At 59.7% G+C, this 230,686-nt stretch carries 210 protein-coding genes and 1 pseudogene (2 of these 211 running past the window's edge); 105 read left to right on the top strand and 106 right to left on the bottom strand.

What is annotated here, in order from left to right; all coding sequences use genetic code 11:
* From AB4P91_RS09965 to AB4P91_RS09950, 4 genes are all read left to right on the top strand, one after another.
* Positions 1-724 carry the 3' portion of an outer membrane protein assembly factor BamD gene (locus tag AB4P91_RS09965; protein WP_150595323.1) on the top strand. Its footprint begins 293 nt before the window's first position, so 724 of the gene's 1,017 nt are visible here — the last part of the coding sequence; its start codon lies beyond the left edge, outside the window; it ends in the stop codon at positions 722-724.
* Between the two features lie 126 nt (positions 725-850).
* Positions 851-1,084 (top strand): PP0621 family protein, encoded by a 234-nt coding sequence (locus AB4P91_RS09960; RefSeq protein ID WP_042561130.1) that lies wholly within the window; start codon positions 851-853, stop codon positions 1,082-1,084.
* On the top strand, positions 1,074-2,663 hold the full coding sequence (locus tag AB4P91_RS09955; RefSeq protein WP_395604720.1) for a sensor histidine kinase: 1,590 nt from the start codon (positions 1,074-1,076) through the stop codon (positions 2,661-2,663). Before AB4P91_RS09960 ends, AB4P91_RS09955 begins: the two co-directional genes overlap by 11 nt.
* Complete coding sequence (locus AB4P91_RS09950) at positions 2,660-4,006, top strand: sigma-54-dependent transcriptional regulator (RefSeq protein ID WP_395604719.1); 1,347 nt, start codon at positions 2,660-2,662, stop codon at positions 4,004-4,006. Before AB4P91_RS09955 ends, AB4P91_RS09950 begins: the two co-directional genes overlap by 4 nt.
* Positions 4,007-4,135: 129 nt before the next feature.
* On the opposite strand, the gene thiO is transcribed toward AB4P91_RS09950, so the two are convergent.
* Genes thiO through AB4P91_RS09915 form a run of 7 tightly spaced genes read right to left on the bottom strand, consistent with a single transcriptional unit; the run spans position 4,136 to position 10,907 of the window.
* The gene (gene thiO, locus AB4P91_RS09945) at positions 4,136-5,236 is read right to left on the bottom strand and encodes a glycine oxidase ThiO (protein ID WP_150595319.1); all 1,101 of its coding nucleotides are present in this window, start codon (positions 5,234-5,236) and stop codon (positions 4,136-4,138) included.
* Between the two features lie 57 nt (positions 5,237-5,293).
* Entirely contained in the window at positions 5,294-5,695 is a 402-nt protein-coding gene (locus AB4P91_RS09940) for a type IV pilin protein (protein WP_047303296.1), read from the bottom strand.
* A 15-nt stretch (positions 5,696-5,710) separates the two neighbouring features.
* Positions 5,711-8,800, bottom strand: coding sequence for a pilus assembly protein (locus AB4P91_RS09935; protein ID WP_395604718.1), 3,090 nt, complete (start codon positions 8,798-8,800; stop codon positions 5,711-5,713).
* Positions 8,787-9,266 carry a PilX N-terminal domain-containing pilus assembly protein gene (locus AB4P91_RS09930; RefSeq protein ID WP_150595317.1) on the bottom strand — a complete coding sequence of 160 codons (480 nt, stop codon included), beginning with the start codon at positions 9,264-9,266 and terminating at the stop codon, positions 8,787-8,789. The genes AB4P91_RS09935 and AB4P91_RS09930 overlap by 14 nt, the downstream gene beginning before the upstream one ends.
* An 11-nt stretch (positions 9,267-9,277) precedes the next feature.
* Positions 9,278-9,991 carry a PilW family protein gene (locus AB4P91_RS09925; RefSeq protein WP_150597097.1) on the bottom strand — a complete coding sequence of 238 codons (714 nt, stop codon included), beginning with the start codon at positions 9,989-9,991 and terminating at the stop codon, positions 9,278-9,280.
* A complete protein-coding gene (gene pilV, locus AB4P91_RS09920; protein WP_150595315.1) occupies positions 9,988-10,437 on the bottom strand; it encodes a type IV pilus modification protein PilV in 450 nt (149 codons plus the stop codon). The genes AB4P91_RS09925 and pilV overlap by 4 nt, the downstream gene beginning before the upstream one ends.
* On the bottom strand, positions 10,434-10,907 hold the full coding sequence (locus tag AB4P91_RS09915) for a GspH/FimT family pseudopilin (protein ID WP_395604717.1): 474 nt from the start codon (positions 10,905-10,907) through the stop codon (positions 10,434-10,436). Before AB4P91_RS09915 ends, pilV begins: the two co-directional genes overlap by 4 nt.
* Before the next feature lie 129 nt (positions 10,908-11,036).
* On the opposite strand from AB4P91_RS09915, the gene AB4P91_RS09910 reads away from it, so the two are divergent.
* Positions 11,037-11,591, top strand: coding sequence for a GspH/FimT family pseudopilin (locus AB4P91_RS09910; protein WP_395604716.1), 555 nt, complete (start codon positions 11,037-11,039; stop codon positions 11,589-11,591).
* Here the strand turns inward: AB4P91_RS09910 and ispH are convergent.
* The 6 genes from ispH to murJ form a co-directional block, all read right to left on the bottom strand.
* A complete protein-coding gene (gene ispH / locus AB4P91_RS09905) occupies positions 11,563-12,507 on the bottom strand; it encodes a 4-hydroxy-3-methylbut-2-enyl diphosphate reductase (RefSeq protein ID WP_150595312.1) in 945 nt (314 codons plus the stop codon). The genes AB4P91_RS09910 and ispH overlap by 29 nt on opposite strands.
* Positions 12,508-12,661: 154 nt before the next feature.
* Positions 12,662-13,099, bottom strand: a complete 438-nt coding sequence (fkpB, locus tag AB4P91_RS09900) for an FKBP-type peptidyl-prolyl cis-trans isomerase (RefSeq protein ID WP_191624081.1) — start codon at positions 13,097-13,099, stop codon at positions 12,662-12,664.
* A gap of 7 nt (positions 13,100-13,106) precedes the next feature.
* On the bottom strand, positions 13,107-13,619 hold the full coding sequence (gene lspA / locus AB4P91_RS09895) for a signal peptidase II (RefSeq protein WP_150595310.1): 513 nt from the start codon (positions 13,617-13,619) through the stop codon (positions 13,107-13,109).
* Complete coding sequence (gene ileS, locus AB4P91_RS09890; RefSeq protein ID WP_395604715.1) at positions 13,612-16,443, bottom strand: isoleucine--tRNA ligase; 2,832 nt, start codon at positions 16,441-16,443, stop codon at positions 13,612-13,614. Before ileS ends, lspA begins: the two co-directional genes overlap by 8 nt.
* Positions 16,444-16,456: 13 nt before the next feature.
* Positions 16,457-17,395 carry a bifunctional riboflavin kinase/FAD synthetase gene (gene ribF, locus AB4P91_RS09885; protein WP_191624077.1) on the bottom strand — a complete coding sequence of 313 codons (939 nt, stop codon included), beginning with the start codon at positions 17,393-17,395 and terminating at the stop codon, positions 16,457-16,459.
* Positions 17,396-17,524: 129 nt separating this feature from the next.
* A complete protein-coding gene (gene murJ / locus AB4P91_RS09880; RefSeq protein ID WP_150595307.1) occupies positions 17,525-19,063 on the bottom strand; it encodes a murein biosynthesis integral membrane protein MurJ in 1,539 nt (512 codons plus the stop codon).
* Positions 19,064-19,315: 252 nt separating this feature from the next.
* On the opposite strand from murJ, the gene rpsT reads away from it, so the two are divergent.
* Positions 19,316-19,588: a 30S ribosomal protein S20 gene (gene rpsT / locus AB4P91_RS09875; RefSeq protein WP_003228351.1), complete on the top strand. Its 273-nt coding sequence runs from the start codon at positions 19,316-19,318 to the stop codon at positions 19,586-19,588.
* Between the two features lie 127 nt (positions 19,589-19,715).
* Here rpsT and AB4P91_RS09870 read toward each other — a convergent pair whose 3' ends face one another.
* The 6 genes from AB4P91_RS09870 to rplU form a co-directional block, all read right to left on the bottom strand.
* Entirely contained in the window at positions 19,716-21,755 is a 2,040-nt protein-coding gene (locus tag AB4P91_RS09870) for a hypothetical protein (protein ID WP_395604714.1), read from the bottom strand.
* 130 nt (positions 21,756-21,885) lie between these two features.
* Positions 21,886-22,353 carry a CreA family protein gene (locus tag AB4P91_RS09865; protein WP_042561148.1) on the bottom strand — a complete coding sequence of 156 codons (468 nt, stop codon included), beginning with the start codon at positions 22,351-22,353 and terminating at the stop codon, positions 21,886-21,888.
* A 10-nt stretch (positions 22,354-22,363) separates the two neighbouring features.
* Positions 22,364-23,482, bottom strand: a complete 1,119-nt coding sequence (gene proB, locus AB4P91_RS09860) for a glutamate 5-kinase (RefSeq protein WP_150595362.1) — start codon at positions 23,480-23,482, stop codon at positions 22,364-22,366.
* 137 nt (positions 23,483-23,619) lie between these two features.
* Complete coding sequence (cgtA, locus tag AB4P91_RS09855) at positions 23,620-24,843, bottom strand: Obg family GTPase CgtA (RefSeq protein ID WP_395604713.1); 1,224 nt, start codon at positions 24,841-24,843, stop codon at positions 23,620-23,622.
* 193 nt (positions 24,844-25,036) lie between these two features.
* Positions 25,037-25,294 (bottom strand): 50S ribosomal protein L27, encoded by a 258-nt coding sequence (gene rpmA / locus AB4P91_RS09850; RefSeq protein WP_003176049.1) that lies wholly within the window; start codon positions 25,292-25,294, stop codon positions 25,037-25,039.
* A gap of 35 nt (positions 25,295-25,329) precedes the next feature.
* Positions 25,330-25,644, bottom strand: coding sequence for a 50S ribosomal protein L21 (gene rplU, locus AB4P91_RS09845; RefSeq protein ID WP_003230856.1), 315 nt, complete (start codon positions 25,642-25,644; stop codon positions 25,330-25,332).
* A 240-nt stretch (positions 25,645-25,884) separates the two neighbouring features.
* On the opposite strand from rplU, the gene AB4P91_RS09840 reads away from it, so the two are divergent.
* The 3 genes from AB4P91_RS09840 to AB4P91_RS09830 all read left to right on the top strand — a co-directional run bounded on the left by AB4P91_RS09840 (position 25,885) and on the right by AB4P91_RS09830 (position 27,840).
* Entirely contained in the window at positions 25,885-26,853 is a 969-nt protein-coding gene (locus AB4P91_RS09840) for a polyprenyl synthetase family protein (protein WP_007909817.1), read from the top strand.
* 181 nt (positions 26,854-27,034) lie between these two features.
* Positions 27,035-27,376, top strand: a complete 342-nt coding sequence (locus tag AB4P91_RS09835) for a zinc ribbon domain-containing protein YjdM (protein WP_395604712.1) — start codon at positions 27,035-27,037, stop codon at positions 27,374-27,376.
* Positions 27,377-27,582: 206 nt separating this feature from the next.
* Positions 27,583-27,840: a hypothetical protein gene (locus AB4P91_RS09830; RefSeq protein WP_042561152.1), complete on the top strand. Its 258-nt coding sequence runs from the start codon at positions 27,583-27,585 to the stop codon at positions 27,838-27,840.
* A gap of 137 nt (positions 27,841-27,977) precedes the next feature.
* On the opposite strand, the gene AB4P91_RS09825 is transcribed toward AB4P91_RS09830, so the two are convergent.
* The 3 genes from AB4P91_RS09825 to AB4P91_RS09815 all read right to left on the bottom strand — a co-directional run bounded on the left by AB4P91_RS09825 (position 27,978) and on the right by AB4P91_RS09815 (position 29,644).
* Positions 27,978-28,595, bottom strand: a complete 618-nt coding sequence (locus AB4P91_RS09825) for an FKBP-type peptidyl-prolyl cis-trans isomerase (protein ID WP_150595305.1) — start codon at positions 28,593-28,595, stop codon at positions 27,978-27,980.
* A gap of 123 nt (positions 28,596-28,718) precedes the next feature.
* A complete protein-coding gene (locus tag AB4P91_RS09820; protein ID WP_042561154.1) occupies positions 28,719-29,024 on the bottom strand; it encodes a DUF6482 family protein in 306 nt (101 codons plus the stop codon).
* A gap of 131 nt (positions 29,025-29,155) precedes the next feature.
* On the bottom strand, positions 29,156-29,644 hold the full coding sequence (locus tag AB4P91_RS09815; RefSeq protein WP_042561155.1) for a TIGR00645 family protein: 489 nt from the start codon (positions 29,642-29,644) through the stop codon (positions 29,156-29,158).
* Between the two features lie 163 nt (positions 29,645-29,807).
* On the opposite strand from AB4P91_RS09815, the gene AB4P91_RS09810 reads away from it, so the two are divergent.
* The gene (locus AB4P91_RS09810) at positions 29,808-31,637 is read left to right on the top strand and encodes a hypothetical protein (protein ID WP_395604711.1); all 1,830 of its coding nucleotides are present in this window, start codon (positions 29,808-29,810) and stop codon (positions 31,635-31,637) included.
* On the opposite strand, the gene AB4P91_RS09805 is transcribed toward AB4P91_RS09810, so the two are convergent.
* Together AB4P91_RS09805 and AB4P91_RS09800 are read right to left on the bottom strand one after the other, a co-directional pair.
* Positions 31,634-31,954, bottom strand: coding sequence for a hypothetical protein (locus tag AB4P91_RS09805; RefSeq protein ID WP_042561157.1), 321 nt, complete (start codon positions 31,952-31,954; stop codon positions 31,634-31,636). The two genes, AB4P91_RS09810 and AB4P91_RS09805, sit on opposite strands and share 4 nt — an antisense overlap.
* Before the next feature lie 313 nt (positions 31,955-32,267).
* Positions 32,268-34,706 (bottom strand): Lon protease family protein, encoded by a 2,439-nt coding sequence (locus tag AB4P91_RS09800; RefSeq protein WP_150595303.1) that lies wholly within the window; start codon positions 34,704-34,706, stop codon positions 32,268-32,270.
* A 277-nt stretch (positions 34,707-34,983) separates the two neighbouring features.
* On the opposite strand from AB4P91_RS09800, the gene AB4P91_RS09795 reads away from it, so the two are divergent.
* The 4 genes from AB4P91_RS09795 to AB4P91_RS09780 all read left to right on the top strand — a co-directional run bounded on the left by AB4P91_RS09795 (position 34,984) and on the right by AB4P91_RS09780 (position 38,553).
* Positions 34,984-35,472 (top strand): DUF3015 domain-containing protein, encoded by a 489-nt coding sequence (locus tag AB4P91_RS09795; RefSeq protein WP_150595302.1) that lies wholly within the window; start codon positions 34,984-34,986, stop codon positions 35,470-35,472.
* 96 nt (positions 35,473-35,568) lie between these two features.
* Entirely contained in the window at positions 35,569-37,422 is a 1,854-nt protein-coding gene (locus AB4P91_RS09790) for a DUF4105 domain-containing protein (RefSeq protein ID WP_150595301.1), read from the top strand.
* 197 nt (positions 37,423-37,619) lie between these two features.
* Positions 37,620-37,976: a hypothetical protein gene (locus tag AB4P91_RS09785; RefSeq protein ID WP_042561161.1), complete on the top strand. Its 357-nt coding sequence runs from the start codon at positions 37,620-37,622 to the stop codon at positions 37,974-37,976.
* A 70-nt stretch (positions 37,977-38,046) separates the two neighbouring features.
* Positions 38,047-38,553 (top strand): GreA/GreB family elongation factor, encoded by a 507-nt coding sequence (locus AB4P91_RS09780; protein ID WP_395604710.1) that lies wholly within the window; start codon positions 38,047-38,049, stop codon positions 38,551-38,553.
* Here AB4P91_RS09780 and gdhA read toward each other — a convergent pair.
* Together gdhA and ettA are read right to left on the bottom strand one after the other, a co-directional pair.
* Positions 38,538-39,875 (bottom strand): NADP-specific glutamate dehydrogenase, encoded by a 1,338-nt coding sequence (gdhA, locus tag AB4P91_RS09775; protein WP_150597086.1) that lies wholly within the window; start codon positions 39,873-39,875, stop codon positions 38,538-38,540. The two genes, AB4P91_RS09780 and gdhA, sit on opposite strands and share 16 nt — an antisense overlap.
* A 346-nt stretch (positions 39,876-40,221) precedes the next feature.
* Positions 40,222-41,886 (bottom strand): energy-dependent translational throttle protein EttA, encoded by a 1,665-nt coding sequence (ettA, locus tag AB4P91_RS09770; RefSeq protein WP_042561164.1) that lies wholly within the window; start codon positions 41,884-41,886, stop codon positions 40,222-40,224.
* A 286-nt stretch (positions 41,887-42,172) separates the two neighbouring features.
* Here ettA and morA point away from each other — a divergent pair, with 286 nt between their 5' ends.
* The 5 genes from morA to AB4P91_RS09745 all read left to right on the top strand — a co-directional run bounded on the left by morA (position 42,173) and on the right by AB4P91_RS09745 (position 50,638).
* A complete protein-coding gene (gene morA / locus AB4P91_RS09765) occupies positions 42,173-46,021 on the top strand; it encodes a cyclic di-GMP receptor MorA (RefSeq protein WP_150688163.1) in 3,849 nt (1,282 codons plus the stop codon).
* Positions 46,022-46,269: 248 nt separating this feature from the next.
* Positions 46,270-47,523, top strand: coding sequence for a serine hydroxymethyltransferase (glyA, locus tag AB4P91_RS09760; RefSeq protein ID WP_150597084.1), 1,254 nt, complete (start codon positions 46,270-46,272; stop codon positions 47,521-47,523).
* Between the two features lie 277 nt (positions 47,524-47,800).
* Positions 47,801-49,114, top strand: coding sequence for a C4-dicarboxylate transporter DctA (locus AB4P91_RS09755; RefSeq protein ID WP_395604709.1), 1,314 nt, complete (start codon positions 47,801-47,803; stop codon positions 49,112-49,114).
* 84 nt (positions 49,115-49,198) lie between these two features.
* A complete protein-coding gene (locus AB4P91_RS09750; protein ID WP_150688161.1) occupies positions 49,199-49,903 on the top strand; it encodes a FadR/GntR family transcriptional regulator in 705 nt (234 codons plus the stop codon).
* A 24-nt stretch (positions 49,904-49,927) separates the two neighbouring features.
* On the top strand, positions 49,928-50,638 hold the full coding sequence (locus AB4P91_RS09745) for a GntR family transcriptional regulator (protein WP_395604708.1): 711 nt from the start codon (positions 49,928-49,930) through the stop codon (positions 50,636-50,638).
* Between the two features lie 106 nt (positions 50,639-50,744).
* On the opposite strand, the gene yjiA is transcribed toward AB4P91_RS09745, so the two are convergent.
* From yjiA to AB4P91_RS09730, 3 genes are all read right to left on the bottom strand, one after another.
* On the bottom strand, positions 50,745-51,716 hold the full coding sequence (gene yjiA / locus AB4P91_RS09740; RefSeq protein WP_395604707.1) for a GTPase: 972 nt from the start codon (positions 51,714-51,716) through the stop codon (positions 50,745-50,747).
* A gap of 163 nt (positions 51,717-51,879) precedes the next feature.
* Positions 51,880-52,077: a YbdD/YjiX family protein gene (locus AB4P91_RS09735; RefSeq protein WP_042561171.1), complete on the bottom strand. Its 198-nt coding sequence runs from the start codon at positions 52,075-52,077 to the stop codon at positions 51,880-51,882.
* Positions 52,078-52,092: 15 nt separating this feature from the next.
* On the bottom strand, positions 52,093-54,159 hold the full coding sequence (locus AB4P91_RS09730; RefSeq protein ID WP_150595292.1) for a carbon starvation CstA family protein: 2,067 nt from the start codon (positions 54,157-54,159) through the stop codon (positions 52,093-52,095).
* A gap of 159 nt (positions 54,160-54,318) precedes the next feature.
* On the opposite strand from AB4P91_RS09730, the gene AB4P91_RS09725 reads away from it, so the two are divergent.
* Positions 54,319-54,687 carry a PilZ domain-containing protein gene (locus tag AB4P91_RS09725; protein WP_150597079.1) on the top strand — a complete coding sequence of 123 codons (369 nt, stop codon included), beginning with the start codon at positions 54,319-54,321 and terminating at the stop codon, positions 54,685-54,687.
* A gap of 54 nt (positions 54,688-54,741) precedes the next feature.
* On the opposite strand, the gene radA is transcribed toward AB4P91_RS09725, so the two are convergent.
* The 3 genes from radA to AB4P91_RS09710 are packed head-to-tail and all read right to left on the bottom strand — an operon-like array spanning position 54,742 to position 58,301.
* Positions 54,742-56,109, bottom strand: a complete 1,368-nt coding sequence (gene radA, locus AB4P91_RS09720; RefSeq protein ID WP_008084632.1) for a DNA repair protein RadA — start codon at positions 56,107-56,109, stop codon at positions 54,742-54,744.
* Between the two features lie 45 nt (positions 56,110-56,154).
* The gene (locus AB4P91_RS09715; protein WP_150597078.1) at positions 56,155-56,700 is read right to left on the bottom strand and encodes an ankyrin repeat domain-containing protein; all 546 of its coding nucleotides are present in this window, start codon (positions 56,698-56,700) and stop codon (positions 56,155-56,157) included.
* Between the two features lie 59 nt (positions 56,701-56,759).
* The gene (locus AB4P91_RS09710) at positions 56,760-58,301 is read right to left on the bottom strand and encodes a catalase (protein WP_395604706.1); all 1,542 of its coding nucleotides are present in this window, start codon (positions 58,299-58,301) and stop codon (positions 56,760-56,762) included.
* A gap of 286 nt (positions 58,302-58,587) precedes the next feature.
* Here AB4P91_RS09710 and mscL point away from each other — a divergent pair, with 286 nt between their 5' ends.
* A complete protein-coding gene (mscL, locus tag AB4P91_RS09705) occupies positions 58,588-59,001 on the top strand; it encodes a large-conductance mechanosensitive channel protein MscL (RefSeq protein ID WP_150595288.1) in 414 nt (137 codons plus the stop codon).
* Between the two features lie 45 nt (positions 59,002-59,046).
* Here mscL and AB4P91_RS09700 read toward each other — a convergent pair whose 3' ends face one another.
* Positions 59,047-59,823, bottom strand: a complete 777-nt coding sequence (locus AB4P91_RS09700; protein WP_395604705.1) for a ferredoxin--NADP reductase — start codon at positions 59,821-59,823, stop codon at positions 59,047-59,049.
* A 317-nt stretch (positions 59,824-60,140) separates the two neighbouring features.
* On the opposite strand from AB4P91_RS09700, the gene AB4P91_RS09695 reads away from it, so the two are divergent.
* Positions 60,141-60,854 (top strand): autoinducer binding domain-containing protein, encoded by a 714-nt coding sequence (locus tag AB4P91_RS09695; RefSeq protein ID WP_150595286.1) that lies wholly within the window; start codon positions 60,141-60,143, stop codon positions 60,852-60,854.
* 175 nt (positions 60,855-61,029) lie between these two features.
* Positions 61,030-62,154: a methyltransferase gene (locus AB4P91_RS09690; RefSeq protein ID WP_395604704.1), complete on the top strand. Its 1,125-nt coding sequence runs from the start codon at positions 61,030-61,032 to the stop codon at positions 62,152-62,154.
* 64 nt (positions 62,155-62,218) lie between these two features.
* Here AB4P91_RS09690 and AB4P91_RS09685 read toward each other — a convergent pair whose 3' ends face one another.
* From AB4P91_RS09685 to AB4P91_RS09675, 3 genes are all read right to left on the bottom strand, one after another.
* On the bottom strand, positions 62,219-62,386 hold the full coding sequence (locus AB4P91_RS09685) for a DUF2474 domain-containing protein (RefSeq protein ID WP_150595284.1): 168 nt from the start codon (positions 62,384-62,386) through the stop codon (positions 62,219-62,221).
* Between the two features lie 81 nt (positions 62,387-62,467).
* Entirely contained in the window at positions 62,468-63,475 is a 1,008-nt protein-coding gene (gene cydB, locus AB4P91_RS09680) for a cytochrome d ubiquinol oxidase subunit II (protein ID WP_042561180.1), read from the bottom strand.
* A 3-nt stretch (positions 63,476-63,478) separates the two neighbouring features.
* Positions 63,479-64,924 carry a cytochrome ubiquinol oxidase subunit I gene (locus AB4P91_RS09675; protein WP_150597075.1) on the bottom strand — a complete coding sequence of 482 codons (1,446 nt, stop codon included), beginning with the start codon at positions 64,922-64,924 and terminating at the stop codon, positions 63,479-63,481.
* Positions 64,925-65,328: 404 nt separating this feature from the next.
* Here AB4P91_RS09675 and AB4P91_RS09670 point away from each other — a divergent pair, with 404 nt between their 5' ends.
* Positions 65,329-66,567 carry an MFS transporter gene (locus AB4P91_RS09670; protein WP_395604703.1) on the top strand — a complete coding sequence of 413 codons (1,239 nt, stop codon included), beginning with the start codon at positions 65,329-65,331 and terminating at the stop codon, positions 66,565-66,567.
* 6 nt (positions 66,568-66,573) lie between these two features.
* Here AB4P91_RS09670 and AB4P91_RS09665 read toward each other — a convergent pair whose 3' ends face one another.
* Positions 66,574-67,125 carry a DJ-1 family glyoxalase III gene (locus AB4P91_RS09665; RefSeq protein WP_395604702.1) on the bottom strand — a complete coding sequence of 184 codons (552 nt, stop codon included), beginning with the start codon at positions 67,123-67,125 and terminating at the stop codon, positions 66,574-66,576.
* Between the two features lie 66 nt (positions 67,126-67,191).
* Positions 67,192-67,641 carry a DUF4879 domain-containing protein gene (locus tag AB4P91_RS09660; RefSeq protein ID WP_395604701.1) on the bottom strand — a complete coding sequence of 150 codons (450 nt, stop codon included), beginning with the start codon at positions 67,639-67,641 and terminating at the stop codon, positions 67,192-67,194.
* A 221-nt stretch (positions 67,642-67,862) separates the two neighbouring features.
* Between AB4P91_RS09660 and AB4P91_RS09655 the strand changes: the two genes are divergently transcribed.
* The 4 genes from AB4P91_RS09655 (at position 67,863) to AB4P91_RS09640 (ending at position 71,732) form a co-directional block, all read left to right on the top strand.
* Positions 67,863-69,158 carry an NCS2 family permease gene (locus AB4P91_RS09655; RefSeq protein WP_150597074.1) on the top strand — a complete coding sequence of 432 codons (1,296 nt, stop codon included), beginning with the start codon at positions 67,863-67,865 and terminating at the stop codon, positions 69,156-69,158.
* On the top strand, positions 69,155-70,234 hold the full coding sequence (trmA, locus tag AB4P91_RS09650) for a tRNA (uridine(54)-C5)-methyltransferase TrmA (RefSeq protein ID WP_150595279.1): 1,080 nt from the start codon (positions 69,155-69,157) through the stop codon (positions 70,232-70,234). The genes AB4P91_RS09655 and trmA overlap by 4 nt, the downstream gene beginning before the upstream one ends.
* 197 nt (positions 70,235-70,431) lie before the next feature.
* A complete protein-coding gene (aroQ, locus tag AB4P91_RS09645) occupies positions 70,432-70,881 on the top strand; it encodes a type II 3-dehydroquinate dehydratase (protein WP_150595278.1) in 450 nt (149 codons plus the stop codon).
* A complete protein-coding gene (locus AB4P91_RS09640) occupies positions 70,878-71,732 on the top strand; it encodes a shikimate dehydrogenase (RefSeq protein WP_395604700.1) in 855 nt (284 codons plus the stop codon). Before aroQ ends, AB4P91_RS09640 begins: the two co-directional genes overlap by 4 nt.
* Before the next feature lie 117 nt (positions 71,733-71,849).
* Here AB4P91_RS09640 and AB4P91_RS09635 read toward each other — a convergent pair whose 3' ends face one another.
* Both AB4P91_RS09635 and quiC read right to left on the bottom strand, forming a co-directional pair.
* Entirely contained in the window at positions 71,850-72,527 is a 678-nt protein-coding gene (locus tag AB4P91_RS09635) for a TetR family transcriptional regulator (RefSeq protein ID WP_150595276.1), read from the bottom strand.
* 102 nt (positions 72,528-72,629) lie between these two features.
* Positions 72,630-74,531, bottom strand: a complete 1,902-nt coding sequence (gene quiC / locus AB4P91_RS09630) for a 3-dehydroshikimate dehydratase QuiC (RefSeq protein WP_395604699.1) — start codon at positions 74,529-74,531, stop codon at positions 72,630-72,632.
* A gap of 268 nt (positions 74,532-74,799) precedes the next feature.
* Here quiC and AB4P91_RS09625 point away from each other — a divergent pair, with 268 nt between their 5' ends.
* Positions 74,800-76,137 carry an MFS transporter gene (locus tag AB4P91_RS09625; RefSeq protein ID WP_150597070.1) on the top strand — a complete coding sequence of 446 codons (1,338 nt, stop codon included), beginning with the start codon at positions 74,800-74,802 and terminating at the stop codon, positions 76,135-76,137.
* A gap of 51 nt (positions 76,138-76,188) precedes the next feature.
* Here the strand turns inward: AB4P91_RS09625 and AB4P91_RS09620 are convergent, their stop codons facing one another.
* Positions 76,189-77,067, bottom strand: coding sequence for a DMT family transporter (locus tag AB4P91_RS09620; protein WP_395604698.1), 879 nt, complete (start codon positions 77,065-77,067; stop codon positions 76,189-76,191).
* 293 nt (positions 77,068-77,360) lie between these two features.
* Between AB4P91_RS09620 and AB4P91_RS09615 the strand changes: the two genes are divergently transcribed.
* Positions 77,361-78,248, top strand: coding sequence for a neutral zinc metallopeptidase (locus AB4P91_RS09615; protein ID WP_042561190.1), 888 nt, complete (start codon positions 77,361-77,363; stop codon positions 78,246-78,248).
* Positions 78,249-79,202 (top strand): alpha/beta hydrolase, encoded by a 954-nt coding sequence (locus AB4P91_RS09610; protein ID WP_395604697.1) that lies wholly within the window; start codon positions 78,249-78,251, stop codon positions 79,200-79,202.
* A gap of 124 nt (positions 79,203-79,326) precedes the next feature.
* Here the strand turns inward: AB4P91_RS09610 and AB4P91_RS09605 are convergent, their stop codons facing one another.
* The 3 genes from AB4P91_RS09605 to AB4P91_RS09595 form a co-directional block, all read right to left on the bottom strand.
* On the bottom strand, positions 79,327-79,920 hold the full coding sequence (locus AB4P91_RS09605; protein WP_150688153.1) for an HAD family hydrolase: 594 nt from the start codon (positions 79,918-79,920) through the stop codon (positions 79,327-79,329).
* Positions 79,917-80,786: an acyl-CoA thioesterase II gene (gene tesB, locus AB4P91_RS09600; protein ID WP_047303520.1), complete on the bottom strand. Its 870-nt coding sequence runs from the start codon at positions 80,784-80,786 to the stop codon at positions 79,917-79,919. Before tesB ends, AB4P91_RS09605 begins: the two co-directional genes overlap by 4 nt.
* A 109-nt stretch (positions 80,787-80,895) precedes the next feature.
* Complete coding sequence (locus AB4P91_RS09595; protein ID WP_395604696.1) at positions 80,896-81,465, bottom strand: GNAT family N-acetyltransferase; 570 nt, start codon at positions 81,463-81,465, stop codon at positions 80,896-80,898.
* Positions 81,466-81,547: 82 nt separating this feature from the next.
* Between AB4P91_RS09595 and AB4P91_RS09590 the strand changes: the two genes are divergently transcribed.
* Entirely contained in the window at positions 81,548-82,468 is a 921-nt protein-coding gene (locus AB4P91_RS09590; RefSeq protein WP_395604695.1) for a histone deacetylase, read from the top strand.
* Between the two features lie 295 nt (positions 82,469-82,763).
* Positions 82,764-84,011: a TIGR03862 family flavoprotein gene (locus AB4P91_RS09585; RefSeq protein ID WP_395604694.1), complete on the top strand. Its 1,248-nt coding sequence runs from the start codon at positions 82,764-82,766 to the stop codon at positions 84,009-84,011.
* Positions 84,012-84,080: 69 nt separating this feature from the next.
* Here the strand turns inward: AB4P91_RS09585 and AB4P91_RS09580 are convergent, their stop codons facing one another.
* Together AB4P91_RS09580 and yedA are read right to left on the bottom strand one after the other, a co-directional pair.
* Complete coding sequence (locus AB4P91_RS09580) at positions 84,081-85,412, bottom strand: DEAD/DEAH box helicase (RefSeq protein ID WP_395604693.1); 1,332 nt, start codon at positions 85,410-85,412, stop codon at positions 84,081-84,083.
* Between the two features lie 65 nt (positions 85,413-85,477).
* Entirely contained in the window at positions 85,478-86,413 is a 936-nt protein-coding gene (gene yedA / locus AB4P91_RS09575) for a drug/metabolite exporter YedA (protein WP_047303528.1), read from the bottom strand.
* A 163-nt stretch (positions 86,414-86,576) separates the two neighbouring features.
* Here yedA and AB4P91_RS09570 point away from each other — a divergent pair, with 163 nt between their 5' ends.
* Positions 86,577-87,032: an Lrp/AsnC family transcriptional regulator gene (locus AB4P91_RS09570; RefSeq protein WP_395604692.1), complete on the top strand. Its 456-nt coding sequence runs from the start codon at positions 86,577-86,579 to the stop codon at positions 87,030-87,032.
* Between the two features lie 115 nt (positions 87,033-87,147).
* Here AB4P91_RS09570 and AB4P91_RS09565 read toward each other — a convergent pair whose 3' ends face one another.
* Complete coding sequence (locus AB4P91_RS09565) at positions 87,148-87,651, bottom strand: Bro-N domain-containing protein (RefSeq protein WP_395604691.1); 504 nt, start codon at positions 87,649-87,651, stop codon at positions 87,148-87,150.
* A gap of 458 nt (positions 87,652-88,109) precedes the next feature.
* Between AB4P91_RS09565 and AB4P91_RS09560 the strand changes: the two genes are divergently transcribed.
* Both AB4P91_RS09560 and AB4P91_RS09555 read left to right on the top strand, forming a co-directional pair.
* Positions 88,110-89,114, top strand: a complete 1,005-nt coding sequence (locus AB4P91_RS09560; RefSeq protein ID WP_395604690.1) for a hypothetical protein — start codon at positions 88,110-88,112, stop codon at positions 89,112-89,114.
* 6 nt (positions 89,115-89,120) lie between these two features.
* Positions 89,121-89,221 (top strand): annotated as a pseudogene (locus AB4P91_RS09555) (Lrp/AsnC family transcriptional regulator); the annotation flags it as partial.
* Between the two features lie 123 nt (positions 89,222-89,344).
* On the opposite strand, the gene AB4P91_RS09550 reads toward AB4P91_RS09555, so the two are convergent.
* The 3 genes from AB4P91_RS09550 to AB4P91_RS09540 all read right to left on the bottom strand — a co-directional run bounded on the left by AB4P91_RS09550 (position 89,345) and on the right by AB4P91_RS09540 (position 91,353).
* Positions 89,345-89,950: a PolC-type DNA polymerase III gene (locus AB4P91_RS09550; RefSeq protein WP_150595266.1), complete on the bottom strand. Its 606-nt coding sequence runs from the start codon at positions 89,948-89,950 to the stop codon at positions 89,345-89,347.
* Positions 89,951-89,991: 41 nt separating this feature from the next.
* A complete protein-coding gene (locus AB4P91_RS09545) occupies positions 89,992-90,471 on the bottom strand; it encodes an NYN domain-containing protein (RefSeq protein WP_395604689.1) in 480 nt (159 codons plus the stop codon).
* Between the two features lie 138 nt (positions 90,472-90,609).
* Positions 90,610-91,353, bottom strand: a complete 744-nt coding sequence (locus AB4P91_RS09540; RefSeq protein ID WP_395604950.1) for a DUF2076 domain-containing protein — start codon at positions 91,351-91,353, stop codon at positions 90,610-90,612.
* 178 nt (positions 91,354-91,531) lie between these two features.
* Here AB4P91_RS09540 and AB4P91_RS09535 point away from each other — a divergent pair, with 178 nt between their 5' ends.
* The 3 genes from AB4P91_RS09535 (at position 91,532) to AB4P91_RS09525 (ending at position 94,348) form a co-directional block, all read left to right on the top strand.
* Positions 91,532-92,206, top strand: a complete 675-nt coding sequence (locus AB4P91_RS09535; protein WP_150597065.1) for a YciC family protein — start codon at positions 91,532-91,534, stop codon at positions 92,204-92,206.
* 75 nt (positions 92,207-92,281) lie between these two features.
* Positions 92,282-93,361 carry an endonuclease/exonuclease/phosphatase family protein gene (locus AB4P91_RS09530; RefSeq protein WP_395604688.1) on the top strand — a complete coding sequence of 360 codons (1,080 nt, stop codon included), beginning with the start codon at positions 92,282-92,284 and terminating at the stop codon, positions 93,359-93,361.
* A gap of 66 nt (positions 93,362-93,427) precedes the next feature.
* Positions 93,428-94,348 (top strand): hypothetical protein, encoded by a 921-nt coding sequence (locus AB4P91_RS09525; protein WP_395604687.1) that lies wholly within the window; start codon positions 93,428-93,430, stop codon positions 94,346-94,348.
* Between the two features lie 56 nt (positions 94,349-94,404).
* Here AB4P91_RS09525 and hrpB read toward each other — a convergent pair whose 3' ends face one another.
* Complete coding sequence (gene hrpB, locus AB4P91_RS09520) at positions 94,405-96,924, bottom strand: ATP-dependent helicase HrpB (RefSeq protein WP_395604686.1); 2,520 nt, start codon at positions 96,922-96,924, stop codon at positions 94,405-94,407.
* Between the two features lie 363 nt (positions 96,925-97,287).
* Here hrpB and AB4P91_RS09515 point away from each other — a divergent pair, with 363 nt between their 5' ends.
* Positions 97,288-97,707 (top strand): polyribonucleotide nucleotidyltransferase, encoded by a 420-nt coding sequence (locus tag AB4P91_RS09515; protein ID WP_150602142.1) that lies wholly within the window; start codon positions 97,288-97,290, stop codon positions 97,705-97,707.
* 15 nt (positions 97,708-97,722) lie between these two features.
* Positions 97,723-98,631, top strand: coding sequence for a cation diffusion facilitator family transporter (locus tag AB4P91_RS09510; protein ID WP_395604685.1), 909 nt, complete (start codon positions 97,723-97,725; stop codon positions 98,629-98,631).
* Between the two features lie 27 nt (positions 98,632-98,658).
* Here the strand turns inward: AB4P91_RS09510 and AB4P91_RS09505 are convergent, their stop codons facing one another.
* Positions 98,659-99,696 carry a DUF6515 family protein gene (locus AB4P91_RS09505; protein WP_395604684.1) on the bottom strand — a complete coding sequence of 346 codons (1,038 nt, stop codon included), beginning with the start codon at positions 99,694-99,696 and terminating at the stop codon, positions 98,659-98,661.
* 454 nt (positions 99,697-100,150) lie between these two features.
* Between AB4P91_RS09505 and AB4P91_RS09500 the strand changes: the two genes are divergently transcribed.
* Together AB4P91_RS09500 and AB4P91_RS09495 are read left to right on the top strand one after the other, a co-directional pair.
* Entirely contained in the window at positions 100,151-100,630 is a 480-nt protein-coding gene (locus tag AB4P91_RS09500) for an Lrp/AsnC family transcriptional regulator (RefSeq protein WP_042561225.1), read from the top strand.
* Positions 100,631-100,793: 163 nt separating this feature from the next.
* Complete coding sequence (locus tag AB4P91_RS09495) at positions 100,794-101,003, top strand: DUF2788 domain-containing protein (protein ID WP_042561226.1); 210 nt, start codon at positions 100,794-100,796, stop codon at positions 101,001-101,003.
* Here the strand turns inward: AB4P91_RS09495 and AB4P91_RS09490 are convergent.
* The 4 genes from AB4P91_RS09490 to AB4P91_RS09475 form a co-directional block, all read right to left on the bottom strand.
* On the bottom strand, positions 100,998-101,633 hold the full coding sequence (locus AB4P91_RS09490) for a pseudouridine synthase (protein WP_150688114.1): 636 nt from the start codon (positions 101,631-101,633) through the stop codon (positions 100,998-101,000). The two genes, AB4P91_RS09495 and AB4P91_RS09490, sit on opposite strands and share 6 nt — an antisense overlap.
* Positions 101,634-101,705: 72 nt before the next feature.
* Positions 101,706-103,205: an AMP nucleosidase gene (gene amn / locus AB4P91_RS09485; RefSeq protein ID WP_191624076.1), complete on the bottom strand. Its 1,500-nt coding sequence runs from the start codon at positions 103,203-103,205 to the stop codon at positions 101,706-101,708.
* A gap of 192 nt (positions 103,206-103,397) precedes the next feature.
* Complete coding sequence (locus AB4P91_RS09480) at positions 103,398-105,047, bottom strand: acyl-CoA dehydrogenase family protein (protein ID WP_395604683.1); 1,650 nt, start codon at positions 105,045-105,047, stop codon at positions 103,398-103,400.
* A gap of 94 nt (positions 105,048-105,141) precedes the next feature.
* The gene (locus tag AB4P91_RS09475) at positions 105,142-107,496 is read right to left on the bottom strand and encodes a 7TM diverse intracellular signaling domain-containing protein (RefSeq protein ID WP_395604682.1); all 2,355 of its coding nucleotides are present in this window, start codon (positions 107,494-107,496) and stop codon (positions 105,142-105,144) included.
* Between the two features lie 314 nt (positions 107,497-107,810).
* On the opposite strand from AB4P91_RS09475, the gene AB4P91_RS09470 reads away from it, so the two are divergent.
* The 4 genes from AB4P91_RS09470 (at position 107,811) to AB4P91_RS09455 (ending at position 111,330) form a co-directional block, all read left to right on the top strand.
* Positions 107,811-108,608, top strand: a complete 798-nt coding sequence (locus tag AB4P91_RS09470) for a hydroxymethylpyrimidine/phosphomethylpyrimidine kinase (RefSeq protein WP_047303578.1) — start codon at positions 107,811-107,813, stop codon at positions 108,606-108,608.
* A gap of 18 nt (positions 108,609-108,626) precedes the next feature.
* Entirely contained in the window at positions 108,627-109,250 is a 624-nt protein-coding gene (thiE, locus tag AB4P91_RS09465; RefSeq protein WP_150595255.1) for a thiamine phosphate synthase, read from the top strand.
* A gap of 17 nt (positions 109,251-109,267) precedes the next feature.
* A complete protein-coding gene (gene hemL, locus AB4P91_RS09460; protein ID WP_395604681.1) occupies positions 109,268-110,551 on the top strand; it encodes a glutamate-1-semialdehyde 2,1-aminomutase in 1,284 nt (427 codons plus the stop codon).
* A gap of 224 nt (positions 110,552-110,775) precedes the next feature.
* A complete protein-coding gene (locus AB4P91_RS09455; RefSeq protein WP_042561233.1) occupies positions 110,776-111,330 on the top strand; it encodes a tetratricopeptide repeat protein in 555 nt (184 codons plus the stop codon).
* Between the two features lie 46 nt (positions 111,331-111,376).
* Here the strand turns inward: AB4P91_RS09455 and AB4P91_RS09450 are convergent, their stop codons facing one another.
* The gene (locus AB4P91_RS09450; protein ID WP_042561234.1) at positions 111,377-111,706 is read right to left on the bottom strand and encodes a DUF1820 family protein; all 330 of its coding nucleotides are present in this window, start codon (positions 111,704-111,706) and stop codon (positions 111,377-111,379) included.
* A 133-nt stretch (positions 111,707-111,839) separates the two neighbouring features.
* Between AB4P91_RS09450 and miaB the strand changes: the two genes are divergently transcribed.
* From miaB to lnt, 5 genes are all read left to right on the top strand, one after another.
* Entirely contained in the window at positions 111,840-113,168 is a 1,329-nt protein-coding gene (miaB, locus tag AB4P91_RS09445) for a tRNA (N6-isopentenyl adenosine(37)-C2)-methylthiotransferase MiaB (protein ID WP_150688110.1), read from the top strand.
* 228 nt (positions 113,169-113,396) lie between these two features.
* A complete protein-coding gene (locus AB4P91_RS09440) occupies positions 113,397-114,401 on the top strand; it encodes a PhoH family protein (protein ID WP_150597055.1) in 1,005 nt (334 codons plus the stop codon).
* The gene (gene ybeY, locus AB4P91_RS09435; RefSeq protein WP_395604680.1) at positions 114,394-114,888 is read left to right on the top strand and encodes an rRNA maturation RNase YbeY; all 495 of its coding nucleotides are present in this window, start codon (positions 114,394-114,396) and stop codon (positions 114,886-114,888) included. The genes AB4P91_RS09440 and ybeY overlap by 8 nt, the downstream gene beginning before the upstream one ends.
* 5 nt (positions 114,889-114,893) lie before the next feature.
* Positions 114,894-115,733, top strand: coding sequence for an HlyC/CorC family transporter (locus AB4P91_RS09430; protein WP_024014438.1), 840 nt, complete (start codon positions 114,894-114,896; stop codon positions 115,731-115,733).
* 14 nt (positions 115,734-115,747) lie between these two features.
* Positions 115,748-117,271: an apolipoprotein N-acyltransferase gene (gene lnt, locus AB4P91_RS09425; RefSeq protein ID WP_150595252.1), complete on the top strand. Its 1,524-nt coding sequence runs from the start codon at positions 115,748-115,750 to the stop codon at positions 117,269-117,271.
* 78 nt (positions 117,272-117,349) lie between these two features.
* On the opposite strand, the gene AB4P91_RS09420 is transcribed toward lnt, so the two are convergent.
* Positions 117,350-118,111 carry a YdcF family protein gene (locus tag AB4P91_RS09420; RefSeq protein ID WP_150595251.1) on the bottom strand — a complete coding sequence of 254 codons (762 nt, stop codon included), beginning with the start codon at positions 118,109-118,111 and terminating at the stop codon, positions 117,350-117,352.
* Positions 118,112-118,216: 105 nt separating this feature from the next.
* Entirely contained in the window at positions 118,217-118,540 is a 324-nt protein-coding gene (locus tag AB4P91_RS09415; protein ID WP_150595250.1) for a hypothetical protein, read from the bottom strand.
* 254 nt (positions 118,541-118,794) lie between these two features.
* Here AB4P91_RS09415 and leuS point away from each other — a divergent pair, with 254 nt between their 5' ends.
* The 5 genes from leuS (at position 118,795) to AB4P91_RS09390 (ending at position 124,876) form a co-directional block, all read left to right on the top strand.
* On the top strand, positions 118,795-121,401 hold the full coding sequence (leuS, locus tag AB4P91_RS09410; RefSeq protein WP_395604679.1) for a leucine--tRNA ligase: 2,607 nt from the start codon (positions 118,795-118,797) through the stop codon (positions 121,399-121,401).
* 88 nt (positions 121,402-121,489) lie between these two features.
* Entirely contained in the window at positions 121,490-122,095 is a 606-nt protein-coding gene (gene lptE / locus AB4P91_RS09405; protein WP_150595249.1) for an LPS assembly lipoprotein LptE, read from the top strand.
* A gap of 39 nt (positions 122,096-122,134) precedes the next feature.
* Positions 122,135-123,172 carry a DNA polymerase III subunit delta gene (gene holA / locus AB4P91_RS09400; RefSeq protein WP_150595248.1) on the top strand — a complete coding sequence of 346 codons (1,038 nt, stop codon included), beginning with the start codon at positions 122,135-122,137 and terminating at the stop codon, positions 123,170-123,172.
* A 155-nt stretch (positions 123,173-123,327) separates the two neighbouring features.
* Positions 123,328-123,492 carry an alternative ribosome rescue factor ArfA gene (gene arfA / locus AB4P91_RS09395; RefSeq protein ID WP_150595247.1) on the top strand — a complete coding sequence of 55 codons (165 nt, stop codon included), beginning with the start codon at positions 123,328-123,330 and terminating at the stop codon, positions 123,490-123,492.
* A 61-nt stretch (positions 123,493-123,553) separates the two neighbouring features.
* A complete protein-coding gene (locus AB4P91_RS09390; RefSeq protein ID WP_395604678.1) occupies positions 123,554-124,876 on the top strand; it encodes a lytic murein transglycosylase in 1,323 nt (440 codons plus the stop codon).
* Between the two features lie 101 nt (positions 124,877-124,977).
* On the opposite strand, the gene AB4P91_RS09385 is transcribed toward AB4P91_RS09390, so the two are convergent.
* The 13 genes from AB4P91_RS09385 to AB4P91_RS09325 form a co-directional block, all read right to left on the bottom strand.
* The gene (locus tag AB4P91_RS09385) at positions 124,978-125,928 is read right to left on the bottom strand and encodes an LD-carboxypeptidase (protein ID WP_395604677.1); all 951 of its coding nucleotides are present in this window, start codon (positions 125,926-125,928) and stop codon (positions 124,978-124,980) included.
* A gap of 172 nt (positions 125,929-126,100) precedes the next feature.
* Positions 126,101-127,099 (bottom strand): lipoyl synthase, encoded by a 999-nt coding sequence (gene lipA / locus AB4P91_RS09380; protein WP_162184605.1) that lies wholly within the window; start codon positions 127,097-127,099, stop codon positions 126,101-126,103.
* Between the two features lie 25 nt (positions 127,100-127,124).
* Positions 127,125-127,772 carry a lipoyl(octanoyl) transferase LipB gene (lipB, locus tag AB4P91_RS09375; RefSeq protein WP_395604676.1) on the bottom strand — a complete coding sequence of 216 codons (648 nt, stop codon included), beginning with the start codon at positions 127,770-127,772 and terminating at the stop codon, positions 127,125-127,127.
* Positions 127,772-128,047 (bottom strand): DUF493 domain-containing protein, encoded by a 276-nt coding sequence (locus AB4P91_RS09370; protein ID WP_123448253.1) that lies wholly within the window; start codon positions 128,045-128,047, stop codon positions 127,772-127,774. The genes lipB and AB4P91_RS09370 overlap by 1 nt, the downstream gene beginning before the upstream one ends.
* An 85-nt stretch (positions 128,048-128,132) precedes the next feature.
* Complete coding sequence (locus tag AB4P91_RS09365) at positions 128,133-129,290, bottom strand: D-alanyl-D-alanine carboxypeptidase family protein (protein ID WP_150595242.1); 1,158 nt, start codon at positions 129,288-129,290, stop codon at positions 128,133-128,135.
* Between the two features lie 170 nt (positions 129,291-129,460).
* The gene (locus tag AB4P91_RS09360; RefSeq protein WP_150595241.1) at positions 129,461-130,471 is read right to left on the bottom strand and encodes a septal ring lytic transglycosylase RlpA family protein; all 1,011 of its coding nucleotides are present in this window, start codon (positions 130,469-130,471) and stop codon (positions 129,461-129,463) included.
* Complete coding sequence (mltB, locus tag AB4P91_RS09355; RefSeq protein ID WP_191624075.1) at positions 130,471-131,493, bottom strand: lytic murein transglycosylase B; 1,023 nt, start codon at positions 131,491-131,493, stop codon at positions 130,471-130,473. Before mltB ends, AB4P91_RS09360 begins: the two co-directional genes overlap by 1 nt.
* A gap of 5 nt (positions 131,494-131,498) precedes the next feature.
* Positions 131,499-132,602 (bottom strand): rod shape-determining protein RodA, encoded by a 1,104-nt coding sequence (gene rodA / locus AB4P91_RS09350; RefSeq protein WP_042562213.1) that lies wholly within the window; start codon positions 132,600-132,602, stop codon positions 131,499-131,501.
* A gap of 31 nt (positions 132,603-132,633) precedes the next feature.
* Positions 132,634-134,529: a penicillin-binding protein 2 gene (gene mrdA, locus AB4P91_RS09345; protein ID WP_150595239.1), complete on the bottom strand. Its 1,896-nt coding sequence runs from the start codon at positions 134,527-134,529 to the stop codon at positions 132,634-132,636.
* A 10-nt stretch (positions 134,530-134,539) separates the two neighbouring features.
* Positions 134,540-135,007 carry a 23S rRNA (pseudouridine(1915)-N(3))-methyltransferase RlmH gene (rlmH, locus tag AB4P91_RS09340; protein ID WP_007937439.1) on the bottom strand — a complete coding sequence of 156 codons (468 nt, stop codon included), beginning with the start codon at positions 135,005-135,007 and terminating at the stop codon, positions 134,540-134,542.
* Positions 135,008-135,016: 9 nt separating this feature from the next.
* Complete coding sequence (gene rsfS, locus AB4P91_RS09335) at positions 135,017-135,511, bottom strand: ribosome silencing factor (protein WP_042561254.1); 495 nt, start codon at positions 135,509-135,511, stop codon at positions 135,017-135,019.
* Between the two features lie 72 nt (positions 135,512-135,583).
* Entirely contained in the window at positions 135,584-136,306 is a 723-nt protein-coding gene (gene nadD, locus AB4P91_RS09330) for a nicotinate-nucleotide adenylyltransferase (protein ID WP_150595237.1), read from the bottom strand.
* On the bottom strand, positions 136,275-137,546 hold the full coding sequence (locus tag AB4P91_RS09325; protein ID WP_150595236.1) for a glutamate-5-semialdehyde dehydrogenase: 1,272 nt from the start codon (positions 137,544-137,546) through the stop codon (positions 136,275-136,277). The genes nadD and AB4P91_RS09325 overlap by 32 nt, the downstream gene beginning before the upstream one ends.
* 177 nt (positions 137,547-137,723) lie before the next feature.
* On the opposite strand from AB4P91_RS09325, the gene AB4P91_RS09320 reads away from it, so the two are divergent.
* From AB4P91_RS09320 to AB4P91_RS09305, 4 genes are all read left to right on the top strand, one after another.
* Entirely contained in the window at positions 137,724-138,419 is a 696-nt protein-coding gene (locus tag AB4P91_RS09320) for a DNA-3-methyladenine glycosylase (RefSeq protein ID WP_150595360.1), read from the top strand.
* A gap of 111 nt (positions 138,420-138,530) precedes the next feature.
* Entirely contained in the window at positions 138,531-139,847 is a 1,317-nt protein-coding gene (locus tag AB4P91_RS09315; RefSeq protein ID WP_150597044.1) for a bifunctional DedA family/phosphatase PAP2 family protein, read from the top strand.
* 354 nt (positions 139,848-140,201) lie between these two features.
* Complete coding sequence (locus tag AB4P91_RS09310; protein WP_395604675.1) at positions 140,202-142,226, top strand: hypothetical protein; 2,025 nt, start codon at positions 140,202-140,204, stop codon at positions 142,224-142,226.
* A gap of 75 nt (positions 142,227-142,301) precedes the next feature.
* Positions 142,302-145,811 (top strand): calcium-binding protein, encoded by a 3,510-nt coding sequence (locus AB4P91_RS09305; protein ID WP_395604674.1) that lies wholly within the window; start codon positions 142,302-142,304, stop codon positions 145,809-145,811.
* A gap of 9 nt (positions 145,812-145,820) precedes the next feature.
* Here the strand turns inward: AB4P91_RS09305 and AB4P91_RS09300 are convergent, their stop codons facing one another.
* Genes AB4P91_RS09300 through AB4P91_RS09290 form a run of 3 tightly spaced genes read right to left on the bottom strand, consistent with a single transcriptional unit; the run spans position 145,821 to position 147,500 of the window.
* Positions 145,821-146,411 (bottom strand): LON peptidase substrate-binding domain-containing protein, encoded by a 591-nt coding sequence (locus AB4P91_RS09300; RefSeq protein ID WP_150595233.1) that lies wholly within the window; start codon positions 146,409-146,411, stop codon positions 145,821-145,823.
* Positions 146,412-146,421: 10 nt separating this feature from the next.
* Positions 146,422-147,138, bottom strand: a complete 717-nt coding sequence (locus AB4P91_RS09295; RefSeq protein ID WP_150595232.1) for an LrgB family protein — start codon at positions 147,136-147,138, stop codon at positions 146,422-146,424.
* Positions 147,138-147,500: a CidA/LrgA family protein gene (locus AB4P91_RS09290; RefSeq protein ID WP_150595231.1), complete on the bottom strand. Its 363-nt coding sequence runs from the start codon at positions 147,498-147,500 to the stop codon at positions 147,138-147,140. The genes AB4P91_RS09295 and AB4P91_RS09290 overlap by 1 nt, the downstream gene beginning before the upstream one ends.
* 180 nt (positions 147,501-147,680) lie before the next feature.
* Here AB4P91_RS09290 and AB4P91_RS09285 point away from each other — a divergent pair, with 180 nt between their 5' ends.
* The 3 genes from AB4P91_RS09285 (at position 147,681) to AB4P91_RS09275 (ending at position 150,643) form a co-directional block, all read left to right on the top strand.
* Positions 147,681-148,136: a MaoC family dehydratase gene (locus tag AB4P91_RS09285; RefSeq protein WP_395604673.1), complete on the top strand. Its 456-nt coding sequence runs from the start codon at positions 147,681-147,683 to the stop codon at positions 148,134-148,136.
* A gap of 110 nt (positions 148,137-148,246) precedes the next feature.
* Entirely contained in the window at positions 148,247-149,974 is a 1,728-nt protein-coding gene (locus AB4P91_RS09280; RefSeq protein ID WP_150595229.1) for a C13 family peptidase, read from the top strand.
* A 27-nt stretch (positions 149,975-150,001) separates the two neighbouring features.
* Entirely contained in the window at positions 150,002-150,643 is a 642-nt protein-coding gene (locus AB4P91_RS09275; RefSeq protein WP_042561265.1) for an oxidoreductase, read from the top strand.
* A gap of 135 nt (positions 150,644-150,778) precedes the next feature.
* Here the strand turns inward: AB4P91_RS09275 and AB4P91_RS09270 are convergent, their stop codons facing one another.
* From AB4P91_RS09270 to AB4P91_RS09255, 4 genes are all read right to left on the bottom strand, one after another.
* On the bottom strand, positions 150,779-151,063 hold the full coding sequence (locus tag AB4P91_RS09270) for a YceK/YidQ family lipoprotein (RefSeq protein ID WP_150598242.1): 285 nt from the start codon (positions 151,061-151,063) through the stop codon (positions 150,779-150,781).
* A complete protein-coding gene (gene ubiX, locus AB4P91_RS09265; RefSeq protein WP_395604672.1) occupies positions 151,056-151,703 on the bottom strand; it encodes a flavin prenyltransferase UbiX in 648 nt (215 codons plus the stop codon). Before ubiX ends, AB4P91_RS09270 begins: the two co-directional genes overlap by 8 nt.
* Positions 151,700-153,049 carry a UDP-N-acetylmuramate:L-alanyl-gamma-D-glutamyl-meso-diaminopimelate ligase gene (gene mpl / locus AB4P91_RS09260; protein ID WP_042561268.1) on the bottom strand — a complete coding sequence of 450 codons (1,350 nt, stop codon included), beginning with the start codon at positions 153,047-153,049 and terminating at the stop codon, positions 151,700-151,702. The genes ubiX and mpl overlap by 4 nt, the downstream gene beginning before the upstream one ends.
* A 268-nt stretch (positions 153,050-153,317) precedes the next feature.
* Complete coding sequence (locus AB4P91_RS09255; protein WP_395604671.1) at positions 153,318-155,234, bottom strand: sigma-54-dependent Fis family transcriptional regulator; 1,917 nt, start codon at positions 155,232-155,234, stop codon at positions 153,318-153,320.
* A 301-nt stretch (positions 155,235-155,535) separates the two neighbouring features.
* Here AB4P91_RS09255 and AB4P91_RS09250 point away from each other — a divergent pair, with 301 nt between their 5' ends.
* The 9 genes from AB4P91_RS09250 (at position 155,536) to AB4P91_RS09210 (ending at position 164,898) form a co-directional block, all read left to right on the top strand.
* A complete protein-coding gene (locus AB4P91_RS09250; RefSeq protein WP_042561269.1) occupies positions 155,536-157,056 on the top strand; it encodes an aldehyde dehydrogenase family protein in 1,521 nt (506 codons plus the stop codon).
* Between the two features lie 211 nt (positions 157,057-157,267).
* Entirely contained in the window at positions 157,268-158,719 is a 1,452-nt protein-coding gene (eat, locus tag AB4P91_RS09245) for an ethanolamine permease (protein ID WP_395604670.1), read from the top strand.
* A gap of 52 nt (positions 158,720-158,771) precedes the next feature.
* Entirely contained in the window at positions 158,772-160,166 is a 1,395-nt protein-coding gene (locus tag AB4P91_RS09240) for an ethanolamine ammonia-lyase subunit EutB (protein WP_395604669.1), read from the top strand.
* A gap of 5 nt (positions 160,167-160,171) precedes the next feature.
* Positions 160,172-160,996 carry an ethanolamine ammonia-lyase subunit EutC gene (eutC, locus tag AB4P91_RS09235; RefSeq protein ID WP_395604668.1) on the top strand — a complete coding sequence of 275 codons (825 nt, stop codon included), beginning with the start codon at positions 160,172-160,174 and terminating at the stop codon, positions 160,994-160,996.
* Between the two features lie 115 nt (positions 160,997-161,111).
* Entirely contained in the window at positions 161,112-161,573 is a 462-nt protein-coding gene (locus tag AB4P91_RS09230; RefSeq protein WP_016773002.1) for an N-acetyltransferase, read from the top strand.
* Positions 161,574-161,823: 250 nt separating this feature from the next.
* A complete protein-coding gene (locus tag AB4P91_RS09225; protein WP_150595222.1) occupies positions 161,824-162,474 on the top strand; it encodes a DedA family protein in 651 nt (216 codons plus the stop codon).
* Between the two features lie 4 nt (positions 162,475-162,478).
* Positions 162,479-163,291: a zinc-dependent peptidase gene (locus AB4P91_RS09220; RefSeq protein ID WP_150595221.1), complete on the top strand. Its 813-nt coding sequence runs from the start codon at positions 162,479-162,481 to the stop codon at positions 163,289-163,291.
* 112 nt (positions 163,292-163,403) lie between these two features.
* Positions 163,404-163,931 (top strand): inorganic diphosphatase, encoded by a 528-nt coding sequence (ppa, locus tag AB4P91_RS09215; protein WP_140669541.1) that lies wholly within the window; start codon positions 163,404-163,406, stop codon positions 163,929-163,931.
* 220 nt (positions 163,932-164,151) lie between these two features.
* Positions 164,152-164,898 carry a helix-turn-helix transcriptional regulator gene (locus AB4P91_RS09210; RefSeq protein ID WP_150595220.1) on the top strand — a complete coding sequence of 249 codons (747 nt, stop codon included), beginning with the start codon at positions 164,152-164,154 and terminating at the stop codon, positions 164,896-164,898.
* A gap of 514 nt (positions 164,899-165,412) precedes the next feature.
* On the opposite strand, the gene AB4P91_RS09205 is transcribed toward AB4P91_RS09210, so the two are convergent.
* Together AB4P91_RS09205 and AB4P91_RS09200 are read right to left on the bottom strand one after the other, a co-directional pair.
* The gene (locus AB4P91_RS09205; RefSeq protein WP_395604667.1) at positions 165,413-166,225 is read right to left on the bottom strand and encodes a YfaP family protein; all 813 of its coding nucleotides are present in this window, start codon (positions 166,223-166,225) and stop codon (positions 165,413-165,415) included.
* Between the two features lie 3 nt (positions 166,226-166,228).
* On the bottom strand, positions 166,229-167,650 hold the full coding sequence (locus tag AB4P91_RS09200) for a DUF2300 domain-containing protein (protein WP_395604949.1): 1,422 nt from the start codon (positions 167,648-167,650) through the stop codon (positions 166,229-166,231).
* Between AB4P91_RS09200 and AB4P91_RS09195 the strand changes: the two genes are divergently transcribed.
* The gene (locus AB4P91_RS09195) at positions 167,552-167,857 is read left to right on the top strand and encodes a hypothetical protein (RefSeq protein WP_224795378.1); all 306 of its coding nucleotides are present in this window, start codon (positions 167,552-167,554) and stop codon (positions 167,855-167,857) included. The genes AB4P91_RS09200 and AB4P91_RS09195 overlap by 99 nt on opposite strands.
* Here the strand turns inward: AB4P91_RS09195 and AB4P91_RS09190 are convergent.
* From AB4P91_RS09190 to AB4P91_RS09175, 4 genes are read right to left on the bottom strand one after another with little or no spacing between them, the layout of a single operon-like run.
* Positions 167,850-172,415, bottom strand: a complete 4,566-nt coding sequence (locus AB4P91_RS09190) for an alpha-2-macroglobulin family protein (protein ID WP_395604666.1) — start codon at positions 172,413-172,415, stop codon at positions 167,850-167,852. The two genes, AB4P91_RS09195 and AB4P91_RS09190, sit on opposite strands and share 8 nt — an antisense overlap.
* Positions 172,412-173,050, bottom strand: a complete 639-nt coding sequence (locus AB4P91_RS09185) for a DUF1175 domain-containing protein (protein WP_042561286.1) — start codon at positions 173,048-173,050, stop codon at positions 172,412-172,414. Before AB4P91_RS09185 ends, AB4P91_RS09190 begins: the two co-directional genes overlap by 4 nt.
* Positions 173,047-174,759, bottom strand: coding sequence for a DUF2138 domain-containing protein (locus tag AB4P91_RS09180; protein ID WP_395604665.1), 1,713 nt, complete (start codon positions 174,757-174,759; stop codon positions 173,047-173,049). The genes AB4P91_RS09185 and AB4P91_RS09180 overlap by 4 nt, the downstream gene beginning before the upstream one ends.
* Before the next feature lie 47 nt (positions 174,760-174,806).
* On the bottom strand, positions 174,807-175,598 hold the full coding sequence (locus AB4P91_RS09175) for a YfaP family protein (protein WP_115146475.1): 792 nt from the start codon (positions 175,596-175,598) through the stop codon (positions 174,807-174,809).
* A gap of 380 nt (positions 175,599-175,978) precedes the next feature.
* On the opposite strand from AB4P91_RS09175, the gene AB4P91_RS09170 reads away from it, so the two are divergent.
* From AB4P91_RS09170 to AB4P91_RS09155, 4 genes are all read left to right on the top strand, one after another.
* The gene (locus tag AB4P91_RS09170) at positions 175,979-176,221 is read left to right on the top strand and encodes an exodeoxyribonuclease VII small subunit (RefSeq protein ID WP_003228627.1); all 243 of its coding nucleotides are present in this window, start codon (positions 175,979-175,981) and stop codon (positions 176,219-176,221) included.
* Positions 176,218-177,105, top strand: a complete 888-nt coding sequence (gene ispA, locus AB4P91_RS09165; RefSeq protein WP_150595208.1) for a (2E,6E)-farnesyl diphosphate synthase — start codon at positions 176,218-176,220, stop codon at positions 177,103-177,105. Before AB4P91_RS09170 ends, ispA begins: the two co-directional genes overlap by 4 nt.
* A gap of 91 nt (positions 177,106-177,196) precedes the next feature.
* Positions 177,197-179,095 (top strand): 1-deoxy-D-xylulose-5-phosphate synthase, encoded by a 1,899-nt coding sequence (gene dxs / locus AB4P91_RS09160; protein WP_395604664.1) that lies wholly within the window; start codon positions 177,197-177,199, stop codon positions 179,093-179,095.
* Between the two features lie 166 nt (positions 179,096-179,261).
* Complete coding sequence (locus AB4P91_RS09155) at positions 179,262-181,148, top strand: TonB-dependent receptor domain-containing protein (protein WP_395604663.1); 1,887 nt, start codon at positions 179,262-179,264, stop codon at positions 181,146-181,148.
* A gap of 45 nt (positions 181,149-181,193) precedes the next feature.
* Here AB4P91_RS09155 and AB4P91_RS09150 read toward each other — a convergent pair whose 3' ends face one another.
* The 12 genes from AB4P91_RS09150 to nrdR all read right to left on the bottom strand — a co-directional run bounded on the left by AB4P91_RS09150 (position 181,194) and on the right by nrdR (position 190,017).
* On the bottom strand, positions 181,194-181,994 hold the full coding sequence (locus AB4P91_RS09150) for a cobalamin-binding protein (RefSeq protein ID WP_395604662.1): 801 nt from the start codon (positions 181,992-181,994) through the stop codon (positions 181,194-181,196).
* Positions 181,994-182,413, bottom strand: coding sequence for an MFS transporter (locus tag AB4P91_RS09145; protein WP_395604661.1), 420 nt, complete (start codon positions 182,411-182,413; stop codon positions 181,994-181,996). The genes AB4P91_RS09150 and AB4P91_RS09145 overlap by 1 nt, the downstream gene beginning before the upstream one ends.
* Complete coding sequence (gene ribA / locus AB4P91_RS09140) at positions 182,410-183,027, bottom strand: GTP cyclohydrolase II (RefSeq protein ID WP_042561294.1); 618 nt, start codon at positions 183,025-183,027, stop codon at positions 182,410-182,412. Before ribA ends, AB4P91_RS09145 begins: the two co-directional genes overlap by 4 nt.
* Positions 183,028-183,281: 254 nt before the next feature.
* Positions 183,282-184,019 carry an ABC transporter substrate-binding protein gene (locus AB4P91_RS09135; protein ID WP_150595203.1) on the bottom strand — a complete coding sequence of 246 codons (738 nt, stop codon included), beginning with the start codon at positions 184,017-184,019 and terminating at the stop codon, positions 183,282-183,284.
* A gap of 34 nt (positions 184,020-184,053) precedes the next feature.
* Positions 184,054-184,557 carry a phosphatidylglycerophosphatase A gene (locus AB4P91_RS09130; RefSeq protein ID WP_011336134.1) on the bottom strand — a complete coding sequence of 168 codons (504 nt, stop codon included), beginning with the start codon at positions 184,555-184,557 and terminating at the stop codon, positions 184,054-184,056.
* Positions 184,554-185,519, bottom strand: coding sequence for a thiamine-phosphate kinase (thiL, locus tag AB4P91_RS09125; RefSeq protein ID WP_150598262.1), 966 nt, complete (start codon positions 185,517-185,519; stop codon positions 184,554-184,556). Before thiL ends, AB4P91_RS09130 begins: the two co-directional genes overlap by 4 nt.
* A 17-nt stretch (positions 185,520-185,536) precedes the next feature.
* Positions 185,537-186,037, bottom strand: a complete 501-nt coding sequence (gene nusB / locus AB4P91_RS09120; protein WP_150595201.1) for a transcription antitermination factor NusB — start codon at positions 186,035-186,037, stop codon at positions 185,537-185,539.
* Positions 186,034-186,510 carry a 6,7-dimethyl-8-ribityllumazine synthase gene (ribE, locus tag AB4P91_RS09115; protein ID WP_003228649.1) on the bottom strand — a complete coding sequence of 159 codons (477 nt, stop codon included), beginning with the start codon at positions 186,508-186,510 and terminating at the stop codon, positions 186,034-186,036. The genes nusB and ribE overlap by 4 nt, the downstream gene beginning before the upstream one ends.
* A 91-nt stretch (positions 186,511-186,601) precedes the next feature.
* Positions 186,602-187,693: a bifunctional 3,4-dihydroxy-2-butanone-4-phosphate synthase/GTP cyclohydrolase II gene (gene ribBA / locus AB4P91_RS09110; protein WP_150595200.1), complete on the bottom strand. Its 1,092-nt coding sequence runs from the start codon at positions 187,691-187,693 to the stop codon at positions 186,602-186,604.
* Between the two features lie 16 nt (positions 187,694-187,709).
* The gene (locus tag AB4P91_RS09105; RefSeq protein ID WP_150595199.1) at positions 187,710-188,375 is read right to left on the bottom strand and encodes a riboflavin synthase; all 666 of its coding nucleotides are present in this window, start codon (positions 188,373-188,375) and stop codon (positions 187,710-187,712) included.
* A gap of 47 nt (positions 188,376-188,422) precedes the next feature.
* Positions 188,423-189,556, bottom strand: coding sequence for a bifunctional diaminohydroxyphosphoribosylaminopyrimidine deaminase/5-amino-6-(5-phosphoribosylamino)uracil reductase RibD (gene ribD, locus AB4P91_RS09100; protein WP_395604660.1), 1,134 nt, complete (start codon positions 189,554-189,556; stop codon positions 188,423-188,425).
* Positions 189,553-190,017, bottom strand: a complete 465-nt coding sequence (gene nrdR / locus AB4P91_RS09095; protein ID WP_007910946.1) for a transcriptional regulator NrdR — start codon at positions 190,015-190,017, stop codon at positions 189,553-189,555. Before nrdR ends, ribD begins: the two co-directional genes overlap by 4 nt.
* A gap of 128 nt (positions 190,018-190,145) precedes the next feature.
* Between nrdR and AB4P91_RS09090 the strand changes: the two genes are divergently transcribed.
* The 3 genes from AB4P91_RS09090 to trxA all read left to right on the top strand — a co-directional run bounded on the left by AB4P91_RS09090 (position 190,146) and on the right by trxA (position 192,317).
* Positions 190,146-190,610, top strand: a complete 465-nt coding sequence (locus AB4P91_RS09090; RefSeq protein ID WP_150595197.1) for a YbaY family lipoprotein — start codon at positions 190,146-190,148, stop codon at positions 190,608-190,610.
* The gene (locus AB4P91_RS09085; protein WP_395604659.1) at positions 190,607-191,260 is read left to right on the top strand and encodes a class I SAM-dependent methyltransferase; all 654 of its coding nucleotides are present in this window, start codon (positions 190,607-190,609) and stop codon (positions 191,258-191,260) included. The genes AB4P91_RS09090 and AB4P91_RS09085 overlap by 4 nt, the downstream gene beginning before the upstream one ends.
* 184 nt (positions 191,261-191,444) lie before the next feature.
* Positions 191,445-192,317 carry a thioredoxin gene (gene trxA / locus AB4P91_RS09080; RefSeq protein WP_150598264.1) on the top strand — a complete coding sequence of 291 codons (873 nt, stop codon included), beginning with the start codon at positions 191,445-191,447 and terminating at the stop codon, positions 192,315-192,317.
* A gap of 120 nt (positions 192,318-192,437) precedes the next feature.
* On the opposite strand, the gene AB4P91_RS09075 is transcribed toward trxA, so the two are convergent.
* Complete coding sequence (locus AB4P91_RS09075) at positions 192,438-192,797, bottom strand: hypothetical protein (protein ID WP_150598265.1); 360 nt, start codon at positions 192,795-192,797, stop codon at positions 192,438-192,440.
* A 135-nt stretch (positions 192,798-192,932) separates the two neighbouring features.
* Here AB4P91_RS09075 and AB4P91_RS09070 point away from each other — a divergent pair, with 135 nt between their 5' ends.
* From AB4P91_RS09070 to AB4P91_RS09035, 8 genes are all read left to right on the top strand, one after another.
* On the top strand, positions 192,933-193,514 hold the full coding sequence (locus AB4P91_RS09070) for a PAAR domain-containing protein (protein ID WP_224790603.1): 582 nt from the start codon (positions 192,933-192,935) through the stop codon (positions 193,512-193,514).
* The gene (locus AB4P91_RS09065) at positions 193,511-194,461 is read left to right on the top strand and encodes a CHAP domain-containing protein (RefSeq protein WP_395604658.1); all 951 of its coding nucleotides are present in this window, start codon (positions 193,511-193,513) and stop codon (positions 194,459-194,461) included. Before AB4P91_RS09070 ends, AB4P91_RS09065 begins: the two co-directional genes overlap by 4 nt.
* Positions 194,458-195,024 carry a hypothetical protein gene (locus AB4P91_RS09060; protein WP_042561305.1) on the top strand — a complete coding sequence of 189 codons (567 nt, stop codon included), beginning with the start codon at positions 194,458-194,460 and terminating at the stop codon, positions 195,022-195,024. Before AB4P91_RS09065 ends, AB4P91_RS09060 begins: the two co-directional genes overlap by 4 nt.
* A 158-nt stretch (positions 195,025-195,182) precedes the next feature.
* Positions 195,183-195,773, top strand: coding sequence for a DUF2796 domain-containing protein (locus AB4P91_RS09055; protein ID WP_395604657.1), 591 nt, complete (start codon positions 195,183-195,185; stop codon positions 195,771-195,773).
* Between the two features lie 139 nt (positions 195,774-195,912).
* Positions 195,913-196,623 (top strand): ABC transporter ATP-binding protein, encoded by a 711-nt coding sequence (locus AB4P91_RS09050; protein ID WP_395604656.1) that lies wholly within the window; start codon positions 195,913-195,915, stop codon positions 196,621-196,623.
* Between the two features lies 1 nt (position 196,624).
* Positions 196,625-197,890 (top strand): ABC transporter permease, encoded by a 1,266-nt coding sequence (locus AB4P91_RS09045; RefSeq protein WP_395604655.1) that lies wholly within the window; start codon positions 196,625-196,627, stop codon positions 197,888-197,890.
* An 11-nt stretch (positions 197,891-197,901) separates the two neighbouring features.
* Positions 197,902-198,420 (top strand): DUF3299 domain-containing protein, encoded by a 519-nt coding sequence (locus AB4P91_RS09040; RefSeq protein ID WP_042562226.1) that lies wholly within the window; start codon positions 197,902-197,904, stop codon positions 198,418-198,420.
* Between the two features lie 247 nt (positions 198,421-198,667).
* Complete coding sequence (locus AB4P91_RS09035; protein WP_150595190.1) at positions 198,668-199,366, top strand: OmpW family protein; 699 nt, start codon at positions 198,668-198,670, stop codon at positions 199,364-199,366.
* Between the two features lie 365 nt (positions 199,367-199,731).
* On the opposite strand, the gene AB4P91_RS09030 is transcribed toward AB4P91_RS09035, so the two are convergent.
* Entirely contained in the window at positions 199,732-200,664 is a 933-nt protein-coding gene (locus tag AB4P91_RS09030; RefSeq protein ID WP_150595189.1) for an NAD-dependent epimerase/dehydratase family protein, read from the bottom strand.
* Positions 200,657-201,541, bottom strand: a complete 885-nt coding sequence (locus AB4P91_RS09025; RefSeq protein WP_042561311.1) for a sugar nucleotide-binding protein — start codon at positions 201,539-201,541, stop codon at positions 200,657-200,659. The genes AB4P91_RS09030 and AB4P91_RS09025 overlap by 8 nt, the downstream gene beginning before the upstream one ends.
* A 346-nt stretch (positions 201,542-201,887) precedes the next feature.
* Between AB4P91_RS09025 and AB4P91_RS09020 the strand changes: the two genes are divergently transcribed.
* A complete protein-coding gene (locus AB4P91_RS09020) occupies positions 201,888-206,186 on the top strand; it encodes a DEAD/DEAH box helicase (protein WP_395604654.1) in 4,299 nt (1,432 codons plus the stop codon).
* Positions 206,187-206,326: 140 nt separating this feature from the next.
* On the opposite strand, the gene AB4P91_RS09015 is transcribed toward AB4P91_RS09020, so the two are convergent.
* Positions 206,327-208,438 (bottom strand): mechanosensitive ion channel family protein, encoded by a 2,112-nt coding sequence (locus tag AB4P91_RS09015; protein ID WP_150595187.1) that lies wholly within the window; start codon positions 208,436-208,438, stop codon positions 206,327-206,329.
* A 356-nt stretch (positions 208,439-208,794) separates the two neighbouring features.
* Here AB4P91_RS09015 and AB4P91_RS09010 point away from each other — a divergent pair, with 356 nt between their 5' ends.
* Genes AB4P91_RS09010 through AB4P91_RS08995 form a run of 4 tightly spaced genes read left to right on the top strand, consistent with a single transcriptional unit; the run spans position 208,795 to position 212,769 of the window.
* Positions 208,795-209,721 carry a DUF72 domain-containing protein gene (locus AB4P91_RS09010; RefSeq protein ID WP_395604653.1) on the top strand — a complete coding sequence of 309 codons (927 nt, stop codon included), beginning with the start codon at positions 208,795-208,797 and terminating at the stop codon, positions 209,719-209,721.
* Entirely contained in the window at positions 209,718-210,515 is a 798-nt protein-coding gene (locus AB4P91_RS09005) for an endonuclease/exonuclease/phosphatase family protein (protein WP_150598146.1), read from the top strand. Before AB4P91_RS09010 ends, AB4P91_RS09005 begins: the two co-directional genes overlap by 4 nt.
* Complete coding sequence (clsB, locus tag AB4P91_RS09000; protein ID WP_150595184.1) at positions 210,512-211,786, top strand: cardiolipin synthase ClsB; 1,275 nt, start codon at positions 210,512-210,514, stop codon at positions 211,784-211,786. The genes AB4P91_RS09005 and clsB overlap by 4 nt, the downstream gene beginning before the upstream one ends.
* On the top strand, positions 211,783-212,769 hold the full coding sequence (locus AB4P91_RS08995) for a lysylphosphatidylglycerol synthase domain-containing protein (protein WP_395604652.1): 987 nt from the start codon (positions 211,783-211,785) through the stop codon (positions 212,767-212,769). Before clsB ends, AB4P91_RS08995 begins: the two co-directional genes overlap by 4 nt.
* A gap of 111 nt (positions 212,770-212,880) precedes the next feature.
* Here the strand turns inward: AB4P91_RS08995 and AB4P91_RS08990 are convergent, their stop codons facing one another.
* The 3 genes from AB4P91_RS08990 to AB4P91_RS08980 all read right to left on the bottom strand — a co-directional run bounded on the left by AB4P91_RS08990 (position 212,881) and on the right by AB4P91_RS08980 (position 216,020).
* The gene (locus tag AB4P91_RS08990) at positions 212,881-213,639 is read right to left on the bottom strand and encodes a S9 family peptidase (RefSeq protein WP_042561317.1); all 759 of its coding nucleotides are present in this window, start codon (positions 213,637-213,639) and stop codon (positions 212,881-212,883) included.
* Positions 213,629-214,738: a DUF3182 family protein gene (locus tag AB4P91_RS08985; protein WP_395604651.1), complete on the bottom strand. Its 1,110-nt coding sequence runs from the start codon at positions 214,736-214,738 to the stop codon at positions 213,629-213,631. Before AB4P91_RS08985 ends, AB4P91_RS08990 begins: the two co-directional genes overlap by 11 nt.
* A 301-nt stretch (positions 214,739-215,039) precedes the next feature.
* Positions 215,040-216,020 carry a GlxA family transcriptional regulator gene (locus AB4P91_RS08980; protein ID WP_395604650.1) on the bottom strand — a complete coding sequence of 327 codons (981 nt, stop codon included), beginning with the start codon at positions 216,018-216,020 and terminating at the stop codon, positions 215,040-215,042.
* 101 nt (positions 216,021-216,121) lie between these two features.
* On the opposite strand from AB4P91_RS08980, the gene AB4P91_RS08975 reads away from it, so the two are divergent.
* The 7 genes from AB4P91_RS08975 (at position 216,122) to AB4P91_RS08945 (ending at position 221,393) form a co-directional block, all read left to right on the top strand.
* A complete protein-coding gene (locus tag AB4P91_RS08975; protein WP_339479192.1) occupies positions 216,122-216,676 on the top strand; it encodes a cysteine hydrolase family protein in 555 nt (184 codons plus the stop codon).
* Positions 216,677-216,917: 241 nt separating this feature from the next.
* Entirely contained in the window at positions 216,918-217,499 is a 582-nt protein-coding gene (locus AB4P91_RS08970) for a YjfI family protein (protein WP_395604649.1), read from the top strand.
* A 17-nt stretch (positions 217,500-217,516) separates the two neighbouring features.
* Complete coding sequence (locus AB4P91_RS08965) at positions 217,517-218,215, top strand: PspA/IM30 family protein (RefSeq protein ID WP_042561322.1); 699 nt, start codon at positions 217,517-217,519, stop codon at positions 218,213-218,215.
* A 210-nt stretch (positions 218,216-218,425) separates the two neighbouring features.
* Positions 218,426-219,076, top strand: coding sequence for a DUF2491 family protein (locus AB4P91_RS08960; RefSeq protein ID WP_395604648.1), 651 nt, complete (start codon positions 218,426-218,428; stop codon positions 219,074-219,076).
* Between the two features lie 15 nt (positions 219,077-219,091).
* A complete protein-coding gene (locus AB4P91_RS08955) occupies positions 219,092-219,517 on the top strand; it encodes a DUF350 domain-containing protein (RefSeq protein ID WP_395604647.1) in 426 nt (141 codons plus the stop codon).
* 17 nt (positions 219,518-219,534) lie between these two features.
* Positions 219,535-220,233 (top strand): DUF1190 domain-containing protein, encoded by a 699-nt coding sequence (locus AB4P91_RS08950; protein WP_395604646.1) that lies wholly within the window; start codon positions 219,535-219,537, stop codon positions 220,231-220,233.
* Between the two features lie 2 nt (positions 220,234-220,235).
* Complete coding sequence (locus AB4P91_RS08945) at positions 220,236-221,393, top strand: glutathionylspermidine synthase family protein (protein ID WP_395604645.1); 1,158 nt, start codon at positions 220,236-220,238, stop codon at positions 221,391-221,393.
* 76 nt (positions 221,394-221,469) lie between these two features.
* Here the strand turns inward: AB4P91_RS08945 and AB4P91_RS08940 are convergent, their stop codons facing one another.
* Positions 221,470-222,675 (bottom strand): acyltransferase family protein, encoded by a 1,206-nt coding sequence (locus AB4P91_RS08940; protein ID WP_395604644.1) that lies wholly within the window; start codon positions 222,673-222,675, stop codon positions 221,470-221,472.
* 1,278 nt (positions 222,676-223,953) lie between these two features.
* Here AB4P91_RS08940 and AB4P91_RS08935 point away from each other — a divergent pair.
* The gene (locus tag AB4P91_RS08935) at positions 223,954-227,439 is read left to right on the top strand and encodes a hypothetical protein (RefSeq protein WP_216311388.1); all 3,486 of its coding nucleotides are present in this window, start codon (positions 223,954-223,956) and stop codon (positions 227,437-227,439) included.
* Positions 227,440-227,699: 260 nt separating this feature from the next.
* Here the strand turns inward: AB4P91_RS08935 and AB4P91_RS08930 are convergent, their stop codons facing one another.
* On the bottom strand, positions 227,700-228,782 hold the full coding sequence (locus tag AB4P91_RS08930) for a PIN domain-containing protein (RefSeq protein WP_216311387.1): 1,083 nt from the start codon (positions 228,780-228,782) through the stop codon (positions 227,700-227,702).
* Between the two features lie 794 nt (positions 228,783-229,576).
* On the opposite strand from AB4P91_RS08930, the gene AB4P91_RS08925 reads away from it, so the two are divergent.
* The 3 genes from AB4P91_RS08925 to AB4P91_RS08915 form a co-directional block, all read left to right on the top strand.
* On the top strand, positions 229,577-230,092 hold the full coding sequence (locus AB4P91_RS08925) for a hypothetical protein (protein ID WP_216311386.1): 516 nt from the start codon (positions 229,577-229,579) through the stop codon (positions 230,090-230,092).
* A 9-nt stretch (positions 230,093-230,101) separates the two neighbouring features.
* On the top strand, positions 230,102-230,347 hold the full coding sequence (locus AB4P91_RS08920; protein WP_216311385.1) for a hypothetical protein: 246 nt from the start codon (positions 230,102-230,104) through the stop codon (positions 230,345-230,347).
* Positions 230,348-230,598: 251 nt separating this feature from the next.
* Positions 230,599-230,686, top strand: partial view of an SEC-C metal-binding domain-containing protein gene (locus tag AB4P91_RS08915; protein WP_216311384.1) — the 5' portion only. It continues 2,726 nt past the right edge of the window; only the first 88 of its 2,814 coding nucleotides appear in the window; its start codon is at positions 230,599-230,601; its stop codon lies off the right edge, out of view.

The raw sequence follows: 230,686 nt of genomic DNA, 5'->3' as shown, positions 1-230,686 counted from the left end.
GCAGCATCCGAACGTGGATTACGCGTATTACCTCAAGGGTCTGACTTCCTTTGACCAGGACGTCGGCCTGCTGGCGCGCTTCCTGCCGCTGGACATGACCAAGCGTGACCCGGGCGCTGCCCGCGACTCCTACAACGAGTTCGCACAGCTGACCAGCCGCTACCCGAACAGCCGCTACGCGCCGGACGCCAAGCAGCGCATGATTTACCTGCGCAACCTGCTGGCCGCCTACGAAATCCACGTAGCCGACTATTACCTGACCCGTCAGGCTTACGTCGCCGCCGCCAACCGTGGCCGTTATGTAGTGGAAAACTTCCAGGAAACCCCATCGGTCGGCGACGGCCTGGCGGTGATGACCGAGGCTTACCAGCGTCTGCACCTGGACGAACTGGCCAACACCAGCCTGGAAACCCTGAAGCTCAACTACCCGGATCACCCGGCCCTGCAAGACGGCCAGTTCGTGCCACGGGTTGCAGAAGCCGACAACCGTTCGTTCCTGAGCAAGGCGACCCTCGGTCTGATCGAGTCGCGTCCGCCACTGCCGCCGGGAGAGACCCGCGCCAACCAGGACGTGCAGAAGCAGTTCCAGGACGCGAAAGATTCGATCCCGAACGAGCTCAAGCCTAAAGACGAGAACGGCGACGTGATCGAAGAGCCGGAGCCGGAATCTGCCGACACCGACCGCTCGTGGTTCAGCTACATGACTTTCGGCGTGTTCGACTGATCACACCGGCGGCACAGAAAAGGGAGATCTTCGGATCTCCCTTTTTCATTACCGCCCTTAATAGCGCTGTGCGCTTGTCAGGAGCTTGGCTAAACTGCCGAATCATCCGTCGAAAAGCCGCTCATCATGCTTCGTTTATTGTTTTGGATTGCCCTGATATTTGCTGCGATTTGGTTGTGGCGCAAATTCAAGGCCCCTGCTTCGTCCGCCCAGTCTCCTCGCGAGCAGGATGCTGCACCGATGGTGCGCTGCGCCCATTGCGGCGTGCATCTGCCCCGCGACCGCGCGCTGAGCCTTCAACAACAGTGGTATTGCAGCCAGGCTCACCTCGAGCAAGGCCCAGGTTCCAGTGATCGCTGAGGCCTCCCACGCCGACAGCAAACAGGCTCAGCGTCTGCTGCGCCTTTATCATCTTTACCGTTTAAGTATCGGCATCACCTTGGTGCTGCTGATCTCCAGCAACATGGACAACCGCCTGCTGACGTCGGCCAACGACGATCTGCTGCGCAACGGCAGCTGGCTGTACCTGGTGCTGAACATTTTGCTGGTGGTGTTCCTGGAGAACACCCGACGCCCCGCGCAATTGTTCAGCCTGGCGCTGGTCGACGTTCTGATGCTGTGCGGGTTGTTCTACGCGGCTGGCGGCGTGGCCAGTGCGCTCGGCAACTTGCTGATCGTTTCTGTGGCGATCAGCAATACCTTGCTGCGCCGCCGCATCGGTCTGCTGATCGCCGCCATCGGCGCCATCGGCATTGTCGGATTAAGCTTTCTGCTGAGTTTCAGCCACCCCCTGAGCGCCAACGAATACCTGCAGGCCGGCACCCTTGGCGCGTTGTGTTTTGCCGCTTCATTGCTGGTGCAGGGGCTGGTCCGGCGGCTGGAGGTCAGCGAAACCCTGGCCGAGCAAACCGCCAGCAAAGTGGTCGGCCTGGAGGCTCTCAATGCGCTGATCCTGCAACGCATGCGCACCGGGATCCTGGTGCTCGACGAACAACGCCGGATACAACTGGCCAATCACAGCGCGCAGACCCTGCTCGCGCAATCGCACCTTCAGGGCCATTTGATCGACGATTATTCGACCGCGCTGGTCGAACGCCTGCAATTGTGGCTGAACAACCCGACACTGCGCCCACAAAGTCTGAAAATCCCCGGCAACGGTCTGGAACTGCAGCCTAGCTTCATCGCCCTCGAACAAAGCCCCAATCAACAAACCCTGGTGTTTCTCGAAGACCTCGCGCAGATCGCTCAACAAGCCCAGCAACTGAAACTTGCCTCGCTCGGACGTTTGACGGCCGGCATTTCCCACGAGATTCGCAATCCGCTGGGCGCCATCAGTCATGCCGCGCAGTTGTTGGGGGAATCCGAGGAACTCGATAGCGCGGATCGGCGTCTGACGCAGATTATTCAAGACCACTCCCAGCGCATGAACCGAATTATCGAAAACGTCCTGCAACTGTCCCGCCGTCAACAGAGCGCTCCACAACGGCTGGACCTCAAGCCGTGGCTGGAAAACTTCGTCACTGAGAGCCGCATGCAAGCTACCGAGCGGCAGAAGATTCATCTGCGGATCAACTCGGGCGACTTCGCCACCCTGATGGATCCCAACCAGCTCACACAAATTCTCGACAATCTTTTACGCAACGGCTGGCGTCACAGCGCCATGCTGCATGATCAGGCCGAGGTCTGGCTGGCCCTGTTCATCGACCCCGAAAGCCAGCTGGCGGTGCTCGAGGTTCAAGACAATGGCCCCGGCGTACCGCTTGATCAGCAAGCGCATCTGTTCGAACCGTTCTTCACCACCAGCAGCCAAGGCACCGGCCTGGGGCTTTATCTGTCCCGTGAGCTGTGCGAAAGCAACCAAGCGCGCCTAGACTTCAATCCACGCCAAGGCGGCGGCTGCTTTCGCATCACCTTTGCTCACGGACGGAAACAAAGTTGAACACGAGCCCACGGCAAAAAATCCTCATCGTCGACGACGAACCCGATATCCGCGAACTCCTGGAAATCACCCTGGGACGGATGAAACTCAACAGCTACAGCGCACGCAATCTGGGTGAGGCCCAGGCGCTGTTGCAGCGCGAGACCTTCGACCTGTGCCTGACCGACATGCGCCTGCCCGATGGCACGGGGCTGGAACTGGTGCAGCATATTCAGCGACGTTATCCACAACTGCCGGTGGCGATGATCACCGCGTACGGCAGCCTGGAAACGGCAATCAATGCGTTGAAGGCGGGCGCTTTCGACTTTCTGACCAAACCGGTAGATCTCACCCGACTGCGGGAATTGGTCGCCACTGCACTGCGCATGCCCGCCGCTGGCGACGCAAGCACCTCAATTGATCGACGCTTGCTGGGTGATTCGCCGCCGATGCGCAACCTGCGCAAACAAGTCGACAAACTCGCACGCAGCCAGGCACCGGTGTACATCAGCGGTGAATCCGGCAGCGGCAAAGAGCTGGTCGCACGACTGATCCACGAACAAGGGCCTCGCGCCGGCAAACCGTTCGTGCCGGTGAACTGCGGGGCAATCCCCTCGGAACTGATGGAAAGCGAGTTTTTCGGTCATCGCAAAGGCAGTTTTACCGGCGCGGTCGAGGACAAACCGGGCCTGTTCCAGGCTGCACAGGGCGGGACATTGTTTCTCGATGAAGTGGCGGACTTGCCACTGTCGATGCAGGTAAAGCTGCTGCGGGCGATTCAGGAAAAAGCCGTACGCAGCGTCGGCGGTCAGCAGGAAACCGTGGTCGATGTGCGCATTCTCTGCGCGACGCACAAGGACCTCGACGCAGAAGTCGCCGCCGAACGCTTTCGTCAGGATCTTTATTACCGGCTAAACGTGATCGAATTGCGTGTGCCGCCCTTGCGCGAGCGACGGGATGACATTGAGGTGTTGGCGGCGCACATGCTTCAGCGTCTGGCCAAAGACACCGGCCAACCCGCGGCACGCCTGCATCTGCACGCTTTGGAGGCTCTGAAAAACTATCGGTTTCCGGGGAATGTGCGGGAACTGGAGAACGTGCTCGAACGGGCGCATACCTTGTGTGAGAACCGTACGATCGAGGCTGAAGATTTGCGCTTGAGCGAGGGCAACTGTGCGGCGGATGGCGCGATTGCCGATCTGACGCAGATCGACAATCTGGAGGATTATCTGGAGAACGTCGAACGTAAACTGATTTTGCAGGCGCTGGAGGAGACCCGCTGGAATCGGACGGCGGCGGCGCAGCGGTTGAGTCTTTCATTCCGGTCGATGCGTTACCGACTGAAAAAGCTCGGTCTGGATTGAGGGCCCTATCGCGGGCAAGCCCGCTCCCACAGGTTTTGTTGGTGTACAGGGATTCGACGAACACACCGAACGCTGTGGGAGCGGGCTCGCCCGCGATGGCGATCTAACAGACGCCTGGAAAATCCACGGCTAAATACGGCCTTCAGGCGCATACGCCGCCGGATCAATAATCGGCGCTCGCCCCAGCATCACATCGGCAAACAACTGACACGATGCCGGCGCCAACACCAATCCGTTGCGGTAATGCCCGCAATTGAGCCACAAACCTTCAAACCCTGGCACTCGGCCAATATAGGGAATCCCTTCAGGCGAACCCGGACGCAACCCTGCCCAATGCCCCACCACTTCGGCATCCGCCAGTGCCGGCAACAGCTCAACCGCCGAAGCCTTGAGGCTTTGCAGCGCCACATCGGTCGGGGCTTTGTCGAAGCCTTCATGTTCCAGCGTGCTGCCAATCAGTATGTGCCCGTCGCGACGCGGAATCGCATAACGCCCCTTGGCCAGCACCATGCTCGGCAGAAAGTCAGCCGCACACTTGTAGAGAATCATCTGGCCTTTGACTGGCTCGACGGGCAACGTCAGATCCAGCGTCTTGAGCAGATCACCGCTCCACGCGCCAGCCGTCAGCACGACCTGATCGCCAGTGATCACGCCAGTGGAAGTCTGCACGCCAACAACCCGCTCGCCCTCACGAACAAAACCGCTGACTTCGCACTGCTCGTGCATCGTTACGTTCGGCAACGCCAGCAAGGCTGCTTTCAGGGATTTCACCAGGCGTGGATTTCTGACGTTGGCCACATCGGCCATGTAGATAGCCCGCGAGAACCCACCACCGAGCACCGGCACCGCATCATGCGCTACCGAGATGTCCACAGCCCGCAACGGACGGTTTTCCCGCTCAGCCCACGCCAGCGCGTCGGCTTCGTCATCCAGATCCAGCCAGTACAAACCCGTGGTGTGGACTTCAGGGTCAACGCCGGTGTCGGCAAACAAACGCTCGCCGAGCTGTGGATAAAAATCTTGCGACCAATGCGCCAGGGCGGTGACCGCCGGGCTATAGCGCCACGGATACAGCGGAGAAACAATACCGCCGCCCGCCCAGGATGATTCCTGGCCGACATTCGAGCGGTCCAGCAGCACCACGCTGCGCACTTCGGAGGCGAGATTGTAGGCCGTCAGCAGGCCAATCACCCCGCCACCGACAATCACCACTTGCTGTTGCCTGGTCATGTTTGATCCAACCGTAAAAAAGACAGTGGGCGCAAAAGGCGCCCGAAGATAAGCGCCTCAGCGGCCCCAGCAATCCTTGGTGGTCAGCCCGGTGGTCGCGTTGTTCATGCTTCTGACACCGGTGTTGGTCAGGGTGAAATCCCCGCACTTGTCGGTGGCCATGGCCGTGCCCGTTTTACGGGCGGCCGTCAGCAGGAAGGTCTGATCAGTGATCGTCGGCGTAAGGGTGTAGAAATCATTGCCCGCGCTCAAACCGGTGATACCGGTGTAGACATTGTTCTTGGTGTAGAAACGTTCGAGGCTCTGTGCCTGTTCCGAGAGCAGCGACACCACTTCGGCGCGGCGGCCTTTCTTCACGTATTCGTTGTAGCTTGGAATGCTGATGGTGAGCACAATCCCGATGATCGCAATCACGATCATGATTTCGATCAGGGTGAAACCTCGGTTGGATCTGCGCATGCCTCAAACTCTCACTTACTGTATTTGTCGCCACATGATACGACGACTGCCGCCGCCGCCCTTTTCCACAATGATGGAGATGGTGCCGCTAGTGTCGGTCGTGCCTTTGCGTTTGCCGTCACTGGAGATGAAGTTCAGCGTCGGAATGCCGCCAGTGAATATCACGCCACTGGAGATCGTGTCATTGCTGTCCACCAGGTTGTCGGAATTGGTGTCGAGCACGGCATAGTTGAGCATCTTACCGCTGAACGCATCGAGTTCGACCAGCTTGCCGGTACCGAAACTCGCACAGGGATCGGTGGTGTCGACGCTGGCCGTGGTGAAGACGATACGGCCCAGCACGATACTCGCTTGATTGATGACTCGCTCGCCGGTCAGCACGTTGTTATACACCAGCGGCAAGTACCAGCCCTTCTCCCCCGGATACGTCGTGTCGTTCTGCGTGGTGGTCAGGAATTGCCCGGAACTGCCAGAGAACGATCCGGTCATCGCCTGCGGCTGCAAGTTGCTGACAGTGAGCTGCCCGGACCCGCCATCGGCATCCCACACTGAATAGAACGCCTGCAAATCCTTGTTGGTCTTGTCGGCGGTTTCATTGAATTTACCGGTACCGACGAAGATCTGTTTGCCGCCCGCTGCATTGTCCGCCAGCAAAGGTTGCGCCGTGATCGGCTGCGTCGCCCCGCCCGCCGTGGTGAACAGCGGCTTGCCGGAAAACGCCACGCCCCAGCTGTCAGGCGCAGTGGCGCTGAGGTCGAACTTCCACAACCGCCCTTTCAAGTCACCGCCATAGGCTGCCTGCACCACATTTTGCGAGTTGACCTTGAGCTTCACCGAGGACAAACCGTTGCTGGTGTCCGTACTGTCGACAACGATCTTTTTGATCAGCGAACCGTCGCGTACATCCAGCACATACAACGCTGCCAGCCCCGAATGGCTGCCATAACCATTGGAGATAAACGCCGCCCAGCGACCATCGGCCAAGCGTGCCACTTCCGGTCGCGCATAGGCATAACCCAGATCATTAAAAGCATTGCCGGTGTTGGCGATGGCCGGTGCGCTGACTTCCCACAACGCACGCATCACGTTGCCTGCGGAGGCATCGAACAGTTGCAGCGCGTAGAAGGTTTTGCCACCCGCACCGGTGCCGCCAATGGCCAGGGTTTTCCAGGCGTTGTTGAGTTGCGCGTCATACACGCCGACCTGGCCGTCGACCAGAAACTTGTGGCTGACGCCATTGATGTAGTTCGGGTCGGCGATCAAGCGCAACGACGGCAACACACTGGATGGCATGTAGGCGTAACGCCGGGTGCCGTTGGCCGAGTTGATGACGTTGACGAAACCATCGTTGGCATTCACCACCAGGCTGGCGCTCATGTTCGCCGCTTTGGTCGTCAGGTAAGTGCTGTAAGTGGTGTCGTTCGACAGGTCGGAGGCGGTTTTGTCTGTGGGCGCGGCCAGCACCAGTGGCGAATTGATGATGTCGCCGAGCAATACACTGCGAGCCCTGAGTCCGCTTTTGTTGGTGCCCTTGCTCCACTCCACCAGATCAATGCCGGTGATACCGGTGGGCAGGCCCTGACTGAGTGTCGTCTGCTGCGCGGCGGAAAAACTACCGTAAGCCAGCGTGACGGCGGCGTTACTGGAGGTGTTCCAGGATTGGTAAGTCGGCGCCGTGGCCCCGGGAACAATTGTGGTGTCGGTGTTCCAGAGTGCCGTCGAGGTATTAACGGTTCCGGCCGATGTAAAGCCGAATGCCTTGATCGTGCCGCGCCAGTCCTTCGGGTCATAGGTGGTCTGATAGAAACTGCTGCTACTGCTGAGCGTGGCTCCGCTAACGGCACCAGCACCGCCCGAACCGGCCTTGGAGGTGATGTCGCTCAGCGCCGACGACAACGCCGCATTGAGGCCAGTGCTGTCGGTTGCCTGATAGTACCGGCCCTGCCCGTAACTCGCCGCGTCCGAGAGCATGTCGTTGTCAGCGGCGAAGCCTACGGTGTAGGTGTTCATGTTCTGCTTGGGGAAATCCACTGCGTTCCAGCTCTTGCCTGCTGCGTCGGTGCCGGTGGAGCGCATGTCGATGTCGTAAGCAAATTTGGCGATGTCATCCAGATACAACGTGTCGCCCTCACCGTCGCCGTTAAGGTTGTTACCGTCATTGTTGACGCCGTCCCAGTTTGGCAACCGGTTTGTGCCCAGCGGGTCATTGGTCGGGAAGGTCCGGTCGAACGTCGGCAAGCCGTCAGTAATTACCACACCGTAATTTTTCTGGCAGCGGTACTGGATCGGGCTCGTGTAGGTGCTCGGCGTGGTGTTGTAGTACGGCGCCATGCCGCGCATGTAGCGAGTGATCTCGTAATAGGTTTCCGCCAAGGGCGTGTTGGCCACGGCGCTCAAGTTGTTGATCGAGGAGATCAGCACGTTGTAATTGGAGTCAGCCTGGGCCTGGGTCACGCTGCCGGCGACCGGTGACAGATCAGCAATGGAACGCGCAATGTAACCACCATTGCCAGAGTTGGTGCTGGTCGCCGGGTTGAACGTCGACAGCCCCATGCGCAAAGTCCGGTTGCTGCTGACCAATGCCGTGGATACATTGCGTGCGACGTTGATTCGGTAATCGTTGGGGATCGCTCCGGTGGTGAAGTCGCGGGTGCCATTGTTGATAGCAAGACTGACCACGTACGAAATGTAATCCCCTGAATAGCGGGTATTACCGCCACCCACCGGGTCCGGCAGTTTCAGGCAAAGCGGCGCAAGGCTGTTGTTGTAAAACGCATAGGCACCGCCAGGGCAACCTGAGGTCGGCAGACTCGACAAGAACACGTTATCGCCCGTAATTGCCGGCGCATTCAGGCCTGAGCACAACCCCAGGAACGCATTGCACTCCCGGGCGGGCGTGCGGTTGAGCGTCGGATCGAATCCCGCCGCATAGATGATGCTGTTCATGCTCCCTGAATCGTCAATCAGCAACATCACGTTCGGTGGCACCGCCGCCGCACTCAGCAATGGCGAGTCAGACGGCGTGAACGCATAAGCCGGCGCGGCCAGATAGAAACTCAGCAGCATGCCGGTCAGCAGAGATGCGCAGCGTTCAAAACTTCGCATAGATACTCTCCACAACGCTACGCGAAGTACCGGCGATGCCGACAGCGGTCACCCGATAGAGCGTCGCCGACGTGTTGCTCGGCACATTCACGGCGGTCAGCGTCGTACCTATGTTCTGTACGCCATAGAAGCCGTTGCCTGCGGCGATCCAGAGTACCCCTGAGGTCGAATTGAGCCCCGCCGTACTCACCACCGATGACTCGGCTGGCGGCGCACATTGCGTGGTGCCGCTGCACACTGCCAACGCAAAACTGTCCAGTTGCACCGCGCTCTCGCCCACACGCAACGCCGCTTCGGCGGTCTGAAATGATTGATTGCGCAGGCCTACGCTGCCAGCCATTTTTTCCTGCAGGTTGGCACTCTGCATCGATGACAGGCCGATCATCGTCATCAGCAACAGAAACACCAGACTGACCAACAGCACCATGCCGCTTTGCGTCTGCCGCTGATGGAGAGAAATCCTCATCGCCCTGCCCCTCACTGCAAGCGGTTGCGCAAAGCGGCAACCACGTTGAAGGTTTGATTGCGCACCCGGTTGTTGGGGTCGGCAAGGGTCAGGCTCAGGCGCACGCTGCGAATACGTGCCGGATCGCCCGGATTGGTGCTGTAGGTCGAGGCTGCGACATCCGTCGCGGAACTCGCCAGACCGAATGTCACGTTGAACGCACTGACGTTATTCACCAGCACCTGTTGCGCCGGGTTGCCGCTGCCAGTACCCATCAATATCTGGTTGTTGCTGAAGCTGTAGATCAGACGTCGTATCGGGAATGCGATCTGCCCGGTTGCCGGGCTTCGCAACCCGGTGTAGGCCGTCGCGCTGTTGCGGCAATCGGACAGCACCGTCCAGGTGGGTGTGCCGCCGCTACCACCAATATCCGCCGTGACCAACGTCAGTTTGAGATTGGCGTTATCCCAATTGATCGGCGTGATCTGCGCCGCATTGAAGTCGCCGGCATTGCTTGAATCGGTGATGGTGCCAAGGCAGCCGAACATCCCGACCATGCGGATTTCCTGGATCATCTTGCTCAACACGAAGCGCGCGTCTTCCTGCATGGCAGCAGCGCTGTTCTGGCTGACATAGGTGTTTTTTGCGGCGATAAAAATCTGCACCACGCCCAACACCACGATCAGCCCCAACGCCAAAGCGACCAGTAATTCGATAAGACCGAAACCGCGGTTCTGGTGCTTCATGGCGTGACCACCGGATCAACGGCGGCGCGACTGCTCAGGACGAAACTGCGTTGAGCATTGGCCGTGTTGGCCGCGCGCGCGTCACTCCAGGTGATGGTGATGGTGTAAACCCGCTGGTTGAGGGTGATGCTGCCCGTCGCGGTCGGCCCGCCGAAGTTGACGATACTGGTGGTGAAATCGTAGAGATCCTGATCCCGGGCGTTGCCAGGGTTGGCCGAGGTCGGTGGCGTAATTGTGTAATTCGCACCGGAGTTGGCGCGGATGCGGTCCATCATGTCGTAGGCGATGAAACTGGCCTGGCTGGTCATGCGTGAACTGTCGGTGTATTTCAGTGCATTCAGTTGCACCGCCGCCGCCCCTAGCAGCCCGACCGTCAGAATCAGCAACGCGACCAGCACTTCGATCAGCGTCATACCCTGCTGTACGCCTTTGCTCCCTGCCCTCATCCGCAACTTCCACCCAGTTGAATTCGTCCGTTCAAACACACGTTAAGCGTCCTGCTCTGCGTTCCCAGCGTGTAACTGATGACCACTGCCGTTGAGGGTGCGGCCAGACCGCCGAGGTTGTTGAAATCCAGCGCGGTCACTCCTGAGGTTAGCGTCAGAGTGGCGCCGCTGCTCATCGCCGGAACAACCCGCAACACATTGGCCACTGTGCCAGTACTGTCGTAGACAGCCAATTCACCGGTCCAGCCGCTGCCCCCGGCGGTCGGACGCAGGCGCAGCGTCGTGCCGCGGTCAATCGCTTCGAGCCTGGCGAAATTGATCGCCCGTTGCAGATCGCCCATTTCGGTATCGGCCTTGCTGCTTTGTATCGATCGGGTGAAAGCGGGCACCGCCAGTGTGATCAGGACCAAAAAAATCGCGATGGCGACCAGCAACTCGATCAGCGTGAAACCTTTTGTACGATGATCCATCGATGCCCTCCGTTGCCGTCGGCTATACCTGCTTCTACACGCTAGAACATTCAATCAATACATGTCGGTGATTTACTCGCAGCGGCGCAGGGAACGCGTCGCTGATCACACTCCAGGGAGGGCGTTTTCATGTCGCAACAAGGCTTCAGCCTGATCGAACTGCTTATGGGACTGGCGATTGGCGCAATTGTTCTGCTGCTGGTCAGTCCGGCATTTGCCACGCTCACCGAATCGAACCAGCGCGACCAGGCAGCGCAGTCATTGATCGAGGGTATTCGTAACGCCCGCACAACAGCCATCACGCGTAATCAGACCACGGTGATTCACGGCATCAACGGCGATTGGAGTCAGGGCTGGCGGATCATTCTGGATATCAGCGGCAAGGGGCCGGCGGACAGCAGCAACCCATTGCTGCTGGAGCATGCGAGTGACGCGAAGGTACCGATTGTCGGTAATTGGCTGGTGAATCGCTATGTGCGGTTCAGCAGTCTGGGGCAACCGCTGATGCCCGGGCGCAAGTTTCAGGCCGGGACGTTACATATCTGCTCGACTCGCGAGGCGGTCAGCCAGCGCCAGATAGTGCTGGCGGCGACCGGTCGCGTGCGCCTGAGCAGCGAAAAGACTGAACAGGCGCTGTGTCAAAAAGCCAAAAGCATTAGATCGAACGGACGCGCAGCTCTTTAGGCATGGAGAAGGTAATGTTCTCTTCGCGCCCCGCCAGCTCATCGGCACCAGTAGCGCCCCACGCGTGCAATTGCTGAATAACGCCGCGCACCAGCACTTCCGGCGCCGAAGCACCGGCAGTGATGCCGATACGCTCGACGCCATCGAACCAGCTCTTTTGCAGGTCTTCGGCGCCGTCGATCAGGTAGGCCGGCGTGGCCATGCGTTCAGCCAGTTCACGCAAGCGGTTGGAGTTGGAGCTGTTCGGGCTACCGACCACCAACACCACGTCGCACTCGTCGGCCAGTTGCTTGACGGCGTCCTGACGGTTTTGCGTGGCGTAGCAGATGTCGTCCTTGCGCGGGCCACCAATGGCCGGGAAACGCGTACGCAACGCATCGATGACACGACTGGTGTCGTCCATCGACAAGGTTGTCTGGGTGACGAAGGCCAGTTTCTCCGGGTTGTGCACTTGCAATTCGGCGACGTCTTTTTCGTCTTCGACGAGGTAGATCGCGCCGCCATTGCTGGCGTCGTACTGACCCATGGTGCCTTCGACTTCCGGGTGACCGGCGTGGCCGATCAGGATGCATTCACGACCGTCGCGGCTGTATTTAGCGACTTCGATGTGCACTTTGGTGACCAGCGGGCAGGTAGCGTCGAACACTTTCAGGCCACGACCAGCGGCTTCGGTACGCACGGCTTGCGATACGCCATGAGCACTGAAGATCACGATGACGTCGTCCGGTACCTGATCCAGTTCTTCAACGAAGATCGCACCACGACTGCGCAGGTCTTCGACGACGAACTTGTTGTGCACCACTTCATGACGCACGTAGATGGGTGGCCCGAAGACTTCCAGGGCGCGGTTGACGATTTCGATCGCCCGGTCCACACCGGCGCAGAAGCCACGGGGGTTGGCGAGTTTGATTTGCATGCTATGCCTCGTGTCTTGCGCGCGAAAATAACAGTGAATAACGACTGTGGGAGCGAGCTTGCTCGCGAAGGGGGTATCACCTGCAACCTATCTGTTAGCTGACACACCGCTTTCGCGAGCAAGCTCGCTCCCACATTTGACCTTATACAGTCAGTTACAGCGCTTTGACGGAGAAAATTTCCACATCAAAGGTCAACGTCTTGCCCGCCAGCGGGTGGTTGAAGTCAATGGTCACTTGCGCGTCATCGAACTCTTTCACTACGCCCGGCAGCTCAGTATTGGCCGCATCGTTGAAGATCACCAGCAAACCGGGAGACAGTTCCATGTCGGCAAACTGCGAGCGCGGGATGATCTGCACGTTCTGCGGGTTCGGTTGACCGAAAGCGTTTTCCGGCTCGACGGTCAGGGTGCGCTTGTCGCCGGCCTTGAAGCCGAAAAGCGCCGCTTCAAAACCCGGCAGCAGGTTGCCGTCGCCGACCTTGAAGGTCGCCGGGGCCTTGTCGAACGTACTGTCGACGGTGTCGCCGTTCTCCAGGCGCAATGCAAAGTGCAAAGTGACTTCCGTGTTCTGGCCAATGCGTTGCTCAGCCAATACTTGTTCAGTCATGAGCGGCCTCTTCGGTTTTCTTGGATTTGAACATGTCCAGTGCCAGCATTACCGCGCCAACGCTGATAGCGCTGTCGGCGATGTTGAACGCCGGAAAATACCAGCGGTTCTGCCAGTGCACCAGAATGAAATCGATCACATGGCCCAGGGCCACGCGGTCATACAGATTGCCCAACGCACCACCCAGCACCAGCGCCAAGGCGATGGCCAGCCAGGTTTCGTTGCGGCCCAGACGCTTGAGCCAGACCACCAGCACCGCACTGACCACAATTGCGATCAGGGCGAACAGCCAGCGCTGCCACCCGGAGCTGTCAGCCAAAAAGCTGAAGGCTGCGCCGGTGTTGTACGCCAGGGTCCAACTGAAGTAATCGGGGATGATCACGATCTGTTGGAACATTTCGAGCTTGTTTTCAAAGTAGAACTTGCTGGCCTGGTCGATGACCAGCACCAGCAAGCTCAACCAGAGCCAGCCCAACCGTCCGAAACGGCCAACGGCATTAGGCATAGTGACGAACCTCGCCAGCGCCGCTGATGTTGTCGACACAACGACCGCAGATTTCCGGATGCTCCGGGTTCACGCCGACGTCTTCGCGGCAATGCCAGCAACGAGCGCATTTCGGGAAGGCCGATTTGACGATCTTCAGCTTCAGGCCGCTGACTTCGGTAGCCACTGCGTCGGCCGGAGCCTGCACGAATGGTGCAACACTGGCGGTCGAAGTGATCAATACAAAGCGCAGTTCGTTGCTCAGCTTGGCCAGGTCGGCCGTCAGAGCCTCTTCGGCAAACAGCGTCACTTCGGCTTGCAGGTTGCCACCGACAGCTTTCGCTGCACGCTGGATCTCCATCTCTTTGTTGACCGCGACTTTCACTTCCATGATGCGATCCCAGTACTCACGACCCAGCTCGAAGCCTTCCGGCAGTTCGGTCAGACCTTCGTACCAGGTGTTGAGCATGACGGATTCATTACGCTCGCCCGGCAGGTATTGCCACAGTTCGTCGGCAGTGAAGGCGAGGATCGGTGCGATCCAGCGCACCAGCGCTTCAGAGATGTGGAACAGCGCAGTCTGGCACGAGCGACGTGCCTTGCTGTCGGCGCCGGTGGTGTACTGGCGATCCTTGATGATGTCGAGGTAGAAACCACCCAGCTCCTGCACGCAGAAGTTGTGGATCTTGGAGTAGACGTTCCAGAAACGGTATTCACCGTAGTTCTCTTGCAGCTCGCGTTGCAGCAACAAGGTGCGATCCACCGCCCAACGATCCAGCGCGAGCATTTCTTCAGCCGGCAGGATGTCGGTGGCCGGGTTGAAACCGGTCAGGTTGGAAAGCAGGAAGCGCGCGGTGTTACGGATCCGGCGGTAGGCATCGGCACTGCGCGCCAGGATCTGCTCGGACACGGCGATTTCGCCGGAGTAGTCGGTCGAAGCCACCCACAGACGCATGATGTCGGCGCCCAGGGTGTCGTTGACTTTCTGCGGCGCGATCACGTTGCCCAGGGATTTGGACATCTTGCGGCCCGCTTCGTCGACGGTGAAACCGTGGGTCAGCAGTTCGCGGTACGGCGCGTGGTTGTCGATGGCGCAACCGGTCAGCAAGGAGGAGTGGAACCAGCCACGGTGTTGGTCGGAACCTTCCAGGTACAGGTCGGCACGCGGGCCGGTTTCGTGGCCCATCGGGTGCGAACCGCGCAGGACGTGCCAGTGCGTGGTCCCCGAATCGAACCAGACGTCGAGGGTGTCGCTGATCTTGTCGTACTGCGGCGCTTCATCGCCCAGCAGTTCGGCGGCGTCCATCTTGAACCAGGCTTCAATGCCTTCGACTTCAACGCGCTTGGCCACTTCTTCCATCAGTTCGACGGTGCGTGGGTGCAGCTCGCCGCTTTCCTTGTTGAGGAAGAACGGGATCGGCACGCCCCAGTTGCGCTGACGCGAGATGCACCAGTCGGGACGGTTGGCGATCATCGAATGCAGACGCGCCTGGCCCCAGGCCGGAACGAACCTGGTTTCTTCGATGGCTTTGAGCGAGCGAGTACGCAGGGTGTCGCCGCTGACCGGCTCTTTGTCCATGCCGATGAACCACTGCGCAGTAGCGCGGTAGATCAGCGGGGTCTTGTGACGCCAGCAGTGCATGTAGCTGTGTTCGATGACGGTGGTGTGCATCAGCGCACCGACTTCGGTCAGTTTTTCAACGATGGCCGGGTTGGCCTTCCAGATGAACTGACCGCCGAAGTATTCCAGCGTCGGCACGTAAACGCCGTTGCTCTGAACCGGGTTGAGGATGTCATCGTTGACCATGCCGTACTTCTTGCAGGTCACGAAGTCGTCTACGCCATAAGCCGGGGCGGAGTGAACCACACCGGTGCCAGCGCCCAGTTCGACGTAGTCGGCCAGGTACACCGGCGACAGACGATCATAGAGCGGGTGACGGAAGTTGATAAGCTCAAGTTCTTTACCGGTGGTGGTCGCAACCACCGAGCCTTCCAGGCTGTAACGAGCCAGACAGGCTTCGACCAGCTCTTCAGCCAGCACCAGCAACTTGTCGCCGACATCAACCAGCGCGTAGTTGAATTCCGGGTGAACGTTCAGCGCCTGGTTGGCAGGGATGGTCCACGGGGTGGTGGTCCAGATCACGATCGAGGCAGGCTTGGCCAGCGACGGCAAGCCGAACGCGGCAGCCAGTTGGGCTTCGTCAGCGATCGGGAATGCCACGTCGATGGTCGACGACTTCTTGTTTTCGTACTCGACTTCCGCCTCGGCCAACGCCGAACCACAGTCGAAGCACCAGTTCACAGGCTTGAGGCCCTTGAACACGAAACCGCCCTTGACGATTTCGGCGAGCGCGCGGATTTCACCGGCCTCGTTCTGGAAATTCATGGTCTTGTACGGGTTGGCGAAGTCGCCCAGCACGCCGAGGCGGATGAATTCGGACTTCTGCCCTTCGATCTGCTCGGTGGCGTAGGCACGGCACAGTTCGCGGGTCTTGTCCGCGCCCAGGTTCTTGCCGTGGGTCACTTCAACCTTGTGCTCGATCGGCAGGCCGTGGCAGTCCCAGCCAGGCACGTACGGCGCATCGAAACCCGACAGGGTTTTCGAGCGGATGATCATGTCCTTGAGAATCTTGTTCAGAGCGTGACCGATGTGGATCGTGCCGTTGGCGTACGGAGGGCCGTCGTGCAGGACGAACTTCGGACGATCCTTGCCAATCTCGCGCAACTTTCCGTACAGGCCAATACTGTCCCAGCGCTGCAGAATCTGCGGTTCGCGCTGTGGCAGGCCGGCCTTCATTGGGAAGGCGGTGTCCGGAAGGTTTAACGTGGCTTTATAGTCGGTCATTTAAGGCTCTTCATTAGCGATGGGCGCTAGGTGCGGCTAGTGCACGGGCGGTGGCGACATCCGCATTGATCGCCGTTTTCAGCGCCTCCAGAGAGGCAAATCGCTGCTCTTCACGCAGCTTCTGGTGGAAAACCACCGTCAAACGCCGGTCATACAGATCGCCGGCAAAATCTAAAAGATGGACTTCAAGGTGGGCCTTGCCATCACCTTGCACCGTGGGCCGTACGCCAATATTGGCGACGCCGGGCCAGGTCTTGCCGTCGATGTCGACATCCACCAGATACACCCCGGTGAACGGCACGCGACGACGTTTGAGTTGAATATTGGCAGTGGGCGTACCCAATTGCCGGGCCAGCTTCTGGCCATGCAGCACCCGACCGGCGATGCGGTACGGGCGACCGAGCAAACGTTCGGCCAGGGCAAAATCGGCGGCGGCCAAGGCGTTACGCACCTGAGTGCTGCTGACGCGAATGCCATCCAGCTCGACGGTTTGCGCGGCTTCGACGGTAAACCCGTGAACCTGCCCGGCCTGCAGCAGGAAATCGAAATCGCCGAGGCGGTCGCAGCCAAAGCGGAAATCGTCACCGACCTCCAGATGCTGCACGCCCAGCCCGTCCACCAGAATGGTGTCGACGAACTCACTGGCGCTGAGTTTGCTCAGACGCTGGTTGAAGGCCAGACACAAGACCCGGTCGACACCTTCGGCGGCCAGCAGCTGCAGCTTGTCGCGCAACCGGGCCAAACGCGCCGGGGCGGTGTCGGGGGCGAAAAACTCCCGTGGCTGCGGCTCGAAAATCACCACGCAGCTGGGTACGCCCAACTCGAGCGCACGCTCACGCAGTCGGGCCAGGATAGCCTGGTGACCACGGTGAACACCGTCAAAGTTGCCAATAGTGGCGACGCAGCCCCGATGCTGGGGGCGCAAGTTGTGGAGGCCTCGAACCAGCTGCATAACGCGCTTCTTGCTCATAAAGTGGTCGATTATAACCACACCCGACGGTCGACGACAGGCAACACCGTAACGCAAAGTGATCGAGCCGACAAAACTGCCGGCCCGCGCCCATTCATAAAGAGTAAAACCTCAGCTCAAGGCCTTGCGATTGAAGTCGCGCAGACGGAAACCGAGCAGCAGCAACATGCCGAAATACGCAACCACGCCAGCCACCACCAATGCGCCCAGACGCAGGAAGCGCTCAAGCATGTGGCCCTGATCCCACGCCGGCATGAAATGCATGCCGATCAGCAACACCACCGACATCACCGCCACTGCCACGATCAGCTTGAAACCGAATTTGGCCCAACCCGGTTGCGGCTGGTACATCTGCTGTTTGCGCAACTGATAGAACAGCAGCCCGGCGTTGAGGCACGCACCGGCACTGATCGCCAAGGCCAGCCCGGCGTGGGCCAGCGGACCAATCAACACCAGGTTGAACAACTGAGTGCATACCAGCGTGAAGATTGCGATTTTTACCGGCGTACGGATGTTCTGCTGCGCATAAAAGCCCGGCGCGAGCACTTTGATCACGATAATCCCGAGCAGACCGACAGAATAGGCAATCAATGCGCGCTGAGTCATTTCGGCATCGAAGCCAGTGAACTGACCATACTGGAACAACGAAACGGTCAACGGCTCGGCGAGGATCCCCAGCGCCAATGAGCACGGCAGCACCAGCACAAAGCACAGGCGCAGGCCCCAGTCGAGAATCCGCGAATATTCGTGGCGATCCTTGCTGGCGTAGGTTTTGGCCAGCGTCGGCAGCAGAATCGTGCCCAACGCCACACCCAGAACGCCCGATGGCAATTCCATCAAACGGTCGGCGTAATACATCCAGGACACTGAACCGGCGACCAGAAACGAAGCAAAAATGGTGTTGATGATCAGCGAAATCTGGCTGACCGATACGCCAAGGATCGCCGGCAGCATCTGCTTCATCACCCGCCATACGCCGGTATCACGCAGATTCAGGCGCGGCAGCACCAGCATGCCAATCTTTTTCAGGTGCGGCAGTTGAAACAGCAACTGCGCCAGCCCCCCGACCAATACCGCCCAGCCGAGTGCCATGACCGGCGGATCGAAGTACGGCGTGAGGAACAGCGAAAACACGATCATGCTGACGTTGAGCAAGGTCGGTACGAACGCAGGCACCGAGAAGCGGTTCCAGGTATTGAGGATCGCACCGGCCAGCGAGGACAGGGAGATCAGCAATATATAAGGGAACGTCACCCGCAAGAGGTCAGAGGTGAGCTGGAATTTTTCCGGGGTATCGGTGAATCCCGGGGCGGTGGCCCAGATGACCCATGGCGCGGCGATCATGCCCAGCGCAGTGACCAGCGCCAGCACCAGTGTCAGCAACCCCGACACATAGGCGATAAAGGTGCGGGTCGCTTCTTCGCCCTGCTGGCTTTTGTATTCCGCAAGAATGGGCACGAACGCTTGGGAAAAAGCGCCTTCGGCGAAGATCCGCCGCAACAGGTTGGGCAACTTGAAGGCGATGAAAAAGGCATCTGTTGCCATTCCGGCGCCGAATATTCGAGCGATCAGCGTATCGCGAACAAACCCGAGAACCCGGGAAATCATCGTGATAGAGCTGACGGCGGCCAACGATTTGAGCAGATTCATTGAAGGAGTTTGTGCCTGTCGATAAACAGCAGGCGAATAAAGCGCCTACTTGTGCGATACTCCGCGCCGCAGCAGCACAGAGCCAAAGCTCGCGAGTTTACAGGTCAAGCGCCGGAAATAAATATCCCGCCTCTTTATACCTACCACTTAGCGGAACGATTCAAGTGCCCTTGACAAGACTTCTCTTCATCGGCATGATTCGCGGCCTATTTTGTTTGCTATTTCCTAAAAAGTCTTTCGAGGAGCTCGACGGTGGCCAACTCACCTTCCGCCAAAAAACGTGCAAAACAGGCTGAGAAGCGTCGCAGCCACAACGCCAGCCTGCGTTCCATGGTTCGTACCTACATCAAGAATGTAGTTAAGGCCATCGACGCAAAAGACGCTGAAAAAGCTCAAGCTGCATACGTTCTGGCTGTGCCAGTTATCGACCGTATGGCCGATAAAGGCATCATCCACAAGAACAAGGCTGCTCGTCATAAGAGCCGTCTGAATGGCCACGTCAAGGCACTGAAAGAAGCTGCCTAAGCGACGTAGTCATTAGAAAACCGACCTTCGGGTCGGTTTTTTATTGCCTGCGATTTGACGCCCTTCTCATTACAACCCCGCAAACAGGCACGCACCCGGTCAAGGGTACGCACCCGACTCACCGAGTCTACTCAGAAAAATTGAACATGACCGGCTTCGGTGGAGGACACCCTTCTGGCGGCGGAAAGTTCTGCACGCCCGACTCATCGTACCCGGTGTAGCAGCCGACCAGCTCGCCCCCCTTAAAGTTGAAGCGACGCTCAACTACACCGGTCGAGTAGTAGCAGACCATTTCACCTTCACGCTTCGCATAGGAATAGTCTTTGTATTCCCGCCCCTCAACGGTGATCAGACGATATCCCTGCATGGGCTCGGAGCACTTCAATTGCCCATTGGGGTAGTAATCGTTGTGTATCACACGATCATCCGCACCCAACAGCACCTCCTCGACCTTTCGCCCCTCGTAAGACTCGTGACGCACACTTTGCCTGACCCCGAACAGGTAATCGGCCTCGAAGTAGGCAACCCCATCACCGCGAAAACTACGCTGCAGGCCACATGGCTTGATTCTTGTGTACTTGCCATCGACCACATGGCAGTAATTTCTGTCTGAAATCAATGCCCCAGCCTCATTAAACGACTGGTCGTTACCGATGGGCTCATCCGCCTCATAAATGGCCACCCGGTCTAACCGACCATTTGAGTGATAGGTGCGAAAGGGCCCCTCTCTATTTCCGTGAAGCCAGGTGATGTCAGACAGCAGTACCGCACCGTCATCGGTATAGGTCAGCGCACGCCCCTTGATCTGCCCCGCCACGTAGGTCGCGGTATAGGTCAGTTTGCCGTTTGCAGCATAGATTTCCCTCAAACCATCCAGCGCACCAGCCTTGTAGTGCTCGAGCAGTCTCAGCACACCCGCAGCATCAACCTCGCGCAGCTCTCCATCCTTTTTACCCGCGACAAACGACAAGGTTTGAACGCGGTCGCCGCCCACTTTCAGCGTCCAGGCGCCCTCCCTGGCACCTGACACGTAACTGCCCTCACCCTCACCACTGATCCAATGACCGTTCTGCCGCCCCTTCAGGTATTCGCCGCGCGAGATAACCTCACCTCCTCTGACTCGCTCTGTCGGACCGTCCAGAACATCGTGCTTATACGTGTCAAATCCGGAGATATCTTCATCTTTATCGTACGCAGTGATCGTCCAGCGTCCCTCACGCAAACCATCGACGAACAAACCCTCGGAAACACTATCGCGCTCGTCGATCACCCAGGTGCCCTGCCTCAAACCATTCGCATAGGCTCCCGCGGCCTCGGAGACCGCTGCATCAAACTCGATCCAGTCCCCCGTCTTCTTGCCCTGAACCATCGTGCCTCGCTCCAGCACACGATCACCCCACAACTTAACGAGAGGTCCGTCCTCCGAGCCCACATAACGTTTCGGGTCAGACTCGCACGCCATTTGCGTTACACGAAAGGCCGGAGCGAGCTCACCCTCCTCCATCGGCGTGCGTTCGTAGGTCAGCGTCAACCAACGCCCTTCGCGCTGCAGAAAGGTTTTCTTGTAGGCGTCATACACACCATCTTCTGACGGCTCACCGCCCTCCGAGGCCGGAACGCCACCCACACCGAATTCACCCACTAACGTGCCAGCCGTGGGATCGAGCGCATCGAACTCGGGGATGCCAGTTGTCGCCATCTCATAACCGTAGTCATAGGGCAGCAACTTGTTCAGCTCACTCACTACCCGTGCGGCATTGAGCTTCTTCTGATTGCTCGCAATGCGATCCAGAACCGGCTGCAGACTGCTCAGCTTGCGATATCTGCCCGATCGCTCACTGAATCGATAGCCATGGAGCGCATTTCGCCCACCCTCCCGGGACAGCACAATCAAGGTCTGTATATCGCTATCGAGACTGCCGTAGAAGACTGACTCGATGCTCGAATCACCGAAATTGTCGAGCACCTGCGGCACCGCTGTCGGCCCATCACACATGCACGCATACCCCACAACGCCCGCCGGCTCACGAACAAACGCCAACGTCGCGCCACTCTCCTGAGACTGAATCACCGGGTGCGCCAATGATTTGCCGGCATAAAACGGTTCGGCCTGCACTTGCATGGACAGCGAGCAACACACCATCAGCGACATAAAAAAAGAACGCATACGAATCCCTTCGCGCCTGAAGCACATCAATTCAACAATGAGAAACAAAAAGGCGAGCCGAACGGCTCGCCCTCAATCATTCAACCAATGGGCCCCGAAAACCAACTCGACCCTGTAATGGTTTTCAGCCTTATGGCTGAACCGGCACCCACGGCAAAATCGGAATGGCCGTCACCGCATTCTGCGGACTGCCCTCGATCACACGATCGCTATAGACCAGATACACCAGCGTATTGCGTTTCTTGTCGAGGAAACGCACCACCTGCATCGTCTTGAACACCAACGATGTGCGCTCCTTGAACACCTCATCACCGTCCTTCAGCTCGCCCCTGAACTTGATCGGGCCGACCTGACGGCAGGCAATCGAGGCTTCGGCGCGATCTTCCGCCAACCCCAGACTCCCCTTTACGCCGCCCGTTTTCGCACGCGACAGGTAGCAGGTCACACCTTCGACCTTGGGGTCGTCGAACGCCTCGACCACGATCCGGTCGTTCGGACCAACAAATTTGAACACCGTCGACACCTGACCGATTTCCTCGGCCGAGGCCAGCAATGGCAGCGCCATCAACAAACCCAATAATCCCTTTGCTACGCGCATCGAATTTTCCTTAAACCAGAATCAGGTTGTCACGGTGAACCAGTTCCGGCTCAGCCATGTAACCCAGCAAACCGACAATCGCATCCGACGACTGACCGATGATTTTTTGAGCTTCCAGCGCGCTGTAGTTGGCCAGACCACGGGCAATTTCACGACCGTCCGGCGCCACACAGACCACCATCTCACCGCGACGGAAACTGCCCTGCACCAGCTTGACGCCCACCGGCAGCAGGCTCTTGTTACCTTGAGACAGCGCCGACACAGCACCATCATCCAGCACCAGCGTGCCACGGGTTTGCAGATGCCCTGCCAGCCATTGCTTGCGCGCCGCCAGCATGCCGCGCTCGGGCGACAGCAACGTACCGATGCGCTCGCCCGCCTTCAGACGATCCAGCACACGCTCGAGACGACCACCCACAATGATGGTGTGCGCACCGGAACGCGCCGCCAGCCGTGCTGCGCGCAACTTGGTTTGCATGCCGCCGCGCCCCAGCGCCCCACCGGTGCCACCCGCCACCGCATCCAGGCTCGGATCATCGGCGCGCGCCTCATAAATCAGCTGCGCTTGCGGATTGTTGCGCGGATCGGCATCGAACATACCGTCGCGATCCGTCAGGATCACCAGCAGATCAGCCTCAACCAGGTTGGCCACCAGCGCCGCCAGCGTGTCGTTGTCGCCGAAACGGATTTCGTCGGTCACCACCGTGTCGTTTTCGTTGATCACCGGGATGACTTTCAGCTCGACCAGCGCTCGCAGGGTGCTACGGGCATTCAGGTAGCGCTTGCGATCGGACAGGTCGTCATGGGTCAGGAGAATCTGCGCGGTGTGCCGGCCATGCTCGGCGAAGCTTGATTCCCAAGCTTGCACCAGCCCCATCTGACCGATAGCGGCGGCAGCCTGAAGTTCGTGCATCGCACTGGGTCGTGCGGTCCAGCCCAAGCGACTCATGCCGGCCGCTACCGCACCGGAGGACACCAGCACCAACTCGACGCCAGCCTCATGCAAGGCCACCATCTGCTCGACCCAGACACTCATTGCCGCACGATCCAGCCCTTTGCCATCAGCCGTCAGCAAAGCGCTGCCGATCTTCACGACCCAACGCTGCGCACCTGTCACCTTGCTCCGCATCATTTTCAACCTTAGCTTGAGGGCGGCGCGACCTGGCACCACCCGTGACGTTAATCGTGGCTATTCCCTACCAACTACTGACATCCAGATACCAAAACGCCGCTCGATTGAGCGGCGTTCAAGTTTATCGCAACGGATCAGTCACGCACGTAAATGATTTCCGGACCGTCTTCGTCATCCACATCTTCTTCGTCCCAATCATCGTCGCCGATGTCGTGGACCGACTTCACGCCACTGCGACGCAGGGCACGCTTGTCATCCAGCGCCTGCAGTTGCGCACGCGCTTCGTCTTCGATGCGCTGATCGAGATCTGCCAGCTCTTCCTTGTAGGCAGGGTCGTTGGCCAGGCGGTCGGCACGATCTTCCATGTAACGCATGATGTCGTGACACAGACGCTCGGTACCCAGCTTGGAGATGGCCGAGATCACGTAGACCGGACCAGTCCACTCCAGGCGATCAACGATCTCCTTGACGCGCTCCTCGTGCTCTTCGTCAAGGATCTGGTCGCACTTGTTCAGCACCAGCCAACGATCGCGCTCAGCCAGGGACGGGCTGAACTTGATGAGTTCATTGACGATCACTTCAGCAGCATCCGGCGCGCTGGCGTCATCCAGCGGCGCCATGTCGACGAGGTGCAGCAGCAGACGCGTACGCGCCAGGTGCTTGAGGAAGCGGATACCCAGGCCGGCGCCATCGGAAGCACCTTCGATCAGGCCCGGAATATCGGCAACGACGAAGCTCTTCCAGCGATCGACGCTGACCACGCCCAGGTTTGGCACCAGCGTGGTGAACGGGTAATCGGCAACTTTCGGCTTGGCTGCCGAGACCGAACGGATAAAGGTACTTTTACCGGCGTTCGGCAAGCCCAGCAGACCTACGTCGGCGAGCACTTTCATTTCCAGTTTCAGGTCGCGCTGCTCACCCGGCTTACCCGGAGTGGTCTGGCGCGGCGCACGGTTGGTACTGGACTTGAAACGGGTGTTACCCAGACCGTGCCAGCCGCCCTGCACCACCATCAGTTTCTGACCAGCCTTGGTCAGGTCACCGATGACCTCCTGAGTCGCGGAGTCGATCACGGTGGTGCCGACTGGAACGCGCAGGATCAGGTCTTCACCTTTTTTACCGGTGCAGTCGGTGCTGCCGCCGTTGGAACCACGCTCGGCATCGAAGTGCCGGGTGTAACGGTAGTCGACCAGGGTGTTGAGGTTTTCGTCGGCCATCATGTAGATGGAACCGCCGTCACCGCCATCACCACCGTTCGGGCCACCGTTCTCGATGAATTTTTCCCGACGGAAACTCATGGCGCCATTGCCGCCATCACCAGCCTTTACTCGAATCGATACTTCATCAACAAACTTCATAACCAACGCCTCTCGCCATACGGACGAGCCGAAAAACAATCAAGACATAAGACTCTTGCAAAAATGAGCGCAGCGACCCCAAAACACGACCTGTATCGCACGCCGACAGCCCATACAAACAGTTTTGCAAGAGACTCACCCCACAAACGAAAAAGCCCCGTCGCAAGACAGGGCTCTTCCAGCGATCTCGCGATTAAGCCGCGACAACGCTCACGTAACGGCGGTTGAACGCGCCTTTTACTTCAAACTTGATCACGCCTTCGATTTTCGCGAAGAGGGTGTGATCTTTACCCATGCCAACGCCGTAACCAGCGTGGAATTGGGTGCCGCGCTGACGCACGATGATGTTGCCCGGAATAATCTTCTGGCCGCCATACATCTTCACGCCAAGGCGCTTGGCTTCTGAGTCGCGACCGTTACGGGTACTACCACCAGCTTTTTTGTGTGCCATGAGTTCAATTCTCCTAGTGAGGAATTAGGCTGAAATTAAGCCTGAATACCGGTGATTTTGATCTCGGTGTACCACTGGCGGTGGCCCATACGCTTCATGTGGTGCTTACGACGACGGAACTTGATGATGCGGATTTTATCGTGACGACCTTGGGAGATCACTTCAGCCACAACAGTAGCGCCAGCAACAACTGGAGCGCCGATGTTTACGTCGTCGCCATTGGCAACCAACAGAACGCGATCAAAGGTAACGGATTCGCCGGTAGCGATTTCCAGTTTTTCGATCTTCAGGTATTCACCTGGGGCGACTTTGTACTGCTTGCCGCCAGTAACGATTACTGCATAAGACATGGTGTTTCTCCGATAATCCTGCTCACCCAGCTCTTTATAAGAAGAGGTATTGGCTGGCATGGCTGCATGGGGCTGGAAGGCCCTCTAGCAATTGCGTAAGGCAGGTGCTGCCCAGGAAGTTCAGGGTGCGCGATTGTACGCAAGCTATCGCAGGCTTGCAAGTAGCCGTCCATCGCGCCTTGACAGGTCTGGACGGGGGTCCTAGCATGCCGCGCAACCCTTCTGGAGCGACTCTCGCTGATGCAACCCCAAGCTTTCTACCGCGCGGTGGCGGACGATTTTAGCGCCGTCGACGGCATCATCAAGAAGCAGCTGACTTCCCGAGTGCCGCTGGTATCGAAAATCGGCGATTACATCACCTCGGCCGGCGGCAAACGCCTGCGTCCTTTATTAGTGTTGCTATGTGGCAAGGCCCTGGGTCGCGAAGGCGATGACATGCGCCTGCTCGCCGCCACCATCGAATTCCTGCACACCGCGACTTTGCTGCATGACGACGTGGTCGACATGTCCGGCATGCGCCGTGGCCGTTCGACTGCCAACGCCATGTGGGGCAACGCACCAAGTGTGCTGGTGGGCGATTTCCTGTACTCGCGCTCTTTCGAAATGATGGTCGAACTGGGCTCGATGCCGGTGATGAAAATCCTCTCGCAGGCCACGCGCATCATCGCTGAAGGCGAAGTGCTGCAACTGTCCAAGGTCCGTGACGCGAGCACCACCGAAGAAACCTACATGGAAGTCATCCGCGGCAAGACCGCGATGCTCTTCGAAGCCTCGACCCACAGCGCCGCCGCGCTGGCCGGTGCAACCGCCGAGCAGAGCGAAGCCCTGCGCACCTTTGGCGATCACCTGGGCGTGGCATTCCAACTGGTCGACGATCTGCTCGACTACAAGGGCGACGCGGAAACCCTGGGCAAGAACGTCGGTGACGATCTGGCCGAAGGCAAGCCGACCCTGCCGCTGATCTACACCATGCGCGAAGGCACGCCTGAACAGGCTGCACTGGTGCGCCAGGCGATCCAGAAAGGCGGGATCGAAGACCTGGAAAGCATCCGCATCGCCGTGGAAGCTTCCGGCTCGCTTGAGTACACCGCGCAATTGGCCCGCGATTATGTGGCCCGTGCGATCAAGTGCCTCGAAGCGCTGCCGGCCAGCGAATACCGTGATGCACTGGTGGAATTGAGTGAGTTTGCGGTCGCCCGCACACACTGATTCAACCCCCTGTGGGAGCGAGCTTGCTCGCGAAAGCAATGTGCCAATCGACATCAATGTCGACTGACCTGACGCCTTCGCGAGCAAGCTCGCTCCCACAGTTGTTTCTGCGCTATGCCCGCCTGCGCGTAAAACCCTATACAATGTGCGACTTTTAGCGATCCCCTCTCAAGGAGCCCTAGTGAGCACGTTGCCACCCTGCCCGAAATGCAATTCCGAATACGGCTACGAAGACGGCACCCAACTGGTGTGCCCGGAGTGCGCCCACGAGTGGTCTGCCAATGGCGAAGCCGAAGCAGCCTCCGATGATGCGGTGAAGAAAGATTCGGTCGGCAACGTCCTGCAGGACGGCGACACCATCACCGTGATCAAGGACCTCAAGGTCAAAGGCACGTCGCTGGTGGTCAAGGTCGGCACCAAGGTCAAGAACATTCGCCTGTGCGATGGCGACCACGACATCGATTGCAAGATCGACGGCATCGGTCCGATGAAGCTCAAATCCGAGTTCGTCAGAAAAGTCTGAACCTGCTGTCATCCATCCCGCGCCCGCCGTGGGATGGAGCTTCACCCTCCCCTGTTCCCTCAACAAACCCACGCAATAGCCAAGCGCCAGCCGTTTTGACCTTACGCAATCTTTACCCTGAAAAATCTGCAATCCGCCAATAGGCACTTGCTATTTGATGAATAAGAATTATTCTCATTGAAACCCTTTCAATGGAGATGAGAACCATGACTTATTTGATCGACGCCTGGCTGGATCGCCCACACCCCTACCTCAGAATCCTGCATCGGGAAACCGGGGAAGTCTGTGCGGTGCTTGAAGAAGAAGCCCTGCATGAGCTGCAGGATCAGGGTGATCTGGATGTGAACAGCCTGAATTCCAGCGAACCGCTGGTGCTCAAGGAGCTGGTGCGCAATCTGTTCCTGTTCTGCTACGCCCGGGCCTTGCGCCCGACGAATGAACTGCATCACAAGATAGAACTATGAAAGTCACGGAAAAAACGGTGGGAGCGAGCTTGCTCGCGAAGGCGTCAGTACATTCAACAGAGATGCTGGATGAAATACCGCTTTCGCGAGCAAGGTCGCTCCCACATTGCTAACCCGTCACATGGACAGGCCAGGTCTTACAGAACGTCCAGCAGCTCGACGTCGAACACCAGAACGCTGTGCGGCGGGATGCTGCCAACGCCTTGAGCGCCGTAAGCCAGTTCGCTCGGCACGTACAGACGCCATTTGCTGCCGGCATTCATCAGTTGCAGGGCTTCGGTCCAGCCGGCGATGACGCCGCCAACCGGGAATTCTGCTGGCTGGCCACGCTCGTAGGAGCTGTCGAACACAGTGCCGTCGATCAGGGTGCCGTGGTAGTGAGTACGCACTTGATCTTCACGGCTTGGCTTGGCGCCTTCGCCCTGGGTCAGCACTTCGAATTGCAGGCCGGAAGCCAGAGTGGTGATGCCGTCACGCTTGGCGTTTTCAGCCAGGAATGCCAGGCCTTCGCCTGCTGCAGCTTCAGCCTTGGCAGCCGCTTCGGCTTGCATGATCTCGCGGATCACTTTGAAGCTGGCGGACATTTCTTCCTGACCCACACGGCTTTCCTTACCGGTGAAAGCGTCGGTCAGACCGGCCAGAATGGCGTCAAGGCTGACACCCGGTGGCGGGTTGTCGCGCAGCTGGTCACCCAGCTGACGGCCGATACCGTAGCTGACGCGAGTTTCGTCGGTGGACAGATTTACTTCGGACATGACACTGCTCCGCTGTGCGGACGACCAACAGACGTGCCGTGCGTACACAGCGCGTCCCGGCGCGCCCGGAACCAAAAGGGCGAGCAGACTAGCACAGATGCCTTGGCGTTTGGGGCGCCGGGTCTACAGTGCGGAACGCCAGGCGAGCGGCACTTTCAGACTTTCCTCGCCACTGGCGCCGAGGCCACACATTTCATCATGTACCGAGGTGTGTACGAGGTTGAATGGCAATACCGGGAAGCTATGCAGCACATCCCGGGCATGTTCGACCGAGCGTAGCGTCAACATCTGCCCTTGAGGGTTGCTGAGCGGATACGCCGCGCCACGCATACGCGCTTCGAGCAAGTAAATGCCACCTTCCATGGAGATCAGGTTCAGCTCATCGACCTTGCCGGCGATGGCATACGCGTTCAACTCTTGCAGGTTCATGAACACACCTCACGCAGGGCGAGCCAGTAGGTCTACAGGGATATGCCCGCGGGCAAAAAAGCACAAGCCACAAACGACACCGCCCGTCTGTTTCGCAACAGACGGGCGGTTTGGCAGCACTCAAGGGATGATCAGTGCTTGGTAAGCTTATCCAGATAACCCATGGCAAATGCCGAAATCACAAACGTCATGTGGATGATCACGTACCACATCAGGTGCTCGGGATCGACGTTCTTGGCGTCCATGAAAATGCGCAGCAAGTGGATCGAGGAAATCGCCACGATCGAGGCCGCCACTTTCATCTTCAGCGACGAGGAGTCCATGGTGCCCAGCCAGCTGAGCTTCTCTTTACCTTCGTCGATGTCCAGTTGCGAGACGAAGTTCTCGTAGCCGGAAATCATCACCATCACCAGCAGGCCCCCGACCAGCGCCATGTCGATCAGCGACAGCAGGACCAGAATCAGATCCGACTCGGCCATGGAGAAGACGTTGGGGAGGATGTGGAAAACTTCCTGGAAAAATTTCAGTGCCAACGCCAGGAGCCCGAGAGACAGCCCGATGTAGATCGGCGCCAGCAGCCAGCGCGTGGCATACATTGCATTTTCGATAAAGCGTTCCATTGAATCTCACACAAGGGGGGTTGTAATGGGGGGCGAGTATACCAGCCCCCTGTGACAGCCAGAAACTGCCTGAAAATCCGCTACCCGCGCGCGTGTGCGGCATTTTTTTCTGCTAGTGTCCAAACCATTGACGGCCCAGCGAAAGCGGACAGGAAAAGTGGAAATGGATGTGCGATTGCCGATAACGATTGCCGGAATTTGCTTCACCCTGCTCCTTGGCGGTTGCTCGCAAGGTGACGACAAGCGCACGGTCAGCCTTGAAGAAAAAACCGCAAAATTCGAACAGTCACTGGACGCCATCACCGATCCGAAGCTCAAGAACGCCGTCACCGAACTCGGCGGTTCGCTGCTGTTGCTCGAACGCGCACAGTTCAAGCTCGACAGCAATCCGGCACAAACCGAATACGGCGAAGACGCCCTCGGCGTGCTCAAGCACTACCCTACCCCGCAAGCGCTGGTTGATACGTTTATCAAGGGTCTGTTCGTGCTGCACAAAGATGCCAGCTCCGATTACCTCACCGACCTGCAACCGGTTTTTCCTTTCAACCTGAATATCCCCGGTGGTTTCCTGTTCCCGCATGGCGTGGAATGGCATTCAGTAACGTTGAGCAACAAGCGCGTCATTGCTTATCAGCCGGAATGGTCGGAAACCGATCCGGGCATTCAGCTCAGCCCGTCCAGCTCCAACGTTACCAATCCCGATGACCTGACCGTGACCTACCCGTTCATCGAGGGTCTTGGGGTGGACAAAAAGACCTTGCCGCAACCGGTGAGCCTGCAAGGCCAGGTCGAAGTCATTGCGCCGCGCCGCTTGTACAGTTTCGACCTGACGCAGAAAGATGTCGGTCAGACCCGCACCAACGACAATCTCAGCGTCAAACTGCTCAAGCTTGAAAAGAACTACGCCGAAGTCGAATTCAGCAACAACCTGCCGCTGGCCCCGGAAGTCGCTGACGCCCAGCTCAATCCGCTGATCGTTCAGGCGCGCGATGGCACTGGTCAATACCTGGTGCGTGCCGGTTCGATCAACGAAAGTCCGGAGCAGGTTAACTTTTACCAAAAGCAACTGACGCACCTGCAACAGCAAAAAAACTGGAGCGACGCGCTGGAACAGCAGCTCAGTGCCGACCAACTGGCGTTCGAGCAACAACACCCGCGCCGCTACAACAAGGTCTACTTCAATGGCCCAATCGAGACGCTGGAAGTCAGCCTGCTGGATTTTTCCTCGGCAACCGTGACACGCAAAGCGCTGGATCTGCCGATCCGCACGTTCAACCCGCACACCGTGGAAAAAACTGTCCAGCCATTGGACTTGCCGATTGTGGTGTATGACGATCTGGCCGCGAACTGGCTCAAAGGCGCGAGCCTGACCGAGGATCAGTTGAAGGCCGGCGTGCGTATTCAACAATCGGTGGAGGACTCGAGCGCTGCGCGCATCGAGTTTTCTCACCGCCGCACCTTCAACGACGAACTGCTCGGGGACGACTTCAACCCTGGGGTCAGCCCGGTGACGTTCTTCACCGAAAAGCGCAGCGGCAAACTCGATGAACCGATCGAGCTACCGCCCGAGGCTTATCAGGTCGATCCACTGCAAGCGACGATCACCTACGATTTGAACCTGTTCCCGGATACGCCGGCGATTGCCGTCGGCTCAATGCCGCTGTTTCTCGCCTCGGTCGAGAAAAAAACCTACGACGCCAAGTCGTTACCCAAAGGTCTGGAGATCAGGAACAACACGCTGGTGGTCGACATGAAGCTATTCCCTGCCGATGAATGGCGATTCTTCGTCAAGGACGACAGCGGCAAATACCTCAAGCAGATTCTCTCGGTCAGCCACGATGCGAGCGCAGAAGGCCCGGCGCTGTTTGGCGTGCACTACTTCTATGGCCGTCCTGCCCACGTGGAAACCTATCAGCGAACCCACCTCGCCACCGTGCAATACGGTTTTGAGGTCAAGCTCGACAAGGCGCAGATGCCTGACACCGCGCCCTAGCCGTTGAGGCTACGGCCACGCCCACCGTTGATCTGCCGAAGCTGGGCTTGCAGGTGCAGGCTCCAGATCTGCGGGTCGTCGGCCAGTTCATAGCCGTGCAGCGTCAAACTCTCAACGATGGTGTCGAGAATCGACTCGGCGGCAATCGGGCCGTGGAACGGTCCCTGGGCTTTGATGGCGGAAGGTTGTTCGCCGGCCATGCCGGCAGCGAAGAGCAGCGTCCACATGCCGTTATCGCCGGCCAACGGTTTGATGGCACATTCGATACGGGTCACGAGACCCAGGCATTGACGGGTGAGGCAGAGGTTGCGCGACATGGCGGCGACCCTCGGTGAAGCCGGTATTCAGCCCTCTCGGGAGGACTGGCTCGATCCAGTGATACTGTCGATATCCTTGAGCTGAGAATAGAAGAAAAGTCCGCCGCGCAAGCCATATGAAACCAGAATGCGCCGAATGGTCATTGTGTGAATATTGGCGTCAGAGTGATGGCACTTATCACGAAGATCAGCGCAAATGCCAATGTGCAGAAAACAATGTGGGAGCGAGCTTGCTCGCGAAAGTGATGCATCAGACTACAAACCTTTCGACTGAGCTGACACCTTCGCGAGCAAGCTCGCTCCCACAGAGGCTTTAAGCAGGTTTGGCTTCTACCAATGCCTCCTGCGCCAATTCCTTCTCGGCTTCCTTGAGGTCGTCTTCGCTGATCATCTCGGCAATATCGCGCAGGCGTTCCACGACTCGCGCATTGATGCTGCCCTCCGGGAATTCACCCTCGGCATTCGGCTCACCGGCCGGCTCGCCGACCAGCAGGCTCAGCGCTTCGTCGGCCTGACGCACCGCGTACACGTGGAATTGCCCCGCGCGCACAGCCGCCAGCACTTTCTCATCGAGCATCAATGTAGCGACGTTGGCCTGCGGAATGATCGCGCCCTGCTCGCCGGTCAGGCCGCGTGCTTCGCAGAGGCGGAAGAAGCCTTCGATCTTCTCGTTGACCCCGCCCACCGCCTGCACTTCACCGAACTGGTTGATCGAACCGGTGATCGCGAAGCATTGCTTGAGCGGGGTTTTCGACAACGCCGAAATCAGCGTGCACGCCTCGCCCAGCGACGCACTGTCGCCGTCGACGTAACCATAGGATTGCTCCAGCGCGATGCTCGCGGAAATCGCCAGCGGGAATTCCTGGGCATAACGGCTGCCCAGATACCCGGTGAGGATCATCACGCCTTTGGAGTGGATCGGCTGGCCAAGGTTGACCTCACGCTCGATGTCGACGATACCGCTGCCGCCCGGGTACACCGTGGCGGAAATCCGCGCCGGCACACCGAACGCCGAGTCACCGACTTCCAGCACGGTCAGCCCGTTGCACTTGCCGACCGCCGCGCCATCGGTGTCGATCAGGATGATCCCGGCAAGCATGTCATCGAGAATCCGCGCCGACACACGCCCGGTGCGGGTGGCCTTGGCTTTCAGGGCGCGCTCGATGTGACCGGCATCGGTCATTTCGTCACCGGCCAGATGCCGGATGAAATCAGCCTCGCTGACCAGTTGGAACAGATCACCGATGCGCGCCGACAACCGTCCCTGGTGTTCGGCCAGACGTGCGCTGTAAGTTGCCAGACGCGCGACCGCATCGGCCGTCAGCGGCGCCATGCCTTCTTCCGAAGTACGGGTTTTCAGCAGCTGGGCAAATTGCTCCAGGCTCTCGTCGACCATCGGGATGTCTTCGTCGAAATCGACCAGAACGCGGAACATCTCCTGGAAGTCCGGATCAAGGTCCTGCAACGTGTAATACAACGACCGCGCGCCGATGATGATGACTTTGACCTGCAACGGGATGTGCTGCGGGTTGAGGGTCACGGTGGCGAAGCGGCCCATCTCGCCCAGCGGTGACTCCATTTTCAGCTTGCGCGATTGCAGGGCGCGTTTGAGCGCATCCCACACGAACGGCTCGCTGAGCATTTTTTCCGCTTCAAGAATCAGGAAACCACCGTTGGCGCGGTGCAAGGCACCCGGACGCAACTGCCGGTAGGTGGTGTAAAGCGCGCCTTGATCAGTGGTGTACTCGATGCGACCGAACAGGTTTTCGTAGGTCGGGTGCGGCTCGAAAACCACGGGGGCGCCACCGCTGACCGGATGACCGACCACCAGACTCGGCGCGTATTGCTCTTCCAGCAGCTTGCGGGCGACGGCGTCGGTCTTGCTGTCGTCGACCAGTTGCTCGACCACGGTTTTCAGCAGGTACACCTGCATCGCTTGCAGGTAACCGCAGACCGCTGCGTTCTCCGCGTACTTCTCGGACAACGGCGCCAGCAATGGCTGCAAGGCCAGGGTAATGGTTTCTTCATTGAGCGAACGCAGCTGATTGTTCGACTCGCGCTTCCATTGCGGCAGGCTGGCGAGTTCTTCGTTCAGGCGTTCTTCGAGACCGGAAATGTCTTCGTGAAAACGCTCGCGATCGGCTTCCGGCAACTGGGCGAACTCAGCTTCATCCAGGGCCTTGCCGTCGAGCATCGGTGTGAAGGCGATGTTGCTGCTGTCGCGATACAGGGCAACGTCTTTTTCCAGGGCCAGACGTTCGATGATGTCGAGGGCCTTGTCGTAGCGCTGGTTGAAGGCGCGGTCGATGGCGCTTTTCTTTTGCTGGTAGGACGGGTGTTCGAAGACCGCCGGAAAAGTCGCCAGCAGGTTGTCGATCAAGCCGTTGATGTCACCGATGAACGCGCCGGCCGTGCCCGATGGCAGCTCCAGTGCCCGCGGTTCGCGCGGTTCATCGAAATTATTCACATAGACCCAGTCCGCCGGGGTCTGCAGGCGCTTGCCTTCGGCTTTGAGGTAGCGTTTGACGAACGAAAAGCGACCGGTACCGGGCTCGCCCATGACAAAGACGTTGTAACCGGGGCGTGGCATGGCCACACCGAACTGCAAGGCTTCGACCGCACGTTCCTGGCCGAGCACACCGCGAAAGGGCTCCAGATCATTGGTGGTAGTGAAGCTGAACTGTTCAGCGGAAAACGGACGGGTCAGCGCTTCGGGCGCTAGACGCAAGCTGGCAGCAACAGGATCAGGCATCGGGCTTCCTTAACAATCAGGCGGGGCAGATAGCGGCATTCTGGCGCTGCCCGTACCCCACTGGCAAGGCGCGCCATGTGACAAAGCATAGACAAACGCCCGGCCCGTGACCCGCCCCCTTGAAACCGGGGTTTATTCCAAATATTTTGCAAAAACTCACGGAACCCCAGGAACGTGCCTAAACTCCAAACTGCGCGGCTGGAACTAATACCGGCCCACTGGCACCGTCAGGCGCCAGAACCCTGTCCATTGGTATGCACATAAAGAGAACAAAGCTATGAAACGGATTCTTCTCGGTACTCTCTTCACCGCTGTATCCATCAACGCAATGGCGCAAGCTCCAGGCGGCCCGGATTGCGGTTGGGGCAACATGCTGTTCGAAGGTCAGCGTGGCACCCCGGCTCACTTCCTGGCATCCACCACCAACGGCACTTCCGGTAACGCCACGTTTGGTATGACCTCCGGCACCAACGGTTGCTCGACCAACGCGTCGCTGACCTATGGCGGCAAATCCTGGTTTGCCATGAATGGCATGATGAACGAGCTGTCTGAAGACATGGCCAAGGGCAACGGCGAAGCGCTGACGACCTACGCCGTGGTACTGGGCGTGGCGCCGGAAGACCGTGCGCACTTCGCTGCTGTGACTCACGAGCACTTCCAGCAGATCTTCAGCAAGGCTGACGTGACCGCTGAAGACGTGCATACCAACACCCTGTCCGTACTGAAATCAGACGCACGTCTGGCCAAGTACGCAACGCAGGCTTAAGCTCGACCCTGCCCGCTTCCTTCGGGGAGCGGGTTTTTATTTTTTCGGCCCGTCCCTCCTTGGGCTTTTGTTTTTTTCCTGTTTAAGTTGCCGACTATGCTCAAACGCCTTGCCTGGCTGGCGCTCTGTGTCTGCGCCCCGCTGTCCGCCGCGCCAAACATCGATCCTCAACGTTTGCAGCAACTGGCCAATGACCGCTTCTGGATTTCCCTCGGTCATTACGAAACCGCCAAGCTTGGCGGCTGGCGCAGCTATGTCAGCGACAAGAAATTCTTTCTCGCGCCCGATGGCAATGAACACCCCGACCGTGAGCTGGCTGCCACCGTGCAGGCGCTGTACGCCCCGGCCAGCCTCGGTGAGCAGCACGCGCAATGCGTCTATCCGGCCCGCACCCGTTGGTTGAAAACCCAGCTCAACCTGACCGACCTGCCGATGCCGGCGTGTGCCGAATACAAAAAGTGGTTCAAGGACGTCTCGCCGCACAGCGCGGTGATGATCTTCCCGGCGGCGTATCTCAACAGCCCGTCGTCAATGTTCGGCCACACGCTGCTGCGTATCGATCAGGCTGACGTGCAAAGCGACAAGACCTCGCTGCTCAGTTACGCGATCAACTTCGGCGCCTACATCGAAGGTTCGGACAACAGCATTCTTTACGCCTGGAAAGGTTTGATGGGCGGCTATCCAGGGTTGTTTGCGCTGGTGCCATATCAAGAAAAACTCTCCGAATACCGCAGCCTGGAAAACCGCGATCTGTGGGAGTACCGGCTCAATCTGACGCAAGAAGAAACCGCGCGCATGGTCGAGCATGTGTGGGAGTTGAAGCAGATCCAGTTCGACTATTTCTTCTTCGACGAAAACTGCTCCTACCGTCTGCTCGAACTGCTGCAAGTGGCCCGGCCGAGTCTGCGCCTGACCGAACAATTCCCGCTGACCGCCATCCCCACCGACACGGTCAAAGCCGTAAAAGAAGCGGGTCTGGTGGAAAGCATCGAATACCGCCCGTCCCGTGAACGTGAATTGCTCAGCCGCGCCGAACCGTTGACTGACGAAGAACAGCAATGGGTGCTGAAAGTCAGCGCCGATCAACAGGTGTTGCAAGAGCCGACTTTCAAGGCCCTGCCCCGCGCCCGGCAAGCGCTGATCATCGACGCCGCGTATCGGCTGGAGCGCTACCGCGCCAACGGTCAGGAACGTGATCCACAACGGGCTCAGCGCAGCTTTGAACTGCTGCGGGCGATTAACAAGAACCCGGCACCGGAGCTGGAAATTCCTCGTCCCGGTCTGCCGGAGGATGGCCACGAGTCGCGCACCTGGCAGGCCGGCCTCGGTACTCGCGGCGACCGTGCGTTCGCCGAGTACGGCTTGCGCATGGCGTATCACGACCTCAACGACAACGCCGAAAGTTTCCCGCTCGGCGCGCAAATCGAAATCCTGCAGATGAAGCTGCGCCAGTACGAAGGCAATCACTGGCAGTTCCAGCAACTGGATCTGGCGACCATTCGCTCACTGACGCCACGTAACGAGTTGCTGCAGCCGCTGTCGTGGCAAGTCACGGGTGGTCTTGAACGCGTACCGGGCAAGCATGATGACGAAACCCTGGTCAGCCACGTCAATGGCGGCGGTGGCGGTACGTGGCAATTGGGTGAAGACGTGCTCGGTTTTGCCCTCGGCACGGTGCGCGTTGAACACAACAATGACTTCGCCGAGTTCGTTTCCCCCGCCGGCGGTTTCAATACCGGCGTGCTGTGGAAAAACCCGCTGGGCAATCTCAGCCTCGAAGCCAAGGGTGATTATTTCTTCAATGGCGAGGTGCGCCGCAGCCTGAGCCTGAATCAGCAGTGGGAGTTGTCACGCAATCTCGGCCTGCGCCTGAGTGCGCAGCGTGAGTTCAGTCATGTGGCAACACCTGAGACTGAAGTGATGCTTGAGGTGAAGTGGTATCACTACTGAAACTGCGGGAGCGGGCTTGCCCGCGATAGCGGGCTCTCAGCCAACAGAGATGTTGAATGTGATGGCCTCATCGCGGGCAAGCCCGCCCCCAAAGGAATCTCCACTGGTTAACGAATTACTCACACACCTTTCACCAACACCCAACGAATCCCCTTCTAGACTCACCCCATAAGCCGTGTGACGGCTCGGAGAGTGCGATGTGGCGGTGTGTGGTTTCGCTGGGTGTTTTGCTATTGCTGAGCGGTTGCCAGACCACTCATGAGGATTTGATCGCCAAGGGTTATCCACCGGCCTTCGCCGACGGGTTTGATGACGGTTGCGTCAGCGGCCGACAAGCCGCCGGATCGATCAGCGGCGAGTTTCGCAAGAATGTGCCGCGCTATCTCAAGGACAAGCAATACGCCGAGGGCTGGACCGACGGTTTCCGCCAGTGCCAGGCGATGCTGGAAAACAAGGATCGCAACGACTATCGCAACGAGCACTGGGACGAGCGCGAGCGCGCCTGGCAGCAGCAGAAGGATCAGGGCGCCGCGCGGGCCTATCGCTCGCAATAGGTCGTTTGCAGACATCCGATGAAACCAAATCCCTGCGAGCATGGCCCAACCCATTAACGGGGAGGACACCATGAGCCGTGCTTTCGTCAACGAAGACAACGCCGCCGCGCAAGCCGATCAGCCAGTCGAACGGCAGGTCAGCGCGCAGCCCAATTACGTCACTCAGCAAGGTCTGCAACAGTTGCAGGAGAAAGTCGCCGAGCTGCAAGCCTCGCACGCCGAGCAAACCGCAAAAGGTGAACAGGCCGACAAACAACGCCAGGCCGATCTCGAACGGGATTTGCGTTACTTCACTCAGCGCCTCGGCAGCGCACAAGTCGCCGTCGCCGCGACGTCTACAGACACAGTGCAAATCGGCAGTTGGGTGACCTACGCCGACGAACACGACACCGAACGCCGCGTGCAACTGGTCGGTGAAGATCAGGCCGACGCCGCCAAAGGCCTGATCAACTGGGGCTCCCCGCTGGGCCGGGCCCTTCTTGGCGCCCGGCTCAACGACGAGGTGCTATGGCAGCGCCCCGCCGGCGATCAAATGATTGAAGTGATTCGCATCGAGCCGAATCAGACCACACCCTGAGCGAGCATCGCGTCGGCGACTTTGACGAAGCCGGCGATGTTCGCGCCTTTGACGTAGTTGATTCGCCCGTTCTCTTCGCCGTAATGCACACAGGCGTGGTGGATCGACTGCATGATCGCGTGCAACTTGCTGTCCACCTCGCCCGCCGTCCACAACAGGCGCATGGCGTTCTGCGACATTTCCAGACCGCTGACGGCCACGCCGCCCGCATTGGATGCCTTGCCCGGCGCGAACAGAATCCCCGCCTCGATAAAGATATCCACAGCCTCCAGCGTGGTCGGCATGTTCGCGCCTTCGGCCACACACACGCAGCCGTTGCGCAGCAGCACGCGGGCGGATTCGGCGTCGAGCTCGTTTTGCGTGGCGCACGGTAGCGCTATGTCGCAGGCCAGCGACCAAGGCAACTGACCGGCGCGGAACTCCAGGTTGTAGGCTGCCGCCAATTCGCTGATCCGTCCGCGCTTGACGTTTTTCAGTTCCAGCAGCGCCAGCCACTGTTCTTCGCTCAACCCGGCTTCGCAATACAACGTGCCTTCGGAGTCGGACAGGGAAATCACCTTGCCGCCCAGATCCATGACCTTGCGCGCGGCGTATTGCGCAACGTTGCCGGAACCGGAGATCGCCACGCGTTTGCCTTCAACGGTCTGCTCGCGACGCTTGAGCATCTCTTCAGCGAAATACACGCAGCCAAAACCGGTGGCCTCCGGGCGAATCAAGCTGCCGCCGTACGTCATGCCCTTACCGGTCAGCACGCTGGTGAACTGGTTGCTCAGGCGCTTGTACTGACCGAACAGGAAACCGATCTCCCGCGCGCCGACGCCGATGTCACCGGCCGGCACGTCAACATCAGCGCCGATATGGCGATACAACTCGCTCATGAACGCCTGGCAGAACCGCATGACTTCGGCGTCGCTCTTGCCCTTCGGATCGAAGTCCGAGCCGCCCTTGCCGCCGCCCATTGGCAACGAGGTGAGCGAGTTTTTGAAAGTCTGCTCGAAGGCGAGAAACTTCAGCACGCCCATGTTCACCGATGGATGAAAACGCAAGCCGCCCTTGTAGGGGCCGATGGCGCTGTTCATCTGGATACGGAAACCGCGATTGACCTGGACCTTGCCCTGATCGTCGACCCACGACACGCGAAACACCACCGCGCGCTCCGGCTCACAGATGCGCTCCAGAATCCCCGAGGTGAGGTAACGCGGATTGGCCTCAAGAAACGGCCACAGACTGCGCAGGACTTCTTCGACAGCCTGGTGGAATTCGGGTTGATCCGGGTCGCGTTGTTTCAGGCGTGCGAGGAAGGATTCGACGGATTCGATCATGGAAAAAGTCTCGGCAAATTTATTATCGTTGGAAGAGATTGAGCCGGACTGTAGCAAACGAAATGCGCACAGGAACAGCGCAAGATGTCGCAGATATGAAATTAAATGGTGCACAGGATATAAATCAACGCGTTTTTGAACCGTTTCTGCACCCGACTGGGGAGGCATAATCCAAGTGACGCACCAACAGTTACACCGCCTTCGCGAGCAAGCTCGCTTCCACATTTGAAACGCAGTCCTCTGTGGGAGCGAGCTTGCTCGCGAAAGCCGCGACTCGGTCTCACTTTACAAAAAGGCAAAAAAAACGGAGCCCGAAGGCTCCGCTTTTTCATGCAACCAACCCGAATCAGGCCAGTTTTTTGTGGCGTACCCGGTGTGGCTGGGCCGCTGCTTCGCCGAGGCGCTTTTTGCGGTCGGCTTCGTACTCGGTGTAGTTACCTTCGAAGAAGATCGCTTGCGAGTCGTCTTCGTACGCCAGGATGTGGGTCGCGACGCGGTCAAGGAACCACCGATCGTGAGAGATCACAATCGCGGCGCCCGGGAAGTCCAGCAGGGCCTCTTCAAGCGAACGCAGGGTTTCAACGTCGAGGTCGTTGGACGGTTCGTCGAGCAGCAGGACGTTGCCGCCCTCTTTCAGAGTCAGCGCCAGGTGCAGGCGACCGCGCTCACCACCGGACAGGTCCTTGACGAACTTCTGCTGATCGCCACCCTTGAAGTTGAAGCGACCGACGTAGGTACGCGACGGGATTTCGTAGTTGCCGATGCGGATCTGGTCAGAACCGTCGGAGATCTGCTGGAACACGGTTTTGCTGCCATCGAGGTCTTCGCGGCTCTGGTCGACGCACGCCAGTTGCACGGTTTCGCCGACTTCGATGCTGCCCGAATCCGGTGTTTCCTTGCCCATCAGCATACGGAACAGGGTCGATTTACCGGCACCGTTACCGCCGATTACGCCGACAATGGCGCCCTTCGGCATCGAGAACGACAGGTTGTCGATCAACACGCGATCGCCGTAACCCTTGGAAACGTTCTTGAATTCGATGACCTTGTCGCCCAGACGCGGACCGGCCGGGATGTAGATTTCGTTGGTTTCCGAACGCTTCTGGAATTCCTGCGATTGCATTTCTTCGAAGCGTTGCAGACGAGCCTTGGATTTCGACTGGCGGGCCTTGGCGCCTTTGCGCACCCACTCCAGTTCTTCTTTCATGGCTTTTTCGTGAGCCGACTGCTGCTTGGATTCGGCAGCCAGACGATCGGACTTGGCTTCAAGCCAACCCGAATAGTTGCCTTCGTAAGGAATGCCCGCGCCGCGGTCGAGTTCCAGAATCCAGCCAGCAACGTTGTCCAGGAAGTAACGGTCGTGCGTGATCGCAACCACGGTACCCGGGAAGTCGTGCAGGAAGTGCTCCAGCCACGCCACGGAGTCAGCGTCCAGGTGGTTGGTCGGTTCGTCGAGCAGCAGCATGTCCGGAGCGGACAGCAGCAGACGGCACAGGGCCACACGACGTTTTTCACCACCGGAGAGGAATTCGACCTTGGCGTCCCAGGCCGGCAGACGCAGCGCGTCGGCGGCGACTTCCAGTTGACGGTCCAGGTTATGGCCGTCGCTGGCTTGCAGGATCGCTTCGAGCTTGGCCTGTTCGGCAGCCAGTTTGTCGAAGTCGGCATCTTCTTCAGCGTAAGCCGCGTAGACCTCGTCCAGGCGGGCCTGGGCGTTCTTGATCACGCTGACCGCTTCCTCGACCACTTCACGCACGGTCTTGGTCGGATCAAGTTGCGGCTCTTGCGGCAGATAACCGATGTTCAGGTCCGGCATCGGACGGGCTTCGCCTTCGAACTCGGTGTCGACGCCGGCCATGATTTTCAGCAGCGTGGACTTACCCGAACCGTTGAGGCCGAGCACGCCGATCTTGGCGCCGGGGAAGAAGGACAGCGAAATGTTTTTGAGGATTTCCCGCTTCGGCGGAACAACTTTGCCCAGCCGATGCATGGTGAAGACGTATTGAGCCATGGAGAACCTTGGGTCAGTGACAGATGAATGATTGGAGCGCAGGCGATGCCCGGCCAGACCGATGCGCGTCGTTCATTTGATAGTCATCAATGCGTGCGCGCAGAAAAAGTCTGATTGTAGGAGCTGGAACGCTCCCGCGTAACCGGCAAAGCTACCTTAATGATAGAAGGCAGTCCACCCGCTAGGGGCTGGCACTTCGCCACGACTCGAGGCATGCTAGCCCCCCTCTGGGCGTCCGGCTTATAGTGCACGTCGCGCCAGTCCAGCCAGACCGCAGGATTACAGCTTGTCCAATGTCACTCCGCCAGCCTCTGTGAGCAGCACCCAACCGGCGCCAGGCTCGCCCCTGCGCGGAACATTAAAGGGTGCGCTGGCGACACTCGTGCTTTTGCTGTTGGCATTGCTGTTCTGGCAATTGCTCGACCAATTGCGCGAAACCCAGAAAAACCAGCGCCAGTACACCATCGATTACACCGCCGATCTCGCCTCGCAGGTTAGCCTGAACATGGCGCTGAACGCGCAAATCGCGCTCAATCTGCTACCGATCGTCGAACAGCCGCAGTCAGCCGACGAAACGCAGGCGTTGCTGCGCAAGCTCCAGCAATCGTTGCCCGGTCTGCGCAGCATGGCGCTGCTCAGTCCTTCCGGCAGAATCATCAGTGACAGCGCAGCGGACAGTTCCGACGCCAACTACCTGACTGAACTGGTGCGCCGAAGCCGCTCCCAGGCGCATTACTTCAGCAACGCGGACGACGGATCTCTGGTGCATTTGCTGCTGCACCAGGCCAGCGGCAACTCACGCGGCTACTGGGTCTTGCGCCTGGCGCCGAGCTTCTTCGACTCGCTGACCAAACAAAGTGAAACCGGCCTGCGTCCACTGTGGCTGGTGGAAAACCGTCTCAACCATCAGATCATCAGCCGCGATGAGGCACCGTCGGCGGCCAAGCCCGGCGTGCTGAGCCCGGATGATCTGGCCAACACCGTGCTCACTGTGCCGCTGAGCAGCAGCGACTGGCAGTTGCGCGGCCTGTTCGACCGTCAACGTGTGCTTGAAGAATTGCTGCCCGCGTTCATCGGCAAATGCCTGCTGGGCCTGGCCTTCTCGATGCTGCCGGTGATTGCGCTGCTGAACATGCGCCGCCGTCAGCGCCAACTGCATGAGGGGCGCCGCCGTTATCAAGACATTTTCGAGGGCACCGGCGTGGCCCTCTGCGTGCTCGACCTGTCCGGTCTCAGGCAATTTTTCGACAAGGTGCAGATCCAGACCAGCGACCAGCTCAAGGCCTGGCTCGATCAGCCGCAACAGCGTCAGGAATTGCTCCAGGAACTGCGCGTCACCGAGGTCAATCAGGTGGCGCTGCAACTGCTCAACGTCAACTCCTGTGACGACGCCTGGCAACTGTTGATCGACGGCCATCCGCACCGTCACTGCGCGATCGGCCATCAGATCCTGGATGCCGTGCTGCAGCAGCAAAAGCAGCTGGAACTGGAAATCAAACTGCCCGACATCAAGGGTCGCGACCAGCATCTGTGGATGGTGCTGCGCCTGCCGAGCGAGCAGCATGACTACAAAGCCGTGATCCTCAGCATCAACGACATCACTAGCCGCAAACTGATCGAACTGTCACTGCTGGAACGCGAAGGTTTCTGGTCCGACGTGGTGCGTACCGTGCCGGATCACCTGTACGTGCAGGACGTGATCAGCCAGCGGATGATTTTCAGCAACCACCACCTCGGCCAGACACTCGGTTACAACCGCAGCGAACTGCATCAGATGGGCGAGTACTTCTGGGAAATCCTGCTGCACCCCGAAGATGCCGACTATTACCATCGCTCTCGCCAGATGCAGCGCCACGCCGGTTACAGCCAGTTGCTGCAATGTCAGTTGCGCTTCCGCCATCGCGACGGCGAATGGCGGCGCTTCGATATCCGTGAACAGGCACTGGCCCGCGACAAGCACGATCAGGTGACACGGATCATCGGCGTGGCCAAGGACATCACCGAGCAGATCGAGGCCAGCGAATCCCTGCGCGACAGCGAGCAGCGCTATCGCATGCTCGCCGAAAGCATCAGCGACGTGATCTTCTCCACCGACAGCAAGCTGTCGCTGAACTACGTCAGCCCTTCGGTGCAAGCGGTACTGGGATATGACGTCGAGTGGATTTTTCAGAACGGCTGGCAATCGACCATCGCCAACCCGCAGCAACTGAATGGCATCCACGCCCTGATGGATCGGGTCAGCAAGGCTTTGGACAACCCCGAGCAACTGGCGCTGTTGCGCAACCAGGTCCAGACCCAGCTGTTCCTGTTTGACTGCCTGCGCGCCGACGGCCGCAAGATCCCGATCGAGTTGCGCCTGGTGCTGGTGTGGGACGAACACGGTGCGTTCGAAGGCGTACTTGGCGTGGGACGCGACATCAGCCAGCAGCGCCGCGCCGAAAAAGACCTGCGCATGGCCGCCACGGTTTTCGAACATTCGACTTCGGCGATCCTGATCACCGACCCGGCCGGTTACATCGTCCAGGCCAACGAAGCCTTCAGCCGGGTCAGCGGTTACGCGGTGGCCGAAGTTCTCGACCAGTTGCCGAACATGCTCACCGTCGACGAACAACAGGACGCACACCTGCGTTACGTGCTCAAGCAATTGCACCAGCACAGCACGTGGGAAGGCGAGGTCTGGCTCAAGCGCCGTAACGGCGAGCATTACCCGGCGTGGGTCGGCATCACCGCGGTGCTCGATGACGAGGGCGATCTGGCCAGTTACGTGTGCTTCTTCAGTGACATTAGCGAGCGCAAGGCCAGCGAACAGCGGATTCACCGTCTCGCCTACTACGACGCCCTGACCCATCTGCCGAACCGCACGCTGTTCCAGGATCGTCTGCATACCGCGCTGCAATCGGCCGAGCGGCAGAAGTCGTGGGTGGTGCTGATGTTCCTCGACCTCGACCGTTTCAAACCGATCAACGACTCCCTCGGCCACGCGGCCGGTGACCGCATGTTGAAAGACATGGCCACACGCCTGCTGGCCTGCGTCGACAATGACGACACCGTGGCGCGCATGGGCGGCGATGAATTCACCTTGCTGCTGCAACATCGTTCCAACCGCGAACTGGCGCTGAACCGGGCGATTCATGTCGCCGAGCAGATTCTCGCCAGTCTGGTGCGACCGTTCGTGCTCGAAGGTCGTGAGTTCTTTGTCACCGCCAGTATCGGCATCGCCCTCAGCCCGCAGGACGGTAACGAACTGAGCCAGTTGATGAAGAACGCCGACACCGCGATGTATCACGCCAAGGAGCGCGGCAAAAACAACTTCCAGTTCTATCAGGCCGACATGAACGCCAGTGCACTGGAGCGTCTGGAGCTGGAAAGCGACCTGCGCCATGCTTTGGAACAAGACGAATTTGTCCTGTATTACCAACCGCAATTCAGCGGCGACGGCAAACGTCTGACCGGTGCCGAAGCCCTGCTGCGCTGGCGTCATCCGCGTCGCGGACTGGTGCCGCCGGGTGATTTCATTCCGGTGCTGGAAGAGCTCGGGCTGGTGGTCGATGTCGGCGACTGGGTGATCAGCGAGGCGTGCCGTCAGCTCAAGACCTGGCACCAGAACCGTGTGCGCGTGCCGAAGGTGTCGGTGAACATCTCGGCGCGGCAGTTCTCCGACGGCCAGCTCGGTACGCGGATCGCTACGATCCTGCGCGAAACCGGCCTGCCACCGGCCTGTCTGGAGCTGGAACTGACCGAAAGCATTCTGATGCGTGAAGTCAGCGAGGCGATGCAGATCCTCGCCGGCCTGAAAAACCTCGGCCTGAGCATCGCGGTCGATGACTTCGGCACCGGTTATTCATCGCTGAACTACCTCAAGCAGTTCCCGATCGACGTGCTGAAAATCGACCGTACCTTCGTCGATGGCCTGCCGTCCGGCGAGCAGGACGCGCAGATCGCCCGGGCGATCATTGCCATGGCTCACAGCCTTAATCTGGCGGTGATTGCCGAGGGCGTGGAAACCCATGAACAACTGGACTTCCTGCGTGAGCATGGCTGCGATGAGGTTCAGGGGTATCTGTTCGGGCGACCGATGCCGGCGGGACGGTTTGAGGCGCAGTTCAGCAATGATGCGCTCTTCATGTTTGACTGAGTGTTTGGGGTGAGGCTCCTGGCCTCATCGCTGGCCAGCCAGCTCCCACAGGGATTGATGTCGATCACACAACCCAGCGGCCACCCCGGTTACTGTGGGAGCTGGCTGGCCAGCGATGGGGCCAGCAAAAGCACCGCACATCTGTGATGAGCGCCACTTGTCTGCGACATGATGTCGTTTCATATGCCATCCAAAAGCGGTTGGGTTAGAATGCCCCCCTTTTCTGCCCCCGATCCTTGAGGACCGCCATGTTCAGCCGTGATTTGACTATTGCCAAGTACGACGCCGATCTCTTTGCCGCCATGGAGCAAGAAGCCGTGCGCCAGGAAGAGCACATCGAGCTGATCGCTTCGGAAAACTACACCAGCCCAGCGGTGATGGAAGCTCAAGGCTCGGTACTGACCAACAAGTACGCCGAAGGTTATCCGGGCAAGCGCTACTACGGTGGTTGCGAGTACGTCGATATCGTTGAGCAACTGGCCATCGACCGCGCCAAAGAACTGTTCGGTGCCGACTACGCCAACGTTCAGCCGCACGCCGGTTCGCAAGCCAACAGCGCCGTGTACCTGGCCCTGCTGTCGGCCGGTGACACCATTCTGGGCATGAGCCTGGCCCACGGTGGTCACCTGACCCACGGCGCCAGCGTTTCCTCCTCCGGCAAGCTGTACAACGCGATCCAGTACGGCATCGACGCCAACGGCCTGATCGACTACGACGAAGTCGAGCGCCTGGCGGTTGAACACAAGCCGAAAATGATCGTGGCCGGTTTCTCTGCCTACTCGCAGATCCTGGACTTCCCGCGTTTCCGCGAAATCGCTGACAAGGTTGGTGCTTACCTGTTCGTCGACATGGCTCACGTGGCCGGTCTGGTGGCCGCGGGCGTTTACCCGAACCCGGTGCCTTTCGCTGACGTCGTGACCACCACCACGCACAAGACCCTGCGCGGTCCACGTGGCGGCCTGATCCTGGCTCGCGCCAACGCCGACATCGAGAAGAAGCTCAACTCCGCTGTATTCCCGGGCGCCCAGGGTGGCCCGCTGGAGCACGTGATTGCCGCCAAAGCGATCTGCTTCAAGGAAGCGCTGCAGCCTGAGTTCAAGACTTACCAGCAACAAGTGGTGAAAAACGCCCAGGCCATGGCCAGCGTGTTCATCGAGCGCGGTTTCGACGTGGTGTCCGGCGGTACTGAAAACCACCTGTTCCTGCTGTCGCTGATCAAGCAGGAAATCTCCGGTAAAGACGCCGACGCTGCTCTGGGCAAAGCGTTCATCACCGTGAACAAGAACTCCGTGCCTAACGATCCACGCTCGCCGTTCGTGACTTCCGGCCTGCGCTTCGGTACACCGGCTGTGACCACTCGTGGCTTCAAGGAAGCAGAGTGCAAAGAGCTGGCCGGCTGGATCTGCGACATCCTGGCAGACCTGAACAATGAAGCGGTGATCGACGCCGTTCGTGAGAAAGTCAAAGCCATCTGCAAGAAACTGCCGGTATACGGCGCTTAATTGCGACGCTAAACCCGCAGCATGAAAAACCGGCCAAGTGATTGGCCGGTTTTTTTTCGCCTGAAATATTTTCAAACGCCTGAACCGCTCAAGAATGGGACTCACCGCACAACTGGTCAGACCGGTCATGCCAATTCGTCATTTTTCACTTGCGATTGATAAAAAACAGCGCCTAGACTGCACCCGCACTGGACATACCGGTAAGACCACAATAATTAAGTCCTGAATCTGATACGCCCCGCGTTCGGCAGCCAGGACACCGACCAGGATTTCTCCCATGCTCAGATGGTGCTCGCGTTCAATCTTCCTCCAAGTGGTTCTCGGACTGGTGCTCGGCATCGTCTGTGGGCTCACCCTTCCGGAATACTCGGCCCAGCTCAAACCGCTCGGCGACGGCTTCATCAAACTGATCAAGATGCTCATCGGTCTGATCGTGTTCTGCGTAGTGGTCAGCGGCATCAGTGGCGCGGGCGACTTGAAGAAGGTCGGCCGGATTGGCCTCAAGTCGGTTATCTACTTTGAAGTGCTGACCACCATCGCGCTGGTGATCGGTCTGATATTCGCCTTCAGCACCGGCATCGGCAGCGGTGCGAATATCCACCTGGAGCAATTGTCCACGGCTGACATGGGCGATCTGGCCGAACGCGGCCAGCACATGCACACCACCACGCAGTTCCTCATGGACCTGATCCCGACATCAGTGATCGGCGCCTTTGCCGAGAACAACATTCTGCAAGTGCTGCTGTTCTCGGTACTGTTCGGCAGCGCTTTGAATCTGGTCGGCGAAGCGGCCTCCGGCATCTCGCGACTGATCAACGAACTGAGCCATGTGATCTTCCGGATCATGGGCATGATCGTGCGTCTGGCGCCGATCGGCGTGTTCGGCGCCATCGCCTTCACCACCAGCAAATACGGCATCGATTCCCTGCAACATCTGGGCAGCCTGGTCGGCTTGTTCTACCTGACCTGCATCGCGTTCGTCAGCGTGATTCTGGGCCTGGTGATGCGTGCGTCCGGCCTGCGGATGTGGCCGCTGCTCAAGTACCTGCGCGAAGAACTGCTGATCGTCATGGGCACTGCATCCTCGGATGCCGTGTTGCCACAGATCATGCGCAAACTTGAACACCTGGGCATCGGCAGCTCGACCGTCGGGCTGGTGATTCCCACCGGCTATTCGTTCAACCTCGACGGTTTCTCGATCTACCTGACGCTGGCCATCGTCTTCATCGCCAACGCCACCGGCACGCCTTTGGCCATGACTGATTTGCTGACGATTCTGCTGGTGTCGCTAATTACCTCCAAAGGCGCTCACGGTATTCCCGGTTCGGCCTTGGTGATTCTCGCGGCGACGCTGACGGCAATCCCGGCGATTCCGGTGGTCGGCCTGGTGTTGGTGCTGGCGGTGGACTGGTTCATGGGCATCGGCCGCGCGCTGACCAACCTGATCGGCAATTGCGTCGCCACCGTGGCCATTGCCCGTTGGGAAAAGGACATCGATGTGCAGCGAGCCAATAAAGTACTCAGCGGTCAGCAGGGCTACACCTTTCAACCGCGTAAAACAGCAACTCCGGCGCACCAGCAGGAGTTCTGATTTCAACCCTGTGGGAGCTGCCGCAGGCGTCGATCATTTGTTGGTCGTCTGCGGCCGCCCTCACAGGCATATGGAGCAAGACAAGTGATTACCACATCCACCGTCGTCAACTCAGTCGTAGAAAAACTCCGCGCCGCACTGGCCCGTGGTCAGTGGCGCTCCGGCGACATGTTGCCGGGCCAGCGCGAACTGGCCGAACAGTTGGGTATCAGCCGCCCAAGCCTGCGCGAAGCGGTGATCGTCCTGGAAACCCTTGGCCTCGTCCGCTCAATGCCGGGCAAAGGTGTGGTGGTGCTCGACGCGCAACTCAGCGACAGCCAGAGCCACGACAGCGCGGTGGCCGGCGCCAGTCTCGAAGACGTGCTGCAACTGCGCTACACCCTCGAACCGTTCATTGTCGGCCTGGTGGCGCAGTCGATCAGCAGCAAGGAAGTCGGCCAGTTGCGCCTGACGCTGATGGACATGCGCGAAGCCCTTGAAGCCGGCGACAGCGAAGCCGGAGTCAGCGCCTACGTTGCCTTCCATGAAGAGCTGTTCACCCTGACTTCAAACCCGATTTTCCAGAGTGTGGTGCAGCAGACCAGCAACGCCCTCAAGCAAAGCGCCGAAGTGCTGCGTAACTCCCCGGAACACCTGGCCGAACGGCTGGAAGAAAACGAAGCCGTGGTCCGTGCGATTCGCAGCAAGAACAGCGCCCAGGCCAGCGCTGAAATGCGCCGGCACATTCTGCGTGAGGCGCAGCGGATGGGCATCGAGATGAACATTCCGGACGACCACTTGAGCAACTGAAATATTTCACACTGGAGACCGGCCATGAACAGCCTTGCCTCGCCGTCGCACCCTCGCCAGATGTCAGCCGCCCTGCCCTTCTCCCGCCTGCGCGCGCCGGAGGATGATCTGTATCCGCGACTGTTCGACGCGATTCTGGAGCAGCGCATCGACCCGAGCAGCCGCTTCACCGAAGACAGTCTCAAGCAGATGTTCGGCGCCAGCCGCGCCGATGTTCGGCGGGTACTGACGCAGTTGTGCAACGAACACGTCATCGTATTGCGCACCCATCATCGGCCGCGGGTGGCCGAGCCGGATGCGGAACAGAATCGACAGACGTTGCATGCGCGGCGACTGGCTGAAAACACGCTGGTGCGCCTGGCATGTCAGCGCCCACAGGCTGACGGTTTGAAACGTCTACGAGCGCTGATCGAGCGTGAACGCCAGGCGGTGGAGCAGAACCGGCGGGGCGCGGCGATTCGCTTGTCCGGAGAGTTTCATCTGCAATTGGCGCGGATGGCGGGGAATGCACCGCTGGCGCATTTTCTTGGCAGTCTGGTGCCGCTGACGTCACTGGCCATTGCGCGGTCTGGCGGCACTACGCACAACTGTTGCGCGTGGCAGGAGCACTTGGCACTGGTTGAGGCGGTGGAGTGTGGGGATGTTGGCAGAGCCAGCCTGCTGATGAATCAACATCTGGATCATCTGGAGCAGGCTTTGCTGAGTTCAACCCTTGGGCATTGTGTTGTCGGTTAAATTGCCTTCGCGAGCAAGCTCGCTCCCACAATGGATCTGCACCAACTCGATCCAATGTGGGAGCGAGCTTGCTCGCGATAGCGTCATCACTGACGCTGAAGATCCATCAGCTCGCCACCACTTTGGAAAACCCCGCCCGAATCTTCTCTTCCGGCAAATCATCGGCAATAAACACAATCACACTCTCGCGTTTCTCACCCTCGCCCCATTCGGTGTCCCAGTCGAAACCGTAGAGTTTCAGCACGCCCTGAAACACCAACCGGCGATCTTCCCCGGCAATGTTCAGCACGCCTTTGTAACGCAGCAATTGCTTGCCATGTTCTTCCAACAGTTCATTCATGAACTCACTGAGCTGATCGATATCCAGCGGCTGATCGGTGCGCAGTACCAGGCTTGAGATGCGATCGATCGAAGGTGCTTTGCTCACCGGGCGCAGACTCAGGCCGCCACCGAGATCGGCATTGAGGTTGAAGCCGCGCACATCCAGCAGCTCGGCCAGATCGATGTTGCCATGCTCGACCACGCGGATCGGCGCACGCCGGTTGATTCGGGTCAGACGTTCGCTCAGCGCGGTGTAGGTGGCTTCGTCCACCAGATCGGTCTTGCTCACCAGCAAACGGTCGGCAAAACCAATCTGCGCCTGAGCGATGGTCTGGGTCAGGTGCACGTCAGCGTGAGCCGCGTCAACCAAAGTGATGATGCCGTCGAGCAGGTAACGCTCGCGCAATTCCTCGTCGATGAAAAAGGTCTGCGCGACCGGTGCCGGATCGGCCAGACCGGTGCACTCGATGACCAGACGATCGAAGACGATCTCGCCGCTGTCCAGGCGTTCAAGCAGCAGGTACAGGGCCTTGGTCAGATCCGTGTGGATGGTGCAGCAAACGCAGCCATTGGCCAGGGTCATGACCTGCACCGGCTCGTCACCCAGCAACTGGGTGTCGATACCGGCATCGCTGAATTCGTTCTCGATGACGGCGATTTTCAGGCCGTGCTCGGCTTTCAGGATATGGCGCAGCAACGTGGTCTTGCCGGCGCCGAGGAAACCGCTGAGCACCGTGACCGGGATGGGAGAGGACAAACGCTTTCTCCTTCACAAAATGAATGAACAACACAAAAACAAATGTGGGAGCGAGCCTGCTCGCGATAGCGGTGTGTCAGTCAAATCATTCATCGACTGATACTCCGTATTCGCGAGCAAGCTCGCTCCCACCGGGGGCTTGCTTCAACCTCAGGCTGTCAGATCAACAGCACTTCGGCCCACCCTTGCCACCGTAACGGGCTTCCTGACGTTCGCGAAAGAACATCTCGTAGCTCATCACCGGTTTGTCCGGGTGTTTGTTTTGCATGTGCTCGACGTAAGTGTCGTAGTCGGGCATGCCGACCATCAGGCGCGCGGCCTGACCGAGGTATTTACCGAGGCGACTCAGGTCATTGAACATGCTGCAATCCCCTGGTTACGCATCCGGCAGAGCCTGGAATGGCGATTCTTTATCCGTACGCTCTTTTTTGCCCCAGGCAGCGATGCCGACCTTGAGCGCATAGAACAGGATGCTGAATACCACGAACAGGAACAGCACCGTCAGCGTGGCGTTGGTGTAAGCGTTGAAGATCACGTGCTGCATCTGCTCGACGCTTTTCGCGGGAGCAATCACCTGACCATTGGCCAGTGCATCGCTGTACTTCTTGGCCAACGACAGGAAGCCGATCGCCGGGTTGGCGTCGAACAGCTTGATGAAGCCTGCGGTCGTGGTGCAGATCAACAGCCAGGTTGCCGGCAGCAGCGTGACCCAGATGTAGCGCTGGCGCTTCATCTTGATCAGGACCACGGTGCCGAGCATCAGCGCGATACCGGCCAGCATCTGGTTGGAGATACCGAACAGCGGCCACAAGGTGTTGATGCCGCCCAGTGGATCGATCACGCCCTGATACAGCAACCAGCCCCACATCGCCACACAACCGGCAGTGGCGATCAGGTTGGCGGTCCAGGATTCCGTACGCTTGAGCGCCGGAACGAAGGAGCCGAGCAGATCCTGCAGCATGAAACGCCCGGCACGAGTACCGGCGTCGACTGCGGTCAGGATGAACAGCGCTTCGAACAGGATCGCGAAGTGGTACCAGAACGCCATGGTGTTTTCACCCGGCAGGACACTGTGCAGGATCTGCGCAATACCCACCGCCAGGGTCGGTGCACCGCCGGCACGGGCGAGGATGGTGGTTTCGCCGATGTCATTCGCCACGGCTTGCAGCGCCTCAGGCGTGATCGCAAAACCCCAACTGGTGACCACCTGCGCAACCGACACCACGTCACTGCCGACGACGGCCGCCGGGCTGTTCATGGCGAAGTACACGCCTGGCTCGATCACCGATGCAGCGACCATGGCCATGATCGCCACGAACGACTCCATCAGCATGCCGCCGTAACCGATGTAACGGGCGTTGGTTTCGTTATCCAGCAGCTTGGGCGTGGTGCCCGAAGAAATCAGCGCGTGGAAACCGGAGACCGCACCGCAAGCAATGGTGATGAACAGGAACGGGAACAGACCGCCCTTCCACACCGGGCCGGTGCCGTCGACGAACTGGGTCAGCGCCGGCATTTTCAGCTCGGGCATGGTCACCAGAATGCCAATCGCCAACGCGACGATGGTACCGATCTTGAGGAACGTGGAGAGGTAGTCACGCGGCGCCAGAATCAGCCAGACCGGTAGCGAGGCAGCGACAAAACCGTAGCCGACCAGCATCCAGGTAATCTGCACACCCGTGAAGGTGAACGCCTTGGCCCACACCGGATCAGCGGCAATCTGCCCACCCAGCCAGATCGAACCCAGCAGCAGCAACACGCCGACCACGGAGATTTCGCCGATGCGGCCCGGGCGGATGTAGCGCATGTAGATGCCCATGAACATCGCGATCGGGATGGTCGCCATCACGGTGAAAATGCCCCACGGGCTTTCGGCGAGTGCCTTCACCACGATCAGCGCCAGCACCGCAAGGATGATGATCATGATCAGGAAGCAGCCGAACAGGGCAATGGTGCCGGGAACACGGCCCATTTCTTCACGCACCATGTCGCCCAGGGAACGGCCGTTGCGTCGGGTCGACATGAACAGCACCATGAAGTCCTGCACCGCGCCCGCCAGCACCACACCGGCAATCAGCCAGAGTGTGCCGGGCAGATACCCCATCTGCGCCGCCAGCACCGGGCCGACCAGAGGCCCCGCGCCAGCAATCGCCGCGAAGTGGTGACCGAAAAGAATGTGTTTGTTGGTTGGAACAAAGTCCAGACCATCGTTGTTGAGCACGGCGGGGGTGGCCCGACGCGGATCGAGTTGCATCACATGGGTTGCGATGAACAGGCTGTAGTAACGGTACGCAACCAGATAAATGGCCACGGCAGCGACCACAATCCACAAGGCGTTAATGGCCTCGCCTCGGCGCAATGCCACTACGCCCAGGGCGCACGCTCCTACGATTGCCAGCACTAGCCAGGGTAAGTGGCGTAGCAGGCTATTATTGTTTTTCATTTTATTATTCCAGCCAGGGTGGACAAGAAAGACAGCCACCCCGAGTTTAGCGCTTACGGCGACAAAGGCCATACCCCGACATAGGTCTAGACGCCTTGATCGTTGGCTGCACCCGGCTGGTCGGGTCTATAGTCAGCAAACCTTCGAGAGGATTGCGCCATGAGCGAGCACCCAGCAGAGCGTCGCCGATTCAAACGTATCGCGTTCGATGCCCGAACTGAATTGAGTCAGGGCGAGTACATCTGGCCGGTCAAGTTGATCGATCTATCGCTCAAGGGGCTGTTGATCGAAAAACCCGAACCGTGGCTGGGTGATCGGGAACGGCATTTCCTCGTGGAGATTCATCTCAATGATGAGATCGGCATCAAGATGGATGCGCAACTGGCCCACGATGACCGCGGCCAACTGGGCTTCGTCTGCAAGCACATCAGCCTGGAGTCGATCGAACGCCTGCGGCGCTTGATTGAGTTCAATCTGGGCGATCCGCAGGAGCTGGAGCGGGAATTGGGTGCGCTGATCGAAACCTGATAAAAGCCTGCCCCCGCAGGAGCTGCCGAAGGCTGCTCCTGCGGGGAATTGTGGTTATTCGAAAAGCGCGTCGAGGGCTTGTTCGAGGCGGGTCACGGCAATGATCTGCAGCCCCGGCGGTGATTCCTTCGGCGCATTGCCCTTCGGCACGATGGCGCGTTTGAAGCCATGCTTGGCCGCTTCTTTCAACCGTTCCTGACCGCTTGGCACCGGGCGCACTTCGCCGGACAACCCGACTTCGCCAAACACCAGCAGGTCATGGGGCAACGGCCGATTGCGCAGGCTCGACATCACGGCCGCCATCAGCGCCAGGTCAGATGCGGTTTCCAGCACCTTCACCCCACCGACCACGTTGAGGAACACATCCTGATCGTGAGTCGGTATGCCGCCATGGCGATGCAAAACAGCCAGTAGCATTGCCAATCGGTTCTGATCCAGACCCAGCGTCACCCGGCGCGGGTTGGCCAGATGACTGTCATCGACCAGCGCCTGCACTTCCACCAGCATCGGCCGGGTGCCTTCCCACGTCGCCATCACGACACTGCCCGGGACTTCTTCCTGAGCGCGTGTGAGAAAAATCGCCGAAGGGTTGGAGACCTCTTTCAAACCCTTGTCGGTCATGCCGAACACACCCAACTCGTTGACGGCGCCGAAGCGGTTCTTCACCGCCCGCAGCAAACGCAGTCGACCATCGGATTCGCCTTCGAAATACAGCACGGTGTCGACCATGTGCTCAAGCACGCGCGGGCCGGCCAGTGCGCCTTCCTTGGTCACGTGGCCGACGAGGAAAATCGCCGTGCCGCTCTGCTTGGCATAGCGCACCAGCAACGCCGCACTCTCGCGCACCTGTGACACGCCGCCGGGCGCCGATTGCAGTTGTTCGGTGAAGATCGTCTGGATCGAGTCGATCACCATCACCTTGGGCTTTTCCTGACGTGCCGTGGCGATGATGGTCTCGATGCAGGTTTCGGTCATCACCCGTAGCTGATCCTGAGGCAAACCGAGGCGGCGGGCGCGCATGGCCACTTGCTGTTGGGATTCCTCGCCGGTGACGTACAGCGCCGGCATGCTCTTGGCGAGGTTGCACAGGGTCTGCAACAGAATCGTCGACTTGCCGATACCCGGGTCGCCGCCGATCAACACCACCGAGCCATCGACCAAGCCTCCGCCCAGTACCCGATCCAGCTCACTGGAGGCAGTGGAAAACCGTGGAATCTCTTCAACGCTGACTTCGGCCAGGGTTTTGATCTGCGCCTGCTGCCCGGTCCAACCGGTGCGTCCGGAGGGCGCCGTCGCGCCGCCGCTCTCGATCATGGTTTCGGTCAGCGTATTCCAGGCACCGCACTCGCCACACTGGCCGGCCCACTTGGGAAAGGTTGCGCCGCACTCGGTGCAGCCGTACATGCGCTTGGCCTTGGCCATCAGAACCCCCGACAAAAACCGCGATGATAACGCACGCGCCGCCGATCAGCGCGGCGCTGCGGTACGGATCTCGCCGCTGGCCAGACGTGCGGCGCTGTTACCCAACGGATCTTCGGCATTAAGGTCGGCGCCTTTGGCTTTCAGCGCGTCGAGCAATTCAAGGCGTTTGAACAAACCCGCGTACATGGCCGCCGTCTGACCGGCACCGTTACGTTGATCGGGGCTGCAATCGGTGGCCATTAACCGACGGGCGATCTGCAACTCACCCTTGAAGATCGCGCCCATCAGCGCCGTGTTGCCGCGCTGATCCTGGGCACAGGCATCCGCACCAGCGGCGAGCAAGCGCTCCACGGCGGGCGCCTGACCGTGATAAGCCGCCAGAATCAGCGCGGTGTAGCCCTTGTCGTCGCGAGTGTCGAGTGAATAACCGGACTCGATGAAGGTATCGAGCATGGGTACATCACCGCGCCGGGCGGCGTCGAAATAGTAATCCTGCAGTTGTTCTTTGAGCGCATCAGGGCTTTGCACGGCCGGTGCCGCCAGCGCACCACAGGACATAAACCCGAACAATAGAAACAGATAAACACGCATCAGCAGTCTCCCTCAGCGAAACGGGGCCTGACTCAGGCCCCGCGTGACGTTCTGTGGAATCAGTCGACCAGTTTGGCTGCCAGTGCCTTGACCCGGCTCAAGTCACCTTTGGCCACTTCGGTGACACCGGTGCCGTACTCGGGATCAGCCTTATAAAGGAAGGACAGGATGATGTGCTTGCTCTCGTCATCGGTGGTGGCCAGCGAGCCACCAAAGCTGTCGATCAGGTCGCGACGCTCTTTCTTGCTGAACGAGCGGTACAGATCGCCTGCCTGCTTGAAGTTCTGCTCACGCTGGATCTTCGCCTGCTGCGTGCTCCCCGACAGCGCCATCTGGCTGTAGCGCGCGGTTTGTGTTTCTTCACGCGGCTGCAGACGGCTCGGTTGATAATTCACTCCGGAAGCGCTGGCACCGAAGTTCATTGCACCATCCTGGTTGCCATTGTTCACCGCAACTTTCGGTGCGTTGATCGGCAATTGCAGGGCATTGGCACCGAGGCGGTACATTTGTGTATCGGCGTAAGAGAACACTCGACCTTGCAGTAAGCGGTCTTCCGAAGGTTCGATACCAGGAACAATATTGGCCGGCGCCATGGCGACTTGTTCAGTTTCCTGAAACACATTTGCCGGATTACGATTAAGGACCATTTGTCCAACTTTTCGCTCCGGGATACCCGGCCAGATCTTTGTTGCATCCAATGGATCGAAATCAAACTTGGACAAATCTTGTGGTTTTAGCACCTGGATGTACAAGTCCCACTTCGGGAAGTTGCCCTTGTTTATATTAGTAACCAAATCATTAGTCATATGACTGTAGTCTTGCCCCTGGACGTTGCCGACTTGCTTGGGCGTCAGATTGTTGATGCCCTGCAAACTCTTCCAGTGAAACTTGACGTAATGCACTTCGCCTTTGGCATTGACCAACTTATAGGCATGCACGCCATTGCCATCCATCTCTCGATAACTGGCCGGAGTACCCGAGTTGGAATACAACTCGGTCAGCGTACGCGTGGCTTCCGGTACATGGGAGAAGAAATCGAACCGGCGCGAATCGTCATCAAGGTTGGTGCGTGGGTCAGGCTTGAACGCGTGCACCATGTCCGGGAATTTGATGGCATCGCGAATGAAGAAGGTCGGGAAGTTGTTGCCAACCAGGTCCCAGTTACCGTCGGCCGTGTAGAACTTGGTGGCGAAACCGCGCGGATCACGCAGGGTTTCCGGTGAGTGATTACCGTGAACCACAGCGGAGAAACGCACGAATACCGGAGTGGTCTGGCCGGCAGCGAACACCTTGGCCTTGCTCAATTCGCTGAGATCGTTGGTCACTGTGAAGGTGCCGTGGGCACCAGTGCCCCGTGCATGTACCACGCGCTCGGGAATGCGCTCGCGGTCAAAGCGCTGCAGTTTCTGGATCAGTTGCACATCCTGCAACAGCACCGGGCCATTGGCTCCTGCCGTCTGCGAGTTCTGGTTGTCACCTACCCCGGCACCGTTGTCGCGAGTCAGCGGGGCGGCATGCACGGAAAAGCTCAGCAGGCTGGCGGTGATGACCCCAAGCGTGCGGCGATGGGGAAAAGCCCCTAATCCAATAGCGGAATTCATATCAGGATCCTCTGTTTTTTTTGAGCGCATCCAGGTGCGCCAACACAAGGCTAGAGGCCCGCAACGCTGAACATAAATAGAAAGAACGTAACGCAATGATTGAAAAAAATTCCTTCCAAGTCATGTGGTTATGGCGTAATTCGCGCGCGATTAGTGGCACTTTGAAAACTAATCGTCTATTCATGTGTCGATAAAAACGTGCATTGTAAGAAGGTGTTTCGCGCAGTATGCGTTTTGCTGATTTACACTGCCCACACCAAACTCATCTGTAACAAGGAAATAACCTATGGGCGTGCTTAACGAGTTCAAGGCCTTCGCGGTCAAAGGCAATGTGGTCGACATGGCCGTCGGTATCATCATCGGTGCCGCCTTCGGCAAAATCGTTTCATCCTTTGTCGGTGACGTAATCATGCCGCCAATCGGTCTGTTGATCGGCGGAGTGGACTTCAGTGATCTGGCCATTACGTTGAAAGCGGCTCAGGGCGATGCGCCTGCGGTGGTGCTCGCGTACGGCAAGTTTCTCCAAACCGTTCTGGACTTCGTGATCGTTGCTTTCGCGATTTTCATGGGTGTCAAAGCCATCAACCGTCTGAAGCGCGAAGAAGCCGTTGCGCCTAGCCTGCCGCCGGTTCCGACCAAAGAAGAGGAATTGCTGGGCGAGATCCGCGATTTGCTCAAGGCTCAGAACAATCAGCCCTGAATCAGCCACACCCAAAAAAAACGGCGCCTGCGAGGCGCCGTTTGTTTACCAGTAGTTTTCCACCGCCACCTGGCCAGGCCGCCGAGCAAGGCTCAGGCTCATGTGCCGCTGTTTGAGCAAGGCACGTGTGTCGTCGATCATCTGCGGATTGCCACACAGCATGACGCGCGAGTGTTCGGCATACAGTTCCACACCGGCGGCGCGTTCCAGCTCACCGTTCTCGATCAGCGTCGTGATCCGCCCGTTCAGCGCACCGGGATGCGTCTGGCGAGTGACCGTGGGAATGTACTGCAGCTTGTGGATGTGCTCTGCCAGATAATCACGCTGTGCCAGTTCGGCGATCAACGACTGGTAAGCCAGTTCGCGCGCTTCCCTGACGCTGTACACAAGGATGATCCTGTCGAATTTTTCCCAGACCTCGAAATCCTGAAGGATCGACAGGAATGGCGCCACCCCCGTACCGGTCGACAACAGCCACAAATCGCGCCCGTCGACGAAACGATCAAGGGTCAGATAGCCATAGGCCTGACGTTCCACCATCAAGGTATCGCCGACCTCCAGTCGACTCAGCTCACTGGTGAACTCGCCTCCAGGTACCACGATAGAAAAGAACTCAAGAAACTCGTCGAACGGTGAGGACACCATGGAGTAGGCGCGCCACACCGTGCTGCCATCAGCCTTGAGTACACCGAGTCGCGCAAACTGACCGGCACGAAAGCGAAAACCCGCATCACGGGTGGTCCGCAACGTGAACAGATTGGGCGTCAACGGTTGCACGTCAAGCAAGGTCTGATGGGTGAATTTGTCTGTGCTGGCAGTCATTGGGCACTCCATTCAACGGTTAACCAACAGTCTCGCGCAAAGTCGCCTGCTTAAATACCTCTGATTTGTAGTGTTAATCAGGATGTCTGCCTTTTAACAGCGCTCGTATCTTTTCCATGTCTTGCTTATAAGTAAAATTTTGTAACAGTGACAGGTCAAATAAAAACACTTTGTACTTAATAACCTGTCATCCAAGTAACCCTCCGTTCCAAGATCAAAATAATCAGAGCATCACGTGGGAAACGTCCTACACTCGTTTTCGTGCGGACTGGATTGGATCCAAGAAAGCACTACAGAAATTGGACGGAGAATTTCTAATGGAAACGTGGAAGGAGTCGCAGTTGAAGCAGCTGACTTTCGCCAAGAGCGTCGATACTGCATATCCGATATTGCTCAGATTTGCCGAAAATCTTGGCTTTAACTTTTGTGCAGTCACCGTTGCAATGCCGCAACAGGTTACATCGCCAAACACCTTGCAAATCAATAACTACCCCGAACAATGGAACACTCAGTATGAACAGAAGAAATTCATTTCAATTGATCCGGTAGTAGCACACTGCAATCATTCAATGATGCCGATTGTCTGGGACGAAACACTCTATGCGAAGGCTCCACATGTGTGGCAAGCCCTGCAGCAACAAGGCCTGCAACATGGCTGGTCGCAATCTTTTCATCATAAGGAAAGCGGCTTGTGCAGCATCCTCAGTCTGGCGCGCAAGCACTGCCCGATCAGCCCACTGGAACTGTATGAACATTTTGGCTACATCTTTTATGCAGCCAGTCATTTGAGCGAATTGTTTGCTCGTACGCTGCCAAAGCAGTCAATCAGGCCCGACCAGCCGCATCTTTCGCCACGCGAACTGGAGGTTCTGCAATTGTCGGCTGGCGGAAAAACAGCCTATGAGATTTCAAAAATCCTCAGCCTGAGCGAGCGCACCGTTAACTATCACGTACAAAACGTGATTGAAAAACTCAACGTCTGCAACAAGATTTCTGCGGTTATCGCCGCTGCCAGAGCCGGCATTATCTGACACCGCCGCTTGGCGTCCTTCAAAAACTTACGGGTAATCCACTGGAAAAAAACGTACCATTCAGCCCTTTCCCGAGTGATGACGCTGTCTGTCAGAGTCGCTGTCCACTGGGACGGGTTCCGCCGCAAGAGACCCAGCCGCGCAACACACCTTGATCACCCTGAGTCCCCGCCCCATGCCCTTGCTTGACACGCCCTTCGCCCAACTCGACCTGATTCGCCAGCCCGAACAGCAAAATGAACCGCTGCAAGCTTTCGACGCGGCCGATGAATATTTGCTCAATTACCTGGCGGCGCAGCAACCGGTGGCCGGCACACGGGTACTGGTGCTCAACGACAGCTTCGGCGCGTTGGCCGCCAGTTTGCTGGGCAAGGTTGAAGTCAGCAGCAGCGGCGATTCATTTCTGGGCTTTCAGGGCCTGGAAAAGAACCTGCTGCGCAATGGCCAGGCCTTCGATGCGATCCAGGGGATTGCGGCGAGCGAGCCCTTGGTCGGGCCGTACGACCGAGTACTGATCCGCGTACCGAAAACCCTGGCCTTGCTGGAAGAACAACTGATTCGCCTGCAAGGGCAACTGGCGCCCGGCGCAGAAGTGATCGCCGCCGCCATGGTTAAACATCTGCCGCGCGCTGCAGGCGATTTGCTGGAACGCTACATCGGCCCGGTACAGGCGTCACTGGCAGTGAAAAAAGCACGCCTGTTGATTGCCACCCCTGAAGCGAAAGAACCAGCGGTGTCGCCCTACCCTTCGCGTTATCGTCTCGACACGCCGGCCATCGAACTGATCAACCACGCCAACGTCTTCTGCCGAGAAGGCCTGGACATCGGCACCCGTGCCTTTCTCCCGCATCTGCCGAAGAACCTTGGCAGTGCGCGGGTCGCCGACCTTGGCTGCGGTAACGGCGTGCTGGCGATTGCCAGTGCCCTGCAAAACCCCGACGCGCACTACACGCTGGTCGACGAATCGTTCATGGCGGTGCAGTCGGCTGCCGAGAACTGGCGCGCAGCACTGGGTGATCGCGACGTGATCGTGCGTGCCGGCGACGGTCTGGCCGGTCAGGAAGCGCAATCGCTGGACGTGGTGCTGTGTAATCCGCCGTTCCATCAGCAGCAAGTGGTCGGTGATTTCCTCGCCTGGCGCATGTTTCAGCAAGCGCGCGAAGCGTTGGTGGTGGGCGGTGCGTTGTACATCGTCGGCAACCGCCATCTGGGCTATCACAGCAAACTGGCGCGACTGTTCCGCGGTGTCGAACAAGTGGCGAACACACCGAAATTCGTGATTCTCAAAGCCCGCAAGTAAAACGGCAGGCAAAAAAAACCCTCCGTACGGAGGGTTTCAAATCCACGCTTCGAGACCAGACGTTTCAGTGAGTGGTCAGACCTGCGGCGTTCATGAACATGCGCATCAGGCTCGCGACGATAAACAGTGCGCCGACGCTACCCACCCAGATCATCGCCAACCAGCCGAGCCGCTGCCACAGCGGCTTTTTCTCGGCTTCTTTAATGTCGTGCAGGGAATGTTTGCCAGTCATTGCATCGATCCTCAGTTAGCTCAATGGCGCCGCCGACGCCATTGTCGCAACGCCGCCCGGAACACGTCCGCTCTCACAGTTCTAGTGATAACCGTCTTCATGGGTAACCTTGCCGCGGAACACGTAGTAGCTCCAGAAGGTGTAACCCAGGATGAACGGGATGATGAACAGTGTGCCGACCAGCATGAAGCCCTGACTTTGTGGCGGTGCGGCGGCGTCCCAGATCGAGATCGACGGCGGCACGATGTTCGGCCACAGGCTGATACCCAGACCGCTGTAGCCGAGGAAAATCAGCACCAGCGTCAGCAGGAACGGCATGTAGTTGGCGTTACGCGCCACGGCGCGGATCAAGCCGTACATCGTCACCAGTACCAGAATCGGCACCGGCATGAACCAGAACACGTTCGGCATGCTGAACCAGCGCGTCGCGATGTCCGGGTGGGCCAGCGGTGTCCAGATACTGACAATACCGATCACCGCCAACAGCACGAAGGCCAGTGGTCGCGCGAGGTTATGCATCTGCTCTTGCAGCTTGCCTTCGGTCTTCATGATCAGCCATGTACAGCCGAGCAATGCGTAAGCCACCACCAGTGCCGCGCCGCAGAACATCGTGAACGGCGTCAGCCAATCCAGTGAACCACCGGCGAACTGCCGATTGACCACCGGCAACCCATCGATGAACGCCCCGAGCGCCACGCCCTGAAAGAACGTCGCGGCCACCGAGCCACCGATGAATGCCTTGTCCCACAGATGGCGCTTGTCGTCCTTGGCCTTGAAGCGAAACTCGAACGCCACGCCGCGGAAAATCAAACCGATCAGCATGAAGATCAGCGGCAGGTACAACGCCGACAACACCACCGAATACGCCAGCGGAAAGGCGCCAAACAACGCCGCACCGCCGAGCACCAGCCAGGTTTCGTTACCGTCCCAGACCGGGGCGACGGTGTTCATCATCACGTCACGGTCGACCTTGCCCGGAATGAACGGGAAGAGGATCCCGATGCCCAGGTCGAAGCCGTCCATGACCACGTACATCATGATGCCGAAGATGATGATCACGGCCCAGATCAGCGGAAGATCAATACCCATGAGTCAAATCTCCTTGGTCAGGGTGACGTCGTCGCCGTGGTCGGCATCGGACGAATCGTCGGCTGCGGACAACGGACGGGCCGGTGTGCGTTTCTTGCCAGGCCCACCATCCGGTGTTTCCTGGCCCTCGCTGATCTTCGGCCCCTTGCGCACCAGGCGCATCATGTAACCGAGACCGGCACCGAACAGCGCGAAATACACCACCACAAACATGATCAGCGTGATGCTCATCTGCGCGAAGCTGTGATTGGAAGACGCATCAGCCGTGCGCATCAGCCCGTAAACCACCCACGGCTGGCGGCCGATTTCAGTGGTAAACCAGCCTGCGAGGATCGCAATCAGACCGGACGGCCCCATCCACAGCGCCAGATATAGAAACGGACGCGAGGTGTAGAGCGTGTCGCGCTTGCGCAGCCACAGGCTCCACAGGCCGGTGAAAATCATCAGCAATCCAAGGCCAACCATGATCCGGAAGGACCAGAACACGATGGTCGAATTCGGCCGGTCTTCGGGTGGGAAGTCCTTGAGCGCCGGTACTTGCTTATCCAGCGAGTGCGTAAGAATCAGGCTGCCGAGATACGGAATCTCTACGGCAAACTTGGTTCTCTCTTCCTTCATGTCCGGCCAGCCGAACAGGATCAGGGGTGTTGCTTCGGAACCCTTGTTTTCCCAGTGGCCTTCAATTGCAGCGATTTTTGCCGGTTGATGCTTGAGGGTATTGAGACCGTGGAAATCACCGATGACAGCCTGGATCGGCGCAACGATCAGCGCCATCCACATCGCCATCGACAGCATGGTGCGGATCGCCGGATTGTCCTTGCCGCGAAGCAAGTGCCAGGCCGCTGACGAGCCGACGAAAAATGCCGTCGCAACAAACGCCGCAGTCGCCATGTGCATCAGACGGTAAGGGAATGACGGGTTGAAGATGATTGCAAACCAGTCGGTGGGGATCACCTGACCGTTGATGATTTCGAAACCTTGCGGGGTCTGCATCCAGCTGTTGGAGGCCAGAATCCAGAAAGTCGAAATCAACGTACCGACCGCCACCATCACCGTGGAGAAGAAGTGCAAGCCGCGGCCGACCTTGTTCCAGCCGAATAGCATCACGCCCAGGAAACCGGCCTCAAGAAAGAATGCCGTGAGCACTTCATAGGTCAGCAGCGGCCCCGTGACAGCGCCGGCGAAGTCCGAAAAACGGCTCCAGTTGGTGCCGAACTGATAGGCCATGACCAGCCCGGAAACCACGCCCATACCGAAGTTGACGGCAAAGATCTTTGACCAGAAGTGGTAAAGGTCACGGTAGGTGTCGTTATGGGTTTTCAGCCACAAGCCTTCGAGCACCGCCAGGTAACTCGCCAGGCCGATGGTGATGGCCGGGAACAGGATGTGGAACGAGATGGTGAACGCGAATTGAATTCGGGCGAGATCGAGTGCCTCTAAACCGAACATATGGCTTCCTCTGTCAGGTAATACCGGCTGCGGACCCGGAGGCCTGCACCTACTGCCCCCACGGATATGGAGTGCGGCGAATTCCGATTCGTTCTTTTTTTACAACCATCGCAACGCAGGGAGTCTGGCCAACGGGCCACCAGAGCATGGCCCGGGAGGGTCTTGATCTGGATCAAGCAACGTTGAAAGAGTAGTCCCATTTCCGACGAAGAACTGCGTGGTCGTTTGCCGCGTGACAAGTTGACTCATCGCCGCAGCAACCCTTTGCGACGCCCTTCCTCGGCACACGCCGTCAGGCAACGGTCAAGATCGATGTCTGGCTAACTAAATTTTTTGTCATAGCAACTTCCTGTTACAGACTGGTGATAATCTCGCGGTTCCCCTCGAGCCAGACCTGCCTTCAGATGCCCAGCCAAGAGCCCCTGCTGTTACGTCACCATCGTCCGTTCCTGGCGTTCTGGTTCGCACGGATTTTCACCGCCAGCGGTTTCCAGATGCTCACCGTGGCCATCGGCTGGAACCTCTATCAACTGACCGGCAACGTCCTCGATCTGGGTCTGGTCGGCCTGGTCGAATTCGCCCCGCGCGTGCTGTTCATGCTGCACACCGGGCACGTCGCCGACCGCTACGACCGGCGCAAGGTCGCGGCCATCTGTCAGTCGTTGCAGGCGTTGATCGCCCTTGCGCTGGCGATTGGCAGTGCCACCGATCACGTCACCCGCGAACTGATCTTCATCCTCGCCTTCCTCCTCGGCGCGGCGCGCTCGTTCGAAATGCCGACCACTCAGGCGCTGTTGCCGAGCATCGTGCCCGGTGCGCTGTTCCCGCGGGCCGTCGCGGCGGCGCAATCGGCACAACAGTCGGCAACCATCGTTGCCCCGGCGCTTGGCGGTCTGCTCTACGCGTTTGGCAGCGTCTGGGTCTATGGTCCGACCGTGCTTCTGTACGTGATTGCCTGCACGCTGATGCTCAACCTGCCGGCCCGTCAGACACCGTTGAACAAAGGCAAAGCCACGCTGGATTCACTGCTGGCGGGGATTCGCTTCATCCGTAGCCGCCCGGACATTCTCGGTGCGATATCTCTGGATCTGTTCGCGGTGCTGCTCGGTGGCGCCACGGCGCTGCTGCCGGTGTTCGCCAAGGATATTTTGCTGACCGGCCCGTGGGGCCTGGGCCTGCTGCGCTCGGCGCCAGCAGTCGGCGCGCTGGGGATGTCGCTGTTCCTCGCGCGCTTTGCCGTGGAGCGTAACGTCGGCCGTGTGATGTTCACCGCGGTGGGCATCTTCGGCGTCGCGACTATTGCCTTCGGGCTGTCGACCTCGTTCTGGTTCTCGCTGGCCGTGCTGATAGTACTCGGCGCGGCGGACATGATCAGCATGGTGATCCGCGCCTCCTTCGTGCAACTGGAAACCCCGGACGAAATGCGCGGCCGGGTCAGCGCGGTCAACGGCCTGTTCATCGGCGCCTCGAACCAGTTGGGCGAATTCGAATCCGGCGTCACTGCCCACTGGTTCGGCACCGTGCCGGCGGTGGTCATGGGCGGCATCGGCACGCTGGTGGTGACCGGGACGTGGATCAAACTGTTCCCGACGCTGGCTAACCGCGACCGGATGCATGTGCCGGTGGAAGAGGTGAAGGTTTGAAGCTATTCAAACCACCAACTCCCCCGCCACTTTCGCCCGTAATGCCTTGCCACTCAGTTGCTCGACCAGCGTCAGTGCGAACTCCAGCGCGGCGCCGGAGCCTTGGGCGGTGATGCAGTTGCCGTCAACGACAACGGGTTGATCAACAAACGTGCAACCCGACAATTGATGGCTGGCGCTCGGCAGACAGGTCATGCGTCGCTGGCGTAAGACACCGAAAGCTTGCAGGGCGACAGCCGGGGCTTCGGCGATGGCGGCGAACAGGCGTCCGGCGCTGGCTTGGTCCTTGAGCAGTTGTTGCAGCGGTTGATGCGCCGCCAGGTGTTGTGAACCGACGGCACCGCCGGGCAGGACGATCAGGTCGAAGGTCTGCGCCAGCACATCAACCAACATGCCGTCAGCGGTGAGGCGCGTGCCACGGGCGCAGGTCAGCATGCGGCGGCCTTCGATGCTGGCCGCCATCACTTCGATGCCGGCGCGGCGCAGTACGTCGATCAGGGTCACGCTGTGCAAATCATCGATGCCCTCGGCGAGGGTAATCAGGGCTCTAAAGGTCATGGGCGCTTTCCGCTGGGTGATCTTCAAAGCGTAGTCAGCTTCGCCCGGATCGCGCAGCAACAGCCGTTACTTGATGTAAAGCTGCGTCGACATTGTGTTGCGCGGAGCGTTGATCGAGGTGTTGCTGAAGGTGAAGGTACCTTCCTGCTTGCCCGCCAGATCGAAGGTATACAGAGAGCCGACGGTTTTGCTGCCGGACGTGCATTCAGTCAGATTGCCGGTATCAAAGGCACAGACCGGCGCCCGAGTGCCGTTCACTTCGAAACCGTCCAGCGCAGCCTGCGGCTGGTTCTGGCCATAACCGACTTCCAGCACGTAGACCTTGATGCTCGCGCCGTTGTGATTGCACTGGGTTTGCGCCTGACCATCGGCAATGTCTTCAAGGCCGCAGGCCGAAGATTGCACCTTGATGACTTTGACTTGCGACAAGGGCGCCGCCGACGCTGCCCACACTGCCGGCGTCCCGACCATCAGGCCTGCGATCAATCCAAAAGCGTTAAACCGGCACTTGCTCATGCGTCCCCCATCACCAAAAAACTGCGCGCAGTATGGCGCAGTTGACCACAGCGCAAAACTTCGCCGACGATCGACACCAACATCCGCCATATTCCTCACGCTGCTGGTATGATGCGCGGCTTTTTCCGGCCCACCACAATTTCTCAGGCGCTTGCGACGGTCTGTGCTTTGCTGTTGAGGTCGATACATTCACGGCGCCACGCGCGCCACGGGGAGCGGACATGCTGGAAAGGCTGTTTCAACTCAAGGCACACAACACCAACGTGCGGACCGAGATTCTGGCGGGCATCACGACTTTCCTGGCCATGGCCTACATTCTGTTCGTCAACCCGAGCATCCTCGGCGAGACCGGCATGGACAAGGGCGCGCTGTTCGTCGCCACCTGTTTGGCAGCCGCCATCGGCTCGGCGGTGATGGGTCTGATCGCCAACTACCCGATCGCCCTCGCACCGGGCATGGGTCTGAACGCCTTCTTCACCTACACCGTCGTCCTGCACATGGGCCACACCTGGCAAGTCGCGCTGGGTGCGGTGTTCATTTCCGCAGTGCTGTTCTTCCTGTTGTCGATCTTCCGCATTCGCGAATGGATCATCAACAGCATCCCGCTGCCCCTGCGTTCGGCAATTGCTGCCGGTATCGGCCTGTTCCTGGCGCTGATCGCCCTACACAACGCCGGCATCGTGGTCAGCAACCCGGCGACCATGGTGGGCCTCGGTGACCTGAAACAACCTGCACCGATCCTCGCCACCCTCGGCTTCGCCCTGATCGTCGCCCTCGAGGCGCTGAAAGTGCGCGGCGCCGTGCTGATCGGCATCCTGGCGGTGACCATCACCTCGATCGCCATGGGCTTCACCCCGTTCGGCGGCATTACCTCGATGCCGCCTTCGCTGGCGCCGACCTTTCTGCAACTGGACATCAAAGGCGCACTGGACATCGGTCTGGTCAGCGTGATCTTCGCCTTCCTGTTCGTCGACCTGTTCGACAACTCCGGCACCCTGATCGGCGTTGCCAAGCGCGCCGGCCTGATGGGCAAGGACGGCCACATGCCGAAAATGGGGCGCGCACTGATCGCTGACAGCACCGCGGCCATGGCCGGTTCGCTGCTGGGCACCTCGACCACCACCAGCTACATCGAATCCGCTGCTGGCGTAAGTGCTGGTGGCCGTACCGGCCTGACGGCCATCGTCGTGGCGATTCTGTTCCTGCTGGCGTTGTTCTTCTCGCCACTGGCGTCCAGCGTTCCGGCGTTCGCCACTGCACCGGCACTGCTGTTCGTCGCCGTGTTGATGACTTCGGGCCTGGCGGAAATAGACTGGGATGACATCACCGTCGCCGCGCCGGTCGTCGTGACTGCGCTGGCCATGCCATTCACTTACTCGATCGCCAACGGCATCGCGTTTGGCTTCATCTCCTGGACCGCGATCAAACTGCTGTCGGGCCGTGCTCGTGAGCTGAACCCGGCGCTGGTGATTCTGTCGATTCTGTTCGTGATCAAGTTGGGTTGGTTCAACGCATGACTTTCGATTCCAAAGCTTACGCCGAACAACTTGAAGCCAAGGTCACGCGCCTGCGTGATCTGCTGGCGCCCTTCGATGCGCCCGAGCCGACCGTGTTCGACTCGCCGCTCGCGAATTTCCGCCTGCGCGCTGAGTTCCGCCTGTGGCGCGAGGGCGGTGAGCGGCATTACGCGATGTTCTCCCAGGACGACAAGCGCACGCCGATCCTCATCGAAGAGTTCCCGATTGCCAGCCTGCGCATCAATCAGTTGATGCCGCAATTGAAGGCGGCGTGGCAGGCGAGTTCGGCGTTGAGTCACAAGCTGTTTCAGGTGGAGTTCCTGACCACGCTGGCCGGCGACGCGATGATCACCCTGTGCTACCACCGTCCGCTGGACGAGCATTGGCACGCAGCGGCGACCCAGTTGTCGGCGGACCTGGGCGTCAGCATCATCGGTCGCTCCAAGGGCAAACGCGAAGTCATTGGCCAGGATTATGTGGTCGAGCAACTTGAAGTCGGCGGTCGCACCTTCAGCTACCGCCAGCCGGAAGGCGCGTTCACCCAGCCTAACGGCACGGTGAACCAGAAGATGTTGAACTGGGCATACGAAGCGCTGGGCGATCGCCCTGACGATCTGCTGGAGCTGTATTGCGGCAACGGCAACTTCACCCTGCCGCTGGCGACCCGCGTGCGTAAAGTACTGGCCACCGAAATCAGCAAGACGTCGGTCAACGCGGCGTTGAGCAACCTCAGCGAAAACGCTGTGGATAACGTCACACTGGTGCGCTTGTCCGCCGAAGAGCTGACCGAAGCGCTCAATGAAGTCCGTCCGTTCCGTCGCCTGCACGGTATCGATCTGAAAAGCTACGAGTTCGGTAGCGTATTCGTCGATCCACCGCGCGCCGGCATGGACCCGGACACCTGTGAACTGACCCGGCGTTTCGACAACATCCTTTATATCTCCTGCAACCCGGAAACCCTGGCGGCCAACATCGCCCAGTTGCACGACACGCACCGCATTACCCAGTGTGCGTTGTTCGACCAGTTCCCGTGGACGCATCACATGGAATCGGGTGTGCTGCTGACCCGGCGCTGATTGCCGATGCTGGATACAGGAAAGCCGTCGTGATGACGGCTTTTTTGTGGGCGACGATTTTTGATCTGTGCGATCACCGAACAAAAAACGTTATGCGACAAACCGTTCAATTGACCCATGTAACCATCTAGTACATTTTAGCTCCACAGGCCGAAACCCTCGGCCAAAGCCAAAAACAATAAGTGGAGTTTCCTCTCATGCGCCCTATCGTTCTGGTGCTCAACGGCCCGAACCTGAATCTGCTCGGCACCCGTGAGCCAGCAACTTACGGCCACGAAACCCTCGCTGACATCTCTGCCCTGTGCGGTCGTGCCGGTGAAGAGTTCGGCCTGACCGTGGAGTTTCGCCAGACCAATCACGAAGGCGAACTGCTCGACTGGATTCACGCCGCCCGTGGCCGTTGCGCCGGGATCGTGATCAATCCGGCGGCCTGGACGCACACCTCCGTGGCGATTCGTGATGCATTGGTGGCCAGCGAACTGCCGGTGATCGAAGTGCACCTGTCCAATGTCCATGCACGCGAGGCATTCCGGCACCACTCCTTCGTTTCAGCCATCGCCACAGCGGTGATGTGCGGGTTTGGCAGCCACGGCTATCGTCTGGCCCTGGAACATTTCAGCCAGCGGCTGAAGGGATGCGCGGCATGATTCGCAAAAACGTAATACTGGCCGGGCTGATCGGTGCCGGCATTCAGGCCTCGCGCACGCCAGCGCTGCATGAGCACGAAGGCGACGCACAGGGCCTGCGTTATCTGTACCGGTTGATCGACCTCGACCAACTGCACATGGATAGCAGCGCCCTCCCCGACTTGTTACTCGCCGCCGAACGGATGAGTTACACCGGGTTGAACATCACCTTCCCGTGCAAGCAAGCGATCATCCCGCTGCTCGACGAACTGTCTGACGAAGCGCGCGGCATCGGCGCGGTGAATACCGTGGTGCTGAAGGATGGCAAACGTGTCGGCCACAATACCGATTGCCTCGGGTTTGCCGAAGGTTTTCGCCGTGGCTTGAAGGACGCTGCACGCGAGCGGGTGGTCCAGATGGGTGCCGGTGGCGCTGGCGCGGCAGTGGCCCACGCGCTGTTGAGCGAAGGCGTACGGCACTTGAGTATTTTCGACGTAGACCGTGAACGCGCCGAGCACTTGGCGAACAACCTCAACCAGCATTTCGGCGGGGGGCGAGCAGTGGCCGGGCATGAGCTGTCGAGCTCCCTGAACCTGGCCGACGGCCTGGTGAATACCACGCCAATGGGCATGGCCAAACTGCCGGGCATGCCGGTGCCTGCGGCGCTGTTGCGCAAGGAGTTGTGGGTGGCGGAAATCGTTTATTTCCCGCTGGAAACCGAATTGCTGCGTAATGCCCGCGCGCTGGGCTGTCGGACACTGGATGGCGGCAACATGGCGGTGTTTCAAGCGGTGAAGGCGTTTGAGTTGTTCAGCGGCGTGGTGCCGGATGCGCAGCGGATGCTGGCGCATTTTCAAAGCATGAATGGCTGAAGATCAACACGCGCCCCTGTGGGAGCGAGCTTGCTCGCGAAGGCGGACAGTCAGCTAATGCATCGGCTGCCTGACACACCGCTTTCGCGAGCAAGCTCGCTCCCACCGTGGATTGTGTCAGGCTTGCAGATAGCGCAACACCGAATCGCAAATCATCTCGCGATGACGCTGCTTGATGCTTTCGTCCGGCAGATCAATCTGAAAAATCTCACTGAACGTGTGGCGGTTCGACACGCGATAGAAGCAGAACGAACTGATCAATAAATGCACATCCAGCGCATCGAGCCCGGCGCGGAATACACCCTCCTCGGCACCCCGGCGCAGAATCTCGCCGAGTGAATCGAGGATCGTGTTGTTCATCGCCTTGATCGCGTCGGATCGCTTCACGAACTCCGCGTTGTGGATATTTTCGATGCACACGATGCGCACGAAATCGACGTTGCGATCATGGTGATCGAACGTGAACTCCACCAGTCGCCGAATCGCCACCACGGGCGGCAACTCAGCCAGGTGCAGGCGGTTTTCGGTGTTGCGGATATCGCCGTAAAGTTTCTCCAGCACCTCGACGTACAACTGCTCCTTGCTGCCGAAGTAGTAATAGATCATGCGTTTGGAGGTGTGGATGCGCTCGGCAATCGCGTCGACGCGGGCACCGGACAATCCCTGCTGGACGAACTCGACGATCGCCTCCTGCAAGATGTTCTCACGGGTCTTTTCCGGGTTGTTCTTGCGACTTTTGCGCGGCTCTGCGACGGACTCGACGGGGGCTGCGGAAAGTTCTGAATTTATTGTCATTGCGGGCTCACGGCCATCACTGCACAGGCTGGCGATTATGGGCCGAGCCGCACAGTGAAGGAAGCCGCGCGACCCGTGTTTAATCCCGCGTTTACGAATTACCTACAACTTCGCCTGACGCACCGCGCCACTGCGTGATTTGGCCATCGCGGCCAAACGCACCGCAACGTTCGCCGCGCCATACCCGGCATAGCCATTTTTGCGCTGGATGATCTCGAAGAAGAAGCGCCCTTCAAACGGCTCGGTGTAGACGTGAAACAGCTCGCCACCCTGCGCGTCGCGGTCATACAGCATGTTGTAATACGCCAGCTCACTGAGGAATTCGTCGCCAAAATCAAAACGCGCGGCGAGGTCGTCGTAGTAGTTGAGCGGAATATCCAGCAACGGCACCCCCGCCTCTTTGGCCCGGCTGACTTCGGCGAAGATGTCATCACAATCGAAGGCGATGTGATGCACACCGGAGCCGCGATAGCTCGACAGTGCGTGGGAGATCGCCGTGTTGCGGTTCTCGGAAATGTTCAACGGCAAACGGATCGAGCTATCGCGACTGCGCAGCGCACGGCTCTTCACCAGACCATACGGGTCGGGGAGGACCACTTCGTCGTCGGCCTCAAAATCCAGCAGGCTTTTATAGAACAGCACCCAACTGTCGAGGCTGTCCGCCGGCAATGCCATGGCCATGTGATCGATGCGCTTGAGGCCGCCCCGTCCCGGTGCGTCGGGCAGCAGATTGAAGTCGGTGCCGTAGACATCCGCTTGTTCATCCACCAGATAAATCAGGCTGCCGTCCGGCGCGCGTACCGCCGCCAATTCCAGCTCGTTCGGCCCGACCAACCCGCGATAGGGCTGACCTTTATAGGCAACGGCACGGGCCAGCGCGCTGGCGCTGTCCTTGACTCGCACGGCGGTGGCGCACAGCGATGGACCGTGGGCCTCGAAGAAACTGTGCGCAAACGAGTACGGTTCAGAATTGAGGATCAGGTTGATATCACCTTGGCGCAGCAGGCTCACACTCTTGGAGCGGTGCTGCCCGGCCTTGACGAAACCCAGGCGTTCCAGCCAGTTCGATAGCTTGGCGCCGAGGCTGTCATCGACGGCGAACTCAAGAAACTCGACGCCGTTGTACTCGCTGGCCTTGGGCGTTTCGAAGAGGATTTCGCGATTGGCAACGGGGGTCGCGTCCTGCTCCAGGCGCAGCCGAGTCTTCTCCTCCAGGTACAGCAATGAACGCAAACCGTCCGCCGCGTTAGCCCGTGGCGGCGCGGCGCGAAAGCCATCGTTGAAGATTTCCAGCGACAGCGGCCCGGTGTAACCGCTCTGAATGATCGGCGCGAGGAAGCCCGGCAGATCGAATTCGCCCTGCCCCGGAAAACAGCGGAAATGTCGGCTCCACTCCAGCACATCCATTGCCAGGATCGGCGCATCAGCCATTTGCACGAAAAAGATCTTGTTGCCGGGAATGTCGGCGATCGCAGACGGATCGCCTTTCAGCGACAGGGTATGAAAGCTGTCGAGCAATACGCCAAGGCTTGGGTGGTCGGCCTGACGCACGATGTCCCAGACCTGTTGATAAGTATTTACGTGTCGACCCCACGCCAGCGCTTCATAACCGATGCGTAAACCGCGTGCCCCGGCGCGCTCCGCCAGAAGCCGCAGGTCATCTATCAGAATTTGCTGATCGCCAACGCTGTCGGCCGAGGCGTTACTGCACACCAGCACCAGATCGGTACCCAATTCCTGCATCAGATCGAACTTGCGCTCCGCCCGCTCCAGATTGCGCGCCAGCCGATCGCGGCGGCAGCCTTCGAAATCACGGAACGGCTGGAACAGGGTGATGGCGATGCCGAGATCGGCGCACATCTGTTTAATTTCCCGCGGACTGCCGTCGTAGTACAGGAGGTCGTTTTCGACGATTTCCACCCCGTCGAACCCGGCGGCGGCGATGGCTTCGAGTTTTTCCGGCAGGGTGCCGCTCAAGGAAACCGTGGCAATGGAACGCTGCATGCTTCAACTCCCGGACTGCGCCGTTGGTGACGGGGATCATTTTTATCGTGGTGAAATTATTGGCTGCATCACCTCGCGCAGCAATTTAAAGTGTACTACCCGGTTAGTTTTGCGGGCGATTATCGAACACAATGGCGGTTTGACGAATTGACGATTTTTCGCTCACTGCCCAACATCGACTGCACATTGAGTCCGGACATCAACCACCGGTCACAGTGTTCGACAACAAAAGAACACCAAATAACAAATCCAAAAACGGGTGGAACACATGATTCCTTCACAGACTTCCCGCATGGCCCCGGCCATGAGCACTGCCAACGGTGGCATCGGCGACAAGATCCGCGGCGCCATGGCGGTCGGCAAAACCCGTTGGGGCATGCTGGCGCTGGTGTTTTTCGCCACCACCCTGAACTACATCGACCGCGCCGCCCTCGGGGTCATGCAGCCGATCCTCGCCAAGGAAATGAGCTGGACGGCGATGGATTACGCCAACATCAACTTCTGGTTCCAGGTCGGCTACGCCATCGGTTTTGTCCTGCAAGGGCGGCTGATCGACCGGGTCGGCGTCAAACGCGTGTTCTTCTGCGCCGTGCTGCTCTGGAGCCTGGCCACCGGCGCTCACGGCCTGGCCACCTCGGCGGTCGGCTTCATGGTCTGCCGGTTTATCCTTGGCCTGACGGAAGCGGCGAACTACCCGGCCTGCGTGAAAACCACGCGCCTGTGGTTTCCCGCCGGTGAACGTGCTGTCGCCACCGGCATCTTCAACGCCGGCACCAACGTCGGCGCCATGTTCACGCCGATGCTGTTGCCGCTGGTCCTTCATGTCTGGGGCTGGCAGGCGGCGTTTCTGTGCATGGCGGCGCTGGGCGGGATCTGGCTGTTGTTCTGGGGTTTGAAGTACTTCAACCCGGAAGATCACCCGAGCGTGAAACAGTCCGAACTCGACTACATCCAGCAGGAAGTCGAACCGGAACAGGCTCGCGTGCCGTTCTCGAAAATCCTGCGCATGCGCGGCACCTGGGCCTTCGCCCTCGCCTACTCGCTGACCGCGCCGGTGTTCTGGTTCTACCTGTACTGGCTGCCGCCGTTTCTCAATCAGCAATACAACCTGGGCATCAACGTGACCCAGATGGGTATCCCGTTGATCATCATCTACGTCACCGCCGACTTCGGCAGTGTCGGTGGCGGCATCCTGTCCTCGTTCCTGATCGGTCGCGGCATGAACTCGATCAAGGCGCGGTTGCTGTCGATGTTGCTGTTCGCCTGCTGCATCATCGGGGTGGTCATGGCCGCCGGTTCCGCCAATCTTTGGGTTGCGGTGGCTGCCATCTCCCTGGCGATCGGCGCGCATCAGGCCTGGACCGCGAACATCTGGAGCCTGGTGATGGACTACACGCCCAAGCACATGATGAGTACGGTGTTCGGTTTTGGCGGCATGTGCGCGGCGATCGGCGGGATGTTCATGACCCAGATCGTCGGCCACATCCTCACCGTCACCAACAACAACTACACCGTGTTGTTCACCCTGATCCCGGCGATGTACTTCCTCGCGCTGACGTGGATGTACTTCATGGCACCGCGCAAGATTCCAACGATCACCGAGTGATCCCCCCCTGTAGGCGCTGCAGCACGCTGCGCCTACAGGGGTTTTGTGTCGCTACTTGCGGCTCTGCTGCCACGCCGCCGCCAGGCCGCTGCAACAGATCACCGCAATACCGATCACCGTCAACCCACTGGGCGTGTGATTGAACAGCAGCCAGCCCAACAGCCCCGCAAACACAATCTGGCAATACCCGAACGGCGCCAGCAACGCCGGCGCGGCATGGCGGAACGCCTGGGTCAGAAACAAGTGCGCGGTCATCCCGCAACTGCCCAGCGCCAGCATCAGCCCGGCATGGGCCAACGTTGGCACCTGCCAGAAGAACGGCACCAGCGCACTCATCACCAACGTGTTGCACAACCCGGCGAAGAAATTGCTGGTGGTCGGGCTGTCGACTTCGGCGAGCTTGCGCGTGAGCAGTTGGTAAAAGCAGAAAAACAGCGCCGAACACAGCGGCAGCAAAACAGCCGGCGTGAACAGTTCGCCACCGGGATGGACGATGATCAGCACGCCGATAAAACCGCAAATCACCGCGATCCATTGACCACGGGTCACTCGCTCCTTGAGCAGTGGCACCGATAACGCGGTCACCAGCACCGGCGCCAGGAAGTTCACCGCCGTGGCTTCCGCCAGCGGGATGTACATCAGCGCCGTGGTGAAGAACAGACTGGTGCCCAGCAGGCAAAGTGCGCGGATCAACTGCCACAAAGGCTTCTTGGTGCGCAGGACACGCAACCCGGATTGCGGCAGAAAAATGCCCGCCATCAGCAGGGTGTGCACCACGTAGCGTGCCCACACCACCATCACGATCGGATAAAACCCGGAGAGGTACTTCGACAGCGCGTCATGACTGGAGAACAGGAAGGTCGCCACGACAATCAGCATGATCCCTTTGAAGGGTTGGTTGACGCCGGACAACGGTGTACTGACGGTCATGGGCACTCCTTTTAAACACTGCCAAACAATCTAGAGCCAGGCGTCAGACTCTCACAGAGAATATTCATAATAGTGGGCGAACAGCGCACCAAATGGTTCAACACCGGCTTCAATGATAACGAGCAACACTGCAGAACTTTCGATGACGCGAAGTTATAGTCCTTATCCTGCACATGAACCCGGATTCACGCGCCAATAGAACCGCCGGGGCAACCCGGGTGTCTGACGACCGGACTGGCGCCATACTCACGCACCAGCAACACTCATCATCACGTTCAATAGAGGATTCCCACATGCTATGGAAAAAAGGCCGACGCAGTGACAACGTCGTCGATGCCCGTGGTGATGACGCCGGCGGTGGCGGTGGCATGCGCTTTGGCGGCGGCAAGGGCCTGAGCCTTGGAGCAATTCTGCTGATCGTCGGCATTGGCTGGATCACCGGGCAAGACCCGATGCAGATCCTCGGCCAGCTCACCGGGCAAATGTCCGAGCAACCGGCAGCCACTTCGCAGACCCGCCAGGCACCGCCGGCCAACGATGAACAGGCAGAGTTCGTCCGCTCGATCCTCGGCGATACCGAAGACACCTGGGGCACGATTTTCCAGCAGGCCGGCCGGCAATATAAAGATCCTACCCTGGTGCTGTTCAGCAATCGGGTCAACTCCGCGTGCGGTATGGCCACATCGGCTACCGGTCCGTTCTACTGCCCGGCAGACCAGAAGGTCTATCTGGACATGGCGTTCTTCCAGGAAATGTCGCAACGCTTCAAGGCGTCCGGAGACTTCGCACAAGCCTACGTGATCGCTCACGAAGTCGGACACCACGTGCAGACGCTTCTCGGTGTCTCGGCGAAAATTCAGACGGCCCGCCAGCAAGGTCGGCAGATGGAAGGCGACGGTGGCTTGCTGGTGCGTCAGGAACTGCAGGCCGATTGCCTGGCCGGCGTCTGGGCCTACAGCGCGCAAAAGCGCCTGAACTGGCTCGAACCGGGCGACATTGAAGAGGCCATGAACGCGGCCAACGCCATCGGTGATGATCGCCTGCAACAACAGGGTCAGGGCCGTGTGGTGCCAGACTCGTTCACTCACGGTACGTCGGCGCAAAGGGTGCGCTGGTTTAAAACCGGATTCGCGCAGGGCCAGGTAAGCCAGTGCGACACCTTTGCGGCGAAAAACCTGTAAATGCACAAATGGCTTTTGGCTTTACTGATCGTTGGCAGCACCGCGCAGGCGGCTGGCGTCGACGCAATCAGCCCCGGGCGATTGCAACTGAAGGCCGGGGAAATGGCGGTGGGTATCGGCCCTGCGCCGGAGAAAATCGAGCGCGTGCTGATCGTCATTCATGGTCGCCTGCGCAACGCCGAGACCTATCGCAAGAGCGCCGAAAGCGCGGCAGAACTGGCGGGGAAAACCGCGCACACGCTGGTGATCGCCCCGCAGTTTCTCAATGAAAGTGACGTGCCGTTGTACTCATTGCCCGCGACGGTGTTGCGCTGGAAAGGCAACGAGTGGATGGGCGGCGGTTTCTCCACAGGTCCGAATCCATTGAGTTCCTACGCGGCGCTGGATGAAATCGTCGGCCGTATCACCGATCGCAAACAGTTTCCGGACGTCAAGCAGATCGTGATTTTTGGCCATTCCGGCGGAGGTCAGGTGGTGCAGCGTTATGCCCTGCTCGCCAAGGATCAGCCTGCGCTCAAGGCCAACGGCATTCGCCTGCGTTACGTGGTAGCGAACCCTTCCTCGTACGCCTATTTCAACGAACAGCGGCCCGTGGCATTCGATCACGCGCAATGTCCGGGCTTCAATCGCTGGAAGTACGGTTTGTCAGACATGCCGGTGTATGCCGGTGGGCAAACGCCGCTGCAGCTTGAAAGCAGTTACATCAAACGTGAGGTGATTTATCTGCTCGGGCAGCAGGACATCGACCCACAGCATCCGGCCCTGGACAAGAGTTGCTCGGCAAAAGCGCAGGGGGCGTATCGCCTGGAGCGAGGCAAGCTGTTTTTCGGTTACTTGCTGCGCCGCCATCCGGAAGGCGTGAATCAGCGCTTGGTTGAGGTGCCGGGGGTTGGGCATAACGGCGATGAGATGCTGACGTCGCCGGAGGGGCAGAAGGCTCTTTTTGATCAGTAAGTAGTTTGGTGAAAGTTCCGGCCTCATCGCGAGCAAGCTCGCTCCCACATTCGATTGTTGTGAATACATATCCACTGTGGGAGCGAGCTTGCTCGCGAAGGCGTCACTCCAGACACCCAATGAATCAGGCTAAAAGCATCCGCCGCAACTCGACACAATCCTGCGCATGCCAATCCGTCAGCTCCGGCCACGGGTTATCCGGCAGATTCACCAGCACCGTGCGCGCGCCCGCCGCACGGCCGCAATCCAGATCAAAGCGGTAATCGCCGACCATCACCATCTCACTGGCCGACACGTTCCACGCCTCGGCCAGTTTCAGCAAACCACCCGGGTGCGGCTTCGGTGGTGCTTCATCGCGGCCCAGCACATCGTCGACGGCAAAGCAGTCAGCCAGACCGATTGCCTCCAGGGTCACATGCGCCAGTTCGCGCGCGTTGCGGGTCAGAATGCCGAGGCGATAACCGCGCGAGTGCAGATCACGCACCAGCTCCACTGCACCCGTCGCCGGGGTCGAACCCAAGGCCAGGTCGCGCTCGTGTTCAAGCAACCATGCATGCTTGGCCGCGGCTTCATCGGCCGGCAACGCGGCGAGATGGGTGAGGATGTCATCCTCGGGCGGAATCGCCAATGCCACGCGAATCGCCGCGAAGTCATGCACCGCGACGGTCAGGGTGCCGTCCATGTCGAACACCCAATGACGGACTTCAGCCAGGCTCATGCCCAATCCTTGCGATGCCGAATCAGGCCTTCCTGGGTGACCGAAGCCACCAGTTGCCCAGCGCGATTGAACACGCTGCCACGGGAAAAACCACGCGAGTTGCCGGCCCACGGGCTGTCCATCGCGTAAAGCAACCAGTCATCGGCACGCAGGTCATTGTGGAACCACAGCGCGTGATCAAGGCTGGCAACCTGCATGTCTTTCTGCCAGACCGATTTGCCGTGAGGCAGCATCGAGGTGGTCAGCAGACCGAAGTCCGAGGCATAGGCCAACAGGTATTTGTGCAGCGCCGGAATGTCGGCCAACGCACCGTCGGCGCGAAACCACACGTATTTCACCGGGTCCGCTGGCTGCGGGTTGTACGGGTCTTTTTCGGTGACCGGGCGTACTTCGATCGGCTTCGGACACAGCAGTTTTTCGCGCATGTGCTCGGGGATCAGGTGCGCACGTTGCTGAGTCAGCTCCAGCTCCGACGGCAGGTTTTCCGGGCCGACCACAACCGGCATCGGGGTCTGGTGCTCGAAGCCTTCTTCGTCGTACTGAAACGAAGCGCTGCACGTGAAGATCGGATGGCCCTTCTGGATTGCCGTCACGCGACGAGTGCTGAAGCTGCCACCATCGCGCACGCGATCGACCGAATAGACCACCGGCAACTTGGCATCGCCCGGACGCAGAAAATAACCGTGCATCGAATGCACATGGCGGGTTTCTTCAACGGTCTGACTGGCCGCCGACAGCGACTGGCCAAGCACCTGACCACCGAACAACTGACGGAAACCCAAGTCCTGGCTACGGCCACGGAAGAGGTTTTCTTCGATCGGTTCCAGGGTCAGCAAATCGACCAGATCTTCCAACACTTGGCTCATTCAGGCTCTCCTCACACAAAGCTATACCGCGCAGTCTTGGCTACGGCGGTCGATTCAGATTCTGGCGCAGGCCAATGATTTGGCGGCCATTGTAAACGTCCGTGTCGGCTTATCCATGCAAGGTTTGCAGCCATTGTTCCCGGGTGATGCGATACAGCACATGCCTTCTCAACGGGTGATCGACGGGGAGTTTCGGATGATCAAAGTCATCGGCCGGCGCGTGATGCATGCCGATCGCCTGCATGACTTTCTCCGAAGGCAGATTGCTTTGTGCGGTGAAAGACACGATCTCTTTCAAGGCCAATCGATCGAAGCCGCAGCGCAGAGCGGTCCACGCCGCTTCACTGGCGTAACCCAGCCCCCAATGTTCCTTGGCCAGACGCCAGCCGATTTCCACTGCTGGCGTGAATGGCGCGTCGAAACCGACGACCCCCAACCCGGTGAAACCGATGAACTCGCCGCTGTCCTTGCGCTCCAGCGCCCACAAACCGTAGCCATGCTCGGCAAAATGTCCGCGTACCCGGCCGATCAGCGCGGCACTTTCCAGTCGGCTCAAGGGTGACGGAAAGTAGCGCATGACCTGTGGATCGGCACACATCGCCGCAAATGCCGGCAAATCCTCGTCCTGCCACTGACGCATCAGCAGGCGTGCGCTTTCCAGTTGCAGTATCGGCTCCATCGTGCCCCTCCGTTTCCATGCCGCAAGTCTACATCGCTGGTAGGATCCTTCACTCTTTCCAACGTTCCCACGCGAAAAAGCCATGCCATTGCCGCTGATCTACCACGAAGACTACAGCCCCGAGTTCCCAGCGGATCACCGCTTTCCCATGGACAAGTTTCGTCTGTTGCGTGATCACCTGGTCGACAGCGGCCTGACCCGTGACGCCGATCTGTTGCGTCCGCAGATCTGCCCCAACGACATCCTCGCGCTGGCGCATGACCGTCGCTATATCGAACGCTACATGAGCGGCGAGTTGTCCCGCGAAGACCAGCGGCGCCTCGGCCTGCCGTGGAACGAAGCGCTGGCGCGGCGTACGGTGCGGGCGGTCGGCGGTTCAATCCTCGCCGCGGAAAAAGCCTTGGAGCATGGCTTGGCCTGTCATCTGGCGGGCGGCACCCATCACGCGCATTACGACTACCCGGCGGGGTTCTGCATCTTCAATGATCTGGCGATCATCAGCCAATACCTGCTGCAAAGCGGCCGGGTCAACCGCGTGCTGATCTTCGATTGCGACGTGCATCAGGGCGACGGCACCGCGCGCATCCTGCACGACACACCGGAGGCGATTACCGTGTCCCTGCACTGCGAGAAGAATTTTCCCGCACGCAAAGCCGAAAGTGACTGGGACATTCCGCTGCCCAAAGGCATGGGCGATGCCGACTATTTGAAAGTCGTCGACGACACGCTCAACTATTTGCTGCCGCTGTATCAACCGGATCTGGTGCTGTATGACGCGGGCGTCGATGTGCACAAGGACGACGCCCTCGGCTACCTGCAACTGACCGACGAAGGTGTCGCCGCCCGCGATGAAAGCGTGATGCGCCATTGTCTGGGCCGCGACATCCCGGTGGTCGGCGTGATCGGCGGCGGCTACAGCAAGGATCGCCACGCCCTCGCCCGCCGCCACGGCATTCTTCATCACAGCGCGCAGCGGGTCTGGACGTCACACGGTTGTCATTGAGCTGTGCTGCGTTACCCACAATCGCTGTGGAACTGCCTGTGGATAACCTGAGTGAAAGGGACTACAGGCCACAGCGAACATAGCGTACAGCGCGGCGGTTGTTTTTTAACCAACATTTGAATTGCTCCACAAATCCCCTGTGGGAGCGAGCCTGCTCGCGAAGAAGTCGGTCCTTTCAATATCAAAAGTGACTGACCCACCGCTTTCGCGAGCAGGCTCGCTCCCACAGGGATCTCCTCCATTGTCCTGCGCTGTTAGAATGCGCGCCTTATCCCGCCATACCGCAGCGCACGCCATGACTCAGAACACCGCCTCCTCCCCCGCTCACGTCGCCATCATCGGCGGCGGCCCTGCCGGCCTGATGGCCGCCGAAGTGCTGAGCCAGGCCGGAATTCGCGTCGATCTGTACGACGGCATGCCCTCGGTTGGCCGCAAGTTCCTGCTCGCTGGCGTCGGCGGCATGAACATCACCCATTCCGAAGCCTACCCGGCGTTCCTTTCGCGCTACGCCGAACGTGCACCGCAAATCGCCCCATTGCTTCGCAGCTTCGATGCCGATGCGTTGTGCCGCTGGATTCACGATCTGGGCATCGAAACCTTCATTGGCAGCTCCGGCCGTGTGTTCCCCACCGACATGAAAGCCGCGCCGTTGCTGCGCGCCTGGCTCAAGCGTCTGCGCGACAGCGGCGTGGTTATCCACACCCGCCATCGCTGGCTCGGTTGGAATGAACACGGCGCGCTGCGCATCAACAGCCCGGAAGGCGAGAAAACCCTAAAACCCGACGCCACGCTGCTCGCCCTCGGCGGCGGCAGTTGGTCGCGACTCGGTTCCGATGGCGCGTGGATGTTGCCGCTTGAGCAGCGTGGTGTAGGACTGGCGCCATTGCAGCCAAGTAACTGCGGCTTCGATGTGCAGGAATGGAGCGACTTGCTTGTCAGCAAATTCGCCGGCGCGCCGCTGAAAAATATCGCCATCGGCTTGAACGACGACATTCCGCGCTTGGGCGAATGCGTGATCACCGCGACCGGGATTGAAGGGAGCTTGATTTATGCGCTGTCGGCGCCGATTCGTGAGGCGATCAATCAATATGGCGCGGCGGTTATTCACATCGATCTGTTGCCCGGCCGACCTGTGGATAAATTGCAGGCAGCGTTGAGCAAGCCACGCGGTTCGCGCTCGATGGCCAAGCATCTGCACAGTCAGGTCGGGATTGATGGGGTGAAAGCGGCGCTGCTGCGCGAATTGACTGACGCTGCAACCTTTGCCGATCCGGCGTTGTTGGCCCGGGCGATCAAGGCATTGCCACTGACATTGATCAAAACCCGCCCGCTGGACGAAGCGATCAGCAGTGCCGGGGGCGTGACGTTCGAGGCGATGGACGAGCGCTTGATGCTCAAGGCGTTGCCGGGGGTGTTCTGCGCGGGCGAGATGCTTGACTGGGAAGCGCCAACGGGCGGCTATTTGCTCACGGGGTGTTTTGCCAGTGGGCGGGCGGCGGGGTTGGGGATTGTGCAGTGGCTTAAAAGCAGCGCCAGGTTTTAAGCCACAAGCTGCAAGCTAAAGCACGGCGCTTTTAACTTGCAGCTTGCAGCTATCCACTCGAAGCTGCTTTTACGGCTTGCGCTTGCGCGGCCCAGTGTTGAACACCGGCACCTTGCGCACAGGCTTGATCGAAGGCGCCTGCGTCTCGCCGCTGTCGACCCATTTACCCAGATTGCGCTTACCGCCACCGCCGGAAGCTTTCGGCTTTTTCGGTTTCTTCGGCTTCTTGATCACCTGACCGCTGGCATCGGTATCCGGCACGCGGTGCTCGGGTTCGAAGTCCGGCTCGTTCTGCCGCGGCAAGGTCTGACGCGTGAGCATCTCGATCGCCGACAGCATGTTCACTTCGTCCGCGCACACCAGCGAAATCGCTTCGCCCGTCGCACCGGCACGGCCAGTACGGCCGATGCGGTGAATGTAATCCTCGGCCACGATCGGTAGATCAAAGTTGACCACCAGCGGCAGGTCTTCGATGTCCAGACCACGGGCCGCGACATCGGTGGCCACCAGAATCTGCACTTCGCTGAGTTTGAAACGATCCAGCGCACGCTGACGGGTCGCCTGCGGTTTATCACCGTGGATGCCGTCCGCGTTGACGCCCAGGCCCTGGAGTTTTTCCACCAGCGCGTCCACGCCGTTACGGGTCTTGGCGAACACCAGCACCTGCTTCCACTTGTTCTTGCGCATCAAGTGCACGAACAGTTCGGCCTTGCGCTTCTTGTCCACCGTCACGATCCACTGCTTGACGGTGTTGGCAGCGACGTTACGTGGGCTCACTTCGACACTCAGTGGGTCGTTGAGCATCTGCCCGGCCAACAGGCGAATATCGTCGGAGAAGGTCGCGGAGAACAGCAGGGTCTGGCGCTTTTTCGGCAGCATGCGGTAGATGTTCGCCAGCTCTTCGGAGAAGCCCAGGTCGAGCATACGATCGGCTTCATCCAGCACCAGGGTTTGCAACTGATCGAGTTTCAGCGCGTTCTGGCGGAACAGGTCGATCAGGCGACCAGGCGTGGCGACCAGCACATCGACGCCGCCGCGCAGCTTCATCATTTGCGGGTTGATGCTGACGCCGCCGTAAACCGCATAAGTGCGCAGCGGCAGGTTTTCGGCGTACTGGCGCACAGACTCATGAACCTGCTCGGCCAGCTCGCGGGTCGGCACCAGAATCAGCGCACGCGCCGAGTTCGCGGTGACTTTTGGGCCTTCCATGGCCAGCAACTGCAACAGCGGCAAGGCAAAACCGGCCGTTTTGCCAGTGCCGGTCTGGGCCGCTGCCATCAGGTCGCGACCGGCCAGAACGGCCGGTATGGCTTGCGCCTGCACAGGCGTCGGGGTCTGGTAGCCGAGCTTCTCGAGGGAGCGCAGCAAAGGTTCGATCAGGCCAAGGGAGGCGAAAGTCATGGGAGTACCGTAGGAAAATTCAGCGCAATTGTGCGACACGAGTGTGCAATGCCGCGCAGTTTACCCTAATTCGTACGCTGTTCCGCGGGAACGGCTGTCGGCGCTGCGACTGGCGGCAGTACTGGCCGGCGCCACTGCGGCAAGCCAATCAACACCACAGCGCTGATGATCACCAACATCGCCAGCGCCTCTTCAATGCCGATGGTCTCGCCAACAAACACGATCCCCAGCAACACCGCCACCGCCGGGTTGACGTAGGCATAACTGGTCGCCGCGGCCGGGCGCACGTGCTTGAGCAGGTACATGTAGGAATTGAAGGCGATGATCGAGCCGAAGAAAATCAGATACGCCAGCGCCAGCCAGCCTTCAATCGGCGGCAGCGCTTGCAGATGTTCGCCGCTCAGCGTGCTACCGATCAGCAGCACCACACCGCCGACCAGCATTTCCACGGCACTGGCCATCGCACCCTGCGGCAGCGGCAGATGCCGGCTCCACACCGAACCGAAAGCCCAGGCCGCCGCAGCAAAAATCAGCAACGCCGCACCCAGCGGACTCGATTGCAGGTTCGAGCCCATGTTGAGCATGGCGATGCCGACAATGCCCAAGCCCACCCCGGCCCACTCGAGACGGGTATTACGCGCGCCCCAGAAATAACCGAAGAGCAACGTGAACAACGGCACCGTCGCCACCGCCAACGCCGCCACGCCCGAAGCCACCCCCGAGTGCTCGGCCACACTCACCGCACCGTTACCGAAGCTGAGCAGCAAAATCCCGATGATCCCCGCCGCTTTCCACTGCGCCCACGTCGGCGCCGGTGCCCCGCGCCAGCGCAGGAAGCCGTACATCAACGCGCCGGCAATCACAAAACGCACACCGCCCAGCATCAGCGGCGGCCAGTATTCGACGCCGATGCGGATGACCAGGTAGGTCGACCCCCAAATCACATACAACGCGAAAAAAGCGGCGATCAGCGGCAAGGAAAAACGGCGCAGGGCAGACATGAGCAACTCGACAGTCAGCGTCAGAAGACTGGGTATTCTAGGAAGGCCAGCCGGCAAAAATAAGCTACAAAACCTGTTTATCGCGCCGGTACACTTTGGAAATCACGGAGATCAACGGGATAAACCGCGATTTCAAAAGTCTGCCGATTTCAGGAGTTCAGCCTTGGACAAATACGACCGCATGCTGCTCAGCGCCCTACTCGAAAACGGTCGAGCGTCCTACGCCGACCTGGCGCGCAAAGTGAACCTCTCCGCCCCCGCCGTCGCGGAGCGTGTGGCCAAGCTTGAAGCAGCGGGAGTGATCACCGGATATGAGGCAAAGATCGATCTGGCGAAAATCGGCCTGCCGATTCAGTGCGTGATCGAACTGCGTCTGCACCAGAACGGCAGTCAGAAGGTCTACGACGAACTGGTGAAAATCCCCCAACTGACCGAGTGTTTTCGAGTGACGGGCGATCCGTGCGTGATCATGAAGGGCGCGGTAGGCTCGATGCCAGAACTGGAGGAGTTGATCAATCGCGTGGCGAAATTTGGCTTTAGCAAGACGTCGATTGTGTTGTCGAGCGCCATCGAGAAGCGCGTGCCGTTGGGGTACATCGAAGGCAACGGCAAGTCTTGAGGCAATGATGTCCACTGTGGGAGCGGGCTTGCCCGCGAAGAGGGAGTGCCAGACAACACCTTTCTGAATGACACACCGCATTCGCGAGTAAGTCCGCTAGCGAGAAGCCTTCAACTTAGCTACGACTTTCCTGAGTCAGCAAGTGCGGCATATCTCGCATGCGCATCCATGGCTCATTGCGCCAATGCAGAAGTCTCAACGTTTCCCCTGCGCACATCATCAAACGCAGATGCGGATCTGAAACTGACTCCGAGCCCTGACGAAGCATCGGCACGACTTCATGGGTCAGCCAACGACGCAAATGACGGTTCTCCGGGGAGTAGTGGTAAACCAGCATTGCGTAAACGCCGGACTCGCTCAACATCAAGGTCTCTTGAACACCATCGCCTCCCGATAGATACATTATCCGCCGCTGATCTTCATCAAGCTTCAGAACTTGTCGCCCATTGATTTCCAACCCCATGAGACGACCAAAATCACGGGCACAAAACCAGGCTTCGCCATGTACCAGAGCGGCTTGCAGCTGTATGTGATGGCGGATGAAGGTTTGGGGGTCTACGAGTGACTCACGACTGAATGACGAGCCGGAGTTTTTTGGAGCGGGAGTTACTTTAATCATGGCAAATTACCTAACGAATGTTGGAGCCGCCTGCATCACTTGCAGATGATGGGTGGCGGCTGTGAGCGGGTCTGCAAGACCGAGTCGTTAGGCAACCTCGGCAGACCCGAAGGTCTCCCGCACACAGCCACCATAAAATCGTTGGTCGCCAAAAGAGCGACGAGATTATAGGTGCACCGGTCAGTGCCTAACAAATTATCGGCGGGCTTGCAGTCCCGGTCGCTGAATTTGCAGCGACGAGAAGAGGTTAGCGGCGGGACTATCGGAGCTCAAGACGGATTATCCCTAAACTTCAGTAGGATGCTTCGTCGAACCCTACACGCAGTTAAACAGCCCGGTTAGGCAAGACTTTTGTGCCGGTGGACGCCACCAAGCGCAACAGCTAATGCCCTCACAGATGCCGACAATCGGTCTTTCTCAAAAAATAAAAAACCGATAGAAATGAAAGGAGCTCAGAAATGACTTGGAAGGGAACCCTACGCTCAATGCAGGCGTCAGCAAGAAGAGCCGAGCGTAGCTCGAAGCGGCGCCAACGGGAATTGCAGGTGCGAGAGAAAGAGTTCGCAAAAATGGAGGCCCTTGAGCAGGCCGCGTACGAAGTAGAGGTCTACGAAAACCACATAGATCTGCTGCTGTCCGTGCATAAAGATTGTGGCGAGGGGATCGACTGGAGTGAATTCGCAAATCAACCGCCACCGATAAAACCCACAGCACTCAATACACATGAAAAAAAAGCCAGGGCGAAACAGTCCGGTTATAAACCTGGCTTCATCGTGCGCACTTTAAAACTTGAGGCCAGACAACGTAGAAAACTTGAATTAGCCATTCATGCAGCGGTTGCCAAAGACACGCAGGAGTTAGCTCAAGAGTTAAGCGATTGGGAAGCGCAGCATCAGGATTGGAAAGTAGATCACGATCTTGCGTTGGAAATACTCGCCGGTAATGCCCAATCGAAAATTGATGCAGTCCTACGAGTGAATCCGTTCACGGATATTTCGCACTTGGGCACATCAATTAATTTCTCTGTTACAGACGCAGGCATTCTCGAGTGCACGCTCTCGGTACAAGGAACCAAAGTGATCCCTCAAGAAATCAAGTCGCTGTTGCAGAGTGGGAAACTATCGGTAAAGAAAATGCCGATCAGCAAATTCAATGAGCTGTTACAGGACTACGTATCCAGCTGTGTTTTACGTGTAGGGCAGGAACTGCTGAGTATCCTTCCCGAGCGCCTCGTCATCGTTACAGCTGTTGACTCACTCCTCAACTCCGCAACCGGCCATCTCGAAGATCAACCGATCCTCAGCGTCGCACTCGCACGCGAGACGCTATTCAAACTCAACATGCAAAGTATCGATCCATCCGATTCGATGAAGAACTTCGTACACACGATGAATTTCAAGAAAACAACCGGTTTTTTGCCGGTAGACAAGGTTGATAGTCAACAATTCGCCAGTCTGGCCTGACGTAAAAAGATTGCAGCCTTCGGCAGCTCCTACAGAACTCGATTGTGTTGTCGAGCGCCATCGAGAAACGCGTGCCGTTGGGGCACATCGAAGGCAACGGCAAGTAGAGTTCTCCTGTAGGAGCTGCCGCAGGCTGCGATCTTTTGATCTGGCTTTTAAAAACAAGATCAAAAGATCGCAGCCTCGTTTCACTCGACAGCTCCTACAGGGAAGCTACTGCGATTGAGGGATCAGCGATAGCGCTGTAGATGTTCGCTGACTTTAGCGGCTGGGACTTTCTGTAATTTGCACAACAGGTCGTGATTCAGCTCACGCACCCCATGCTTGTGCCGCAGCTCTTCAGCCAAGTGCGCCATCAAGTTCGCCGCCATCTCCGCATCCGCCATTGCCCGGTGAGCCTGACCGGTGTGCGGCAGACGCGCAAACGTGGTGAGGGTGCCGAGTTTGTGATTCGGCGCGGCCGGCATCAGTCGGCGGGCGAGTAACAGCGAACAGGCGAAGTTTTGCAGGCGCGTGCGCTTGATCCGCCCCAGCTCGAAGTCCCAGAACTTTTGGTCGAACGAAGCGTTGTGCGCCAGCAGCGGCGTGCAGCCGACAAACTCGTTGACCTCGTTCATCACTTTTTCCGCCGGCGGCGCGGTGCGCAGCATGGCGTTGCTGATGCCGGTCAGTTGTTCGATGAACGCGGGGACGCGTACCCCCGTGTTCATCAGGCTCTGGTAACGCTCGACGATGCGGCCGTTTTCCAGCATGACCACGGCGATTTCCGTGGCGCGACAGCTGCTGTTTGGCGAGAGGCCAGTGGTTTCAAAGTCGATGACTGCAATGCGTTCCAAACCGGGTTCAACTCCGTACAAATCAATTCTTCAGTAACCGCTCAATTCTTCAGTAGCAGTGCGCCATCGATCGGCACATAACGGCTGGCGGCGCGGATCAGCGAGTTGGCGGTGAGGCCGGGAACGCCGTAAGCGACCGCTTGCACCCCGTGTTTGCTGATGATGCGTTCCAGCAGCATGTCGAAATCGCCGTCACCGGACGCCAGGACAACTTCGTCGACGTGGTCGGCGGCGTCCATGATGTCGAGGGTGATGCCCACGTCCCAGTCGCCCTTGGCCGAGCCGTCGCTGCGCTGGATGTACGGCTTGAGCTTCACGATGAAGCCGAGGTTGCGCAGGATCTGCTGGAACTGCTGCTGCTTGCTGTCGCCACGGTCGATCGCGTAGGCGTAGGCCTCGACGATCTGCCCGTCCTTGCTGATGTCTGCCCACAGCGCCGCGTAGTTGAAGTGGCAACCATAGGCCTGACGCACGGTGTAGTAGAGGTTCTGCACGTCGGCGAACACTGCGATTTTTTTCACCGGAGTTCCTGTGAGCGCGCAAGCGCACGAAGCGGGATCAGGCGCCAGGCCCGAAAATGGCGCTCAGTATGCCAGCCCGAAGGAAGGTGACGCGAATAATCGGTCCGGAGCCCGCAGGGGCTCCGGACGAATGGTGAGTCAGACGAAGGAATCGTCGTCATCGAAGAACGATGAGTTGTCATCGCTGTAGTCGGTATCGGCAACCCCACCCTGGTCGTTTCCGGCCATGCGCGGGTCATCGCCCCAACCGCTGTTGCTCTGGTCTGCAACCTGCGCCGGCCCTTCCTTGATCACTTCAACAATTTCTTCCGGCTGCTGATTGTGATGAAACAGGCTGCTGATGCCCTGCGCCAGCATCACACCGCCGGCCACGCCAGCGGCGGTTTTCAAGGCGCCACCGAGAAAGCTGTTGCCTGCCGCCGGAGCCGCTTGTTGCGCGTAGTTAGGCGACTGTGCGCCAAAGCTCTGTTGCGGCGCGGGCGCGGTGAAGTTCTGCTGCGGTGCCGGTTCACGCCAGCCGCCAGTGGATGTCGGGGTGCTCTGGGCCGGTGCCGGACGCGAATTGCCGCCACCAAAGATGCTCGACAGAAAACCACCGCCACCGCTCGGCGTCGACGCCGCACCTTGGGCCTTGGCCGATTGCAGTTCGGCCTGCAACTGCTGGACTTGCCGGGTCAGTTGCTTGTTCTGTTCGTCGAGGCTCTTGAGCGCTGCCTCTTGCACCAGAATCGCCTGGGTCATGAAATAACCTGCCGCCGGTTGGCGTGTCAGGTGTTCCTTGATCCGCGTCTCGGCCTGGGCATCGCGCGGGGCTGCTTCCGTTTCGGCCTGTTGCAGCCGGGAAAACAATCCATCGATCAGGGTTTGCTCTTCGCTGTTCATGGCGACCTCGTAGATTGCCGGGGAAAACATTGCCCTCGTCCACACTGGACGGGGTGCTCACCTGTAATGGCGACGGTGACAGGATGTTTCAACGACCTTTACCGAATGTTTACGTTTGTGCCGCGCCGCACATCATCGGTTAAAGTGAGCCACTGTTTTCGACCTGCGATACCGACTGATGAATGCCTTCGAAGTGCTGCGCGACTCTCTGTATTTTTTCAAACGCCATTTGGTCAGCATCGTGCAGCTGTGCCTGCCGCTGGTGATCGTCGAAGCCTTTTTGCAACAGGTGGTCGATCGCGCCACCGGGCCGGAAAGCTTTGCGGCGAGCAGCATCATCGTCGGCCTGGTGATTTATCCGTTGTATACCGCCGCGCTGATCCTGTTTCTCGATGCCCGCAGCCGTGGCGAGTCGCCGCGCAACCGCGACCTGCTGGCGATGGCTGCCACCCTGTGGCCGCGCTTCGCCTTGCTGACGGCGCTTAATACCTTGCTGATCCTGCTGGGCATTTCGCTGTATTTCCTGCCGGGCCTGATCCTCATGGTGATGCTGGCGTTCGGCGAATACCTGCTGGTCCTGCGCGGCCTCAATCCATTGCACGCCATGAAAGAAAGCCTGCGCCTGACCCGTGGGCATTTCTGGCGAATCCTGCTGTGCATTCTCTGCGTGATGACGCCGCTGTGGTTGCTCAAAGGAGCGAGCCTGGCGGTTTATCCCGAGCCGCAAAACCCGGTGATCGCCGTACTGATCGACAGTGCCCACAGCTTCCTGCAACTGTTCACCAGCGTGGTGCTGTTTCGCCTGTTCATGCTGATCAGCGAACTGCCTGACAAACGTAGTGGCGCGGTCTGATCGCTTTGGCCTTGGGCGACGGGCGCGCACTCGGGTATGCTCGGGGCCACTTTCTGTAACGCTATAAGCCGAGCCATGACCCGTCTGCTGCGCTACACCCTGTTGCTTGTTGTGCTCGCCATCGCGCTGATCGGCGTGCTGTTGTTCAGCCTGACCTGGCGCCCCGACACCCGGGAAACCCTGCCGGTCAGTTGCACCGGCACCCCGCCTGCGCTGGTGCCCGGGCAAGCGCTGAAAGTCATGACCTGGAACGTGCAGTACCTGGCCGGCAAGCGTTACGTGTTCTGGAATGATCTGGCCCAGGGCAACGACGAAGCGCCGACCCTGGAAGACATGGCCTTCAGTCTCGATGAAGTGGCGCGGGTGATCCGCGACGAGCAACCCGATGTGGTGCTGTTGCAGGAACTGGATAACGGCGCCAAGGCCAGCGACTATCAGCATCAACTCAACTTGTTGCAGGAGCGGGTCGCCGATCTGTATCCGTGCAGCGTCAGCGCGTTTGACTGGAAAGCCGACTTCGTTCCCGAACCACGCATCTTTGGCAGCGTCGGACGACAACTGGCGACACTGAGCCGCTACCGCATCGAACACGCCGAACGCCTGCAATTACCGGTGGCTTCGAGCAATTTCATCAGCCGCCAGTACCAACCCAAAAACGCCCTGCTCGCGACCCGTCTGCCGCTCAGCGATGGCGGGCAACTGACCGTATTCAATACGCATCTGGAACGCGCCAGCCAACCGAATGACACCCTGCAGGCGCAGGTGACGGCCGTGGCCAAGGTACTCGACAAGTATGAAAGCCAGGGTGTGCTGTGGCTGGTCGGCGGCGACTTCAACCTGCTGCCGCTCGGCCAATATCGCCGTTTGCCCGCCGAGCAGCGCACGCCCTACGCTGCCGACAGCGAGTTACATCTGCTGTGGGACAAATACCCGATGATCCCGACCAACAACGAAGCCAGCGGCATCAATCGCGCCCAGTGGCTGACGCACTACCCCAACGATCCCGGCCTCAACGGCCCGGATCGCACGGTCGACTATCTGTTCTACAGCCCGAAGATCAAACGGGTTGAAGCGATGGTGCGCCAGGACGATACCCTGCGCATTTCCGATCACTTGCCAGTGATCGCCCGCTTTCTGCTCCCGGCCACCCCATAGCAATGGCATTGCTCCAACGGCCCGATTACACGGCTTCGGCCTTCGAATTTACAACATGGAAGACGCATGAAAATCTTGTTGATGTGCAAGGACATCGGCGGTTATGCCCGTAAACTGGCTGACCATCTGAGGAAGGATAACGACGTGTGCTTCATTGATACGTCGGCGATGGCCAACACGTTCGATCGAGCCCCCAAGATCATCCGTCGTCCGCTCAAGCGTTGGGCTCAGTTGCGCCAGGTCAAACGCGCCATAGGTGCAGGCGGGCGATTCGACGTTGCCCTCATCATCAACCCGGCGCAAATCGATCCGGAGCAGTTAGCAACGGGATTGCGCGCCTCAGAGCGCAAGATCGCTTATCTGTACGACAGCTTCAGTCGCTGGCCGATGAGTCGCGAAGCGCTGGCCAGGTATGACGAGGTGTTTTCATTCGACCCGGAAAACGCCAAGAGCCACGGTCTGAAAAAACTGCACAATTTCATTTACGACGATTATGTGGCCGACGGTGCGCCCGGCGATTACTCGGCGTTTGTGGTGATGGCCGGCAGGGACCGGGTGCCGGCACTTGAAGGTCTGGCGAATGAGTTCGATCGACTCGGCATTACCGATTACAGGTTTCTGGTGCAGTGCAAACCGATCCCGGGGGCTCATCCGGGCATTACGTTCTTCGAGCAGCGAATGTCGCTGGAGTCCGTGGGCGAGTTGGTCAAGCGCTCGCAGATCATTCTGGACATTTCCAAGCCGGGTCAGACCGGTTTGAGCTTTCGCTTTTTTGAAGCCATGGCCTCGCGAAAAAAGGTCATCACGACCAACAAGAGTGTGGTCGATTATGACTTCTACAATCCGGCAAACATTCTGGTCATCGACGAAAACAGCCCGGTGATTCCGGAGCACTTCATCACAGCCCCGTACGTGGACATCCCTGCCCCCATCTATGAGAAATACACGCTGCAAGGTTGGGTGAAGACGGTTTTCTCGCAGCAATGAATTGTTGGCCGATTCACATCCTGCAGGAGCTGCCGCAGGCTGCGATCATTTGATCTTCAGGTGCCACGAGGTTTGGCCCGGGCAGTGGCCTCCGCCACCAACGGATCATCCGGCCAATAATGCTTGGGATACCGTCCCTTCAAATCCTTCTTCACCTCGGCATAAGTGCTGCGCCAGAAGTTGGCCAGATCCTGCGTCACCTGCACCGGACGCCGTGCGGGTGACAGCAGATGCAGCTTGACCACCTGCCTGCCGCCAGCGATTCGCGGGGTTTCGGCCAGCCCGAACAACTCCTGCAGACGCACCGCCAGAATCGGCGGAAACTCGCTGTAATCCAGACGAATCGACGAACCCGACGGCACGCTCAGATGATGCGGCGCCAGCTCATCCAGCCGTTGCGGCAGCGGCCACGGCAGCAGATTGCGCACGATGCTCGATAGATCCAGATTGGCGAAATGACTGAGCCGCGAAACTTTGCCCAGATACGGCATCAGCCAGTGTTCAAGGGATTTCATCAGCGCGGCATCGCTGACGTCCGGCCATTGGCTTGCGTCTTGAGTCTGCAGATCCAGCTGCCGCAACAGGGCGACACGCGCCTGCCACTGACGCAGTTCCGGGGTCCACGGCAGCAACTCAAGCCCCTTGCGTCGTACCAGATTGACCAGTGCCTGACTGCGTGCACTTTCATCGAGACCGGTCAACGGTTCACGACTGAGGATCAGCTCACCGACCTTGCGCTGACGCTCGGCGCGCAACACCCCTTCGCGCTCGTCCCAGTCCAATTGATCGACGCACTGCACCTGCTCGGCCAGCACCGAATCAAACAGCGCCGGATCAAAATCCGTCGCCAGATAAATCCGTTCTTCGCGCTGCCCCTGACGGCTGCCGAGGTCGGCAATGACGATCCACGGTTCTTTCATCAGGCTGTCGGCTTCGGCGAACAGCGCGGCGCGGCCGTTGGCCAAGCGATACTCAGCGCCACCGGCCCGGCGCTGTTGGGCGACACGGTCTGGATAGGCCAGCGCCAGCAAAGCGCCGAGCCAGCGCGGATGATCCGGATCGTTGACCGGTTCACTCGCCTTACCGCGCAGGTAACCGCGATATTGCCGCGCCAGTTGCCGCGCACGCTGCACGCCGCCCTGCGCCCCACGGGTGGCGCGCGCTTCGCCCGAGAGCAGAACCAGTCGGCTGTGCAGGTCGGCCCCGGCGCCGCGCAAGATATCGCGCTCGCCCAGCAGCGCGGCGACATCACAAGCCATCGTCGCCAGCCCCAACGCCTGACCGCGCAGCAATAAGTGGCCGATACGCGGATGCGCCGGCAGCTCGGCCATGGCTTGACCGTGCGCAGTCAGCGCCTCGCCGTCCAGCGCACCCAGACGCTGCAACAAATCCTGTGCCTGTGCGTAAGCCGCCGCCGGTGGCACGTCGAGCCAGACCAGCTCGCCCGGTGTCACGCCCCAGCGCCCCAGTTGCAACGCAAGGCTGGCCAGATCTGCCGAGAGAATTTCCGCACTGCCGTAGGCCGCCAGTTGCTCGTGTTGATCCTGCGACCACAGGCGATAACAAACGCCCGGCTCCAGACGCCCTGCCCGGCCTGCGCGTTGGGTGGCGCTGGCCTTGGAAATGCGTTGAGTGTCGAGGCGGGTCATGCCGCTGCCCGGATCGAAACGCGGCACCCGCGCCAGCCCGGCATCGATCACCACGCGCACGCCGTTGATGGTCAAACTGGTTTCGGCGATGTTGGTCGCCAGCACCACTTTGCGCTGACCGGGTGGAGCCGGATCGATCGCGGCTCGTTGCGCGTTCAGATCAAGCTCACCGTGTAACGGACAGAGCAACACGTCGCTGCGCCCACCGATGGCGTCGCTCAGCTGTTGATGGACGCGACGGATTTCCGCCTGCCCCGGCAGAAACACCAAGACGCTGCCGGTTTCATCATTGAGCGCTTCGAGTACCGTCTGCGTCACACGTTGATCAATGTATTCGCCGGGCTGAAACGGCCGGCCCCAGCGCATTGCCACCGGATACATGCGGCCCTCGCTGCGCAAGATCGGCGCGTCGTCGAGCAAACCGGCCAGGCGTTCGCCTTCCAGCGTTGCGGACATCAGCAAAATCTTCAGCGGCTGTTCAGCGCGAAACAGTTCGCGACCGTTCAAACTCAGGGCCAATGCCAGATCGGCGTCGAGGCTGCGTTCGTGGAATTCGTCAAAGATCAGCAGACCCACGCCTTCCAGTGCCGGGTCGTCCTGCAAGCGGCGGGTGAGAATGCCCTCGGTGACCACTTCGATGCGGGTATTAGGACCAACCTTACTGTCGAGACGGATGCGATACCCGACGGTCTCCCCGACCTTCTCGCCCAACTCGCTGGCCAGTCGCTCCGCTGCGGCACGCGCCGCCAGACGACGAGGCTCAAGCATGAGGATGGTTTGCCCATCGAGCCACGCTTCATTGAGCAGCGCCAAGGGCACGCGGGTGGTTTTACCGGCGCCGGGCGGTGCTTCGAGCACGGCTTCGTGGCGTGTCGCCAACGCTTCACGCAGGGCGGGTAAAACTTCATCGATCGGCAAAGAAATCATGCTGGCTCCCCAGGGCGTGCCCACAGTAAATTGCGACTCGCGTTAAAGATGTGAGCGTGCCAGGCAAGGCGCGGGACGCAGGTAAGGGTCGTTTCCTTGCCAAGTCCCGCAACGCAGCATGGCGCGCTCACAGCTTTAGCCCGGAGGGCCGAACCCCGACAGGACTCATCAGCCTTCACGCGGTGTCGATCTGGAGAAAACAACTTCAATCCTCAACATATTTCGGTAGGGGTGAGACGAGGCCGCAATTTACTGTGGGCACGCCCTGCCAGCGGCGAGTATAACGGCGAACTGCTTGGCGTTCGTCAAGGTCTTAACTTCACTCGACGACGCTTCGTTTACAAATGACTCAGGAGATTTCCCATGCGTTTACCTTTTCGCCTGATCGGCGGCGTGCTGGTCGCCACCCTGCTCACTCAAATCACCGCGTGCGGCTCGATTTTCTATCCGGATCGTCGCGGCCAGATCGACGGCAAGATCGACCCGGCGATTGCCGTGCTCGATGCCGTCGGGCTGCTGTTCTACGTGATCCCCGGGCTGATTGCGTTTGCTGTCGACTTCGCCACTGGCGCGATCTATTTCGAGCCAGGTCATACCGCACAAATCGATCCGGCCAAGCTCAAGCAAGCCGTCGGCCCGGACGGTCAGGTCGATAACCAAAAGTTGCAGGCTATTCTCGAAACGGAACTGGGGCGCAACTTCCCGCTGGACGATCCACGCCTGATCCAGCACAAGGGCAGCACTCAGCAACTGGCGATGTTCGGCCTGCAACCTGCCGCATAAGGAATCACCCTGCCCATGATCTCCAAGCCCGAACACGCCCGCCTGCTGCGGTTGGCCACCCGCGCCTCGGTGGCGGTGGCCTGCACGCTGATCGTCGCCAAAGCCATCGCCTGGTGGCTGAGCGGTTCGGTGAGCATGCTCGCCGGCCTCACTGACTCGGCGCTGGACGGCGTCACGTCGTTGCTCAATCTGCTGGCAGTGCACTACGCGTTACGTCCGGCGGACGACGATCACCGCTATGGCCACGGCAAGGCGGAGTCGCTGGCCGGCATGGCGCAGGCACTGTTCATTGGTGGCAGTGCGGTGTTGATCGCATTTCAGGCGTATGAGCGGTTGAACAATCCGCAGCCGCTGGGCGCGCCCTGGCTGAGCATCGGCGTGATCGTGTTTTCCCTGCTGCTGACGCTGGCGCTGCTGGTGTTGCAGCATCGGGTGATCAAGGCGACCGGCTCCAACGCCGTGCGCGCCGATTCGCTGCATTACCGCTCGGACATGCTGCTAAACGGCAGCATTCTGATTGCGCTGATGCTGGCCGGGTTTGGTTTTGAGCAACTGGATGCGTGGTTCGGTCTGGGGATTGCTGTCTACATCTTGTGGAGCGCGGTGCAGATCGCCCGAGAAAGTTTCTCAGTGTTGATGGACGAGGAACTACCGACGGACGTCAGCCAGCAAATGCTCGAACTGGCGTGCAGTGTGCCGGGGGTGCTGGGCGCGCATGACTTGCGCACACGGATCTCGGGCAACCACTGGTTTGTGCAATTGCATCTGGAATTGCCGGGGGAGCTGACGTTGTCCGTCGCGCACGGCATCAGCGATCAGGCCGCCGATGCCATTCACAAAGCCTACCCGCGAGCCGAAGTGCTGGTGCACGCCGACCCGATCAAAGCAGCTACAAGCCGCCAGCCTCAAGATTCAAGCTTGTAGCTCGAAACTTGCAGCTCGTAGCGGCTTCTATCTGACCTGATAACCGCGACTGCTCAGGCAATTGCCCTGGGCCTGACGGTAGGCCTGGACCACCTCGGGCGCCGGTTGATACGTCGCGGTGCGCGGATCGAAACCGCTTTGCTGCACCGCGTACTGATAACACTGGTACCCGTCCTGCTGCACCTGCTGCGGCGACTGTCCATTGGCCGGATAGGCCTCGACGTCGTAGCCCTGGGATTGCGGCTGTTGCTGCTGCACGGGCGGCGCGACCACGATGTAATCCTGCGTGTCTTGCTGATACGCGTAGTAAGAGCCGGCAGCGAGGAACAGCAGCGACCCACCGACCCACACTTCACGGGCGTAATCCGGCAAGTACTGCGTACGAATTCCGCGCGGCGGTTGCACGACGATGTAGCGCGGGCCTTGCGGGCGATACCAGTAGCCGCCGGAATAGAAGTAATCCTGACCGCGATACGGCACGCGATAGTCACGATCCGGGAAGCGATCGATCACATGCCCCGGGCGATATTGCGGGCCGGGGCCCCAACCATTGCCGTGACCGTCCGGACGTCCCGGCCAGCGATGGTCGTTGGGCCGATTGCCGGTCTGCCAATGCTGATTGCTGTAGCCGTTTTGCGGACGCTCATCGCGGTAGTAACCCTGACGTGGCTCCTGGGTCTGGCGCACGGCGTCGGGGCGCGGCTGGATCGGCAGGCTGTTGGCCGGGAGCTGCGGCGGTGGAGGGGGCTGGCGCACCGGGTTGGGGTTGTAGGCCGGGCGGTTCTGGTTAAGGCCATTGTTTTGCTGACCGTTGTGCTCGAACTGGCGGCTGTTGTCGCCACGAATGATCTCGTTGCTCTGCGGGCGCGGCTGATTCTGCTGCTGCGGATTATTCTGCCCGCGCTGCTGATGGTCGCCGCCATGGCCCTGATTATTGCCTTGATGCTCCGGCCCGCGGCCGCCGCCATCCGGGCCACGATTTTGCGCCTCATCGGCCAGTGCCTGCGCACTGATATTCATACACAGCAAACCAACACCGGCCAACTGCCAGATGCGCGACTTCATGAAATTCCTCACTGCGGCTCAGAGCCCTTGATTGGAGTGGCCTGTAGCTAAGACCGGGGAAATACACACCGGGTTCTGCAACAGGTTATCAGTCACGCCACTTATTTATTGAGCGGCGCAGCAGTAAATCGCGCACAAGAAAAAAGGGAGACCCGTCGGCCTCCCTTTAGAGAACTTCGTCCTGGCTCGACGCTTTTGACGTCGGCTCACCTCACGCCGTCTTATGGACAGTGCGTAGCTCGGGAGCCGGCCCAACCCCGGTGGGGGTGGCGGCCGCGGCAGGCCTGATTGGGCGGGCCGCGTGGACTGTGTTACCGAGCAGTGATTCTGGTGATAAGAATAAGCCTGAGGCCGCGACAGAGGATTGCGAAGATTGCTCAAATAAACATCACTTGCGCAATTTTTCACCCTGGATAGATAATCCGCCGCAATAGTTACAACCAAGGACAGATTGATGAGCAAACTCGACCGTTACGACCTGAGCATTTTGGCGGAATTGCAACGCGACGCCCGCATCTCCAACCAGGAGTTGGCCGAGCGCATCGGTCTGTCACCCTCGCCTTGCTCGCGCCGGGTCAAACAGCTGGAAGACGACGGCTATATCTCGCGTCAGGTGGCGCTACTGGACCGCAAGATGCTCGGCCTGAGCCTGACGGCTTACGTGCTGATCGGCATGGACCGGCACACGCCAGAGCGTTTCGAGAATTTCGAAGCGGCGATTCGCACGTTGCCGCAGGTGCTGGAGTGCAGCCTGGTGACGGGGGTGGATGCTGATTACCAGTTGAAAGTGGTGGTACCGGATATGGATCACTATCAGAAGCTGTTGCTCGGTCACCTCACCCGCATTGATGGCGTAACAAGCGTTCGCTCAAGCTTTGTGCTGAATCAGGTGCTGAACAGCACCGAGTTGCCGCTGACTCATTTGCGTAGCTGATCAAAGGCCTCCTCATCGGAACGCCGCCCGCCCAGCCCTCTCCCTGAGGGAGAGGGTTAGGGTGAGGGAAAGATTCGGGATCAGACCCAGATCAATACCACGCCCAAATCCATAGCGTATAATCGCCGCCGCCCTTTACCCCGCCCCGCGCCGGAGATGTCCGATGGATCCTGCATTACTCGAAGAGTGGATGATGACCGGTCTGGTCAGCATCCTGATCATTTTCATGGGTTTCATCGTCTGGGATCTGGCGAAGAAGTCCAAGGCCGGGCGCTTCGGCTCGCTCATTCTGTTCTTCGTGCTGGGCCTGGGTGTGGCCGCGTTCATCATCAAGAGCGTGGTGATCGGCCTGATCGAATCCGGCGCTCTATAAGCGCGCCGGCACCTCCGCCCACTGGCCCTGATCGAGACCGTCGATCGTCCAGTCACCAATCCTGACCCGCACCAACCGCAGCGTCGGCAGCCCGACCGCGGCAGTCATGCGCCGTACCTGACGGTTGCGCCCCTCGCGAATCACCAGTTCAAGCCAACTCGTCGGCACGCTTTTGCGAAAGCGCACGGGCGGGTTGCGTGGCCACAGCTCAGGTTCATCGAGTTGGCGCGCCTCGGCGGGCAAGGTCATGCCGTCATTCAACTCGACGCCATCACGCAGACGCTGCAACTGCTCGTCCGTCGGCTCGCCTTCGACCTGCACCCAATAGGTTTTCGCCAGCTTGTGTTTCGGGTCTGCGATCCGCGCCTGCAACTGGCCGTCGTTCGTCAGCAGCAGCAAACCTTCGCTGTCACGGTCCAGACGCCCGGCCGGGTAGATGCCCGGCACGTCAATGTAATCCTTGAGCGTCGCCCGCCCTTCACCGTCGCTGAATTGCGTCAGCACATCGAACGGCTTGTTGAACAGGATCAGCTTCGGCTCGGCCGGCGGCGCCTTGGCGACACGGCGAGGGGCAGAAGACGGGGGCTTCGCGCCGGGACGGCGGGAAGGTGGACGCGGGGGACGGGACATGGGCAAAACTACATCTGGCGATCTGGGCTGACAATGCTAGTGCCCGGATCGCCAAATGACCACGACTAACCGTTAACGGAACGGCGGTTCGTCGAAACTGCGCAGTTTGCGCGAGTGCAGCGAATTGAGTTCGGTGCGCAGCAGATCGACCGCTTCAATGCCGATCTTCAAGTGCTGGCTGACCGCGCGTTCGTAGAAGGCGTTGGCCGAACCCGGCAGCTTGATTTCACTGTGCAGCGGTTTGTCCGAAACGCACAGCAACGTGCCATACGGCACTCGCAAGCGATAACCCTGCGCGGCAATCGTGCCGCTTTCCATGTCCACCGCCACGGCGCGGGACAGGTTGATCAACGGCCGCTCCTGAGCCCAACGCAGCTCCCAGTTGCGATCGTCGTAAGTCAGCACGGTGCCGGTGCGCAGGCGTTTTTTCAGATCGTCGCCCTTCTCACCCGTCACATTGGCTGCCGCTTGTTGCAGCGCCATTTGCACTTCGGCCAGAGCCGGGATCGGAATGTTGGGCGGCACCACCCGATCAAGAATACCGTCGCGACGCATGTAGGCGTGTGCCAGCACGTAATCGCCGATGGTCTGCGACTGACGCAGGCCGCCGCAGTGACCGATCATCAGCCAGCAATGCGGACGCAGTACCGCCAAATGGTCGGTGATGTTCTTGGCGTTGGACGGGCCGACGCCGATATTGACCAAGGTCACGCCGTGGCCATCGCTGGCGATCAGGTGATAGGCCGGCATCTGGTAGCGGTGCCAGACCACACCGGCAGCAATCGCCGAAGCTTCGCCGTGATCCATGCTCTTTTCGATGATCACGTTGCCCGGCAACACCATGCGCACGAAACGCGGGTCGCTGCGCAATTGCTCCAGACCATGGACGATGAACTGGTCGACGTAACGGTGATAGTTGGTCAGAAGGATCCACGGCTGCACATGACGCCAGTCGCTGCCGGTGTAATGCACCAGACGGCGCAGCGAGAAATCCACGCGCGCCGCATCAAACAGCGCCAATGGCAGCGGATCGGTGTTTTCCCAATCGTAGAGACCGTCGGCGATGCCATCGGTGGCGGCAGACAAATCGGTACTCGGGAACACGCGCGCCAGCACCGCGGCCGTCACGCCGGAGCCGGCCAGTTCGTCGCCCTGTTCGACCACGTAGGGATACGGAATGTTTTGCTGGCTGACGCCGACTTCCACGGTCACGGTGAAGTCGTGCATCAACGGCACAAGTTGTTCGAGCAGGTATTTGCGAAAGGCCGCCGGGTGGGTGACGGTGACGCTATAAGTGCCAGGCAGTTGCACCTTGGCGTAGGCGCGGGTGGTCTGCGGGACTTCGCCCTGGCAGTGATAGGTCAGACGCAGTTCGGGATAACGAAACTGGGCACGCTGCTCGGCGTCGGGCTCGACGCGATCCTTGAGGTACCGCTTGAGCGCCGAGTTCAGCGCAGAGGTGGCCCGCTCATGCAGCTCGGCCAGACGATCCACGGCTTGTTCGGCGGTTTGAACGACAATAAACGCTTCGGTCACGATCAGCTTCCTGTGTTCTGACTTGCAGGGCTTCATCTTGCCTGCATCGTGGCGTGACGGGAACAGTGGCGTTGTGGCTACACCCAAATCTTTCAGACAACCCGAATCCCTGTGGGAGCTGGCTTGCCAGCGATGAGGGCGTCACATTCAACATCGATGTCGAGTGACAGAACGCCATCGCTGGCAAGCCAGCTCCCACAGGGTTTTGTGGTGTTGGGGAGATTGGGGTCAGAAACCTTGCGGGGTCGAGCGGGCGACGATGGCTTCGACGTCCAGTCCACGCGGCAGCGCGCCATAAACTCGTCCGCCACCACTCAGACGACTGGCAATAAAGGCATCACTGACCGCCGCATTCCCCGCCTCCAGCAACAGCTTGGCCTGTAGCCCAAGCGCGATATCCTCAGTCAACTGCCGCGCCCGGTATTGAATGTCGCTCGTATCCTTGAACTGCGCCTGCAACTGCTGAATATGCGCGGCCAGACGTTTATCACCATGGCCGTCACCGAGCTCGCTGAACAACACATCCAGCACGCCCGGCTCTTTGGACAAGGCACGCAACACGTCGAGGCACTGGACGTTGCCCGAACCTTCCCACGTCGAGTTGACCGGCGCCTCGCGGTATAGTCGCGGCAAGATGCTGTCTTCGACATAACCCGCACCGCCCATGCATTCGGCGGCTTCGTTGATCATGGCCGGCGCACGTTTGCAGATCCAGTATTTGCCCACCGCCGTCACCAACCGGGCGAATTGCGCTTCATGGCGATCATCCAGATGATCGAGCGCTTTGCCCATGCGCAGGCTCAGGGCCAGTGCGGCCTCGCTTTCAAGCGCCAGATCGGCCAGCACGTTCTGCATCAACGGCTGTTCGCTCAGCAGTTTGCCGCCGACCTTGCGGTGCGCGCAGTGATGGCTGGCCTGGGTCAGCGCCTGACGCATCAGTGCGCTGGAGCCGACCATGCAATCGAAACGGGTCATGGCCACCATCTCGATGATGGTCGGCACGCCGCGCCCCTCTTCACCGACCATCCACGCCAGCGCCCCGCGAAATTCCACTTCGCTGGAGGCATTGGACTGGTTGCCGAGTTTGTTTTTCAGGCGCTGGATGTAGAACTGATTGCGCGTGTCATCGGGACGATGGCGCGGCAGCAGAAAACAGGTCAGGCCTTTGTCGGTCTGAGCCAGCGTGAGGAACGCATCGCACATCGGCGCCGAGCAGAACCACTTGTGCCCGACCAGCTCATAGGCCTCGCCCGGCCCGCTGGCACCGACCGGATAGGCTTTGGTGGTATTGGCACGCACGTCGGTGCCGCCCTGTTTCTCGGTCATCGCCATGCCGATGGTGACCCCGGCCTTGTGCGCCATGCCGACATTGCGCGGATCGTATTCAGTGGCGAGGATTTTCGGCAGCCATTGCTGGGCCAGGTTCGGCTGCAAATGCAGGGCCGGAACGCTGGCGAACGTCATGGTCAACGGGCAGCCACTGCCGGCCTCGGCCTGGCTGTGCAGGTAACTCATGGACGCCCGAGCAACATGGGCGCCGTCCTGCGGATGCGCCCATGGCAAGGACGTCAGGCCATGCTCGATGGCCGTGCGCATCAGCTCGTGATAAGCGGGATGGAATTCCACCAGATCGATGCGATGACCGTAGCGGTCATGGCTGGCGAATACCGGTTTGTTCTGATTGGCGAGGAACCCGGCTTCCATCAGCGGCCCGCCAGCAATAGCACCGTAGGCGTCAATTCGCGATTCGGCCCAACCGGAGCCAAACCGGCGCGACCACTCCTGCAACGGCAGATCAATGCGGTACAGGTTGCTGCCGTCCAGCGACGGCGGCTGGTTGGTGACTTCGTGGGTTTCGGCGAACTGATGCAGGTTCATGACGGGTTCCTTCTTCAGCGAGAAGGTCAGTTAAGCACCGCCCCCCCGCCGAACAAAGTGTCATATCCGCCGTTTTCGCGGCGCTTTTACCCTGTCAGCAGCACAGCACACGCCGCTCCAGCGCTGCCTGCAACTCTTCGAATTTCACCGGTTTGTTCAGGTAATCGATCACCGCGCCAGGGCTGCACATCTCGCGGTCGGCACTCAGCGCCAACATGAACACCGGCAGATGGGCGCAACCCGGCAAAGCGTGGATCTGGCAGCCCAATGCCGCACCGTCCTGGGCAGACGACTGGCAATCGATCAGTACTGCGTCGAAGCTCTCGCGCTGCAGGCAATCGAGCGCTGCCGCACTATTATCGGCGGCGCGCACGCGGAAACCGAGCTTGAGCAGCATGCCGCGCATCACCAGTTGATTAACGCTGTTGTTATCGACCAACAACACCGTGCAGTCCTGCGGTGCGCGTATGCAATCGCGGGCAGGCGCCGCTATTGGCGCAGGCTCGACCACCGGCAATTCGAACTCGACGTCCAGCTGGAAACGGCTGCCGCGACCGGGTTCGGAACGATGGGTGAGCTTGCCGCCGAGCAATTCCACCAACTGTCGGCAAATCGCCAGACCTACGCCCAAGCCGCCGTACTCACGGGTCATCGACCCGTCGAGCTGGAAGAAGCGCTGGTACATCGTTGCCTCGCCCAGATCAGTGAAGCCGATACCGGTGTCGATCACTGCAAAAGACAACGCCATACGATTGTCCGTCGTCGGTTTGCCGGTAACACGTAGTGCCAGACCGCCCACGCGAGTGAACTTGATCGCGTTATCCAGCAAGCACTCCAGGCATTGCGCCAGTTTCGTGCTGTCGCCGTTCAGGCGATCCGGCAGGGTCGGTAGCACGTCGACTTTGAAATCCAGCGACTTGCTCGCCGCATTACTTTCAAATTGCACGCGTAATGCCTCGACCACGCCGCGCAGGCTGAAGCTGCCCGGTGTCGCCTTGAGCTTGCCGGCCTGCAATTCGGTCAGGGTGAGGATGCCGTTGACCATGCGCATCATGTCGCGGGCGGAACCGGCGGCAGTTTGCTGGTATTGCTCAAGCTCCGGGTCGAGGTCGACGGTCTGCATCAGTTCCAGCGAGCCGATCACACCGTTCATCGGCGTGCGCAGTTCGTGGGTCAGGGTCGCGAGGAATTCATCCTTGAGCTTGTTGCTGCGGGCCAGTTGCTGGTTGAGCACTTCGAGCTTCTGCCCGGCATCGAACAGAGTCTGCGCCTGTTGTTCGCGCATCGCATTGATGCGATCGGCCAATGCCAGCGACAGCAGCGCCACCTCGATGGCCGAGCCGATCTGGCTGGCATACATGGTCAGGAACACGTTCGGCAGCAAGCCCAGCACCATCAGTGTGTTGATCACACCACCGAGCAGAAATGCCGACCAGGCGATGATGAAGTAGCGCGCTACCCGCAGGCCGCGGCACCAGGCCAGAATCCCGGCGGCGAAAATCACCACGGTGAAAGTCAGCGCCAACGTTGTTGCCAGGCGCAGGGCCAAGGCGTAACTGGCCATCAACGACAGACCCACCACCAGCGCACCGAATGCGATCAGGGCGATCAGCAAGCGGTCAAGCCAGCGGCTGTGCATCCTGGTCTGCAAAAAGCTGCGGGCGAACTGGCTGCCGAACAGCCCCGCGCAACCGATGAAGAACGGGGTGGCGGCGTTGGCCCACCACGGATTGTTCGGCCAGAAATACTCGACCGCCGCGCCATTCACCGACAGCTGATAGAGCCCGAACGAGGCAATGTAGAAGATGTAATAGAGGTAACTGGTGTCTCGCACGCTCAGGTAGATGAACAGGTTGTAGACCACCATCCCCAGCAGCACGCCATAAATGATACCCAGCACGTACAGGCGCACCGGCTGATCTTCGAGATACGCGGTGCTCGACCACAACGTCACCGGCGCCTGGATCGAGCCTTCGCTGGCGAGTCGCAGGTACACGGTTTGCTGTTGATCCGGCGCGAACGTCAGGTCGAACAGATAGTTGTTCTGGCGGATCTCACGACTGGCGAACGGCAAGGCATCGCCGGTTTGCCGGATCAGGTGAAAGTCGCCATGGGCGTCGGGCAGATACAGGTCGAGATGGTCAAGCGGCGGGTACGCCAACTCCAGCAGCCAGGTGCGCTGGGCACCTGGGTTGCTCGGGCGGTAATGCAGGTCGATCTTCAGCCAGAATGCCGAGCGTGAGTACCCGGCATTGAGCGTGGCGTTGTCGTGGGTTTTGAAATTGCCGGCAGCAGCCTGCGCGCGGACATCGGCAATGCTCGCCTGACCGCTTGGGTCTTCGAACACTTGCAGTGACCGGCCCAGAGGGAGGCTCTGGGTGAATTCGTCGAATTCGACGGCGCTCGCCATGAGGGGCAAGCAGAACAGCAACATCAGCAGATAGCGCATTGAAGCCCCAGCGTGGCTCGTCCGGTAGTGTCAGGAAGCCCCCCATTCCTTTTGAGTAGACGTAAAACCGGTGTTACCTGTTATTGGTTTGGATCCAGACTAGCATAGCCGTTGATGGCCATTGAGCACCATCGGAATTTTTCCTACAAAGGCTCTAGAACGGGCGTTCCAGAGCAAAGCAGCGAGCTAGAGCTGTTTGATTGGTCAGGTAGATCAAAAGATCGTCCAACGACTCGGGCCGCGATCGGACGATCTTTTGATCTTGCTGCGCCAGCCACACCCGAAAATCAGCTTTGGTGGTAAGCTCGCGCACCATGAATATCTACAGCTCCCGCCCCGTTGTCCTCTGTCTCTCCGGCCACGACCCCAGTGGTGGCGCCGGCTTGCAGGCAGATATCGAAGCCCTGCTCGCGCAGGGTTGCCATGCGGCTCCGGCCGTCACCGCCCTGACCGTGCAAGACACCGTCAACGTCACTGACTTCCGCGTCCTCGACCGTGAGTGGGTGTTGGCCCAGGCCAATGCCGTGCTCAACGACTCCGAAGTCGCGGCGGTCAAACTGGGCATGCTCGGTTCGCTGGAAATGGTCGACACCGTTGTCGAACTGCTGTCCGCGCACCCGCACTTGCCGGTGGTCTGCGACCCGGTACTGCGCGCCGGCGGCGGTGGACGTCTGGGCAAGGACGAAGTCGGCTATGCGATGCGCGAACGTCTGCTGCCACTGTCGATCATCGCGACCCCCAACCTTCCCGAAGCGCGCATCCTTGCCGAACTGCCCGAAGGCACCGCGGATGAGTGCGCTGAAAAACTTCTGCCGTTCGTCAAGAACCTGCTGATTACCGGTGGCCACGGCGACGAAACTGAAATCCACAATCGCCTGTACAGCCGCGACGGTCTGCGTGAAACCTTTTACTGCCAGCGCTTGCCGGGCAGTTATCACGGTTCTGGTTGCACCCTAGCCAGTGCCTTGGCCGGTCGCCTGGCGCAAGGTGAAAACCTCGCCAGCGCCGTGCGCAGTGCACTGGATTACACCTGGCGCACCCTGCGCGATGCCGAACAGCTGGGCAAAGGCCAGTTTGTCCCGCGTCGCCTGCCGCTGGATTTCTGCTCGTAACGTCGTGAGGTCTGCCTGATGAAACTACGTGGCCTGTACGCCATTACCGACAGCCAGTTGCTGGCCGGCAAGTTCCTGTCGTACGTGGAGGCGGCGCTGGAAGGCGGCGTGACCCTGCTGCAATACCGCGACAAGAGCAGCGACGAGGCCCGCCGTCTGCGCGAAGCCGAGACGCTGCGCGATCTGTGCGAACGCTACAAGACGCAGCTGATCATCAACGACGACGCCGAACTGGCCGCGCGCCTGAACGTCGGTGTGCATCTGGGCCAGACCGACGGCCCGCTGTCACCGACCCGCGCCCTGCTCGGCTCGAAAGCGATCATCGGCTCGACTTGCCACGCGCAAATCGAACTGGCGCAACAGGCTGCCAAGGAAGGCGCGAGTTACGTCGCCTTCGGTCGTTTCTTCAATTCCAACACAAAACCCGGCGCACCGACCTGCAGCCTTGATCTGCTCGACGAAGCCAAACGTGCGCTGCATCTACCGATCTGCGCGATTGGTGGCATTACCCTCGACAACGCTGCGCCGCTGGTGGCCCACGGCGTCGACTTGCTCGCTGTGGTCCACGGTTTGTTTGGTGCCGACAGCACCGCCGAAGTGACCCGCCGCGCCCGCGCATTCAATGAATTGTTCAAATCCTGATTTTTGAGAGCCCGATCATGTCTCGTTCCGAAACCCTGTTTGCCAATGCCCAGAAACACATTCCCGGGGGCGTGAACTCACCGGTTCGCGCGTTCAAGAGCGTGGGTGGCACGCCGCTGTTCTTCAAACACGCCGAAGGCGCCTACGTCACTGACGAAGACGACAAGCGTTATGTCGATTACGTTGGCTCGTGGGGCCCGATGATTCTTGGCCACAGCCACCCGGACGTGCTGGACGCGGTGCGCAATCAACTGCAACACGGCTTGTCGTACGGCGCGCCGACCGCGATGGAAACCGAGATGGCCGACCTGGTCTGCTCGCTGGTGCCGTCGATGGACATGGTGCGCATGGTCAGCTCCGGCACCGAAGCGACCATGAGCGCCATCCGCCTGGCTCGTGGTTACACCGGCCGCGACAGCATCATCAAATTCGAAGGCTGCTACCACGGTCACTCCGACAGTCTGCTGGTCAAGGCCGGTTCCGGCGCACTGACCCAAGGCGTTCCGAGCTCGGCGGGTGTACCGGCCGCGTTCGCCAAACACACGCTGACCCTGCCGTTCAACGACATCGACGCCGTGGAAAAAATGCTCGCCGAAGTCGGTGAAGAAGTCGCCTGCATCATCGTTGAGCCAGTGGCCGGCAACATGAATTGCGTGCCGCCAGCGCCGGGCTTCCTCGAAGGTCTGCGCTCGCTGTGCGACAAGCATGGTGTTGTGCTGATTTTCGACGAAGTGATGACCGGTTTCCGCGTGGCCCTCGGTGGCGCGCAGGCTTACTACGGCGTGAAACCAGACCTGACCACTTTCGGCAAGATCATCGGTGGCGGCATGCCGGTCGGCTGTTTCGGCGGCAACCGTGAAATCATGGAACGCATCGCGCCACTGGGCCCGGTGTATCAGGCCGGTACGCTGTCGGGTAACCCGCTGGCCATGGCTGCCGGTTTGACCACTCTGCGCCTGATCAGCCGTCCGGGTTTCCACGACGAACTGACCGATTACACCACGCGCCTGCTCGACGGCCTGCAACAACGCGCTGACGCTGCGGGCATTCCGTTCGTGACCACTCAGGCCGGCGGCATGTTTGGCCTGTACTTCAGCGGTGCCGACGACATCGTCACCTTTGAAGACGTGATGGCCAGTGACGCTGCCCTGTTCGGTCGCTTCTTCCACCTGATGCTGGAAGGCGGCGTGTACCTGGCGCCGAGTGCATTCGAAGCCGGTTTCACCTCTATCGCCCACGGCGAAGCCGAGTTGAAGTTGACTCTGGAAGCAGCCGTGCGCGCCTTCGCCAAACTGAAATAATCGCCGAACCGCTGACGTTGGCCATTGCCAGCGTCAGCTTTCACCTACACCCGAGCTGTTTTTCCGACGCCTCTGCTAAATATCCGCCTAAAGCGGGCGATATATTCCCCGCGCAGCAGAAAAACGAGTAAAGACTTTGTAAGGATGGCCCTGCTTATTTCATAATGCGCGCTTATTGGATCCCTCGATGGGTCCGCGTGCCCTTCAGAGGTAAGTCGATTCCCATGAACCGCACCGGCCGCACCCTTGCCTTGGGCTGCCTGTTGCTCCTTCAGCCCCTGCTCGCGCATGCACAAGCAGGCGGCAACTCGTTGTTGATCCCGGCGATGGGTCGTTGCACCCTCAATACTCAGCCGCAAGACGTCACGCAGGCACTGGCCGCCTGCCAAAAGGCAGCGGATGAAGGGGATGCGCAAGCGCAATACGAGTTGGGTGAGTTCTACTACGACGGCAAGAATGCGCCGCGCGACCTCAATCAAGCCCTGAGCTATTTCGAAAAAGCCTCGCTGCAAGGCCATGCCCAGGCGCAATTCAAGCTCGGCACCATGTTCTTCCACGGCGAAGGCGTACAGGCCAACAACATTCAGGCGTACATCGTGCTGAAGATGGCCGCGGTCAACGGCGCCGAAGAGGCGCTGGACACTGCCGACGAAGTCTCTGAAAAAATGTCCCGCGAAGACCTCGAAACCGCCACACAGGTGCTTGGGCAAATTTTCCGTAAATACCTGATGGAACTGCAGAGCGCCGATGGGCGTACGCCGTTTTCGCCTCTCCCCTGATTTCTGAGCCGATCTTGCTCGCGAATGGGCGACGCGGTCTTGAAACTTACTTCTCAGGCATCGGCATCGGAAACGGCATCACATTGCCGACGGTGCCGCGGGCTTCGCTGATTTTCGGTGTACCCAGACGCTCAACCTCGTCGATGCGCACGATCGAATGCATCGGCACAAAGCTGCGCACCACGCCTTCGAATTGCGCCTTGAGCTTTTCTTCGCTCGGATCGACGACCATCTGCGTGCGCTCGCCAAAGACGAACTCTTCCACTTCCAGGAAGCCCCACAGATCACTTTGATAGATCTGCTTGGCGTACATTTCGAACACCTGGCCCTGGTTGAGGAAAATCACCTTGTAGATTGGAGCTTCGCGTTTGGTCATGGCGGGCGGATAACATCGGGGATAAAAATGAGGGCGCGAACTATAGCATAGCCACCGGACGCACAACGGTAGGAACATGGAGACATGTTCCCTATAATGCGCGGTTCTTTGAATCACGTGACGATCCTAATCCATGGCCAAGAAGCTTTACATCGAAACCCACGGTTGCCAGATGAACGAGTACGACAGCTCGCGCATGGTCGATCTGCTGGGTGAACATCAGGCCCTGGAAGTCACGGCTCGCGCCGAAGATGCCGACGTGATTCTGCTCAACACCTGCTCGATCCGCGAACGCGCCCAGGACCGGGTTTACTCGCAACTGGGCCGCTGGCGCGAACTGAAACTGGCCAACCCGGACATGGTGATCGCCGTCGGCGGTTGCGTGGCCAGCCAGGAGGGCGCGGCGATCCGTGATCGCGCACCCTACGTCGACGTGGTGTTTGGCCCGCAGACCCTGCACCGCCTGCCGGAAATGATCGACGCCGCACGCGTCACCAAATTGCCGCAAGTCGACGTCTCGTTCCCGGAAATCGAAAAATTCGACCACTTGCCCGAGCCGCGCATTGACGGCCCGAGTGCTTACGTGTCGGTGATGGAAGGTTGCAGCAAGTACTGCACGTTCTGCGTGGTGCCTTATACCCGCGGTGAAGAAGTCAGCCGCCCCTTCGACGACGTGCTCGCCGAGATCATTCATCTGGCCGAAAACGGCGTACGTGAAGTGACTTTGCTGGGGCAGAACGTCAACGGCTATCGCGGCGCAACCCATGACGGTCGTCTGGCCGACCTGGCGGAATTGATCCGCGTGGTCGCCGCCGTCGATGGCATCGACCGCATTCGCTACACCACCTCGCATCCGCTGGAGTTCTCCGACAGCCTGATCCAGGCCCACGCCGACGTACCGGAACTGGTGAAGCACCTGCACTTGCCAGTGCAATCGGGCTCTGACCGGATTCTGGCGGCGATGAAGCGCAACCACACCGCGCTGGAGTACAAATCCAAGTTGCGCAAGCTGCGCGCGGCGGTGCCGGGGATTTGCATCAGTTCGGACTTCATCGTCGGCTTCCCGGGTGAAACCGAGAAAGACTTCGAACAGACCATGAAGCTGATCGAAGACGTCGGTTTCGATTTTTCCTACTCGTTCGTTTACAGCCAGCGCCCGGGCACACCGGCCGCCGATCTGGCCGATGACACGCCGGAAGCGCTCAAGAAAGAACGCCTGAACGCGCTTCAGCACCGCCTGAATCAGCAAGGTTTCGAAATCAGCCGACAAATGGTCGGCTCGACCCAGCGAATTCTAGTGACCGATTACTCGAAGAAAGACCCGGGCGAACTGCAAGGGCGCACCGAGAATAATCGTATCGTCAACTTCCGTTGCGACAATCCAACCCTGATCGGCCAGTTCGCCGATGTGCACATCGATGCGGCGCAACCGCACTCGCTGCGGGGCTCTCTGATCCAGTAAAAAATATCAGGAGCATAGAGAATCCTGTGGGAGCTGGCTTGCCAGCGATAAGGCCATCAGCCCCGACAAATATGTCGCCTGTTGCACCGCTATCGCTGGCAAGCCAGCTCCCACAGTGGACTGCACTGTTACTGAGATTGTGTTCATCAATTTAAGAGCTTTCGCACCCACGACTCTGGCGTTATCCTTGATTTCATCTTAATTGCCCCAGGGCGGCTAAATACGACCTTGAACGCTCCCATAGAACCACATCGTTTTATTCTCGAGCCCTTTGAGGCTCATCGCTTCGCCAATCTGTGCGGGCAATTCGACGAGCATTTGCGCTTGATCGAACAGCGCCTGAGCATCGAGATCCGCAACCGCGGAAACCAGTTCGAGCTGATCGGCGACTCCAAACACACCACGTCTGCGGAAAATCTGATTCGCCGCCTGTACCGCGAAACCAAGGGTACGGAGTTGTCGCCAGATATGGTTCACCTGTTTCTGCAGGAATCAGCCGTCGTCGAACTGGACAACCACGCCCCCGCGGAAGCCTCCGTCGCCCTGCGCACCAAAAAAGGCATGATTCGCCCTCGCGGCTTGAATCAGTTGCGCTACGTGAAGGAAATACTCGGTAACGACATCAACTTCGGCATAGGCCCGGCCGGTACCGGCAAGACCTATCTGGCCGTGGCCTGTGCGGTCGATGCACTGGAGCGCGAGCAGATCCGGCGCATCCTGCTGGTGCGCCCGGCGGTTGAGGCGGGTGAAAAGCTCGGCTTCCTGCCCGGCGATCTGTCGCAGAAGATCGACCCGTACCTGCGCCCGCTCTATGACGCACTCTACGAAATGCTCGGCTTCGAATACGTGGCCAAGCTGATCGAACGTCAAGTGATCGAAGTCGCGCCGCTGGCCTACATGCGCGGTCGTACGCTGAACAATAGCTTCATCATTCTCGACGAAAGCCAGAACACCACCGTTGAACAGATGAAGATGTTCCTGACGCGTATCGGTTTTGGCTCTACCGCGGTTATCACGGGGGACATCACCCAGGTCGACCTGCCGAAAGGCACCAAGTCGGGCCTGCACCACGTCATCGAAGTGCTTAAAGACGTGCCGGGCATCAGCTTCACGCACTTCATGCCCAAGGACGTTGTGCGCCATCCGCTGGTTCAACGCATCGTCGAAGCCTACGAGCGCTTCGAAAATCGCGTGACTGATGAACCTGCGAAGGACGCTCGCCGCGATGCTTGAGCTTGACCTGCAAATAGCGACCGAAGCGTCCGCTCCCAGTGAAACGGAGTTCCGCAAATGGTGCGAACTGGCCCTGCGCCAGCGCACCGCAGACTCGGAAATGACCATTCGTCTGGTCGACGAGGAAGAAGGCCGTGAGCTCAATCACACCTGGCGCCAGAAGGATTACGCGACCAACGTCCTGTCGTTCCCGGCCGACGTGCCCGACGAGTTTCTCGATATCCCGCTGCTCGGCGATCTGGTGATCTGCGTGGCCGTGGTTGAGCGCGAAGCCGCCGAACAAGGCAAGGAACTAAAGGCCCACTGGGCACATCTGGTCATTCACGGCTGCTTGCATCTGCTTGGTTACGACCATATAGATGACGAAGAAGCCGAAGAAATGGAAGCACTGGAACGCGAGTTGCTTGCTGAACTGGGCTATCCCGATCCGTACGCGGACGACGAAACCGAACCCTCCCCTATCGTTACAACAAAGGATTCAGAGTAATCGCTATGAGCGAAGATCGATCGAGCAACGGGCAGAAGTCATGGCTGGGTAAACTGACCCAGGCTTTTGCCCACGAGCCGAAGAACCGCCAGGAGCTCCTTGAGCTGCTGCGCGATGCACATCAGAACAAACTGCTGGACAGCGAAGCGCTGGCCATCGTCGAAGGCGCCATTCAGGTGGCTGACCTGCAAGTACGCGACATCATGGTGCCGCGTTCGCAGATGGTCAGCATCAAGGCGACCCAGACACCGCGTGAATTCCTCCCGGCCGTGGTCGACTCCGCCCACTCGCGCTATCCGGTCATCGGCGAAAGCCATGACGACGTGATGGGCGTGCTGCTGGCCAAGGATCTGCTGCCGCTGATCCTCAAGGAAAACGGCGACAGCTTCAACATCAAGGACCTGCTGCGCCCGGCCACCTTCGTGCCGGAGTCCAAGCGTCTGAATGTGTTGCTGCGTGAGTTCCGCGCCAACCACAACCACATGGCCATCGTCATTGATGAATACGGCGGCGTGGCAGGTCTGGTGACCATCGAAGACGTGCTGGAACAGATCGTCGGCGATATCGAGGACGAGCACGACGTCGAAGAAGACAGCTACATCAAGCCGCTGCCCAGCGGTGACTTCCTGATCAAGGCACTGACGCCGATCGAGAACTTCAACGAGTTCTTCGACAGCGAGTTCTCCGACGACGAGTTCGACACCGTCGGCGGCCTGGTGATGAGCGCGTTCGGGCACTTGCCAAAACGCAACGAAACCACTGAAATCGGCGCTTATCGTTTCCGCATCCTGAACGCCGACAGCCGTCGGATTCACTTGCTGCGACTGACGCCTATCGCTCGTTAAATCTAAGGACTGAAATGCGCTGGACAACCCGCCCCGGCTGGCCCGGTAACCTGCTGGCCGTGGCGGCCGGTGCAATCACCACGTTCGCTCTGGCACCCTTCGATATCTGGCCGCTGGCTCTGCTGGCGGTCGGTTTGTTCTATGCCGGCTTGCGTGAGCTAAGCCCCCGTCAGGCACTCGGCCGTGGCTGGTGCTTCGGTTTCGGCCTGTTCGGCGCCGGTACCAGTTGGATCTATTACAGCATTCACCACTTCGGCGGCGCTTCAGTGCTGCTGGCCGGATTCCTGATGCTGCTGTTCACTGCGGCGATTGCCTTTTTCTTCGCCCTGCCCGCCTGGCTGTGGGCGCGCTGGCTGCGCCGTAACGAGGCACCGCTGGCCGATGCTTTGGCATTCGCCGCGCTGTGGGTCGGCCAGGAAGCCTTTCGCGGCTGGTTCCTCACTGGCTTCCCTTGGCTTTATTCCGGTTACAGCCAGCTCGACGGTCCATTGGCCGGTCTCGCGCCGGTCGGCGGGATGTGGCTGGTGTCGTTCGTTCTGGCGTTGACGGCTGCGCTGATCTACAACGCACCGCGTCTGCTGCAATCCGGCCGTAAAGCGTTTGTTGCCGTTGGCTTGCTGTTGCTGGTCGGGCCATGGGTGGCGGGGATTGCACTCAAGGGCCACGCCTGGACCAGTCCTTCCGGTGCGCCGCTGACCGTTGCTGCCATTCAGGGTAACGTCGAACAAAGCATGAAGTGGGACCCGGCGCAGCTCAACGCGCAACTGGCGCTGTACCGCGATCTGAGTTTCCGCTCCAAACCCGTGGACCTGCTGATCTGGCCGGAAACCGCGGTGCCGGTACTCAAGGAGTCCGCCGAGGGCTACCTGAGCATGATGGGTAACTTCGCCGCCGAACGTAAATCGGCGCTGATCACCGGCGTACCGATCCGCGAAACGGTGCACCACGAAAGACGCTTCTACAATGGCATCACTGTGGTGGGCGAAGGCGATGGCACTTACCTGAAACAGAAACTGGTGCCGTTCGGTGAGTACGTGCCGTTGCAGGATGTGCTGCGCGGACTGATCGCATTCTTCGACCTGCCGATGTCGGACTTCGCCCGCGGTCCCGCCGATCAGCCAATGCTGCAAGCCAAGGGTTATCAGATCGCGCCGTTCATCTGCTACGAGGTGGTGTACCCAGAGTTTGCCGCCGGCCTGTCGGCGCGCAGCGACCTGCTGCTGACGATCAGCAACGACACGTGGTTCGGCACCTCGATCGGCCCGCTGCAACATTTGCAGATGGCGCAGATGCGCGCGCTGGAAGCCGGACGCTGGATGATCCGCGCCACCAACAATGGCGTGACCGGCCTGATCAACCCGTTCGGGCAAATCACCGAGCAGATTCCGCAGTTCGAACAAGGCATTTTGTATGGCGAAGTGGTGCCAATGCACAACCTGACGCCTTACCTGCAATGGCGATCGTGGCCGCTGATCGTCCTGTGTCTGGGGCTGTTCGGTTGGGCGTTGATGGCTAGCCGGATGTCCAAGACCCTGTAAAGCAAAAGATCGCAGCCTGCGGCAACGCCTACATGACTTTATCTGTAGGCGTTGCCGCAGGCTGCGATCTTTTGATCTTCAACGATAGAAAAGCGAATACCCCACCTGCCCCACCGCTTCATTCAGCAACTGTCCGCTCTGCCAGATCGATTTGAACTCCGGCAGCCAGCCACCAAACGGCCGAGCGTTGTCTGTCCCCAGGAAGCCCACTGGCGCGGGCACCACTTCAAATCCTGCCGCCTGAAAACTCCACACCGATCGCGGCATGTGCCAAGCCTGCGTCACCACGACTACGCGCTTGATCCCCTGCGGCAACAGCATATCGGCACTGAATCTGGCGTTTTCCCAAGTGGTGCGACTCTGCCCTTCCTGCCAACGCACGGTCACGCCGAAATCGTCCAGCAATGAATCGGCCATCAACTTCGCCTCGGTCGGAGGCGTACCGTAGTGCAAGCCGCCACTGGTCAAAATCGGCAGTCCCGAGGCTTTCGCCAATCGCGCCGCATAGCGCTGACGCTCAAGTCCCACGCCGGTCGGTTGATCGTCGCCCCAGGCCAGATCACCCCGCTCACGCCCGGATCCCAGCACCACAATCGCATCGGCACGCTGCGCCAATGTCGCCCACTCTTCGCGGGCCAGTGGCGGCTCTCGCTCGAGGGCTTTGGCACCCCATTGCACCACCACCGGCAGGCTCATCAGCCAGAATCCGCCAAAACCGAGGGCAAAACATAATCCAGCCAGTCGCGGCCGTGAGCGGCGCAGCCACCACGCGGCCAGCAACAGCAGCAAAAGAATGCCGGGCGGCAATAGAAGTTGTTTGATGAAATAACGTAAAGGCATCGGGCATCTCCAAAGATGCCCGAAGCCTAAGTGGGTTAATACAACGCGACAACCGATAGGGTGGGATCCTGTTGAAAAAGATCCGTTTCTTGACCTGCCATGCGCTTACTTGGCCCGCAAAGCACGCACCTTCACGGTGTCTTTGCGCGGCGCCTTGTCCTTGAGCCAGATGACCTTGGCCGAATGTGTAGCATCGAGCTGCTTCACTGCCTGCGACAAACATCCGTGCGTTTCACGTTCACTGCGATCCAGATAGGCCTTGACCAGTTTGAACTCGGCGGGGCTCAAGCCACGCAATTCCAGTTCCAAGGGGCGCTCATCGCGCAGCCGGTCTGCGGTTTTTGCGGCGTCCAGAGCCATGCCCAGACGGTCCATCAACCGCTCGTACAACTCAGGTTTCGTGACGCTTCTTTGCTGTTGCTCCACCATCCCTCACCTCATTGAAGATCAGACTCACTCCCCAGTTAGAGCTTAGCTTCGCTGCACGAACCGGCTGCACGCCGCGACCAACGGCCCTCGCCGTCCATTCAGCGGGCCAAACAGCTGCAATCAGGGTTTCCCTAGGCCAAGCGCGGTCATGTATGCTACGGCGCTTCCTGTCATTCCACTTCCAGCTCGTCCGGGCCAGCCCGAATGCCGCGTTGAAGAGGATTAGGCCACCCCTATCCAGTACAAAAGTAGCCATGCACGAACAATATCAGCCCCGTGAAATCGAAGCCGCCGCCCAGTCGTTCTGGGATGAGCAAAAGTCCTTTGAAGTCAGCGAACAGCCAGGCAAGGAGACTTTCTACTGCCTGTCGATGTTCCCTTACCCCAGCGGCAAGCTACACATGGGGCACGTGCGCAACTACACCATCGGCGACGTGATCTCCCGCTACCAGCGCATGCAAGGCAAGAACGTTCTGCAACCGATGGGTTGGGATGCCTTTGGCATGCCGGCGGAAAACGCCGCGATGAAAAACAACGTGGCGCCCGCCAAGTGGACCTACGAAAACATCGCCTACATGAAAACCCAGCTGCGCAGCCTGGGCCTGGCGGTGGACTGGTCGCGTGAAGTCACCACCTGCAAACCTGATTACTACCGCTGGGAACAATGGCTGTTCACTCGCCTGTTCGAAAAAGGCGTGATCTACAAAAAAAGCGGCACCGTGAACTGGGACCCGGTCGATCAGACCGTTCTGGCCAACGAACAAGTCATCGACGGTCGCGGCTGGCGTTCCGGCGCGCTGATCGAAAAGCGCGAAATCCCGATGTACTACTTCAAGATCACCGCTTATGCGGATGAGCTGCTGGAGAGCCTCGATGAACTGACTGGCTGGCCTGAACAGGTCAAGACCATGCAGCGCAACTGGATCGGCAAATCCCGCGGTATGGAAGTGCAGTTCCCGTACAACGTCGACTCGATCGGCACAGCCGGCACCCTGAAAGTCTTCACCACCCGTCCGGACACCCTGATGGGCGCGACTTACGTTGCCGTCGCTGCCGAACACCCGCTGGCCACCCAGGCCGCGCAGAACAACCCTGAGCTGCAAGCGTTCATCGCTGAATGCAAGGGCGGCAGCGTGGCTGAAGCCGACGTCGCCACTCAAGAGAAAAAAGGCCTGCCGACCGGCCTGTTCGTCGAGCACCCGCTGACCGGTGAAAAACTCCCGGTCTGGGTCGCCAACTATGTGCTGATGCACTACGGCGACGGCGCGGTCATGGCGGTGCCAGCGCACGACGAGCGTGATTTCGAATTCGCCCACAAGTACGACCTGCCGATCAAATCGGTAGTGCGCACCAGCTCCGGCGAGACCAACCCGGCCCCGTGGCAAGACGCCTACGGCGAGCACGGTACGCTGATCAACTCGGGCGAGTTCGATGGCCTGGATTTCGCCGGCGCGTTCGACGCGATCGAAGTGGCGCTGATCAAAAAAGAACTGGGCGCCTCGCGCACCCAGTTCCGCCTGCGCGACTGGGGCATCAGCCGCCAGCGCTACTGGGGCTGCCCGATCCCGATCATCCACTGCGACGCTTGCGGTGACGTGCCGGTACCGGAAGATCAACTGCCCGTCGTGTTGCCCGAAGACGTGGTGCCGGATGGCGCCGGTTCGCCGCTGGCACGCATGCCTGAGTTTTACGAGTGCAGCTGCCCGAAATGTGGCCAGCCTGCCAAGCGTGAAACCGACACCATGGACACCTTCGTCGAGTCGTCGTGGTACTACGCCCGCTACGCCTCGCCGCACTTTGAAGGTGGCCTGGTCGAGAAATCGGCGGCCGACCACTGGCTGCCGGTGGATCAGTACATCGGCGGTATCGAACACGCGATTCTGCACCTGCTGTACGCACGTTTCTTCCACAAGCTGATGCGTGACGAAGGCCTGGTGAGCTCCAACGAGCCATTCAAGAACCTGCTGACCCAAGGCATGGTCATCGCCGAAACTTACTACCGTCGCGAAGCCAACGGTGCCTACACCTGGTTCAACCCGGCGGACGTAGAACTGGAGCGCGACAGCAAAGCCAAGGTCATCAGCGCCAAGCTGATCGCCGACGGCCTGCCGGTGGAGATCGGCGGTACCGAGAAAATGGCCAAGTCGAAGAACAACGGCGTCGACCCACAGTCGATGATCGATCAGTTCGGCGCCGACACCTGCCGCCTGTTCATGATGTTCGCCTCGCCACCTGACATGAGCGCCGAATGGTCCGACTCCGGCGTGGAAGGCTCGCATCGCTTCCTCAAGCGTGTCTGGCGTCTGGCGCAAGCCCACGTTACCCAGGGCCTGCCGGGCAAACTCGACGTTGCCAGCCTGAACGACGAGCAGAAAGCCGTTCGCCGCTCGATCCACCTGGCCATCAAGCAGGCCAGCCACGACGTCGGCCAGAACCACAAATTCAACACCGCCATCGCTCAGGTCATGACGCTGATGAACGTGCTGGAAAAAGCCGCGCAAGGCACCGAGCAGGATCGCGCGCTGGTGCACGAAGGTCTGGAAGCCGTCACTTTGCTGCTGGCTCCGATCACGCCACACATCAGCCATGAGCTGTGGAATCAACTGGGGCACGCCGACGCCGTGATCGACGCAGGCTGGCCTGCAGTGGACGAGAGCGCACTGGTGCAGGACAGCCTGACCCTGGTTATCCAGGTCAACGGCAAGTTGCGTGGCCAGATCGAAATGCCGGCGAGCGCGACGCGCGAAGAGGTTGAAGCCGCCGCTCGCATCAACGAAAACGTGCTGCGCTTCGTCGACGGTCTGACCATTCGCAAAGTGATCGTTGTGCCAGGAAAACTGGTCAACATCGTCGCCAGCTAAATTGGATTGGGCGTCAGGTTTGCCTGACGCACTGTAAAACCTTTCGGGCCGCCAGGTCGGCCCACATGGTTTCAAGGGGAGCAACACAATGATCAAACGCAATCTGCTGGTGATGGGCCTCGCTGTTCTGCTGAGCGCCTGCGGTTTCCAGCTGCGTGGCACTGGCAGCAACGAACTGACGATCAAGGAACTCGACCTGAGTGCCCGTAACGCCTACGGCGAGACCGTCACTCAAATGCGTCAGGTACTGGAGTCCAGCGGCGTCAAGGTTTACAGCGGTGCGCCGTACAAGCTGTACCTGGCTGACGAACAGGAAAGCCAGCGTATCCTCAGCTATGCAGGTGCCGGTCGCACGGGCGAGTATCAGCTCAGCACTGTCCTGAGCTACGACATCCGCGGTGAAAAAAACCTGTCTCTGCTCAGCGACAAGCTTGAAGTGCAGAAAGTGTTCATCCACGACGGCAACAACCTCGTCGGTTCCGATCAGGAAGCCAACGACGCCCGTCGCGATATCCGTCGCGATCTGGTTCAGCGCATGATGCTGCGTCTGCAACAGCTGACCCCGGGTCAACTGCAGCAACTGCAGCAGGCCGCCAACGACCGCGCCAGGGCAGAAGCCGATGCGCTGGAAGCGGCGCAAAAGATTGAGGCGGAAACCCCGCGTCAATCGCCGCTCGAAATCCCGCAGCAGTAAGACGTTCGGGGCGCTCAGGCGCCCCGTTCGACCTCTCTTATGAAGCTCGCTCCCGCGCAACTCGGCAAACACCTGCAAGGCGCGCTCGCGCCCGTCTATATCATCAGCGGTGATGACCCGCTGCTGTGTCAGGAAGCCGCCGACGCCATTCGCAGTGCTGCCCGCCAGCAAGGTTTCGACGAACGCCAAGTATTCGCCGCCGACGCCAATTTCGATTGGGGCACGTTGTTGCAGGCCGGTGCCAGCATGTCGTTGTTTGCTGAAAAGCGTCTGCTGGAGCTGCGTTTGCCATCGGGCAAACCCGGTGACAAGGGGGCTGCCGCATTCATCGAGTACTGCTCGCGTCCCGCTGAAGACACGGTGCTGCTGATCAGCCTGCCCAAGCTTGATGGCAGCGCGCAGAAGACCAAGTGGGGCAAGGCGCTGGTTGAAGGTCAGCAGACCCAGTTCATCCAGATCTGGCCAGTGGATGCCAATCAGCTACCGGGCTGGATCCGTCAGCGTCTGTCGCAGGCCGGGTTGTCGGCCAGCCAGGACGCGGTCGAATTGATTGCTGCACGTGTGGAGGGCAATCTGCTCGCCGCCGCGCAGGAAATCGAGAAGCTCAAGCTGATGGCCGAAGGTGGGCAGATTACTGTCGAAACCGTACAGGCCGCTGTGGCAGACAGTGCACGATTCGACGTGTTTGGCTTGACCGACGCGGTCCTTAACGGTGAACCGGCCCACGCCCTGCGCATGCTCGAAGGATTGCGTGGTGAGGGTGTCGAACCTCCAGTGATCCTCTGGGCGCTGGCGCGGGAGTTGCGCCAACTGGCCAATATCGCGCTGCAGTACAGCCAGGGCACACCGCTGGACAAGTGCTTCAGTTCAGCGAAACCGCCGGTGTGGGACAAGCGCAAACCCTTGATGAGCAAAGCCCTGCAACGTTACTCGGCGCAACGCTGGGCGCAGTTGCTGCTCGAAGCTCAGCGTATTGATGCGCAAATCAAAGGTCAGGCAGCCGGATCACCGTGGATGAGCCTGAGCCGGTTGGCGCTGTTGATGGCAGGCCAGCGTCTGTCACTGCCTGCCGAATAAGGTCAAAAGGTCGCAGCCCTCTGTAGGAACTGCGGCACGCTGCGATCTTTTGACTTCGTTTTCCTACAAACACCACCTGCATTTGCCCTATAGACAGACGCCCGACATCGGCAGATTATTTCCCCCGCAAAACCCACTCACTCGAGAGAACCCTCATGAGCAAAAAGCCATCGAAACATGGCCCGAACAAGGCCAAATCCATCATCGCCCAACCCCTGTTCCGCAGCCGCCAGGAACAAGCAGCCAAGGGTAAAGGCAGCTACCGCCGCGAAGCCTTCCAGTCTAATAGCTGGGAGGCTTCTTACTTTCTGGCCGCTTAAAGCGCAGCACCCCCCGGTCATGTTAAGGTCTGCACCTGATTCGTATCCTCTGGAACTGTGCATGCCCTTTAGTCTTTCCCGTCGTTGGCCTGTTCGCCAATTGATCGCTGCCTCCAGCTTCATTCTGCTTGTCGCCTGTGCGGAGAAACCTACCGCCGCCGATGCGCAACCTCTTCAAGCCGCCCCTGTCGCCACGGCCCCAGCGATTATTCCGCCGGTAGTGCCGTCCGCCGACCCACTTGATCTTCAGCCGACCCAGACCTTTGCCGAATGGCAGGCAAGTTTCCGCAAGGATGCCTTGGCAGCCGGGATTCGCGCCGAGCTGTTCGATCGTGCATTTGCCAATATCAGTTTCGACGCCAGCGTGATTCGCGCCGACCGCAGTCAGCCGGAGTTCTCCCGCCCGGTGTGGGAATACCTCGACGGCGCACTGTCGCCGCTGCGCGTGCGCAAGGGCCAGGCGCTAATCATTCAGTACGCCGATATCCTGCAAAGCATCGAGCAGCGTTATGGCGTTGACCGGCAGGCGTTGGTGTCGGTGTGGGGCATGGAAAGCAACTTCGGGCAGTTCCAGGGCAGCAAGTCGGTGATCAACTCGCTGGCCACTCTCGCCTACGAAGGTCGTCGCCCGGGGTTTGCCCACGCGCAACTGATTGCCGCCCTGCAGATTCTGCAACAGGGCGACATCACGCCTGAGAAGATGCTCGGCTCCTGGGCTGGCGCCATGGGCCAGACGCAGTTCATCCCGACCACCTACAACACCCATGCCGTTGATTTCGACGGTGACGGGCGCCGCGACATCTGGGGCAGTCCAGCCGACGCGCTGGCCTCGACCGCGCACTATCTGCAAAGCTCCGGCTGGCAGCGTGGCCAGCCATGGGGCTTTGAAGTGCAATTGCCAGGCAGCTTCGATTACACACTGGCGGATGGCACCCTGCGCAAAAGCGTCGCCGAATGGCGTCAGCTGGGCGTGATGCTGCCCAATGGGGCTCAGGCGCCCGCCGGAACCGAACAATTGTCCGCCGCCCTGTTGCTGCCGGCCGGTTATCGTGGGCCGGCGTTCCTGGTCCTCGACAACTTCCGGGCGATCCTCAAGTACAACAATTCTTCGTCGTACGCGCTGGCGGTGAGCCTGCTGTCCGAGCGCTTTGCAGGCGGTGGCTTGATCAACGGCAGCTGGCCCAAAGATGATCTGCCGCTGAGCCGTACAGAGCGCATCGAGCTGCAGACCTTGCTGAGTGCACGCAACTACGATGCCGGCACGGCAGACGGGATCATCGGGGCCAATACACGCAAGGCGATTCGCAGTGCACAGCAGTCGTTTGGCTGGCCGGCGGATGGGTATCCGACGCATAAGCTGCTGGAAAGCCTGCGTAACCAATAAAGCAAAATCAAAAGATCGCAGCCTGCGGCAGCTCCTACAGGGTTTACGTTAATCCCGTGTAGGAGCTGCCGCAGGCTGCGATCTTTTTGCATCACCCGCAATTATCGGCGGGTGACCACATCCTGCTCCAGCATCAGCTCCTTCTTCCCCGCATCCAGTCGAACCAATGCCCCCATCGGCAACGTCAGGTTCGGATCGCAATGGCCGCTGCGCCACCCCGACAGCACCGGAATCCGCAAAGGCTCGAACGTCTGCTTGAGCAGGCGGTTCAATGCCGCGACATCCACCCCCGCGACATCCCCAACCAGAACTCCGCGCAATTTGGCCAGTTTGCCGGCCAGGCGCATCTGCGTCAGCAGTCGGTCTATCCGGTACAGCGGCTCGTTAATATCCTCGATGAGCAGAATCACCCCCTCCACATCGATTTCGTAAGGCGTTCCCAGTGTCGCAGCGATCATCGCCAGATTGCCGCCGAGTAAACGCCCGTGGGCGATGCCGGGCTCAACCGTCGTCAACGGATACGCCGCCGGATGGCTTAGCACACTCCCCGCCTTCATTTGCCCGCGCAGCATGGCGAAGAACGAAGTGACGGTTGGCGGCTCCTTGTCGCCCAACAGGTCAGCGTTGAGCAGCGGCCCGTGAAAGGTCACGAAGCCTGCGTATCGGCTGATGGCCAGGTGCAGCGCGGAGATGTCGCTGTAGCCAACGAATGGCTTGGCATGGCGGCTCAGCAGGTCGAAATCGATCCGGTCAAGCAGCCGTGGCGTGCCGTAGCCGCCACGCAGGCAAATAATTGCATCGACTTCGGGATCAGCGAACGCCGCATGAAGATCGCGCAAGCGCACGTCGTCGCTGCCGGCCAGATAGCCATCCTTTTCATAAACGCCGGGGAACACCTTAAGCCCATAACCCCGCGCGCGCATCCATTGCACCGCCTTATCGGTGTCCAATACACCCGGGCCGGCTGGTGCAATGACGCCGATCAGCCCTTCTGAGGGCAACGCGGGCACGGCTTTGTGCGGGCAAAGTGTGTGGGTTGGTCGAACGGTCATCCTTGGATCTCCCTGTGAGTCATGCACACACAGTAGTCAGGAACGGCGGTAAACAGAAGAGGCTCGGCCACGCCGCAGATTGCAGGAAAAATCAGCATTGAATGTAAGACAGGCAAAAAAATGCCCGCCGGGCGTTAAAGCCTCGGCGGGCATTTTTTCATTCAGCGCCGGATCAAGAACCCATCAGCTCAGCCTTGACCAGCTTCGCCTGCTCATCGGCATGGTACGAGGAACGTACCAACGGCCCGGACGCAACGTTCTTGAAGCCCATCTTGTAACCCTCCTCGGCGAACCAGGCGAAGGTGTCCGGGTGCACGAAACGCTGCACCGGCAAGTGGCTGCGCGACGGTTGCAGGTACTGGCCGAGAGTCAGCATGTCGATGTCGTGTTCGCGCATGCGCTTCATGACTTCGATGACTTCTTCGTCAGTCTCGCCCAGACCCAGCATCAGGCCGGATTTGGTCGGAATGTGCGGCATCATCTGCTTGAAACGTTGCAGCAGGGTCAGCGACCACTGGTAATCCGAACCCGGACGCGCAGCCTTGTACAGACGCGGCACGGTTTCCAGGTTGTGGTTGAAGACATCCGGCGGCTCGGCGGCGGTGATTTCCAGGGCGACGTCCATGCGGCCACGGTAGTCCGGAACCAGGGTCTCCAGCTGCACGTTCGGCGACAACTTGCGGATTTCGCGGATGCAGTCGGCAAAGTGCTGGGCACCACCGTCACGCAGGTCGTCGCGGTCAACCGAGGTGATTACCACGTACTTGAGCTTGAGGTCGGCGATGGCAATGGCCAGGCTTTGCGGCTCGTTGACATCCAGTGGCTTCGGACGACCGTGGCCCACGTCGCAGAACGGGCAACGACGGGTGCAAATGTCGCCCATGATCATGAAGGTCGCGGTGCCGCCGGAGAAGCACTCGCCCAGGTTCGGGCAGGATGCTTCTTCGCAGACGCTGTGCAGCTTGTGTTTGCGCAGCAGGCTCTTGATACGGTCGACTTCCGGCGAAACCGGGATGCGCACACGAATCCAGTCGGGTTTCTTCGGCAGCTCGGTGGTGGGAATGATCTTTACCGGGATGCGTGCAACCTTCTCGGCACCGCGCAGCTTGACGCCGGCTTCAACCTTGGGACGCGGGGCCGGGCGCTCGGTCACGTCGAGCGTCGGGATCATGGTTTGCACTGCATCAGTAGTCATATCAGTCGATTCCGCCCGTCAGGGTCGTCTGCTCAGCATAGTCGAGGTGTTTGACGAGCTGCGCGCGCAGCCGGGCACTTACCTCGGCAAATTCAATCGATCCTGCGTGATCGCTCAGCTGGGTCATCGCCAGCCCGGCGTAGCCGCAGGGATTAATCCGTCGAAACGGTTCCAGGTTCATATCCACGTTCAGGGCCAGTCCATGAAAGGAACAACCGTGGCGAATCCGTAAACCCAGAGAAGCGATTTTCGCTCCATCTACATACACACCGGGAGCGTCTGGCTTGGCCGTTGCGGTCACACCGTAACTGTCCAGAAGTTCGATCAGGCAGAGCTCCATGCGACTGACCAGATCACGCACGCCAAAACCCAGCTTGCGTACATCCAGCAACAGATAAGCCACCAATTGGCCGGGGCCATGGTAAGTCACCTGCCCGCCGCGATCGACCTGCACCACCGGAATTTCACCCGGCAGCAGTAAATGTTCGGCCTTGCCGGCCTGGCCCTGCGTGAACACCGGAGGGTGCTCGACGAGCCAGATTTCGTCGGCGGCATCGCTGCCGCGTTCGTTGGTGAAGCGTTGCATGGCATGCCAGACCGGCTCGTAAGCCATCTGACCGAGGTCGCGAAAGCCCAGCGTGCCCGGCATCACAGCACCATGTGCACGAAACCGGTCGCCCGCAGTTCGCTATTGATGTTGTACAGCTGATCCTGATCGGTCGCGACGATGTGCAACTGAATCGTGGTGTATTTGCCGTTGCTGCTCGAACGCTCGTCGATGCGCTCATCATTGATGATGGCGTGCTTCAGGACGATCTCGATGATCTTGTCCTTGTTGCCAACACCCGTATCGCTGATCACCTTGATCGGATAATCAGTCTGCGGGAATTCGATCTTTGGCGCCTTTACTTCGGTATCGGTCATGGCGTAACGGCCTCTATAGCGCAAGCCGTGGTAACGCACATGGCCCCGCACCGGATCGGGGCGGGGCCATGCAGGTCAACACAAATCAGTTGAACAAGCCGTAGAAGAATAGACGGATGCTATCCCACATGCGGCGGAAGATACCACCCTCCTCGACGCCATCCAGAGCGATCAGGTCAGCGCTGTGCACGACCTTGTCTTCCAGTTTGACTTCGACTTTACCGATTACGTCGCCCTTGGCGATTGGCGCGGTCAGTTGCGGGTTCATGGTCATGCTGGCAGCGAGCTTCTTCAGCTGGCCTTTTGGCAGGGTCATGGTCAGGTCTTGCGCCAGGCCGGCCTTGACCTGGCTGGTGGTGCCTTTCCACACCGGGGCCTGAGCCAGTTCGGTGCCCTTCTGATAGAAAGTCTGGGTTTCGAAGAAGCGGAAGCCGTAGGTCAAGAGCTTCTGGGTTTCAGCGGCGCGAGCCACATCGCTGTTGGTGCCGAACACCACGGCGATCAGGCGCTGACCATCACGGACAGCCGAGGACACCATGCAATAACCCGCCTCTTCGGTGTGACCGGTTTTCAGACCGTCAACGGTCTTGTCGCGCCACAGCAACAGGTTGCGGTTAGGTTGTTTGATGCCGTTCCAGAAAAACTCTTTCTGCGAGTAGATCGCGTAGTGAGCCGGGTCTTCGTGGATGATCGCGCGAGCCAGGATCGCCATGTCATGAGCCGACGAGTAATGGTCAGGGTTTGGCAGACCGGTCGGGTTCATGAAGTGGGAGTTGGTCAGGCCCAGCTCGGTGGCCGTCTTGTTCATCACGTCGGCGAAGGCGTCTTCGCTACCGGCGATGTGCTCGGACAGTGCCACGCTGGCGTCGTTACCGGACTGGATGATGATGCCGTGCAGCAGGTCGCTGACAGTGACTTGCGAACCGACTTTGATGAACATCCGCGAACCGCCGGTACGCCAGGCGTTTTCGCTGACGGTCACCGGATCGTTTTCACCGATCTGGCCACGACGGATTTCCAGAGTCGCGATGTACGCGGTCATCAGCTTGGTCAGGCTGGCCGGAGGCAGACGCTGGTCGCCATTGTTTTCAACCAGCACGTTGCCGCTGCTGGCATCCATGAGCACATAGGACTTGGCGGCCAGTTGTGGTGGCGAAGGCACCATCTCGACCGCGAACGCGGCGGGTGAGAGGAGCAGCGGGACTAGCAGGAAAAGGCGTTTGGCAAAGGTGGTGATGTTCATCCGTCTCTCGAAATCGCTAATGCAAAATTTAATCAGATGACTTTCTGACGAGTCATCGCGTGTTCAGCTGCTCACTCCAGTCACCCTTGCCGGGCTTTTGTTCTTCGACGAGCCAACAACCTGGTTCACCCCCCGATACCGCAGGTGAACCGTCAATCAAGTTCTACGTTTTACTCGGTGACCACACTTGGCGAACCAAGGTTGGCCAGGCGCACGCTATTCTGCACCTGGGTGATTTCACCCGGCGAGCCGATCGGCCCCAGGCGTACCCGGTGCAGAGTCTGTTGATTGCGCACGATCGAGCTGATGAACACCGGAGCGCTCACCATCCCGCTGAGCTTCGACCTCAGGAGTTCTGCAGCGTCCGGGTTGGCGAAGGCGCCCACCTGCAGATACTGGCCAGACGCTGTTGCAGAAGCGTTTTTTTTTGCATCAATCTGCACTGGCACAACGGCCGCGGCGTGTTGCTGCGGCGGTGGGGTCCATTGCTCGACGGTGCCAGCCGAGGCCGTGATCACCGGGGCGCTGTTCTGCGCAACTTGCGGCTCATTGAGCATCAACGGCGCCGGACGGCCCTTGGCGGCCCACCATTGCTGCGGGTCGATGCCCTCGACCTTGACCCGCGCAGTGCCGGTTTCGGCATAACCGAGTTTTTTTGCCGCCGCGTAGGACAAGTCGATGATCCGGTCGGAATAGAACGGCCCGCGGTCGTTGACCCGCAGAATCACTGTGCGGTGGTTGTCCAGGTTGGTCACCCGAACGTAACTTGGCAGTGGCAACGTCTTGTGGGCAGCGCTCATGCCGTACAGGTCATAAACCTCGCCATTGGCGGTGTTCTGCCCGTGAAACTTGGTGCCGTACCAGGACGCCGTGCCCGACGCGACGTAGGTTTTGGATTCCTGTATCGGGAAGTAGGTCTTGCCCAGCACCGTGTACGGGTTGGCCTTGTACGCACCGGTATGCAGGGTTGGCGTGGCATCGGGGATACGCGAAACATCGACATCCCACCACGGTGCGCCATCTTTGTGCGCGCGGTTGATATCAAGAACCGGCTGCTTGCGCACAGCGGTTGTGGGCGCCTTCTGAGTCGGGGTACGGCTGGTCGAACAACTGGCGACCAGTACCGCCAACGCAGCAAATGCCACCAGCTTCAGGGGTTTATTGTTAGGCAATGCCCGCATTACTTGACGCCCCGTGCTTGTACAAGCTCTTCAGACAGCTGATGTACGGCCATGGCGTACATCACGCTGCGGTTATAACGCGTGATCGCGTAGAAATTCTTCAGGCCCATCCAGTATTCGGGGCCGTTCTCGCCTTCAAGGCGAAATGCAGTAACCGGCATATCATCGCGCAGCGCATCATGACTTGACCAGCCCAGCGCCCGCAACTCCGCGACGGTCTTTGTCGGCTCGATGCCAGTGGTCAGGCCTTCATCGGCCTGCTCGCCACGGACATCGGCGCGGCTGACCACAGGTTCCCCGGCGACCCAGCCGTGACGCTTGAAATAACTGGCGACACTGCCGATCGCATCATCCGGGTTGTTCCAGATATTGATGTGACCGTCACCGTCGAAATCCACTGCATAGGCGCGAAAGCTGCTCGGCATGAACTGCGGCAAGCCCATCGCCCCGGCGTATGAACCCTTGAGCGTCAACGGATCAACCTGCTCTTCGCGCGCCAACAGCAGAAACTCGCGCAGCTCCTTGCGGAAAAACTCGGCCCGGGGAGGATAGTCGAAACCGAGCGTCGACAATGCATCGATCACCCGGTAATTGCCGGTATTACGTCCGAAAAAGGTCTCAACGCCGATGATCGACACGATGACTTGTGCCGGCACGCCGTATTCCTGCTCGGCACGGGCCAGCGTGGCCTCGTGCTGACGCCAGAAGTCCACACCTCGCGCAATACGCGCGTCAGAGATGAACATCGGGCGGTATTCTTTCCACTGCTTGACCCGCTCGGCAGGTCGGGAGATGGCGTCGAGAATCGCCTGTTTACGCTGAGCCTCGCGAAACACACCCATCAGTTGCTCACCGGCGAAACCGTAGTCGCGGGTCATTTCACCGACGAATTCGGCCACCTGGGGTGAGCCTTCATAATCGCCGGCCAGCGCTTCCTGCACGCTGCCAAGGAGGCCTACCAGGCCAACCCATGGCGCGCATCGAGTCGCCCAGCCACGCATTACTTGCATTGAACTCTTCACCTTATTCAAACCTGTGCGATCCACTTGCGATGGGTATGGATCGACATCAAAACCCCAAACGCTGACAGCAGTGTCACCAGCGAAGTTCCTCCGTAGCTAATGAACGGCAACGGAACCCCTACAACCGGCAACAGGCCACTGACCATACCGATGTTGACGAAAACATAAACAAAAAACGTCATGGTCAACGCGCCAGCGAGCAATTTACCGAACAGCGTCTGTGCCTGAGCGGTGATGACCAGACCCCGGCCAATCAACAGCAAATAAATCAGCAACAGCGCGCAGATGCCCACCAGGCCGAACTCTTCGCCGAGCACGGCAATGATGAAATCGGTGTGGCTTTCCGGGAGGAAGTCCAGGTGCGACTGGGTACCGAGCAGCCAGCCCTTGCCGAATACGCCGCCGGAACCGATCGCAGCTTTCGACTGAATGATGTTCCAGCCGGTGCCGAGCGGGTCGCTTTCCGGGTCGAGGAACGTCAGTACGCGCTGCTTCTGGTAGTCGTGCATCACGAAGAACCACATCGCGACCGACACCGGAATGGCCGCGGCCAGTACGCTGACGATCCAGCGCCAGCGCAAGCCGCCCATGAACAGCACGAACGCCCCGCCGGCCAGAATCAGCAGCGAAGTGCCGAGGTCCGGTTGACGGACGATCAGCGCAAATGGCACGCCGATCAACATCAGGCTGATGCCAACATGCTTGAGCTGCGGGGGCAATGTCCGTTTGGACAGATACCAGGCGATGGTCGCCGGCATCAGGATTTTCATGAATTCCGAGGGCTGGAAACGAATCACACCGGGGATGTTGATCCAGCGTGTGGCGCCCATGGCGTTGTGCCCCATGATATCGACCACCAACAGCAGCAGCACGCCGATCACGTAGCCCAGCGGCACCCAGCGCGCCATGAAACGCGGTTCGAACTGGGCGATGACGATCATCGACACCAGACCGATACCGAACGACGTGGCCTGTTTGCCCAGCAGATCCCAGCTCTTGCCGCTGGCCGAATACAGCACGAACAGGCTGCCGGCAGCGAGAATCAACAACAGGATCAGCAGCGGCCCATCGATATGCAGTCTTTGCAGCAGCGTCGCGCGGCGGCGCATCACATCCTCACTGGAGAGCATGCGATCAAAGTTATTCATCACGGGCCGTAGCCTCCGCACTGGTTGGGCTGGCGTATTCGGCCTTCAAACGTCCGTCCTGACCCAGAAGCCAGGCGTCCATGATCTGACGTACCACGGGCGCGGCGACGCCGGAACCGGACTCACCGTTCTCGACCATCACCGAAACAACAATTTTCGGGTCATCGGCCGGAGCGAAGCCGACAAACAAGGCGTGGTCACGATGGCGTTCCTGAACCTTGGAGCGGTCGTATTTCTCGCCCTGCTTGATCGCCACGACCTGGGCCGTACCCGACTTGCCGGCGATACGGTATTGCGCGCCAATGGCCGCTTTGCGCGCGGTCCCCCGGGCGCCGTGCATCACTTGCTGCATGCCGTGGTTGACCTTGGCCCAGTCAGACGGATCGCGCAGGATGATGTCCGGTATCGGATTTTCGTCCACCGGCTTCACCCCATCGAGGGATTTGGCCAGGTGCGGCCGGTTCCACACGCCTTTGTTCGCCACCAGCGCCGTGGCCTGAGCCAACTGCAGCGGGGTCGATTGCATGTAGCCCTGGCCGATCCCGAGAATCAGCGTTTCACCGGGGTACCACGCCTGTTTGCGGGTCGCGCGCTTCCACTCGCGGGACGGCATCAGGCCGGGAGATTCTTCGAACATGTCCAGCGAGACCTTCTGGCCGATGCCGAACTTGTTCATGTAGGCCGACAACCGGTCAATGCCGAGCTTGTGGGCCAGGTCATAGAAGTAGGTGTCGTTGGACCGCATGATCGCCGTGTCGAGGTCGACAAAGCCGTCGCCCGTACGGTTCCAGTTACGGTATTTGTGATCGTAGTTGGGCAGCATGTAATAACCCGGGTCGAACACCCGGCTCGACGCGGTCACCACACCCGAGTCGAGGCCTGCGATTGCCACGGCAGGTTTGATCGTCGAACCCGGCGGATACAGGCCGCGCAGCACGCGGTTGAACAGTGGCCGGTCAATGGAATCGCGCAACTCGGCGTACGCTTTGAAGCCGATGCCGGTGACGAACAGGTTCGGGTCGAAGCTCGGCTGGCTGACCATCGCCAGCACTTCGCCGGTCTTCGGATCGAGCGCAACCACCGCGCCACGACGACCGCCCAGCGCAAGTTCGGCGGCTTCCTGCAATTTGATGTCCAGGCTCAGGACGATGTCCTTGCCGGGAATCGGATCGGTACGCTTGAGTACTCGCAGAACGCGGCCCCGAGCGTTGGTCTCGACTTCTTCGTAACCCACCTGCCCGTGCAGTTCCGGCTCGTAGAAACGCTCGATGCCGGTCTTGCCGATGTGGTGGGTGCCGCTGTAGTTGACTGGGTCGAGGGTTTTCAGCTCTTTCTCGTTGATCCGCCCCATGTAACCCACCGAGTGCGCAAAATGCGCACCCTGCGGATAGTGACGGACCAGTTGCGCGACGACTTCCACGCCCGGCAGCCGGAACTGGTTCACCGCGATGCGGGCGATCTGTTCTTCGCTGAGTTCGAACAGGATCGGCACCGGCTCGAACGGCCGGCGCCCCTGGCGCATGCGCTTCTCAAAGATCACCCGGTCTTCCGGCGTCAGTTCCAGCACTTCGACGATCACGTCGAGCACTTGCTGCCAGTCGCCGGAGCGCTCGCGGGTCATGCTCAGGCTGAAGCTCGGACGGTTGTCCGCCACCACCACGCCGTTGCGGTCGAAAATCAACCCACGGGTCGGCGGAATCGGCTGCACGTGAACACGGTTGTTTTCCGAAAGCGTCGAGTGGTACTCGTACTGGATCACCTGCAAGTAATACAGCCGCGCAATCAACACGCAAATCAACAGCACGACTGCAATGGCCCCGAACACGACGCGGCTACGCACCAGGCGTGCGTCCTTTTCATGGTCCTTGATGCGGATCGGCTGAGACATGAGGGCAGGATTACTTGTGGTAAGGGTGACCGGACAGCACGGTCCAGGCACGGTACAGCTGTTCGCCGATGAGGATCCGCACCAGCGGATGCGGCAAGGTCAGCGGCGACAACGACCAGCGCTGATCAGCGCGGGCACAGACTTCCGGCGCCAGCCCCTCGGGGCCGCCAACCATGAAGTTGACCGTGCGCGAATCCAGCCGCCAACGGTCGAGTTCGACCGCAAGCTGCTCGGTGCTCCAGGGTTTGCCGTGGACTTCCAGCGTAACCACCCGCTCGTTCGGCCCAACCTTGGCCAGCATGGCTTCGCCTTCCTGGCGGATGAAACGGGCCACGTCGGCATTCTTGCCACGGGTATTGAGCGGTATTTCCACCAGTTCCAGCGCCAGCTCGGACGGAAGACGCTTGGCATATTCATGCCAGCCTTCTTCCACCCACTTGGGCATGCGTGAACCGACGGCGATCAGTCGCAGTCGCACAGCAATCCCTTACAGCTGGTCTTTGTTGAGCTTGGTGAAATGCTCGTGGGTGTTTTCCGGGCTGTGGTGCTTGGCGTCTGCCGCACGGCTTTGCTCGGCACCGGCCCACAGGCGCTCCAGGTCGTAGAACTGACGCGCCGAGGCGGTCATCATGTGCACGATCACCAGGTCGAGGTCGAGCAGCACCCAGTCGCTGTCGCCCTTGCCTTCTTCGCCCAGCGGCTTGGCGCCCTGCTTTTTGACTTCTTCGCGGACCTTGTCCAGCATCGCGTTGATCTGGCGATTGGAAGTACCGGTGGCGATGATCATGTAGTCGGTGATGCTCTGCTTGTCGCGAACATCGATGATCTGGATGTCTTGCGCCTTGACGTCTTCAAGAGCGGCAACAGCAAGCTTGACCAGTTCGTCGCCTTTGAGCGGCTCGTTGGTGTTCGCCACTTCCGGCAACGGCGCGCTTTTGAATGTGCCTTTACGTTTTACTTTAGGTAGGTCTTTGTCAGTCATATAAAACTCGTTTTGCTCATATATTCGGCGGCTTGGCGACACGTGGATTCGTATCAGTTAAGCACGCCTTGTTCAGTTCGACGCACGGTACAGACCGTGCGCATCGATGTAGGCCAGGACCGCGTCGGGCACCAGGAAACGTACCGACTTACCGCTGGCCAGCAGTTGACGGATCTGGGTGGCAGAGACCGCGAGCGGTGTCTGCCAGACGAATGCAATCTGTCCGCTCGGCCCTTTCAGGGCCAGCGGGTCGCTCACCGAACGCGCTGCCAGCAGGTTGCGCAAGGCATCCGGCGGTTCGCTGTCGGCGTCCGGGCGCTGTAGCACCAGGATGTGGCAATGCTGGAGCAACTCTTCCCAGCGGTGCCAAGTGGGCAGGCCGCAAAATGCGTCCCAGCCCAAAAGCAGAAAAACCTGGGTCTCGGCGGCCATTTCGGCACGCATCAACTCCAGGGTATCAATGGTGTAGGACGGTTTGTCCCGCTGCAATTCGCAGGCATCCACCACCAGCGGCGGCACTCCGGCCACCGCGCACTCGACCATCGCCAACCGGTCCTGCGCCGACACCTGCGGCGTGCCGCGATGCGGCGGGCGCGCGCTCGGCATCAAACGCAGCTCATCCAGCCCCAGCGCTTCGGCGACTTCCAGCCCACCGCGCAAATGGCCGATGTGCACCGGATCGAACGTGCCACCCAGTACGCCAATGCGCCGAGGACGGGGTTCGTTGCCGGGCGCAGGCGTTGTCAGGTCGAGGTCGGTCAATTCAGACCGTCGCCTGGCCGCGCAACTGGCCATCACCGACCACGATGTACTTCTCGCAGGTCAGTCCTTCGAGGCCCACCGGGCCGCGGGCGTGCAGCTTATCAGTAGAAATGCCGATCTCGGCACCCAATCCGTATTCAAATCCATCGGCGAAGCAGGTCGGGGTGTTGATCATCACCGACGCCGAGTCGACTTCAGCCACAAACCGCCGGGTGTCAGCGAGGTTTTCGCTGACGATCGAGTCGGTGTGGTGCGAGCCGTAATGGTTGATGTGTTCGATCGCCTGGTCCAGCCCATCAACGACGCGGATCGACAGAATCGGCGCCAGATACTCGGTGTTCCAGTCGTCTTCACTGGCCGCCACGGCGTCGATGATCGCCCGGGTGCGCTCGCAGCCACGCAGCTCGACGCCTTTTTCGCGGAACTGCGCCGCCATCGACGGCAGGAAATCCTGGGCAACCGCCTGATCGACCAGCAAGGTCTCCATCGCCCCGCAGATGCCATAACGGTAAGTCTTGGCATTGAACGCGATGCGCTGGGCTTTGGGCAGATCGGCGTGGGCACTGACGTAAACGTGGCAGATGCCGTCCAGATGTTTGATCACCGGCACACGAGCGTCGCGGCTGATGCGCTCGATCAGGCCACGACCACCGCGCGGAACAATCACATCGACATACTCGGGCATGGTGATCATCGCGCCAACGGCGGCGCGGTCAGTGGTTTCGACCACTTGCACGACGGCAGCCGGCAGTTCGGCTTCGGCCAGACCGCGCTGGATACACGCAGCAATCGCACGATTGGAATGAATCGCCTCGGAGCCACCGCGCAGGATGGTCGCGTTGCCGGACTTCAGGCACAGGCTGGCGGCATCGATGGTCACATTGGGCCGGGATTCGTAGATGATCCCGATCACACCCAGCGGCACGCGCATCTTGCCGACCTGAATCCCCGACGGGCGAAAGCTCATGTCACGGATCGCGCCGACCGGATCCGGCAGCGCAGCCACCTGACGCAGGCCGACGATCATGCCGTCGATGCGCGCCGGGGTCAGCTCCAGACGCTCCAGCAATGCCGGCTCCAGACCACTGGCGCGACCGGCGGCCAGATCCTGTTCATTGGCTGCCGCAAGCTCGGCGCGAGCCGCATCCAGGGCATTGGCCGCAGCCTGCAAGGCGCGGTTTTTCTGCGCGGTGCTGGCACGGCCGATGACCCGGGAAGCTTCGCGGGCGGCGCGACCCAATCGGGTCATGTAGTCAAGAACGGACTCAGTCATGGTCTGCTGGGGTCTTGGCAAAGAGGAAAGCGGCAGATTATAGCTGTCGCGTCCCGGGACTAACAGCGGTGACGGGCGGATGGTCGAAATGGACTACAAATTGCCAACGTTCAGCGGTGATTAAGACTCAAATTGTTATCATCGCGACCTCTTCAGCCTGGATAAACATTGCCTGCCATGTCCAACCTGACCATTGCCAGCCAAGCCGCACACTTGCCACAGGGGCTTGCGGACAGTTTTTTCGACCGTGACGCGCAAATACTGGCGCGGGATCTGCTCGGCAAAGTCATCCGCCATCGGGTCGGAGATCTGTGGCTGAGTGCGCGAATCATCGAAACCGAGGCCTATTACTGCGCCGAAAAAGGCAGCCATGCGTCACTCGGCTACACAGAAAAGCGTAAGGCTTTGTTTCTGGATGGCGGACACATCTATATGTATTACGCCCGTGGCGGCGATTCGCTGAACTTCAGCGCGCAGGGGCCGGGCAATGCCGTGCTGATCAAATCGGCTTATCCGTGGGTCGATGAAATCAGCGGCCCGGCGAGTCTGGCGCAGATGCTGTTGAACAATCCTGATGCGCAAGGTCGGCCGCGGCCATCGCAGAAGCTCTGCGCCGGACAGACCTTGTTGTGCAAGGCGCTGGGTTTGAAGGTGCCGATGTGGGACGCCAAGCGTTTTGATCATGAACTGTTGTTGGTGGAAGATACCGGACCGGCACCCGCGCACATCATTCAGACTACGCGTTTGGGTATTCCCCTTGGCCGTGACGAACACCTGATGTACCGCTTCGTCGACGCCGCCTACGCGCAATGGTGTACGCGGAACCCGCTGCGCCGGGGTCAGGTCGAAGGCCGGGACTATTTCCTGCTGTAAATTAAAACCCCGTAGGAGCTGCCGCAGGCTGCGATCTTTCGCTTTGAAGATCAAAACATCGCAGCCTGCGGCAGCTCCTAAGGGGGCAATCAATGAAATGGAGTTTTTGGTATGGGCCCATGGCTCGATAGCGTGACCGGATGGCTGGCGGCCAATCCACAGTGGCTGGCCATCGCAGTGTTCATTGTGGCTTTTGTCGAATGCCTGGCAATTGCCGGTTTAATCGTGCCCGGCACGGTGTTGCTGTTTGCCGTCGCGGTGCTGGCCGGCAGCGGCGCGCTGTCGTTGAGCGAAACCCTGTTGCTGGGTTTTCTTGGCGGCATTCTCGGCGATGTGATCTCGTACTTCCTCGGTCGGCATTTCCACCAGAACATCCGCAGACTGCCGGGGCTGCGCCATCATCCTGAATGGATGAGCGGTGCCGAAAGCTATTTCCAACGTTACGGCATCGCCAGCCTGTTGGTCGGGCGCTTCATCGGACCGCTGCGACCGATGCTCCCGATGGTCGCCGGCATGTGCGACATGCCTTTCCCCCGCTTCGCTGCCGTCAGCCTGCTGGCCGCGGCCGGCTGGACACTGGCCTATCTGCTGCCGGGCTGGGCCACGGGCGCGGCGTTCCGCCTGCCATTGCCCGAAGGTTTCTGGCTGGAAGCGGGGATCGTCGCCGGCACCATCGCGGCGATGATCGGCCTCAGTGTCAACAGCAGCCTGCGCCGTCATCGCCGCGCAACGATCTGGATCAGCAGCATGAGCCTGTTGATTCTGATTGGCCTGTTCATCGGCTTTCCGTACCTGACGGCACTCGATCAGGGCGTGATGACGCTGGTACAGGAGCATCGCCAACCGGTGCTGGATGAAATCGCGGTCACCTTCACCTTGATCGGCGAGTTCCGCAACATGCTGATGTTCAGCGCCCTGCTGACTGGCCTGTTGCTGCTCTGCCGACAGTGGCGCCACGCCATTTTCGCTGGCGGCACCCTGCTCTTCACCGCACTGGCGAACACCGCGACCAAACATTTTTTCGCCCGTGTACGCCCGGAAGTGCTGACCGACCCTATTACCAGCTTCAGCATGCCCAGCGGCCATTCATCGGGCGCGTTCGCGCTGTTCCTGACACTCGGCGTGCTGGCCGGGCGCGGGCAACCGCCACGCATGCGCCTGACCTGGCTGCTAATCGGCTGCATACCGGCGCTGTCGATTGCCCTGTCGCGGGTGTATCTGGGGGCGCATTGGCCGACCGACGTACTGGCCGGCGCCATGCTGGCCTCGTGCGTGTGCGCGGCGGCGTTGTGGTTGAGCCAGCGCAAAACCCCGTTGAACGCCATGCCCTTCAAAGTCTGGTGGCTGATCCTGCCAGCACTGGTGGTGTTGTTCAGTTTCTTCGCGTTTCGTCATCTGCCTCACACCTTGATGCGGTACGCCTACTGACGTCGACGGAGCATTGGTCGCCGTCAAACACGCCCCCCGCTTTCACTCCTCGCTCTCTCGGGTTTGCGCCCAGAGAGCGTTTTTTTGTGCATCAGCGAATTGCCATTTGGGCATTCCCTGGATTTCCACGTCCAGACTTTGAAATAAAAACCGCGTTACATATCAATTGCCCAAATTCAACTTCCATGCCTGCCACAATTTGATTATTCAATTAGATTGATACGCAAACCCATTCTTCTCCACTGTTTTATAAAACCATTAAACACAACGCCGCTTAATTAACCCGGCAACAATTTTTCATCTATGTGCACATTAATAATTCATTCCAAATAATTCATTATCGACGAGTAGGTCATGAGTCCTAAAACACCACGCAAGTCCACGTCAGCACCGCTGCACAAATCACCCGAATCCATTGCGGTCACCGACCCACCCGAGGCACGACTTCCGGCATCTCGGGTCCGCGCGACCGGACCCGATGTCTATGCAGCTGACGCGCACCCCCGGCCTGTGCCGACCACGCAACCGGTTGCCTCCGGCAGCGTCGGGTCGGCCGTTGTGATAACCCCCCTGCAAGGCCAAGGCCAAGGCCGAGGCACTTCGGTTTTTACTGACGCACTGGTGGGTGAATACTGGTTGTCCGCGCCACTTGTACGCGGCATGGGCGAACCGAATGAGGAGGGTTTTATTTATGTCGTCGAGCGCAAGTTTGTCCAGGTTGAACATCAAGGGCAGTTGCAAATGGCGCATGTCGACTTCGATAGCGAAACAAGTGCCTATCGGTTAAAAAAACTGAGTGAGCGTAATCCCCTCGGCCCGCCGGTTTATAAAAACCCCACAGGATCGACCTGGAGGCTGAACGAATCACCCGGAGCCATCGAAGGTGTGGAGGCCTTCAGCAGCGCTGCGCAAAAACGCGCCTTAGCCGACGAAAACCAGCCAACTGAGGCCAAACGTGCTCGCCCGACCCACCCGCCACGCCGTATTGATACAGCCCATTTCGCTCAGACCTGGCGCTCGCCAGACCGCCAGGGTTATTACGAATTCGTGTCGCGCGGGCAGGCACATTCAGGTGCATCGCAGACGCTGTTTGCTTTTGCCGACGGTCAAGGCGGCTGGACTCAGGTCGAACCACCTGTTGCAGGTTTCGACGCCCAACCGGTTTATCTGAAGCAGTGGACGGATAAGGAAATCTGGGACCTGTACGGTATCGAAGGGCAAGCGATCGAACGGTTTCGCAGCCAGGCGCAGGCCAGTGGGCAAAGGCCGGACTGGGTGACCCCAAGCAAAGTGCGCAACCCGGCAACGGCACTGGTTCGTGATTCGCTCAGGTGGCTGCACCCCGATAGGTCCTCAGCACAACGCGAAACATGGCTGCAGTCTTACAACCTGTTACCCAGCCAATTGACCCGCTTGCAGCAGCACATGAGTACGCAGTTGCTGATGCCTGAATGGGCCGCGACGCACAAACGCGCGATGGAGGATGACACCGCGCCGCGGCACCTGACGCAAATCAGTGAGCAATTCGCCGCCGAACTGAACCTGAAAAGGGGCGCCAGACACCCATGGTACGACCCGGAGAAGAGTCTGACCGTCTCATTCCGTGCAGCACTACTGACGCGGCTGGGCTATTTGCGCAACCAAAACAACTGCCTTTATCGAACCGATGTCCCGGGTCTGTTCCGGGGTGATGATCGCACGCCGTTCGAACTGGCGAACGACAACGCCATGCTGCCCCGCTATGCGCACACCGCAGGCGCAACCACGGATAAACCGATCAGTGCCACCTTCAGCCTCAACGAAGCACGCCTGTATGGCAGCGCGCCCGACCCCGAATACCTGAGATTCAATACTCAGCGAAACAGACACCCCGGTCGGCCAAACGACGACTCATCGTCCGACAGCAATACTTCCTCGACCGACTCGGACAGCGACGACTCGATCGACTGGGATCACGAGCGGCGATATCCAACCACCCGCGACCGCCAGCAGGTGATGTTCATCTATGCACTCGACACGCGCGGCCTGGAGGTGGTGCCACGTGAGGAAAATTATGCGTTCAACTCCGGCGCCACCGACAACCCGCCGACATGGTTTCCCGATGACAACTTTGAGGGCCTGGTTTCGGTCGGTAAAAAAGGCATCGAAGCCGAGCGAATCTGGCTACTCGATTCCTCATTGAGCAAAGGCGCCAAAATCAACGACATCAATGAGCAGGCCGCACACCGCGCCGAGCACATCGAAGAAATGACCCACAGTGGAAGTCGTAACACATCCGAATACGACCAACTGATCGACGCCATCGAAGCCCTCGGAAAACCGATTTTGAAACTGTCGGGCAACAAGGATGAGTTCGCCGACGACATCGTCTGGCCGTAACTCAAACTTTTTCCTGTAGCGACATGCCGGCCTTTACAGCCGTCACCCTCAGCCCCCCATTCAAAGGATTGAATTGTGGCAAAACCCATTGACTCTTCCCATTTGCAACGACCCGGCCAGGCCATATATGTCACGCCGATCGACGCGCCGCCCCTTCTGCAAACGCCCGCCACGGGCCAACCCGGAACACCACCCCCGCCTCCCGAAGCGCCAGCCGGTGACGCAGAAACCTCCTCTTCGCGCACACTCAAATCGCTCGACAAACGGCTGGGTGCCTTACGCATCGGTGAGTTTGCCATCACCCGTGTCGAGCTTGAGATCATGGGAGCCAAAATCGCTGGTCGCGCGATCAACGCAGACAACGCGAACATTAAAACCGCCGACCAGGCTTTTCTCGACGCATTGAGCTTCAACCCGGATGCCGTCGAATTGCGGATCAGATCCTCCGAACCGACTGACAGCACCGCGGCAACCTTCCTCTTCGAACTGGCCTGTAAACGTTCCATCGGTGCGCCGCCGGTGTTCGACGCCGGCGAGCCGCTGGCCCCTGGTAGCCCGATGGAGCGCTTCAACAGACTTGTCGACGCCGCGCAGAAAATCGATATTCATCGTGTCGATGTCTATGACCATCTCCCCCCTTGGGTCAGTAAAGCCAAAAGCTCGGTACTTAGCGGCGCAGGTGTCGGGCTGCAGGCCTATGGCATTTACAGCGGGATGGCCGGCGTCGCGGACGCGATCAAGACCGGTGACTGGGGCGAAGCGGTGTTCAACGGCGCAGCAGTCGCCACGGAACTCGGCTCACTGATCATCGAGCGCGGCCTGACCAAGACCGGCGAAGCGATGCTCAAGAGCAACGGGGTGATTTTCCAGCGGTTCTCGACCACATCGGCGGGCAAAGTGCTGGGACGCGGTGCCGGGTTATTCGCCAGCGCCATCACCCTGCCCTTCGACATCATCGGCGCGGTGAAATCCTTCAACGCTGCGGCGGCTTCGCAGGGCAAGGAAGCGCAGGATCACTACGTCAGCGGCGCGATGAGTGTGGCTGGCGCAGGCGTCAGCATCGCCCTCGGTCTGGCAGCGCTGGCCGGTTTCGGCAACATCGCAGGCCCAGCGGGAATTGTGGCCGCGGCGGTGCTGGTACTTGGTGCGGAAATTTATCGCGCGGCGCGGATCGTTGACGATATTGACGACTACATCGAACTGAGTGCGCATCAACGGTTACGCTCGGGCTGGTTCGCATTCACTCGCCAGGAACTGGATCAGGACGTGTTGGATCGCTACAAGGTTGCCAAGGCATTGAGTGATCACGGCCGACAGATCGAGCGCTCCGCCAAGGCACTGCTTGAAGGTGCGTACCGTAACTACGTCGAACACGTGGTGAACGGCAGTTTCAACGTCACCCTGCAACCGGTGAAACACTGGAAGCATCAATGGGATCCGGCCGCAGGCGAACAACCGTTTACCATCGCTCATGAGCCGGTTGTGCTGGAAACCATCGATGTCATCGACGCCCGCGATGGCTTGCCGCAGAATCTCGACGGCTTGGTCACCGGTACGCGGGGTGACGACAAAGGCATTCTGTGGCGCCTGGGCGATGGCCATGACCGGATCACCGGGGTCAAAAAAAAGTCCAACTTCTTCATATACCGAGGTGACCCGAAAACGCTCGTCGGCGGTGACAAGGACGACGAACTCCACTACGAGGTGACCCACGCCGAACTGGATCGGGAATTACCACCGGCAGCCATCAGCCATCTTGACGGTGGCGACGGTTCCGATCTGCTGTCCTTCACCGGCAGGCGTCCTGCCACGGATACCCGCCAGCAAGGTTACGACATCAATCTGCAAAGAGGCGACGTCAGCCTGCACAGTGCCGGGTCAGCGACAGCGGAGATAAAGATGGCTCAGATCACTTCCATCGAGAACGTCTCGACACTGACCGGCGGCGCGAGCCGGGTAACCGGCAGCGACACCGCCAACCGGATCACCGCCAACGGTCTGGATATCGTTGATGCCGCCGCAGGCGATGACACCATTATCATCCGCGGCACACATTGCCGCGTGACCGGCGGTGCCGGCCAGGATCGATACTTCATCACCGACACCTGCGTCGAGACAACGATTATCGAGGATGGCGAGCAGTCGAGCCTGATCGAATTCGGCTGGCCGCTGGCGACCATTCAGCGCTGGCAGGTCATCGGCACTTCGCTGGTGGTGCGTTCTTTGCGCGGTGAAGACGGCGAACTCCCCGAGCATGTCCTGACGATCGAAAATGTTTATCAATACCTGAACGGCCAGCGCTCGATCCGCAATCATCAGTTGCTCTTCAAGACCCGCGACGGTTATGAACTGTTACCCGTCCTGCCCGCTTCGCTGAATGACGCCGATGACCATGATGTTGAGGCAGCGCTGACGGTGCAGGGGCGGCTTGCGCCCGCCTTGGGCATCCTCAACGGAGGGAAAGTCTCGGTTACCCACACCAGCGCCAGGCATTACTTCGTGCCACGGGGCGACGGCAAGATCGTGTTTGACGCAAGTGCTGCCCAGAAGACGACCACAACGGTCTACCTCGACTGTAATCATGCGGACGTAGGCGACGTTCACATCAACTACGATACGGCCGTACGGCAAGGGGTCTCCGGTTACTCGTCGCTCATTTACAGCAACGTCAACCTGAGCCTGTTCATTCCCAACCGGGTGATCAACTTGGTCGGTGTCATCAGCGAGCGGCATGCTGCGACGTTCAATAGCGGCGGCGGCATTTTCACCAATGGTTTGCACATGGCCAACCAGGTTGTGCTGATCTTCCGGGATGGAAAGTCCTGCCGCGTAATTGCTCCGAGGCTGGACTATGCGCAGGATGTCAAACGCGCAGGTCTGCAGGGGCACAATGCTCGCGACTGCCTGAAACTGCGCCATGGGCAGTATTCCTTCCACGCGCCACGGATCACCGAACAGAGCTTGCTCCCGGCGCACAACGCCCGGATCGAGATCAAGGCGGACACACCTCAAGGCATATACGCACTGCAAGGTCAAAGTGCCGAGTACGAAGTATTCCCTGCCAGCAACGCGATCATCAGCCTGACGACCCCGGGTGCAGACGCGAAAACCGCCGACGCGTCGACCTGGACGATTCACACCGCAAACATGAAGGAAACGATCACCGGCAGCGAAATACGGCTTAAGGGGACGACCCTGTATCTGGGGAGCGTCATCGTCCAGCTACCGAACACCGAAGACCCCGATGTTCCGGTCGAGACCGTCCATGTGGTCAGCTCCAGCGGCGATATCTATGACATCAACCTTGTGTTCGAGGTGGTGCGTCTTCACGAGCTCAATGCGCAGGCCTACACCAGCGTCAAAGCGTTATGCGAGGACCTCGACGCACGCCGCGCACGCCACCCTCTGGCGGGGGTGGTCAGGGTTCGCAATATCTTCACCGACAAGGCTGTCGGCGCGAATGTGTTGTACAACGCCACGCACGATTACTGGAGCGTCGATAACCCGCCGGGTTACCGCATCGCCCCCGCAGACCTCAGCATCGACCTTGAATCGATCAGGTTGCCGCGCGTCCCGGGCAAATAAAAACGACCCTCACGCGAACAACTCACCTTGCAGTTCATCGAGCAGCGCCTGGATAGCATCCAGTCGCTGCTGCGGATCGTCGAGTTGCAGCAGGTCAATCTTGTCTTCTTCGGCGAACGGCAGCAGGTAGGCCAACTGATTGGCCAATGACTGCTGGCCGTGCGCCTCGGTGCCCATGTTCAACGCCTCGACCATCGGGTGCTCGGCCAGCGCCTTGAGCAGCGCCACCAGATCGGCGTCCTCGTCCTGCAAGGGTTGCTCGGGTTCATCGTCCAGCCACTCGACGTCGGCGAGGATCAACTGGTCGCGCTGCACTTCGGTGCGCAACACATGGAAACGCCGCCCGCCTTGCACGCGAATACCCAGCAAGCCGTTGTCCTGCTGCTGGAAATCGGTAATCCGCGCTTCACAGCCGACCAAAGCGAAACCTTCCGGCGCGGCGCCGACTTCGCTGCCCTGAAGAATGCATACCACGCCGAAACCGCCGCCCTGTTTCATGCAGCGGCCAATCATGTCCAGGTAGCGCGCCTCGAAGATCTGCAAGTCGAGGTTGCAGCCGGGAAACAGCACTGTGTTCAACGGGAAAAGCGCCAGACTCATAGACATTTCCTTACACCACCATCGACACCGCCAACGGCAGGAACACCGCCGTGGCCACGCCCATCAGACTCATCGCCAACGCCGCGAAGGCGCCGGTCTCATCACTTTCCTGCATCGCCACCGCCGTGCCGACGGCATGCGCGGTCATGCCCAGTGCCATGCCGCGTGCTTCGGGGCTGTGCACCCCGAGCCGATTCAACAGTGCCGGGCCGAAGATCGCACCGATGACCCCGGTGATCAGCACGAACACCGCCGCCAGCGCCGCCACGCCACCGATCTGCTCGGCCACCAGCATCGCAATCGGCGAGGTCACCGACTTCGGCGCCATGGTCATCAGGATCATGTGATCAGCACCGAACCACCACCCCAGCAAGACACCCATGCCCGTGGCGACCACCCCGCCTATCACTAGCGTAGTAAAAATCGGCCAGAACAATTGGCGAATGCGCCGCAGATTGAGATACAGCGGAACCGCCAGCGCGACCGTCGCCGGCCCGAGCAGAATGCTGAGGATCTCGGTGCTCTTGCGGTACTCGGCGTACGTCAGACCGCAGCTGACCAACACGCCGATCACCAACAGCATGGAGACCAGCACCGGTTGCAGAAAGATCCACCGGGTTTTCTCGAACGCCGCCAGCACCAGCTGATAGGCACCGAGGGTAATGCCGATGCCGAACAGCGGATGGTGAATCACCGACGCCCAGGCGCCGTGCCAATCGAAGAGCATCAGGACTCCTCCGACGGCGGCGCGTGACGCTTGACCAGGCGCTGCATCAGCACACCGGCGAAGGCCATCGAGAGAATCAGCGATACCACCAGCGCACCGACAATCGCCCAGAAATCCGCGGCAATCGCCGTGGCGTACACCATCACGCCCACTGCGGGCGGCACCAGCAGCAACGGCAAATAACGCAGCAGGCTGCCGGCCGCCAGATTCAGCGGCTCGCCGACTTCACCGCGAATAATCAGGAACACCAGCAACAGCAGCAGACCGATGATCGGCCCCGGCAGCACCGGCAAGAGCAAATGGTTGAGTGCCGTGCCGAGCAATTGGAACAGCACCAGCAGGGTCAGGCCACGTAACAACATCTGACATCTCCGACAGAAAGCGCCCGGCATTATAAGCATGCCTGCGCTATGGATCGGCATTCGCCAAAAGCATGGTCGGTTGACCTGAGCAAATTGCCATGATGATCTACAGTGGTTCGCAGGGCGGTCAAATCCCCCACCTGAAAAACTATAAAACAGATGAACCCAAGGAGAGTCTCAATGCCCTATGTTCCAGTTGCAGAGCTCAAAGATTACGTCGGCAAGGAACTCGGACGTTCCGAATGGCTCACCATCGATCAGGAACGCATCAATCTGTTCGCCGAAGCCACCGGTGATTTTCAGTTCATCCACGTCGACCCGGTCAAAGCCGCGCAAACGCCTTTTGGCAGCACCATTGCCCACGGTTTCCTGTCATTGTCACTAATGCCCAAACTGATGGAAGACATCCTGATCCTGCCCGAAGGCGTGAAGATGGTTGTCAACTATGGCCTGGAGAGTGTGCGTTTCATCCAACCCGTGAAAGTCGACTCGAAAGTCCGACTCAAGGTCGACATGGTTGAAGTGACCGAGAAAAAACCTGGCCAGTGGCTGCTCAAAGCCACCGCAACACTTGAGATAGAAGGCTCGGACAAACCGGCCTACATCGCTGAACCGCTGTCGCTCTGCTTCGTTTAAGCGCCGGGATGCGAAGCGGCGCACGCTGTTTCGCATCTGCTTCCCCTGAGCGGCTGTATAAGGTCACATAGCTGCGGCATACTCGGTCGCCTAATTGCCCGGATCCCGCTATGCGCTCACTCGCTCGTCTTGCACCCCTTGCCTTGACCCTGTTGCTTGCCGCTTGCGGCGACGGCGAATCGCTGTTGCCCCCGGATGCGCGCCTGCCGGACGGCGGACGCTATCGCGGCGAGTTGGTCGATGGCTTGCTGCAAGGTCAGGGACGTGTCGACTACCCCAACGGCAGCTGGTACGCCGGGCAGTTCGACAAGGGGCAGTGGCATGGGCAGGGCGAATGGCATGGCAGTAATGGCGAGATCTATCGCGGCCAGTTCCAGCAAGGTTTGTTCGACGGTCAGGGCAGCCTGACCACCAATGCCAGCAGTTACACCGGCGGCTTCAAACAGGGCCGGCGTGACGGCGAAGGCACGTTGAAAGAAAACGCCATGACCTACCGTGGCGAATTCAAGGCTGATCAATATTCCGGGCTCGGCCGTCTCGAAATGGATGACGGCAGCTCTTATCAAGGCCAGTTCGCCCACGGCAAACCCAATGGCGAAGGCCAGCGCGGTGATTCCAGCGGCAACTCGTTCACCGGCCATTTCGTCAACGGTCAGCTTGAAGGCAACGGTACGTTCAACAGCGCTGACGGCGACATCTATGTCGGTGGCTTCAAGAACAATCAACTGCACGGCAAGGGCCGCTACGAAAACGCCGACGGCGACGTCTGGCTGGGCCAGTTCAAGGAAGGCGCGCTGACCGGCAAGGGCGAATTGATCGGTGCTGACGGCAGCCATTACATCGGTTCGTTCAGCGACTGGCGCTTCAGCGGTCAGGGTCGCTTGAACCTGTCCGATGGCAGCTTTTATATCGGTGGATTCGACAACGACAGTTATTCGGGGCGCGGCACACTGGTGCTCACCGACGGCAGTGTCATGAGCGGCACCTGGATCAACGGCCAGCGCGTGCGTGATGCCGACGGCAAATTGCTGCCCGACACTCTCGAACTCGGCTTGCTCGCTCAGGGCCGTTTGCTTGATGAGGCATTGGCGGCGATTCCGCCCTCCACGCCTGCGGTCGAGCTGTACACCCTGACCCTCGGCGGCGACGGCAAGCAGAGCGTGTTCCTGCGCGAATCCGACTATGTCGCCAACATGCTCAATACGCGTTTCGGCGCCCATGGCCAGATCCGTCTGGTCAACCACCGCGACCACCTCGGCGACCGGCCGATGGCCACTCGCGAGAACCTGCGCCGCGCTGCACTGACCCTGGCCGAACGCAGCGGCCCGGAAGATTTGCTGTTCATCTACCTGACCAGTCACGGCACCGCCGAACACGAACTGGTGCTCGACCAGCCGCGCATGGAACTGGCCGACCTGCCCGCCGACGAACTCGCCGCCGTGCTCGCGCCGCTGAAAAACCGCGACAAGATTATCGTGATTTCCGCGTGTTATTCCGGCGGTTTCATCCCGGCGCTCAAAGACGAGCGCACGCTGATCATGACCGCCTCGCGCGCTGATCGCGTGTCCTTCGGTTGCTCCGAAGAAGCCAACTTCACCTACTTCGGGGATGCGCTGTTCGCCCAGGCATTGAACCAGACCGACGATCTGGAGCAAGCCTTCAAACTGGCCAGGGCCACCGTCGCCGAGCGTGAACTGGCAGACAATTTCGAAGCCTCGGAGCCGCAGATCTGGGCACCGAAAACCGTGCTGTCGCACTGGCAGCAACTGCGTAAACAACAAGCGCGAAAAGCTTTGCAAAGTGCTGCGTTGAACGACGGAGCGATAAAGAGCAACTAAGCTGAACAGTATCAAGGGAGAGACACTATGTACTTGACGCCTCAGCACGTATTGCTTGCCGGAGCCACCGGTTTGACCGGTGAACATCTACTCGACCGTTTGCTCAACGAGCCAACGATTTCTCGCGTCCTCGCCCCCTCCCGTCGGCCACTGGCCGAGCATCCGCACCTGGAAAACCCGGTCGGCGACCCCCAGGCCTTTCTGCCGCAGCTCAGCGGTCGTGTCGACATCGCCTATTGCTGCCTCGGCACCACCATCAAGCAGGCCGGCTCCGAAGCGGCGTTTCGCGCAGTCGATCTAGACATGGTGGTGGCGTTTGCCAAACGCGCGAGGGAGATGGGTGCGCGGCATCTGATCGTGATCAGCGCCATCGGCGCCGATCCGAAATCGTCGGTTTTCTACAACCGGGTCAAAGGTGAAATGGAGCAGGCATTGCGCGCGCAAGACTGGCCGCAGCTGACCATTTGCCGGCCGTCGCTGTTACTCGGCGAACGTTCCGAACCACGCTTGGGCGAGCAGCTTGCTGCGCCGTTTTCGAAGTTGATTCCGGGTAAGTACCGGGGGATCGAAGCGTGCCAATTGGCCCGGGCAATGTGGCGGCTGGCGCTGGAGGAGCAGGATGGGGTTCGGGTGATCGAATCGGATGAACTGAGGAAACTGGGCAAATAACGTTGTGGTGTCCGGGCCGGCCTCTTCGCGGGCAAGCCCGCTCCCACATTGTTCTTCAGCGAGCACAGTAGGGGTGAACGACATCCAAACCTGTGGGAGCGTGGCTTGCCCGCGAATGGAGTGCACAGCGCTCCCCTACAACCCACCCGTCGCCTGAAACCCCACCCCGATCACGGTCAGTAGCGACAACGGCAACAGCAGCGTATCCAGCAAAGCACTCGCCGGCAGGTCCACACCCGGATAACTCGGCGCCTCGGCACCGAATCGGTCCATCGCACAACAGCCTCCATTCAACGCATACAAATCCAGCCGCGTCCCGGCATACACCACCGGCGCGCCCGGTTTGGCCGCGTCCAGCGTGCGCGCAGTGGCGCACCCGGCCAGTTGCAGCGCCAGCACCATCACCAACAGCTTATTCATCGCTGCTCAAATGATGCTCACCCCAACGTGGCAGCATGTCCTGGGGAATGCCCAGCAGATTGAGAATCCGCGCGACGACGAAATCGATCAGGTCATCGATGGTCTGCGGCTGGTGATAGAAACCGGGTGAGGCCGGCAGAATCGTCACGCCCATGTTCGACAGTTTGAACATGTGCTCCAGATGAATGCTTGAATACGGCGCCTCGCGCGGCACCAGAATCAACTGGCGACGCTCTTTCAAAGTGACGTCTGCTGCGCGCTCGATCAGGTTGTTGCAGGCACCCGTCGCGATGGCCGACAGCGTCCCGGTCGAGCACGGCACCACCACCATCGCCGCTGGCGCGCCAGAGCCCGAGGCCACCGGCGACATCCAGTCTTCCTTGCCGTACACGCGGATCTGCCCGGCGGCGGCCCCGGTGTATTCGGTCAGGAACGCCTGCATCATCTGCGGCTTGGGCGGCAGCGAGACGTCGGTTTCGGTGGCCATGACCAGTTGCGCGGCTTTGGAGATCAGGAAGTGCACCTCGCGATCTTCCCGCACCAGACAATCGAGCAGGCGCAAACCGTACTGCGCGCCCGAAGCACCGGTCATCGCCAGCGTGATGCGTTCCGGGCCGCCGTTCTGCGAAAAAGTGTTCATTGCAGCGCCTCGGCGAGTTTGCCGTGCAGGCCGCCAAAGCCGCCGTTGCTCATGATCACCACGTGAGTACCGGGCTGAGCCTGGCTTTTCACGCGTTCGATGATGCCTTCCAGCGTATCGCTGACAATCGACGGCACTTTGCACAGCGCAGCGGTAGCGGCCAGATCCCAGCCAAGGTTGGCCGGGGCGTACCAGATCACCTGATCGGCATCGTTCACGCTGTCCGGCAAACCGTCACGGTGCGCGCCGAGTTTCATCGAGTTGGAGCGTGGTTCGATGATCGCGATCAACGGTGCATCACCGATGCGCTTGCGCAGGCCATCAAGCGTGGTGGCGATCGCCGTCGGGTGATGGGCGAAGTCGTCGTAAATGGTGATGCCGCGCACTTCCGCGACTTTTTCCATCCGGCGTTTGACGTTCTTGAACGCGCTCAACCCGGCGATGCCCATCGACGGCACCACACCCACATGACGCGCAGCCGCCAGCGCAGCCAGGGCGTTGGCGACGTTGTGCTGGCCAGTCAATTCCCACTCGACCGTGCCTTGGGACACACCTTCGAACATCACTTCAAAGGCCGAGCCGTCTTCGCTGAGCAATTTGACCTGCCACTGACCGCCAGCACCGGTGGTTTGCACCGGGGTCCAGCAGCCCATCTCGATTACCCGCTGCAGGGCAGGCTCGGTGGTCGGATGGATCACCAGGCCTTCGCTCGGGATGGTTCGCACCAAATGGTGGAATTGCCGCTCGATGGCCGGCAAATCGGGGAAGATGTCCGCGTGATCAAACTCAAGATTATTGAGAATCGCGGTGCGCGGGCGGTAGTGCACGAACTTCGAACGCTTGTCGAAGAAAGCGCTGTCGTACTCGTCCGCCTCGATCACGAAAAACGGCGTACCGCCCAGACGGGCGGACACCGAGAAGTTCTGCGGCACGCCACCGATCAGGAAACCCGGGCTCATGCCGGCATGTTCCAGCACCCAGGCGAGCATGCTGCTGGTGGTGGTTTTGCCGTGGGTCCCGGCAACGGCCAGCACCCAGCGACCTTGCAGCACGTGATCAGCCAGCCACTGCGGACCAGAGACATACGGCAGGCCTTTGTTCAGCACATATTCCACCGCCGGATTGCCGCGCGACATGGCGTTACCGATCACCACCAGATCCGGTGCCGGATCGAGCTGAGCCGGATCGTAGCCCTGCGTCAGCTGAATGCCTTGGGCCTCGAGCTGCGTGCTCATCGGCGGATAGACGTTGGCGTCGGAGCCGGTCACGTGATGACCCAGCTCTTTGGCCAGAACCGCCATAGAGCCCATGAAAGTCCCGCAGATACCCAGAATATGAATGTGCATAGTCGACCTCGTAAAACATGGCCGCAGGTTAGCGTAGGGAGGGGGAAATCGCACTCTTTAGGTGATGGGGCGGGATTGGTTGGGCGCAACATTTCGGTATGGCTCAGGATTGCTACCCTCACCCCAGCCCTCTCCCGGAGGGAGAGGGGGCCGATCTCTGTGGCTTTCAAATCCTGAGTTCGACTGGATCTCTCAGGTCGGCGTGATTCGTCAGCACACCTCGGTCAGTCCCCTCTCCCTCCGGGAGAGGGTTAGGGTGAGGGGGTTTCTAACTGACACACCGCTCAATCCCATGCTTGCGCAGCTTTCTATAAAGGGTGTTCCGGCTGACGCCGAGCTGCTGCGCGGTATGCGTCATATGCCAACGGGTCTGCTCCAAAGCATTGAGCAATGCCGAGCGCTCGGCGTCTTCCAGCGGATGATCGGATTGCATGACCTCCAACTCTCCCGCCGGCCGCACCTGCCGAATCATCGCCGGCAAATCCTCGAACCCGATCCTTCCCTCATCACACAATGCCGCCAGCGTGCGCAAGACATTACGCAACTGCCGCACATTCCCCGGCCAGTTGAACGCCAGCAAGGCCTGACGCGCCGGCTCATCAATCACCACTACATCCCCGCCCGCCTCTTCGGCCAGCAGAAAATCCAGTAGCTGCGATTTATCACTGCGCTTACGCAACGCCGGCAACGCCACTTCCAGGCCGTTGAGCCGGTAATACAGATCCTCGCGAAAACTGCCGTTCTCGACCCGCTCCAGAAGATTGCGGTGAGTCGCACTGATGATCCGCACGTTGACCGCTTCCGGCTCGCCGCCGATCGGCACCACTTGCCGATCCTCAAGCACCCGCAAGAGACGGGTCTGCAAGGCCAACGGCATGTCGCCGATTTCATCAAGGAACAATGTGCCGCCATCGGCTTGCTGAAGTTTGCCGCGCATGCCGTCCTTGCGCGCGCCGGTAAAACTGCCTCCGCGATAGCCGAACAGCTCACTTTCGATCAGGCTTTCAGGAATCGCCGCGCAATTGAGGGCCACGAAGGCTTTGCTCGCGCGCTGACTGGCCTGATGCACAGCCTTGGCGAAAGCCTCTTTGCCAGAGCCCGTTTCACCATTGATCAACAGCGGCACATCACGCTCGAAAACCCGCAGGGCTTTGCGAAAGTCCGCCTGCAACGCCGCGTCGCCGAGACAAATACCCGACAGGCGCGGAGCCTGCGCCACGACCGGCGCGGGCATGATCGGCGTCGTTTTGCGCGACTCGCCGCGTAACACCGCATACAGATTTCGCCCATCGCGAGTGCGTAACGGCCAACTGGCGCTGGCATTGGCACTCGCACGACCGAGCAATTCATCCAGCGAACAATCGAAAAACGCCTCGACCGGTTTACCGAGCAAGCCGCCGCGGATGTGCCCAAGCAGGTTCAGCGCGCTCTGGTTGACTGCGCTGATCCGCCCTTCTCCATCAAACGCCAGCAGCCCTTCGCTGAACAGCCCGACGGACTCGGCCTGCAAATGAAAGCGCAGCAACCATTGATTATCGAAACAGCGCAGGAAGTAACAGCTCTCGATCATCTTCGCCGACAGATTGACCAGCGCCATGGTGTGGAACTGGCTCTGCCGCGAGACGTCGTGACGGGCCGAGGACACATCAAGCACCGCCAGCAATTCGCCGTGCGGATCGAACACCGGGCTCGCCGAGCAGGTCAGGCCGGTGTGGCGCCCGCGGAAATGTTCATCCTGATGAATGGTCAGCGCCTGGCGTTCGACCAGGCAAGTGCCGATGCCATTGGTGCCTTCACAGGCTTCGCTCCAGTCGGCGCCGAGCCAGAGGCCGGCACGCTCGAAAATCTTGCGTTCGGCCGGCGCGGTAACGCAGTTGAGGATCACCCCACGGGCATCGGTCAGCAGCACCGCGTGTCCGGCGCCGGAGAGTTGCTGATGCAGGCTGCTCATCTCATTGCCGGCAATCTGCAACACCTGTTGCAGACGCTCGCGGCTTTCAAGAACGCGCCCATGTTCAAGTACGGTAGGGGCCATGCTCAGCGCTGGGTCGAGGTGATAGTCCTCAACACAGCGCAGCCACGAACGGGCTATCGACGGATCGGCTCCGGGCCCGTGCAGATGCGGTTTGCCTTGGGTAACGGTGAGCACCTGTCGGGCATGGCGACTCAAATGATTGTTGTGCATTTCTTATTGTTCTCCCCGAAGCTCGACGGCCCAATGCTGAGGTGACGCCCAGCATCCTCCAGCCAACCAGTGTTTGCAATGCTGGCAAGACTGCCCGGTCACTGGCTGTGCCAAAAGCGGTACAAACTGTCACTCAGGCTGTACCGAAACCGTCACAGCTGTGTTCCGCCCGTCTGACAAAAACCACGCAACGCCTTGATTTACCTGTCCCGCACGGCGGTGGCCCGACCTTTGCTCTACGCTTATAGCAAGCGCACTTGCGCGTTTCTCTAATAAGTACAAAGCCAAGGAGAACATCATCATGCGTTACGCTCACCCCGGTACTGAAGGCGCCAAAGTCTCGTTCAAGAGCAAGTACGGTAACTACATCGGCGGCGAGTTCGTCGCGCCTGTCAAAGGTCAGTACTTCACCAACACTTCGCCAGTCAATGGCCAACCGATTGCCGAATTCCCCCGCTCCACTGCCGAAGACATCGACAAGGCACTGGATGCCGCCCACGCCGCCGCTGACGCTTGGGGTGCAACCTCGGTGCAGGCGCGTTCGCTGGTCCTGCTGAAAATCGCCGACCGTATCGAACAGAACCTCGAACTGCTGGCGATCACCGAAACCTGGGACAACGGCAAAGCCATCCGCGAAACCCTTAACGCCGATATCCCGCTGGCTGCCGACCACTTCCGCTACTACGCCGGTTGCATCCGCGCTCAAGAGGGCAGCGCTGCCGAAATCGACGGCAACACCGTGGCTTATCACATCCATGAACCACTGGGTGTGGTCGGCCAGATCATCCCGTGGAATTTCCCGATCCTGATGGCCGCCTGGAAACTCGCGCCAGCGCTGGCGGCAGGTAACTGCGTGGTGCTCAAGCCTGCCGAGCAAACGCCGCTGGGTATTTCCGTGCTGGTCGAACTGATCGGCGACCTGCTGCCGCCGGGCGTGCTGAACGTTGTGCAGGGCTTCGGCAAAGAAGCCGGCGAAGCGCTGGCGACCAGCAAACGCATCGCCAAGATTGCCTTTACCGGCTCGACGCCGGTGGGCTCGCACATCATGAAATGCGCTGCCGAAAACATCATTCCGTCCACCGTGGAACTGGGCGGCAAATCGCCGAACATCTTCTTCGAAGACATCATGCAGGCCGAACCCACCTTCATCGAAAAAGCGGCCGAAGGTCTGGTGCTGGCGTTCTTCAACCAGGGCGAAGTCTGCACCTGCCCGTCTCGCGCACTGGTTCAGGAATCGATCTACGACGAGTTCATGGCCGTCGTGATGAAGAAAGTCCTGCAAATCAAACGGGGCGATCCGCTGGACACCGACACTATGGTTGGCGCCCAGGCGTCCGAGCAGCAATTCGACAAGATCCTGTCCTACCTGGAAATCGCCAAGGGCGAAGGCGCGGAACTGCTGACCGGCGGCAAAGTGGAAAAACTCGAGGGCAATCTGTCGACCGGCTATTACATCCAGCCGACCTTGCTCAAAGGCACCAACAAGATGCGCGTGTTCCAGGAAGAAATCTTCGGCCCGGTGGTGAGCATCACCACGTTCAAGGACGAAGCCGAAGCCCTGGCCATCGCCAACGACACCGAGTTCGGCCTCGGCGCCGGCCTGTGGACCCGCGACATCAACCGCGCCTACCGCATGGGCCGGGCGATCAAGGCCGGTCGCGTCTGGACCAACTGCTACCACCTGTACCCGGCGCACGCCGCGTTCGGCGGGTACAAGAAGTCCGGCGTTGGTCGTGAAACCCACAAAATGATGCTCGATCACTATCAGCAGACGAAAAACCTGCTGGTGAGCTACGACATCAATCCGCTGGGCTTCTTCTAAAGCGTCAGGGCGAGGCAGGTGTTCCTGGCTCGCCCTTTCGACCGCTTTCGCGAGCAAGCTCGCTCCCACAGGGGTCTGTATTAGATCTCAATGTTGAGCTAACCACGGAAATCTGTGGGAGCGAGCTTGCTCGCGAAAGCTGCGTGCCATTCAACCCGATAGTTCCTGACGGAACAGTCGGGCCAATACAACAATAAAAATGGTGAACCCTATGCCTGGCGAATCTCCTGCTGACGCTCCGGCGACCGGCTCCTCCGTCGATTTTGAAAAAGTCGGCTCGGACTACTTCCAACAACGCGAATTGAAAAAAGGCGCCGCCGGCTGGGTTCTGCTGGTGGGGCTGGGCGTCGCGTATGTGATCTCAGGCGACTATGCAGGCTGGAACTTCGGCTTGGCGCAGGGCGGTTGGGGCGGGATGTTCCTCGCGACGCTGCTGATGGCCACCATGTATCTGTGCATGTGCTTTTCCCTGGCCGAACTGTCCTCAATGATTCCCACCGCCGGTGGCGGCTACGGCTTTGCCCGCAGCGCGTTCGGCCCGTGGGGCGGTTTCCTGACCGGTACCGCGATCCTCATCGAATACGCCATCGCACCTGCGGCGATTGCGGTGTTCATCGGCGCCTATTGCGAGTCACTGTTCGGCATTGGCGGCTGGATGATTTATCTGACGTTCTACGTCATCTTCATCGCCATCCATATCTTCGGGGTTGGCGAAGCGCTGAAGTTGATGTTCGTCATCACGGCCATCGCCGCGCTGGCGCTCGGCGTGTTTCTGGTGGCGATGGTGCCGCACTTCGACGTTGCCAACCTACTCGACATCCCGGTGACCAGCGCTGCCGGCGCAAGCCCTTTCCTGCCGTTCGGCTATGTCGGCGTCTGGGCGGCGATTCCTTACGCGATCTGGTTTTTCCTCGCCGTTGAGGGCGTGCCGTTGGCCGCCGAAGAAACCAAAAACCCGAAACGTGATCTGCCACGCGGGCTCATCGGCGCCATGCTGGTGCTGCTGGCCTTTGCCCTGCTGATCCTGATCGTCGGGCCTGGTGGTGCGGGTGCCAATTCGCTGCTGACGTCGGGCAACCCGCTGGTTGAGGCGCTGAGCAAAGCCTATGGTGGCTCGACCTGGATGGGCGGTTTCGTCAATCTGGTGGGCCTGGCCGGGTTGATCGCCAGTTTCTTCTCGATCATCTATGCCTACTCGCGGCAGATTTTCGCCTTGTCGCGCGCAGGCTACCTGCCGCGAAAACTCTCCCAGACCAACAAAAGCAAGGCGCCCGTGCTGGCGCTGATCATTCCAGGGATCATCGGTTTTGGTCTGTCGCTGACCGGCCAGGGCGACCTGCTGATTCTGGTCGCGGTGTTCGGCGCGACCATTTCCTACGTACTGATGATGGCGGCGCACATCACGCTGCGCATCCGTCGCCCCAAAATGGATCGGCCGTACCGCACGCCCGGCGGCATTTTCACTTCCGGTGTGGCGCTGGTGCTGGCTTGCATCGCCGTAATCGCGGGATTCCTGGTCGACCCACGGGTCGTGATCGGCGCCGCTATCATCTATGGAGTGTTAATTGCTTACTTTGCTTTCTACAGTCGACATCACTTGGTAGCAGGTACGCCGGAAGAAGAATTCGCGGCGATTCAGAACGCTGAAAAAGCCCTGCACTGACTGCCGAAAACCACGGCGCAGGGCATACCTGCGCCGTCACGGAGAATTCTGTATGGCGAGTTTCGCTCACACGGTCGGCGCCCAGACCTACCGCTTCGACAGCCTCAAGGACGTCATGGCCAAGGCCAGCCCGGCGCGTTCCGGGGACTTTCTCGCGGGTGTAGCCGCACTTAACGACGGCGAACGCGTGGCCGCGCAAATGGCGCTGGCCGACATACCGCTGACGCATTTCCTACAGGAAGCGCTGATCCCCTACGAAGCCGATGAAGTTACCCGACTGATCATCGACACTCACGACAAACAGGCCTTCGCTGTAGTGAGCCACCTCACCGTCGGTGGTTTTCGCGACTGGCTGCTCAGCGACGCCGCTGACGAAACCAGCCTGCGCGCCCTCGCCCCCGGTCTGACTCCGGAAATGGTCGCCGCCGTGTCGAAGATCATGCGCGTGCAGGATCTGGTGCTGGTGGCGCAGAAGATCCGCGTGGTCACAAAGTTTCGCGGCACTCTCGGTTTGCGCGGACGTCTGTCGACCCGCCTGCAACCGAATCACCCCACCGACGAGCCCTCCGGCATTGCCGCGAGCATTCTCGACGGCCTGCTGTACGGCAATGGCGACGCGATGATCGGCATCAACCCGGCCACCGATAGCATCGCCTCGATCTGCGCGATGCTGGAAATGCTCGACGCGATCATCCAGCGCTACGACATCCCGACCCAGGCCTGCGTGCTGACCCATGTCACCACCTCCATCGAGGCGATCAACCGTGGCGTGCCGTTGGATCTGGTGTTCCAGTCGATCGCCGGCACCGAGGCGGCCAACGCCAGTTTCGGCATCAACCTGAATGTATTGCAGGAAGGCTACGACGCCGGGTTGAGCCTGAACCGCGGCACCCTCGGGCAAAACCTGATGTATTTCGAAACAGGGCAAGGCAGCGCCCTGTCGGCCAACGCCCACCACGGCGTCGATCAACAGACCTGCGAGACAAGAGCCTACGCCGTGGCGCGACATTTCAAGCCGTTCCTGGTGAACACCGTCGTAGGATTCATCGGCCCGGAATACCTCTACAACGGCAAACAGATCATCCGCGCCGGCCTCGAAGACCACTTCTGCGGCAAATTGCTCGGCGTGCCGATGGGCTGTGACATCTGTTACACCAACCACGCCGAAGCCGATCAGGACGACATGGACACCCTGCTGACCCTGCTCGGTGTGGCGGGGATCAACTTCATCATGGGCATCCCCGGCTCCGACGACATCATGCTCAACTACCAGACCACCTCGTTCCACGACGCGCTCTACGCGCGCCAGACCCTGGGCCTGAAACCAGCCCCGGAATTTGAACAGTGGCTGGCGAACATGGGCATCTTCACCCAGGCGGACGGCAAGGTCCGCTTCGGCAACAACCTGCCACCGGCCTTCCGCCAGGCCCTGGCGCAACTGGGATGAGCCTGATGGATAAACCGCCTGTCGACCCACAAAACCCATGGCTGGAACTGCGTCGCCTGACCCCGGCGCGAATCGCCCTCGGCCGCACCGGCACCAGTCTGCCGACCAGCGCGCAACTGGACTTCCAATACGCCCACGCTCAGGCGCGGGATGCGGTGCATCTGCCGTTCGATCATGCCGGGCTCAGTGCGCAACTGAGTGAGCGCGGGCGCGAAAGCCTGCTTTTGCACAGCGCAGCGGTGGACCGCAACAGCTACCTGCAACGCCCGGACCTGGGACGCAAGCTCAGCGATGAGTCAGCGCAGGCCTTGCGCGAATACGCAGCGGCCCACCCGGGTGGCGTCGATCTGGCGATTGTCGTGGCTGACGGTCTGTCGGCGCTGGCGGTGCATCGGCATACGCTGCCGTTTCTGCTCCGGCTGGAAGAGCAAATGGGCGGCGACGGCTGGTCGATTGCGCCCCTCGTTCTGGTAGAACAGGGTCGTGTTGCCGTCGGCGATGAGATCGGTCAACTGCTCGGCGCAAAAATGGTCGTCATGCTGATCGGCGAGCGCCCGGGCCTCAGCTCCCCGGACAGCCTCGGTTTATATTTCACCTACAATCCGAAAATCGGATTGACCGACGCCTATCGCAATTGCATTTCCAACGTACGGCTTGAAGGCTTGAGCTACGGCATGGCGGCGCATCGCTTGCTGTACCTGATGCGCGAAGCCTGTCGGCGACAGCTGTCGGGAGTTAACCTAAAGGACGAAGCACAGGTTCAGACGCTGGAGTCGGACGCAGGAGCGGACATGAAAGGAAACTTCCTACTCGATCCGCCCCGAGCCTGAACCGTTTCCGCATTGCGTTTCTGCGCTGGTTTAAGGCAGGATCGACGCACGGCCGCCAGGGTTTCCCATCGCCGTCAGAGCAGTTGAAGACAGCCACTTGAAGACGAGACCTATCATGCGGATTATTCAAGCGACCCTCGAACATCTGGATTTGTTGACTCCGTTGTTCGTCAAATATCGCGAGTTCTACGGCTCCCTGCCTTACCCGGATTCCTCCCGCGCGTTTCTCGAAAAGCGCCTGCGCCGCAAAGAGTCGGTGATCTATCTGGCCCTCGCCGATGATGACGACAAAAAGCTGATGGGCTTCTGTCAGCTGTACCCAAGCTTCTCCTCGCTGTCGCTCAAACGCGTGTGGATCCTCAACGACATCTACGTCGCCGAAGACGCTCGGCGCCAACTGGTCGCCGATAACCTGATCCGTACCGCGAAGAAAATGGCCAAGGAAACCCAAGCCGTGCGCATGCGTGTCTCCACCAGTGCCAACAACGAAGTGGCGCAGAAAACCTACGAATCGATTGGCTTCAAGGAAGACACCGAGTTCAAGAACTACGTGCTGCCGATCAGCGACGAGCTATAACGCCCGTTTGACGAGTCTATTTGTGGCCTGGGGAGCTCCCTCGCCACAAAAACTCACGCCGCCACAACGCCGTATCTCTGACAATTCCTCACACCTCGACATCCCGCGCTACAAAACCAACACGCGCGTCATCATTCAAACCGTATAATCCCGATCTTCCCGGCTTGTAAGAAAAACTACATCCCGCTGTAGGCTTACACGAAGTCATCCGCACAGGCCCACTGAGTAGGGCCGCCATACAGGTGCCCCCATGGATTTCAACCCACTCGACCTTATCCTGCATCTCGACGTTTACCTCGACTTGCTGGTGAACAACTACGGGCCGTGGATCTACGCCATCCTGTTTCTGGTAATTTTCTGTGAAACCGGTCTGGTGGTGATGCCATTCCTGCCGGGCGATTCGCTGCTGTTCATTGCCGGCGCTGTTGCGGCTGGCGGCGGCATGGACCCCGTGCTGTTGGGCGGTCTGCTGATGCTCGCTGCGATCCTGGGCGACAGCACCAACTACGTCATCGGGCGAACGGCTGGCGAAAAACTGTTCAGCAACCCGAACTCGAAAATCTTCCGCCGCGACTATCTGCAAAAGACCCACGATTTCTATGACAAGCACGGTGGCAAAACCGTAACCCTGGCGCGCTTCCTGCCAATCATCCGAACTTTCGCACCGTTCGTCGCCGGTGTAGCGCGGATGCCGTACCCGCGTTTCTTCGGTTTCAGCGTGCTGGGCACCATCCTCTGGGTGGGCGGGCTGGTGACCTTGGGTTACTTCTTCGGCAACGTACCGTTCATCAAGAAAAACCTGTCGTTGCTGGTGGTCGCCATCATTCTGCTGTCGCTGGTTCCGATGATCATCGGCGTGGTGCGCAGCCGTTTCGGCGGCACTAAAGTCCAATCGCACTAAGCCGATGTGGTCGCTGAGCGCCTGGCGCCGCCGGCGCATTCTGGCCAGGCACCCGATTGCCGACGAGATGTGGCAACGGGTGCGCCATCACCTGAGCTTTCTCGATGGCATCACGCCCGCTGAAGATCAGTGGCTGCGCGAAGCCTGTGTGCTGTTTCTCGAAGACAAACACCTGAGCGCCCTGCCCGGCGTCGAATTGCATCAGGAGCAACGCCTGCTGCTCGCCGCCCAGGCGCAATTACCGCTTTTGCATCTGGGCGATCTGAACTGGTATCAGGGTTTTCACGAAATCGTTCTCTATCCCGACGACTTCCTCAGCCCACAGCGTCACCGCGATGCCAGTGGCGTCGAGCACGAATGGGACGGCGAACACAGTGGTGAAGCCTGGCAGCAGGGGCCGATCATCCTCGCTTGGCCGGGCGTGATGGCCAGTGGTGGCTGGGAGGGCTACAACCTGGTGATCCACGAACTGGCGCACAAACTCGACATGCTTAACGGTGACGCCAACGGCCTGCCGCCTCTGCACACTGACATGCGCGTCAGCGACTGGGCCGATGTGATGCAGACGGCTTACGACGATCTCAACCGCCAACTCGACGACAATCCCGACGCAGAAACCGCCGTCGATCCCTACGCCGCCGAGAACCCGGCCGAGTTCTTCGCCGTCACCAGCGAGTACTTCTTCAGCGCCCCGGATCTGCTGCACGAGGCTTATCCGCAGGTCTACGCACAACTGCAGCTTTTCTACCGGCAGGACCCGTTGGGCAGGTTGCGGCAACTTCAGGCCAGCGACCCGGTCTATCAGGCGCACAACTAAGTTCTGCACGACTTTAGGTTCATGGCGTCGACGGCAGAATATGCCTATAATCGCCGCCACTTTTTGGTCAATCCGGCCAAGTGTTTTTGGTCAACTACGGGGGCAACGCCCAATGAGCTACAGCAAGATTCCGGCTGGCAAAGACCTGCCGAACGACATCTACGTCGCGATCGAGATCCCGGCCAACCACGCGCCGATCAAATACGAAATCGACAAAGACAGCGATTGCCTGTTCGTTGACCGTTTCATGGCCACCCCAATGTTCTACCCGGCCAACTACGGTTACATCCCGAACACCCTGGCTGACGACGGTGATCCGCTCGACGTGCTGGTTGTGACCCCTTACCCGGTTGCGCCAGGCGCAGTGATCCGCGCACGCCCGGTGGGTATCCTGAACATGACTGACGACGGCGGCGGCGATGCCAAAGTTATCGCAGTGCCACACGACAAGCTGTCCCAGCTGTACGTCGACGTGAAGGAATACACCGACCTGCCACCGCTGCTGATCCAGCAGATCGAGCACTTCTTTGCGAACTACAAAGATCTCGAAAAAGGCAAATGGGTCAAGATCGAAGGCTGGGCCGGTGCAGACGCCGCCCGCGAAGCGATCACCAAGTCGGTTGCTGCCTACAAAGGCTAAGCTTCACGACTTGCGACACGCTTGAAAAAAACCCGGTTAATCCGGGTTTTTTTTCGACCTGCCAGCCCGACTTAAACAGCCTGTTTATTGCGGACTACAGAAAAGTTTTAACCTGTGTAATTTCCCACAAGCACGTCTTACATCCAGTCGCAAAATTCAGCCCGTTTTTGAACGTCAGGTTTATTCAAACCCCTGTAGCACGGCCGTAGACTCCGTGTTTATGAGAAAGAACACTAGCGGTCCAAGATTCAAGGCACTCCTGGAAAAAGCGAACATCTCCACCACGGGTTTCGCGAAGTTCTGGGGCACGGAAGCCCAAAATGTCCACAACTGGTACACCCGGGGCGTCCCGGCGTATCGCATGGAAGAAGTCTCACGCCTGTTGTCCGTCAACAGCGAATGGCTGAAAACCGGCGAAGGCACCCAAGAGATACCAAGTCTGACCCCGCCCGCGAGCAACGGGGACACCTTCGACGCCCAGGCCATCCGTGGCGTCTACACCGTCATCGACCCCAACGACATCGATCTGGCGTTCTTCAAAGAAACACCGCAGACCAACGGCTCTGGAAAAACCCACGTCATCCAGGACCCGGACCTGTCCATCCGCCTGCTGCGCGCGCACCTCGATCAACTGGAAATCCGCCCAGGCGACGCTATCTGCGCACACATGATCGGCAACAGCATGGCCGACCGCATCGATGACGGCTCCATCGTCGCCATCGACCGCGGCCTCACCCAAGTCGTCGACGGCGAAATCTACGCCATCGAACACGACGGCATGCTACGCATCAAATACCTGCATCGCATGCCCGGCAACGGCCTGCGCCTGCGCAGCCACAACAGCGCTGAATATCCGGACGAAGTCTTCCGCCCCGCACAAATCGAAGAGCAGCGGATCCATATATTGGGTTGGGTGTTCTGGTGGTCGACGCTGAGCAAACGGCGGCCGGTGGTGCCATTTCTCTGAGTTGCTTTGGCTGATTCCGGATTCACACAGAACACTGTGGGAGCGGGCTTGCCCGCGAAGAGGCCCGGAAAAACAGTACAAAATCCTGATTTGCACCGCTGCAGTCGCTCTAACCCGCACTTCACACTGGGAATCCAAAGCAAAACTCAGTATCCTGCGCCCCACATTTGCGCATCGCCCCGCTCCCGCGGCTCAGATGACGCCCGACGCGGCAGACCAACGTCTGACCAAGTCCCACAGCCGGACGCAGATCCGGGTGTACGTTTTGAAGGCTGGCAAGGCTTACCAAAAATAGGCCAAGTCAGTCCCCGAGAAGCCGGCCACAAGCCGGCTTTTTAATGCCTGCCTAAAGTCGGACCTACCGCGCAAAACCTGAATCGGGTGCCACTCCTCTGCGGGTAACGGTAAGGCTGGATGACCTATAACTCTCTCGCCCAGTGATGACTAGGTCTGAAATCGGTCAGCAGCCTGCTAACCGATTCAATTGGGCAGCAACCTGCTGCCCAATTCCCCCTCACGGATAACTAAACGACTTCACCAACGTCAACTCCCCCGCCGTCCGCATCGGGATCAAGAAGGTCTCCATCTTCTCGCTCGGCGTGCCTTCTTCGGTAATCACCGTCACCTGCGCCGTCGTCAGCGCCTGCCCGGCTTCATCCCCACCTTCGTCATCTGCGCGGTACCCGCCGCCGTAGTAATTCACATACACCAGATACTGCCCCTTGATCGGCGCCGGCATGGCGAAGATTTCCGGGCCGTAGCCGGTGGTGACGTCGACGTCGAGGGCGCCGCCGTTGGGGGCGGTGCGGTTGCCGTACCAGATGTGGCCGCCGTCGGGGGTGACGAGGTGCAGGTCGAGGTCGGTGCCGTCGCTGTCCCACGCGAGCAGGACGCGCAGTTTGGCCGGGGTGGCGCCGCCGCTGGTGTTGAGGAATTGGGTGCGGTGGCGTTGTTTGCCGTCAGGGCTGCGGACTTCGACGCTGTTGCTGCCGTTGGGGAAGGAGAACGGGCGGTCGAAGCGGCCGGCGTCGTCGATTTTCAGCGGCATGCTGACGCCGTTGACGATGAGGCGGCCGGGCTCTGGGCTCTTCGGTGTGGCTTTGATTTCGCCACTGATGCGTGCGGTGTTGGCTTGGCCGATCGGGGTGTTCACCGAGGAGGCTGGGTAGTTGACGGTCTGGCGGAAGCTTTCACCCTCGCCTTGCGGCGCGCCGCTACGCCAGCCGCCGACCGGGGTATCGAGTTTGACGCTGTCGGCGGCGATGGCCGGCGACAGCGCGGTCAACGTGCAGAGCAGCAGCAAGACCTGTGGATAACGGAGTGTCATGGTCTATTCCAGCAAGAGGTGACGGGCGAGCCCTTCGATGTAGGTTTCATCCTGGCCGTTGGGATGTGCTTCAAAAGCCAGGTGCAGGTATTCGTGGGTGAGGTCGAGGCGATCCTGCAGGGTGAGTACGCCCCGCACGTAGATTCGCTGACGCTCGCGGTCGACGAAGGGCCTGCCAAAAGCCAGTTTGCACACGGCGAACGTGCTGACTTCGTTGTAGCCGTTTTCGCTTTCAAGCTTCGGGCGCCAGCCGGGTCGTTGCTTTTGCAGCCAGGCTTGGGCGGCGGGCAGTGCTTCGCAGGAGGCGACTGGGTTGTCCCAACGGCTGAGGCTGGCGCGCGGATAGGCGTGGAGCAGAATCGCGTCGTAGCGCTGGCCAGCATTGGCCTGCTCGACGGCTTGTTGCCAAGCGAGTTTGTCCGGGCCGGGTTGGTCTGAGTGATAGGTGACGATACTACCGGCCAGCACCAGATGCGCGGTCCATGCGGCGATGTTGCGAGACTCCGCCGAGGCCGGACGCGGGGCGACGCGTTGGCGGGTACTGCTGTCATCAATGCTCAGGCAATCGCCGCTACGCGCAGCGTTTTGCAGCAGGTAGGTGCGGATCGCCACGGCCAGCGCTTTGGCGGCTTCGGCGGGTTCGGGTTTGGCTTCGCGATCCAGCACCCGAGCGACGTATTCTTCGCGATCAAGCCTGGCGACGAGTTTGTGGTTGAGCAGAAACAGTTCGCCTTCGCTGTGGATATCCAGCGCGTTGCCATTGGCGAATTCGACGCGGTAATCGCCCCGCAACGGGCCGGAAGTTACCGCCCGCCCACCAGCCAACACACGCGCAACCGGATAGCGCGAGAACAGCCCGACTTCGACACAACGACCCGTCTCTGCTGGCCAGAACGTTGGCAACACCGTCGCAATTGCCTGACCGTAATTTCGTAGAACCATTTGACTGGTGCCACGTCCTCCCGCCCAAACCGGCGAGCCATCCACCGTCCAACCGGCAAATCCGCCCTGCCTCGATTGCGGGTCCTGATCGCCGAGCCAGCTCCAGGTTTTCACCCGCAAGCGCCCGCCCAATTCACCCACGACGTTGCCATCCGCCGCATTCAGAACGACATCAAGCAACACGCGGCGCATCTGGTCTTGAGCTGGCAGCGAAGACAACACCTTCAACAAATCAGCCACAGAAACTCGCGTGGCCGGTTGCACCAAGGGCAGATCCAGCAACCACGACGGTCCCTGCCGCGTCTGCCAATACGTGCGCCAATCGGAAGAGGAAATTCCCAACCGCGCAGGCTCAAAATACAACCCACACGACTTCACCAACGCCTGATCACGTTCAATCTTGCCGCCAGCGCTGCAGCAATAAACCTCTTCCTTCGACTGTCCGCGACATTCATAAGCGGGCTCGCGAGCGCCGGTATCCACCAGCCACGCATAAACAAACAGCTTCCACAGACTGCCCAGCGGCGCATCCAGCGAAGGCGGCAACGGCTCGCGAGCGATCAGTTGCGTCTGGCTCAACGACAACAATTCACCCTTGTAGGCCACGCGCAAAGGCTCATCCTGCGCCGTTGCCAGCGCGGGAATCACACACAACATCAGCCACAGCAGCGCCCGCTTCATGTCAGTTGACCGTGACCTGACCGAGGGCGGCTTTCGCTTCCTGAGCCTGATGTTGCGGCGCGTAGACCTGAGTGAAACGCACCGGCGGCAAATTGAACTGCCCCTTCTGCGAGAAACGCACGAGATGGCGCAGGCGCAATTCGCCACTCAGCGCATCCACCGGCACCGCGTAGGCCAGTTGTCCCGGCTCAAAACGCGCTTTCTCCAGTGCGGTCGGTTCGGTGCCGTCCTTGCCCTGCAACTTGATGCCCCACGTTGTGCGCTCGACATCGGCGCCCGGTGGCAGCGGCACTTCCAGCATGCCGTAGCGCAGCGGTTTCGGCGCTTTGCTGGTGAGGATCACTTCATCCAGATAGAGGCTGTCGCTGGACAGCGGCTTAGTGCCGACCGGTTCCAGTTTGAAGGTGAACGCTTCATCGCCCGGCACCAGTCGCGACAGACGCCGGGTGACGGTCACGGCCATCGGATCGATGGCCGGCTGTTGAGTCTGGAAACTCAGCGCCGCGCGCAGCGGACGCTCCTGAGTACCAGAAACCGTCAACACGCTCGGCACCGGCGTCGCCCCCTGCCACGTCCAGAACATCTCGCCACTGGCGCCGTAGCTTTTCTTCCAGCCCTCACCCGGCGTCAGCGCAATGGTCGGCGAAGCCTGGGCGATGCTGCGTTGCAGCCAGGTCAGCGCCAGTGCGCGTTCGAGCGTCGATTGCTGCGGTAACAGGCGTTGCAGCAAGGCTTGCGCGCGAGCCTGATCGAACGGTTGTAGCGACAGATTCAGCGCTTCGACAAACGGCTGCGAACTGACTGACAGACGCTGTTGCGCAGCGCCCAGCTGGCGATTGAATGCGTCAGGCAACGCGACTTTCGCCTGCGTGGCCAGCGATGCGGTCAACACTCGCGCCGCCGCCAGACCGAGCGCCGACTCCGGATCGCTCATCACCAGGCTGTCTACACCATCGTCCATCAGGGTTTCGGCATTGCCTTCACCCGCCTTCGCCAGATCTTCCATCAACCCGGTCAGCAGCGTGTTCACCGGCAAATGCATCTGCCTGGCGAACGACAGAATCAGCGCCCGTTGCAGCAACGGCGTGTTCGGCGCCTGTTTGGCGTAAACCTCCAACACACGCTGCCAATGCTCCGGCGGCAGCGTCAGATCCAGTACCTGGCTTGCATTCCAGTCGGCGAAATAGGCGTAAGCGGTGAGAAAAGCATCGGGCTCACCGTCGTAGCCCCACCAGGTGAAGCTCGCCGACGGCCCGGCCATTTGCACCAGACGCAGACGGCTGTTCTGCATGATCAGGCGCAGGCGATCGCGGATCAGCGGGCTCGATGCCAGCGAAGGATAGGCAATGCTCAGCGGCAACAAGCGACTGGCAGTCTGCTCGACGCCGCCGTACGGATAGCTGAGCAGATCATCGAGCGCCGAGCGGAACAGTGCTTGCGGACTGTCATCCAGACGCAGACGAATGTCGGTCGCGTCCGCTGGCAAGCTCAGCGCTGTGTCACCGCTGGCCACGTCGAGGCTTTGCGTCTGCGTCACTTGCCAGCCGTCACCGGTTGCGCTCAAGCGTACGGCCAGAGAATCAGCGGTTTTGCCGTCCTGCACCAACTCCGCCGTCCACTCGCCGGAAGCCAGTGCGAACGCCGGCAGCGGCAGGTAATTGATGCCGTTGTTCAGGGTCACCGGCAGGCGTTGTTCGGTGCCGGCGTAGTGGGTGACCAGCTCTGCCTTGACCGGTTTTTCGGCTTGGCTGAACGCGAAAATACCGAGTTGCGGCTGATCGCCCTTACGGAATTTGCTCGGCCCGCTCCACTTCAAGTACAGCGGTTTTTCCGAGCGGACAAACTGCTTCTTCTGGCCGACCTGACCGTCATCGGCGATGGCGCGGGCGGTGATGCGCCAGCGAGTCAGCGAGTCGGGCATCTTGAAGGTGAAGCGGGTTTTGCCGTCGGCACCGGTCAGCAATTCCGGTTGCCATGCGGCGGTATCGACGTCTTCACGACGCGGCCGCTCCAGCACTTTTACCCCGCGTTCACTGCGGTTGGCTTTGCCCGGCGCACCGGGGCTGCCCGGCAGTGCGACGTCGTAACTGATGAACGACAGGCTGGCGCTGGTGCGCACGTTGTTGCGCCGTGGATGGTAGAAGAACTGGTCGATGGTCGGCGCGACTTCCGGCTGCAACGCGTAAACCATTTCGTCGACAACACTCACCGTCAGATGCGCCGGAACAGCTTTGCCGGCGAACTGCGTAGTCAGGTCGACGGTCACCGTGTCACCCGGCAGATACACCTGTTTGTCGGTGTTGATCGCCACGTCGATTTGCGGCGCGATCACTTTGATCCCGGCATTCTGGAAACTGTACTGACCGCCCTTGGTGTACAGCACGGAGAAGGTCAGGTTCGGCGCGAAGTTATCCTTCACCGCAATGCGTGCGCGGTATTGGGTGTCGCTGAGTTTTTCCAGTTTCAACCAGTCGCCGCCCTTCGCCAGCAGCGCGGTGGCTTCGACCTTGTCGCGCTCCAGCGACAGCAGTGCATCATTGACCGGCTCAGGGAAGGTGATCAGCGCCAGCGCTTCATCGCCGGCCTTGTACTCAGTCTTGTCGAGGACGATTTCGACGGTGCCCGGCACAGCTCTGACGCCGTCACCGGTGACCGCATGACCGGTGGCGCCAAGGACGCGACCGTGTTGATCCTTGAGCATCAGGTTGTAAGTGCCCGGACGTTCGAAGGCCAGACTGAAGCCTTTGTCAGTCGCCGCGAGTTTGCCTTCGCCGGTGCTCTGGTCTTCCAGACGTACCCAGCCGTAAGTGCTCGGGGTGACCGCTTTGCTTTGCTCGGTGCCGCCCTCATTGGCGTAGCTGAACGCGACCTTGTCGCCGACCGCACTGAAACGCTGCGGCGCACTCAAGCGAAAACTCGCGGCGCCACGGTCAATGAGGATTTCCTTGGTGGTCTTGACCCGATACGCCGCGCCATCGCTGGCGAACACGGTGAGCATGTAGCGGCTCGGTTTGTCGGCGGCCGGCAGGTCGAGGGTGGCGTTGCCTTTGCTGTCGGTGGTCAGTTCGGTGCTGGTCAGTTCCACCGGGAATTGCCCGAGGTATTGCAGTTCGTTGTCGACCATCGACAGTTGCTGCGCGCGCAGGCTCAGGGTCAGTTTGGCGTTCGCCACCGGTTTGCCGTCCGGGTACAACAGCACCAGACTGCCCTTGACCGGCTCGCCGGTGCGGTAATCCTGCTTGGCCAGATTCAGCGAAATCTCGAAGTGTGGCTTGATGTACTCAGCCACGCGGAAGGCGCTGTTGTAGGCCTGATCCTTATAGTTGAAGCGAATCTCGTAACCGCCCGCCACCGCGTTATCCGGTAGCTGGAAGCGGCCCTGAGTGCCGGCCTTCGAATCGAGTTTCAGATCAAGGCGTTGCAGCTCGGTGCCAGTGGCATCGAGCACGCTGACATTGACGTCTGCGGCGCCCGGCAGCACCGAGTCCCGCGCATTCTTGAACTCGCGGCCGACGATTTTCAGCGACACCCAATCACCTGGGCGATAAAGCGGTCGGTCGGTAAAGGCATAGAGTTTGGTGTCGTAGATTTCGCTGTCGTAGTAGAAGTTTTCCGAGACGAATACACCGCCCTCCTCGTCCTCGCCGATGACGAAAGAACGCTCGGGGCTGACGTGTTTCAGGCGCAGCAAACCATCGGCATCAGTGGCGCCACTGCTCATCACGCCGAGGCCGTCGGTCCACAGCACATTGACCTTCGGCACCGAACTGCCTTCGTGTTTGCGCGCGGCCCAGACCAGCAATTCATCACCGGCAATCTTGCTCACTGCCACGGTGTTGGAAACGAAGACCATGGTGGTCGCGCGGTACTTGCCGATCAGCGCTTCGACCAGATAAAGACCCGGTTTCAACTGACCCAGCGGGATGTAAACGTTACCCGGCGCGACGCTGACAAAGTCGCTGGAAGACCCGGCCAGATTGACCCCGGCTGGTGGCTGTATCGGCTTGGCCTGCCACAGCGGATAACGGAACTGGCTGACAACCGGCAAGCCCGGAATCAGCGCGAATTGCGGCTGCGCGTCGTACGGTGTCGGCGCGACGATGGCGTTGCCCATCTTCAGTTCCGGCACTTCCTCGGTGACCTGTTTGCGCGACTCATAGGAGAACGCTCGCTGCATCACCCGACGGGATTTTCGGTACCAGTTGTCCCACAGATACGCGAGGGTGTTAGACAAGCCTTCACCCTTGAACTGACCGTCGCTGACCACACGGTGCAGGTTTTTCTGGCGTTTGAGGAAGTCCAGCGGCTTGTCGATGCGGTACACGCGAATGTCGGCGCCGCCGTAAGGCTCCATGCGGAAACGCCGATAGTCGCGGCCCGGCGCTTCGAGGCGAACCATGGCCTGCTCGTCGGCAGCGAAACTGCTGTCAGCCAACAGGAAAAAACTTTCGCCGGACACCGGCGTGTAGCCGCTCGGCTCAACAGTGTCTTCGGCGTTCACGGCCGAAAATGGCAGGGCTAATACCAACAGCAGAGGCAGTAAACGCAACATGCGGGCACCGGTCATTGGGAGAGAAAGTTCAGTCGATAGACGCCGATGAAGTTGGGGTTGGCTGCGTCGGGTATCCATCGGGTGTCCTTCCATGTCATGAGTTGCTGCAGGCTTGCCGAACGCATGCCGTTGTCAGTCGGGGTGGTGGTGCCGGTGTGATAGGCGATGTAGCGGCCCATCCAGATCATCAGGTGCTGGTCGTCGCCCTGATCGAAAAACATCAGGTCACCGGGACGCGCCTGGGACACGTCGCGGCTGACCAGATGACTGTTGAACTGAATCAGTTTGATTGCGTTGACGTACGGCCCGATCTTGCCGCCGCCCTGCTGCCATTGCTGGGCGAGCTTGCGCTGATCGTCGCTCAGCGACAGTTCCGGCGGCAGGTAACGATTGGACAGGCCATTGCTGCGCAGCCATTTATCGTCGTGGACTTTCAGCGCTTCGTTGGCAGCGAAGCGCACCAGCCCGGCGCAATCCTGTTGATACCAGCGCGGGCTCGGGCCCTGGCTCAGTTGCTCCTGGGCGATGCGCACGAACCAGGCGCGAAACACTTGGGATTGTGCAGGATCGAGCGCAGGCGTTTCGATGGCTCGGGCGCCCGCGCTGAGTAACAGCGCGAGCAAGCCGAGGCTGCGGATGAGTGCCGTCACAGCGCTTTCCACTCCAGCGGCAGCCACTGCCAGTGACCATCCGGCTCGCTGCCTTCTGGCAAGGTCAGGGCATATTTGCCGTAGCCGCCGAGAGTGCGAAGTTTTGGGATCAGATAGGTTTGCGCAGCGTTGTAGAACACCGGTTCCATGTCTTGCGGCAGGCTGTCGAGGGTTTCCTGCTGCATCAGTTGCGCCATCGAATCCGGGCCGAAATAGATCGGCATCAGCACGTCTTTGGGCAGCACATCGGCCATCGGCGGGAAGCGTTTGTCGAGGGTGCCGAGGGCTTTGTCGACCAGTTTGTCGTCGAGGGAAAACAGCAGCGTCGAACCGTGACGGGCGAGGCTGACCTTCATGAACGCCTTGCCGCTGATTGCATCCGGATTCTCGGCGTCTTTGGCCGCGTAGGGACCGAAGCTGGAGCTGACTTGACGCTGCCAGACGTGGCTCTGGCCTTCCTGTTTCTCCACCACAGGGAATACTTTTTCTTCGACGTTAGACTCGAAGGCGCCGACCATCGAACCGAACAGTTTGCCGAGATCACCGTCGAGCTTGCTGCTGTCCTCGTCCTTCAGACTGGCGACCAGCAATGGCGTGTACAAACGCGAATCGGCATACCAGCACAGGCCCGCCGCGCCAGCCACATGTTCAGTGAGTGCTTGCGCCACGGCGTCTTCGGCGCCGAGTTTTACCAGCAACGGTTTTTGCGGTTCGGCAGCTACCGGCAACGTTACGCAGGCACTGGCGCCCAGCGGCATGGCTTGCCAGACCGGTTTGAAATCGAAGTCCGGCTGGTTTTCCAGCTCGTCCATGGCGAGGTAGCTGTGCCAGCCCTTGTCGTCCATGTCGAAACGCAGGCCGGCGAAGTTCGGAATGAAGCGCTGGTAGCCCATGGCGAGGACGCTGGAATTCACCGAGAGTCGCTGTCTGGTTTCCGGGGTTTTAGCAGGCAGGCCGAAGGCTTCGGGGAACAGCTTTTCGCCGTTGAGCAATGCCGCCAGTGCTTGCGGTGAAACGTGGCCGGACTCTTCGGACACGCCGCTTTCAGGGTCGTGGTACTTGGCCGGATTGGACAGCACCACCAGTTTGTCGCCGCGCGAAGCGAACAGCAGCGATTTGCTGGCGTTGTAGCTCAATCGGTACAGGGGCACCTCGTCACTGCCAACCTTGAGGTTGCCGAAAACGCTGAGCTGCGTGTCATCCAGCGCCACTTTCGCCAACGGCTCCAGCAGCTTGGCCAAACCACCGCGATCCATTACCAGCAGAAAGTCCTTCAGCCGACCATCGGCACCGCGCCACAGCGCGACATCGGCGGGCTGATCGAAAAGCTGTTCGATCAAGCTGTCCTGCAACTTCAGGTCATGCTCGTAAATGATTCGGCGCAGACTGCCGATCAAGCCGAGGCGATCAGCGTGGGTTTCGTAATAGAAGACGAAATCTTCGGTAAGCGTGGCCTTGAGGAACGGCACCGTCAGCAGGTCTTTGGGCAACTGGCTCAACGAGCGGGTTTCCAGCAATGCATCCGGGCGGCTCAGGCCAAGTTTGTCACCGGCAAGCTCGACCGGCGGCGCCTTGGGTTTGAGCAGCAGCCAGCCAAAACCGCCTGCTACGCCAGCCACCAGGCACAGCCCGGCCAACAGCAACGGCCAGCGCCGGGAAGGTTTGCCAGCAGGTGTTTCGGCAGCAGGGGTAACAGTGTTATCGCTCATCTTCACGCTCATTCCCAACGCTCACGATTTCATCCATGGCGGGATACTTAATAGTTGAAAGTCTTGACCAGCAGCAGATCACCAATCGCCCGCAGGGGCACGATGAACGTCTCGCGTTTTTCGTCGACGGTGTTTTCATTGAGCACCAGCGTGATTTGCGAGGTAATCACCTCGTTCTGATTGCTGGTCTCCTCGAAGTTATAGCCGCCGTTGCCGAAATTGCCCCAATAGTTGACGTAAACCAGATAGGTGCCGTGCAGCGGCGCGGTCATGGTGAACATCTCAGGGCCGGGGCCATCGACGCCGTCGGGGTCGAGGCCGCCGCCGTTGCTCAATGCCGGCCGCGCCCAAAAAGCATGTTGGCCATCGGGTGTGACTATGTGCAGATCCAGCTCAGCCTTTGGATCGTCCCATCCCAAGACCAGACGAATTCGCGCCGGCGTGCGCAAATTATTTGCTTCATAAAATTGCACGCGCTTGAGCGACTGGCCCTCGGCGCTGATCACTTCGACGCTGTTGGAGCCGGCACCAAACGCATATGGCCGGGCGAAACGGCCCTGATCGTCGGTGTACAGATTCAGCGGATTGCCATTGACGGCGAGGCTGTGCGGCGGGCGCATATGACCGATGGCTTTGAGCTGGCCCTGGATCATCGTGCGATTGCGCTGGATGCCACGATCGATCGGTGGCGTCGGATAGGCGACTTGCGGGTTTTCCGTGCGATCGAGCAAGCCGTGATAACGCCAGCCACCCACCGGTTCCGACAGCTCGGCACTCGGTGCGGCCAGCAGCGCGGGGGCGCAGACCATCCCGATCAACAGCAAAATGAATGAACGCATGTAATGCCTCCTGCCATGCCTGAACGAAACCTTGCACCCGATCCTCGGTACTTCACAGTGGTTGAAACTGCGTTTCGTCTGAAAGACCCGTGACTATCGGGTCGTAGAAGGCGCGAAGATTAGCCATTCGGCTTTTTTTTAACAATCGGATACATGGGCTATCGCTGTAGGAATTACGCGTATTTGTTGTGCGTGAGCCGAATAGCGGAATTATTCGGCTCACAGAATGAGCCGAATACACTGTCACCCTCCTGGAATCCCCCTATATCCCCCTGCTCCCTCGCCACAGAAATACGGGGCGGAGATAGCCCGCTCATTTGCCCATACCCCCCCTATCTGCTAGTGTCGCGCCGGTTTAACGTCTACCGGAAACTGCCGCCATGGCCCGCAAAAAAGCTGCACTGGATTTCGAACAGTCCCTCGCCGACCTGCAAACATTGGTCGAGCGTCTGGAGAACGGTGAATTGTCGCTGGAAGACTCACTGACCGCTTTCGAGCAGGGCATCGGGCTGACCCGTGACTGCCAGGCAGCGCTGGCTCAGGCCGAGCAGAAGGTACAAGTGCTGCTGGAGCGCGATGGCGAACTCGCCGAGGAACCCTTCGACGCGGAACAGCCAGAATGATTGCAGCGTATTCGGCGACCAGCCAGGCCCGGGTCAACGCGGCACTGGAAAGCCTGTTCAACGCCCCGTTGCCGGAGCTGGCGCGTCTTTACGAGGCTATGCGCTACAGCGTGATGAACGGCGGCAAACGCGTGCGCCCGCTGTTGGCTTACGCCGCGTGCGAAGCCCTCGGTGGCAAGGCTGAGCAGGCTAACGGCGCGGCCTGCGCGGTGGAGCTGATCCACGCCTATTCGCTGGTGCACGACGATTTGCCGGCGATGGACGACGACGACCTGCGTCGCGGCCAGCCCACCACTCACAAGAAATTCGATGAGGCTTGCGCGATTCTCGCCGGTGACGGCTTGCAGAGTCTGGCGTTCAGCGCCTTGCTCGATCCGCGCCTGAGCGACCTGAGCGCCGATATCCGTTTGCAGATGGTCAGTGCGCTCGCACTGGCCGCAGGCCCGGCCGGCATGGTCGGCGGTCAAGCCATCGACCTCGGCTCGGTCGGTCTCAAGCTCGATCAGCAAGCCCTTGAACAGATGCACCGACACAAGACCGGTGCGCTGATCGAAGTCAGCGTCAAACTCGGTGCCCTGGCCAGCGGCCGCGCCGAGCCGGATGAACTGCAATCCTTGCAGACTTACGCACAAGCCATCGGCCTCGCCTTCCAGGTGCAGGACGATATCCTCGACGTCGAAAGCGATACCGCCACCCTCGGCAAACGCCAAGGCGCCGATATCGCCCGGGACAAGCCGACCTACCCGGCGCTGCTCGGCCTGGACGCGGCCAAGGCCTATGCGCTGGAGCTGCGCGATCAGGCTCTCCACGCCCTGCGACCGTTTGACGCGGCAGCCGAGCCGTTGCGCGAGCTGGCCCGGTATATCGTCGAGCGCCGCAGCTGACGGCGAATCGGCCAAAAAAGATCAACGCGTGGGCAGTGGGCGATGCATCAGGTAAACTGCCGCATCTTTTATACCTATAACGATTCGCCTGATGCCCACGACGTTTCATGAGATTCCCCGCAAGCGCCCGACCACGCCCCTGCTCGACCGTGCGAATACGCCGGACGGCCTGCGCCGGTTAGCCGAAGCCGAGCTGGAAACCCTGGCTGATGAGTTGCGCCTGGAATTGCTCTACACGGTCGGCCAGACCGGTGGGCATTTCGGTGCCGGTCTGGGCGTCATCGAGCTGACCATCGCGTTACATTACGTCTTCGACACCCCGGACGACCGGCTGGTGTGGGACGTTGGTCATCAGGCTTATCCGCACAAGATCCTCACCGGTCGCCGTGAGCGCATGGAATCGCTGCGCCAGAAGGACGGCATCGCCGCTTTCCCGCGTCGCGCCGAGAGCGAGTACGACACCTTTGGCGTCGGCCACTCCAGCACGTCGATCAGCGCAGCGCTGGGCATGGCGATTGCCGCCCGCCTGCAGAACAGTGATCGCAAGGCGATTGCCGTGATCGGCGACGGCGCATTGACCGCCGGTATGGCCTTCGAAGCGCTGAACCATGCGCCGGAAGTCAACGCCAACATGCTGGTGATCCTCAATGACAACGACATGTCGATCTCGCGCAATGTCGGCGGACTGTCGAATTATCTGGCGAAGATTCTTTCCAGCCGCACTTACGCGAGCATGCGTGAAGGCAGTAAAAAAGTGCTGTCGCGCCTGCCCGGCGCCTGGGAAATCGCCCGTCGCACCGAAGAATACGCAAAAGGCATGCTGGTCCCAGGCACCCTGTTCGAAGAGCTGGGCTGGAACTACATTGGCCCGATCGACGGCCACGATCTGCCGACCCTGATTGCTACGCTGCGCAACATGCGTGACCTGAAGGGCCCGCAATTCCTGCACATCGTCACCAAGAAAGGCAAAGGCTTCGCCCCGGCGGAAGTGGACCCGATCGGTTACCACGCCATCACCAAGCTCGAGCCTGTCGACGCGCCGGCCGCTGCGCCGAAGAAAACCGGCGGGCCGAAATATTCGGCGGTGTTCGGCGAATGGCTGTGCGACATGGCCGCGGCCGACCCGCGCCTGGTCGGGATTACCCCGGCGATGAAGGAAGGCTCGGATCTGGTGGCGTTCAGCGAGCGCTTCCCGCTGCGTTATTTCGACGTGGCGATTGCCGAGCAACACGCGGTGACGTTCGCCGCCGGCATGGCCTGCGAAGGCGCAAAACCGGTGGTGGCGATCTACTCGACGTTCCTCCAGCGCGGTTACGACCAACTCGTTCACGATGTGGCGGTGCAAAACCTCGACGTGCTGTTCGCCATCGACCGCGCAGGCCTGGTCGGCGAAGACGGCCCGACCCACGCCGGCAGCTTCGACCTGTCGTACCTGCGCTGCATCCCGGGCATGGTCATCATGACCCCGAGCGATGAAAACGAGCTGCGCCAGATGCTCACCACCGGCCACCTGTACAACGGCCCGGCGGCAGTGCGTTACCCGCGCGGCAATGGCCCGAATGCGGCTATCGAGAAAGACCTCGAACCGATCGAAATCGGCAAAGGCATCGTCCGTCGTCAGGGCAGCAAAGTCGCCCTGCTGGTGTTCGGCGTGCAACTGGCCGAGGCGCTGAAAGTCGCCGAGAAGCTGGATGCGACAGTGGTCGACATGCGCTTCGTCAAACCACTGGACGAAGCTCTGGTGCGCGAGATTGCCGGCAGCCACGAGCTGCTGGTGACCCTCGAAGAAAACGCGATCATGGGCGGCGCCGGTGGTGCGGTCAGCGAATTTCTCGCCCGCGAGAATATCCTTAAGTCGATGCTGCATCTGGGCCTGCCCGATGTTTACGTCGAGCATGCAAAGCCTGCGCAGATGCTGGCCGAGTGCGGGCTGGATGAAGCGGGGATCGAAGCGTCGATTCGTCAGCGTCTGGCATTGCTCAACCGCTAATCAGCTAAACACACACTATCCCTGTGGGAGCGGGCTTGCCCGCGAAGAGGCCGGCACATTCAACATCAATGTTGACTGTGCCGACGCTTTCGCGGGCAAGCCCGCTCCCACAGTGTTTTGTGTAGCTCCACAATGTGTGTACACCTGAAATTCCCGATGGATTGCCATGAAACTCTCGCGCCTCGCCCTGCCCTTTTTCCTGCTGCCATCCGCCAGCGCTGTCGCCGACACTTTCGAGCGGGATCAAGCGATGAAGCTGCCGGACGTTTTGATCAGCGCCAACCGTCAGGTCGAAGCGCGCAATGACAGCAGCGCCGCCAACACCGTGTTCACCCGCGAAGACATTGATCGTCTGCAACCGAGCAATGTGCCGGATCTGCTGCGTCGCGTGCCGGGCGTGCAAGTGGCGCAGACCGGCGGGCGCGGCAGTCTTCCGGGGATCTACATCCGCGGCACGCAATCGGCGCAAAGCCTGGTGCTGGTCGACGGCCAGCGCATCGGCAATTCCACTTCCGGTGACAGCAATCTGCAGCACCTGAACATCGAGCAGATCGAGCGCGTGGAAGTGCTGCGCGGTTCGCGCTCGGTGATCTACGGCAGCGATGCGATTGGCGGGGTGATTCAGATTTTCACTCGCCGTGGGACCGAGCAAGGCTTGCAACCACGCATGCATGTCGGCTTCGGTAGCCATCAAACCTGGGAACGCAGCCTCGGCCTGTCCGGTGGCGACGACAAAACCCGCTTCAACCTTGGCGCCAGCCTGGATGAAACCGCCGGGATCGACCGTACTCATGAGTCATACCCGAGCGACGGCGATCACGATGCCTACCGCAACAAGTCAGTGAGCCTGAGCCTCAGCCATGCGCTGACTGATGACATCGAAGTCGGCGCCAACCTGCTGGATAACCGTGGCAAAAGCGAGTTCGACAATCCGTTCGGACGCTTCGACATGACCACGTTCGAATCGGTCCAGCAACAGCCCTACAGCGATTTTAACGTCAGCAGCGTCAGCAGTTACGTCGATGCCCGGGTCAACGATATCTGGAAAACCCGCATTGAATTCGGCCACACCGAGAACCGCGAAAAGACACTGGATAAGCTCAGCGACGAGCGCACGGTGTTCAACACTTACCGCGATTCGGTGAACTGGCAGAACGACTTGACCCTGGATGCACGCAACAGCCTGATCCTCGGCGGCGACTGGTACGAAGACCGGATCAATAGCAGCACCGCGTTCGACGAGGACAGCCGCTGGAACCGCGCGGCGTTCATCCAGCATCGTTATCAGGCTGACAGTTTCTCCACGGAGCTGGGTTTGCGTCACGACGATAACCAGCAGTTCGGCAGCCAGAACACCTGGAGCGGCACGTTCACTCTACCGCTCAATCCGGACAACGATCTGCTGCTCAGCTACAGCGAAGGCTTCCGCGCACCGACCTTCAACGACCTGTACTACCCGGATTTCAGCAACCCGAGCCTGAAACCGGAAACCTCGAAAAGCTACGAGCTGCAATGGCGCAGCCAATTGAGTGAAAGCAGTCGCCTGGAAGCGTCGCTGTACCGCACGGATCTTGAAGACGCGATCATCTTCGGCAGCAACTCACGCCCGGAAAACGTGGCTTCGGCACGGATCAACGGCTTTGAAGCGGCGCTGAAGCAGGAACTGTTCGGCTGGCAGAGCAACCTTGGCGTGGCGATCATCGACCCGCGCGACCGTGATACCGGCCGTACGTTGGCGCGACGGGCACGGCGGACGTTGAGCTGGGATCTGGATCGGCAGTTTGATCGACTGAGCGTCGGCGCCAGTTGGCAGGCGGTGAGCAGCAGCTATGACGACCTGAACAACAGTCAACCACTAGGTGGCTACGCGTTATTCGGTCTGCGCAGCAGTTGGGCGCTGAACCGGGAGATCAAGCTGGATCTGAAGGTGGATAACCTGCTGGACAAGGGCTACAGCCGGGCGAACTACAGCTATGACGGCAGCCAGTACGGTTATCGCGAGGAAGGCCGGGCCTGGATGTTTGGGGTGACCTGGACGCCTGAACTGCGCTGAAACTTCTGAAGTTGCTGATGCTCCCTGCGCCAGCTCCTGCAGGGGTTAATTGTCAGGCTGGATGAGGTGGCAGAGCTTGGCGGTGGCGTCGATCATCTGGCCACTTGGGCGCTCCAGACCTTTGTCGGCTACCAGCAGCAATGCCCCGTGCTTTACAGCCGCCACCTGCGGCCATGCCTTCCACGCCTCCAGCTGCGCCTGATCACTGGCCAGAATCACCTCGGGATCTCGCTGCAAGACGGCCTCAATGCTGACTTGCGGCGCCGGCAGACTCAAGTCGCCGAACACATTGCGCGCACCGCACACCTCAAGCGCATCGCTGATGATCTGCCCCCCGCCGACGGTATACAGCGGCTTGTCCCACACCTGATAAAACACCTTAAGTGGCGTGTCCCGGTGATAACGCTGGCGCAGGTTGTCGAGTTTCTGGCGAAGATCCGCTGCCAGTTTCACCCCACGCTCGGGCCGGCCCAGTTGCCCGGCGATGGCTTCGATCTGCGCAGACAGCTGTTCGAGGCTGTGCGGTTCGGCAACGTAAGTCGGGATGTTCAGCCGCTGGAGCTGATCGCGCTGCGCCGGCCCGACACTGCCGGGCCAGAGCAACAACAGATCAGGTTTGAGACTGAGCAAACGCTCCATGTCGAGTTGGCCATAGCGGCCCACCGAGGGAAGATTCGCGATCGCAGCAGGTCGCTCGCCCGCCTCCAGCACGCCGACCAGCAGATCGGCGGAATCCAGTTCAACGACGATTTCAGAAAGCGACGGCGCGAGGCTGACCACGCGCAGAGCGGCGAACACAGGGCCATTGATGGCCAGCAGCAGAACCGCCAGCCAGAGACGGCGCATCAGCCGAGTTGACGCGGGATACGATAGAGGTAAAACAGCACGACGGTGGACAGCGCCAGCAACATCAGCGGTATGGCTTCAAGGTCGACAAATACCGCCATTGCACCGATCCATGCGGGCAACGCGGCCACGAGAAATGCCGCTCGGCGGCTTGCTGCGAGGGCGATCCAGGCTGCCGGCTCATCCGCCGTATCAAGGGCTTTTTGCGTGGCGATCAGTGCATGTTTATAGCGGCCAAAAAACTTCAGGCTGACGAACATCGACGCGACACCGGCAATGAACAGCGGCATCGCCAACACCGGCAGAATCGCCTCGCCCTGACCAAACACGGCATTCAGCACGAACAGCGGCACCAGCGCTAACGCCAGGTATTTCCACCAGTCGACGCTGAGGCGACGCTTTACCTGACCGCGCGTCACGCCCTGTCTACCTCACCCTGATGCTCATTGCCCATCATGTGGTCGAGCTTGCTGGCCTTGGTCGCCAGATACAGTTTGTTGTGCGGGTTGTGGCCGGTGTGCAGCGGCACGCGCTCGGCGACGACGATGCCCATGTCGGTCAGGGCTTTGACCTTGCGCGGGTTGTTGGTCATCAGACGCAGGGCCTTCACGCCCAAGTGTTCGAGCATCGGCAGGCACATGGCGTAGTCGCGTTGGTCGGCGGCAAAGCCCAGACGTTCGTTGGCTTCAACGGTATCGGCGCCGCCATCCTGCAATTCATAGGCGCGGATCTTGTTCAACAGACCGATGCCGCGACCTTCCTGACGCAGGTAGAGCAGCACGCCACGACCTTCGCGAGCGATGGCCTTGAGCGCGCCCTCAAGCTGCGAGCCGCAGTCGCAGCGTTGGCTGAACAAGGCGTCGCCGGTCAGGCATTCAGAATGCAAACGGCCGAGTACCGGGGCACCGTCGGTGAAATCACCCAAGCTCAGTACGACGTGCTCGCGGCCGGTGGCTTCGTCGAGAAAACCGTGCATGGTGAATTGCGCAAAAGGCGTTGGCAGCTTGGAAGCGGCAACAAAAACGACAGGCACCGGTGTGCTCCTGATCTGAAAAAGTCTGAAGATTCGCTGGGCGGCATTGTAACAGCAGGTTCCTACGCACGCTTAGGCTGAATTATCGGGCATAACGATCAAAAAGTTTGATGACTCTCCCGACAACATGAATCCCTGTGGGAGCTGGCTTGCCAGCGATTGCGGTGGGTCAGCGAATAATATTGCGATTGATACACCGTCATCGCTGGCAAGCCAGCTCCCACAGGGTTCAGTTTCGAACCGACCGATCCGCGTCACGGCTGCTCGAACGGATACGGCTGCTTCCACTTCTCGAAAATCGGTTTCAGCTCGCCGCTCTTTACCAGTTGATCCATGCGCCGGTCAAACAGCGCCATCAACGTGCGCGCCTTGGGGGTATTGGCGAAGCACAGGTACAGCGGCAACTCGACGACATGGGTCGTGCGAAACAACGACGGATCCCGCGCCCGACTCAGCACGTAAGTGATTTCAGTCAGGGCGTCGATGTAATAGTCGGCGCGGTCGTGGGTCAGCATCGACAGGATTCCGGTGCGCCGGATGACTTCGTTAAAGCGCTGCACATTGGGCAGGTAGCTCTGGTAGTCGTAGCCGCGCACCCAGGCCAGTCGATAGCTGCCCAACGTTTCCAGCGTGGGTGCCGGGTTGCTGGCAAGGCCCAGCGCATAGACGTGATCGGTGTCGAAATTCCAGCGCGGATAGAGCAGATCACTGAACTCTTCGTGATAGGAGCCCACGCAAGCATCGACTTCAGCACGCTGCGCCAGCCCTACAGAACGCGTGTAGGGTTCGCTGCGAATATCGAGTTTTACCCCGACCGGTTCGAACACCTTGCGCAACACATCCCAGGCAAGACCATGGCCATCGGCAGCGGTGTAGTCTTCCCAGACTTCGCTGGCCAGATGAATCACCGACGGCGACGGCGCGGTTTCCTGCGCACTGGCGACAGTGCCCAGCACCGCCAAAACCACTCCTGCCAACCAGCGCCAAGACATCCTCAGTACCCTCTCTAACCTGACAACCCACGAATCAGGCAAATACCCACACCAGCCCCTGCATCGCCAGCCAGGCGAACACGCCAGCCAGCACGTCGTCGAGCATGATGCCGACACCGCCATGAACATGCCGGTCGATCCAGCGAATTGGCCACGGCTTGAGAATGTCGAAGAAGCGGAACACCAGGAACCCCGCGAGCAACCAGTACCAGCCTTCCGGCACCAGCCACAGGGTGATCCACATCCCGACCATTTCGTCCCAGACAATGCCTTCGTGGTCATGCACGCGCAGATCGTCGGCCACCTTGCCGCACAGCCAGAAGCCGAACAGCATGGTGATGCCGAGCATCAGCCAGTACCCCCAGTCGGGCAACATCTGCCACAACGGGATAAAGGGTAGCGCAACGAGCGAACCCCACGTGCCCGGCGCTTTGGGCAAGGTGCCCGAACCGAAGCCGAAGGCGAGGAAATGCCAGGGATTGCGCCAGACAGAAGGCGGAACGAATTCGGCCGGAACCTGTTTCGGGTGATCTGTCACGGTGACTCCTGAAAATGTTGATAGCCCCGAATTTGCGGGGTGACGTCGTGCCCTTCGCGGTCCAGCAGCGCCACGCCCTGCCCCTCTAGCACGCGACCGATCACATGGATCGGCCAACCCTCGGCCAGCAGCGCCGGCAACTCGACGGACGGCAGCGTGAAGGCCAACACGTAATCATCGCCACCGCTCAACGCCGCACGCTCGGCACCGCGCTGACCAAGAAACGCCACTAGTGCATCCGACAGCGGTACACGCTCGCGTTCAATTTGAAGTCGCACCTTCGACGCCAACGCGATGTGCCCGCAATCGGCGAGCAAACCGTCGGAGATATCCAGCGCTGACGTGGCTTTGCCGCGCAGCGCCTGACCGAGCCCGAGTTGCGGTTGCGGTGACCAGTAGTGATCGAGCAGCGGCTGGGCGATGTCCGGCGCGGCGTCGCGCTGGCCCAACACCAGCGGCAATGCACCCGCGGCATTGCCCAGTTCACCGCCGACACACAGCCAATCACCTGGCTGCGCGCCACTGCGGGTCAAGGCCAGTCCGGTAGGGACGCGACCGAACACAGTGACGGTGAGGCTCAACGGCCCGCGCGTGGTGTCGCCACCGACCAGAGTCACGCCGCAGCTCTGCGCCATGCGGTTCAAACCGCGGGCATAGGCTTGCAGCCAATCGGCGGTCACCGTCGGCACAGTCAGGGCAAGGGTAAAGGCAACGGGCGTGGCGCCCATGGCGGCCAGGTCGCTGACCGCAACGGCCAGCGAGCGCTGACCGAGCAGATACGGATCGCAAGGATCGGCGAAATGCACGCCGGCCACCAGCGTATCGGTGGAGATTGCCAGCTGTTCCCCGGGGGGAACCGCCAGCAAGGCGCAGTCGTCGCCGATCCCGAGAGCAACGCCCTCGCCGCCCTGCGCACATGGCGCGGCGGCGAAGAAATTGCGGATCAGCTCAAACTCGCCCATTGGTTATCAAGCGCGTATCAGCGCTTGAACGCCTTCACTTCAGCTTCACGCAGACGCGGGGCCAGCTTGTCGAGCACACCGTTGACGAACTTGTGGCCGTCGGTCGAACCGTAGACTTTCGCCAGTTCGATGCCTTCGTTAATCACCACACGGTACGGCACGTCGACGCGCTTGAGCAGTTCCCAGGTGGACAGGCGCAGCACGCACAGTTCAACCGGGTCCAGCTCTTCGATGGTCAGGTCCAGGCACGGCGCCAACGCAGTGTCGATCTCGGTCTGGTTAGCCGGAACACCGTGCAGGATGTCGTGGAAGTAGCTGGCATCGGCAAAGGTAAAATCGTTGTCGACGCGAAACTGCGCTTCGATTTCGTTCAGCGAAGCGCCGGCCAGAAGCCGCTGGTACAAAGCCTGAGTCGCCAACTGACGGGCAGCGCGGCGCTTTTCGCTTTTCGAAGGCTTGCCGGCGTCCGCTGGACGTGGGTCGCGCGGGTTGAAACGATCGCTTTCGTCGCTAATCACTTGGCCTCCAACTGTGCCAGCAGGCTGACCATTTCCAGTGCGGACAGGGCAGCTTCAGCACCTTTGTTACCGGCCTTGGTGCCGGAACGTTCGATGGCTTGCTCGATGGAATCAACGGTCAGGACGCCGAACGCAACCGGAACGCCGAACTCCATGGACACCTGGGCCAGGCCTTTGGTGCACTCGCCAGCCACGTATTCGAAGTGCGGAGTACCGCCACGAATGACCGCGCCGAGGGCGATGATTGCTGCGAACTCGCCTTTCTGAGCGACTTTCTGCGCAACCAGCGGGATTTCGAAGGCGCCAGGAGCGCGGATGATGGTGATGTCGCTTTCGCTCACGCCGTGGCGAACCAGGGCATCAACTGCACCGCTGACCAGGCTTTCAACAACGAAGCTGTTGAAACGGCCCACTACCAAAGCGTAGCGGCCTTTAGGGGCGATGAAGGTACCTTCGATGGTCTTCAGGGTCATTCGTCAATTCTCTTAAAGAGCCGGGACGCGTCTGTTACGCGTCCCTCAGTGATTTATTTGCCGCGAATTCAGGGCCGGAAACAACCGGTCATTATTCGGAGGGCACGTATTCTACAACTTCCAGATCGAAACCGGATATCGCATTAAATTTCATGGGTGCCGACATCAGGCGCATTTTGCGCACACCGAGGTCACGCAGGATCTGCGAACCGGCACCGACGATGCTGTAAGTGGTCGGTTTTTTCGCCGGTACCTGATCGCCGGTTTCACGAATATGCGCCAGCAACACGTCGCCATCCAGTGGGTGACCCAGCAGCAGCACCACGCCGCTGCCGGCCTCGGCAACCGCAGCCATGGCGGCGCGCAGGCTCCAGCGACCAGGTTGCTTGACCATCAACAGATCGCGCAGCGGATCCATGTTGTGCACGCGAACCAGGGTTGGTTCTTCAGCGCAAACAGTGCCCAATGTCAGGGCCATGTGCACGTCGCCTTCCACCGAATCACGATAGGTCACCAGGTTGAATTGGCCCAGTTCGCTGTCCAGTGGCTGCTCGGCAATCCGCTGAACGGTACGTTCGTGGATCATCCGGTAGTGAATCAGGTCGGCAATGGTGCCGATCTTGATGTTGTGTTCAGCGGCGAAGGCTTCCAGCTCAGTGCGACGGGACATGGTGCCGTCGTCGTTCATCACTTCGCAGATCACGCCGCTTGGCTCGAAACCGGCCATGCGCGCCAGGTCGCAAGCGGCTTCAGTGTGGCCGGCGCGCGCCAGGGTGCCGCCAGCCTGAGCCATCAGCGGGAAGATGTGGCCGGGGCTGACGATGTCTTCAGCCTTGGCGTCTTTCGCGGCGGCAGCCTGCACGGTGCGTGCACGGTCAGCGGCGGAGATGCCGGTGGTCACGCCTTCGGCCGCTTCGATCGACACGGTGAACTTGGTGCCGAACCCGGAACCGTTACGTGGCGCCATCAGCGGCAGCTTCAACAGTTCGCAGCGCTCGCGGCTCATCGGCATGCAGATCAGGCCACGGGCGTGCTTGGCCATGAAGTTGATGTGTTCGGCCTTGCAGCACTCGGCGGCCATGATCAGGTCGCCTTCGTTCTCGCGGTCTTCGTCATCCATGAGGATGACCATCTTGCCTTGGCGGATGTCTTCAACCAGTTCTTCGATGCTATTGAGCGCCACAAGGCACCCCCTTCAGTCAGGAATTGAGGTAGCCGTTGGCGGCCAGAAAGCTTTCGGTAATCGTGCCACCAGCGCTCGGCTCGGCGGCTTTGTCGCCCAACAGCAGACGCTCCAGATAACGCGCCAGCAAGTCGACCTCCAGGTTCACCCGACGACCCGGCTTGTAGGAAGCCATGATGGTTTCGCTCAGGGTGTGCGGAATGATCGTGAGCATGAACTCGGCGCCATCGACTGCGTTCACGGTCAGGCTGGTGCCGTCGACAGTGATCGAGCCTTTATGGGCGATGTACTTGGCCAGGTCTTTCGGTGCACGGATGCGAAATTCCACGGCGCGGGCATTATCGGCGCGGGAGACGATTTCGCCGACACCGTCGACGTGACCGCTGACCAGGTGACCACCCAGACGAGTGGTTGGGGTCAGGGCTTTTTCCAGATTGACCGGGCTGCCGCTTTTCAGGTCATTCATGGCGGTGCAGTCCAGCGTTTCGCGGCTGACGTCGGCGGCAAAGCCGTTGCCCGGCAGCTCGACAGCCGTCAGGCAGACGCCGTTGACCGCGATGCTGTCGCCGAGTTTGACGTCGCTCAGGTCGAGCTTGCCGGTTTCAACATGCACCCGTACATCGCCGCCCTTTGGGGTCATTGCTCGGATGCTGCCGATGGATTCGATGATGCCGGTAAACATGGGGTTCTCCTTGAGAACGAAGCCAGCGCTAACGAGATGGCCGGGAATTATACGCTCGCCGTAAGGACAGGGATGGCAGTGACTCGCCAGTCATCGCCCACCGCACGGATTTCAGTGATTTTCAGCTCCGGCGCATCCTTCATATAGGCCAGCGGCCAGTCCAGCAATGGACGCGCCGTGGAGCCAAGGAACTTGCCGGCGATAAAGATCACGAACTCATCAACCAGACCGAACTGGGCAAACGCCCCCGCCAAACGCGGCCCGGCCTCGACCAGCACCTCGTTGACGTCACGGTTGGCCAACTCGACCAGCAATTGATGCAGGTCGACCTGACCGTCATCACCCGGCACGATCAAACATTCCGGGCCGTTGGCGTATTGCTCTTCGACGGCCATGCAGGTCGCGACCAGCGCCGGGCCAGCCTTGAAGAACGGTGCATCAAGCGGCACCCGCAGGCGCCCGTCGATCAGCACCCGCAGCGGCGGACGGCTCATGGCCAATGCGGTTTGTTCGGCATCCAGACCCAGTTCGTCGGCGCGAACCGTCAAGCGCGCGCCATCGGCCAGCACGGTATCGGCGCCGGTGAGCACCACGGCCGCCTGAGCGCGCAAACGCTGCACCGCCGAACGCGCGGACGGGCCGGTGATCCACTGGCTCTCGCCGCTTTCCATCGCCGTGCGACCGTCCAGACTCATGGCCAACTTGACTCGCACGAACGGCAAGCCGTGCTCCATGCGCTTCAAAAATCCGTGATTGAGCTTGCGCGCTTCGGCTTCCAGCACGCCGCTTTCAGTCGCAATGCCGGCATCGGCCAGACGCTGCAAACCGCGCCCGGCCACTTGCGGATTCGGATCACGCATTGCCGCAACCACTCGACCGACACCGGCAATGACCAGCGCTTCGGCGCACGGCGGCGTGCGCCCATGGTGGCTGCAAGGCTCAAGGGTGACGTAGGCCGTAGCGCCGCGGGCCAGTTCACCGGCGGCGCGCAAGGCGTGGACTTCGGCGTGAGGTTCGCCGGCGCGCTCGTGCCAGCCTTCGCCGACAATCTGCCCGTCCTTCACGATTACACAGCCAACCCGAGGATTGGGGTGCGTGGTGTAGTGACCTTTGCGCGCCAGTTCCAGCGCCCGCGCCATGAAGTGGGCGTCAAGGATGGCCTGCTCGGCGACGGTGGTCATTCTTTCACCGGTTCGCGGGCGAGGCGGTCGATTTCTTCGCGGAACTCGTTGAGGTCCTGGAAGCGCTTGTACACCGAAGCGAAACGGATGTAGGCGACTTCATCAAGCTTTTGCAGCTCGGCCATGACCAGTTCGCCGACCACGAGGGATTTGACCTCGCGCTCGCCGGTGGCGCGCAGCTTGTGCTTGATGTGGACCAGAGAGGATTCGAGGCGCTCGACGCTCACCGGACGTTTCTCCAGAGCGCGTTGCATGCCCGCGCGCAGTTTTTCTTCGTCGAACGGTTGGCGGCTGCCATCGGTTTTGATCAGGCGCGGCAACACCAGTTCGGCCGTCTCGAATGTCGTGAAACGTTCGCCGCAGGCCAGGCATTCACGCCGGCGGCGCACCTGTTCGCCCTCGGCGACCAGACGCGAGTCGATGACCTTGGTGTCGTTGGCACCGCAGAAGGGACAGTGCATGGTGGCTGGCAACAAAAAAAGGGAGGGCCATGGTAGCGCATCCCGGTGGCAAGACAAGACATAGGGTTTGCGGTATACAGACGGGCATGATCGTTTGATCCATGGATTTCATTTTGCCGGAGCTGCCAATGCCTTTACGTCCGCTCGTTTTGCTCAGTCTTTTCAGCCTGCTGGTGGCCTGTGGCAGCGATGCGCCCAAGCCGCAACCGCCCACCCCAGGCCCGGCGCCGCAGCAGGCGCAGAAAAAAGCCAGTCAGGCCGCCGCCCTCGGCCCGCTGCCAGCCCATCAACGCGAACTGAGCGGCACCCTGCAAGGCGTGCCGGCCGGTGCCGAAGTCGAACTGGCGCTGCTGGTGATCGATGCAAAGGATCGCCCGCAACAACTGCTCGCCAGCTCCAGCCTGATCGGCAACAACCAGATCCTGCCGTTTCACGTGCGCTTCAACCCCGAGGCCTTTCCGGCGGGGGCGCGGGTTGAGCTGCGTGGCCGTGCGAGTCAGTCCGGCCAACTGATCCTGCATCTACCGTCGCAAACCATCACCCAGCCGACCACACAGGCGTTGGGCCAGCTGCAATTCGTCAAAGCACCATGAATGCACCGCTCGACCTGCAACAGGCATTGGGTGAATTGCTCGGCGACGCCAGACTCAAGGCCTGCGCGTTGCCGGGCACCGATTTACAGCTCTGGCTGATCGACGGCGACAACATGGCGCGTGAATTCAGCCAGGACGAAACCCAGCGCATCTTGCATGAGCCGCCGTACTGGAGCTTTTGCTGGGCCAGCGGTCTGGCGGTGGCGCGCTATCTGGTTGAGTTTCCCGAATGGGTGCGCGGCAAGCGCGTGCTGGATTTCGGCGCCGGTTCTGGCATCGCCGGGATTGCAGCGGTGAAGGCCGGCGCGCTGGAAGTGGTGGCCTGTGATCTCGATCCGCTGGCGATTGCCGCCTGTCGGGCGAATGCCGCACTCAATGATGTGCAGATGAGTTATTCGACGGATTTCTTTGCCGAGGCGGATCGCTTTGATCTGATTCTGGTCGCGGATGTGTTGTACGACCGGGCGAATCTGCCGTTGCTGGATGCGTTTCTCAGCCGTGGCCGCGAGGCATTGGTGGCGGATTCTCGGGTCCGGGATTTTCACCATCCGTTGTATGAACGCATTGAGATGCTGGAGGCGATGACTTTGCCGGACCTGGCTGAGCCTGAAGAGTTTAGGCATGTCAGCCTCTACCATGCGCGGCGTTAGCTAAAAGCATCGCGGGCAAGCCCGCTCCCACATTGGTTCTGTATCGATCACAAATGCCCTGTGGGAGCGAGCTGGCTCGCGAAGGCGTCCGCCCACACAACACATATCTCAAAATCTGCCCCGCTTCCGGCCACCCCCCACCAAGCCGTATAGTTGCCCCATCCACGCTTTTACGAGATCCCCCATGAGTCAGCAAACGCCGTACATCTTCGACGCCACGACTGCCGATTTCGACCAGTCGGTGATCGAGGCTTCTTTCAACAAACCGGTGCTGGTGGATTTCTGGGCCGAGTGGTGTGCGCCGTGCAAGGCGTTGATGCCGATGCTGCAAGGCATTGCCGAGAGCTATCAGGGCGAGCTGCTGCTGGCCAAGGTCAATTGCGACATCGAGCAAGACATCGTCGCCCGTTTCGGCATTCGCAGCCTGCCGACCGTGGTGCTGTTCAAGGACGGTCAACCGGTGGACGGTTTTGCCGGCGCGCAACCGGAATCCGCCGTGCGTGCGTTGCTCGAACCGCATGTGCAGATGCCGCCGCCAGCCGCAGCCGATCCGCTCGAACAGGCTCAGGCGCTGTTCGATGACGGGCGCTACGCAGACGCCGAAGCGGCGTTGGTGGTGATGCTTAATGAAGACAACACGAACGCCAAGGCGCTGATTCTCTACGCGCGATGCCTGACTGAACGTGGTGAACTGGACGAAGCGCAAACCGTGCTCGATGCGGTCAAGAGCGATGAGCACAAAGCCGCACTGGCCGGGGCCAAGGCCCAGATCAAGTTCCTCGGCCTTGCCCGCGATCTGCCGGACGCCGCCGACCTGAAAGCACGTCTGGCGAAAGATCCGCAGGACGACGAAGCGGTGTATCAATTGTCGATCCAGCAACTGGCGCGTCAGCAATATGAAGCGGCGCTGGATGCCTTGCTCAAGTTGTTTATCCGCAATCGCAGCTATGGCGAGGGGTTGCCGCACAAGACGTTGTTGCAGGTTTTCGAGTTGTTGGGCAACGAGCATCCGCTGGTGACTGTTTACCGTCGCAAGATGTTTGCTGCGCTTTATTGAAGATCAAAAGATCGCAGCGTGCCGCAGCGCCTACAGGGGATCGCGGGCACCCTGCCGTTTTGCGGGTGAACGCTGAACCTGTAGGCGTTGCCGCAGGCTGCGATCTTTTGTTTATGCGGCCTACTCGATCCAGCTGTAAAGCGGCGTATCCCCGCCGCTCACCACTTTCACATCCGCACTATGCCGCAGCCGCACCAGCAGGCGCTTGCCTGACACCGCGCTGCCGGTCAGCCCTTCGAGCTGTTCCAGCAGATCCGGCCCACTGAGTTGCCCGGCCTTGCGCAACAGATCCTTGGCGAGCTGCCACAAGGCATCGTCCTGGTTCAGCGGTTTCACCGCTGGCGTCGTCGCAACGCCTTCAGGTTGAGCAATCGGCGCCTGCGCATTCAAGGCCGAACCGAGCCTGGCCCAATCGCTGTCATCCAGTTCCACCGTCAAATCCACCGGCAAGTCGCCGACGGTTCCGCGTATCCGCAACATTGAGTTCGCTCCCGCACATTTCTGACCTGCATGCTCCCACGGGACTTGTGTAACGCCAAGCGCACTACATCACCGGCCTCTGGTTTCTATCGAGCAATCGTCTACATTGGTCTCTTTTCTATGGGAAGGATGCCCATGTCTTCAGGACGAAAACTGGCCTCGAAGGGAGGCCCGACCTCAACGGGCGGCGTGATTCTTGAGGGGAACGAAAACCTCAATATCGAAGGAAAGATCATCGCTTCCATCGGACAATTGGCCAGTTGTCCGGTATGCGGTCCCGGCAAAGGCCCGATCGTGGCGGTGGGTGAAAGAACACTGATATTGCCTGCTGGCCCGGCGGCATTGGTAGATGACTATGTCGCCTGCGGATGCCCGCCCATGTCCAACAAGTTGTTGCCCCAACAACACAGTGGTTTTGCCGGAATAGGCCGCCCTGCCCCGATTGACATGGGCCCGCCAATTGCCGCGGTGACTTCGTATCGTTATCTACAAGTGATCATCGAACGCTTGGACGACACCGAAAAACCCGGACTGGCCTACAAACTCAAGGACAAGAAAAAGGTGGCTGTCTTGCAAGACAGCACCTGTAGCGCCACAGGCGAGGGCTGCGAACACCCTGTAGAAAACCACGCGGATTACGACACCCTGTTGGTCGGGGAAGATTCCGACTGGACGTTTTACGCCTACGAAGAACCTCTGAATCAGGACCTGCCATGAAATCGGAAATCAAACTGGTCTTTAAAGACTTTCTGATGCAGCCACCGCAAGGCGTTAAATTTCAGTTGCTGGTGGATGGTCTGGTGATTGATGACAACATCATTCAGAACGATGACAAACCCCGAGTTTACTCACTCATCTCTGACAAGGGGCAAACCGGAATCACCCTCTCGGGTACAAAGAAATTGCCGTCAATAAAAACCAGCGGTAGTCACGAAGTCTCCGTTCAGATCGTGGGTGCATCCGGGGCGACAAAGGCGATGCACACGGCCTCGCTGACAGAGGGTAAATCTTTGTCGATCGTTGCCGTCTCTCCATGGGTGAAAGTGCCCCTGTCCACCAGCGGTGCCGTTTCGAATGACACCTTTTACGAGGTGGAATACGGGGTCAAACGCAAAAACGAGACCCGCACCGTAAAAGTGGTCATCCAGGACATGCCGCGCCGAATACTGATGGAGGCGCTTTCACACCGAGGATCCACGCAATGGGCGGGCAACAAGAGCAAAAAGTCTTTGTCGCATCCAACGCTAAAGCAAAGTGTGGAATTCCCGGCAGACACGAACAAATGCAATCTGTTTGTATATGATGTCCTGACTTCGATCGGGGTCAACGTAGCCTTGATCGAACATGGAAAATCCAAATACCTGCCGTATTTTTCCAAGGTCAGTCCACCGCTGGCAGGTGAATGGGCTGACAGTTCACGACTTCTCAACAGTTGGAAAGTAGAGCGTTCCCCTCTGCCGGGCGACGTCGGTGCCTATGCTGTCAACTACTCGGATGCCAGCGGTCACGTCGGTTTTGTCCTGACTCAGGGCGTCTGCATTTCCGCAGGCTGGGACAAAGTCGAGGTCAATGATGCAGGCTTTCGTAATGCCTCGGGCAATGCGGTAGGCAGTGACCATGACTTCACCATTTTCCGGCGCTATAAACACAGCAAACCACAATGAACCGACTCTTCTGGATACTTCTGACAATCCCGCTTCTGCTGATCGTGGCCTGGCGCTTTTGGTCGCCTGCCGATCTTTCATCCTGTGCGAAAGATGCCAAGGCAACAGGGACGATTACCGTATTCATTCGTGACTACTTTGAGCGCAACGCTCGTACCGACTGGCGGGAGATGGACGACCGCTTCGACGTGCTATCCACGCCGGAAGGCCAAAAAATTGCTGGCCAACCACGGGTGTATGTCTGCGAAGCGTTGCAGATACTGCGAAGCCCATCCTTCAGTCAGAGCGAAAAAATCTACACCACCGCCCTGATGTTCCAGTTGCCGATCAGTCAGTACATGGGCTTCATGGATTACAGCCATCAACTCTATGTAGAAGAAAGAATCGATAGGGAAGTGATGACACTGGTCGTACTTCCACGCGGAACGGCCATCAATTACTGGTGGCTGCCAGCATGGCGCCAGCGCTTCTCTCGCGATGCACCGAACGTGCTCGACGCAGATCTGATCAACCATGTCCTATCGGGACACTATTGGTTCGAATATCCCGGCGCAGGCTTCTGACTCTAAGAATGTGCCCTCCAATCTACGCGCCGCCCCGGAACCCATCCCGGGCGGTGCTCAGTCATGTCTTGCGCAAAGCGGAACAGCCGGGCAAACTCTGCGCACTTTCGTTATAAGATTACATAACAAACTTTTCATTTTACTGTTCGGAGACCGTCATGCGCCGTCTGCTGCTCGCTTTGCCGTTTGCCCTGTTGCCGCTGGCCATCGTCCATGCTGCCAATGAGCATGACCACGACCATGAACACGGTAGCCTCGGCGCGCATGAACATGGCGTTGGCCGTCTCAACGCTGCACTGGATGGCCAGACGCTGGAACTTGAACTGGAAAGCCCGGCGATGAATCTGGTGGGTTTCGAACACGCCGCCACCACGGATGCCGACAAGGCCAAGGTTGCCGCTGCCCGTGCGCAACTTGAAAAGCCATTGGCCCTGTTCAACCTGCCGGCCGCTGCCGGTTGCAAAGTGGTCAGCCAGGAACTGGAAAGCCCCTTGTTCGGTGACAAGCCCGACGCAGACGACCACGACGATGACGCGGGCAAGGACAGTCACGAGCATCACCACGACCACAGCGAAATCCACGCGCACTATCAGTTCAGCTGCGCGACTCCGGGCGCCTTGAAGACGCTGGATCTGGCGACTGTCTTCAGCACCTTCCCGGCGACTCAGAAAATTCAGGTACAACTGATCAGCGCAAGCGGCCAGCAAGGTACGGAAGTGACGGCGAAGGCTGCCTCGCTGAAATTCTAAAAACACCGAAAATCCCCTGTGGGAGCGAGCCTGCTCGCGAATGTAATCGAACAGTCAACATCGTTGCTGACTGATTCACCGCTTTCGCGAGCAAGCTCGCTTCCACAGGGGTTCCGTGTTCAACCATGAAATTGGTGTCATGACCCAAGCACTTATCGAACTGTCCGACCTGGGCTTCAGTTGGCCCGGTCACCCACTGCTGCTGGACATCCCGGCGTTTCGGCTGGAAGCGGGTGAAACCCTGTTCCTCAAAGGCCCCAGCGGCAGCGGCAAGACGACCCTGCTCGGCTTGCTTGGCGGTGTGCAGCAACCCGATCGCGGCAGCATTCGTCTGCTGGGCCAGGAGCTGACCGAACTCTCGGCCGGTGCCCGCGACACATTCCGTGTCGACCACACCGGCTACATATTCCAGCAGTTCAACCTGCTGCCGTTTCTCTCGGTGCGCGAGAACGTCGAGTTACCCTGCCACTTCTCGAAATTGCGCGCTGAACGGGCGAAACAGCGTCACGGCAGTGTCGATCAAGCCGCCGCCACCCTGCTCGCGCATTTGGGGCTGAAGGACGAAAGCATCCTCAGTCGCCGCGCCGACTCGCTGTCCATTGGTCAGCAACAACGAGTCGCCGCCGCCCGTGCGTTGATCGGTCAGCCAGAACTGGTGATCGCCGACGAACCGACCTCGGCGCTGGACTACGACGCCCGGGAAAACTTCATTCGCCTGTTGTTCGCCGAATGCCGCGAGGCCGGTTCCAGCCTGCTGTTCGTCAGCCATGACCAGAGTCTGGCGCCGCTGTTCGACCGTCATCTGTCCCTGGCCGAGCTCAATCGCGCCGCCACGTCTGCCGAGGTCTGAGATGTATCTGTTTCGTCTGGCCATGGCCAGCCTGGCCAACCGCCGCTTCACCGCGTTGCTCACTGCATTCGCCATCGCCCTGTCGGTCTGCCTGCTGCTCGCCGTCGAGCGAGTGCGCACCGAAGCCAAAGCCAGTTTCGCCAGCACCATCAGCGGCACCGACCTGATTGTCGGCGCCCGCTCCGGTTCGGTGAATCTGCTACTGTACTCGGTGTTTCGCATCGGCAACGCCACCAACAACATCCGTTGGGACAGCTTCGAACACTTCGCCAACAACCCGAAAGTGAAGTGGGCGATCCCGATGTCGCTGGGCGACTCCCACCGCGGCTACCGCGTGATGGGCACCACCGAAGCCTATTTCGAGCATTACCAATACGGCCGCCAGCAGCATCTGGCGCTGGCCGACGGTCGCGCCTTTGCCACCGATCCATTTGAAGTGGTGCTCGGCGCCGAAGTGGCCGACGCGCTGCATTACAAGCTCGGCGACAAACTGGTGCTGGCCCATGGCGTGGCCGCGATCAGCCTGGTCAAACACGACGACAAACCGTTTACCGTGGTCGGCGTTCTCAAGCGCACCGGTACGCCGGTGGATCGCACGCTGCACATCAGCCTTGGCGGCATGGAGGCGATTCACATCGACTGGCACAACGGCGTGCCGGCCCGTGGCAATGGCCGGATCAGTGCGGATCAGGCGCGAAACATGGACCTGACGCCGCAAGCGATCACCGCGTTCATGCTGGGCCTCACCAGCAAGATTTCCACCTTTGCCCTGCAACGCGAGATCAATGAATTCCGTGGCGAACCGATGCTGGCCATCCTGCCGGGCGTGGCCTTGCAGGAACTGTGGAGCCTGATGAGCACCGCCGAAAAAGCGCTGTTCGTGGTCTCGCTGTTCGTGGTGCTGACCGGGTTGATCGGCATGCTTACGGCGATTCTCACCAGCCTCAACGAGCGGCGCCGCGAGATGGCAATCCTGCGTTCGGTGGGTGCGCGACCGTGGCACATTGCGAGTCTGCTGGTGCTGGAAGCCTTTGCCCTGGCGTTGACCGGAGTGATCGCCGGACTGGCGTTGTTGTACATCGGCATTGCGGCTGCGCAGGGTTACGTGCAGGCCAATTACGGTTTGTTCCTGCCGCTGGCGTGGCCGAGCGAGTATGAATGGACGCTGCTCGGTGGCATTCTGGCGGCCGCGCTGCTGATGGGCAGCGTACCGGCCTGGCGCGCCTATCGCCAATCTTTGGCCGATGGCCTGTCGATCCGTTTATGAGGATGTTCACCATGCCCCGCGCTCTGCTCGCGCTGTTATTGCTGGTCGCCCTGCCCGTGTGGGCAGCCGCGCCAAAAGATCTGACCTGGTCGGAAATGATCCCGCCCGACGCCGCGCCGGAAGTGCCGAACATGACGCCTCTGCACGACCTGTCGAAAATGAGCGATGCGTTGTCGGCTGAGTCGGCGCCAGCCGCCAAACAGGACTTGCCGAATGCGCCGGTGGTGCAAAGCCTCGACGGCCAGAACATTCGCCTGCCGGGCTATATCGTGCCGCTGGAAGTCAATGAAGAGGGGCGCACCACGGACTTCTTGCTGGTGCCGTATTTCGGCGCCTGCATCCACGTGCCGCCACCACCGTCGAACCAGATCGTGCATGTGAAAAGCGAACTCGGGGTGAAGCTCGATGAGCTGTATCAACCTTACTGGATCGAGGGACCGATGCAGGTCAAGGCGTCCAGCAGTGAACTGGCGGATGCCGGGTATCAGATGGAGGCAGACAAGATTTATGTGTATGAGCTGCCGGAATAACTCCGCGGTTTCTGTGTTGTTTGTGAGGCCCCTATCGCTGGCAAGCCGGCTCCCACAGGTTTCTTCGATGAAACATGATTTGTGAACGACTCGATCACTGTGGGTGCTGGCTTGCCAGCGACGAGGCCGGTAAAGGTTCCACAAACACCCGCCCCTTCACTGTTTCATTGAGCTGAGTCAAAAGACCGGATCAGACGGCTCCATACAATAGGACATCAGAAAATTTTAATGTCCTTTTGGAGCCCCCATGAACAAGTCCTTGCTCAGCGCTTCGCTGGTTGCCCTCGCGCTTGCAGCCCCGCTCGCCCACGCCCACGAAGCCGGCGACATCCTGATCCGTGCCGGTGCGATCACCGTCAACCCGAAGGCCGACAGCTCCAGCGTCAAGGTCGATCAGGGTCCGTTGAGCGGCGCCAATCTGGGCGGCAAGGCGACCATGAGCAGCGACACTCAACTGGGTTTGAACTTCGCTTACATGCTCACCAGCCACGTCGGTATCGAGTTGCTTGCAGCCACGCCGTTCGAACATGACGTGAAGCTCAAAGGCACTGCCCTGCCAGCGGCCAATGGCAAACTCGGCACGCTGAAACACCTGCCACCGACCCTCAGCGTCGTCTACTACCCGCTGGATTCGAAGTCGGCTTTCCAGCCGTATGTCGGCGGCGGCATCAACTACACCTGGATCTACGACGAACACGTCGGCAGTGAAGCCAGCGCCAACGGTTTCAGCAACTTCAAGGCGAAAAACTCCTGGGGTCTGGCGTGGCAGGTCGGTGCGGATTACATGATCACCGACAACATCATGCTCAACGCGCAAGTGCGTTACATCGATATCGACACCCGCGCGACCGTTGAAAACAACGCTGTTGCACCGGGCACCCGGGCACGGGTGAATGTGGATGTGGATCCGTTCATCTACATGGTCGGTTTGGGCTATAAGTTCTAAGCCGGATGTACAGAACGTTCACGTGGTGGTGAATGAGGCTTGGTGGTGAGCAGGTTGAAACTGAAGGCGACTGATGTGCAGTCGATCGGGGAATAAAATTCCCTTGCCACAGGAATTGAGAAAAATTCCGGCCGTGAAAAAGGCGCCTGTTGAAGGGCGCCTTTTTCATGCCTGGGAGATTTGTGGAGTTTGATAGATCCAGCCCCCTCACCCCAGCCCTCTCCCTCAGGGAGAGGGGGAAAGGGAGCAGATCTTCGAGCTGTTCATGACCTGAGTTCGACTCGATATTTCAGGTCGGTGTACTTCGCTAAAACAACCCGGTCAGTCCCCTCTCCCTCTGGGAGAGGGTTAGGGTGAGGGGCTTTTCAGGCGCGCCCCAACAACCGTGCCAAACCCACATTCATCGGCGTTTGGGATGGCATTTCGAATCGCTCGAGCAACCGCCGATTGTTCGCCCGCGAATGGCGGATGTCGCCCGAGCGCGCCGGGCCGTAGCTGATCGGCGGCAACTCTCCGACAACCTTTTGCAGCTCGGCGAGCATCTGCTTGAGGCTCATCGCCTGGTTCCAGCCGACGTTCACCGCGCCGATGTCGACTACAGGCTTTTCGATTGCCTGCACCAGAATGTCGACCAGATCCTCGACATAGAGGAAGTCGCGCGTCTGCTCGCCATCGCCGAACACGGTGATCGGCAAGCCGTTGTGCGCGCGTTCGCTGAAGATGCTGATGACCCCCGAGTACGGCGAGGATGGATCCTGGCGTGGGCCGAAGATATTGAAAAAGCGGAAAATCGCTGGTTCAAGGCCATGCTGGCGGCGGTAGAAATCGAAGTAGTGCTCGCCGGCCAGTTTGTCCGACGCGTAGGGCGTCAACGGGGCTTTTGGCGTGTCTTCGTCAATCGACTCGCCCTCGCCGTTGTTGCCGTACACCGCTGCGCTGGAGGCGTACAACACGCGCTTGACCCCAGCCAGACGCATGGCTTCGCAGACGTTCAAGGTGCCGATGAAATTGCTCTGGTGAGTCTTCACCGGATCATCCACCGACGCCTGCACCGAGGCCACGGCCGCCAAATGCGCGACTGCGCTGCAGCCCTGCACCGCTTGGGCAACCAGGGCCGCATCGGCGACATCGCCAACCATCAGTTCCACCCGAGGATTGTCCAGCGGCAGGTTGCTGCGTTTGCCGGTCGACAGGTCGTCCAGTATCCGCACCGAATGACCCTTGGCGAGCAAGGCGTCAGTCAGGTGCGAGCCAATGAACCCGGCGCCGCCGGTGATTAAGACAGTGCCTTCAGCCATGGCGATAAAACCTATCCAGTAAGCCCGGGAGCGCGGCACGCCAGGCGCGCGGCTTGATCCCGAAAGTGTGCAGAATTTTCTTGCAGGCCAGCACCGCGTGTTGCGGTTCCTCGGCAGCGTCCGGCCGTGCGGCGTGAGCCTGGGCGGTCGGCGCTTCGATGGCCAGCGCGTGGAGGCTGCGGGCCTCGGTCAGAATCGCCTGACCCAGCGCCAGCGGTGTGGTCGCCTCATGCCCGGCGTAGTGATACGTGCCCCACAGCGGCGCTGCGCAATCGAGTTGCTTGAGCACCGAGATGATCACCCGTGCGGCATCGTCGACCGGCGTCGGATTGCCTCGGCGATCATCGGCCATGAGCAACTCTTCCGGCAGTTCGGCGCGGGCAAGGAAACGCCCGAGCGTGCCTTGCGCGCTGTCATCGAGCAGCCAGCCGAAACGCAGCAACACATGCTGTGGGCAGGTGGCGCGAACGCTTTGCTCGATCCGCCACAACGCCTGACCGCGCAGGCCCAGCGGCACCGGTTCGTCTTTTTCGCTGTACGCGGTCGCACGCGAGCCGTCGAACACCCGATAACTGGACGGTTGCACGAGGACGATATTGTGGTGCTGGCACAGTTCGGCCAGACGTTCGATGGCGCGCTCCTGCCCGGCCATGCGGCTTTCGCTGACCGTTTCGGCCTGGAACCAGTCGAAATAGTAGGCGAGGTTGATCAACGCATCCGGACGAGTGTCGTCAAGCAGTTGCGTCAGGCTCGCGGCATCCCAGCCGTCTTCTGGCGGGCGGGGGGCGAGGAAACCGATGTCTTCTTCCGCACCGAGGCGAATCAGCGCCTGCCCAAGGGCATTTCCGCCGCCCAGTAACATAAGGCGCATTCGCATAAAGTCAGCAGGCCCAGTCTGATTGGAACGATGGCTTTGGCGACGATGCTAACGGCACCGTCGTCGATAATTGCCGGAATCGTTGCATTTTGCGGGTTTAGTGCGCAACCGTCACTTTTAAAGTGCAGATCGCCAAAAATTGCCTCCCTGTAAGTGGCCTCATCGCTGGCAAGCCAGCTCCCACAGGTTTCGTGGTGTCTCCAAATTCTGTGGGTTGAGGCAACAACGGGGTGGAGGTGTTCACAAATCCTGTGGGAGCTGGCTTGCCAGCGATGAGGCCCCCCGTGCCAGCCGAGCCCCCCAGCGGTACTTGCATCTTCCCGCCCTCGCCCGCATAACTTGTCCCATGAATCTGCCCCTCTCCACGGACGCGGCCCTGGCAGGCTTTCACCCCGCCGTCAGCGCCTGGTTCAGTAACACTTTTGCGACGGTCACCGCCGCTCAGGCCCGCGCATGGCCGTTGATCCGGCAGCGCCGCTCAACATTGATCGCCGCACCCACGGGTTCAGGGAAAACCCTCACCGCGTTTCTTGCCGTGCTCGACGACCTCGTCCACCGCGGCTTGCAAAATCCTGCCGGCCTGCCCGACGAAACCCTCGTGGTCTACGTCTCGCCGCTGAAGGCGCTGTCCAACGACATCCGCATCAACCTGCAAAATCCGCTCGCCGGGATTACCGAACAGTTACGACAGATGGGCTTGCCGCAACTGGAAATCACCACCGCCGTGCGCACCGGCGACACCCCGCAGAAAGAACGCGCCGCCATGCGCAAAATCGCGCCACACATTTTGGTGACCACCCCGGAATCGCTTTACGTGCTGCTGGGTTCAGAGTCGGGACGCAAAATGCTCGGCACCACGCGCACCGTGATCATCGACGAAATCCACGCCATGGCCGCCGGTAAACGTGGCAGTCACCTGGCCCTGAGCCTGGAACGCCTGCAAGCACTGTGCGCCGAACCGCTGACCCGCATCGGCCTGTCCGCCACGCAGAAACCGGTGGAAGCCGTGGCGCAGTTTCTCGTCGGCCATGATCGGACCTGCGACATCATTGATATCGGCCATGCACGCCCACGGGATCTGGGCATTGAGGTGCCGCCGGTGCCGTTGTCCGCCGTCATGGCCAACGACGTTTGGGAGTTGGTCTACGATCGCCTCGCCGAACTGGCCCGCGAGCACCGCACCACGCTGATTTTCGTCAACACCCGCCGCCTCGCCGAGCGCTTGAGCCGCCACCTCAGCGAACGCTTGGGCAAACACGCAGTGGCCGCGCACCACGGCAGCCTCGCCAGGGAATTTCGCCTCGATGCCGAACAGCGGCTCAAGCGCGGTGAGCTGCAAGTGCTGATAGCCACCGCGTCGCTGGAGCTGGGCATTGATATCGGTGAAGTCGATCTGGTCTGCCAGATCGCCTCGCCCCGCTCCATCGCCGGGTTTCTGCAACGAGTGGGTCGCTCCGGCCACCAGGTGGGCGGCACGCCCAAGGGCCGACTGTTCGCCACCACCCGTGACGACCTGATCGAATGCGCCGCCCTGCTTGACTGCGTACGCCGTGGCGAACTCGACACCCTGCACATCCCCGAAGCACCGCTGGACGTGCTGGCGCAGCAGATCATCGCCGAAGTCAGTTGCCGGGAATGGTCGGAAGACGCGTTGCTGGCGATGTTTCGCCAGGCCTCGCCCTATCGAAATCTTGACGAAAACCACTATCAGGCCCTGCTGACGATGCTCGCCGAGGGCTTCAACGGCCGCCAAGGCATTCGCAGCGCCTACCTGCACCGCGACGCTGTCAGCCGCACCTTGCGTGGCCGTCGTGGCGCGCGACTGGCAGCGGTGACCAGCGGCGGGACCATTCCGGACAACGCCGACTACAGCGTGATGCTTGAGCCGCAAGGCCTCAACATCGGCAGCGTCAACGAAGACTTTGCCGTGGAAAGCATTGCCGGCGACGTCTTTCAACTCGGCAACACGTCCTATCGCATCCTGCGGGTGGAAACCGGCAAAGTGCGGGTCGAGGATGCGCAAGGACAGCCGCCAAGCATTCCGTTCTGGCTTGGCGAAGCACCGGGGCGCAGCGATGAGTTGTCGGCCGCCGTGGCGCGTCTGCAAGCGACGCTCGACGAGTTGCTCGGCGCCAGCCCCGGCAATCTGCAACCGGCGCTCGACTGGCTCATGCAGACCCTTGGCCTGAACCTCGCCAGCGCCGAACAACTGGTCGAATACCTGGCCCGCGCACGACAGACCCTCGGCGCCCTGCCGTCGCAAGACACGTTGCTGATGGAGCGGTTTTTCGACGAGTCCGGCGGCACGCAACTGATCATTCATTCACCGTTCGGCAGCCGCATCAACCGCGCCTGGGGCCTGGCCCTGCGCAAGCGTTTCTGCCGCACCTTCAATTTCGAATTGCAGGCGGCAGCCAGTGAAGACGCGATCGTGCTGTCACTGTCGACCAGCCACAGTTTCGAACTCGATGACGTCTGGCGCTACCTGCACAGCAACAGCGCCGAACACCTGCTGATTCAGGCAGTGCTTGATGCACCGCTGTTCGGCGTGCGCTGGCGCTGGAATGCCGGGGTGGCGCTGGCGTTGCCGCGTTTTACTGGGGGGCGCAAAGTCGCGCCGCAGTTGCAGCGCATGAAGAGTGAAGACCTGATCGCCAGCGTGTTCCCCGATCAGATCGCCTGCCTGGAAAACCTCGCAGGCGAGCGGGATATTCCCGCGCATCCGCTGGTGGAACAGACCCTCGACGATTGTCTGCACGAGGCGATGGACTGCGAAGGCTGGCTCACCCTGCTACGGCGCATGGAGGCTGGCGAGGTGCGTTTGATCAGCCGCGATCTGCCAGCGCCATCACCGCTGGCGGCGGAAATCCTCAGTGCCCGGCCGTATGCCTTTCTCGACGATGCACCGCTGGAGGAGCGCCGCACTCAAGCGGTGATCAACCGTCGCTGGAGCGATCCGCAATCCACCGATGACCTCGGTGCGCTGGACGCCGACGCCATTTGCGCTGTGGGTGAAGAAGCCTGGCCGGCGCCGGGCAATCTCGATGAAATGCATGAGGCGTTGATGAGCCTGGCGTGTATCAGTGACCTGGAGGTTGAGGCCAACCCACAGTGGCGCGAATGGCTGGATGCACTGACCAGCGCTGGTCGCGCCTGTTTCCTGAAGGCCAACCCACAACGTTCGTTGTGGCTGGCGCGAGAACGACTGACGTGCCTGCAAGCACTTTATCCACAGGCCACGCTGCAACCGCAGCAGCAAGCCCTGCCCGGTTTCGATGAAGCCTGGACTTTGGATGAAGCGCTGGTCGAGGTTATTCGTGCGCGGCTCGGTGCATTCGGCCCGCTGCCGTTAAGTGCCATCGCCGAACCTTTGGCGCTCGCCGGCGCGCAAGTCGCACAGGCGCTCGCTCATCTTGAGCGCGAAGGTTATGTGCTGCGCGGCCAGTTCACGCCGGGCGTGGCAGTTGAAGAATGGTGCGAGCGGCATCTGCTGGCGCGCATCCACCGTTACACGGTCAAACGCCTGCGCCGGGAAATCGAACCGGTGGCGCTACAGGACTTCATGCGTTTTCTGTTTGACTGGCAGCATCTGTCGCCCAGCACGCAGGGCCAGGGCAGCGCCGTGCTGCCGGCGATTGTCGGCCAGTTCGAAGGTTACGCAGCAGCAGCGTCGGCATGGGACAGCGACATTCTGCCGACGCGCCTGAAGGACTATTCACCGAGTTGGCTGGATGACTTGTGCCGCAACGGCAAACTGGTGTGGACACGCCTCAGCGCCCGCCAGAAAGTCAGCGGCACGGCGTTGCGCAGCACACCGATCGTGCTGCTGCCGCGCAGTCAGGTCGGTTTGTGGAGCGGGCTCGCCGAGCAGACGCCGGTTAGTGAACTTTCGGCAAAAACGCAGAAAGCATTCGAAGCCTTGAGTCAGCACGGCGCGTTGTTTTTCGACGAGTTGATTCACGAAGCGCATCTGCTGCGCACCGAGCTGGAAATCGCCTTGCAGGAACTGGTGGGCGCCGGTCTCGTGAACGCCGACAGCTTCGCCGGCCTGCGTGCGCTGATCACCCCGGCGAGCAAGCGCCAGCAACGCAGCAGTCGGCGCGGGCGCGGAGCGTTTATCGGCGGCATGGACGACGCCGGGCGCTGGGCATTGTTGCGGCGCGGGCCGGTTGTGGAGAACCCGAGCCTCCCCGCCGAAACACTCGAACACGTCGCCATGACCTTGCTACGGCGCTACGGCGTGGTGTTCTGGCGCTTGCTGGAGCGTGAGGCCGACTGGTTGCCGAGCTGGCGCGAATTGCTGCGTACGTTTCATCGACTGGAAGCGCGCGGCGAGATTCGTGGCGGACGCTTTGTCAGTGGTCTGGCGGGTGAGCAATTTGCCTTGCCAGAGGCGATTCCGTTGCTACGCGAAGTGCGGCGCCGGCCGCCTGACGGCAGCTTGATTACGGTGTGTGGAGTTGACCCGCTGAATCTGGCCGGGACGTTGTTGCCGGGGGCAAAAGTGCCGGCGCTGGCGAGCAATCGGCTGGTGTATCGGGATGGCCTTCCTGCTGCGGCGGTGATTGCCGGCAAGCAGCAGGTTTGGCTGGAACTGGATCAGGAAAACATGCTTGAGCTACAGCGCGAGCTGATCCGGCATTGATATCGACGGGGCAGGCCTCATCGCGGGCAAGCCCGCTCCCACAGGTTTCTGGGTGATGCCTTGATAGCCGTCACACCATAAACCACTGTGGGAGCGGGCTTGCCCGCGATGAGGCCTGCAATCCCGGCGCAACACTGCTGTCAGGTCCGAGAAGGCTGTGGCAACACCACCGGCGAATTCTCAGGCGGCGCCTCCTGCACGACCTCCCCTTGCCGTTGCGGCAACAAAACCTGCTGTGGATAAGTCTGCGCGAAGTGCACCGACGGGCTGTTATCCACAAGCTTCTTCAAACGCTGATTGAACGCCCTGCTCACGGCATATTGCCCGCCGGACACCGTGCGGAATTGCGCCGTGAGCACCACGCCGTTGAGATCCATCTTGTCCACGCCAAACACATCCAGCGGCCCTTGCAGGTTGTATTTGAGGAACGGGTCTTCGCGGATCGAATCGCCGGTCTCGCGAATCAACTCGATGGCCTTTTCGACATCCGTGTCATAGGTGAACTGCACCGAAAAGAACGCGAACGCAAACTGCCGCGATTGATTGGTCACAGCCTTGATTTGCCCGAACGGCACCGAGTGCACAAAGCCCTTGCCGTCGCGCAGGCGCAACGTGCGGATGGTCAGCCCTTCAACCGTGCCGGCATGCCCGGAGTCGAGCACCACCCAGTCGCCGATCGACAGCGTGTCTTCGATGATGATGAACAACCCGGTGATCACGTCCTGCACCAACTGCTGCGAGCCGAAGCCGATGGCCAGACCGACCACCCCGGCACCGGCCAGCAGTGGCGCAACGTTGATGCCCAGATTGGCCATGGTGGTGATTGCGCAAATCACCACGAGGATGATTTTGATCGCATTGCGCAGCAGCGGCAGGATGGTTTTTACCCGGGTGCTGGGCTGGCGCGCCCCGCGCTTGCTGACCGGCGGTTTCAGTGCTTCTTGAATCGCCGTGTCGAGCACCACCCACAGCAGCCACGTCACCAGGAAAATCAGGCCAATGCTGCTCAAGGCATTACTGATCGCCCGGCCGACCGTGCTGCTCTGCGCGAAATCAAGCAGCGACACGCCCCAGATCCGCCCGAGGATATCGATGAAGGCAATGGCGATGACGATCCGCAGCAACGCATGCAAAAGGCTCAGGAAACGTTCTTTGTAAGCACTGCTGTGTTTGATCGTCTCGGCCTTTCGCGACTTGAACAGGTGCTGCAGGACGGTGCTCAAAAACACCGTCCCGATCAGCAGCACCGTGGTGAACAACGCGCAGCGCAGGGCCTTTTGATTGTCCTCGCCGATGCCGATCAGATTGATCGCCGACACCAACACCATCAGCACAATCGGCCAATACCACAACCCGGAAAAAATCCGCAGCGACTCCTGCAATGACGGCTGTTTCAGACGCTGGCTCAGCGAACGATTGCGGATCAGATGCGCCACCGGGCGGCGCAGGCGAATCACTAATAAACCGAAGATGATCGAAGCGATCAATCCGGTGAACACCGCAATACTGCTGGTGATGTTGCCGCCCAATTGCCGCGCGATTTGCGGGCTGGTCAACGCATCACTGAGCGCAGCCAGAAAGCCGATCAGAAACAGGGGTCGCGGACAGTAATCGCGGATGATTTTTGCCGCCGGGCGTTTGTGCCCGACATTGAACATCACCACCACGCACAACAGCATTGACGTGGAAAAAATGCCGCTGCTGGTCGCATAAGCCAGACACAGGGCCAGCGCACGCCCTGCCGACGCTTGCAGGAAATGGCTGACGTACAGCGTCAACGGCAGGCAGATCAGCGCCGGCAACGTGTAGGGCAACAGATAGCCGAGCAGATCCTGGCAGCGCGGGTGCGTGCGAAACCAGCGACCTTCGCGCAGACGTTTAGCCAACAGGCTGCCGAGCACGGTCAACAGGGCGAATGTGCCGAGCCACACCCCGGACAGTGTAAGGAAGTCCCCGGCGACGCTCCAGCCAGAGCGGTTCGACGGGTGATTGACCAGTTTGTCGACCTCATTCGCGGCACGGTCGGCGCGCAGGCGCCAGGCATCCACCAGATTTTCGTTGAGGTCGAGTTTTTCTTGTACGTCGTCGATGCTCGTACTGATGGCACCGAGCAACCCGCCCTGCACAATCGGTTCGGGCTTGGCCGGCTCTTCAGTGGCGGCCGGCAACCCCGGCAGTGTCGCGGCTTCGAGCTCGCTGGCACCGAGAAACAACAATGCTCCCAGCAGAATGGCGATCCTGAACTTCATCAAAACTGCGATCTCCCGTTGGCTGAACCTGTAAGGAACTGATCGGCAATTGCACGGCAAGTTCAAGAGCCCCCTCACCCTGGCCCTCTCCCGAGGGAGAGGGAACTGATCGAGTTGAGTGCTGGAGGTACGCCGACTTGCGAGTTCTCAGCGAACTCAGACCTTGAAAACCATGAAGATCAGCTCCCTTCCCCCTCGCCCCCTTGGGGGAGAGGGTTGGGGTGAGGGGGAGCGCTCTTGATCTTCGTGCTGAAGGCATATATAGGATCTACCGTCCGTAACACCGCCGAAACTTTCCCGAACCGCCCGCAGTCATCAACAGACAGAGGCTGTACGAGGACTTTCAACGGGAGGGCGGCATGGCAACGATTCACATCGGTATTTCAGGCTGGCGCTACGCCCCGTGGCGCGGGGATTTCTACCCCGATGGACTGGCGCAGAAACGCGAATTGCAGTTCGCCTCGCGAGCGGTCAACAGCATAGAGATCAATGGATCGTTCTACGCCCTGCAACGACCCGAACGCTACGCACAGTGGTACGCCGAAACGCCCGACGACTTCGTCTTCAGTGTGAAGGCGCCGCGTTTCATCACCCACATCCGCCGCTTGCGCGAGATAGAAAAGCCATTGGCGAATTTCTTCGCCTCAGGTGTACTGGAGCTCAAGGAAAAGCTGGGGCCGATCCTTTGGCAGTTCCCACCGAACTTCAGATTCGACGCCGAACGTTTCGAGCATTTTCTCGCACTGTTACCGCACGACACCGAAGCTGCCGCCGTCCTCGCCCGTCAGCACGACTCGCATCTGCATGGCCACGCCAGCCTGAAAGTCTGGCGCAAAAAACCGCTGCGCCATGCCGTGGAAATTCGTCATGACAGCTTCATCGATGTCGACTTCGTGCGCCTGTTGAAACGCCACAACATCGCGCTGGTGATTGCCGATACCGGCGGTAAATGGCCGTATCGCGAAGACGTGACCAGCGACTTCGTCTACCTGCGCCTGCACGGTGCCGAAGAACTCTACGCCAGCGGTTACAGCGCGCCGGCACTCAAGCGTTGGGCGGATCGGATCGAAGCCTGGCACCACGGGAAACAACCGGCAGATGCCCATCTGATCGCCCCGCGCCTGAAGCCTCGAGTACGCAAGTCACGCGAAGTGTTCTGCTATTTCGACAACGACATCAAAGTCCGCGCGCCCTACGATGCCCGCAACTTGCTGCAGCGTTTCGACCTCGACCACGACTTGGCCACCACGCCCGGTGAGCCCGCGGGCGAAGGAGTGCTGGCATGAGTATTTCAGAGCCGGTCGGTTTCACCGACGAGGGTGCCGAGGCCGAGTCATCCGTGCGCAGCTTCACCGTGCTGACGGTCAATACCCACAAGGGCTTCACCGCGCTCAACCGGCGTTTCATCCTGCCGGAGTTGCGTGAAGCGGTGCGCAGCGTCGCTGCCGACGTGGTGTTTCTGCAGGAGGTGCACGGCACTCACGAGCACCACCCCAAACGCTACTCCAATTGGCCGACGATGCCGCAATACGAATTCCTCGCCGACAGCCTCTGGCCGCAGTTCGCCTACGGACGCAATGCGGTGTACCCGGATGGCGATCACGGTAATGCCGTGCTGTCGAAGTTCCAGATCATCCGCCACGACAATCTCGACGTTTCAATCAGCGGTCACGAAAACCGAGGCCTGCTGCATTGCGTGCTGCGCATGCCCGGCGACGGCAAAGAGGTGCATGCGATCTGCGTGCATCTGGGCCTGCGCGAGAGCCATCGCAACGAGCAACTGGGCTTGCTAATGCAACGCCTTGCAGAACTGCCGGACGACGCGCCGGTGATTGTTGCCGGCGACTTCAACGATTGGCGCCAGCGAGCTGATGCGCTGCTCAAACCCTGCGGTCTGCGTGAAGTGTTCGCCGAGCATCACGGCAAACCGGCGCGCAGTTTTCCAGCACGTTTGCCGACGCTGCGCCTCGACCGCATCTATGTACGCAACCTCAAGGCCAGCCAGCCGAAAGTGCTGGCGAACCGGCCTTGGTCACACCTTTCCGACCACGCCCCGTTATCGGTGGAGATTGAACTATGAGCAGCGCACCGATGGAAAAATCCGCGGTGGAACCGATAAGCATCAACCCGCCTGTGCGCCAGCCGGGTCAGGTAGATGTCGAGTATCACTGGCAGGGCGGCAACCGCGTGGAACTGCTGGAAAACGGCGAGGAATATTTCCCCCGCGTGTTTGCCGCAATGCGAGCGGCGAAGAGTGAAATCCTGCTCGAGACGTTCATCGTCTTTGAAGACAAGGTTGGCGCCGAATTGCAGGAGATTCTGATCGACGCCGCCAAGCGCGGTGTGCGCACCACCGTCAGCCTCGATGGCTTCGGTTGCGGCGAGTTATCCACCGGCTATCTCTCGGCGCTCAGCGATGCCGGCGTGCATCTGCAAATCTTCGACCCGGCCCCTAAACACCTCGGAGTTCGCACCAACTGGTTCCGCCGTTTGCACCGCAAAATCGTGGTAGTCGACGGCTTGGTTGCGTTCATCGGCGGGATCAATTTTTCCGGTGATCACCTCGCCGATTTCGGCCCTGAAGCCAAGCAGGATTACTCGGTGCAAGTGCAGGGTCCGGCGGTGGCCGACATCCATCATTTTGCCCTGCTGCAAAGTGGTCGCCCAGGCCGGGCCAGGTTTTGGTGGCAACGTCGCCGCCAGCGCCGCGCAGAGATGGCTTTCACCGATCACGACGGCCAGGTGCGCCTGGTGTTTCGCGATAACGACCAGCACAGCACCGACATCGAAGATGTGTATATGCAGGTGCTGCGCCGCGCCAAACATCGCGTGGTCATCGCCAACGCTTACTTTTTCCCCGGCTATCGCTTGCTGCGCGAAATGCGTAATGCGGCGCGGCGCGGGGTTGATGTCAGGCTGATTCTTCAGGGCCAGCCAGACATGCTGGTGGCCAAACTCGCCGCGCGGATGACCTATGACTATCTGCTCAAGGCCGGCGTGCAAATTCACGAATATTGCCAGCGCCCTCTGCACGGCAAAGTCGCACTGGTAGACGAAGAATGGAGCACCGTCGGTTCGAGCAATCTCGACCCGTTGAGCCTGTCGCTGAACCTGGAAGCCAACGTGTTGATCCGCGACCGCGCGTTCAATCAAATGCTGTTCGAGCGTCTCGAAGACCTCAGCCAAAACCACTGCAAAGCCATGGATGCCGCCAAGTCGCCGCGCGGACGCATCTGGCACATGACCGTGGGTTTTTTGGTATTCCACTTCCTGCGGCACTTTCCGGCCATGGCCGGCTGGTTGCCCGCGCACAAACCCCGGCTCAAGCCATTTCGAGGTGATCGCTCATGAGCCATTCCGACGCGCCATCCGCCAGCCATTCGGCGCCAGCAACCCACTCGCGCTGGAGCAAATGGAAACGTCCGCTGACGGTGGTGTTCTTTCTCGCGCTGATCGTGCTATTGACGATGTTCGCCACACGCATCGAATGGGCCGAGGTGCTGCAAACTCTCGCCGATTTCAAGGTGCGCGCGCTGATCATCGCCGCCAGCATCACCCTCGTGAGTTTTCTGACCTACGCCAGCTTCGACCTGATCGGCCGCACTTACATTCGCCAGGACCTGACCTGGAAGCAGATTCTGCCGGTGGGCATCATCAGCTACGCGTTCAACCTCAACCTCAGCGCCTGGGTCGGCGGAATCGCCATGCGTTACCGCCTGTATTCACGGCTCGGCGTGAGCAAAGGCAACATCGCCAAGATTCTTGGCCTGAGCCTGGCGACCAATTGGTTCGGCTACATGACCATTGCCGGCGTGGTGTTCAGCAGCGGGCTGGTGAGCATGCCGCCGGGCTGGAAAATCAGCAGCACGGCGTTGCAGGGGATTGGCGTGTTGTTGCTGTTGATCAGTGCCGGCTATCTCGCGGCGTGCCAGTTTTCCAAACGCCGCGAGTGGTCGATTCGCGGGGTGGAAATCAACTTGCCATCGCTGCGCATGGCAGTGCTGCAACTGCTGCTCGGCGCGTTGAACTGGTCGCTGATGGCCGCAGTGATCTTCACACTGCTGCCAAGCAAACTGGATTATCCGTTAGTGCTTGGCGTGCTGTTAATCAGTGCGATTGCCGGAGTTATCACGCACATTCCGGCGGGGCTTGGGGTACTGGAAGCCGTGTTCGTGGCGCTGCTGCAACACGAGGCCTCGCGAGGCAGCCTGGTGGCGGGGTTGCTGGCGTATCGAGCGATTTATTTCCTGTTGCCGCTGCTGATCACGCTGGTGATGTACCTGGTTGTGGAGGCAAAGGCCAAGTCGCTGCGGATCGAGAAAACACCGTCCTGACTCTGTTTTGCAGCTGCCGGCCTCTTCGCGAGCAGGCTCGCTCCCACATTTGAAATGCGCCCCCTGTGGGAGCTGGCTTGCCAGCAATGGCGCCGGAAAGAACACCACAGTCTATGAAGACTGAATAATGCTCAACCGCTCGCCAACGACCATCTCGGTAATCCAGTCCACCAGAATCGACGTGTACGCCTGCTGCGAAACCGGCTCGCTAAGCGCATGATCCGCGCCATCAATGATCCGGTGCGTCAGCGAATGCGTCTGCTGACACGCGGCGCGGTAACTCATGATCGTCGCGTGCGGCACGAAATCGTCGGTTTCCGATTCCACCAGCAACACATCCCCAGTGAATTGCGAACACGCATGCAGTGCACGGTTGTTGTCGGCGCGAACCAGTGCGCCGCGATAATCGCGCAGGTCAGCCTTGTCCAGATCGCGTTTCGGCGTGTGCCATTGCTCATCGCGGTACAGCGCCGGCACCCGTAGCGCCAGCCAGCGCACCGGGCGCAACGAGGTAAGGATCGACGCAAGGTAGCCACCGTAGCTGGTGCCAACCACGGCGATGGCCGATGTGTCGAGCGCCGGGTGGGAGAGCAAGCGGTCGTACGCCGCCAGCAGATCACGCAGATTGTCTTCGCGGGTAACCCGACTCAGCGAAATTCCGCTGCCGCCAGTGTGGCCGCGCAAGTCGAAGGTCAGACACACACAGCCGAGTCCGGCGATCCCTTTCGCCCGTTCAAGATCACGCTCCTGGCTGCCGCCCCAACCGTGGACAAACAACACCCCCGGCACCTTCGATTTAGGACTGAGAAACGTCCCGCTCATCTGTTCATCATCAATGTCGATTTGAATGCTTTCGCTTCTAGCCGTCATAAGATTTGACCATTACGTATTTGAGGAGAAATTCGCTGTTCTCAGCCGGGCCGCGATACACCTCGATGGCGTCCGCCGGCAGCGGCTGATCAGTATAGGTTTCCACTGAAGATACGCGGATTGCGCGCATTGCGGGGTCGTTGACGAAACTTTGCAGTGCCGCCACTTCTGCGCTGCTGGCGCCGCCCATGCGCCAGGATTGTTCCAGTACGCCGCTGCGGGTTTGGCCGCTGCTGTCCAGCCCTTGGGCGATGTCGTAGTTGCGGCGCGAGGCGTAGAAACGCGGATAGGCCTCATCGGCGGCGCTGTCGAACACTTGCGCTTGCTCGATGGCCAAACGCACGTCATCGGGCAATTCCAGCGCCAGCAAATCCTCATACCCGCCCTGCACCACCAGCAGATTCGAGCCGCCGTAGACGTCTTCGCCGTGAGCATCTTTGGTCAAGTATTGATCACCGCAGTAACTGAGCACGCTGTCGCCGATGAATGACTGGCCGACGCTGTGGGTGATGACCTCGCTCAGGTCTTGCTCCAGCACCACGCCTTCGCTGAACAGCGCGTGCGCTTCAGGTCGAGCGAGAATTTCGTCGAAGGCGTCGAGACTTTTTATGACTTCCTGACCGCGACCGGCGCAAGCGTGAATCGGCTTCAGACGGATCGGCCCGCTGTACAACAAATGCTCGGCAGCAGGCCGCGCATCGTCGAAGGCGAACACGCTGAGACCGTCAAGCACCACGCTGCGCACGCGTTCAGAGAACAGCGGCGACCAGCCTTGCGGTGCGTGGCCCAGATGACTGCGCAGGCCGTGGCTGATGGCTTTGGTGCAGATGAAGTCGTATTCGACGTAGCCGCCCCACAAGTCATCGGGGCCTTCTACCCCAAGTGCCTGCGCGTTGGCGGCGCCGACAAGGGTTTGCGTCGGCAACAGATACAGGTCACTGCCGCGATGTTTCGCGGGGTCATAAGTGCCGCCGAATTTTAACCCGAGAATCTGCGCCAGCCAGCGCGCCAAGGCCTTGTTGGTCTCCACCTCGTGCTGCGGCGCATCGGCGCGAACTGAGTGGGCAACCACGGTTTTTTTGCGGGGTTTCGGTGTCATGCATCCCCCTTCAGGCAGTCCGATGAATGTGGACAGGATAGGTGCAGAGATCAGGCCAACGGCAAAAGCATGGAAATCCTCGAAGAATCAATGATTTGCTAAAACCGTGATGGCACTGCGATCGTTTCAATCTGCACGACGGCTCACAAATTCCCGGCAAATTGCACGATCCCAACGCTTTGCAGATAACCCTGTGGAAGCTGGCTGGCCAGAGATTGCGACGGCTCAGCCAGCGACTTGCCCAACTGTAAGACCGGATCGCCGGCAAGCCCGCTCCCACAGGGATCCAGACAGTCTCTGATCAACCGGCCAAACCAAACCGGCCCCGATACTCACTCGGCGCCAGCCCGGTGATCTTCTTGAAGATCGCACGAAATGCCCCCGGATCCTGATACCCCACCGTCCACGCGATATGGTCGATCGTGCCATTGGTGAACTCGAGCATCTCCCGCGCTTTGCCCACCCGCAGGTGCTGGCAATATTCGGTCGGTTTCAACCCGGTCGCCGCACGAAACCGACGCAGAAACGTGCGCTCCTCCAGCCCTGCCCGCTCGGCCATCGCGGTCAGCGAAACATCCGTCGCGCCGGTGCCTTGCAACCAGTGCTGCACCTTGAGAATCGCTGCATCGCCATGACTGAGGATCGGCGCGAAATTACTTCCGCACTCGCTGGCGCTGTCGCTGTGTTCCACCACCAGAAACCGCGCCGTGGCGGTGGCGATACTTGGCCCGAGCAGGCGATCGACAAGCCGCAACCCCAGCTCCGACCACGCCATCAAACCGGCCGTGGTGATCAGGTCGCCGTCATCGACAATCGGCGTGTCGGCCTTGAGCCTGATCTTCGGATAACGCTCGGAGAATGCCTTGGTCGAGGTCCAGTGGGTGGTCGCGCTGCGGCCGTCGAGCAGACCGCTTTCGGCGAGCATCAGTGAGCCTACGCAAACCCCGCCGAGCGTCGCACCACGGGCGTGTTGCTCGCGCAGCCACGGTGCCAGAGCGGCGGGCATGTGTGACGCAGAAAATCCGCCGATCGAGGGCGGTATCAGCACCGCCAGCAAATGGCTTTCGGTGCCGGGAAGGCTGTCGTAAACCCGCACCGGTGGCTGGTCACCTTCGACCTGCCAATGGCTGACGCGCAACAGCGGCAATTGCGCAGCCTGATGCTCGCCAGCGATCCGGTTGGCCACCGCGAACAGATCAGTCAAACCATGCACCGCCGCCATCTGCGCGCCGGGATAAATCAGCACACCGATTTCAGCCACGGCGGCCCTTTCTGCGCCCATTGTCAGTTTTCCCCTGTCTATTGTCGGTGCGGCCAATCCTCGAATCACCGGCCAGCGCCAATACTGAAGCCACTTTCAACCCATCCTTCAAGGACACACCCATGGCCAAGCAAGCGCTCATCGTAGTCGATATCCAGAACGACTACTTCCCCCAAGGCAAGTGGCCGCTGGTCGGTGCCGACGCCGCTGCCGACAATGCCGTCCAACTGATCGCCGCGTTCCGTGATGCGGGGGACTCGGTGATCCATATCCGCCACGAATTCACCTCCCCCGAGGCCCCGTTTTTTACGCCAGGTTCCGACGGCGCGAAGCTGCATCCGAAAGTACTCAACCGCGCCGACGAACCCGTGGTGCTCAAGCATTTCGTCAACTCGTTCCGCGAAACCGAACTGCAATCGATTCTGGAAGAACAGGGCATCAAGGAATTAGTGGTGGTCGGCAGCATGAGTCACATGTGCGTCGACGGCATCACCCGTGCGGCGGCCGATATGGGTTACAGCGTCACGGTGATCCACGACGCCTGCGCCAGCCGTGATCTGGAGTTCAACGGTCTCACCGTACCGGCGGCGCACGTCCACGCCGCGTTCATGTCGGCGCTGGGTTTTGCTTACGCCAGTGTGGTGTCCACCGACGAATTCCTCGCCGCCAATCGTTAAAACCCTGCAGCGCGATACTTCTCAACAACAAGGCCCGCCTCGCTGCGGGCCTTTTTTCGCTTGCCATGAAAATCTCACGCGTGAGTCATTGATGGCATTTTGAATTGGTTGTAGTGTGGCTCACGCGTGAGACATTCATAACCGAGTCACTGCCATGAAAAGCCGCTCCCCCACTGTTGCATCAGAAAGCCCAAAGGGAGAGCGGTCGAAACCGTCCGCAAAAAAACCGTCGAGTTTCTACATGAAGCAGATGCGCGCGGGCCTGGCTGCCGCCGGTTATGTGAAACACGAAACTTGGGTGCTTCCCGAAAACCGAAGCTTGCTCAAGCAGATGGAGCAACAGCTACGCCAACCGATTCTGGCTGGCTCATTCATGTCGGAGAATTACATGAGCGCAGGCAACAACTGGAACATCGATAGCCTCTTCAACGCCCTCAAGGCACTGGACGAGGTGGCTTCGCAAGAGATCACGCTGTCTCTGATCCAGAGCTCCGAGCCCAGCATCAAGCTGGAAATGAACGATTTCGGCGGCCTGCCGATTCACATCGCCCTGGCCGGTCAGCAGATCATCGTCGACACCGTGCTGGTGGACAGCGATTCGATCATTGACGTCCAGGCCTTCAACGACGCCGTATTGCGCAGCCGGGAAATGTTTCCGCTGTCGTCGATCGGTATCGAGTCGATGCCTAACGGCCAGACCGTTTACAACATGTTTGGCGCACTGAGCGCCGACTCGAGCCTGACCAACGTGGTCACCGAGGTGAAAACCCTGGTCGACAACGTGCAGCGCGCGAGCGAAGCCTTCGAACACTTCTTCAAGTAATCAACAGGGAATATCCAATGACTCAGTCCATCTGGAGCAAGTTGTTCACCGCACTGCGCGGCGGCGCCAGTGAAGTCGGCGAAAGCATCGTTGACCAACAGGCCTTGCGCATCCTCGATCAGGAAATTCGCGACGCCGATACCGCGCTGTCGAACGCCCGTCGTGAACTGGTCACCATCATGGCCAAACACAAACTGGCTGCTGACCGCGTGAGCGAGTACGACGCCAAGATCAAGGATCTGGAAGCCAAGGCTGTCTCGGCCCTGAACGCCGGCCGTGAAGACCTGGCCCTGGAAGTGGCCGAAGCGATTTCGACCCTGACCAACGACCTGGATGTCGAGAAGAAACAAAGCGACGAGTTCGGCACCTACGCCGCCAACATGCGCAAAGACATCAACAAGGCCGAATCGCGGATCAAAAGCCTGCGCCAGCAAGTCGACATGGCCAAGGCCCGTGACAGCGTGCAAAAAGCCCAGGTCAGCGCGTCCATCGCCAGCGGCGGTGCCAACGGCAAACTGGAAACCGCAGTCGGCACCTTGAACCGTCTGCAAGCCAAACAGCAGCAGCGTGCTGCCGAACTGAGCGCCGCGGACGAACTGGCTGATGCCGCGACCGGCAACGATCTGGACCGCAAACTGCGCGACGCCGGTATCACGCCGAACGAGGGCAGCGCCAATGCGATCCTCGAGCGCCTGAAGCAGAAATCCGCTCAGTAAACACTGCGCCAAACCTGTGGGAGCGAGCCTGCTCGCGAAAGCGGTGTACCCGTCGACATCTACGTTGACTGACACGCACCATTCGCGAGCAGGCTCGCTCCCACAGGGTTTATCGGCTTCAAATCCTTCTGCTCGTTCACCACGCAGCCCGGTACACTAGCGACGTTTTTTTGCCAACGAACACCTCCACCCGCTTCAAGGAACGTACCCATGGGATGGTTTAAAGATTTGCTGGGCACCAGCAACTGGCAGACCGCTGCGCCAACGCCAACCGTTGCCAGCGGCCCACTCGGCATGGAGCAAGGCAAGGGTGTCAGGTTCGATTCGACCCTTTCGTTGCTGCTCGATGGTTCGACTTCGGTGCGTGTGCCCTTCGATCAGGCGGTCTGGAGCGCAGGGTGGGTCGATCTCGGCCAGTCCAACAAGCTGCACCGCTATTACATGAATGACGAGGATTTCTGGGTGCAGATCCACGTCACCGGCGATGACCAGATCGAATCGGTCACGCTGTTCAACTACCTCACGTACGTGACCGTCAACAGCGATGCCGAACTGCAGCGCCTGGCCGGCCCCAACAGCCTGATCGGCCTGCCGACCTACACCCACGAAGGTGTCGAATACACCCGCGAGTGGGGCACCGAACAAGGCCAGACCGAACTGGTGCCGATGACCGAACACGTGGTCAATGTGGACGAAAGCTACACCATCAACCACCACTCGATGCTTTACGCACGCGAGACCGGCCTGACCGATCGCCGCGAACTGTTGCTGTTCTCCGTCGAACAGGATGAAGAAGGCACCGTCAGTTTGAGCACCTCGCTGGGCATCTCGTTGTACACGACTGACCTGAGCACCATTTAAATAAGGAAGTTTTCCATGCTGGAAGTGCTGGCCGTATCCCTTAACAAGACCGCGTTGACCGGTTTCATCGTCTACCTGATCGGCGCCGTGCTGCTGTTCATGCTGTTTCAATTCGTCTACACCCGCGTCACTCCGCACAAAGAGTTCGAGCTGATTCGTTCCGGCAACACGGCCGCTGCCGTCGCGCTGGCCGGTGCAATCATCGGTTTCGCCATTCCCGCCAGTAACGTCATTGCCTTTTCGGTCAACGTTGTCGACTTCGTGGTGTGGGCGGTGATCGCCGCAGTGGTGCAACTGCTGGCGTTCCTTGGCACGACCCTGGTGCTCAAAGGTACTTCCCAGCGCATCGCCAACGGCGAAATCGCTGCTGGCATCTACGTCGCCGCCGTAGCGATCAGCGTCGGCATGCTCAACGCTGCGTGCATGACGCCGTCCAACTGATCGGCAGGAAGCCTTAGATGAAACGAAGTAAATACGTTCAATTGTCCCTCGCAGCGTCGGTGGCCATGGCCATCTCTGGCGAAGCGGCGGCAGTCGATCAGCCACGCCATTTCCAGAGCGTGGAACAGTGCGTCGATGCCGAAGTCGCCGCTGATGTTTGCTCCAATGCCTACGTTGCGGCCCTGACCGAGCACCGACGCATCGCTCCGGCGTACGACGACAAAGCCAAATGCGATGCGGATTTTGCCGCCGACTGGTGTCAGAAAAATTCCGACGGCCGCTTCGTGCCGAAACTCGGTGGCTTCAAAGTGCCGCAGCCCGGTGAAGCCGCGCAAAATCTCGATGCCATCGCCGACGCGCAGATGCCGGCGGGTGACACAACATCCAGCAACGCGACCCAAAGCACTTCGCACTATTCCGGTGGTGGTGGGGGCGGCGGCAATGGCATGTTGACCGGATGGCTGATCGGCAATGCGATGAGCAACAACTCCAACCGCACGGTTTACCGCGACCGCGATACACGCCAGACCTACAACACTTCGACGCAGTACCGCAAAATCGAATCGGCACCGCGCAGCCAACCGGACTACGAGAGCACCAGAAGCAAACCGGTGAACGTCGCCTCCTCGACTTCCCGTGGCGGCTTCGGCAGCCAGTCCAGCGCGCGCAGCGGATGGGGTGGCTGGGGTAGCAGTTCCGGTCGTTCGAGCAGCTGACCATGAAAAAGATCCACTGCGCCGAGCGCCCCGACTGGAAACAGACAGCCGAGCGCCTCGGCTTCATGTTCCACACCATCGACGACGAGCCCTACTGGGACGAAAGCGCGTACTACCAGTTCACGCTCGCGCAGATCGAAAATGATCTGGAGGACCCGACCACTGAACTGCACGAGATGTGCATGGATCTGGTCGACCGCGTGGTGCGCAGCGAAGCGTTGCTTGATCGGCTGAGCATCCCGCCTGCGTACTACGACATGATCCGCACGTCCTGGCTGGAAGGTCATCCGCATCTGTACGGACGCATGGACTTTTCCTACAACGGCAACGGTCCGGCAAAACTGCTGGAGCTCAACTACGACACGCCGACCAGCCTCTACGAAGCGGCGGCGTTCCAGTGGGGCTGGCTGGAGCAATGCATCGAGCGCGGCACGCTGCCGAGCCATGCCGACCAGTTCAACAGCATCGACACCAAACTGCATCAAGCCTTCGCCGAGTTGCAGCTCAAACGGCCGTTCTACTTCGCCTCGATGAAAGACTCGGTTGAAGACAAGGGCACCACGGACTACTTGCGCCTGATCGCGGAAAAAGTCGGCATCGAATCACGGCACATCGACATCGAGGACATTGGCCTCAGTGCCGACGGCCGTTTCGTCGACCTGCAGGATCGCTGGATCCCGCACCTGTTCAAGTTGCATGCCTGGGAGTTCATCTTCCACGAGCCGTTCGGCACGGCGATTGCTGCGTGCGATACGCAGTTTTTCGAGCCGGCGTGGAAAGCGATCCTGTCGAACAAAGGCGCGTTGCCGTTGCTGTGGGAGTTGCACAAGGGCCATCCGAATCTGCTCGCGGCACATCTCGATTCGAATCCGGCCAGCGCAGTGCCCAGGGGCTGGGTGCGCAAACCTTACTTTTCCCGGGAAGGCGCCAACATCGAGCTGCAAACCGCGGACGGTCTGATCGTCAAAGAAGACGGGCCTTACACCGATGCACCGTTCATCCTGCAGGAATTTGCGCCATTGCCGAAGTTCGACGACAGCTACACGCTGATCGGCTCCTGGGTCATTGGTGACCAAGCGGCCGGGATTGGTGTGCGCGAGGACAATAGTCTGATTACCAAGGATTCGAGCCGGTTCCTGCCGCACCTGATCCTGGACTGAGCCGTTAAAGCGCACATTTTCAGCAACAAAAAACCCGTAGCGTTAAAGCGCTACGGGTTTTTCGTTTCTGGCCCGGTTATGAAAGCTCGGTAGAGCGAGCCGGCGTATGCGCCAGAGGCGTTTCCTTGTGCGCCTCGTGGGTGCCGATGCTGGCCATTCTGCGACGCGAGATTTCCGCCCCCCGACGGCGCAGTGGCGTCTCGACGAAGCGGTAGTTCAACTCACTGCACACGGCCATGATCGCCAATGCGGTGAGCACCATTTGCACCGTGAACTCTGGGCCCAGCACCACGCCTCGCTCGCTAGCCACGCGGCTCCAGATTTCAGTGCTCAAGTGGTAGGCGAACATGTGGATGACGTACAACGCATAGGAGCGCGACCCCAGCCATTGTCCGAACCCGCTCAACATCGCCGGGCAGTAGATGTAGCCTTTTTGATAACTGGAGAGCCAGACCAGGATCAATGCATTCAGCGCAATCAACCCGACCGCGATCGGCATGGAGATCATCTGGCCGGCAATGGCGCCAAGCATGTAAAACAGAAACAGCGTGATGCCCAGTCGCTTGAACAGGCTGTCGCCCAGCGCCACAGGCTCGATTTGCTTGTACAGGGACGTGCGCGTGAACAGGCACAACAGAATGCCCCACATCATCGCGTCCAGCCGGAACGAGAAAAGCATCGGGGCGGGTGGCGCGCCAAAGCCATTGCGATCCAGAGGAAACTGCACGGCAATCAGCGCGATCAAGGCGATTACCCGCCAGCGCGTAGAGGTGATCAGCAACAGGAACAGCGGGAAGATAAAGTAGAACTGCTCTTCCAGCGCCAGGCTCCAGTACACCGAATTCGGCCCCAGCAGCACGCCATACTGGTTTGCCAGATTGCCCGAGAATGTAGCGACTGCGGTAAAGCTGCGCAGGTTCTCGAACCACGACTGGAATGCATTCGACTGGTTGAAGAAGATCGAGAACGCCAGCGGTATCAGCACCCATAGCCACGCGGTGGGCAGCAGACGATAAGCCCGACGGATCCAGAAAGAAGTAGCGGCAACGCCGAACCGGTTCTGTTCGCGATGCTTGTCAAAGTAATCGAGATAGGCCTTGCTGACCACGTAACCGGAAATACAGAAAAACAGATCCACCCCTGACCAGGGTGAGTACACATTCAGCAAACTCCCAAAGAACCCTGCATGGAACGGCAACATCAGAGTGAGGTGAGCCAAAACCGTCATCAGGATCGCCACGCCGCGCAGGTACTCGATTTCCTTGTTCTTGCTACTGCTCATGGGTTTCTCTTGTTGTTATGGAACAGCCCCTACACCGGGGGATCTGTTCTTGCAGAAAATCGACTGGATCGTCAGTCGCCGGGACGGATCATGGATCGGCTTGGCCCCGCCTTCAAGGCTCAGCACAAAACTTTACTGCCGCAATCGCCGGGACCGTTCGGTCACCTCATGGAGCGTCCGCCACTTTCAGCCCTGCCAAAACGACAAAACCCCCGCAATGCGGGGGTTCTGAGACTAAATCCGGAGCGATTCAGGACACAAATCAAAACGGTTATGCCTACCTTAAAACAGCAAGCATTGCGATTTATCCTTCTAAAACAATAAGTAAGCTGCATAAACAGCACTTCTGTTCAGTTTTTTGTCAATAAATCGGATCATTCACGCGTATTTGTTTACATCTCGTCTTGCGTATGAGACGTGGCGGTGATGGGGATAGGTGGGATAGGTCAATGAAGCGACTCTCCTTGAAAAAAGGGAGACGCACCATGGGAAGGATCCCGATGGGTAGTTTAGCGATGCGGGTGATGCGAAGGTTGGGTGGCTGTTTATTTGAGTAGACCAGCGTTCTACCGAGTTAGCCGATCTCAAGACCGGCTAGCAAGCATTTATATTTTTAACAGAGGACGCGGGATCGTCAACAAAAACTTGAAAATGAAAATGGGCACCCGCCTCGCAACCTGCTCGGTATTCCGCAACTGGTCAATCCGACCTCATGAGGTGACAGGCAAATATCGGCCAATAGCAGTCACCCAAGGCCGGCGACCAAAGTTCGGCAGAATGAGCATTGTGGTTTTCCCCCCGAATCCCTTACGAAACTTCGCATAGTTCTGATCAGACCGATACCCCGAGATCGGCAGGTACCCGGCTCTAGCCCAGTCCCTAGTATGCTCTGGATCTGTACAGGGAATGTACCGTCAAAGTCGAGAGCCAATTGCATATCTGGTTTAGTATCTAGCCACTTCGATACTGCGCAGCGTGCCGCACTTCGCTGCTTTGCCCAGAGCCAAACCCATGTCGATCACACCCATTTCTGTTTTCGGGAACCCTTCTCAGGTTTGGAGCGTTCCACCAGAAGACTTGATCCGGCAAGCAACTGCCTCGCTTCGTGGATATGTCTACCAGCTCCACGCTTCGGCTGCCGCGTGGCTGGAGCTGAGCGTAGACGATGACCTCTACCTAGAGGTCGCCGAGGACTTCACCGAGCTTCTCCGTGAGCCGGGTAGGATGGATGATGTTCTGAGGGCCACGCAGGTGAAGGACACGCGCGAGTCCGGGGCTGTGACGCTGAACTCGCCAGATGTACTGGCAGCAATTGAGTCTCTGCACAGGCTGCGGGCCTGCAATCCTGGCCGCGAAGTAAGGTTCGTATTTCTGACCACATCGCGCATCGCACAGGAACGGAAGAATGCGTTGCCTTCCGGCGTGGCCGGCCTGACCGCGTGGGAAGCGGCTGCTTCCGGAGGTGGCGTTGAAGAGCTTCGCGTAGCTCTTCTTCAGCGGGCGCTTTCTGAGGAGCTTCGAACCTTTGTAAGAAATAGCCCTCCCGAGCAGCTTAGAGCTGAGCTTTTCAGTCCAATGGTCTTTGCGTGCGGCGCACTGGAATGGCGCTCTCTTGAGGAGAGCAATCGCCGCGCTATCGTGAATCGCCGACATCAGCTCCGGTCAACCACAGACATGGCACATCGCGCATACGATGCTGTGTTCCGCGATGCCGTTGCTTGTGCGCTCGGCCCGAATCCGCGTTGCTTAAACGGAACACAGCTTCTGGCTTGTCTAGAGCGCGCGACCTCAATCGCAATTCCGTCAAGCGTCGCCGTAGACATATTGGGTGAGCGCTCCGAACGACCAAGCACTGCGCTGTCCATTAAAGAGTTACGCGACTTGGCGGAGGTGCTAGTTGAGACTGGCGCACCGCCATCGATCGACCTGCTATTCCCTGGAGCCAAGTCCTCAGCCAGGGACGCCCTTGTGGACGCATTCTCAGTGGAGCCCCGTCTCACCGAAATCAAGTCGAATGGCGTTCCCACGAGCGCATCTTTATTAGATCTCATTGGGCTCCCAGAAAAAAAACACCTCATCGTCGGTCAGCCTGGCTCAGGCAAGACGCATGCTCTCTGGCACGCAGCAAATAAGTTGCTCGCAGCCGGCACGATCATCCCGCTCTATCTTCCGGCGGGACAAGCGACAGGTTGGCACGATCTAGAGGAGATGGTCACGGAGGCGGCTCCGGGAGTCAAATTATCTACTTTGTTCCAAGATCCACGAATTTGTATTTTCGTCGACAGCTGGTCCGAATTCGCGGGCACTACAAAGGTAGGTGAGAAGCGACGCGCGCTGCGCGCTCTAAGAAGCGCACGCCTAGTTGCGACGGCTAAATTCGCTGACATGGACGACAGCACCCTTAAGCAGTGGAACCTCGATCTGCTCCCGCCCGACCGGGTAGAGCGCGCAGTTGCAGCCGCAACCCCAGACGAAGCGCTTCCACCTAGTCCGGTGATTGACCTTCTGAGACTGCCCCTCCTTTTGGCCATCCAAGTTCTTTCGGACGCACGCTCTGCGACGACTGGCGACCTCCTGCGTCAATTCCATGCGCACCTTATGCGTGGGCTACCCGAGCGCTTCACAGAAGCACTCGCCGGAGCTGTGTCCGACCTATCTCTGGCGGGAACGCGTTCATTTGGTCGCCTCGTGGATGAGCTCCAAACTCGATCAGCTAAGTTGGAAATTACTGACCCGGCCAGGCTACTAAGGAACCTCGGCACTATTCTAGAGCGCGGCGGTCAGGCAGTCCCGTGCCACGACCTTTACTGGAGTTGGCTCACCGGACGCGGCCTTCTGGCCGACGCTGTCGCCGAACGAGCAATAGACCCACTCCGGACGCGCGAGAGCTATGCCCTGGCTATCCAGTCGGGTGGACGCGCAGCAGACAGCGACGTAAACGCAACAGTTAGGGAAGATTTAGTGCTGGCCGCCGCACTCGAGATAAGCCGCGGTGCAGATCGCCCCGTGCCAGCCCTGACAGAAGCGTTTCGCCGCGCTCTGGCAGATCCTCGCTTGGCTGTGCGCAATCGCGCCGCCATTGGTGCACTGGAGGGGGGGCGCCCGGAGCTTTTTCGCCCCGCTCTGGAGGTGCTCGCTGATCTAGGACGATCCAGCATGTACCCATCGGAGTGGAAGCAAGCCCTCCGCCCAAAAGCCCTTTATGCGCAGCGGGCTACGCTCGCCGACTGGCTAGGGGCACCGAATAGCAGTCTCGTCCTCGATGCAATTGCCGAAGGTGGTGGGCCGGAGTGGAGTCTTTGGCTAGAGCAAGTTGCGGCTAACGGCCAGATAAGTTGGGCAGAGGCGGCCGCAACCGCGCTTGGTTGCTGTGGCGATGTACCGCAATGGGTTCGCCCGCATCTCGACACTGTCATCGCTTCGCATGCTTGGTTACTTCGGCCAGCCGCAACAAGACGCGCCAACAGAGCCCTGGCTCGGTTCATTGCTATCGAATACGAACGCTTGATTGAATCTGTCGTAGAGCTAAATTCCAGCGGGTGGATCGAAATCAACAGAGTGCTCGTCGGTTGCGGTGATGACGACGTGTTCGGTCTTCTACTCTCACACTTCCCGGCCATGAGGCCACGTGCGCAAGAACTTCTCGGATTTGCTGTCGTGGAATTTGGCGCACCATGGGTCGCCCGCTTTCAGCGAGTGGCTTTAGCAACTGGCGCCCCTCATCATCACAAGCTCGCCAAAAAATTCTCGCCTGAAATTGATGACGAAACGGCGCGGGCCTGGATTACTGCGGGTCATGACGAGGCTGGCTGGCGGGTATTAATCGCGCGTCATGGCGAGGGAGTACTGCCTGAGTTGATCAAACAATTGCCACCGTCCTTCGCGGGTGTCCACCACATCCCCGCACTTGCTTACATGCGCTGGCTTCCGAGTGCTCCTGTTACGCTCATCGACGAGATCTGGCGTCGACTAGGCAGTCCAATGCAGCCGAAAGCGACGCAAGACTTACTAAACGCTATTGCTCGAGTCTATCCAATGGGGATTCCCCACATTGTAAGTTTTATCGCGGAGCAACCCAACGCACTTTCGGCGTATCACCTCCGTCAAGCCCTTTTGCTGTATAGGGACTGGCAAAAGAGATCTGGTGATATGCTCGTGGTAAAGACGACTGATGGTATCGAGCGTCCTTTTCCCGATTGGATCGCGCTTCATTGTGTGATGAGCCAGTGGGAGGACCATTTCACACCAGAGTTGTTAGCCCTTACGCCAGAATTAGCCATCGAATATGTCGTGAATCATCTCGACGACAAGCGCGCGGCAGCGGTACTGACGGTGTTAAAAGGGGTCGCGGCCTACAATGCTCCGCTGCTGGATCGCATGCTTGCCGTGCCTGCCCTCGCCGTGCTCATTCCACAAGTATTCGCCGAGAGCTTTGATTTGTTTCCTATCGATGCTCTCCGACGATGCATTGCATCGAGCGATATCGACCAAGAAAGTTTGCTCTACCGACTAGCCGCGACGGCGAATCCCCTGCATCGTGCCGCGCATGAGAACCTTCTCGAACGCGTCCTCACGTGTTCACCTAAATGGCATGACCTGCATCATGTCGCGGATATGCTGAGAGCATACTCGCGTGAGGAGGTCCTCCAAATTATTGATGCAGTACCTCATAGCCGTGAGGATTGCTGGTTTTGGTTTGTTCGCTTGGTAGAGGCTACGAGGGGCGAGCGCTTGATCAACGAGGACGGCTCTGTCCGGCATTAATCAGCCTCAAGTTACCGTAGAAAATGCTGTCTGGGCTGGCCCTGATTTTTTTGTCAGTGACCGCTCCTGGCCGATTTCTGCCGTTCGTGACGGGCGGCAATCGGCCAGAAGCGGCCCTTTCTATGAGGGCTACATTCGACCCAATGCTGCCAATGGCGAATAGCAGAAAACACCCATTACTGCCCGTCATGAAGGTCATGAAATCAATCATACATAGTCATATTGTTTTTTGTGCGAGTTGGCGGAGCAGGCTTAGGGTTTCATTGACCGGTAACGTTGTAACGAAAGTCCCACTCATAACCGAGCACCCAACGAATGGCGCTCAGTTTTCCAAACATGATTCCGTAATCTAAATCGTCCCAAGGGCCAAGATTTTCTAAACCGAATTTTTCCTCCACACGCTTGGCTTCCTCAAGTGAACCAGCCCATCCGTCATCCGGGACAATGTCATCATGACCTTCCGAAGTAAACCATTCGTTAAAAGGAACCACCTTAATGCGGCCTTGCTTAATCGCATCGCGTTGCTGTCTATGTTGGTGATACCATACCTGTCGACTTAGTCTGCGTTCGGCCTCTGCCAATTCAGAAAAACTGCGCGGTTCATCCTCATATTCGTATTCTGCTTGAAGTTCCTCAATCCAATATGCAGCTAAATCATTAAGAAGCAGGTTGAGATTTACGGAGTAAATCGAACTACTGCCATCGAATAGCCCTGCTATGTCTGGATGGGGCACCCGCTCATCCGTTGAGCCTGAGCTAAAGTCATGCTTATTGTGCGTTACAAAGGCGTATTGCCCATCCCTCTCCCTTCCATCATTCAGCTCCGCAGCATAAAGCTCGATTAGAATGGCGTCGCCAATGCTATTCTTCGATTTATGAAATGGTGCACGCTGGTGTATAGCGCGCTGTGCCGCAGCCACTAAAGCTGAATCATTAGTTCTTATTTTTTTTGACACAGCGAATAACGCTTCAATGCTCCCAACGGATTCACTCACCACCTCGCCCAGCGTAGAGATTCGATGGTCCAAATCCTTGAGTTGCACAAGGGCTTCCTTACATCCGTCAGACTTACCGAATTGTTTAATTGCATCGCCTACCCGTCGGAAGGTACTTGATAAGCTCTTAGTACTCTCTTTGATAACGCGATTTTTGTTGCGTTCGAATTCATCAATGACTTGTTGTGGTACCAGCAACTCTACCACATCAATCCGAATCAACTCCTCTAATGCACCAATCGTGGCACGCTGCCGATAATCCTTTGCGAGATCTAGCCACACACAGGTATCTATCATGAGGTGAAGCTTGCGTTTTACCTTTTCAATCGATTGTGTCACTTCCGTCATATACCACCATCCCGGCTTTGCACTAAATTCCAATACTAACTGCCGCTCCGCGACAAAGCTTAAAGCGCAACTGTTCTATTAGCAGCTATACTATAACTCCCTTTGTTGGTTGAAACTTACTCGTTGGGTTCAAAGCCTAAATATATTCTGCCGGCAGACTACTGCCTTGCCAGTACGACGTCCACTGGATGCACTTGAGGCTGAGGATTCAACTTTAGGATGAGACTGGCAGCTAAGGGGCTACTTTACCCCGTCGTGATGGTGGAGAGCATTCAAGAACGACCGTCTAATCAAGCACTCTGGTCAGAGTGATGAAAATGAAATGACCGCCCCCTTTTTTCAAAGGCGAAAGTCAGAGCCTACCCCGCTCTAACCTGCTAGTTTTACTGGAACACTCGCGTAAGTACATGCCGTATGTAAACCACGCCGAGCGGCATTGGTGGGAACCTGGGAGCGCAGAGTTTTTGCTGACAAGCATGCCAGCTCGGCACATTGCAGAAAACTAAGCCCATGACCAATTTAAAGGTTATGGGCTCAGTGGGTGGGCTTTTGAGCGGGAAGGCGGTTGGCATTCCCGATTTTCTGACCAGGACCGAAGGAAAGGCTACTGCACACCAGAAGGGTGGCCTTGCTACCCCCATGATGGTTACGCGGCGGCAATGACGGAACTGGCCATCGGACGACACACAGGTAAATAGTTAAAGCGCACCAGATACGCCAAGCCCAGCCATCGAGTTGGGCATCGGCAGTAGAAGAGGCGCGGTTTTCGCGTCCGCGACAATCAAGGCATGAACATGACAATCAGTCCTGTAATACCGGTATTTAAGACGCCGCGCGATATAGCTCTGAAACTATTTCGTGAAGCTGGCCGCGCCTGGAATGCGGGTAGCTTGGAAGAGATGGGGGATCACCTCTTCAATTTCTGTGTTACCAACTCCTCATTGCGGGACTGGCTCCTTCAGTCAAGGAACGAAAATGGCGATAAGGCCTTTCATAGTGCCTGGAGAGCAAAGGCCGATGGTCTGTTTGGTGAGTGTGCGGATATTGCCAATGCCTCCAAACACTTGGTGGTTAAACGTGTATCAGTTGATATTGGCAATCAGAAATTATCAGCGCTAGGTCCCAATGGCGTCATCAAGGGCCTTGAGAAAGAAAGGCAAGCTTTTAGCATCGTACGTTCAAGCGGCGAGGACATCGATTTGTTGATGTTTTTCTTCAAGATCTGCAGGGCATGGGAGGAGCTTTTCGCTGATGATCCATCCCTAGAAGCTCTACCTTTTCATGGTGAATTTCTACTCACCACGGCATAGGAAAAGGCCATGACGATGATTGATATGGACCAGCTCAAGCCCGCTAGCGATGCCGCCCAAATGGCTTTTCAAGAATGGATCGAGGCCGGCAAAGTGCAGGCGAGGGCGCGCGAGCGTGGAGATGTTGTAGGGGAGACGCGGGCCAAGGCCACGGCTGAGCGGAACGAAAAGCTCTACGATCAGGCTGCCCGGAGTTTGGCGACACAGGTGCACGCGGCGATCGGCAAGGCCGAGCGCGAAGCCACCCAGCCGTAAGTCTGGCGTTGCGCCTAACGAACACTCCCAACGGAAGGTATGACTAGATTTGTCGTCTACCACATACGGAACACTGGCCCAGGTTACTTCCTGACTGGCGATGAAGGCGGCTTATGGGCACGTACAGCCGCACCGAAGCGAGCAAGTTCAAAATCAAGGCGGCAGCCGAGAAGGTTGCACGCAACTACGGCGCAGTAAGGACTGAATGCAATGTCCTGCGGCGAACCGGTGAAAGCTTCTAGGAGTTTGCTATGTCACCTCAAACGGACTTGATTGATGACCAACCTTCTGCCCTTGACCCACGGCAGACAACGCGAATTGAGGCTGTCCATCGTGGCT

It is taken from the genome of Pseudomonas sp. B21128 (assembly GCF_044218865.1).
Taxonomy (GTDB): Bacteria; Pseudomonadota; Gammaproteobacteria; order Pseudomonadales; family Pseudomonadaceae; genus Aquipseudomonas; species Aquipseudomonas iridis.
This window is presented reverse-complemented; position numbering and strand designations above follow the sequence as displayed.

Coding starts and splice junctions, on each gene's coding strand:
- AB4P91_RS09960 (WP_042561130.1), top strand. CDS start 851: ATGCTTCGTTTATTGTTTTGGATTGCCCTGATATTTGCTGCGATTTGG.
- thiO (WP_150595319.1), bottom strand. CDS start 5,236: ATGACCAGGCAACAGCAAGTGGTGATTGTCGGTGGCGGGGTGATTGGC.
- AB4P91_RS09940 (WP_047303296.1), bottom strand. CDS start 5,695: ATGCGCAGATCCAACCGAGGTTTCACCCTGATCGAAATCATGATCGTG.
- AB4P91_RS09935 (WP_395604718.1), bottom strand. CDS start 8,800: ATGCGAAGTTTTGAACGCTGCGCATCTCTGCTGACCGGCATGCTGCTG.
- AB4P91_RS09930 (WP_150595317.1), bottom strand. CDS start 9,266: ATGAGGATTTCTCTCCATCAGCGGCAGACGCAAAGCGGCATGGTGCTG.
- AB4P91_RS09925 (WP_150597097.1), bottom strand. CDS start 9,991: ATGAAGCACCAGAACCGCGGTTTCGGTCTTATCGAATTACTGGTCGCT.
- pilV (WP_150595315.1), bottom strand. CDS start 10,437: ATGAGGGCAGGGAGCAAAGGCGTACAGCAGGGTATGACGCTGATCGAA.
- AB4P91_RS09915 (WP_395604717.1), bottom strand. CDS start 10,907: ATGGATCATCGTACAAAAGGTTTCACGCTGATCGAGTTGCTGGTCGCC.
- AB4P91_RS09910 (WP_395604716.1), top strand. CDS start 11,037: ATGTCGCAACAAGGCTTCAGCCTGATCGAACTGCTTATGGGACTGGCG.
- ispH (WP_150595312.1), bottom strand. CDS start 12,507: ATGCAAATCAAACTCGCCAACCCCCGTGGCTTCTGCGCCGGTGTGGAC.
- lspA (WP_150595310.1), bottom strand. CDS start 13,619: ATGCCTAATGCCGTTGGCCGTTTCGGACGGTTGGGCTGGCTCTGGTTG.
- ileS (WP_395604715.1), bottom strand. CDS start 16,443: ATGACCGACTATAAAGCCACGTTAAACCTTCCGGACACCGCCTTCCCA.
- ribF (WP_191624077.1), bottom strand. CDS start 17,395: ATGCAGCTGGTTCGAGGCCTCCACAACTTGCGCCCCCAGCATCGGGGC.
- murJ (WP_150595307.1), bottom strand. CDS start 19,063: ATGAATCTGCTCAAATCGTTGGCCGCCGTCAGCTCTATCACGATGATT.
- AB4P91_RS09870 (WP_395604714.1), bottom strand. CDS start 21,755: ATGCGTTCTTTTTTTATGTCGCTGATGGTGTGTTGCTCGCTGTCCATG.
- AB4P91_RS09865 (WP_042561148.1), bottom strand. CDS start 22,353: ATGCGCGTAGCAAAGGGATTATTGGGTTTGTTGATGGCGCTGCCATTG.
- proB (WP_150595362.1), bottom strand. CDS start 23,482: ATGCGGAGCAAGGTGACAGGTGCGCAGCGTTGGGTCGTGAAGATCGGC.
- cgtA (WP_395604713.1), bottom strand. CDS start 24,843: ATGAAGTTTGTTGATGAAGTATCGATTCGAGTAAAGGCTGGTGATGGC.
- rpmA (WP_003176049.1), bottom strand. CDS start 25,294: ATGGCACACAAAAAAGCTGGTGGTAGTACCCGTAACGGTCGCGACTCA.
- rplU (WP_003230856.1), bottom strand. CDS start 25,644: ATGTCTTATGCAGTAATCGTTACTGGCGGCAAGCAGTACAAAGTCGCC.
- AB4P91_RS09840 (WP_007909817.1), top strand. CDS start 25,885: ATGCAACCCCAAGCTTTCTACCGCGCGGTGGCGGACGATTTTAGCGCC.
- AB4P91_RS09830 (WP_042561152.1), top strand. CDS start 27,583: ATGACTTATTTGATCGACGCCTGGCTGGATCGCCCACACCCCTACCTC.
- AB4P91_RS09825 (WP_150595305.1), bottom strand. CDS start 28,595: ATGTCCGAAGTAAATCTGTCCACCGACGAAACTCGCGTCAGCTACGGT.
- AB4P91_RS09820 (WP_042561154.1), bottom strand. CDS start 29,024: ATGAACCTGCAAGAGTTGAACGCGTATGCCATCGCCGGCAAGGTCGAT.
- AB4P91_RS09815 (WP_042561155.1), bottom strand. CDS start 29,644: ATGGAACGCTTTATCGAAAATGCAATGTATGCCACGCGCTGGCTGCTG.
- AB4P91_RS09810 (WP_395604711.1), top strand. CDS start 29,808: ATGGATGTGCGATTGCCGATAACGATTGCCGGAATTTGCTTCACCCTG.
- AB4P91_RS09805 (WP_042561157.1), bottom strand. CDS start 31,954: ATGTCGCGCAACCTCTGCCTCACCCGTCAATGCCTGGGTCTCGTGACC.
- AB4P91_RS09800 (WP_150595303.1), bottom strand. CDS start 34,706: ATGCCTGATCCTGTTGCTGCCAGCTTGCGTCTAGCGCCCGAAGCGCTG.
- AB4P91_RS09795 (WP_150595302.1), top strand. CDS start 34,984: ATGAAACGGATTCTTCTCGGTACTCTCTTCACCGCTGTATCCATCAAC.
- AB4P91_RS09790 (WP_150595301.1), top strand. CDS start 35,569: ATGCTCAAACGCCTTGCCTGGCTGGCGCTCTGTGTCTGCGCCCCGCTG.
- AB4P91_RS09785 (WP_042561161.1), top strand. CDS start 37,620: ATGTGGCGGTGTGTGGTTTCGCTGGGTGTTTTGCTATTGCTGAGCGGT.
- AB4P91_RS09780 (WP_395604710.1), top strand. CDS start 38,047: ATGAGCCGTGCTTTCGTCAACGAAGACAACGCCGCCGCGCAAGCCGAT.
- gdhA (WP_150597086.1), bottom strand. CDS start 39,875: ATGATCGAATCCGTCGAATCCTTCCTCGCACGCCTGAAACAACGCGAC.
- ettA (WP_042561164.1), bottom strand. CDS start 41,886: ATGGCTCAATACGTCTTCACCATGCATCGGCTGGGCAAAGTTGTTCCG.
- glyA (WP_150597084.1), top strand. CDS start 46,270: ATGTTCAGCCGTGATTTGACTATTGCCAAGTACGACGCCGATCTCTTT.
- AB4P91_RS09755 (WP_395604709.1), top strand. CDS start 47,801: ATGCTCAGATGGTGCTCGCGTTCAATCTTCCTCCAAGTGGTTCTCGGA.
- AB4P91_RS09745 (WP_395604708.1), top strand. CDS start 49,928: ATGAACAGCCTTGCCTCGCCGTCGCACCCTCGCCAGATGTCAGCCGCC.
- AB4P91_RS09735 (WP_042561171.1), bottom strand. CDS start 52,077: ATGTTCAATGACCTGAGTCGCCTCGGTAAATACCTCGGTCAGGCCGCG.
- AB4P91_RS09730 (WP_150595292.1), bottom strand. CDS start 54,159: ATGAAAAACAATAATAGCCTGCTACGCCACTTACCCTGGCTAGTGCTG.
- AB4P91_RS09725 (WP_150597079.1), top strand. CDS start 54,319: ATGAGCGAGCACCCAGCAGAGCGTCGCCGATTCAAACGTATCGCGTTC.
- radA (WP_008084632.1), bottom strand. CDS start 56,109: ATGGCCAAGGCCAAGCGCATGTACGGCTGCACCGAGTGCGGCGCAACC.
- AB4P91_RS09715 (WP_150597078.1), bottom strand. CDS start 56,700: ATGCGTGTTTATCTGTTTCTATTGTTCGGGTTTATGTCCTGTGGTGCG.
- AB4P91_RS09710 (WP_395604706.1), bottom strand. CDS start 58,301: ATGAATTCCGCTATTGGATTAGGGGCTTTTCCCCATCGCCGCACGCTT.
- mscL (WP_150595288.1), top strand. CDS start 58,588: ATGGGCGTGCTTAACGAGTTCAAGGCCTTCGCGGTCAAAGGCAATGTG.
- AB4P91_RS09700 (WP_395604705.1), bottom strand. CDS start 59,823: ATGACTGCCAGCACAGACAAATTCACCCATCAGACCTTGCTTGACGTG.
- AB4P91_RS09695 (WP_150595286.1), top strand. CDS start 60,141: ATGGAAACGTGGAAGGAGTCGCAGTTGAAGCAGCTGACTTTCGCCAAG.
- AB4P91_RS09690 (WP_395604704.1), top strand. CDS start 61,030: ATGCCCTTGCTTGACACGCCCTTCGCCCAACTCGACCTGATTCGCCAG.
- AB4P91_RS09685 (WP_150595284.1), bottom strand. CDS start 62,386: ATGACTGGCAAACATTCCCTGCACGACATTAAAGAAGCCGAGAAAAAG.
- cydB (WP_042561180.1), bottom strand. CDS start 63,475: ATGGGTATTGATCTTCCGCTGATCTGGGCCGTGATCATCATCTTCGGC.
- AB4P91_RS09675 (WP_150597075.1), bottom strand. CDS start 64,924: ATGTTCGGTTTAGAGGCACTCGATCTCGCCCGAATTCAATTCGCGTTC.
- AB4P91_RS09670 (WP_395604703.1), top strand. CDS start 65,329: ATGCCCAGCCAAGAGCCCCTGCTGTTACGTCACCATCGTCCGTTCCTG.
- AB4P91_RS09665 (WP_395604702.1), bottom strand. CDS start 67,125: ATGACCTTTAGAGCCCTGATTACCCTCGCCGAGGGCATCGATGATTTG.
- AB4P91_RS09660 (WP_395604701.1), bottom strand. CDS start 67,641: ATGAGCAAGTGCCGGTTTAACGCTTTTGGATTGATCGCAGGCCTGATG.
- AB4P91_RS09655 (WP_150597074.1), top strand. CDS start 67,863: ATGCTGGAAAGGCTGTTTCAACTCAAGGCACACAACACCAACGTGCGG.
- trmA (WP_150595279.1), top strand. CDS start 69,155: ATGACTTTCGATTCCAAAGCTTACGCCGAACAACTTGAAGCCAAGGTC.
- aroQ (WP_150595278.1), top strand. CDS start 70,432: ATGCGCCCTATCGTTCTGGTGCTCAACGGCCCGAACCTGAATCTGCTC.
- AB4P91_RS09640 (WP_395604700.1), top strand. CDS start 70,878: ATGATTCGCAAAAACGTAATACTGGCCGGGCTGATCGGTGCCGGCATT.
- AB4P91_RS09635 (WP_150595276.1), bottom strand. CDS start 72,527: ATGACAATAAATTCAGAACTTTCCGCAGCCCCCGTCGAGTCCGTCGCA.
- quiC (WP_395604699.1), bottom strand. CDS start 74,531: ATGCAGCGTTCCATTGCCACGGTTTCCTTGAGCGGCACCCTGCCGGAA.
- AB4P91_RS09625 (WP_150597070.1), top strand. CDS start 74,800: ATGATTCCTTCACAGACTTCCCGCATGGCCCCGGCCATGAGCACTGCC.
- AB4P91_RS09620 (WP_395604698.1), bottom strand. CDS start 77,067: ATGACCGTCAGTACACCGTTGTCCGGCGTCAACCAACCCTTCAAAGGG.
- AB4P91_RS09615 (WP_042561190.1), top strand. CDS start 77,361: ATGCTATGGAAAAAAGGCCGACGCAGTGACAACGTCGTCGATGCCCGT.
- AB4P91_RS09610 (WP_395604697.1), top strand. CDS start 78,249: ATGCACAAATGGCTTTTGGCTTTACTGATCGTTGGCAGCACCGCGCAG.
- AB4P91_RS09605 (WP_150688153.1), bottom strand. CDS start 79,920: ATGAGCCTGGCTGAAGTCCGTCATTGGGTGTTCGACATGGACGGCACC.
- tesB (WP_047303520.1), bottom strand. CDS start 80,786: ATGAGCCAAGTGTTGGAAGATCTGGTCGATTTGCTGACCCTGGAACCG.
- AB4P91_RS09595 (WP_395604696.1), bottom strand. CDS start 81,465: ATGGAGCCGATACTGCAACTGGAAAGCGCACGCCTGCTGATGCGTCAG.
- AB4P91_RS09590 (WP_395604695.1), top strand. CDS start 81,548: ATGCCATTGCCGCTGATCTACCACGAAGACTACAGCCCCGAGTTCCCA.
- AB4P91_RS09585 (WP_395604694.1), top strand. CDS start 82,764: ATGACTCAGAACACCGCCTCCTCCCCCGCTCACGTCGCCATCATCGGC.
- AB4P91_RS09580 (WP_395604693.1), bottom strand. CDS start 85,412: ATGACTTTCGCCTCCCTTGGCCTGATCGAACCTTTGCTGCGCTCCCTC.
- yedA (WP_047303528.1), bottom strand. CDS start 86,413: ATGTCTGCCCTGCGCCGTTTTTCCTTGCCGCTGATCGCCGCTTTTTTC.
- AB4P91_RS09565 (WP_395604691.1), bottom strand. CDS start 87,651: ATGATTAAAGTAACTCCCGCTCCAAAAAACTCCGGCTCGTCATTCAGT.
- AB4P91_RS09560 (WP_395604690.1), top strand. CDS start 88,110: ATGACTTGGAAGGGAACCCTACGCTCAATGCAGGCGTCAGCAAGAAGA.
- AB4P91_RS09540 (WP_395604950.1), bottom strand. CDS start 91,353: ATGAACAGCGAAGAGCAAACCCTGATCGATGGATTGTTTTCCCGGCTG.
- AB4P91_RS09535 (WP_150597065.1), top strand. CDS start 91,532: ATGAATGCCTTCGAAGTGCTGCGCGACTCTCTGTATTTTTTCAAACGC.
- AB4P91_RS09530 (WP_395604688.1), top strand. CDS start 92,282: ATGACCCGTCTGCTGCGCTACACCCTGTTGCTTGTTGTGCTCGCCATC.
- AB4P91_RS09525 (WP_395604687.1), top strand. CDS start 93,428: ATGAAAATCTTGTTGATGTGCAAGGACATCGGCGGTTATGCCCGTAAA.
- hrpB (WP_395604686.1), bottom strand. CDS start 96,924: ATGATTTCTTTGCCGATCGATGAAGTTTTACCCGCCCTGCGTGAAGCG.
- AB4P91_RS09515 (WP_150602142.1), top strand. CDS start 97,288: ATGCGTTTACCTTTTCGCCTGATCGGCGGCGTGCTGGTCGCCACCCTG.
- AB4P91_RS09510 (WP_395604685.1), top strand. CDS start 97,723: ATGATCTCCAAGCCCGAACACGCCCGCCTGCTGCGGTTGGCCACCCGC.
- AB4P91_RS09505 (WP_395604684.1), bottom strand. CDS start 99,696: ATGAAGTCGCGCATCTGGCAGTTGGCCGGTGTTGGTTTGCTGTGTATG.
- AB4P91_RS09500 (WP_042561225.1), top strand. CDS start 100,151: ATGAGCAAACTCGACCGTTACGACCTGAGCATTTTGGCGGAATTGCAA.
- AB4P91_RS09495 (WP_042561226.1), top strand. CDS start 100,794: ATGGATCCTGCATTACTCGAAGAGTGGATGATGACCGGTCTGGTCAGC.
- AB4P91_RS09490 (WP_150688114.1), bottom strand. CDS start 101,633: ATGTCCCGTCCCCCGCGTCCACCTTCCCGCCGTCCCGGCGCGAAGCCC.
- amn (WP_191624076.1), bottom strand. CDS start 103,205: ATGAAGCCCTGCAAGTCAGAACACAGGAAGCTGATCGTGACCGAAGCG.
- AB4P91_RS09480 (WP_395604683.1), bottom strand. CDS start 105,047: ATGAACCTGCATCAGTTCGCCGAAACCCACGAAGTCACCAACCAGCCG.
- AB4P91_RS09475 (WP_395604682.1), bottom strand. CDS start 107,496: ATGCGCTATCTGCTGATGTTGCTGTTCTGCTTGCCCCTCATGGCGAGC.
- AB4P91_RS09470 (WP_047303578.1), top strand. CDS start 107,811: ATGAATATCTACAGCTCCCGCCCCGTTGTCCTCTGTCTCTCCGGCCAC.
- thiE (WP_150595255.1), top strand. CDS start 108,627: ATGAAACTACGTGGCCTGTACGCCATTACCGACAGCCAGTTGCTGGCC.
- hemL (WP_395604681.1), top strand. CDS start 109,268: ATGTCTCGTTCCGAAACCCTGTTTGCCAATGCCCAGAAACACATTCCC.
- AB4P91_RS09455 (WP_042561233.1), top strand. CDS start 110,776: ATGAACCGCACCGGCCGCACCCTTGCCTTGGGCTGCCTGTTGCTCCTT.
- AB4P91_RS09450 (WP_042561234.1), bottom strand. CDS start 111,706: ATGACCAAACGCGAAGCTCCAATCTACAAGGTGATTTTCCTCAACCAG.
- miaB (WP_150688110.1), top strand. CDS start 111,840: ATGGCCAAGAAGCTTTACATCGAAACCCACGGTTGCCAGATGAACGAG.
- ybeY (WP_395604680.1), top strand. CDS start 114,394: ATGCTTGAGCTTGACCTGCAAATAGCGACCGAAGCGTCCGCTCCCAGT.
- AB4P91_RS09430 (WP_024014438.1), top strand. CDS start 114,894: ATGAGCGAAGATCGATCGAGCAACGGGCAGAAGTCATGGCTGGGTAAA.
- lnt (WP_150595252.1), top strand. CDS start 115,748: ATGCGCTGGACAACCCGCCCCGGCTGGCCCGGTAACCTGCTGGCCGTG.
- AB4P91_RS09420 (WP_150595251.1), bottom strand. CDS start 118,111: ATGCCTTTACGTTATTTCATCAAACAACTTCTATTGCCGCCCGGCATT.
- AB4P91_RS09415 (WP_150595250.1), bottom strand. CDS start 118,540: ATGGTGGAGCAACAGCAAAGAAGCGTCACGAAACCTGAGTTGTACGAG.
- leuS (WP_395604679.1), top strand. CDS start 118,795: ATGCACGAACAATATCAGCCCCGTGAAATCGAAGCCGCCGCCCAGTCG.
- lptE (WP_150595249.1), top strand. CDS start 121,490: ATGATCAAACGCAATCTGCTGGTGATGGGCCTCGCTGTTCTGCTGAGC.
- holA (WP_150595248.1), top strand. CDS start 122,135: ATGAAGCTCGCTCCCGCGCAACTCGGCAAACACCTGCAAGGCGCGCTC.
- arfA (WP_150595247.1), top strand. CDS start 123,328: ATGAGCAAAAAGCCATCGAAACATGGCCCGAACAAGGCCAAATCCATC.
- AB4P91_RS09390 (WP_395604678.1), top strand. CDS start 123,554: ATGCCCTTTAGTCTTTCCCGTCGTTGGCCTGTTCGCCAATTGATCGCT.
- AB4P91_RS09385 (WP_395604677.1), bottom strand. CDS start 125,928: ATGACCGTTCGACCAACCCACACACTTTGCCCGCACAAAGCCGTGCCC.
- lipA (WP_162184605.1), bottom strand. CDS start 127,099: ATGATCCCGACGCTCGACGTGACCGAGCGCCCGGCCCCGCGTCCCAAG.
- lipB (WP_395604676.1), bottom strand. CDS start 127,772: ATGCCGGGCACGCTGGGCTTTCGCGACCTCGGTCAGATGGCTTACGAG.
- AB4P91_RS09370 (WP_123448253.1), bottom strand. CDS start 128,047: ATGACCGATACCGAAGTAAAGGCGCCAAAGATCGAATTCCCGCAGACT.
- AB4P91_RS09365 (WP_150595242.1), bottom strand. CDS start 129,290: ATGAACATCACCACCTTTGCCAAACGCCTTTTCCTGCTAGTCCCGCTG.
- AB4P91_RS09360 (WP_150595241.1), bottom strand. CDS start 130,471: ATGCGGGCATTGCCTAACAATAAACCCCTGAAGCTGGTGGCATTTGCT.
- rodA (WP_042562213.1), bottom strand. CDS start 132,602: ATGCGCCGCCGCGCGACGCTGCTGCAAAGACTGCATATCGATGGGCCG.
- mrdA (WP_150595239.1), bottom strand. CDS start 134,529: ATGTCTCAGCCGATCCGCATCAAGGACCATGAAAAGGACGCACGCCTG.
- rsfS (WP_042561254.1), bottom strand. CDS start 135,511: ATGACTGACAAAGACCTACCTAAAGTAAAACGTAAAGGCACATTCAAA.
- nadD (WP_150595237.1), bottom strand. CDS start 136,306: ATGGCCAGTTGCGCGGCCAGGCGACGGTCTGAATTGACCGACCTCGAC.
- AB4P91_RS09325 (WP_150595236.1), bottom strand. CDS start 137,546: ATGACTGAGTCCGTTCTTGACTACATGACCCGATTGGGTCGCGCCGCC.
- AB4P91_RS09320 (WP_150595360.1), top strand. CDS start 137,724: ATGTCCAACCTGACCATTGCCAGCCAAGCCGCACACTTGCCACAGGGG.
- AB4P91_RS09315 (WP_150597044.1), top strand. CDS start 138,531: ATGGGCCCATGGCTCGATAGCGTGACCGGATGGCTGGCGGCCAATCCA.
- AB4P91_RS09310 (WP_395604675.1), top strand. CDS start 140,202: ATGAGTCCTAAAACACCACGCAAGTCCACGTCAGCACCGCTGCACAAA.
- AB4P91_RS09300 (WP_150595233.1), bottom strand. CDS start 146,411: ATGAGTCTGGCGCTTTTCCCGTTGAACACAGTGCTGTTTCCCGGCTGC.
- AB4P91_RS09295 (WP_150595232.1), bottom strand. CDS start 147,138: ATGCTCTTCGATTGGCACGGCGCCTGGGCGTCGGTGATTCACCATCCG.
- AB4P91_RS09290 (WP_150595231.1), bottom strand. CDS start 147,500: ATGTTGTTACGTGGCCTGACCCTGCTGGTGCTGTTCCAATTGCTCGGC.
- AB4P91_RS09285 (WP_395604673.1), top strand. CDS start 147,681: ATGCCCTATGTTCCAGTTGCAGAGCTCAAAGATTACGTCGGCAAGGAA.
- AB4P91_RS09280 (WP_150595229.1), top strand. CDS start 148,247: ATGCGCTCACTCGCTCGTCTTGCACCCCTTGCCTTGACCCTGTTGCTT.
- AB4P91_RS09275 (WP_042561265.1), top strand. CDS start 150,002: ATGTACTTGACGCCTCAGCACGTATTGCTTGCCGGAGCCACCGGTTTG.
- AB4P91_RS09270 (WP_150598242.1), bottom strand. CDS start 151,063: ATGAATAAGCTGTTGGTGATGGTGCTGGCGCTGCAACTGGCCGGGTGC.
- ubiX (WP_395604672.1), bottom strand. CDS start 151,703: ATGAACACTTTTTCGCAGAACGGCGGCCCGGAACGCATCACGCTGGCG.
- mpl (WP_042561268.1), bottom strand. CDS start 153,049: ATGCACATTCATATTCTGGGTATCTGCGGGACTTTCATGGGCTCTATG.
- AB4P91_RS09255 (WP_395604671.1), bottom strand. CDS start 155,234: ATGCACAACAATCATTTGAGTCGCCATGCCCGACAGGTGCTCACCGTT.
- AB4P91_RS09250 (WP_042561269.1), top strand. CDS start 155,536: ATGCGTTACGCTCACCCCGGTACTGAAGGCGCCAAAGTCTCGTTCAAG.
- eat (WP_395604670.1), top strand. CDS start 157,268: ATGCCTGGCGAATCTCCTGCTGACGCTCCGGCGACCGGCTCCTCCGTC.
- AB4P91_RS09240 (WP_395604669.1), top strand. CDS start 158,772: ATGGCGAGTTTCGCTCACACGGTCGGCGCCCAGACCTACCGCTTCGAC.
- eutC (WP_395604668.1), top strand. CDS start 160,172: ATGGATAAACCGCCTGTCGACCCACAAAACCCATGGCTGGAACTGCGT.
- AB4P91_RS09230 (WP_016773002.1), top strand. CDS start 161,112: ATGCGGATTATTCAAGCGACCCTCGAACATCTGGATTTGTTGACTCCG.
- AB4P91_RS09225 (WP_150595222.1), top strand. CDS start 161,824: ATGGATTTCAACCCACTCGACCTTATCCTGCATCTCGACGTTTACCTC.
- AB4P91_RS09220 (WP_150595221.1), top strand. CDS start 162,479: ATGTGGTCGCTGAGCGCCTGGCGCCGCCGGCGCATTCTGGCCAGGCAC.
- ppa (WP_140669541.1), top strand. CDS start 163,404: ATGAGCTACAGCAAGATTCCGGCTGGCAAAGACCTGCCGAACGACATC.
- AB4P91_RS09210 (WP_150595220.1), top strand. CDS start 164,152: ATGAGAAAGAACACTAGCGGTCCAAGATTCAAGGCACTCCTGGAAAAA.
- AB4P91_RS09205 (WP_395604667.1), bottom strand. CDS start 166,225: ATGACACTCCGTTATCCACAGGTCTTGCTGCTGCTCTGCACGTTGACC.
- AB4P91_RS09190 (WP_395604666.1), bottom strand. CDS start 172,415: ATGACCGGTGCCCGCATGTTGCGTTTACTGCCTCTGCTGTTGGTATTA.
- AB4P91_RS09180 (WP_395604665.1), bottom strand. CDS start 174,759: ATGAGCGATAACACTGTTACCCCTGCTGCCGAAACACCTGCTGGCAAA.
- AB4P91_RS09175 (WP_115146475.1), bottom strand. CDS start 175,598: ATGCGTTCATTCATTTTGCTGTTGATCGGGATGGTCTGCGCCCCCGCG.
- AB4P91_RS09170 (WP_003228627.1), top strand. CDS start 175,979: ATGGCCCGCAAAAAAGCTGCACTGGATTTCGAACAGTCCCTCGCCGAC.
- ispA (WP_150595208.1), top strand. CDS start 176,218: ATGATTGCAGCGTATTCGGCGACCAGCCAGGCCCGGGTCAACGCGGCA.
- dxs (WP_395604664.1), top strand. CDS start 177,197: ATGCCCACGACGTTTCATGAGATTCCCCGCAAGCGCCCGACCACGCCC.
- AB4P91_RS09155 (WP_395604663.1), top strand. CDS start 179,262: ATGAAACTCTCGCGCCTCGCCCTGCCCTTTTTCCTGCTGCCATCCGCC.
- AB4P91_RS09150 (WP_395604662.1), bottom strand. CDS start 181,994: ATGCGCCGTCTCTGGCTGGCGGTTCTGCTGCTGGCCATCAATGGCCCT.
- AB4P91_RS09135 (WP_150595203.1), bottom strand. CDS start 184,019: ATGTCTTGGCGCTGGTTGGCAGGAGTGGTTTTGGCGGTGCTGGGCACT.
- thiL (WP_150598262.1), bottom strand. CDS start 185,519: ATGGGCGAGTTTGAGCTGATCCGCAATTTCTTCGCCGCCGCGCCATGT.
- ribE (WP_003228649.1), bottom strand. CDS start 186,510: ATGACCCTGAAGACCATCGAAGGTACCTTCATCGCCCCTAAAGGCCGC.
- AB4P91_RS09105 (WP_150595199.1), bottom strand. CDS start 188,375: ATGTTTACCGGCATCATCGAATCCATCGGCAGCATCCGAGCAATGACC.
- ribD (WP_395604660.1), bottom strand. CDS start 189,556: ATGACCACCGTCGCCGAGCAGGCCATCCTTGACGCCCACTTCATGGCG.
- nrdR (WP_007910946.1), bottom strand. CDS start 190,017: ATGCACTGTCCCTTCTGCGGTGCCAACGACACCAAGGTCATCGACTCG.
- AB4P91_RS09090 (WP_150595197.1), top strand. CDS start 190,146: ATGCCTTTACGTCCGCTCGTTTTGCTCAGTCTTTTCAGCCTGCTGGTG.
- AB4P91_RS09085 (WP_395604659.1), top strand. CDS start 190,607: ATGAATGCACCGCTCGACCTGCAACAGGCATTGGGTGAATTGCTCGGC.
- trxA (WP_150598264.1), top strand. CDS start 191,445: ATGAGTCAGCAAACGCCGTACATCTTCGACGCCACGACTGCCGATTTC.
- AB4P91_RS09075 (WP_150598265.1), bottom strand. CDS start 192,797: ATGTTGCGGATACGCGGAACCGTCGGCGACTTGCCGGTGGATTTGACG.
- AB4P91_RS09070 (WP_224790603.1), top strand. CDS start 192,933: ATGTCTTCAGGACGAAAACTGGCCTCGAAGGGAGGCCCGACCTCAACG.
- AB4P91_RS09065 (WP_395604658.1), top strand. CDS start 193,511: ATGAAATCGGAAATCAAACTGGTCTTTAAAGACTTTCTGATGCAGCCA.
- AB4P91_RS09060 (WP_042561305.1), top strand. CDS start 194,458: ATGAACCGACTCTTCTGGATACTTCTGACAATCCCGCTTCTGCTGATC.
- AB4P91_RS09055 (WP_395604657.1), top strand. CDS start 195,183: ATGCGCCGTCTGCTGCTCGCTTTGCCGTTTGCCCTGTTGCCGCTGGCC.
- AB4P91_RS09050 (WP_395604656.1), top strand. CDS start 195,913: ATGACCCAAGCACTTATCGAACTGTCCGACCTGGGCTTCAGTTGGCCC.
- AB4P91_RS09045 (WP_395604655.1), top strand. CDS start 196,625: ATGTATCTGTTTCGTCTGGCCATGGCCAGCCTGGCCAACCGCCGCTTC.
- AB4P91_RS09040 (WP_042562226.1), top strand. CDS start 197,902: ATGCCCCGCGCTCTGCTCGCGCTGTTATTGCTGGTCGCCCTGCCCGTG.
- AB4P91_RS09035 (WP_150595190.1), top strand. CDS start 198,668: ATGAACAAGTCCTTGCTCAGCGCTTCGCTGGTTGCCCTCGCGCTTGCA.
- AB4P91_RS09030 (WP_150595189.1), bottom strand. CDS start 200,664: ATGGCTGAAGGCACTGTCTTAATCACCGGCGGCGCCGGGTTCATTGGC.
- AB4P91_RS09025 (WP_042561311.1), bottom strand. CDS start 201,541: ATGCGAATGCGCCTTATGTTACTGGGCGGCGGAAATGCCCTTGGGCAG.
- AB4P91_RS09020 (WP_395604654.1), top strand. CDS start 201,888: ATGAATCTGCCCCTCTCCACGGACGCGGCCCTGGCAGGCTTTCACCCC.
- AB4P91_RS09010 (WP_395604653.1), top strand. CDS start 208,795: ATGGCAACGATTCACATCGGTATTTCAGGCTGGCGCTACGCCCCGTGG.
- AB4P91_RS09005 (WP_150598146.1), top strand. CDS start 209,718: ATGAGTATTTCAGAGCCGGTCGGTTTCACCGACGAGGGTGCCGAGGCC.
- clsB (WP_150595184.1), top strand. CDS start 210,512: ATGAGCAGCGCACCGATGGAAAAATCCGCGGTGGAACCGATAAGCATC.
- AB4P91_RS08995 (WP_395604652.1), top strand. CDS start 211,783: ATGAGCCATTCCGACGCGCCATCCGCCAGCCATTCGGCGCCAGCAACC.
- AB4P91_RS08990 (WP_042561317.1), bottom strand. CDS start 213,639: ATGACGGCTAGAAGCGAAAGCATTCAAATCGACATTGATGATGAACAG.
- AB4P91_RS08985 (WP_395604651.1), bottom strand. CDS start 214,738: ATGACACCGAAACCCCGCAAAAAAACCGTGGTTGCCCACTCAGTTCGC.
- AB4P91_RS08980 (WP_395604650.1), bottom strand. CDS start 216,020: ATGGGCGCAGAAAGGGCCGCCGTGGCTGAAATCGGTGTGCTGATTTAT.
- AB4P91_RS08975 (WP_339479192.1), top strand. CDS start 216,122: ATGGCCAAGCAAGCGCTCATCGTAGTCGATATCCAGAACGACTACTTC.
- AB4P91_RS08970 (WP_395604649.1), top strand. CDS start 216,918: ATGAAGCAGATGCGCGCGGGCCTGGCTGCCGCCGGTTATGTGAAACAC.
- AB4P91_RS08965 (WP_042561322.1), top strand. CDS start 217,517: ATGACTCAGTCCATCTGGAGCAAGTTGTTCACCGCACTGCGCGGCGGC.
- AB4P91_RS08960 (WP_395604648.1), top strand. CDS start 218,426: ATGGGATGGTTTAAAGATTTGCTGGGCACCAGCAACTGGCAGACCGCT.
- AB4P91_RS08955 (WP_395604647.1), top strand. CDS start 219,092: ATGCTGGAAGTGCTGGCCGTATCCCTTAACAAGACCGCGTTGACCGGT.
- AB4P91_RS08950 (WP_395604646.1), top strand. CDS start 219,535: ATGAAACGAAGTAAATACGTTCAATTGTCCCTCGCAGCGTCGGTGGCC.
- AB4P91_RS08945 (WP_395604645.1), top strand. CDS start 220,236: ATGAAAAAGATCCACTGCGCCGAGCGCCCCGACTGGAAACAGACAGCC.
- AB4P91_RS08940 (WP_395604644.1), bottom strand. CDS start 222,675: ATGAGCAGTAGCAAGAACAAGGAAATCGAGTACCTGCGCGGCGTGGCG.
- AB4P91_RS08930 (WP_216311387.1), bottom strand. CDS start 228,782: ATGACGGAAGTGACACAATCGATTGAAAAGGTAAAACGCAAGCTTCAC.
- AB4P91_RS08925 (WP_216311386.1), top strand. CDS start 229,577: ATGACAATCAGTCCTGTAATACCGGTATTTAAGACGCCGCGCGATATA.
- AB4P91_RS08920 (WP_216311385.1), top strand. CDS start 230,102: ATGACGATGATTGATATGGACCAGCTCAAGCCCGCTAGCGATGCCGCC.